Below are 221988 nucleotides of genomic sequence, written 5' to 3'. Positions count from 1 at the left end.
ATCGGCGATACCGTGAACTTCGCCTCGCGACTCGAGGCGCTGAACAAGGATTTCGGCTCGCAGCTCTTGATCTCGGCGTCCGTGCGCGAGGCGCTGGGAGCCGACGGCAGCGATGCCGTCGCGCTCGGCGAGGTCGAGGTGCGCGGCTACGAGCAGAAAGTACCGGTGTTTCAGCTGGGGTAATGTGCATCACACATCGGCGCGCGCAGTTCACTTTCATCCAAGCGATTGCTCCGATTGCACTCAATTTTGGGGCATGACGAGCGATGTTTTCGGCTTGTAGAGTGCTGCGCGATGCGGCCGGTCGCGGCCGCGACTTGCATGAGGAAGTGACGATGCAGCGCCGCTACATCACCGTCGACGTGTTCACCGACCGCGCCTTCGGCGGCAACCAGCTCGCTGTGGTGCTCGATGCCGGCGGGCTGACGACGCAGCAGATGCAGGCGATCGCGACCGAGTTCAATTATTCCGAGACCACTTTCGTGCTGCCGCCGCGAGACAGAGCCAACGACGCCGAGGTGCGCATCTTCACGCCGGTGCAGGAGATCGCCTTTGCGGGCCATCCCAATGTCGGCACCGCCTTCGTGCTGGCCTCGATGGCGAAGGAGCCGAAGCCACGCCTGCTGTTCGAGGAAAAGGCCGGGTTGGTCCCGGTCGAGATCGTGCGAGAGCAGGGTAGGGTGATCAGAACCGAGCTCACCGCGCCGCAGCCGCTGCAGCGGCTCTCAACGCTGTCAACAGCGGAAGCGGCGAGCTGCATCTCGCTCGTTGCCGACGACATCAAGACCGACAATCACGAGCCGCAGGTCGTCACCGTCGGAAACGCGTTTCTGGTGATGGAGCTGCATTCGCGTGAGGCGCTGAAGCGGGCCCGGCCCGATGCTGCGGCCTTTGGCAAGGTCTTGCCGCGCGACGGTGCCCGCTCGGTGTGGTTCTATACGCGCGATGTGCCGGCGACGGAGGCGCCTTGCGAGCGACAGGCGCGCATGTTCATGCGCGGTGCCAGCGGCCTCGTCGAGGATCCCGCCACCGGCAGCGCCACGGTTGCCGCCGCCGCGCTGTTCGCCGATCTCGATCCCGCGCGCGATTGTGAGCTCAAGCTCACACTCGGCCAGGGTTTTGACATGGGTCGTCCAAGCATCCTCTCGACCCGCGTACGCAAGCAGGACGGCAAAATTGTATCCGCTCACGTCGGCGGCGCTTGCGTGCAGATGATGGAGGGGACGTTCCGGCTGGCGGGGGAGGGGTAACTTGTCATTCCGGGGCGCGCGTAGCGCGAACCCGGAATCCATCTAGCCGCAGTGTTGGTGGAGGAATGGATTCTCAGGTGCGCAATTGCGCACCCTAGCTCGCGCTACGCGCGCCCGGGAATGACGGCTGTGGCTACACCTGCCGCCCAGCCAAATTCTTCACCGCAACCCCATCGCGCTCCTCGATGATCTCCGCGATCATCTGGCGGTGGCAGTGGGTGTGGTCGCGCTCGTAGCAGAGCAGGCACACCGGGCCGGCCTTTTTCACCAGCGCAGAAAGCTCATCCATCTCTTCCCTCGCCTGCGGCGTCTTCAGGTGCTTGGAGAAGATCTTCTCCAGCACGTCGTATTGACCGCTGCGGGCGGCGAGGCGGCCTTCCTTCGGCGTGCCGAGCGCGGCGAGATGGACATAGCCGATGCCGCGCTCGTCGAGGCCCGCCGAAAGCTGCCTCTTGGAAAAGCCCGGCCGACGCGACGACGTCACCGCGCGCACGTCGACCACGAGCTTGACGCCGGCCTGTTCCAGCTCGTCCAGCACGGCCTTCGGCGGTGTCTGCTCATAGCCGATGGTGAAGAGCTTCTTCGCCTTTGCCATGGGACCCTCAACTCACCCGTGCGATCAGTTCCATGGCGCCGTGCGGTGCGCGCACCTTGCCCTCGTGGATGACGTAAGCGAACACGTCGCGCGGCTCCTTCTTCGGCTTGGCCTTGTCAACCTTCGGGAGATCGTCGGGTTCACCGCCCGAAGCCCAATCCTGGAAGCGCTGGGCCCAGGCATCGAGCTGCTTCGGCGGATAGCAGGTCTTGATCTCGTCATTGCCCTTCTGCAGCCGCGCGTAGACGAAATCGCCGGCGACATCTGCGATGGCGGGATATTTGCCGTGCTCGGCGAAAACCACGGGCGTCTCGAACTCGCGGATCAGCGCCACGAAGTCCGGCGTGCAGAAGCTGTCATGGCGCACTTCCACGACATGGCGCAGCGCGCGCCCCTCGAGCTTGCGCGGCAACAGCTCCAGGAACTTGCCGAAATCGGCGCCGTCGAACTTCTTCGTCGGCGCAAACTGCCACAGCACCGGCCCGAGATGATCGCCGAGTTCCAGCACGCCGGAATCGTAGAACCGCTTGATGGAATCGCCGGCCTCGGCGAGCACGCGGCGGTTGGTCGCGAAGCGCGGTCCCTTCACCGAGAACACGAAACCGTCAGGCACCTCGCTCGCCCATTTGCGAAAGCTCTCCGGCTTCTGCGAGCCGTAATAGGTGCCGTTGATCTCGATCGAGGTCAGCTTCGAGGCGGCATAGGACAGCTCCTTCGCCTGCGCCAGCTTCTCCGGATAGAACACGCCGCGCCAGGGCTCGAAGGTCCAGCCGCCGATACCGATGAAGATGTTGCCGGATTTTTTGGACGCAGTTTTTGCTTTGGCCACGGGAGGATCTCGCATCGACGGGGAGGGATCTCATCCTAATCAAACCAGATGTGATTGGCCAGTTGGCCGGTCCGGTCTAAGCTCGCGACGGGCCCGCGAAGAAGGAGAACAAGATGCGGATGCTGCTGGTGGGGGGCGCACTCGTCATGATGACATCTGCTGCCATGACAAGTTCTGCCGTGGCGGATGACGACGACACGAAGGGCGCGCAGAAGCTCGCTCAGCAGGGCCGCGACGACTATTGGCATTGCCTCGCGCGGGAATATTCGCGCGAGTCCAATCAGGGCCTGTCGGAGCAGGATTTCGGCCGCTCGGTTGCCGGAGCCTGTCCGTCGGAGCGGCAATATTACCGGGTCACGCTGCTCGATTATCTCACCACGCAATATCCTGATATCGATGCCGGCGCTCATCTCGCCACCGCGAACAGAGCGGTGGAGGCGGCGCAGAAGGACATCGTGATGGCCTTCGTCAAGCACCGGCCGCCCCAGAAGTAGGGGAGTGGCGAATCGCGAATAGGGCGACAAGGCATGCCATGCTCATTCGCCACTCGCCATTCGCGATTCGCCCTGGGCCTTCCAGTCGCGCGCTCATCCATGGTATCAGTGAGCCCGTCTGGAGCAGGAACTTGCATGTCGTCTGAGTCGGTGGGTGGCATTCTGGGGGCGATCGTCGCGGCGGTCGTCCTTGCGGTTGCCGTCGTGTTCGGGCCGATCGGCCAGTACGGCAAGCCGCCCAAGCCGGCGAAGGCCGAGCCGGCGGCGGCGGCACCCGCAGCCCCGGTCGCGCCCGCGCCGCGCGGGCCGGTCATCCGGGAAGTGCCCAACCAATAGGGTTTGAAAATCGGATTTCCGCCCCCTTGCGGAACGCTTTTGCCATTCCCATCTAGCTTCTAACGGCGACGTTGAGCGTAAAGACCTCCGTCGCTGGAACGACCTTGGAATTGCTTAAGGCTTGCGCCGGATGTACGCGCGGCCCGCCGTTCCGGGGTCGTTGGCATTTTAGGCCCCTTTTCGGCCCTTCCCCAGACCCCCGGCTTGGCAGCGCAGGATGCGGCGGATATACGCTGCCGTCATGAACGAAGCGATCAGACCGGGCATCGACAACCAAGCCCACGAGGGGCCGGAACTGTCGGTCATCGTCCCAACTTTCAACGAGCGCGACAACGTCACCGTGCTGTACCGGCGCCTCGAGGCGACGCTCGCCAACGTCGTCTGGGAAGTCGTGTTCGTCGATGACAATTCGCCCGACGGCACCTGGGATGTCGTGCGTGAGCTGGCGCAGCGCGACAGCCGGGTGCGCTGCGTCCGCCGCATCGGCCGCCGCGGCCTGTCGGGCGCCTGCATCGAGGGCATCCTTGCCTCCAGCGCGCCCTATGTGGCCGTGATCGATGCCGACCTCCAGCACGACGAGACGCAGTTGACCAAGATGCTGCTCTTGCTCGCGAGCGATCAGGCCGACCTCGTCGTCGGCAGCCGCTACATCGAGGGCTACAAGAGCGAAGGCTTCAACAGGCAGCGCGCCGGCGCCAGCGCGCTCGCGACCGAGGTCGCCAAGAAGATGCTGCGGGTCGAGATTGCCGATCCCATGAGCGGCTTCTTCATGATCCGCCGCGACCGCTTCGAGCAGCTCGCGCCAAAACTCTCCGTGCACGGCTTCAAGATCCTGCTCGACATCGTCGCGACCGCGCATGGCAGCTTGCGGGCGGTCGAGATTCCCTACACCTTCGGCGCCCGCCAGCACGGCGAGAGCAAGCTCGATTCCATGGTCGCGCTCGACTTCCTCGGCCTCGTCTTCGCCAAGCTGACCAACGACATCGTCTCGCTGCGGTTCATCCTGTTCGCGATGGTCGGCGGCATCGGCCTCGTCGTGCACCTGACCACGCTGTTCATCGCGCTTCGCCTGTTCAACGTGCCGTTCCCGGAGGCGCAGGCCGCCGGCGCCATCGTCGCCATGACCAGTAATTTCATCCTCAACAATTTCCTCACCTATCGCGACCAGCGGCTGAAGGGCTTTGCGCTGCTGCGCGGCCTGATCGCCTTCTACATCGTGTGCAGCGTCGGCCTGCTCGCCAATGTCGGCGTCGCCTTCTCGGTCTACGACCAGGAGCCGATCTGGTGGCTGGCCGGCCTGGCCGGCGCGTTGATGGGCGTGGTGTGGAACTACGCGATGTCCGGACTGTTCGTCTGGCGCAAGAAATAGCGCGTGATGGGCGGGGCCGACGCGCGGATCGTCCGCAACACCGCGCTGCTGATTGTCGCGCTGGTGGGATTGCGGCTCGTCGCAGCCGCCTTCACGCCGATCACGTTCGACGAAGCCTATTACTGGATGTGGTCGAAGAGCCTCGCCGGGGGCTATTACGACCACCCGCCCATGGTCGCCTATGTGATCCGCGCCGGCACCATGATCGCGGGCGATACCGAGCTCGGCGTCCGCCTCGTCTCGATCCTGCTCGCGCTGCCGATGAGCTATGCGGTCTATCGCTCCGCCGCAATTCTGTTCGGCGGGGTGCGTGTGGCCGCGACCAGCGCCATCATGCTCAACGTGACGCTGCTGGCTTCCGTCGGCACGCTGATCGTCACGCCCGATGCGCCGCTGCTGGTCGCCTCCAGCTTCGTGCTGTTCTTTCTCGCCAAGGTGCTGGAGACCGGACGCGGCGCCTGGTGGCTCGCGGTCGGCGCCGCCGTCGGCGCGGCGCTATTGTCGAAATACACCGCGATGTTCTTTGGCGCCGCGATCCTGATCTGGCTCGCTTGCGTGCCGAAGCTGCGGCGCTGGTTCCTCTCGCCCTGGCCCTATCTCGGCGGCCTCGTGGCGCTGGCACTGTTCTCGCCGGTGATCCTCTGGAATGCCGACCATCAATGGGTCTCGTTCGCAAAGCAGCTCGGCCGTGCCAAGATCGAGGACTTCCGCCCGGTCTTCATCGCCGAGCTGATCCCGACCCAGATCGCGTTCGCAACCCCGCTGGTCTTCATCCTCGGCGCCATGGGCCTGCATGCGCTGACCTGGCAGCGCGCCGGCGCGCTGGCTTCGCGCGTGCTGATCGAGACGATGTTCTGGACCATCGTCGCCTATTTCGTCTGGCATTCGCTGCATGCGCGCGTCGAGGCCAACTGGTTCGCGCCGGTGTATCCGCCGTTCGTCATTGCCGCGGCCGCCGCGGCCAATCTTGCGCAATGGAAGCCGCGTCAGCGGCGCCTCGTCGACGTTTGCCTGCGCTGGGCCGCGCCTGTGGGCATCGTCATGTTTGCCGCCTTGATCGTGCAGGCCAATACCGGCTGGTTGTCCGGATATCGCCGCGATGCAACCGTGCGCAGTGTCGGTGTCGGCTGGCGCGAGCTGGCGGCCGGAATCGAAGCGGTGCGCGCGCGCAGTGGCGCCACCTGCGTGCTGGCGCAGGATTACGGCACCACGAGCTGGCTCGCATTCTATCTGCCGCGCGGCACCTGCGTCGCGCAGCAAAGCCAGCGCATCCGCTGGGTCAACATGGCCGAACCCGATCCCAAGCTGCTCGCCGGCAAGCTGCTCTATGTCGACGAGCTGCGCGCCGACGGTCATCCTGCCCTCAATGCTCTCTTTGCAAAGGTGACGCAGGTGGCGCAATTGCAGCGCAAGCGCGGGCCGCTCGTGGTCGAGACCTACGGCATCGACCTGCTGGAAGGCGCCAAGGGCGAGGTGCTGGACCGCTCGCCGCCGCCGGAAGCGCGGTAGCGGCTTAATCGATCATCTCGGCCTTGTCAGCATCCTGTCCCGGCCCATCGCGATCGCGCCAGAACCATACGGTGACGACGCCGGAACGGCCGCGGACCCGGGCGAGCAGGGGGCCGGACAGAACGCCGTCGGGCGCGCCCTGGAAGTCGGCCGCATCCAGCAGCGTGTCGCTCAGCGCAAGGCGCGCATCGTTCTGGGCGGCAATCTCCATCAGCCGGCTTGCGACGTTGACGGTGTCGCCCGTCGCCGTGATGTGCTGATGGCTTTCGCCGAGTCGCGAGGCGACGATCGGGCCGCAATGCGCGCCGATCTTGTAGCCGAGCTGAGCCGCGATCGCCGGCGGAAGCGAGGCGATCCAGCGTGCGAGGCCGCGATGCAGATCGACCGCGCATTTCAGCGCGCGCGCCGAATCGTCGGGCATCGCGCGCGGCAGCCCGAACAGGATCATGGCGCCGTCGCCGAGAAAGCCCGTGATCATGCCGCCGCAATCGATCGCGATCCGGTCGATCAGCGCATGAAACGCCTTCAGAATATCCGTGAGCTCGTCCGGATCGATCCGCTCGCTCAAACCGGTGAAGCCGGAGAGATCGACGAACACCACGGCTGCATCCTGCCGCACCGGCTTCGAGAGGAAGTTCGGATCTCGCGAGAGCCAATCCCGCAGCGCCGGAGCCTGGAATTGCGCAAGCGACCTGCTCTTAGCGGCGAAATATTGCGTGCGGCGGCCTCCGGCCCACAGCTGCACGCCGGCAAAGACCGCAACCGGCGGCACGGCGGCGGCGAGCGTGGTCGCGGCGTTCAGCCAGACGCCGTGCGTGAACGCGAACAGGTTGAGCCCGGCCCAGGCAATCATCACCGCGGCCGCCGCCATGGTGCCGAGCGCGATGCGCCGCCAGGCGAGCAGGCCGACCAGCAGCACCGGCAGCAGGATCGCCGTGAGCGCGTCGGCAATGCGGACGCGGTGGTCACGCAGGATGGCGTCGCCGGCGACGAGATGCGTGATTGCGGTCGAGACCACCTCGACGCCGGGCATCAGGGAATCGAACGGCGTCGGATAGAAGTCGCCGCCGCCGGCGACGGAGGCGCCGATTACGACGATCCGGTTCTCGATGGCCGCGCGATCGAGCGTGCCGTCGAAGATGCTCTGTGCGCTGACGGTACGGATGGTGCGGCGCGGGCCGTAATAGGTGATCGGCAATGCCAAATTGCTGTCGGTCGGCACCACGCGATCGCCGAGCATGAGATGGCCCGGCGCGACGGTCAGCGGCTCGTCGAGCGCGCGCGCCGCAACGCGCAACGGAAACGACAGCTCGACCTTGTCGCGGGTCCGGAACAGCATCGGCACCGAGAGCGGCGAGCCCGATTGCCCGGTCGCGACGTTGACGATGCCGACCTCGGCGTGATCGGCGAATGCGGGCAATGGCTGCAGGAAGCGCTCGGCCTCCGGCAGCACGGCCAGCGGACCTTCGCTGCTGGGTGACACGGTTTCGCTGGCCGAGGGGAAGATCGCGGCGGCGGCGAGCACCATGCGGCCGGTGGCCAATGTGTTGGCCAGCGTCGCATCGCCGATCGCGGCGCTGCGGTCGACCAGCAGCAGGTCGATCGCCACGACCTTCGGCTTAAACTGCACGATGTTATCGACCACGCGGGCAAGATCGGCGCGCGGCAGCGGATAGGTGCCGCCGCGCTTCACCACGGTGTCGTCGATCGCCACGATGGTGACGAGATCCGGCGGACGCTGCACGCCGCGGGCCTGCGTTCGCCAATCCGTCAACGTGGCTTCGAGCCGGTCCAGGAAGCGCAGATGGCCGTGGGCGTGCGTGGCATAGATGCCCGCGCCCCACAGCGCGGTGAGGACGAGTGCCACCAGGATCTGAACGCGTCGGCTGCGCATGCGGTCTTGCAATCGTATAATCCAAATCTCATGGGCCGGGCCTTGCCGGCCCCGGCTCATTGCCCGAGTCTGGCCATGAGCGCGTCGACGCGCGGCTGGCCCCAGGTCTTGACCGTCAACGGGCCGGTTGGCTCGACATCGACGCCTTCCCCGGGTCCAAGCACGACACCGCGTCCACGAGCCCTGCGGCTCACGCCGACCCGGCCGTCTGCGACGAACACGGAAGTCTTGGTGTCGGCGACATCGACCGCCCATTTCGTGCCGCGTACTGCGGCAATCGCTTGCGGCGTCAGCACCTTGAAGGGATTGCCGCGCGGCTTCTTGGGTACCTCGATCAGCAGCGCTTTGCTGCTCAACTCCACGGAATCTATATGTCCGTCGCGGTTGGCGTCCTTAAGTTCAAATCTGGCGCCGTTTTCCGCAACGATGGTAATGCCGTTCTCGCAGCGCCAGGTCTGCGTCCCGGCAGCCGACGGCGATGCCGTGCAGCCCGCATTCGCTGCAGGCTGCGCAGTCGCAGATCCGATCAACAGAAACGACCCCGCCAGGGCGAAAAACCCCGCGCGCGCGATCCCTCTCATGCCAGCCTCCGTTTGCGTGCTCGGCACAGCTCAGGGCAGGATGATACGGTACCGTATCACGCGCAGAGGCTGCTGAAAAGTGCCGAAGTGGGAGCTATTTTCTCGCACCCGCGATGTCCAGAACCGAGGCGATCAACTTTCAATCACGGCGCCGTGCCGCGGTGCCCGGCGCGTCATGAGCATGCACCGTTGTCGCGCGGCCGACGAGGCCCAATCCGACGCGTCGTCCACCAGCCTCGCGCAACGCTGGCGCGTTACGTTCGGGGGCAGTAGAGGGCCACGAAAATGACGATCTCAAGTGCGTCATGGATGTGGGCGCAGACGTCCGCAGAGCCTGCTGAACCGGCCGAGAATTATAGTTAACAGACCCGACTAAGTCCGTAGTTCTGCGGGCTTTTTTCTCAAAACGGGACAGCGTTAACGGGTTGTCGCAGATCCGCCCGAACTTAATCCGCATTTAACTAAAAGTCGCCTTAATGACGCTCCGACCCTCTGCGAGATGCTGTTCCCGGATCGTGACCAGCGGCACTTCGAAGGGGGACAGAGTGACACCGTCCTGGACGCAAGGCGAATGAGTACGAGTATCGCTGCGCAGAGTAACGCGGCACGGAAGTCCAAGAATTTCTCGAAGACCAATTCGCGGAAATCTTCCCGGAAAATGACCACGACCAATTGGCTTGGCGCCGCGGCGATCGGCTGCGCCGTGATGGGCGCCGGCTGGACCATTCACAGCAACATCTTCGGCGCGAGCGTCTATCCCTCCGTCGGCAGCGTCGGCTACGACGAGCCGGTGATCAAGCGCGCGCCCAGGGTGGTGCTGCGCGAGGCCGGCGAGGCCATCAAGGAAACCTTCGCGCTGCTGCCCGACCGCCTCCAGGTCGCAGCTCCGATCTCGCGCGAGATGTTCAACGAGCGCTTTGCCGCGGCCGCAACGCAGGGCGTGCCGTCGAATGCCACAAGCGCCGCACCCGCAACGCAGGTCGTTGCGGTGGCCAAAGACGCCCCGAAGCAGGGCGTGATCGCGAAGGTCGCGGAGGCGCTGAAGCCGGCGGCCAAGGGCGCCGACAACGCCGCGGACAAGACCAAGCGCGCGCCGGCTGCCCAGCTGCAACTCGCCTCGGCCGACCCGGCCGAGATCGTGCCGGCGCCCGAAGCCAAGCAAAAATCCTTCGCCGACCGTGCCAAGGCCGCGGTGATGTCGATCACCGCTCCGCGCCAGGCGATGGTGGAAAAGCTGTGGGGCAAGCGCGAAGCGTCCGGCGGGCTGCTCGCCTACGCCTCGGCCGATGCCAGCATCACTGCGTCCATCGCCCCGAAGGAGCAGAACCCGATGTTCGGCGGCGCTCCGCCTTATGAGCGGGACACCGCGGTCTACGACATCACGGCCAAGATGGTGTATCTGCCCGACGGCACCAGGCTCGAGGCGCATTCCGGCCTTGGCGCCAACCGCGACGATCCGGACTCCCGCCGCCTGCGCATGCGCGGCGTGACGCCGCCGCACATCTACACGCTGAAGCCGCGCGAGGCGCTGTTCCACGGCGTGCCGGCGCTGCGCCTGACCCCGATCGGCGGCGAGAGCGCGATCTACGGCCGCGACGGCCTGCTCGCCCACACCTTCATGCTCGGGCCGGGCGGCGATTCCAACGGCTGCGTGTCGTTCAAGGATTACTACGCGTTCCTCGACGCCTACCGCAACAAGGGCATCCGCAAGCTCGCGGTGCTGGCGCGGGTGGAGTGAGGCGAGCTCAGGCCGCAACGGTCTTGCGCAGCGCCATCTCGGTCGCGATCGCGCGCCGGACCGCGGGGCGGGCCTGCATGCGTTCGAGATAGGCCGCGAGCGGTGGCCATTGCGCGATGTCGATCCCTGCCGGACGGAGCAGAAGCAAGGTCCAGGTGAGATGGGCATCGGCCACGGTGAAGGCGTCGCCGACGAGGAATTCGCGGCCCGCCAGATGCGCTGCCGGCACCGACAATGTCTGCATGATCCTCGCGCGCGGCTTGGCCAGCGAGCCGTCGTCCTTGTACCAGAAGGTTGGAAACAGGAACGCCTTGTGGATCTCGGCGCCGACGAAGCTCAGCCATTCCTGCAGGCGATAACGATCGATGTCGCCGGGCCGCGGCGCAAGGCGTGCCTCCGGCTTCACATCGGCGATGTATTGCAGCACCGCTGCGCTTTCCGTCAGCCGCTCGCCGTTCTCCAGCACCAGGACCGGCACCGCGCCCTTCGGTGACACCTCACGGAAGTCGCGGCCGTCGTCCACGAGCCGCTTGGTCCAGATATGGGCGAGGTGATACTGCGCCTCGATTCCGGCCTCCAGCAGCGCGATGTGGCTCGAGAGCGAGCAGGCCATCGGAAAGAAATAGAGCTGCAGCATCGGGAAGGTCTCCTCAGGTCAGCACGTCGCTCTGCGCGATGATCGCGAACCGGTCGGACAATTCGGCCAGAGCGACCTCGTGAACAATTCTCGCCGGCAGCGTGCCGCCGCGCCCATCGGGAAGATCGCGCGTGGCGCAGGCATCCGCCGCGATCGTCGTGCGCAGGCCGAGATCGAGCGCGGCGCGCGCGGTCGAAGACACGCACATATGCGTCATGAACCCCGCGAGCACGATGTTCTTGCTTCCGGTCGCGGCCAGCCGGGCCTGCAGGTCGGTGCCGGCGAAGGCATTCGGCAGCGCCTTCTCGATCACGGGCTCGGTCGCGAGCGGCGTCAGGCGTTCGACGATCGCGCCGCGCGCCGCCTCGCGGTCGAACAGGCCGCCGGCGCGACCCTTGTGCGCGACGTGGAAGATCGCAGCTCCGCTCTCCCGTGCGCGCGCGAGCAGGCGCGCAGCCGCGGCGATCGCTGCTTGCGCATCGGGCAGGGCGAGTGGGCCGGCGCAATATTCGTTCTGGATGTCGATCAGAACGAGGCATGTCTCGTTGAGCTTGGGCGGATCGAGATCGGCGCCGGCGAGTTCGAGCAGCGTCTTTGGAGTGGTCATGCCGTCAGGCCTTCGTGAATTCGGATGCTTCGACACTAGCGCAGCAGCAGCCTGCCATTGTGCAGGACTATTGCAGCTGATGGCTGCGAATTTGCAGGTAGCGGCGGCGCCTGCTAGGCTCGCCCCGATGAATTGGGACGATCTGCGCATCATCGCCGCGGTCAGGGACGAGGGCACCTATGCCGGCGCCAGCGCGCGGCTGCGCATCGACGAGACCACCGTCGGCCGCAGGCTTGCGCGCATCCAGCGCGATCTCGGCGTGAAGCTGTTCGATGCGGTGGACGGCGTGCGGCGGCCGACGCGCCAGTGCGAGGCGGTGCTCGCGCATGTCGGTGCGATGGCCGCGCATGCGGCGGCGATCGACCGCATCAAGGAGGGCCAGGCCGGCCCGGTCGGGCGGCTGCGCATCGCCTCGACCAATGCGGTCGCCGAAGAGCTGCTGGCGCCGCATGCGAGCAGCTTCCTGCGCGATCATCCGGGACTGACGCTGCAATTCCTCACCGCGAGCGGCAACGTCAAGTTCTCGCGCTGGCAGGCCGATCTCGCCATCCGCCTGCGCAAGCCGGAGAAGGGGGACTTCACCATCTCCAAGCTCGGCGACGTCAGGCTGTACTTCTTCGAGCCCGCGGACCGCGGCGGCCGCGAGCCCGTTGCGTGCGTCTATCCGGACGAGCTCGACGCGATCCCGGAAGCGCAGTTCTTGCGTGCGAAGCGGCTGACGAACGTGCGCTGCGTCACCGACAATATCCGCATCATCCGCACCATGATCCAGTCGCATCAGGCCATCGGCGTGCTGCCCGAGCAAAGCTGCTTAGCCCTGCTCGCCGACCGCAGCCTGCGCGCCACCCTGCTGCCGAAGCGCCGCGACGTCTGGCTGCTCGTGCAGAACCACCTCAAACGCGATCCGGCGACACGCGTGACGATCGACTGGGTGAGGGCGTGCTTCCAGGATTTGTCACACGGCTGACCGCTGCCAATGTCCCGGGCCACGCATTGAACGCGGTCTGGGCGACATGCGACCAAATTTGAGCTCGTCGGGGATTGAGCGCGCTCGCAGGTTGCGTCATCTTGGGGCCGCAACGTCTTGATCAGGGAAGGCCCATGACCGTTCTTCAGGAATCGATCCGCCCCGCGGCACGATCCAGCGACTGGAAGGCGATCGTCGTCCTGATCCTCATGATCCCGGTGCTGTGGTCGCCGGTGATCCTGTTTCGCTTCGTCCTGTATCAGCCGTTCAACATTCCGTCCGGTTCGATGACACCGGCGCTGATGGTCGGCGACTACGTCTTCGCCGCGAAATACGCTTACGGGTATGGCCGCTATTCCCTCCCATTCGCGTCGTCCTGGATCTCGGGCCGCATCCTCGCCGCCGATCCCGAATACGGGGATATCGTGGTATTCCGGACGGCGAAGGACAGTTCTGCCGACTACGTCAAACGCGTCGTCGGCCTGCCCGGAGACCGCATCCAGATGCGGCAGGGCCGGCTCATCCTCAACGGCCGCCCGGTGACCCGCATCGCCCTGGAGGCGACACAGGCCGGCGACGCCTGCGGTGTCGACGACCGCGCGGTGGTCAAGCGCTGGCGCGAGACGCTGCCGAGCGGCGCGTCCTATGTGACCTATGACTGCCTCGACAACGGCTATCTCGACAACACAGACGTCTTCACGGTGCCGCCGGGCCACATCTTCGTGCTCGGCGACAACCGCGACAATTCCACCGACAGCCGCGTGCAGTCGACGTTCGGCTTCGTGCCGATGGACAATTTGGTCGGCAAGGTGACGCGGATCGTCTGGTCGCTCGACGAAGACGGCGAGCCGCGCTTCGAGCGGCTCGGCAAGGTGGAGTGAGGCTCAGAATGACGACGGTTCGTAGCCCGGATGGAGCGCAAGCGTAATCCGGGAGAACTGGCCGCGTCGCACGAACTGTCCCGGATTGCGCTGCGCTCCATCCAGGCTACGGGCGAGCCGCTGTGGTTTGGCGACACCCCAAAAACAAAAACCCCGGCATCGCTGCCGGGGTTTCGCAATTCGTATCGTGCCTGAGAGGCTGGATCAGAAGTCCATGCCGCCCATGCCGCCGCCCGGAGGCATCGCGGGGCCGGCGCCGCCCTTCTTGGGCAGCTCGGCGACCATGGCTTCCGTGGTGATCAGGAGCGCAGCCACGGAGGCAGCGTTCTGGATCGCGGTACGGACCACCTTGGTCGGGTCGATGATGCCCTTCTTGACGAGGTCGGCATATTCGCCGGTCTGGGAGTCGAAGCCGTAATTGTAGGCCTTGTTCTCCAGGATCTTGCCGACGATCACCGAGCCGTCTTCACCGGCGTTGATCGCGATCTGGCGAGCGGGGGCCGACAGCGCCTTGCGCACGATCTCGACGCCGGTCTTCTGGTCGTCGTTCTTGGTGCGCAGACCCTTGAGCTGCTCGGAGGCACGGAGCAGGGCGACGCCGCCACCCGGGACGATGCCTTCTTCCACGGCCGCGCGGGTCGCATGCATCGCGTCATCAACGCGATCCTTGCGCTCCTTCACCTCGACCTCGGTCGCGCCGCCGACGCGGATCACCGCGACGCCGCCCGCGAGCTTGGCGAGACGCTCCTGGAGCTTCTCACGGTCGTAGTCCGAGGTGGTCTCCTCGATCTGCGCCTTGATCTGCGCCACGCGCGCCTCGATGTCGGCCTTCTTGCCGGCGCCGTTGACGATCGTGGTGTTCTCCTTGTCGATCATCACCTTCTTGGCGCGACCGAGCATGTTGAGCGTGACGTTCTCGAGCTTGATGCCGAGATCTTCCGAGATCGCCTGGCCGCCGGTCAGGATCGCGATGTCCTGCAGCATGGCCTTGCGGCGATCGCCGAAGCCCGGAGCCTTGACGGCCGCGACCTTCAGGCCGCCGCGCAGGCGGTTCACGACGAGGGTCGCAAGGGCTTCGCCTTCGACGTCCTCGGCGACGATGACCAGCGGCTTGCCGGTCTGCACCACGGCCTCGAGCAGCGGCAGCAGCTCGTTCAGCGAGGAGAGCTTCTTCTCGTTGATGAGGATGTAGGCGTCGTCCATCTCAACGCGCATCTTGTCGGCGTTGGTGACGAAGTAGGGCGAGATGTAGCCGCGGTCGAACTGCATGCCCTCGACCACATCGAGCTCGGTCTCGAGCGACTTGGCTTCCTCGACGGTGATGACGCCCTCGTTGCCGACCTTCTTCATGGCGTCGGCGAGGAACTTGCCGATCTCGGCATCGCCGTTGGCCGAGATGGTACCGACCTGGGCGATCTCGTCGTTCGAGGTGACCTTCTTCGAGTTCTTCTCGAGGTCGGCCACGACGGCTTCGACTGCGAGGTCGATACCGCGCTTGAGGTCCATCGGGTTCATGCCGGCGGCAACGGACTTCGCGCCTTCCTTCACGATCGCCTGGGCCAGCACGGTGGCGGTGGTGGTGCCGTCGCCGGCCGCGTCAGCGGACTTGGAGGCGACTTCGCGCACCATCTGCGCGCCCATGTTCTCGAACTTGTCGTCGAGCTCGATCTCCTTGGCGACGGTGACGCCGTCCTTGGTGATGCGGGGAGCGCCGAACGACTTGTCGAGCACGACGTTGCGGCCCTTCGGACCGAGCGTGACCTTCACCGCGTTGGCGAGTACGTCGACGCCGCGCAGCATCTTGTCGCGCGCTTCAACCGAGAATTTGACTTCTTTGGCTGCCATCTGGATTTTTCCTTGAGGGTTTGACTGGAGGGGAGGAGAGGGGCTCTTAAGCCGCCTTCTTCTTGGACTCGCTGACTTCGAGAACGCCCATCACGTCGCTCTCCTTCATGATCAGCAGGTCCTGGCCGTCGATCTTGACCTCGGTGCCGGACCACTTGCCGAAAAGCACGCGGTCGCCGACCTTCAGGTCGATCGGGATCAGCTTGCCAGCTTCGTCGCGGCCACCGGGGCCCACGGCGACGACTTCGCCCTGGGAGGGCTTTTCCTTGGCAGTGTCGGGAATGATGATGCCGCCAGCGGTCTTCTCTTCGGCGTCGATGCGCTTGACCACGACGCGGTCGTGAAGCGGACGGAATTTCATGCAGTCCTCCTAAGCAATTGCTCGGGTTGAGGTTTTGAGATTGTTAGCAATCGTTGCCCGTGAGTGCTAGCACGAGCGAGCCTGAAATAGGACAGGAATTTTGCGGGAGCAAGGGTTTGTAGCAGAAAAAATAGCAGCCGAAAGCGCGGACTGCCAGAAACTCCTCGCCATCGTTAACCGGGCAGCCGTGACCGTATTAGCACGGAGCCGTCTCTGCTGCTAAAGCATTGAATTTCAACAGCTTGTTAAACTTTTGGGCTTGAGATGAGTTGTCAGTTTGCGTCACATTTCTCTCATGTGAGCGCATCGTTTCCGGGTGGCTCCCCGGGGCACGGACCAAGCCACTCGCCGAATGCGCTCCTGCAAAGGAGGTTTGGCATGGGACTGCGCGTTGGGGGCGTTTCCGAGGAATTCCGGAAACAGATGCTGGGCTACGGGCTGACGACGGCACAAATTCTCTATCGGATGCCGGATCATCCCTCGCTGCTCCAGACCTATGTCTGGCAGAACTACGACATGTTTCCGAAATTCCCCGCGCTGACCGATTTCCTGGCGTTCTGGCAGGAGAAGCTCGACGGTCCCCTCCATTCGGTGACGGTGGCCCATTCCAAGCTGATCAAGCCGGCCGAGCTCCGCGCCGTTGACGGCGTGTTCCGCCTGCATTGAGGCCGCGTAGGGTGGATTAGCCTGCGGCGGCGCGACGCGCTGCCGCTGGCGTAATCCACCTCGTTTCTCTCCGCGTGCCGAAACAGAAACGGTGGATTACGCCTTCGGCTAATCCACCCTACGAGATCACGCAATCAGACGCCGCCGCTGCAATAACGCGTCCACATCGCGCGATAGGCCGCGTCCACCGCGCGTGCATATGAGACGGGGTTGCCCGCGGCCGCGGCGTTGATCGTTGCGGGCAGTTCGCGGCGCAGCTTGTCGAGCTCGCCGATCTCGGCCGCGCGGCTGGCCGCGATCTCGACATAGGCCTCCTCGCTGTCGGCGACCCAGTCCGGCAGGCCCAGCGCGGTGAGGATGGCGCCGGCGGCGCGGCCGGGCAGGCTGTTGCCGAGCTTCGCCACCACGGGCACGCCCATCTGCAGGGCTTCCCATGTGCTGACGCCGCCGTTCTGCGGGAACGGATCGAGAGCAATATCGATGCGATTGAACGATGCCAGATGCTCGTCCCGCAAGGTGGCCCCGAGCAGATCGACGCGTTCGGCCGGCAATCGGCAAGCCGCAAATCGCGCCAGCAGCTTGTCGCGGACCAGCTGGTCGTCGAGCGCAACGTCCTTGATCAGCAGTCGCGAGCCCGGCACCCGTTCGAGGATCCTGGACCAGACTGCCGCCGCCTCGTCCGAGATCTTGCTGATGCGGTTGAAGACACCGAACGTGACGAAGCCGTTCGAGAGCGCCGGCGTTCCGGCCCGCGTAATCCCGGCCGGCAGCGGCGCCAGCGTCACGAAGCACGGCAGGTCGACCACCGTCTCTGCAAACAGATGCCGAACGTCGTGCGGAATCCCGACCGGATCCGAGAACAGATAGTCGATTGTCGGCAACCCGGTGCCGGTGCCATGGCCCCAGCCGTGCGCCTGGATCGGTGCCGGCTTGCGCGAAAATATGCCGAGGCGGTTTCCTTTTGTATGGCCGGACAGATCGATCAGGATATCGATGCGATCGTCGCGAATCTGGGCGGCGAGGCGATCGTCGCTCCATTGCGAGGCGTCACGCCAGCGATCGCCGATGCCTTGAAATTCGCGTGTCGTCGCGTCCTCCTTCGCCGAGCACGAGTAGCACACGATCTCGAACTGGGCGCGGTCATGGTGTTGCAGGACGGGCTTGAAGATGAACGCAGCCGAATGCGCGTTGAAGTCCGAGGAGACGTAGCCAAGCACCAGGCGGCGATCCGGATCGCGGCCGTTGTCATGCGGTGCCGCCGCTTCTGAAGCGATTCTCGCGCCGATCCGCTCCCACCATACGCGTCGCGCCTGCTGATGCCGCTCGACGCTGGCGTCCGGCACGAAATCGAGCGTGAAGATCTTGCTCGAGATCGCGCTCTCGAGATCGGGCCTGATATCGAGGGCTCTGTCGAAACTGGCGAGGGCTTCGTCGACCCGGCCTAGTCCGGCAAGACAAAGGCCCAGCACCAGATGAGCCTGATCGGAATCGGGCGCGATCGCGAGCGCCTTCTCGCAATCGGATAGTGCCTGGGCCATCTGCCGGGTCTGGAGCAAGACATTGGCGCGCCAGAGCCATCCGTTCACGTCGTCAGGGGCGAGGGCGATTGCCCGGTTGCAATCCGCCATGGCCTCGTCGAATCGCTGCAGCTCCCGGAGTGCCACGGCGCGGTTCGCCAGCGCCGCCGCATAGTCGGGTTTGATCGCGAGCGCGCGGTTCAGGCTTGCAAGAGCCTTGTCGTAGTTGCGCAGACGGCAGAGCGTGGAGCCGCGGCCGTTGTGGGCTTCGGCGAGGTTTGCGTCGACGGCGAGCGCCCGATCGTAGCTGTCGAGCGCTTCCTGGTAGCGATCCAGGGCCGCGCTCGCGTTCCCGAGATTGGAGAGGGCGAGGGCGTAGTTGGGCCGCAAGGCGAGCGCCTTGCGATAGCTCTCGCGGGCATCATTGTGACGTTTCAGCCCGTTCAGCGCGACGCCCAGGCTCATATGGGCTTCGGCCGATCGCGGATCGACGACAACCGCCCGGCTCAGCAGGCTCTCGGCCTGCTGATAATTCCCAGCATCGGACTCCAACGCGCCGAGCATATGCAGCGCGATGAATTGATTGGGCGCGATCTGCAGGAGCTGGCGATAGGCAGCCTTGGCCCCGGGCAAGCGTCCCTTCTTGTGCAACTCGAGCGCTTGCCCGAGCAAGGGCAGCACGTCGGCCTTTTGCCGCTTCTGAAGCCGGGCATTTTGAAATGCACGCTGACCGACATTGCTGCCCATGAATCAATTCCCCCGGATGTCCCGGGCGAGACTAGTTCAGCGCGAGAACGAAGACGAGACGACCCCAGCCCGACGCGCCAGCTTGGGGCAAGCTACGATCCGATACGGTGATCGCGTGATTGGCCTCAGCCTCTTACCCTCCAGGGGAGGGTCCTGGAGGGGGAGGGTGACAGCGCGGATGCGGCACTACTCAACACGACCAGCTCTGCGATTGCTGCCTCGCCCACGACTGGATAAGCTGACCTTCAAGCCATACCGCGCGACGGCGGCTCAGAAACAGGGAGGCAGACAATGGCCAAGCAAAAGGCATCGAGGCCCGCATTGAAGACCGCGGTGAAGAAGCGGAGTGGCGCCAAGGCGGCGGCGCGATCCTCGGCACGCAAGGCCGTGAAGGCGAAGGCGCGCACTGCCGCTGCGAAAAAGCCCGCACGTCCGAAGCAGCGCATCGCCGTCAGCCATCACCGCGAGGAAGACTTCAAGGCCGACGGCCTGCGCGCCTACGCGAAGTATCGCGATCTCGGCATCGGCGAGGCGACCCATGGCCTCGCGCAGGCGCATGTGATCCGCCTGCAAGGTCCCTGCAACCCGGCCGAGGTGTCCAAGCTCCACTATCACGACGTCGAATTCCAGATGGTCTACGTGCTCAAGGGCTGGGTGAAGACCTATATGGACGGGCAGGGCGAGACCTTGATGCAGCAAGGCAGCGCCTGGACCCAGCCGCCGAAGATCAGACACATGATCCTGGACTATTCGGACGACGTGGAGCTGCTGGAGGTGATCCTCCCCGCTGAGTTCAAGACGGTGGAGCTGAAGGCGTAAGCGCAACTCTCGATCGCTAAAATGCGGTCGATCCGAGAAACCGGGCGGTCAGCAATCGGGATGATTTCGGCCGCCCCGCAAGCCTGGTGCTAACCAGTCGAAAATACCTCTCGCGTCAACTCAAGGCTGTGTCAACGCGGGAAATGCTTTCATGGCGACCAACACTTTTGGCCGACGCGGCACCGTAGCGCCAGCTCCAAGAGCATCGTTTCAAGCCGCCGCCGCGCCGGTCGCGATAGAGAAGCCCTCGTCCAGCGAGGAGACGCTTTTTGCCGACAACAAGCTTCTGGCCGACATCCCCTTTCTCGCCGTCGGCCTGATCTTCGGTCTGCTCCTGATCTTCGTTCTGCAGCGTAGTCTCGCCATCGACATCGCGCGGAACGGCGATCTCGATGTCCGCTCGCTGATCGCTCAGGGGGCGTCCGGCTACGATCTCGTCGTCGGGAGGGGAGAGTGGTGGCGAATCGGCCTTGCGCCGCTTCTGCATGGCAGCGGGTGGCACCTCGTGAGCAACTGCGTGGCGCTGTTCATCGTCGGCGTCAGGCTGGAGTCGCTGATCGGCCGCGGCTGGTTTGCTTTGATCTTCGTTGCCAGTGCATTGGCCGGAGAGGCCGGCTCGCTGCTGGGCAACGGTCCCGGCACGGTCGGCGTCGGTGCGTCCGGCGCCATCACCGGGCTGATCGCCGCGCTGTTCGTGGCGAGCTTCGATCCCGAAGCGGACGCCGATCAGACCATATCGAGGCTGAAGACGTCGCTGTTCTTCGGTGTTCCCGCACTGCTGCCAATGGCCTTTGGCGCTTCCGGCAACGTCAACTATTACGCCCACGCAGGCGGTGCGGTGGCCGGCGCCGCGCTCGCCGTCACGCCGTGGCTCGCCTTCTGGTCCTATGACAGCCTGCCGCGGAGCGCGAGCATGACCTTGCTGGCAGGATCCATCGGATCTCTCATCTGCGCCGGCTTCGCCGCCGCGCATTATTCGGCCTACATGGCCGATGCCGCGCACTATATCCGCGCCTCGGAAGTGCCGATGAAGGGCGACGAGATGGCCAGCCGGTCGCTCGATCTCGTTAGCCGCTACCCGAAAGACGCGCGGGCTCACGTCTACCGTGCTGTCTTCTTCCTGGAACAAGCGGATATCAATGCCGCCGAGAGGGAAGCGCAAACCGCCATGTCGCTCGCAGCTTCGGACGTGGCGGGTGGGCCGGTGCGCTCCGGGGCGCAGGGCTTGATAGCGGTGTTGCTGTGGGTGCAGGGGCGAACCAGCGAGGCAAAGGCCATGGCGGCCGAGCCGTGCCGTTCCAAGGTGCCTGAGGTGCGTCGCATCCTGCAGAAGTCGAAATTGTGCGGTTGAGGCAAAGATTCTCGCCGCCGTCATTGCGAGGAGCTCTTGCGACGAAGCAATCCAGACTGTCTCCGCGGACGCATGTCTGGATTGCTTCGCTTCGCTCGCAATGACGCGTGGAAAGAGAGCCTACGCCAACACCCCCACCACCGCTCCCATCAGGCACGTCGTCAGCGTCCCCGACACGATCGACTTCAGCCCCAGCGCATTGATCTCCTCGCGCCGCTCCGGCGCCATCACCCCTAAGCCGCCGATCATGATGCCGAGGCTGGCGAAATTGGCGAAGCCGCACATCGCATAGAGCATGATCAGGCGCGAGCGCGGATCGAGCGTATCGGGCGGCAGCTTCGAGAAGTCGACATAGGCGATCAATTCGTTCAGCACGGTCTTGGTGCCCATCAGGCTGCCGGCGGTGATCGCTTGATCCCACGGCAGCCCCATCAGCCAGCACACCGGCGCCATGACGAGGCCGAGCAGCCGCTGCAGCGAGATCGCGGCGCCGCCGACGTGCGGGAGCAGGCCGAGGATTGCGTTGACGAGATAGACCAGCGCCACCAGCACCAGCAGCATCGCGACGATGTTGATCAGCAGCTCGATGCCCGCGCTGGTGCCTTTCACGATCGCGTCCATCGTGCTGGCGACCTCCATCTGCGGATCCTCCAGCGCGCCGCCGGTGCGCTTGTCGGAGGTTTCAGGGACCATGATCAGGCTGACCAGGATCGCCGCCGGCGCGCCGAGCACGGAGGCGATGACGAAATGCGCGGCGGCGTCGGGAATGAGCGGCGCCAGCAGCGTCGCATATAGGACCAGCACCGTGCCGGCGATGCCGGCCATGCCGCCGGTCATGACCAGGAACAACTCGCTGCGCGTCATCTGTGCCAGATACGGCCGCACGAACAGCGGTGCCTCGACCATGCCGAGGAAGATGTTGGCGGCGGTCGAAAGCCCGACGGCGCCGCCGACGCCGAGAGTGCGCTCCAAGAGCCAGGCCATGCCGCGGACGATCGGAGGCAGCACGCGCCAATAGAACAACAGCGTCGTGAGCACGCTCATGACCAGCACGATCGGCAGTGCCTGGAACGCCAGGATGAAGTCCGCGCCTGGCGCCTTCAGGTCGAAGGGCAGGGGTCCGCCGCCGATATAGCCGAACACGAAGGCGGAGCCGGCCCGCGAGGCCGCCGAGATCGCGCCGACCGCCTCGTTGATAGCGCCGAAGGCATGGGCGACGACCGGCAGCTTCAGCAGCACGAGGGCGGTGACGAAGGTCGCGGCAAGGCCGATCGCCGCCTGGCGCAGCGACACCGCGCGACGATTTTCCGCCAGCGCGAAGGCGATCAGCAGCAATGCGAAAATGCCGAGTGCAGATTGCAGGCGCAGCATGATGTCTCAAGCCCCTCGACGATTATGGCCGCCCATGCGTTGCAAAGGCAATGCCGGGAGCAGCCGGGAACGACCAGTGTTGACAAGCGGGGCCACCTCGGCCACCCCGGGGGCCTTCGATATCGAGGGAAAGAGCGGTCCGAGCGTGACCGAAGAGGCGATGCCAGAGCAGCCAATATCCGGACATCGACCGGTCACCGCCGGTGAGCTCCTCCGCCATCCCGCTTTCCTGTTCTTCCTGCTCTCGCGCAGCCTGTCGCGCTTCTCCAGCCAGATCGCGGCCGTCGCGATCGGCTGGCAGATCTACGATCTCACCGGCTCGGCGTTCGACCTCGGGATGGTTGGTCTCGTCCAGTTCCTGCCCACCGCGCTTCTGGTGTTCGTCGCCGGCCACGCCGCCGATCGCTACGAGCGCAAGCGCGTCGTCCAGCTCTGCCAGCTGGTGGAGGCCGCGACCGCGCTCTATCTCGGGGCCATCACCTATCTCGGCGCGGTCAGCGAAGTGCAGATCTTCATCGCGACTTTCCTGCTCGGAATCGCCGGCGCGTTCGAGAGCCCGACCACGGCGGCGCTGCTGCCGCTGATCGCGCCGCAGGGCTCGCTCCAGCGCGCCACTGCCGTCTCCAGTGGGGCGGCGCAGGTCGCGACCATCACGGGACCTGCGCTCGGCGGCATCGCCTATGCGGTCGCCCCGCACCTTGCCTATGCCGTGATGGTCCTGTTCTGGGTCTTGGGGATGATCTTGACCGGCTTCATCCGGCCGCGCCCGCAGGCGATCGCGAGGGAGGGGATGGACTCGGACAACATCTTCGCCGGCGTCCGCTTCATTCGCAGCAACCCGGCGATCCTCGGGACCATCTCGCTCGATTTGTTCGCCGTGCTGTTCGGCGGCGTCACGGCGCTGCTGCCGATCTATGCCCGCGACATCCTCCAGACCGGCCCGGTCGGGTTAGGCGTGCTGCGCGCCGCGCCTGCGGTCGGTGCCTTGCTGATGACCATGGTGCTGGCGCGCCACGCGATCTCCCGGCATGTGGGCCTTCGCATGTTCCAGGCCGTGATCGTGTTCGGCCTCGCCACCATCGTGTTCGCGCTGTCGTCCTGGATGTGGCTGTCGGTGCTGTCGCTTGCAATCCTCGGTGCGGCCGACACGATCAGCGTCGTGATCCGCTTCTCGCTGGTGCAGCTGTCGACACCCGACGAGATGCGCGGCCGCGTCGGCGCGGTGAACTTCCTGTTCATCAACGCCTCGAACCAGCTCGGCCAGTTCGAGAGCGGAGTGGCAGCCGCGCTGCTCGGCGCAATGCCTGCCGCCGTGCTCGGCGGCGTCGCCACCGTCGCAGTGGCGCTGCTCTGGATGAAGCTGTTTCCAGCCCTGCGCAAGGTGGAGAGCCTGGAGTAGGCGCTCCGCTCTCTCAACGTCATTGCGAGGAGCCCGCGACAAAATTGCGTAGCAATTTTGCGCTGATGCGACGAAGCAATCCAGAATCTCACCGCGGCGGCAGCCTGGATTGCTTCGCTGCGCTCGCAATGACGATTATTGAGATGGCGTGGGGACTTAACTCGCGGGACGCCCGCAGCCCGGCAGCAGCAGGCGCCTCTTGACGCCTACTGTGCATGGGGTTGTTTTCGCGCTTTTTTGTTCAGCCCCGCCCGACGAATGGCATCTTGGTCGCCATCACCGTCATGGTCAGCACGTTGGCATCGAGCGGCAGGCTGGCCATGTAGGCCACGGCATCGCCGACTGCTTTCGCGTCCATGCGCGGCTCGTGCTTGGTGGTGCCGTCGGGCTGCAGCACGCCGGGGCCATTGACCATGCGGTCGGTCATCGGGGTTGCGGCATTGCCGATGTCGACCTGGCCGACGGCGATGTCATACATGCGGCCGTCGAGATTGCTGGCCTTGGTGAGGCCGGTGATGGCGTGCTTGGTCGAGGTGTAGGCCGCCGAGAATGGCCGCGGCGCGTGCGCCGAGATCGAGCCGTTGTTGATGATGCGGCCGCCGCGCGGGGTCTGATCCTTCATGATGCGGAAGGCGTGCTGGGTGCACAGGAACGGGCCGGTGAGGTTGGTGTTCACCACGGCCTGCCATTGCTCGAGGCTGAGATCCTCGAAGTTGACGGCCGGCGCGCCCATGCCGGCATTGTTGAAGAGCACGTCGAGCCGGCCGTAGGTCGCCTTCACCTTGTCGAACAGCGCGGCGATGGAGTCCGGCTTGGTCATGTCGGCGGTGACGCAGAGGCTTTTTCCCGCGGGACCGAGCTTTGCCGTCTCCTCGAGCATGTCGAGCCGGCGGCCTGTGAGCACCACGGTGAAGCCGGTGTTCATCAGCGCCAGCGACGCCGCGCGCCCGACGCCGGTGCCGGCGCCCGTCACCAATGCGATCTTTTTCGCTTCACTCATCGTTTCCTGCCTTTTCTCTTCTGCTGTCAGGTTTTGGGTTCTTTGTCGTTCTTGTAGGGCGGGCGCGGAATGTTCTGATGCGCCGCGCGCAAGGCCGCCGACCAGCGCGAGCGCAGGTCGTGGAAATAGGGCTCGCCTGCCTCGATGCGATGGTTGAGATCGGCCTCGCAGGCTTCGTTGCGCACCACCAGCACGTCGATCGGCAGGCCGACGCCGAGATTCGAGCGCATCGTCGAGTCCATCGAGATCAGGCCCGTCTTCAGCGCCTCGTAGAGCTCGACGTCGTAATGCATGGCACGGTCGAGCACCGGCTTGCCGTATTTGTGCTCGCCGATCTGCAGGTACGGCGTGTCGGTGGTGCACTCGATGAAATTGCCGGCGGTGTAGACCATGAACAGGCGCATCCGCGCGCCCTTGATCTGGCCGCCGAACAGAAAGGAGACGTCGAAGGACACGTCCTCGGATTTCAGCGCCGGCCCTTCGGTGGCATGCACCGCCCGGATCGCCCGGCCGATGCGCTGGGCGGCCTGGAACATCGTCGGCGCGTTCATCAGCGTCTCGATCTCGCCCGTATTGGGATCTTCGAGGCCCTCGGTCAGCGTCGACAGCACCGACTGGCTGATGGCGAGGTTGCCGGCACTGGCGATCGCCATGATGCGCTCGCCGGGCTTGGAGAAGATGTGCAGCTTGCGGAAGGTCGAGACGTTGTCGAGGCCGGCATTGGTGCGGGTATCGGCGATCATCACCAGACCGTCCCGAACCAGGATTCCGCAGCAATAGGTCATTTCCAGTCCCCGAACGCGTTTGCGCGGAATTACTAGCCAATTTCAGGGGCCGCTCCAACCCCCGATTAAGCCCGTCATTCCGGGGCGCGACGAAGTCGCGAGCCCGGAATCCATTCCTCCACCAACTCTGCGACCAGATGGATTCTGGGTTCGCGCTACGCGCGCCCCGGAATGACGGTGCGAGACGGCAAGCTAGTCAGCTGCGTCGACCAGAAACGCCTCATCAACCGGCACGCCGAGCGCGGTGACCAGCCGGTTGGTCTCCGCGGCCATGCCGATGATGGCGAGCAGCTCGCCATATTCGGCCTCGGTCATGCCCCTCGCCCGTGCGGCGGCCGTGTGGGAGTGGATGCAATAGCTGCACCCGTGTGCGATCGACACCGCGACGTAGAGCATTTCCTTGACCTTGGGATCGAGCGCGCCGGGAGCCATCACCTCCTTGATGCTCTCCCAGGTCCGCCGCAGCGTCTTCGGATCATGGGCCAGCGCGCGCCAGAAATTGTTGACGAAGTCCGATTTCCGCACTTTACGGATGTCATCGAAAACGGCGCGCGCTTCAGTCGAGAGTTCATCATCCGAAAGCAGTTTCACAGTCGCCATGGCTACCTCGCGGGTTGATCTGACGCCCGCAAATGTAGCACGCCGAATGTGTTCGGCGGGCGGCTCCTAGCTCTGCCGCTGGGATTGCGATTGCGACTGCCCGCCGCGGCCGGCCTGTTCGACCTTCACCGCCACCGTCAGCGTTTCCGTGCCGCCGCCGTAGCGCGTGCCGCGCACCGGGGCCGCGCCGAGATAGTCAAGCCCGATCGCGAGGCGGACATGCGCGTCGGTGGCGCAGATGCTGTTGGCGGGATCGAAGCCGACCCAGCCGAGATCGGGCACGTAGGCCTCTGCCCAGGCATGGCCGGCGTCCTGGTGCACCGTGTCGTCCGCACGCAGGAAATGTCCGGAGACGAAGCGCGCCGGCACGCCGCCGGCGCGGGCGCAGGCGATGAAGATGTGCGCGTAATCCTGGCAGACCCCGCGCTTGAGCGTGAACGCCTCCGCTGCGGACGTGCCGCTGTTGGTCGGGTCCTCGTCGAACGTCATGTGATCGGCCACCTGCGTCATCAGCGTGTGCAGGAAGCCCAGCGTGTCGCTCTCGGCCTCGCTGCGCAACTGGCGCGCGACCGCCGTCATCGCCGGATTGACCGAGGTGAGGTCGGTGACGCGCAGGAACATGCCGGGGGGAAAACGCTCGTCGCTGCCGCGCAGCACGCCGCCGGTGTCGTGAGTCTCGATCAGCCCTTCGGCAATGATCTGGATGTCGCCGACCGGCCCGCAGGACAGCACGTGGGTGACGTTGCCGAACGCGTCCTCATGCATGTCTAGCTTGGTGTCGGTGGAGACGTCGATCTGCCATTCCGCGACGTATTGCCCGTCATGACTGCCCGGCGTCATGCGCAGGATCTGGATCACGCTGGTGGCCGGCGGCTCGTAGCGATAGGTCGTGGTGTGCTGGATTCGCAGGCGCATGGTGGACCGTGTCGTTTGTTGTAAGGCGTGACTGCCGTCGCAAAGAAGCTCGTCATGCCCGGGCTTGTCCCGGGGCATCCACGTTCTTCCTCGTCGCGCAAAAGCAAGAACGTGGATGGCCGGGACATCTAGCGCGAAGACGCGCTTCGCGCTCTTGCCCGGCCATGACAATATCCCCTGTCGTCAGTCGAGCGACATTAGATCAAATACTGCTTCGTGATGATTTCGCCCAGCCTGGAATTGTCCGCGATGAATTCCTGAATGAATTCATGCACGCCATGCTGGAAAATGTCGTTCATGTTGCTGTGTTCCAGCCGGTTGCGGATGCCGCGGGCGTGGCGCTGGGCCGGGCCCTGGCGGCCATAGGCGACGCCGATCTGGTCGAGGTTGCGCACGAGGTTGCCGTAGCAGCTGGCGAGCGAGCGCGGCAGCGTGTCGTTGAGGATCAGGAGGTCCGCGATCAGCCAGGGCTTCAGCGTCTCGCGATAGACCCAATGATAGGCCGTCAGCGCCGAGACCGAGCGCAGGATCGAGCTCCACTGGTAGAAGTCGAGAGGCCCGCCGACATGCTCCTCCTCGGGCAGCAGCACGTGATACTTCACGTCGAGGATGCGCGCGGTGTTGTCGGCGCGCTCCAGGTGCACGCCCATGCGCGAGAACCAATAGGCGTCGTTGCGCAGCATGGTCCGATAGGCCGAGCCGTCGAAGCGCAGCGAGGTCTCCTGCACGAAGCGCAGGAATTTTGCGAGGTCCTCGCGCGTCGAGGTGCCCTTGCTCCACACCGCCTGAAGCTCGATCCAGGCCGAGTTGATGGTGTCCCACATCTCGCTGGTGAGGGCCGTGCGCACCGAGCGTGAGTTCAGCCGCGCCGCTTCGATACAGTTTCGGATCGAGGACGGGTTGTTCTGGGAGAACGAGAGATACTCGACGACGTTGTGCTCGTTGGCTTCCTCATAGGCCTGATAGAAGCTCGCGGCGACCCCGGCCGTGAGCAGCGCCGAATCCCATTCATTGGTCTTGCCGATATAGGCGGCGGGAAGCGCGGTAACGCGCAGCGTCGCATCGATGGTGCGCGCGAGATATTCGGCCCGTTCGACGTAGCGGGCGAGCCAGTAGAGGTTTTCGGCGGTACGCGACAGCATCTCTCTACTCGTCCAGAATCCAGGTGTCCTTGGTGCCGCCGCCCTGGCTCGAGTTCACCACCAGGGAGCCTTCCTTGAGCGCGACGCGGGTGAGCCCGCCCGGCACGATGGTCGTGCTCTTGCTGCCCGTGAGCACGAAGGGGCGAAGATCGACGTGACGTGGAGCGAGGCCGGACGCCGTGCAGGTCGGGCAGGTCGAAAGCGCCAGCGTCGGCTGGGCGATGAAACCTTCCGGCTCGCGCTTGAGCTTGTCGCGGAACGCTTCGATCGTCGCTTTGGTCGCGGCGGGACCGATCAGCATGCCGTAGCCGCCGGAGCCGTGCACTTCCTTGACGACGAGCTCGCTTAGATTGTCCAGCACATAAGCGAGGTCCTTTGGCTCGCGGCAGCGCCAGGTCGGCACGTTCTTTAGGATCGGCTCCTCGCCGAGATAGAATTTCACGATGTCGGGCATGTAGGAGTAGATCGCCTTGTCATCGGCGATGCCGGTGCCGACGGCGTTGGCGAGCGTGATGTTACCGGCCGCGTAGGCCGACATCAGTCCGGGCACGCCGAGCACCGAATCGGGACGGAAGGTGAGGGGATCGAGGAAGTCGTCGTCGACGCGCCGATAGATCACGTCGACCCGCTTCAGCCCTTCCGTCGTCCGCATGAACACTTCGTTGTTCTTGACGACGAGGTCGCGGCCTTCGACCAGCTCGATGCCGAGCTTGTCGGCGAGGAAGGAGTGCTCGTAATAGGCCGAATTGTAGACGCCCGGGGTGAGCAGCGCCACCGTCGGCTCGCCGGAGGCGCTTTGCGGCGCGACCGAGCGGAGCGCTGCGAGCAGCTCGTCCGGATAGCGCTCGACCGGCGCCACCCGGTGGCGGGCGAACAGATCCGGAAACAGCCGCATCATGATCTCGCGGTTTTCCAGCATGTAGGACACGCCCGACGGCGTGCGGGCGTTGTCCTCCAGCACGATGAAGTCCTCGGCGTCGACCCGGACGATGTCGATGCCGGCGATGTGCACGTAGACGTCGTGCGGCACCTGCTGGCCGTTCATCTCGGGCCGGAACACCGGGTTCTGGAAGATCAGATCGTCGGGCACGATGTCGGCGCGGAGGATGTCGCGGCCGTGATAGATGTCGCGCAGGAACATGTTGAGCGCGCGCACGCGTTGCTTCAGGCCCTTCTCCAGCCGCGCCCATTCCTTGCCGGACATGATCCGCGGAATCACGTCGAAGGGGATCAGGCGCTCGGTGGACTCGGAATCGCCGTAGACCGCGAAGGTGATGCCGATCCGGCGAAACAGCAGCTCAGCTTCCTGGCGGCGATATTCGAGCGCCTCGGGAGGCGTCTCCTTGAGCCAGCGCGCCAGCTCCTGATAGGCGGGGCGGAGGTCCCCGCCGGGAATGTTCATTTCGTCAAACGCGACTGCCATAGATCCCGACTTGTCTCCCCAGGCGTTGCGCCATGCGCCAGTTCGCGTCGGCCTTGATGAGACCGCAACGTCCTGTGGCCATGCGTCAACAGTGCATGACTTTCATGTGGTAGCAAGGGCCGGGCCAGCGCGATAAGCATGGAGAGGGGGCATTTGCCGGCGACGGCCGGCGGCGTGCCTGAAAAAATGGCTGAAGACTGCTTATTTCAGAAGCAAAACCGCGTGACTTCAACGCGTTACCTCGGCAAAGTCGGCGTCACAGGTGAGGGACTTAAGGCATGAGCGAGATCGTCACGGCGGGCATTCTGGTCATCGGAGACGAAATCCTGTCCGGCCGGACCAAGGACAAGAATATCGGCTTCATCGCCGAATACCTGACCAATATCGGCATCGACCTGAAGGAGGTCCGCATCGTCTCCGACGACGAGCCGGATATCATCGCTGCACTGGATGCATTGCGGCATCGCTACACCTACGTCTTCACCACGGGCGGCATCGGGCCGACTCATGACGACATCACCGCTGATGCCGTGGCCAAGGCGTTCGGCGTCGGTATCGACCATCACCCGGAGGTCGTCGCCCGCTTCCGCGAGCGCTGGAGCGAGCAGGACCTCAACGAGGCCCGGCTGCGCATGGCCCGCATCCCCGACGGCGCCGAGCTGATCCAGAGCGCGACCATCCTCGCCCCCGGCTTCAAGATCGGCAACGTCATCGTCATGGCCGGCGTGCCCTCGATCATGCAGGCGATGATGGACATCGTCTCGCCCAAACTGAAGTCGGGCGTGCGCATGCTGTCGGACTCGGTCCGGGCCAATGCGCGCGAGGGCGATATCGGCGGACCGCTGCGGGCGATCGCTGCCGCCCATCCCGACACCATCATCGGCAGCTATCCCTTCATGGACGAGGAGCAGAAGCCCAACACCAATCTGGTGGTGCGCTCGCGCGATCCCGAGAAGCTCGCGGCGGCAATGGCCGCGGTGAAGGAAATGCTGGCGGGATTGAACGTCAACCGCTAGCAGGGAATTGCCGGACGAGATTGCAGGAGACAGGCGATGGCTGGTGAAGCACCGGAACTGAGTGCGCAGGAGCGGGCAGGCAAGGCCTTCCCCGTCTCGTGGGACCAGTTCCACCGGGATTGCCGGGCGCTGACCTGGCGGCTCAACGAGGTCGGTCCGTTCCATGCGGTGATTGCGATCACCCGCGGCGGCCTGGTGCCCGCCGCGATCGTGGCGCGCGAGTTAGGGGTGCGCGTCATCGATACGGTCTGCGTCGCCAGCTACGACCACAACAAGCAGGGCGAGCTCCAGGTGCTCAAGGGCATTTCCGAGGCGACCATGACGCTCGGCGGCGGCACCGGCAAGGGCCTGTTGATCGTCGATGACCTCGTCGATACCGGCAAGACCGGCAGGATGGTGCGCGAGATGCTGCCCGATGCGCATTTCGCCACCGTCTACGCCAAGCCGATGGGACGCCCGCTGGTCGACACTTTCATCACCGAGGTCTCGCAGGACACCTGGATCTTCTTCCCCTGGGACACCGCGCTGTCCTACCACCCGCCACTGCGCGACGGCGCGGCGTGAGCAGAGCAAATGGCGAGTAGCGAATGGCGAGTAGCACCGTCCCCACTCGCCATTCCCCATTCGCCACTCGCCCTCTCCAAAACCGCGTCACGCCCACCGGCGACATCATCGCCACGCCGCACCGCGGCCTGTTCACCGGCAATCGCGGCATCATCCACGATCCCGCGACGAAGACGCTATTGAAGAAGCGCTGGTCGACGCCGGCCTGGATCACATGCCTGTGCGAATTCCGCGGCTGGCGGCGGCCGGTGATGGCGCGGCGGAGCTGGACCGAGCTGTTCTTTCTCGACGAAGCCACCGCCTTTGCTGCCGGACATCGCCCATGCTTCTTCTGCCGGCGTGACGATGCCAACCGGTTTCGCGCGGCATGGGAGAGGGGAAACGGCGCAAGCAAGGTGAGCGCAAAGTCGATGGACGCAAAGCTGCACCTGGAGCGTCTGGATCACGGCCGTAAGCGCCTGCACCCACTGCGAGGGCCGCTCGCAGACTTACCTGATGGCGTGATGGTGCAGCAGGGCGAGCAGAGCTATCTTGTGACGAAAGGCCGGCCGCTGCTTTGGTCGCCAGCCGGCTATGCCCGTACCGAGCACGAACTGTCGAGTGCGATGCTGCTGACGCCTCCATCCACATTACGGGCGTTCAGCGCCGGATATCGACCGGCGTTGCATCCGACCGCTCCGGACTAGCCGAGCGACCTGCGGATCACCGCCATCACCCCAGCCTCTCGCGCGCCAGCGCCGCGCCGGCGCCGAGCGCCATCAGCTTGGCTTCGGCGATCTCGCGCCGCATCGGCGCCATGCCGCAATTGGTGGTGGCGATGATGTTGCTCTTCGGCACGAATTGCGACACCGCCTCGATCACCTTCACGACGTCCTCGGCCGTCTCCACCGTATCGCTGGCGACGTCGATGACACCGGCCTGCACAATCTTGTTCTTGAGCAGCGCGAGCAGGTCGAGCGGCACCTTGGAATTGCGGCACTCGATTGCGACCTGCTGGATCGGGCTCGCGTCGATGGCCGGAAAGATCTGCTCGTATTGCCGCCATTGGCTGCCGAGCGTCTCTTTCCAGTCCGTATTGGCCTTGATGCCGTAGCCGTAGCAGATGTGCACGGCGGTAGTGCAGGTGAGGCCCTCCGCGGCGCGCTGGAGCGCCTTGATGCCCCAATCGTTGACCTCGTCCATGTAGACGTTGAAGGCGGGCTCGTCGAACTGCACGAGATCGACGCCGTCGGCCTCCAAGGCCCTGGCTTCCTCGTTCAAGAGCTCGGCGAAGGCAAAGGCCATTTTGACCCTGTCGCCATAATAGCGGTCGGCAATGGTGTCGATGATCGTCATCGGGCCGGGCAGGGTGAATTTCAGCTGCTTCCTGGTGTGCGTGCGCGCGACGCGCGCCTCGAAGGCATGGACGCGATCCTTCAGCCGCAGCGGCGCGACCACCTGCGGCACCATCGCCTTGTAGCGGTCTTTCCGGATGCCCATCTCGACCTTGTGGGCGAAATCGATGCCCTCGATCTTCTCCAGGAAACCGTGCACGAAGTGCTGCCGGGCCTGCTCGCCTTCGGTGACGATGTCGATGCCGGCGTCCTCCTGGAGCTTCAGCCAGATCAGCGTCGCATCGCGCTTGGCGCGGAGCAACTCGTCGCCTTCGGACTTCCAGGGCGCCCAGAGCATGTTCGGCTCGGCGAGCCATTCCGGCTTCGGCAAGGAGCCGGCGATCGTGGTTGGAAACAGCATGGCGGCCCTCCCGGCAGATTGTTGCGCCCCTTCCTGCCATGTCCTAACGTCGAGGTACAGAACAACAAAAGTCGTCATTGGCTGGCGGCAGCGATAGGGACGGCGCAAGGGAAGGCCCATGATCGACCTCTATTACGCGCCGACGCCGAACGGCTGGAAAATCTCGATCATGCTGGAGGAGCTCGGGCTTCCCTATCAGGTGATCCCCGTGAATATCCGCGCCGGCGAGCAGTTCAATCCTGAGTTCCTGGCGATCTCTCCGAACAACCGTATTCCCGCGATCGTCGATCACGCGCCCGCTGATGGCGGCGAGCCGTTCTCGGCGTTCGAGACCGGCGCGATCCTGATCTATCTCGCGGAGAAGACCGGCCGCTTCCTGCCCGCCGATTGGCGCGGCCGCTCCACCACGATCCAATGGGTGATGTGGCAGATGGCGGGCCTCGGGCCGATGCTCGGTCAGCACGGCCATTTCGCGCTCTATGCGGCCGAGAAGATCCCTTACGCAATCGAGCGCTATCGCGACGAGGCGGCGCGGCTCTACGGCGTGCTCGATCGCCAATTGGCCAGGACCGGCGCCTATGTCGCCGGCGACTATTCCATCGCCGACATCGCCTGCTTCCCCTGGACCATGACCCACAAGGCGCAGGGTTTTACGCTCGACGACTATCCCAATGTGAAACGCTGGTATGCCGAGGTCCGGGCAAGGCCGCAGGTGCAGGCGGGGCTAGCGATCGGAAAATTCGTGAAAGAGCCGTTCGACGAGGAATCACGCAAGATCATGTTCGGGCAACGGGCTAAGGAAGTGCTGGGAAGGAAGTGACGGCCACGCCGTCATTCCGGGGCGCGACGAAGTCGCGAACCCGGAATCCATCGGGCAGCGTAATGAGAGGCGAAATGGATTCCGGGTTCGCGCCCAAAGGGGCGCGCCCCGGAATGACAGCAAAAAGGAACCCCCATGATCGAATTCTTCTTCGACTGTTCCAGCCCCTGGACCTATCTCGCCTTCCACAACATCCAACCGCTCGCCAAGGAGTTCGGGGCCGACATCACCTGGCGTCCGATCCTGGTCGGCGGCATCTTCAACACCGTCAATCCGAGCGTCTATGCCCAGCGCGAGAAGCCGGTGCCGCTGAAGGCGCGCTACATGAAGAAGGACCTCGCCGACTGGGCGCGTTCGGCGGGCCTTGCCATCAAGATGCCGCCGACGGTGTTTCCGGTGAACAGCGTCAAGGTGATGCGCGGCTGCCTCTGGCTCGGTCGGGACATGGTGCCGTTCGCGACATCAGTGTTCGAGGCCTATTGGGGCGAGGACAAGGACATCTCGCAGGACGCGGTGCTCGCGGAGATCTGCAGGAAGGTCGACATCGACGAGCAGAAGTTCTTCGCCGGTATTGCCGAGCAGGGCATCAAGGACCAGCTCAAGGCCAATACCGAGGAGGTCATCGCGCGCGGCGGCTTCGGCTCGCCGACGATCTTCGTGAACAAGACCGACATGTATTTCGGCAATGACCGCCTGCCGCTGATCCGCGAAGCGCTTCAGCGCAGCAAGGCGAGCGCGGCCTGATGGTGCGCGCCGTCGTCTGCCGCGAACTCGGCGCGCCCGAGCGTTTGCTGTTGGAGGAGTTTCCGTCGCGCGCGCTAAAGCCGGGCGAGGTACGCGTCGCCATCCGCGCCGCCGGGCTGAACTTCCCCGACGTGCTGATGGCCGCCGGCGAATACCAGCTCAAGCCGGAGCTGCCGTTCACGCCGGGCATGGAAGCGGCCGGCGACGTCATCGAGGTGGCATCGGAGGCAAGCGGCGTTGCCGTCGGCGACAAGGTCATTGTGAAGATGCGCTTTGGTGCCTTCACGGATGAAGCGGTGGTCACGCCGTCGCAGCTCACTCCCATGCCGTCCACCTTCGACTATGCGGAGGCTGCGACCTATCTCGCCGGCCACGGCACGGCCTATCACGCGTTGATCGATCGCGGCCGGGTGGCGCCCGGCGAGGTGCTGCTGGTCCACGGTGCCGGCGGCGGCGTCGGCCTTGCCGCCGTCGAGATCGGCAAGATGCTGGGTGCGACCGTGATCGCGACCGCCTCCAGCGACGAGAAGCTCGGAATCGCGAAATCGCGCGGCGCCGATCATCTCATCCGCTACGACCGCGAGCCGTTTCGCGATGCCGTCAAGCGCATCACCGAGGGGCGCGGCGCCGACGTCGTGTTCGATCCGGTCGGCGGTCAGGTCTTCGAAGATTCGATGCGCTGCATCGCCTGGGGCGCGCGGCTCCTGGTGATCGGCTTCACCGGCGGCATCGGCTCAGCCAAGACCAATCTCTTGCTCATCAAGGGCGCCAGCGTGCTCGGCGTACGCGCCGGCGAAGCGGTGCGGAAGAATCCTGCGCTCGGCGAGGTCCGCCTGAAGGCGCTGTTGCAATGGGCGGAGGAGGGCAAGCTGCGCCCCAACGTCTCGCACCGCCTGCCGCTTAAGGACTATGCGAAGGCGATGCGGCTGTTGCTCGACCGCAAGGCGATCGGACGCGTCGCGCTACTGATGTGACGTCCGCGCGACGGTGTCGCGGCCGCCCGGCGCGTAGCCGAGGCAAGTCCGCACGATCTGGCCGCAGACGGCGTCACGCGCATTTCCGATGTCGGTATTCCCGGCATATTGCACCTCGGTGACCTTGCCGCGAGCAAAGCGCAACTGCACGCGACAATAGCCCGACGGCGCCTGGCCTCCGATATTCAGGCCGGGCGGAAGCGTGAGCGTGGGCGGCGCGATGCCGCCGGGAGGGCTCGCCGCGTGCTCGTACATCCAGATCTCGCCCGAACCGTCCTTGGCGGTTCCGGCCGGCAGGCCGGCGCACATGCGGATCGCCGACTGGTCGAGACCGATCAAGCTGGCTCGTCCGCGCTGCGCCCACTCGGCGTCCTGCTCGGCACAGCCGGCAAGGACGAGTGGCGCGAGAGCCGCCATTCGCAGGCAAAGTTGCATCGGCATCGCTTCCCTGTGCGATGCGAACGATAGCGCAAGGTGGTTTTGCGATGCAGCAGGCCTGTCGACCGACTGTCCATGCGCACTTGGCATGGATCAAACAGCCGAGTTGCGCGTTATGGCGCGCTACGCGCTCGTCACTTGTACTCGCGCTCCGTCCACCACGGGAAGTAATCCGGCATGTCGGTCGACACCTTGTTCTTGAAGTGCGCGGGACGCTTCTCCAGGAACGACACCACGCCTTCCTTGACGTCGTCCGAGCGGCCGCGGGCGTAGATGCCGCGGCTGTCGACCTTGTGGGCTTCCATTGGATCGTCGGCGCCCATCATGCGCCACATCATCTGGCGGATCAGCGCGACCGACACCGGCGCGGTCTTTGCCGCAAACTCCTTGGCGAGCGCTCGGGCGGTCGGCAGCAGATCATCGGGGGCCACGACCTTGCTGACGAGGCGGCCCGCAAGCGCTTCCTGCGCCGGGAAGACACGGCCCGAATAGCACCATTCCAGCGCCTGCGAGATGCCGACGATGCGCGGCAGGAACCAGCTCGAGGCCGCCTCGGGCACGATGCCGCGCTGGGAGAACACGAAGCCGAAGCGCGCGGCCTCTGAGGCGATGCGGATGTCCATCGCGAGCTGCATGGTGACGCCGATGCCGACGGCCGGGCCGTTCACCGCCGCGATCACGGGCTTGAGGCATTTGAAGATGCGCAACGTCACTTGGCCGCCGCCGTCACGCACCTGCGGGTCGCTATAGTCGACCTTGCCGTCGGCAAAACGCTTGACCGGCCCGCGCCGCGCGTCGCGGTCGAACGTGTCGGCACCGGAGGAGAGATCGGCGCCTGCGCAAAAACCGCGCCCGGCGCCGGTGACGATGATGGCGCGGACATTGTCATCCTTGTCGGCAGCGTCGAACGCGTCGATCAGTTCGGCTTGCATCTGCGCGTTGAAGGCGTTGAGCTTGTCGGGCCGGTTCAGCGTGATGGTGAGGATCTGATCGGCGACCTCGTACTTGATGGTCTCATACGCCATGGCTGGTTTCCTCTTCCTTGGTTCTTTGTCCGACTGTCTAGCATGTCATTCCGGGGCGCGCGAAGCGCGAACCCGGAATCCATTTCTCCACACTCCTTGCGGATGAATGGATTCCGGGCTTGCGCCAAGAGGGCGCAACCCGGAATGACGACGGTGCGTTATTGGGTCGGCGGCTTCGGCCAGGGCCGCTGCGGGCCGCGCAGACCTTCGAAGGCCTTGGCCATGCCGAGCACGCCGATATCGTCGAAGCGGCGGCCGACGATCTGCACGCCGATGGGAAAACCCTTGGCGTCGAAGCCGCCGTTGAGGGAGATCGCCGGGTTCTCCGACATATTCCACGGCACGGTATAGGCGATGTGCTCGAACGGCTTCATGGGATCGTTGGTCGGCGACGCCCATTCCGCCGGAAAGTTCACGTTCGGCGCGGTCGGCGAGATCACATAGTCCAGCTCGCAAAAGAGCTTCGCCGCAGCCGCGCGGATCGCCATGGTCTGGTTGAAGCCGCGGATGACGTCGACGCCCGAGAGCTTGGCCCCGGACTCGCCCCACTTGAAGATATAGGGCAGCACCTTGGCCTGCTCGGCCGGCGTCAGCTTGGACAGATCGTCCCACATCCGCGCGCGCCAGAAATTGTCGAGACCGTCGAGCATCTCGCGCGTGAGGATGCCGTCGACCTCGGTGACGACGCTGCCTGCGGACTCGAATGCCTTCGCGGCCTTCACTACGACCTCGCGCACCGGCTTCTCCAGCGCCAGGCCGCAGCCGGGATCGAGCATCAACCCGATGCGTAGTTTTCGCGGAGATTTCTCCAGCCCCTTCCAGTTCAGCAACTCGGCCGGCAGGCTCATGCCGTCGCGGCGGTCGGGCTTTGCGATCGCGCTCATCATCAGCGCGCAATCGTCGACCGTGCGGGTCATCGGGCCTGCGACACGGCCGACATAGGTGGGGTCGATCGGCACGCGGCCAAAACTCGGCTTCAGGCCGACGAGGCCGCACCAGCCGGCGGGCAGGCGAACCGAGCCGCCGATATCGGTGCCGAGATGCAAGGGCCCGTAGCCGGCCGCGGCGGCGGCGCCTGCGCCGGCGCTGGAGCCGCCCGGGTTCTTGCTGAGATCCCACGGGTTGCGCGCGAGCGCATGGAACGAGGAGAGCCCGGAGGACAGCATGCCGTAATCGGGCATGGTGGTCTTGGCGAAGATGATGCTGCCGGCCTCACGCAGCCGCGCAGCGGGCGGCGCGTCCTTCTCGGCCGGCACGAGCTTGACGCTGGCTGCCCCCAGCGGCACCGGCACGCCCTTGGTCGCGATGTTGTCCTTCACCGTCACGGGCACGCCGTCGAGCGGCCCGGAGGGCTCGCCGCCGGTCCAGCGCGCGGTCGAGGCCTTTGCGGCCTCGCGCGCGCCATCGGGGTCGAACGCATAGAGCGCCTTCAGATGCGGTTCCCACGCCGCGACATGCGCGAGCACGTCCTCCAGCACCTCGCTCGGTGAGAACTGCTTGGCACGATAACCCGCGATCAGGTCGACCGCGGACAGATCGTGCAGCGAGGTGACCGCTTCCTCGACGCTCTTTTTATGCATTGCCACCCACCGGCATGCGCGTCTCGACGATGCGGGCGAACATGCTGGCACCGATCGGCAGGATCTTGTCGTCGAGCACGAAGCCGGGATTGTGCACGGGCACCGAGCCGTCATGGCCGACCCAGAAGTAAGCGCCGGGAATCGTCTCCAGCATGTCGGCGAAATCCTCGCTGCCCATCTTCGGCTGGATGCGGGTGATCACGTTGGCGGGATCGACGATGGTGCGCGCGACCTCCTCGACCACCTTGGACTGCTCGACCTGGTTGACCAGAACGCCGAACGTGTCGCGGATGTCGGCTTCGATCGTGCACTGATAGGCGGCGGCGATGCCGGCGCAGATGGTGCGGATGCGCTCGGCGATCAGGGCGCGGACTTCGTTCGAGAAGGTGCGGATGGTGCCGCACAGATGCGCATCGCCCGGAATGACGTTGTAGGCGGAGCCGGCATGGATCTGGGTGATCGAGATCACCGCGGCCTGCAGCGGGTCGACGTTGCGGCTGACGATGGTCTGGATCGCCTGCGCCAGTGTGGTCGCAATGACAACCGCGTCCTTGGAGCGCTCGGGCATCGCGCCATGCGCGCCGTAGCCGGTGATGCGCAGGTCGAAGAAGTCGGCACTGGCCATGGCCGGGCCCGGCAGGATCGCGATCTCGCCATGGTTGAGGTCGGGCGCGTTGTGCAGGCCGTAGAGCTCGTCGCAGGGAAATTTCTCGAACAGCCCGTCCTTGATCATGGCGCGGGCGCCGCCGAGGCCTTCCTCGGCCGGCTGGAAGATCAGATGCACGGTGCCGTCGAAATTCCGGGTCTCGGCGAGATAGCGCGCGGTGCCGAGCAGCATGGTGGTGTGGCCGTCATGGCCGCAGCCGTGGAAGCGGCCGGGGATCTTCGAGCTCCACTTCAGATTGGTGTTCTCTTCCATCGGCAGCGCGTCCATGTCGGCGCGCAGCCCGATGCGCTTGCTGCCGGTGCCCTTGCCCTTGATGACGCCGATCACGCCGGTGCCGCCGAGGCCGCGATGCACTTCGATGCCCCAGCTCTTCAGCTTGTCGGCGACGATGCCGGAGGTGCGCACTTCCTCGAAGCCGATCTCGGGATGGGCGTGGAGGTCGCGCCTGATTGCGGTGAGCTCGTCGGCGTAGCCGTCGATGCGATCGATCGTGGGCATGTGGTCCTGTCCGGTTAGCGTGAGGGAGGCGTGAATACGGGGCCGTTCGGCTTGATGCGGATGCCCGGGCGCAGGCGCGTCCAGGGTAGCGAAGCGGTGTCGGCCGGCATCGCACCGGGCGCGGCACAGATCATCAGCTTCTCGGCGATCGGCTCGAAATCGGCGCGGAAATGCACCGAGCTCTTGTTGACCAGGATTTTCTGTTCGGTCGGCTCGATGCCGACATAGCGGTACATCGCCTGGTCGGCGAGCTGGGCCTTGTGCGAAGAGACGACGATGCGGACATCGCCGATGCGCAAGGCTGCGGACGGGCCCATCTCCATCTCGCGGCCGCCGTAATAGGGACCGGGCGCGATGAAGCGGCCGTCCGAGAGTTGCTCGACCACGAAGGTCTCGCGATAGGGCTCGTCGCCGGGGATGCCGGACTTGCCGCCGAGCGACAGCGTCACGGTGGCGCCGACGCCGGCTGCGTGCGCGGCCTTGGCCGATTCCGGATCGTAGATCGCGCCGGTTGCGGCACTCGCCTTGTTGCGCACCAGCGCGCGCAGCATGCCCGTGGTGTCGGAATCGCCGCCGGCGCCCGGATTGTCCTGGGTGTCGGCGATGATGATCGGCTTGCGCGCGCCCTTGGCAAGTTCCATGGCGTGGCGCACGCCGTCGTCGGGCGTCCAGATCTTGCCGTCGAAATCGTTCTCGTGGCTTTCGATCAGCTTCAGAAGCGCGTCGGCCGCACGATCGGCGTCGTGTTGCGTCTTGCCGTAGGCGAACACGCTGGGGCCGCAGTCGCGGAAATCGGCGGCGGGAAAGCCGGGCGCGAAAGAGAGGGTGGGAACGGCATCGCTCTCCAGCGCGGCGAGTCTTTCGTAGATGCCTTTGGTGGGCTGGTCGTTGGTGCATTGCCAGCTGATCGGGATCAGGAATGGCAATTGCCGGAAGGCCTTTGCGAAGCGCTGCTTCGTCTGCAGCAGCAGCGCGAGATGGCGCGCGCAGGCGCGGCCGGTCTCGGCCATGTCGACATGCGGATAGGTGCGGTAGGCGATCAGCGCGTCGGCATGCTCCATCATCTCGGGCGTGACGTTGGCGTGGAGATCGAGGCTGGTGACCAGCGGAACATCCTTACCGATGACGCGGCGCACGCGCGCCAAGATCTCGCCTTCGCCGTCGTCGAGATGCTCGGTCACCATCGCGCCGTGCAGGTCGAGATAGACGGCGTCGATCGGGCCGGCGGCGGCGATGCCGTCGACCATGACCTTCACGATGCGCTCGAATGCGTCTTCGGTGACATGCGCCGACGGGCTCGCGCCGCAGGCGATGGTCGGAATGAGTTCCCAGCGGTTCGCCTCGGCGCTGTCGACGAAACCGGCGAGCCCGACATTGATGCGGCGCATCACCTTCAATACGTCGGCACCTTCAGTCATCGCCGGCCAGCCGCCGCCATGCTGGAAGTCCGCGAATGTCGCCTTCGTCGGAGCGAAGGTGTTGGTCTCGTGCAGGAAGCCGCCGACGGCAATACGTGTCATTCAGTTCAGTCCCGATTGAAAGTGCGCGACGTTAGCCTTGCCCTTGCGAGGAGGGCAAGGTGAGGAAGCACTCGCGACGTGCATAGGGTCAAGACGATTTGGGAATGCTGCGCCCCATACTCCGCCGTCATTCCGGGGCGCGCCCTCTTGGGCGCGAGCCCGGAATCCATCGTGCGACAGAGTCCGCGGCTAAATGGATTCTCAGGTGCGCAATTGCGCACCATAGCTCATCGCTTCGCGATGCCCCGGAATGTCAGAGGAGAGAGCTACAGTGTCGCCCCCACGCCCTCGGCCACCGGCCTGAAGTTCGCAAAATCCCAACCCCGCCCGGGCGCCGCATCCAGCAGCGCCTTGGTGTAGGCCTCCTTAGGATGCGTCAGCACTTCGGCGGCCGGTCCCTGTTCGACGACGCGGCCGTGCTGCATCACCACCACCTCGTCGCAGATCTGGGCTGCGACGCGGAGGTCGTGGGTGATGAACAGGATGGCGATGCCGAGCCGCTTCTGGATCTCGTCGAGCAGCTCCAGCACCTGCGCCTGCACCGAGACGTCGAGCGCGGAGACCGCTTCATCCGCGACCAGCACGTCCGGATCGAGCGCGAGCGCCCGGGCGATCGCGATGCGCTGGCGCTGGCCGCCGGAGAATTGGTGCGGATAGCGCGACACCGCATCCGGCGGCAGGCCGACCAGCTCGAGCAACTCGCGCGCCCGCTTCATCGCGTCGGCGTGCGCCACGCCGTAATTGACCGGGCCTTCGGCGATGCTCTCGCCGACGGTGACGCGCGGATTGAGCGAACGATAGGGATCCTGGAATACGATCTGGATCTTCTGCCGATGCGGCTGCAACAGGCGGCGCGAGATGTCGGCGATCTCGCGGCCGGCGAGGCGCACGCCGCCGGAAGTCGGATCGATCAGGCGCACGATGCAGCGCGCAACCGTCGACTTGCCCGAGCCGCTTTCGCCGACGATGCCGAGCGTGCGGCCCTTGCGCAGGGTCAACGTGACCTTGTCGGCAGCGACGACCTCGCGGCCTTTGCCGAAGAAGGCGCGCTCCTTGTAGACCTTGCCGAGCTCGTTGGCCTCCAGCACCACGGGCTCGCGGGTTTCCTCGCGCGGCGGGCGCGGCACCAGGCTCGGCACCGAGGAGAGCAGGTTGCGGGTGTATTCCATGGTCGGATTGCGCAGCACGGTCTCGAGCGGACCGGTCTCGACCAGCCGGCCCTGCCGCATCACCGCGACGCGGTCGGCGATCTCGGCGACCACGCCCATGTCGTGCGTGATGAACAGCACGGCGGTGCCGTGATCGCGCTGGAGCTCGCGGATCAGCGACAGGATCTGCTTCTGCGTGGTGACGTCGAGCGCGGTGGTCGGCTCGTCGGCAATGAGCAGCTTCGGCTCCAGCACCAGCGCCATCGCGATCATGATGCGCTGGCGCTGGCCGCCGGAGAGACGGTGCGGGTAGGAGGCGAAGATGCGCTCGACCTGGGGCAGGTGGACCTGCTCCATCATGTCGAGAATGCGCTTCCTGCGCGCTTTGGCATCGAGTTTGGTGTGGGCGCGGAGCACCTCGTCGATCTGGCGGCCGACCGGCACCACCGGATTGAGCGCGGTCATCGGCTCCTGGAAGATCATCGCCATCTTGGTCGCGCGCAGCTGGCGCAGGCGGCGGTCGGTGGCGGTGAGCAGCTCCTCGCCGACCAGCTTCACGCTGCCGCCGGTTGGCACCAGCGTGCCCTTCGGCAACAGGCCCATGGTGGTGAGCGAGGTCACCGACTTGCCTGAGCCGCTCTCGCCGACGAGGCACAGCGTCTCGCGCTCGCGCACCTGGATCGAGATGCCGTCGATGATGTTGGCGCCTTTCGGCTGCTTGCCGATGGAGACGACGAGGTTGTTGATGTCGAGGATGGTGTCGGTCACGTCAATTCTCTCCGTCATTCCGGGGCGCGACAAAGTCGCGAGCCCGGAATCCATCGGGCCGCAGCACGCGTGGTGAAATGGATTCCGGGCTCGCGCTACGCGCGCCCCGGAATGACAACGCTACTCGCATCACTTCCCCTCCCGCTGCTTCATGCGCGGATCGAGGGCGTCGCGGGCGGCGTCGCCGATCAGGTTGATGCTGAGGATGGCGATGGAGAGCAGCAGGCCCGGCCAGAAGATCAGCGATGGCTTGATCTGGAAGTACTGGCGGCCCTCGGCCATGATGTTGCCCCAGGTCGGCGTCTCCGGCGAGATGCCGGCGCCGAGGAAGGAGAGGATCGCCTCGGTCAGGATGGCGCTGGCGCAGATATAGGTGCCCTGGACGATCAGCGGCGCGATCGTGTTCGGCATCAGGTGGCGCCACATGATCTTCGGCAGGCTCGAGCCGACCGAGATCGCGGCCTCGACGTAAGGCTCCTCGCGCGCCGACAGCACGACCGAGCGGACCAGGCGTGCAACGCGCGGAATCTCGGGGATCGTGATCGCGATCAGCACGGTCCAGAGGCTGGCGCCGGACAGCGACACCACGGCGATCGCGAGCAGGATGCTCGGCATTGCCATCAGGCCGTCCATGACGCGCATCATCACGGAATCGACCAGCTTGAAGAAGCCGGAGACGAGGCCGATCGCCAGCCCGATGGCGATCGACAGGATCGCCGCACCGATGCCGATCAGAAGCGAGATGCGGCCGCCATAGATCACGCGCGACAACACGTCGCGGCCGTAGGCGTCGGTGCCGAGCAGGAACTGTGCGGAAGATGGCTTGAGCCGCTGCGACGGGGCGAGCTGGATCGGATCATGCGGCGCGATCAGCGGCGCGAGGATCGAGACTACCACGATCAAGGCGAGCAGGCACGTCGCGGTGGCGATGATCGGGGTCGAGGTGAGGAATCCGAATCGCGGCCGCAGCGGCGACGTGATCGGAATGGAGGACTGGGGAAGGGTATCGACCGACATTTTGTTCTTGTCCTTGCCTCAGTACCGGATCCGGGGATCGAGCAGGGTGTAGGCGACGTCGATGAGAAGATTGACGACGACGTAGATCAGCGAGGTCAGCAGGATCATCGCCTGGATCACCGGATAGTCGCGCGCCAGCACCGCATCGACGGTGAGACGCCCGATGCCGGGGATGTTGAACACGCTCTCGGTGACGACGACGCCGGAGATCAAGAGCGCAAAGCCGGTGCCGATCACGGTGATTACGGGCACGGCGGCGTTGCGCAGAGCATGGCGCATCATCACCGCAACCTCGTTGATGCCCTTCGCGCGCGCCGTTCGCACGTAGTCTTCGCCGAGCACGTCGAGCATCGCCGCACGCGTCATGCGCGCGATCAGTGCGACGTAGATGAAGGACAGCGCGCAGGTCGGCAGGATCATGCGCTCGAAGAACGGACCGAAGCCGTTGAAGATGCTACGGAAGCCCTGCACCGGCACCCAGCGCAGCTCGATCGCGAAGACCTGGATGAGGACATAGCCGACCACGAACACCGGCACCGAGAAGCCGAGCACGGATAGACCCATCACGAAACGGTCGATCCAGGTGCCGTGCTTCCACGCCGCGATCACCCCCAAGGGAACTGCGACGACGACGGCGAGGATGATGGTGCACAACGCGATCGAGATCGACGGCTCGACGCGCTGGCCGATCATCTTCATCACCGGCAAATTGGAGATCAGCGACGTCCCGAGGTCGCCGTGCAGCAGCTTGTTCACCCAGGTGACGAACTGCACGATCAGCGGCTCGTTGAGGCCGAGCGATTCGCGGATGCGCTCCAGCCGTTCCGGGGTCGCGTTGTCGCCGGCGAGGATCGCGGCGGGATCGCCGGGGGTGAGGCGGAGCAGGAGGAAAACGAACAGCGCGACCACGCCCATCACGGGCACGGCGGCGAGAATTCGGCGAAGGAGATATCCGAGCAAGTTGGATCCGTCAGTTTAGAGTCAAATTGGGCAGGGCTCTTCGGCCAGCCTGCCATCAGCCTAACATTTCAGCAATTCCCGTGCCACGAGGGCCACAGTTTTTGCGGTGCAGCCAATCTTCGTAGGGTGGGCAAAGCGGAGCGTGCCCACCTGCTTTCGGTCGGGAAAACGGTGGGCACGGCGCTTTGCGCCTTTTGCCCACCTACGGGATCGCTTCGCGATCACTCCAGCGTCGCCAGCAGCCCCGCCATCAGCCGTCCTCGCTCAGCGAGACTCTCGACTTCGACATACTCTTCGAGCGTGTGGACATTGCCGCCGCGCACACCGAGGCCGTCGAGCGTGGGGATTCCCATCGCGCCGGTGAAGTTGCCGTCCGAGCCGCCGCCGGAGCTTGCATGCGGTAATTCCATGCCGAGAGATTTGGCAATGCCGCGGGCCTTCTCGTACAGCGCCATGGTGCCGGCATTGGGCTCCCAGACCGGCCGCGTCACGCCGCGCGTGACCTTGAAGCTGACGTCGTTGCTGGTGCCGGACAACGCCAGCATCCGCTCGACGCCGCGGTCGAGATCGGCCTGGCGCTTGGCCATGGAGAGCGCCTCGCCCGTCGCCGTGGTAGCAACGCAATTGACCCATTGGCCGCCATGCACGACGCCGACCGAGAAGGTGCAGTCCTCCGTCGTCATGGCGTCGATCGCGAGGATCTGTCGCGCCATCTCGCGGATCGCCGAGCGTCCCGAGGACAGCGTCGCGCCGGCGTGGCTCGGCCGGCCCGTCGCTTCGAGGTTGAAGCGTGCGATGGCGTAACGTCCGGTGGTGACGCCGTTGTCGGCGCGGCCGGGCTCCGGCACCAGCACGTATTTGTTGCGCGCGGCCTCGGCCTCGATGATGTCGCGTGTCGAGGGCGTGCCGACTTCCTCGTCCGGCGTGAACAGCACGGTAATCGGCAGCGGCGTGGTGAACGATGCGCGCGCCAGCTGCCGGATCGCTTCCAGCGAGAGGTAATTGCCGCCCTTCATGTCGTAGATGCCGGGGCCGTAGCACTTGTTGCCTTCGCGCCGCCATTTCAGCTTCTCGATGGTGCCGACCGGGTGGACGGTATCCATGTGTCCGGCGATCAGGATGCCCGGCTCGCCCTGCTTCGGGTGGGGAAAGCGCGCGCGGATGACCCCGCCGAAGCCCTGGCGGCCGGCGATGCGCTCGATCGTCGCACCCATGATCGCCATATCTCGCGCTGCGATATCGAGCATGCGGTCCACGGCACCGGCATCCCAGGTGGGGCTTTCGCATTCGATCCAGCCGCGCAGGCCTTCGAGCATGGCCTCGGAATCAAAGGGAAGATTGGCAGGATTCATCTCAATGTCTCTCAAGCTTGGAAAGATGGAACGCGCATTGCATTGGCGCGGACGGGACAAGCGGAGGGTGTTGTAGAGCCAAACCGATCTTTGTGGAGCCCGTGCGCGCGCCGCAAGGGCTTGCACCGAAACCGGATTGACGCGCTTCACCCTGTCTGCAAGTCTCGAAAGACGAAGGCATTGCATGAGGTTAGTTCGCCCAACGAACGAACCTTATGCTCAACCAATAACCTGCCTTTGAACAGTTTCACGTCAGGAGAACTTTCTATGTTCCACTTCATGCGCCGGGGGCCTCGCGCGTTCGCCTCCACACTTGCGCTGTCGGTCGTCGCGCTTTCGACCGCGCTGGCCTCGCCGGTGCTCGCGGCCGGCAAGACTCTCACGGCGGTGCTGCATTCGGATTTGCGCATCATCGATCCGATCTTCACCACGGCCTACATCACGCGTGACCACGGCTACATGGTTTACGACACGCTGGTGGCCACCGACTCGAATTTCAAGGTCCAGCCGCAGATGGCGGACTGGAAGGTCTCCGACGACAAGCTCACCTACACGTTCACGCTGCGCGACGGCCTGAAGTGGCATGACGGTGCGCCGGTGACGGCGGAGGACTGCGTCGCTTCGCTGAAGCGCTGGGCTGCGGTCGACGGCATGGGACAGAAGCTCATGGACTTCACCGCCAGCATCGAGGCGACCGACCCCAAGACCATCACGCTGAAGCTGAAGGAGCCCTACGGCCTGGTGCTCGACTCCATCGGCAAGCCGTCCTCGCGCGTCGCCTTCATGATGCCGAAGCGCCTTGCGGAGACGCCGCCGGACAAGCAGATCCCCGAGCAGATCGGCTCTGGTCCGTTCAAGTTCGTGCAGGGCGAATTCCAGCCCGGCGTGAAGGCGGTCTACGTCAAGAACACTGACTACGTGCCGCGCAAGGAGCCGGCGAGCTGGACCTCCGGCGGCAAGGTGGTGAAGGTGGACCGCGTCGAGTGGATCACCATGCCGGACTCGCAGACCGCGGTGAACGCGCTGCAGTCGGGCGACATCGATTTCATGGAGAACCTGCCGTTCGACATGCTGCCGGTGCTGGAAGGCAACAAGGAGCTCACCATCGAGGTCCTGAACAAGTTCGGCTTCCAGACGCTCGGCCGGATGAACTTCCTGCATCCGCCGTTCGACAACGTGAAGGTGCGGCGTGCTGCCTTGCTGGCCCTGAACCAGAAGGACGTGCTCGACGCGCTGGTCGGCAACGCCAAATATCAGAAGATCTGCGGCGCGTTCTTCATTTGCGACACGCCGCTCGCAACCGATGCGGGCTCCGAGACCCTGGTCAAGGGGAACGGCATGGCGCAAGCCAAGAAGGCGCTCGCCGAGTCCGGCTATGACGGCACGCCGATCGTCATCATGGCCCCTGGCGACGTCACGACGCTGAAGGCGCAGCCGATCGTTTCGGCCCAGCTGCTGCGCGAGGCCGGCTTCAAGGTCGACCTTCAGGCGACCGACTGGCAGACGGTGGTGAGCCGCCGCGCCAGCCAGAAGCCGCCGAAGGAAGGTGGCTGGAACATGTTCTTCACCAACTGGGTCGCGGCCGACGTGTCCAACCCGATCGCCAATCTCTCGATCGGCGGCCAGGGCAAGAAGGGCTGGTTCGGCTGGGCGGAGGACGCCAAGATCGAGCAGCTCAAGGACGCTTTCGTCCGCGCGGCCTCGGTCGACGATCAGAAGAAGATCGCCGCCGATATCCAGAAGCAGGCCTATGAGCAGGTGATCTACATTCCGCTGGGGCAGTATCTCATCCCGAGCGGCTGGCGCAAATCGCTGACGGGCGTGCTCGACGGCCCCGCGACGCCGGTGTTCTGGAACATCGACAAGAAGGAATAAAGCATGATCCGGAAAAGTGCGAAGCGGTTTTCCGGAAAGATCACGCGCAAACAACAACCTAAAGCGCGATGACGATGGTCCGAATCTCATCGCGCTTTACGCGCCGCGCGCCTTGCATGTGAATACGAACGGCGCCGCAGTTTCCTGCGGCGCCGTTTTCTATGAGGCGGTCTGTGATCGCGCTCGTCTAGCAGTGGCTGTCGCGCAGCTGCTCGAGCCCTTCACTCACGAATGCCAAGCTCGAGTCCATTCGTTCATCGGAACGAGGCTGCGAAATCGGCCGTTCGATCTCGGACGCGGGCTGATCCGATCTGTTCTCTTGTTCCATCTCGCCAATCCTCTGAATTGCTGCAGTACAACATCGCGAGGGGCGGGAAGTTCCTAGCTGATCGGGCGATGATGCGGCCTGAACAGCCGCCCTTTCTCCACCACCAGCACGATCGCGAGCGCGGCGAGGGTGGACAGGAAAAAGCCGATCGAGAACGGCAGCAGCGTGCCGTCGAAGCTCTGCCCGATTGCCATGCCGACCACGATCCCGATCAGCGTGGTGATCGAGCCGTACAGCGAGGAGGCGGTGCCGGCGATGTGGCCCTGCGGTTCCATCGCCAGCGCGGTGAAGTTGGCGACCATCATGCCGAACGAGAACATCATCAGGGCCGAGAGCACCATGAACAAGGCGAGCGGCAGCACGCCGAGGCTTTCCGTCAGCAGCATCACGCCGGCCACGGCCGTGTAGAGCGTCAGCGCGCCGTGCGAGATCACGCGCATGCCGAGCCGGCCGACCAGCCTCGCATTGAGGAAGCCGGCGATGGCTGTGCCGGCGGCAATCGCGGCGAAAGCCAGCGGGAAATATTGGCCGAGATGATAGATGCTGGTGAAGACCTGCTGGGCGCAGAAGACATAGGCGAACAGCGCGCCGATGACGCTGCCGGCGGCGGTGGCATAGCCGACGGTCTGGCGATGGGTCAGGGTCTGCCGGAATGCCGAGAGCACGTCGGAGGGCGCCAGCGACCTGCGCTTCGACTCGGGAAGCGTCTCGGGCAGCCGCAGCACGCACCATGCGAGCGCGAGCAGGCCGTAGAGCATCAGCACCACGAAGATGCCGCGCCACGCCGTCACCAGCAGCACCGCCTGTCCGAACGAGGGCGCGACCACGGGCACCGCGATGAAGATCATCATGGCGAGCGACATCACGCTCGCCATGCGGCGGCCGACATAGCAATCGCGCACGATCGAGGTCGCGATCACGCGCGTCGCCGCGGTGCCGAGCCCCTGGAGCGCACGCGCCAGCAGCAGCGTCTCGAACGAGGGGGCAATGACCGCCAGCACGCTCGCCACCGCATAGACCGCCATGCCGCCGAGCAGCACCGGTCGGCGCCCAAAACGGTCCGACAGGGGACCCATGACGAACTGACCGGCGCCGAAGCCGATCAGGAAGGTCGACAGCACCAGTTGCAGATGGTTCTCGACGGGAATCTTGAAGGCGGCGCCGATATTGGGCAGCGCCGGCAGCATCATGTCCATCGCGAGCGGATTCAGCGCCATGATGGACGCGATCACGATGACGAATTCCGGAAAACCCATTGGGCGGTGTCCCGAGGACACCCAACCGTCGGCATTGACGTCGGACAAGAAGCTTACCCCTGCAATCAAGCGAGTTATCTAGCCCCGATGCTGCGTTGCACAACCCATGTTTCGGGATGGCTGGCAGGCGGAGCAGGAGTGGTCAAAAACGGGTGAGGGCCCGTCGCCGGCCTGATGGCCATCCGCCGCGTCGCCGCGCACATCGAAGCGTTTTCCGAAGCCGCGTCGCCGGAGGGCAGGGCCCTGCAACCAGGGATTCACCATAAGATCGGGCGCGGCACGCCGGGGAGATGAATCGGCAACCCGTCCTGTCCATTGTGGTCGGACCGGCTGCCGCAACGGCGCCGCGAGAAGCCAAACAGGGTATCGCCCGTGTCCGACATATCAGGTGCAGCACGATGGTTGGCGCCTGCGGCCAAGGCTGCCAGGCGCAACGTCTGGCTTGCCGGCGTGGTCACGCTGACCGCGCTGCTGGTGCTCGGTAATCTCGCCAACGATGCCTCGCTCGACCTGCCGTATGGCTGGGACGTCCGGGTCAATTGCGCGGCGGTCGATGCGCATGCCGACGGGCTCGATCCCTACTTCGTCAAGAACCTGAAGGGCACCACCTATTCTTATCCCTATCTGCCGGTGACGCTGGACGTCTTCCGTCCCCTCTGCGCGGGCGGGGTTCTGCTCGATCATTACCGAAGCATCTTTCTCGTCCTCGCCGTGCTCTGCGCGCTGCTTCTGCCCGGCCTTGGCCGGACGCGTGCCAGCGCGCGCGATGCTGGCTTGAAGGTGCTCTGCGCGCTCGGCGCGTTCGTCGGTTTCGAATTCGTGGTGGCGTCGGGAAATTTTGCGCTGCTGAGCGGAGTGCTGACCGCGATCGCGCTGAAGCTCCTGCTACGCCCGCTCGCATCCGAACAGAATTCGAACTTTTCCTGGCGCATCGCCGGCGCTGCGCTGCTCGGCCTCGTGACCTCGTTCAAGCTGGTGTTCGTCCCGGTGCTGGCGGCGCTCTATTTCCTGCCGCTGCCGCGTGGCCGCAAGCTGGCCTTGATCGCGGTGGCCGCGTTCGCCTTCGCGTTGCCGCTCGCGCTGTCGCGCTTGCTGTATCCCGATCTGTTCGCGAACTGGCTGCTCGCGATCGCAGGACAAATTCCCGGTCAGCATGCCGTCGGTCTCGTGGAGACCAATCCGTCGCTGTTGCTGCTGGCGCGCGACCTCATGGTCCAGGTCGGCTTCGGGGACGGCAAGCCGGCGATGCTGGCGGCCTATGCGTTCGCGGCGCTCGCGCTCGTGCTCGTGCCGTTCGCGCTGTCCGTCCTGCGCGCGGCCGCGAGCGGACCGGTGCGCGACGGGGCATCGCTCCTGACGCAGCTCGATCGCTGGCTGATGGATCACCCGCGCACGGGCATGCGCATCACGGTGCTCGCCATGTTCGCGCTCTATCTCAGCTCGCCGCGTCTGAAGGAATATGCCTTCTTCGAGCTCGCGCTTCTTGCCGCGATCCTCATCGTCGATCTTCCGTCCCTGGCGCTCGCCGCCATCCTCGGCATCGGCCTCGCCTTTCCGGCACTGGTCTCGCTTCTGGGCGCGCCGATCGAGGGCACCTTCATCCTCCTCGTCACCGCGCTGATCTGCTTCTGGATCGTGCTGCTCGATTTCCGCGCAGAGCCCGAGCGCCTCGAGCGGGGGTGATACAAGCTAGTGGTGCGGGCAGCCGGGGTCGAACCGGCACAGCGCTTGCGCACCGAGGGATTTTAAGTCCCTTGCGTCTACCAATTCCGCCATGCCCGCTTGATCCAACGAGATCAAACACTTAAGTCCGTTCCGGCGGTCTGGAATTGGCGCGTTCGCCGCCGGAGGGACGGTTCTTCCTTAAGCGAGCCGGGGGCGCAAGGCAAAGCCTCAATCCGGACATCTGTTGCTGCTTTAGGCATTCTCAATCCACGGGGGCTATTCATCCGGCATGGCTGCTTCGTTTTCCTTTTCGCTGCGCGGCTTTGGCGCGCTGTTCGCGCTGCTTGCGGCTGGCCTCGCGCTGTCCGGCTGCGCCGGCGTGAGCGAGACGATCGCACCGGCCTTTGCCGATCCCGCCAAATACGAATTGTACGATTGCAAGCAGCTCGAGACCGAGCGCAAGGACCTCGCCAAGCGCACCGCCGATCTGCAGAGGCTGATGGAGAAGGCCGAGACCGGGGCCGGCGGCGCCGTTGTGTCCGAACTCGCTTATCGCAACGATTATATCGCCGTGCGCGGGCAGGTCCAATTGGCCGAGGATGCCTGGCGCCGCAACAGATGCCGGGAGACGCCGCCCGAGGCGCCGCCACCTCCGGCATCGCCCGCGGCCAGCGCCAAATCCGCGTCGCAATCCGGCAAAGCGGCCCGCTGAGGCGCCGCGCCGGCGGCGCGCCGCATCAAGGCCGCCAGCCGTAGATCCAGTCCTGTCGCGCCAGCATGCGCTGCGGGCCGAGCGCGCGGATCGCAAGATCGCGTGCGAGCGCGAGCGGCCCGCTGAGATGATAGATGCGGCCCTGCTGCCGCGCGGTCCGCTGCACCCGCCGCACCCGCGCCTGGCGGGCACGGCCGTATTGCGTCAGCGCGGCGGCAACCGCTTTGCTGCTCTCGGCGGCCTCCAGGCTCAAATGCCGGGCGAGCACGGCGGCATCCTCGATCGCCATGCCGGCCCCTTGGGCTGCGAACGGCAGCATCGCGTGCACGGCATCGCCGAGCAGCGCCACCGAACCTTTGCTCCAGGGGCAGCCGTCCGGCACGCCGAACAGCGCCCATTTGCGCCAGCTGTCGACCGCGGCGAGCAGCATCCGCGCCGCCGGCGGCCAGCGCGGGCCGGCAAAGGCGTCCATCACCTCGCTGATATCGCCGGGCGTGCTCCAGCCCGGCCGGTTCCAGGTGCCCGGCAGCACCGCGACCACATTGATCTGGCGCCCGCCCGCAATGGGATAGGCGACCAGATGGGCGTTCGGTCCCATCCAGAGCTGCACCCGGCGCGCAGTATAGTCCTTCGGCAATTGCGTGGCATCGAGCGTGCCGCGCCAGGCGATCAGGCCGGAAAAGCGCGGCTGCACCTCGGGAAACAGATGCTGGCGCACCGTCGACCAGATGCCGTCGGCGCCGATCAGCGCGCTGGCGAGATCGCTGCGGCGGATCGTGCCGCTGCGATGGACCACGGTCAGGCCCTTGGCGTGAGGCGCGACGTCCTCGAAGGTCGCGCCCAGCTTCAGGTCGATGTCGGGATGGTCGGCGACGGCGCCGGCGAGGGCCGCTTGCAGGTCGGCACGGTGCACCACCCAATAGGGCGCTCCGGCGCGCAGCGAGGCGGCTTCGCCGAGCGGCATGCGCAGCAGCTCGCCGCCGGCGCGCGCGCTCATGATCGAGAGCGCTTCCGGGGTGACGGCGCGCAGCTTGAGGCGTTCGGTGAGGCCGAGCTCGACCAGCACGCGACTGGCATTGGGCGAGAGCTGCAGGCCGGCGCCGACCTCCTCGAGGCGTTCGGCCTTCTCCAGCACGACGATGCGGAAGCCGCGGGCGGCGAGCGCGAGCGCGGCCGTCAGGCCACCGATGCCGGCACCGGCGACGACGATCGTTCGGGAGAGCGCCACCCCTTAACCGATGGACGCGGTCAGGCCACCTTGTCCTTCAGCACACATTCCGGCGGGCGGGCTTCGCCGGGCTTCAGGTCGGCCGCGAAGCGGTACAGCGTCGAGCAATAGGGGCAGATGATCTCGTTGTCGTTGCCGAGGTCGAGGAAGACGTGCGGATGGTCGAACGGAGGATTGGCGCCCACGCACATGAACTCTTGCGAGCCGATCTCGATGACGGGGACACCGGCATCGTTGTGGAAGTGCGGGACGACATGGTCGGACATCGAAGTTCATCCTGGAGTGGCAATGGCGGCAGATACAATCACGAACTTACGCGGCATCTTTGAGGCGCTGCGGACCATACTGGCGGGTACAGGTGATTGCTAGTCCAGCGGAACCGAAAAGCTTCGCAAGCGCCCCATGCTCATTTGCTCATGCAAATTCGACACAATCTTGCGCCCCTAGAGAAGCCCTTCTTTCGTCGGGGACGTTGTGTCGCAATTTTGGCATACTATCTCTGTGGTTGCGTGAAACCGGGACGAAAGACGTAGTGTTCCGCGCAAGCGATCTCAGGGCATCCGGGCTTTTCCACATGAAGTGGCTGCGAATCAGTACGGCGTTGGCGGGAATGGCCGTGTGCGGCTTCGTGCTCGCGCAGGTGGCGCCGCATGCCCGCGAGGCCGGCGCGATCCTGGCCGCCCAGGACGATCCGGCCGCGCTCTCCGAGCTGAAGCTCGATGCGCTGCTCCGGCACAACGACCGCCTGGTTCAGGACAATATCGAGGCCGCGCTCGCGGCGGGCGATGCCGATCTCGCCGACAGTTTCGTCACGCTGGCGCGCGAGCGCAACATTGCGCTCCCCGACGACCTCTTGAGCCGCGTCGCCGACGCGGTGAAAGCGGAGAATTCCACCGCGCATTTCGCCAAGCGCTTCGCCACGGGTCTCGTCACCGGCAACGCGGACGACGTCGCCAGCCTGTCCGGGACCGTGGCCGGCGATCTCTTCGTGTTCGGCGACATCAGAGACGTGGTGCGCGAAGGCAAGCACCTCGCCATGGGCGAGGACACCGACCGCCTCGTGCTCTCCCTTGCGGCGGCCGGCCTTGCGGTGACGGCGGCAACCTACATCTCCGTCGGCGGTGCCGCGCCGGTGCGCGCAGGACTGACGCTGGTGAAGGATGCGCGCAAGCTCGGACGGCTCGGCGAGGGGCTCGCCGCATGGGCCGGCCGGTCCGCGCGCGAGGTCGTCGATGCGCCGATGCTGCGGAACGCGGTGGCATCGGGCTCGGTGCTGCGCCCAGGCCAGACCGTGAGCGCGATCAAGGCCGCGTTCCGGGCCGAGAAGGCCGGTGCGCTGGTCCGGCTCGGCAAGGACGTCACGCGCGTCGCCGGAAAGACCGGCACGCGCGGGGCCATGGATACGCTCCGCATCGCCGAGGGCCCCAAGGACGTCGCGCGCGCCGTGCGGCTTGCGGAAGCGCAAGGCGGCAAGACGCGCGCGATCATCAAGCTGCTCGGCCGCGGCGCGCTGCTGCTCGTCGGCGGCGCGTTCGATCTGGCGATGTGGCTGTTTGGCGCGGTCGTGACGCTGTTCGGCCTGCTCTCCTCCATCAAGGCGACGACCGAGCGCCTGACCCAGGCCTGGTGCGATCGCAGGCGGGCGCGGCGGCTGCGCCGCGCGCAGATGGCGGCCGACGCTGCTTTGGCTAACGCGGCCGCGACGGCCTGAGGCGCGATCCGCTTCGGGCTATTGTTTGAGCATGATGTTGCCGGAAAACCGCTGCACACTTTGCCGGATCGTGCTCTAAGATCGAGCTGTCCCCCACAAGATCCCACGGAACTGCTGATGCCGAGCTTTCACAACGGCGCCGTTGAAATTGCCTATCTCGACGAAGGCGAGGGCGATCCGATCATCCTGGTGCACGGCTTTGCCTCCAGCAAGAACGTGAACTGGGTCTATCCGACCTGGGTGTCGGAGCTGCGCAAGAACGGACGCCGCGTCATCGCGCTCGACAATCGCGGCCATGGCGAGAGCGCAAAGCTCTACGAACCCGCGCAATATTCTATACCCGTAATGGCCGGCGACGTGCTCGCACTGATGGATCACCTCGCCATCCCGCAGGCCGACATCATGGGCTATTCGATGGGCGGGCGGATGACGGCCTGGCTCTCCCTCAACGAGCCGCAGCGCCTGCGCTCGGCGATCCTCGGCGGCATCGGCATCGGCGGCCTGATCGAGGGCTCTGGCCCCGGCGAGAACGTCGCCAAGGCGCTGGAGGCGCCCGCGCTGGACGATGTCACCGATCCCGTCGGCCGCACCTTTCGCGCCTTCGCCGACCAGACCCGCTCCGACCGCCGCGCGCTCGCCGCGTGCCTGCGCGGCACGCGCGATCTCATGACGAGGCAAGAGGCCGCGCGCATCGAGGTGCCGGTGCTGATCGCGGTCGGCAGCGCCGACGATGTCGCAGGAAGCGCCAGCGCGCTCGGCGCGATCATACCGGGTTCCGAAGTGCTCGATATTCCCAATCGCGACCACATGCGTGCAGTCGGCGACAAGGTTTACAAGACCGGCGTGCTCGACTTCCTGTCACGCCGCGGCTGAGGCGACATTGCATGGCCTATCGGGTACGTGGCGCATCGCCGCGCTCCGCCTGGCCAAAGGTCATCACCCAATCGCGCTGCTCATCCGTGTCCGGCACGATCAAGCCCCGCGAAGCTCCAATCAGCTCAAGAGCTTCCTTCGCTTGGATTCCGGAACAGATCAGTGCGCAAGCTGCAATTACCGAAGATCGGCCGATCCCCGCGCGACAATGGATCGCCATAGAACGACCATCTCGCAAGCCGCTGGCTAATAAGCGAGCGATCTGCGATGCCTCCGGTCGCGATTCTGGCAATCCCCGATCCGGAATCGGAAAAGAGATGAAGTCGATTCCGTTAGAACGACAAACCTCGTCTTCACGCTGTAACCCAAGCTCTGAAACCTCCTCGCGCTCGAGAAGGCTCACTACCAGATCGACTCGGGCGTCCTTCCACTCAATGACTTCCATCTCCAACCACTCGTCGGCGCGAGGACGCGCCATAATCGCTATTCGTCCAGCCGCTTGAATCTCGATCCAATGTAATCGGGACATCTCAAACCCTTGGTTGATGCAAGACGGGATCGCATAATCCACACCTCACCGGCAGCCGCCGCCTGGAGCTCATTTTCCTGGCGACCGAATGTCGGTGACGACTGCTGCTTCACACCACCTTGTCGCTGAACGCGGTGGGAAGCGTGTTGAGGAACGACATGACGCGCTGTGTGCGCAGGGGCGGGCGGCGGCCCGAGGTGCGCAGCATCCATAGGGGTTCCCCAGGCGCGCGCCAGGGCGCCAGCACTTCGACCAGCCGGCCGGCGCGAAGGTCTTCGTTCACCAGCCACGCCGGCCCCCAGCCGACACCGAACCCATTCACGATCAAAGCGAGCGAAGCATGCGCGTCGTCGCAAATATGCTTGGGCTTGGGGGTGATGCGAATGGGTCCTTTGCCGCGCGGGTCGGCGAAGCGCCAGGTCAGGATCTGACCGCTCGCGGGATTGCGGAAGCCGACGTGCTCGTGCGCGGAAAGCTCAAAGGGAGTGGCCGGCGCGCCGCGCGCTTTCAGATAGGCAGGCGAGGCGCAAGCGATCCAGGAGAAGGTGCAAAGCCGCCGTGCCTGATGACCGGGCGCGCGATCGAGCGGCCCTGTGCGGATCGCGATGTCGACGCCTTCCGCCGCGAGATCGAGAATCTCGTTGCGGAATTTGACCTCGATCTCGATTTCCGGCCGTTCCCGCAGGAACGCGGGCAGTCGCGGCAGGATGCAGGCGCGCGCGAACGAGGCGGGGGCGGTCACGCGCACCCGTCCGCCATCGTCGCGCGCGACTTCGCCGAGCGCGGATTGGACACGGGCGAGGCTTTCGGCCAACGCGCGTCCCGCCGACATCAGCCGGTCGCCCTCTGCGGTCAGCGCCAACGAATGGGTGGAGCGATGCAAAAGTCGCAATCCGTGAGCCTGTTCGAAGCGGGCGACCGCCTTGGACATCGCCGATGTGGTCGTCCCCGCCCGCCGCGCGGCTTCGGCGAAGGAGCCTGCCTCGACGACGCGGACGAAGGCGAGGAGGCGCGAAAGGTCGGGAGGCAAAGTCGTTGTGGACATGAAGTCCACATAGCCATGGCCAGACGGTCACTACAAGACCCATTCGAGAACGGCTAATCGGGGAGTATCAGCACGCATTCTGCGGCGCTGGAAACGCGGGACGTCCGATGAACCCTATCGAAATTACGCTGCAAGCCCTCGACGCCGCCGAGCGGGCGATTCCATCCGGGCAGCCGGTTTATATGCTCAATCTGCTGCGCTACCGCGCGCAGGCGCGTTACGAGGACGGCTTTGACGCCGCGCCCTGTTCGGGCCGTGAAGCCTTTCATGAGCGCTACAGGCCGGCATTCCGGCGCCTTGCGGCCGGCAAGCCGATCGCGCCGATGTTTTCCGGGCCGATCCTCGCGAGCCTCGTCGGCTCGCCAAGCGAACGCTGGGACGAAGCGGCGCTCAATGAGTACGGTGATTTCGCCACCTTCCGCTCGATCGTCGACACCGAGACCTACCGCCGCGAAGTCGCCCCGCATCGGCACGCGGCCCTCGAGGAATTCCGGCTATTCGCGCTGGCCAAGGCGATGTGAGATTACCAAATTACGGTGACAGTGATCTAAATCGGCGGTGACCGGCGTCCAAATGTAGTCGCCTCTAGGGGAGTTTAGTTCCGGGCACTGTGATCAGGCTCTCCGACCGCGCTCCGCGCCATCATCCCCAGCTCGCAATTTCGAGGTTTCTCCCGATCGAATTTTATGCAACCTTGGGACGAGTTATTATAATGGGCAGACGATATGGCGAGCGAATTTTTGATCTTCGGAAGTGCTGCGGCAGGGGCGGCGCTCCAGGAAGTTCTTTATTGGTACGAGGCTTACAAAAGTTTGGATATCGAGAAATACAAGGTTCTGATGAATTCGGTTCAGTATTGGATCATCGTCGTAGCTTTCATTCTGGTGACAGGGGTCGTTGCAGTCATTTGGTTTCAAGACGACAAGGATGTTCCAAAACTAAGGGACGTTCTCATCTTTGGCGTGTCCCTACCTCTGATTGTGAAGCAGATCATTAGATCGCGTCCAATGGACAACTTAAAGCTCGGGCCTTCGGACCAGACCTCTGTTTCATACTTCGATTTAAAGTAAATCTCTTAAAGGCCGGAAAATGACACTTGCTCACTGGTGTGGTGTTGGCATGGCGTTTGCGATCGTCATGGCCTCCTCGCTCGCGAACGCCCAGCCGCGTCGATCTGAAACCTTCCAGCGCTCATATCAGTTTGAGAAGAGCAAGAAAGAGCTGTTGGAGAAGATTAGGAAGGAAAGAGACGCCGAGACCCGCAACCAGACGTACGAAATAGAAAGGATAGAGCGGCTGAGTTTGCTCAACAGCGTTGTGAACGAATATATTTCGGAGCGGAAGAGCGGACCTGAGCTTTCACAATCTACTTTCTATGCCCACAAAGCTGGCAAGACGGATTCGTTGTCAGCTGTGAGACTGTTTCAACAGAACTGGCAAAACAACTTCTCGGCCGCAGTCGTCGATTTTCTTCCCAGAACTGCGAAAGAGTTTAAGAGTGTATACGAAACCGATCGCGTTTCCAAAAAGGACGTTGACGAAATCACAGCTTGGCAGGCCGATGAAACTTCGTCCAGAACAACGATTGATCGCTTCGGTGTGGACGACGCTTTCATGGGATCTCGTGGAGTTCTGATCTTTATTGGTCACAGCGTCGAAGGCCAAATAGTGGATCGTGCGGGAAACAAACATTCCATTCTCGCTCTTTCGAAGCGGTGCGCCATTACGATGAAACTGTGCGTTTTTTTGTCATGCCGAGCAGCGCAGGTGTTGCCCCAGGGCAGCCCCTTTGCACCGGCCGCCCCGATCGGAGGCCGGCAAGCTGTAAACGCAATGTTGGAGATCGTTGGTCTTTTTAGCGAAGCTAAGAAGCGCTTGGATCAGATGCGTTACGAAGACCAAGAATATCCAGAGCTTGCTCGACTTCAAGACGGCATAGACGAACTGCGAAGATTGATCCGAGCCGTGGATAGTGTGGTGGAGCGGCTGACCGACTCCCCCCTGTATTCGCTAGAAACTACCGTTTCGCTGAAATCGTCCGCGATGATCGTCCTGACCGTTGCGTTGCTCGTCGGTGGAAATTGCACTTTTGCTGACTGCGAGGCACAGTAGGTAAGCGTGACAATAGGCCCAGATTTTAGACAAAGTCCGGCGTCGATAGACGCAATCTTCAGGAAAGCGAACTTCTGCCGACGCTAAAGAGCCGCGAGCCAAATGAGTGGCTAGGATTAGTACTGAGGCGAGGCTGATGCATTCAGCCGTGTCGGTGTGGCTTGAACCGCAACCCGCGGCGACGTCTCTCGATCCCTATCCCGCCTTGCTGTCCTCGCCCAGCCGCCGCCCCACGGCCATCAGCACCACGAACGTCGCCACCCACACCATGCGCGCGCCGTAGCGATCATGCGGCCCTGAGATCACGCCGCAGATGAAGGCGTTGCCGAGCAGCGCCAGCGTCACCGTCCCAGCCAGCAGCGTCAGATCGTCCAGCCGGCGCCTTGCCAGCGCATGGCCGAGCAGCGCGAGCAGCGCCAGCATCGAGGCCAGCGCGACCGGGACATGCAGCCAGTTCACGACATCGAAATTGACACCCCAGTTCTGCTGCCGCGCCGCGCGCATCGGCGCGGCCTGTGCCGGGATGTAGCGCTCGATGATGCCGCGGGTGTGCGGGATCCAGCCGTTGGTGCCTTCGCCGGTCGCCACGTGCAGCAATTGCTGTCCCATCGCGCGAAGCGCCGCGCCGGCCTGCCAGGCTGGATAATCCTTCAGCGACTGCACGACGATGGTGCCCATCTCCTCATTCATGCCTGCGAAACGGCCGAGCGTGTTGAACACGCTCTTGCCCCACAGGAATTCGTCGGCGCTCGCCGGCAGCTCGTTGCGGTAGGGACAAAGCTTGTAACGTTCGCGCGGGCAACGGTCGTTGAGATATTGCGCGACGATGCCGTCCTGCATCATGCGGCCGAAGGCGACGCCGTAGCCGCCGGGCGTCCAGGCCAGCTTGCCGGACAGCGCATAATTCGCCGCCACCAGCATCAAGCCGCCCGCGACGATAGTGAGGCTCGCCTGCAGTAGTCCGGCCAGCGGCAGGCGCGCGCCCAGAAACGGCCGCGCCATCCAGCCCGCGGCGCACAGTCCGAGCAGCACGCCGAGCGTGGCGCTGTGGGTCGCCGCGGCAAAGGCGGTGAAGACAAACAGCGAGATCCTCTCGATCGCCGAGGTGCGGTTTGCGCCGACCACCAGGAGGAACAGCGACAGCACCGCGAGCCCGGCAAAGATGTCGGTGAGCAGCATGCTCGCAAGCCAGGGCAGCGCGGTCGACAGCATCAGGGAGAGGCTGATCGCGACGAAGCGGAAGGTCTGCATCAAACCCAACACGCGAAGGGTGAGCTGCAGCAGCCATAGCGTCGCCAGCGACTGGGCGGCGAGGTTGATCCAGAAGCCGAAACTCTCGCCATAGTGCAAATAGAGGCCGAACACCGTGGAGCGGCTGGGGACGAGATAGCCCTCGTACCAGCGCGCCAGATAGCCGCCGGTATCCCATTGCAACAGCGGATAGCCGTTCCAGACCGCCGGCGCGATCATCAGGACGGGCAGGGCCACCGCGGCCAGCCGCAGCCAAAAAGAGCCCGCGGCGCGCGCGCGCAGTTGATCGGTGGTGATGGTCAAATCGGCTCTGCCCCCGTTCGGATCATGCCCGCAATAACGGTTGGGGGCGAATTCACCAATAGTTTGACGCGGCCCGGCTTGAATTTGGCGAAACTCTGACCACCTTGAGCCGACCTTGCCGCTCGGGGGCGTCAGAGGAAAGTCTTGTTTATCAATGGCTTGGCTTGCTCTCCGAGGCAAGGCACTGTTCACTCTCAGGCAAGCCCGTCAGGACTTTGTCGCCTAGACTGTGCTATAGAGCCAACAAAATCAGCCAATTCGAAAGAGCAGATCCCATGGCAGTGCATCAGGTCAATCCGGGAGGAAAGCTCGCATCGCTCGATCCGATCTGGGACCGGATCCGCAGCGAAGCGGAGGACATCGTCCGCCGCGAGCCGGAGCTTGCGACCTTCATCTATTCGGCGGTGCTGCATCACGGCCGGCTGGAGGATTCGGTGGTCCACCGCGTCGCCGACCGGCTCGATCATTCCGCGCTGTCGGGCGACCTGGTGCGCCAGGCCTATATCGAGGCGCTGCGCGACGACCCCGATCTCGGCAACGCCTTCCGCGCCGACCTCGTTGCCGTTTACGACCGCGATCCCGCGACCTCGCGCTTCATCGATCCCTTGCTCTACTTCAAGGGCTTTCATGCCATCCAGACCCATCGCCTCGCGCACTGGCTCTATCTGAGGGGCCGCAAGGATTTCGCCTATTACCTTCAGAGCCGATCCTCGGCGGTGTTCCAGACCGACATCAATCCCGCCGCGCGCATCGGCCGCGGCATCTTCCTCGACCACGCCACCGGCTTCGTCTGCGGCGAGACGGCTGTGATTGAGGACGACGTCTCGATCCTGCACGGCGTCACGCTCGGCGGTACCGGCAAGGAGAACGAGGACCGTCACCCGAAGATTCGCCACGGTGTGCTGATCGGCGCCGGCGCGAAAATTCTCGGCAACATCGAGATCGGCCATTGCGCGCGCATCGCCGCCGGTTCGGTCGTCGTCAAGCCGGTGCCGCACAACGTCACGGTCGCGGGCGTCCCGGCCAAGATCGTCGGCGAGGCCGGCTGCGCCGAGCCGTCGCGCACGATGGACCAGATGATCAACGCGATGGGGCTCTGAGAAGGCCTTGATGCTGCGAAGGGCCGGATTTTTCCGGCCCTTTTCTTCGCCAAATTCTTTGACAATTCGTGCTGGCGGTTCGCCGCATCTCGTCCTAAAACCCGCCGACCATTTTCGATCGGAGACTTGCCGTGGACGTCAAAGAAGTCAGAAAGTTAGATGCGTATCTGAAGCGCGTATTCGGCAATCCCAAGATCCGCGTCGTGCCGCGGCCGAAGAAGGACGATTCCGCCGAAGTCTATATCGGCGAGGAATTCATCGGCGTGCTCTTCGTCGACGACGAGGACGACGATCGCTCGTTCCAGTTCCAGATGGCGATCCTCGAGGACGACCTGGTCGATCAGGAGTAGTTGGTCGCGAGCGAAGCGGAGTCTTCGCTCGCGCGCGGCGTTCTCCGTGTCCCGGACGCACTGCAACGCTCCATAAGCGCGTTCACGCGCGTCTTCGACACGCTGTGGCGTTGCAGTGCAGACCCGGGACCCAGATAGCCACGCAGCGCATCTCGGACATGGGCCCTGGCTCAGCAGCGCACCGTCGAAGAGACGCTGCGCTGCGTCCGGGGCGCGCAGCGAGATCGCGGTGCAATTTCTCCACGCCGTCATTGCGAGCCCAGCACAGCGGCGCCAGCATTGCTTGGGCAACACCCTGACGGCCTTTACGTGCTCAATTGCAGACCTCGACGTTGCTTGAATTCTTTTGTTCAAGCCGACAGCCGGGGCGAACAGGGCGGCAACCACCAATTCCCACGCCGCAAACTATCTGACCACTTGTCTGAGGCTTCGCAGGCCTGGATTCAACTTGCTTCCGTTCGGCGTCTCGGTTCGTGGCATCCTCGCGGGTCGCGACCGGCTTCTTGTCCTGCACCTTCTCGCACTCATTGTCGTCGTTGACGCGATAGCCGGCGCGGCAGGTGATCTTGACGCAAGTATCGCCGTCCGCCTTGAAGCCGCGATTGCAGACCAGCGGGCAGACGCGCCCCGGCTTGGCCTTGACGGCATCGAGCGCTTCGAAGCTCGCGAATTTGGCGTCGAACTTCGTGCCGGCATATTTGTTGAAGAGGCTGAGCGAACGCTGCGAGGTCGCATTCCAGTCGCCGTCCGCATTGCTCGCGAGACAGCCGACGCGGCGGAGTTCTGACTGCACCAGCTTGGCTGTCTCCTGCGGCGACAGACTCGGCGGCGATTGGGTGGGGGCCACGGCCGCGACCTTCTGCTCAGCGTCACGCTGAGCCTTCTCTTTAGCGGCTAGCTCAGCCGCTGCTTTTTCGCTGGCGATCCTCTCGGCCAGCGCCTTTTCGGCAGCCTGCTTGTCGGCCAGTGCCTTGGCAGCTGCTTCTGCATCTTTCCTGCGCTGCTCGGCGGCCGCCGCCTTGGCCTCTTCGATCTGCTTGGCCTTCTCGGCGGCGATCCGAGCATCTTCGGCAGCCTTGGCCGCTGCTGCGGCTTTCTCCTGTTCGGCCTTCTTGGCCCGTTCGGCGGCAAGCTTTGCCTTCTCCTCCTCGGCCGCCCGCGCCTTCTCGGCCGCTGCAGCGCGGGCGTCTTCGGCAGAAATCCGGTTGAGTTGAGCCTTGGCGAGATCGGTATAGAAGCCGCTGGGATAACGATTGAGGAATGCAGTCCAAACGTCGCGCGTGCCGAGCTGGAGCGCCAGTTCGTAGTCGCGCCGGATGTCGCTGTCCGGGTTCGCCTGCGGTCCGGTCGCGACCGGCTTGGCCGGAACCAGGGCCACGTCGTCGCCGCCGAGCGAGCCGTACACAAATGGCTCCTGCTTGTAGCCGGTATTCTTGAGCACGTCGTCGCGCACGAAGCCGAACGCCTTGCGCAGATCGAGCCCGGGCGTCGGAAGACGTTCGACGAGTGCCGCCGCGAACGGGCTATTCTTGGAGTCGCCGTCGGACGCCGTCGAGCCCGCTTTCGCCGCGAACGCGATCATCGTATTCGGGCTGGTTGGCTCGACCTTGGCGAGGCCGCGGCCGATGGCACGCGAGGCGATGGTACGCTTCATCGCCTTGGCAAACGGGTTGTCGCGACATGCATCGAGGATGATCAGGCGCAGCTGCTTTGCAGGTTCGACCGCGAACAGCGCGCGGTCCAGCGCGATCGTTTCGTCCAGCACGTCGCTGTCGGTCTCCAGCGTCGCGTCGGTCGGGATCAGATAGTTGACGCCGTCCAGTTCAATGCCATGACCGGCGTAATAAACCACCGCGACCCCAGCATCCCGCGCCTTGCCGCCGAAGTCACGCAGCGCCCGGCGCATCTCCGAACCGTTGAGGTCGAGCTTGATGTCGACGGTATCGAACCCGGCCTTCCTGAACATGCCGCCGACCAGGGTGGCATCGTTCGCGGGGTTCGCCAGCCGCGCCACGTTCTTGTAGGCCGAGTTGCCCATCACCAGCGCGACGCGCTTCTCGGCCAGCGCCGGTCCGGCTCCCACGCAGATCGCAAATATCAACAAAACAAACAGCCGAAGCCGCATTCCAGCCCCCGAATGCAATAGCGTCAGATTATTCGCAGCATGGCCAATCGCAATCTATGCTAAGTGATATCAGTCACACATCCATGCGCCATCCGGGCAACCCCGTGCCACGCATCACGGCCATCATGCCCTGTTTTGGCCCGATGGGTCAATCGTTATTCGAAAAAAACGAAAAGACTCGATGCTGCCAACGCTTGGCTACTGTGCATGGGGTTGTTTTCGATTTTTTGGTTTGGAGGCTCCAGCCGACAGTAAGCCGACCGCCCTTAGCCCCGCGGCCCGCGCAGCTGCGCGGTCAGCCTCTCCATCGCCTCGGCCACCTCGCGCCACTGCGACAGCCAGCTGCGTGGAAAGCGGAAGGTGAGGTCGGCGCCGCCGACGCGGCGCTCGGAGAGGCACATGCCGGGGGTGGCGGCATCGCGCGTGCAGCGCGCGGTCAGCGCGGGGCTCGCAGCCGAATAGAGGTCCTCGCTGCCGTAGGGCGTGTCGGTGCGGAACATGCGCATCGTCAGGCCGTCCGCTGGGCTTGCCGCGGCCGGGTCGAGATAGCGCGGATAGATCGTGGCCGTGCGCTGCTCGGGCGAGAGCGCATCGTGATGGGCCGCGATCGACAGGAAGATGCGGTCGATCGACTGCAGCGCCGCTTCCGCCGTGTCGGAGGTGACGTGCTTGGGCGCGCCGGGCGGCTCCAGCGAGGGATAGAGGAAGTCGAGATCGATGCGCTCCTGCGGCCCCGAGTGCCGCTGGATCTTCATCCGGATCGCAGTCACCGGCAGGTTGAACAACGTGCCGCCGACGCTCACCGGCAGCTTGTCCGGCGCGTTCGCGCCCCGGCTGCCCCAGGTCGGCCACAGCAGGTAGGCGACGAGCGCGACAGCTGCGACCGCCGCCGCGCCGCCGAGCACGATCGGCACGACATGCGCCCGGGTGCGCGTGCGGGGGGACCTGAGGGGAGCTGCCGAGAACAATGCCATGAATTGTGCGAGGTCGACCGGAGGTCGGCCGATGGCCGACGAATCAGCGCGAATATGCCATGCGACGGCGCTTTCGCGCAGCGTTCCCGGCCGCTTGGATCGGGGACGGCCCCTGCACGGGACGGCCGGCCGCGTTAACCTTTCCTTAAGGATAATGTAGCGTTAACGGGCTCTGTTTGTCACAGGAAGGCACGCGCGTTGTGTAAGGGCGGAGCACTTCCGATGACACCTGAAGCTCTCAACACCTTCTTCTCGATCGGCATCGGTTTCGCGCTCGCGGGCGCGCTCGTGAACGGATACCAGGCGCTGGCGCAGCGGCCCGCCGGCTTCGGCCTGCTGCAGGACGGCGTGGCCCCGAAAACCTTCGCGGCAGTTCCCTTCCTGGTGTTCGCCGCGCCCTTCATCATCATGCGCAATACGCTGCGCGGCGTGCGGGTGGAAAGCCGCCGCATGGAATTCGTGATGATGGCGACCGTCATCGCTGCCTTTTGGAGCATGATGAGCGGCACCTTCTTCCTGATGACGCTGCGCGCCGCCGGCCTTCTGGTCTGATCCGAAGTGCCTCGAGCGCGGCCGGCCCTTTGCGTCGCGGCTGCTGTTTGGCTATGCCAATCGTCAACGCGACAGGAGACAGCCAATGGCCATCTACGAGCTCGACGGGCAGGCGCCCGACCTTCCCGCCGACGGCAATTATTTCATCGCCGAGACCGCGACCGTGATCGGCCGGGTGCGCTTGAAGCCGGGCGCGAGCGTCTGGTTCGGCGCGGTGCTGCGCGGCGACAATGAGTGGATCGAGGTCGGCGAGGGCGCCAATGTGCAGGACGGCTCGACCTGCCACACCGATCTCGGCTTTCCGCTTGTCATCGGCAGGAACTGCACGGTCGGCCACAACGTCATCCTGCACGGCTGCACCATCGAGGAGGGCGCGCTGATCGGCATGGGCTCGATCGTGATGAACGGGGCAAAGATCGGCCGCAACAGCATCGTCGGCGCGGGCTCCGTCATCACCGAGGGCAAGGAGTTCCCCGAGCGCTCGCTGATCATCGGCTCGCCCGCGCGCGTGATCCGCACCCTCGACGACGCCCAGGTGCAGAAGATGGGGAGCGCGGCCCGGTTCTACGTGGCCAACGGTCCGCGCTTCAAGCAGGGCTTGAAGCGGATCGGCTGACCGGCCCGCCCGGCCGCGCTTCGCCCCAGCCGGGCCACGGCTCCATACCGTAAAAATACAGCCTGACGCCTTAATCCTCTGCTAGCGCGATCACGCTTATCATCCAGCGTTTTCAACCAGGAGGAGCGGCGCCATGGGAGCTGCGGCGCTGGAATCCGGCTTCAGTGCCGGAACCAAATTCTTGAAGAAATTGGTCCGTTTCGTGGGCGGCGCCGACACGCTGACGGTCGCGGAGAAGGTCTACAGCATCGCCGCCTTCCTGGCGATCGTCACCACTTTCCTGCTGGTGATGTCGGTCCAGTCGGTGCGCCTGCAGACGACGTATCGCCACCTGCATGCCACCTCCGCCGACGCGGCGGTCGGCGTCGGGCGCATCAACGCCCTGATCTACGCCGTCGTGATGGAATCGCGCGGCATCTACATGTCCGCCGATCGTGCCGCGATGAAGCAGTTCGCGGACGGGCTGGTGCGGCGCAACCGCGAGCTCGCCGAGGCCGTGAAGAGCATGGAGCGCACGGTGGGCGACGACGACGCCGAGCTGTTCTCTTCCTTCCGCCAGCGCATCCAGCAATTCATCGACTTCCGCCAGGAGCTGGTGCGCCGCGGCGTCGAGATCAGCCCGGCCGCGGCCCGCGAGTGGGGCGACAACGACGCCAATCGCACCCTGCGCAGCAAGCTCAACAGCGATCTCGAAGCGCTCGAGCGCATCTACGAACAGCGCGCCCGCGAGGCGGACGAACTCGCCGACAGCCACCGCTACGCAGCCGCCTATCTGTTCGCGCTGGGGCTCGTGGCGCTGATGCTCGCGGCGATGAACGTCGTCGTCATGCGGAACTCGGTGGTCGGCGCGCTCGCCGATATCACGCAGGCGACCGACCGGATCGCGCAGGGCGACGTCAAGAGCGAGGTGCCGCATCTGCGCCGTCACGACGAGATCGGGCGCCTTGCGCGCGCGGTGCAGAATTTCCGTGACGCGGTGGCGCGCATCTTCGAGCTCGAGGAGCTCGAGCTCGGCACTGCGCAGGCGCGCGACGCGGCGATGACCGAGCGCGACAAGTTCAACGACAAGTACCAGGCCAAGAAGTGGCAGCTTTCGGCAGCGATCAACAACATGCCGCAGGGGCTGATCATGCTCGACGGCAAGGCCAATGTGGTCGCGATGAACGCCAATTACCGCAGGATCTACAATCTGCCTGAGACGATCCAGACCGGGTCGAGTCTCGAGGAGATCCTCCAGCACAGGGTCGAGAGCGGATTGTTCAGCGGCGACGTCACGAAATACGTCGCGGCGGTGCTCGACCGCATCGCCAAACGCCAGCCGACGTCGTACGAGATCGCGCTGAACGACGGCCGCATCATCAAGATCTACGAGCGCCCGATGGACGGCGGCGGCTGGGTGTCGGTGCAGGAGGACGTCACGGAACAGCGCCACCGCGAACGCATTCTCGAACGGATGGAGCGCTTTCTCGCCACTATCATCGAGAACGTGGCCGAGGGCATCATCGCCAAGGACGCGCGCAATCTGCGCTACGTCTTTGTCAACAAGGCCGCCGAGAAGATGATCGGCATGTCGCGCGGCGAGATCATCGGCAAGACGGCGCGGGAATTGTTCTCCGTGGAGGCTGCCGAATTGATCGAGCGGCGCGACCAGCAGTTGCTCGCACAGCGGCAGCAGCTCGAGCCGATCATCGATACCATCGATAATCCCGTCCGCGGGCGCCGCGTCATCTGCGCCCGTCGCATCCAGGTGGGGGGCGCCGGTGAGGAGTCCCACATGTTCGTGACCATGGTCGAGGATCGGACCGAACGGCCGGCAGCGGCGGCATAGCGGCCGGCGGCAGCTCGCATCTGCCGCGGGCTGCCGATGCTCGCGCGGAAGTGAGACAGTGTGGCTGTCACGAATGACCGACTGACGGTAGCTTGGTCCTGCTTTGAAGCGTGGAGCAACCTCCACGCGGAGGATCGAGTGATGTTACGCAGGATGATGATGACGGCGCTGGCCGTGGCGGCGGTCGGGCTGTCGGCGCCCCAAAAGGCCGAGGCGGGCGGCGGTTTCGGACGTGGTGGAGGTTTTCACGGCGGTGGTTTCCATGGTGGCGGCTTCCATGGCTGGGGGCACCGTCATTGGCATGGCGGCGGCTTCTGGCCAGGGATCGGGATCGGGGTGGGTCTCGCCGGCGCCGGCTACTACGGCGGTTATTACGGCTACGGCTACCCGTATTACGGCGGCCCCACCTATTATGGCGTCGGCTACAACGACGGTTATGGCGGCTGCTACGTCGTGCGCAAGCGCGTCATGACCCCGTCGGGATGGCGCTACCGCCAAGTCGACGTCTGCGAGTGAGGCGAAATAGCTGTTAAAAAACAAGGTCGTTGACGCAGTATACCGTCAACGACCTTGCCAGCCCCGGATATTGAAATCGGCTCACGCCATCCGGTAACGGCGAGCATCGCGCGGAATCATACCGGCGAATGTGATCCAGTTCACAAGTGGCGAAAATAAAGTTCCCGCACCGTGACCGGCTCAGCCGCCCGAGCGCTTGCGGGCGCTGGCGTGGACGCGCCGCGCTGGTTTCCTGCGGGTAACCGATGGAGTCTCGACCTCGGTCGCCCGTGCACTGGCAAAGGACTGCCGCAAGCCGTCGATGGATTCGTTCAAGGCCGTAACCTGCTCCGACAGGCGCTTGGTGTCGGCCTGTTGCGCCGCCAGCAGCCGCTTCATCGTCTGAAGCTGGTCCTGCACCACCTGGAGCTGGTCGATCGATTCCTGCTGGGTCGCCTCCAGCCCCTTGGTCTTCTCGACCAGCTGCTCGGAGGCCTGGGCGGTGCGGGCCTGAAGCTGCCGCGAGGCCACCACCCGGTCGCTCTCGGGGGCGGCACCGGTATAGGCCCGCCAGATTGCGATCGACGTCACGCCCGCGATCAGCAGCAGGAGGGCTGCAGCAGTCAGCGCGATCGGCTGGGCGCCAAGGCGAAGGAGGGTGTTGGACGGCCTGTCCTGGGCGAGATCGATCATCGCTGACAAAACCCAAATTGAAACTTGGTGAGTGGCGAAGACCGGCAACCCAGAGGGGTCACCGGGGCGTCCCGAAAGCCTTACGTTTCGGCAAGGAATGGGACCAAAAAGAGGCTGAGCGGCAAAAAACCAGTGATCAGCGGCTCTTGCAGCCCGGGAGCGCCGCGCAGGGGGCAGGGATCAAGGCTGAAATTGCGAGAACGGCCCGGAATAGCTCTTTGCGCGCGGTGCCGCATAGGGCCCGAGCCGGGAGGTCTTCAGTCCAAGTCGCACCAGTGATTCCGCCAGCGTCACCGCGGCCGCGACGCCGTCGACCACGGGAAGGCCGTGCGTGGCGGCGAGCTCGCCTGCGAGATCGGCCATGCCGGCGCAGCCGAGCACGATCGCTTCTGCCCGGTCGTCACGGATGGCGGCGGTGATCTCCGCCGAGATCTTGCCGAGCGCATCAATGTTGCGCTCTTCGAGCGCCAGCACGGGGACCTCGGCGGCACGGACGCGGGCACAGCGTTCGGCCAGGCCGTACTTCCGCAGATTGTGCTCGATCGGCACGATGGAGACGCCGAGCGTGGTCACCACGGCAAAGCGCGCCGCGATCAGGCTCGCGAGGTGGAAGCCGGCCTCGCCGATGCCGATCACAGGCGCTTTGGCGGCGGCGCGCGCGGCATCCAGGCCGGTGTCGTCGAAGCAGGCGATGATGTGTGCGTCCGCGCCGTCGCGATCGGCCTCGCGAATGCAGCCGAGCATGCCGGGCACCGCGAAAGCTTCGTCGTAAAACCCCTCGATCGAGACCGGGCCCATCGCCGGCTGACGCGCATCGATCACGGTGTCGGCGAGGGCAACGCTGCGCGCGGCAGCGGCGATCTTCGCCGTCATCGACGCCGTTGTGTTGGGGTTGACGACGTGAAGCCGCATTGGAACAGACGAGTCCTTATCTCAGACGAGTCCCTTGCCGGCGTCCGAGCCCTTGGCCGCCTGCCGCTTGTTGAGCACGTGAATGGTGCCGAGCGCAAGCGTGATGACCGTGAACGAGACCGCCGAGATCACGGTGCCGAGCGCGTAGATGTCGGGGTTGGTCACGGTGGTGGTGAGGCCTTGAAGATCCAGCGGCAACGTGTTCACGGCGCCGATCGCCTGGCTGGAGCGTGCGAGCTCGTCCCAGGACAGCGTGAAGCCGAACAGGCCGATGCCGATCACCGAGGGCAGGATGATCGGCAGCACGACATGACGAAAGGTCTGCCACGGTGTCGCGCCGAGATCGCGCGCGGCCTCTTCCAGCCGCGGATCGAAGCGGTTGAAGATCGCGAACATGATGAGCAGCCCGAACGGCAGCGTCCAGGTCAGGTGCGCGCCGAGCCCGGACGTCAGCAGGCCCATCGAGGTCTCGAAATTCTCGTTCCAATGCGCCTTGATCAGGTCGTCGATGATGCGGAACTCGAGCGAGATGCCGAGCGAGGTGATGATCGAGGGCACGATGAGGCTGGCGATCGCCGAGTAGAACAGGATGCTCTGCGCCTTGAACTTGCGCCGGAACGCCATGCCGGCGGCGACCGACAGCACGACGGTGACGATCATCACGACGATGCCGAGCAGCAGCGAGCGGCGGAAGGCGGCACCGAGATCGACGATGCCGGTGCCCTGGAACAATTTTGCGATCCAGAAGGTCGATACGCCGTTCATCGGGAAGGTGAGGCCGCCCTGCGGCCCCTGGAACGACAGCACGTAGATCGCGATCATCGGCCCATAGAGAAACAGCACATAGGCCGCGAAGAAGATCGCGAGTACGTAGAACGAGCGCGGGCGTCCTTCCTTCATGCTCTAGAGCTCCTTCTTGATGTCGACGATGCGCGACATCATGGTGATGATCAGGAAGGTGATTGCGAGGAGGATCACGGCATTGGCCGCGGCGGCGGGGAATTGCAGCGCGTTGACCCGCGTCTCGATGATCTTGCCGGCGGCGGCGATCTGCTGGCCGCCCATCACGCCGATGGTGATGAAGTCGCCCATCACGATGGTGATGACGAAGATCGAGCCGATCACGATGCCGGGCTTGGCCAGCGGAATGATGACGTTGACGAGGGTCTGGAAACCGCTGGCGCCGGCATCATAGGCGGCCTCGATCAGCGACTTGTCGATGCGCACCATCGAGTTGAAGATCGGCACCACCATGAAGAAGGTGAAGAGGTGCACCAGTGCCAGCACCACTGAGAATTCGGAGAACAGCAGCCATTCCACGGGATGGTTGATCAGGCCCGTCTTCATCAGGCCGGTGTTCACGAGGCCGTTGCGGCCGAGCAGCGGGATCCAGGCGATCATGCGGATCACGTTGGAGGTCCAGAACGGGATCGTGCAGAGCAGCGACAAGCCCATCTGCCAGGTCTTGGACTTGACGTGGAAGGCGAGGAAGTAGGCGACCCAGAAGCCGACGAAGAGGGTGATGGCCCAGACCAGGAAGCAGAGCTTCAGCGTCTTCAGATAGGTCTTGGCGATGGTGCAGAGCTCAGGGAGCTGCGCGATGCAGCCTTCGAACGTGTCGGTGTAGCCGCGGCCGGAGAAAGCCGGCAGCAGCTGGTATTCGTTGTAGTCCCAGAACGAGACGATGACGACGAAGACGAGCGGAATGAGGAAGAACGCGAGAAACACCAGCATCATCGGCCCGGCCTGGAGCCAGGAGATGAAGGACGGCGACAGGCGCGTCGGCTTTGCGGCGCGCGCTGTGCCCGACCCCGGGATCAAGCCCGGGGCTGCCTGTTGCAGGACCTCTTCCGACATGTCCGTTACGCCGCGATGAACTCGTTCCACTTGCGGACCATGTAGTCGTTCTCGTCCATCACGGCGTTCCAGCACGCGACCCCGCCCATGCGATCCTCGTAGGAGCCGCCGTCACGCACCGCGCCGGCCTTTTCAAGCAGCGAGCCGTCGGGCGCCTTGATGTCCTTCTCGGCCGGTTTGCCTTCCATCCAGTAGGCCCATTCGTAGGGCTCCATGTGCGCCTTCGCAGTGGAGAGCACGGCGGAGTAATAGCCCTGGCGGTTGAGATAGGCGCCGGCAAAGCCCGACAGGAACCAGTTCACGAATTCATAGGCCCATTCGAGCTTGGCGCCGGAGACGCCCTTGGATACGCAGAAGCCGGAAGCCCAGGACCGATACCCTTCCTTAAGCGGCTGGAAGGTGCAGGGGATGCCCATCGAGCGGACCTTAGTGACGGCCGGGGACCACATCGACTGGATCACGGTCTCGCCGGAGGCCATCAGGTTGACGCTCTCGTTGAAGTCCTTCCAGAAGGCGCGGAACTGGCCGGCCTTCTTGGCCTCGGTCATCACCTTCATGGTGAGATCGATCTCTTCCTTCGTCATGTTGCCCTTGTCGGCATATTTGTACTTGCCGGAGGCTTCCACGACCATCGCGGCATCCATGATGCCGATCGAGGGAATGTTGAGGATCGAGGCCTTGCCCTTGAACTCGGGGTTGAGCAGCTCGGCCCAGGTGGTGATCGGACGCTTGATCAGGTCGGGGCGGATGCCGAGCGTGTCGGCGTTGTAGACGGTCGGGATCAGCGTGACGAATTCCGTCGCCGAGGTCGCGAACTTCTTGGAGTCCTTGCCTTCGAGATAGAGCACCTTCCAGGGCGCGGTGCCCTGGCCGCCGATCTTCTTGCCGCCGGGCGTCTCGCCCTTGGTGAAGACGGGCGTGATGTTGCCGAACTCCTTGATCTTCTTGGCGTCGAGCGCAAGGATGTTGCCCGACGGCACCAGCTTCTTCAGCGAGAAATATTCGGTATCAAGCACGTCGAAGGAATTCGGCTGGGTCATCACGCGCTTGGTGACGTCGTCCGTGGTTGCGGTGATGTATTCGATCTTGATACCAGTGTCCTTCAGACATTGCTTGGCGATGTCGTCGCCCTCGTTCACGGCCGTGCCGAGATAGCGCAGGACCTTCGCATCGGCCGACTTCACGTAAGGAAAGCCGGTGATCGCGCCGGAGCCGGCGGCGAGGCCGGCGAGACCCGCGGTGCCCTTCAATAGCGTGCGGCGGCTGACGCCGGTCTTCCTGGTCGTCTCGGTCATTTCGCTCACTCCTCTGTGTTGCGCATTTCCGTGGTGAAGGGTGCTATTGCAGGCGTTGCGCCTTGGCGGGATCCCAGGTCGCCAGCACGCGATCGCCCGGGCGAAACGGATGCACGTCGAAGGTGGCCTCGGGAACGTGGGAGAACAGGGCGGTGCCGTCGTCGAGCGTGAGCGAGACGGCGATGTAGGAGCCCTGGTACTCGGTCTGGGTCAGCAGCGCCGGCGCGCCGAAGGCGCCGTCGACGAACGGCACGATGCCGAGCTGATCGGCGCGAACGGCGATGAGATTGCCGGCGTCGCTGAGCACGTTGTGGCCGCCGATGAATCGGGCCACGAATTCGGTGCTGGGACGATGGAAGATGTCGCGCGCCGTGCCCTGCTGCTCGATCCTGCCGTGGTTCATCACCACGATGTGGTCGGCGAGGGCCATCGCCTCTTCCTGGCCGTGGGTGACTTGGATGAAGCTGATGCCAAGCTCGCGCTGCAGCCGCTTCAGCTCGCCGCGCATCTTGACGCGCAGGAACGGATCGAGCGCCGAGAGCGGCTCGTCGAGCAGGAGGATCTGCGGCTCGGTGATCAGCGCGCGCGCGAGCGCCACGCGCTGCTGCTGGCCGCCGGAGAGCTGCGCCGGAAGACGGCCTGCATATTGGCTCATCGCGACCAGCTCGAGCAATTCGCCGGCGCGCTTGTGCCGCGTCGCCTTGTCGATGCCGCGCATCTTCAGGGCGAAGGCGACGTTGTCGAGCACGGTCAGGTGCGGAAACAGCGCGTAGGACTGGAACATCATCGCAGTGCCGCGCTTGGCGGGCTCGAGGTCGGTGACGTTCTGCGCGCCGAGGATGATGTCGCCTTCGCTGACCGCCTCGTGACCTGCGATCATGCGCAGCGTCGAGGTCTTGCCGCAGCCGGAGGGGCCGAGCAGGCAGCAATAGGTGCCGGCCGGGATCTTCAGGTTGACGTTGTCGACGGCCAGCGTGGCGTCGTAGCGCTTGGTGACGGCGACCAGTTCGAGAGCGGCGGGAATGGCCATGGCGTGTCCGAGGAGGGGCGTTGCGTCCCGCCTCTCTCCGCAAGGTCCGTGCCAACAGCCCGCGACGATGCGAATTTCAGAAACTGTGCAGCGGAGTCAGATCGTTAGATCGATTCCGGCCCAATTTGTCGGGCCGTCACCTGTGCAGCCAGCTGCACACAAAACGGGCGGAGATTGTATAAAGTTTCGCCTGTAATTGGATACAGCTCGTAGACTAACATTGCAGGCCGAACGTTCGTCGATCGAGCCCTCACAATCATGGCCGCCAAGACCCGCCAGAAACCCGATGCGCCAGACGCGAGCGATCGCGTCAGCCGTATCCGGAAGGGTGTGACTGCCGCGATCCTCGAGCATCGCCTGCTGCCCGGCACCAAGCTCGGGGAGGGCCAGATCGGCGACATCTACGGCGCGAGCCGGACGCTGGTGCGCTCAGCGCTGCAGCAGCTTGCGCATGAGGGCATCGTCAACATCGAGAAGAATCGCGGCGCTTTCGTTGCGCGCCCGACGCCGGCTGATGCCCGCGAGGTGTTCGAGGCGCGGCGCCTGATCGAGCCCAGCATCGTGGACCGCGCCATTGACGCGGTTTCGCCGGCCTGGCTCGATCGCCTGCAGCACCATCTCACGGAAGAACGCGAGGCCGAGTTGCGCGGCGATGCCCGCGCCTCCGTCCGTCTGTCCGGCGAGTTTCATCGTCTCGTCGCCGAGATGAGCGGCCACAGCATCTATCTCGGCTTCCTGAAGGAGCTGATCGCGCGCTCCTCGCTCATCATCCTGCTGTACCGCCGTCACGACACGCCCGCGTGCGGCACCGATCATCACGCCGGGATCGCCGCCGCGATCCGCAAGCGCGACAAGGCGCGCGCCGGCGCCTTGATGCTGTCGCACCTGAACGAGATCGAGGCGGAGCTGTTCCTGAAGGATCCCGCCGCCGATGAATTGCGGCTGGCGGACGTGCTGGGGGCGTGAGAAGGGCGTCGCCAGCGCACGGGATCGGCGGGTCCGGACGCTATTGTGGCTCCAATCCGAGATTCTTGATCGATTCCAGCCAGACCGGCCCTTCTTTTTCGTAGAGGGCGACCGAGGATGCGCGGTCCATTGCCGGCGCATCGACCCCGAAGGCCTCCAGCAGCTTCTGGACACGCTCGGTCTTGCCGCCTTCGACCATCAGCTTGGCGAGCAGCTCGATCCGGTCGGTCGGCGTCGCAGCGGGCGCCACCAGGGTCGTGAAGCTGGTCAGCTGGAAGACCTTGCCGGTGACCCCCTGCTCGGTGAACGTCTTGGTGTCCGGCAGCTTCTTCATGCGAACCAGTGACGGAACAGCGATCGCACGGCCGACGCCGGTATCAAGGACCGGAAGCGCGGCTTGGTAGCTGCCGGTCGCGGCCTGGATGACGCCGGCCGCCAGGTCCTGCCACATCGGCGCTTCGCCGCGGTAATGCACGATGGAGATGTCGAGGCCGTATTGGCGATTGAGCTCGGCGATCGCGATGTGCGCGAACGAACCGATCCCATACGAGCCGGCCGTGACCTTGTTGCGGCGCGCATAGGCGACGAAATCTTCGATGGACTTTGCACCGGTAGCGGAATGGACGACCAGCGGCAGATGACCCGATGGCGTCATCGCGACGATCGTGAAATCCTTGTCCGGATCGTAGGCGAGCGACTTCAGCAGCAGCCGGTTTCCGAGCAGCGTGGACGAGATCGTGTACATCAGCGTATGGCCGTCCGCCGGCGAATCCTTGACCGATTGGGCTGCCAGCGCGCCGCTCGCTCCCGTCTTGTTTTCGACGACGACCGGCTGTCCGAGCTTCTGAGAGATGTAATCGCCATAGGCGCGGGCGAACGCATCGGTGATGCCGCCGGCGGGCGTCGACACGACGATCTTGATTGCTTTGGTTGGCCAGGCTTCGGCCGCAGCCCCATCAGCCGTGGCCAGCACCAGGCCTGCAATCGCAGCGCCCAGCATTGCGACGAATGTCCTCACTTGCCCCTCCGGTTTTGTTGCGTCTTTGGGCGCCCTTTGGCCGCCGGGCAGAGATGTCACACGAGCAGAGCCAAATAGAAACAACATTTCATTGTGTGAAATGGCTAGCTCTTGGCGGCCGCGGACGGGCCGGCCGCAGCAAGCCTGGCGCTGAGCGTCTCGGCCAGTGCGGAGGCGACTTTCTTCATCTGAGGCACGAAGCGCCTGAGACCTTCCTCGGTGCTGACGGCCTCGCGCAGCATCATCACGTTCATGCTTGCGAACAGGCGGTTCGGAACAGCGACGGGAACGCCGATCGCCCAGACGGCGCCGCCGAAGATGCGGCGGCTGTAGCTCTCGTCCATCACTGCGAATCCGGCTTTCCGGATCGCGCGCAGCACCTTGGTGAGTTTGGCGGGATTGCGGGCGAGGTCGTTCCAGGGCTCCGGGCTGAGGGCAAGGCGCGCCGCGATGCGCTCCTGCTCGGCCGGTTCGCAAAACGCCAAATAGGCGCGCCCCATCGAGGTGCCCAGCACGGGAAAGCGAAAACCCGGCGGACGGTAGAAGAGCAGCGAACCGCCGATCCGCGTCGTATGCGCGATCACCATGGATTCCTCGTCGAGCACCGCCACGTCCGAGGGCCACTGAATCTGTTGGCGAAACTTGTTGAGCATCGGTTCGGCGATACCGCCGATCCAATTGGGTTCGTCGTAGCCGGCGCTGAGCAGGAGCGCCCGTCCGGTCGGGGCATAGCTGGGCGGCTCGGCGCGCCGCACTACATATCCTTCATGCTCCAGCGTTTCGAGCATGCGGACGATTGTTGCCTTGTTGAGGCCCGTCGCCTTATGCAGCGAGCCTACGGTCGATTGCCGTTCCTGGTTGATGACGCGCAGGACCTCGAGGCCTCTCGACAACGCGATAACGGGACGGAACGAGGGCATGGCAGCTCTTTGTGAGGACCGTGCCGCTAGTCAATGATGTAATCGCCGGATCAGTCAACAGGCCCGACTCCCGGCCGGGAATTGGACGGTGCCGCATCGGCTCCTCAGCGACCGATTTCGCTTTCGGCGGCAAGCTGCCCCTCTGCCGTGATCTCGTATTCGCCGTCGTGCTTGGTCATCCATCCTGACCTGACCATCTCTCGTGCAAGCTGTATCGAGCAGATCGGATGATTGCCGCCCGGGTGATACAGCCTGTCGTTGCGGACGAGCAGGTGCCCGTACAATCGCGCCTGGCGCAGCGCCCTGCGCATCCCCGGTGATGGACTTTTCATGCCGGTTCAAGCGCGAGCACGATGAAGGTTCCTAATGAATGCGGCCATCTCATCGGCGTTTCGTTCGATAGCGCACATAGGAACCGTCATTCTGCTGCATCGTTTGCTCTTCCGAGGAGTAGCGCCATGAATGTACGGGATGAGCACACGTGGTCCCTCTGGATGGACGTATCTGTCGCCGAAGCTCCGGTGCTGTCGAGTACGGTCGGCGTGGACGTTGCCGTGGTCGGCTCCGGAATAGCCGGGCTTTCGGTCGCATATGAACTTGCTTGCCATGGACGTTCGGTCGCAGTCATCGATCGCGGCCGCATCGGCAGCGGGATGACGGCGCGCACCACGGCGCATCTGGCGACCGCGCTTGATGATGGTTATGATGCGTTTGTGCGAGTCCGCGGCCCTGACTGTGCGCGGCGTTACTATCAGAGCGTCGCTGCCGCGATCGATCGCGTCGAGGCCATCCAAGGCGCCGAGCACATCGATTGCGGTTTTAAGCGCGTCGACGGCTATTGGGTACTGGCATCCGAAACGTCCGCATCCGAGCTGGATAGTGAATTGGACTGCTGTCGCAAGCTGCAGATTCCGGTCGAAAATTGCATCGAGCGGACACCATTCCATGACAGCGGTCAGACGCGTTCGCTGCGCTTTCCGCGCCAGGCGCGCCTGCATCCGACTAAATATCTCGCCGGTCTGGCGAGCGCACTGCAGCGCCGGGGCGCCCAGCTCTATGCTGACACCTGCGTCGAGAGCATCCAGCAACGCCAGGGTAGCATGGTCGTCACCACCGCCTCAGGCTACGAGGTTCACGCCGCCGACGTGGTGGTTGCGACCAACTCGCCCGTCAATGTTCAGGTGGCGATCCACACCAAGCAGGCGCCTTACCGCACTTATGCACTCGCCGCGAAGATTGCGGCCGGCGCCGTGGAGGATGCGCTCTATTGGGACACGCTCGATCCTTATCATTATGTCCGCCTCCACCCGTTATCTGCCGACGAGGACATCGTGATCATCGGCGGCGAAGATCACAAGTCGGGTGAGGCGAATGATGGCGCACAGCGCCTTGACGCGCTCGAGCGCTGGGCGCGCGAGCGATTGCCGGATTTGCGCGAGGTCACCCATCGGTGGTCGGGTCAGGTGCTGGAGCCGGTCGATTTCGCCGGCTTCATCGGCCGCAGCCCCGGCGAGGAGCATGTATTCGTTGTCAGCGGCGACTCCGGGCAGGGGATCACCAACGGGCTCGTGGCCGGCATGCTGATCGCGGATCTCATCACCAGCGGCGCAAGTGCCTGGGAGGACGTCTACGCTCCGACGCGGAAGATTCAAAGGAACATCGGCGAGTTCATCAGCGAGAACATCACCCCTATCAAGAATTTCGCGGAGTATCTCACCGCAAGTGAAATCGCGAGCGCTGAACAACTGCGGCCCGGCGAGGGGCGCCTCTTCCGAAGCGGCCTGAAGAAGATCGCGGCGTGCCGGGACCGAAGCGGACATTTGCATTTGCATTCGGCGAGCTGCACCCATTTGGGCTGCGTCGTGCACTGGAACTCACTCGAACAGTGCTGGGACTGCCCATGTCACGGATCGCAGTTTGCACCCGATGGCACCGCGCTCAACGGCCCGGCGGTTTCCCCGCTCGGCGAGGCTGAAAAGCCGGCCAATCTTGAAGCGGCAGAATGAGCGGCATCTCTCGGCGTGTCGTAGGGGGCTTGGGCCGGCGGCTGCAGCTTTTACCTGGCGAGCTACATGTGAATCATGATGCGCGCCGATCTGATGTGACTATTCCTCGCAGGCTGTACAGGCTATATCCCTGTCGCCTGTCATTGAACTGTCATGTTACCGCAAATGCTAAAGTCAGATGCTGCGCCGGCTCGCAAGACTCCGGGCGCACCGGAAGCCAATCCTGCTGTTGGGAACACCAAGAGAACGCAGCTCCTTACCGGCTTCCCGGGGCAACGCGAGGACGTCAGCGTGGAACCCGCGACGGTCGAGGAGCGCGCTGCCATTGAGCAGACGCCATCGCAGGACGTGACGCCCGCGCCGAGCCCGACCCAGCCCGCATCTCCCGCCGCCGAAATCGAGCTCAAGCTGCTCGTTGGTGCCGATCGCATGGCGCATTTCGGCGCAGCGCCCGTGATCGCGGCGAACGCACGCAACAAGGGCACGCGCAAACGTCTCAAGTCCGTCTACTACGACACGCCCGAGCGGGCGCTTCGTCGCGCCGGGCTGAGCTTGCGCGTCCGCCAGAGCGGCACGCGTTTCGTGCAGACCGTGAAGACCGAGGTTGCGGACGATCCGTTGCGTCGCGGCGAATGGGAAGCAAGCGTGCCTTCGCTTGCGCCCGATCTCGCTTTGGCGATGCCGTTCATTCCGGAGAAGCTTCGCGAGCGACTCAAAGCGCAGCCGCTCGAAGCGGTGTTCACGGCCGATGTGCATCGGCACACGCGCATCATCGACCTGCCGTCCGGCACGGTCGAGGTCGCCTGCGACCGCGGCGAGCTGACGGCCGGCGACCGGTCGCTTCCTGTCAGCGAGATCGAGCTGGAGCTGAAGAGCGGCAGCACGAGCGCGATCTACGAGATCGCTCTGCGCCTTGCGGAGCACGGAACGGTGAAGCCGTCCATCCGCAGCAAGTCGGCGCGCGGCTTCGATCTTGCCGCGGACCTGCCGCCGTCGGCACGCCGGCCGCGCAAGCTTCGCCTCGATCCCTCCGTGACGCTCGACGAAGCCTTCGCGACCATCCTGCGCACCTGCTTCCTTCACCTGCTGCAATCGCTGCCGGCGGCCGAGGACGGCCGCAATCCGGAAGGCGTGCATCAGCTGCGCGTCTCGCTGCGCCGGCTGCGATCCGCGCTCGACCTGATGCGTTCGGTCGGCGCGCTCAGCAATCTCGAGGCGCTGCGTTCGGAGGCCAAATGGCTGGCGCAAGGCCTGTCCGCCGCGCGCGACTGGGACGTGTTCCAGCTCGCCACCTTGCCGGCGATCGCAAAAGCCTGTCCGTCGGTCGCGGGTTTCGATGCGCTTGGGCGGGCCGCGGCTCAGCGTCAGGCGGAAGCCTATCGCAGCGCCCGCCACGGGCTCGATGATCGCCGTTGCGCGCTCTTCCTGATCGGTCTTGGCGGTTGGATCGAGACGCGCGGCTGGCGCAACGGCGTCGCGCCCGAAGATCTCGGCCGGCTCGCCGAGCCCGCCCTCAATTTCGCGCAGCGCGTCCTATCGGAACAGCACGCGAAGGTGCTCAAGCGCGGCCGCCGCTTCAAATCGCTGACGGTCGACGAACTGCACCGCGTGCGGCTCGCCACCAAGCGGCTGCGCTATCTCAGCGAGTTCCTGCTGCCGCTCTACGAGGATCGCAAGTCCGCACGAAAATTCGCACGCCGGCTCGCCGGCTTGCAGGAGGAGCTCGGCGTCTTCAATGACATGGCGGTGACGGCCTCGTTGCTCGATGGGCTCGGCGCTGACGATCGCGACAGCGCCATTGCGGCGGCCGCGATCGCCGGCTGGCAGGCGCGGGCATCGATCGGCATGCAGCAGGGCTTGCAGGATAGCTGGCGGGATTTTGCCGCCGCACGCGTGCCTTGGTCGCGCCAAGGCGAGCAGAGCTGATCGCGCTTTCCCAAAAAGTTGCGCCCAGCCATTGGGGGATGGCTGGGCGCGCGCGAACCGGTCTGGGACGGGGAGGGGTGGGGATGTGACCGGGTCGCGTAACCTGTTGTCTCTCGTTCCTACTAATCTTTGGCGCTGGCGGTGGAGACCGCAGGCTTGGTATCGCCCAGCGAGACCCAGACGTTGGGATCGCTCTGCGACTGGCGCTTGACGAAGCGGTAGCCGGTCTCCGTCCAGGCGAGGACGTTCTCGTTCTGATTGTCGAGAATGAACTCGCCCTTGTCGGTCTTCACCGTCAGCACCGCGTGGCCTTCGCCTTTCTTGTCGCGCACCACGGTGATGAGCAGGGCCTGGCGCGGCCAGCCGGCATCCATCAGCATCTTGCGCTTCAACAGCACGTAGTCTTCACAGTCGCCGTAACCGTCTGACGGCAGCGACCACTTCTCGATCACGCCCCAGTGCTCCTGGTCGGTCAGAGGCTTGACGGTCTCGTTGACCCAGCGATTGACCTTGACGAGGTCGCGCCATGCGGCCTGCGACATCACGATGTCGCGCGGCTGCAGCGGTGCGCCCTGGCACTGGGCAGCATTGTCCGCGCAGAACTCGACCCAGCCGATCGGCGCACGCGTGGTGTCGCCGAGGCTCGCGTAGAGCAGACGGCCTTCGCCGGCCTGCGCTGCCGCGCTGATCCCGAAGAGCATGGCGGCCAGCGCCAGTCCCTTCCCCCGTCCCCTGAAGTCAAACATTGCGGCCCCCGTTTCTTGTTGGGACCACATTTCGCACGGAGCTTTTGAGTTGCCGCTAAGTCGACCAAGTCAAGTCGAGACGAATGCAAGTAAAAGGCGCGGCGAATTCGATCTATACTTGAATAGAATTCGCGTAAAATTGGATATGACTGCAATTGATTCAAATTTTATCTATTAACGCGGAAGCGCTGGGAGGAGCGTTGTTTGCGCTCATCTGCAGCCCCTCCGTTAACCGCTGGCCATTCGCCGCGGGACATGAAAAAGGCGGCGTCCGCATCGCGGAAGCCGCCTTCGAGCCTGGAAATATGGAGGTTTTCGCGTCCTTGCGCTTTACCGCGCGGTAACGCTCTCTTCGAGTGTCTCTGCCGGCTGCTCGTGCATGAACTCCAGCGCGAAGCCGTCCTCGAGGTTTCGGACCACGCGGCCCTGGACCCGGCCGAGCAGAACCGTCGATTTTAGCGGTGGCCGGTTCTCGGCAGCGATCGCCGCGCCCGACAGCGAGAGGTCGATGATGCGGCAGGTCATCTTGGTGCCGTCCTCGAGCGTCAGCACCGCGATCGGGTTGCGCGGCACGATACGGTCGTGGCGGCGGTCCTCCGGCAGATTGAGGATGTCGCGGTTGGCGAGCCAGGTCAGCTGCGCGGCGAGCTTGTCGCGCTTGCGCGGCGTCGCACCGATGGTCATGGCGAAGCCGTTGTCGATGATCCGGGTGATCTTGCCCTCGACGCGGCCGATATGGTCGAGATAGGCGACCACGCGGTCGCCGACATTGCCGATGCCGGGGGCGAGCAAGGCGAGGCCGCCCGGCGACATGTTGATCACCTGGCAGGGGAATTCCCGGCGGTCCGGCAGCATGTAGCGGCCGAGCAGGTGCACCTTCACCCGCTGGAAGCGCCTGCGCTCCTCGGCGGCCGGAAGAAATTTTTTGTTCGCCAACGCCATTTCCAACACCCGACCCCCCGCCCGGGCGGAGTCCTTGCGACCCTAAGGTGCACAGGGTTAATGCCGCGTTAGGATCGGGCGCGCTGGACACGGACAGACACGATGCGCTCGAAAAGCCACACCTTCAGGCGGGGCTCGGCTTCCTCGCGGCGCGCCCATAAAGCAGGCACAGCAGCGCCAGCAGCACGGCGGCCGACAAGCCGAGCGACCAGTGGATGCCGATCGCCGCGCCTGCCACCCCGACCGTGATGCCGCTGAAGGCGCGCATGCCGAGCCCGGCCATGTTGTAGAGGCCGACGACGCGGCCGCGGATGTCGTGCGGGGCGTTCAGCTGCACCAGCGCCTGCGCCATGGTGTTGAAGGAGAGCTCGAAGAAGCCCGCGAAGAACAATAGCGCGATCGCGACCGGATAGACCGGCACGAGCGCGAAGCCGAGCAGCGCCACGCTCCACAGCATCGCCAGCGTGATCGCGGTGCGCGGGGTGCCCTTCAGCTGTCCCCAGGATTCCAGCACGATTGCGGCAAGCACTGCGCCGGCCGCGTCCGCGGCGAGCAGCACGCTGTAGGAGACGCCGGGATCGCCATGGCCGAGATCGCCGGCATAGCCCGGCATCTGGGCGTGATAGGCGTTGCCGATCATGAAGGAGGTGAGGCCGGCGAGCCACGTCATCGCCGACAACACGGGCTGGGTGCCGATCGCGCGGATGGTGAGCACGATGTCGGCAAGGCCGCGCACGGCAAAACGCCTTGCCGCCACGCTCTTGTCCCTGATCGGGACCCAGAACAGCCAGAGCAGCATCGGCAGATAGAACAGCGTGTTGAAGATGATGCCGTGCGAGGGACCGAGCGTCAGCATGATGAGCCCGCCCACCGCAGGTCCGACCAGGATGCCGAGATAGCGCGCCATCGCGTTCAGCCGCACCGCGCTCGGCAGGTCGGCCGGGCCGACCAGGTCGTAGAGCAAGAGCTGGTTCGGCGTCTGCCAGAGCACGCCGGCGCAGCCATGGATCACCAGAAGCAGCATCGCGTGCCACATCTGGATCGTATCGGTCAGGAAGAAGAAGCCCCAACCGGCGGAGGCGACGATGAACAGCAGCATGCCGCACTGGATGATGCGGCGCGGATCAAACCGGTCGGCGAGGCCGCCGACCGCGACGGAGAACAGCAGGAACGGCAGCCAGTGCGACAGCACGGCAAACCCGCCCAGCGTCGGCGAATGGAATTTCTGGAACACCACCCAATAGCTGATCACATGCTCGATATTGTCCGCCATCATCGCCAGCACGTAAGAGGCGAACTGGAGACGGTAGGGCACGGACCTCATCGCCGCGAACGATCCGGACGCGGCCACGGGATTTTGGGGAAGGGGATTCACGGGATGACCTGAGGTGAGACTCGTGGCGAGTTACACGCTCGCCGGCCGGCGCTCAAGACTTTGCACGTGGACGAAGACCAGCCATGCCTCGCATGGCAGCCGTGACATCGTCGCGCTATCGACCGTGCTCCGGCGCCGCAAATCGCGACGGGCCGCCGAGCGACGTCCCGAACCTGAGCTCTCCTCACGTCTTGCGGCGGGTCCAGCTTTCCTGGGGCTCGTCGGCCCATGCGGTCCCAAGACCAAGCATCGTGATCCAGGTCTCGGCCAGCTTGCCGCCCTCAATACGATAACTTTGCATGCCGGCGCGGCTACGCTTCTCGCCGGTTGCGGGATCGGGCTACACGAATGCAAATCGGAACCACGCGCCGTCGATCGTGAAGGAATGATCATACACCACGACGCGGATTCCGGGCCGGTCTCGATGCACCGTCTGCAATTCCGCAGCATATTCGTCCCGGCTGACGGTCCGGTCGCCTTTCTCATCGTGACGGACATAATGCGATCCCACGCAGTCCTGGATCAGGTCAATTCGTCCCTCGTGCCAAACCTGCTCCCAGCGATCAAAAAGCGCGCGTATGCTATCAGTCATGGGCTCTCAGAAATGAACTCGGTGCGACATCGCGCGCGCCGCTGCAAGATTCCTGCCGGACTACGCTTCCGACTGGCTCGTCGAGCTATCGCGGACGAGCCGCCCCACGCGGGGCGCGAGATTATCCGCTACAATCGCCCTCATGGAACAGAACAGTCTTTACCATCGCCCAGATCTCTACGATCTAATGGCGCCGCCAGATCCGATCCTCGAAGGCTTCTATGTCGAGATCGCACGCGAACGCGGCGGCCGCGTGCTCGATCTCGCGTGCGGCAGCGGTCGCCTGACGATTCCGCTGGCGCGGGCGGGATTTCAGGTCGTCGGAGGCGATTTGTCGCCGCAGATGCTCGAGCGCGCGCGGAGCTATGCCAGGGCTCAAGCGGTTGAGCTGGATTTGGTCCAGCTGGACATGCGCGATTTCGATCTCGGCGGGCGGACATTCGATACCATCGTCGTCGCCGTGAACTCGATCCTGCACCTGCATAGCCTCCACGACTTCAGAGGCTTCTTCGGATCGGTCGGCAGACACCTATCGCCGCAGGGCCGGCTGGTGTTCGACGCCTTCCTGCCCAATATCGCCAGGCTCAACGCTGATCCCAACAAGCGGGAGTTGATCGGCACAGTGGTCCACGATGGCCTTGGCGCGATCACCGTCGAGGAGACTGCGAGATACGACCCACTCACCCAGATCAGGCACGTGGATTGGTACTGGTCGAGCAAGACGGAGAAGGACTTTTGGCGAGTCGCGTTGCCGATGCGCAGCATCTTCCCGCAGGAGATGCCGTTGCTCGTGAGTTCGGGCGGCTTGCGCCTCATCGAGCGCTTCGGTGGTTTCGATCGCAGCGCGTTGACGGCGGAAAGCATGCGGCAGATATGCGTCTGCGGTCTCTAGCCCTGTAGCCCGGATGGAGCGCAGCGAAATCCGGGGCCGCTTCCCCGTATTCTGCTACGCTCCATACGGGCTACAAGCCGCACCTTGGCACGAGCGTGCATCTCACATACGCTTTGCCTCAGCCCGCACGATCAAAACACAACAAGCGGGCAGCGAGGAAACAGCCATGCAACAGATCCGCGTCTGCACCCACGCAGGGCCCGGCTCGGAGCCCGTCATCCGCACCGTGCCGTGGCCGAAGGTCGGCAAGAAGGCCGCACTGATCAAGGTCGGCGCCTGCGGGGTCTGCGGCACCGATCTGCATATTCTGAAAGGACATTGGCCGAAGCCGCTGCCCTGGCCGTTCACGCTGGGACACGAGCTCGGTGGAATCATCGTCGAATGCGGCGACGAGTTCACCGAAGATTTCATGAGCAAGCCGCTCAGCGTCGGTTCGAAAGTAATGATCCCGCCGCTAATGCCCTGCGGCCGCTGCTATTACTGCATCCATTATCCGCAAACCGCGAACAAGTGCCTGACGCCGGTCTATTACGGCCGCTATCTCGGCTTCGACAAGGCGCCGCATCTGTGGGGCGGCTGGGCTGAATATGTCTATGTCGATCTCGAGATGCTGCCGGGCACCAAGATCTACAAGCTGCCGGACGACATGTCGTTGCGTCTGGGTGCGCTGTCGGAACCCCTGACCTCCTGCATCCGTGCCTTCAATCGCGCGACGCGCGCCGGCGGATTCAGCTGGGGCGACACCGTGGTGATCCAGGGCTCCGGCCCGATCGGCATTCTGGCGGTCGCGGCCGCCAGGGAGATGGGAGCAGGGCGCGTAATCTGCGTCGGCGCGCCGGAGGAGCCGCGGCTCAAGCTGGCGCGTGAGTTCGGCGCCGAGGCGACCGTGAACATCGAGGAGCTGAAATCACCGCAGGATCGCATTGCGCGCGTCCGCGAGATCGTCGGCGGCTTCGGCGCCGATCTCGTGATGGACTGCTCGGGCCACCCCTCAGCCGGCCCCGAAGGCATCGAGATGCTGCGCGACGGCGGCACCTATGTCGAGATGGGCCAGTTCACCGACGCCGGCTCGATCGAGACCTCCTGGCACCGCATCTGCACCAAGGACCTCAACGTGCTGGGGTCGTGGGGCTTCACCGGCAACGACCTCCCGCTCGGCGTCGACATGCTCTACCGCACGCGCGACAAATATCCTTGGGCGAAGATGCAGACGATTTACCCTTTCACGGAAGCAGGCGTCGCGCAGGCGGTGAAGGACGCGGTGGCGATGAAGACGGTGAAGTCGACGATCGTGCCGTGGCCGGAGCTGGTGGAGTAAGAACGTAGCCGAGATGAGCGACCAAATGAAAAACGAAGAGACGGCCGACCCAAACCGGAGCTCCCCCTTCAACGCCATCCGCGCGATCGACTACACCGTCATCTTCGTGCGCGACATGGCGGCGATGCGCTGCTTCTACGAAGACGTCCTCGCGTTCCCGCTCTCGCGCGAGCTGTCGCCGAACTGGATCGAGTACGGCCTCGGCAGCAACACGTTGGTGCTGGCAAGGCCGAGCCGCACCGCCAGCGATGCACCGACGCCAGCGGGCAGCGCCTCGCTGCAGCTGGCCTTCAAGGTCTCTGCTGCAGAGGTCGACGCGTGCGCCGATGAACTCGTGCGGCAAGGCGTGGCGCTGCTGTCACCGCCGACCAACCAGCCCTTCGGCCATCGCACGCTGTTCTTCCGCGATCCCGACGGGAATCTGCTGGAGGTGTACGCCGAGATCTGAGAAATTCTATTTGACGTATCCCGACAACATGGCGTGCGCCCAGTCCGGACGGTTGTTGGCGAGCGCGCGCGCCGAGGCGGCCTCCCAGTCGTATTCGAGGGCCAGCAGCTCGACCTGCCAGCCCCTTTTGCCCTTGGTGAGGATCGCGTAGCGGGCGTGAGGCGAGCGGTGTTCCAGTTTCGCGGCAAAGGGAATGTCAGCGAAAACAGGGCATCCGACGCTGCCGGGATTGAGGACCAGACATTCGCGCGGCCCGTGAACGACGGCCGGGCGGTGGCTATGGCCACACAGCACCACGCGCGCCGCCGGCTCGCTCGCAAGGCGTGCTTCCAGCACGTCGCGGCGTGCCGGCACGAAGCGGCCGTCGTCGAGTGCGTCCTCCAGCAGGCACGCCGTATCGCTGTCGGGCGTGCCATGGCAGGCCAGGATGCCGTCGTCCAGTCGCAGCTGGGAGGGTAGGTTGTGAAGTGCACGACGCTGCTCTGCAGTCAGTGCGTTGCGCGCAAACAGACCTGCCGGCGAGAGCTTGTCGTCCGGAAACTCCTCGATCCAGCGATCATGATTTCCGCGCACGGTCGGCAACGCCAGCGATTGGAGGAATTCGAACGTTTCCCTCGGCCACAACGGGCTGGTGACGCAGTCGCCGAGGTTGACTATCCGATCGACGCCCCGCGTCTTGATATCCGCCAGCACCGCCTCCAGCGCGGCGAGATTGCCGTGGATGTCGGAAATGACCGCCAATCGCATCTTTATTCCCCATATCGCCAGACGTGAGCGTGGCTCGGCTATAGGCCGATCCCGCCGCGCTAAGGTTAATCGAGCTGGCCGCAAAAATCCGCTGCAAGCTTCAGGCGCGGCTCGTCGTCAAGCCATGCATCACGGCTATGGTGATTTCCGGGCGCTTGGCGTAAAGAGCGCCCAGATCAAATCAGCGTGCGGTCGGGCCGTTTGCCGCGCACGCAGCTCGGGGCGCCGGTTCACCGTTTGCGCGCCTGAATCAAACAAGGTTTCCCATCTCGTGTCTCTTCCGGCCCTGACCCCGCCGCTCGCCCGCGCTTTGGCCGAGCGGAACTATGATTCACTGACGCCCGTCCAGCTCGCGGTGCTCGCCCATGAAGCCACCAGCCGCGACCTCCTGGTCTCGGCCCAGACCGGTTCCGGCAAGACCGTCGCTTACGGCTTGGCCATCGCAAAGAACATCCTCGATGACGCCGAGCAGTTCGCACCAGCGGCCGCGCCGCTCGCCTTGATCGTGGCGCCGACCCGCGAACTCGCGCTCCAGGTTCAGCGCGAGCTGGCCTGGCTCTATGGGCATGCCGGCGGGCGTGTCGTCTCTTGCGTTGGCGGCATGGATCCGCGGCGCGAGCAGCGCGAGCTCGCCGCCGGCGCGCATATCGTCGTCGGCACCCCCGGGCGTCTGTGCGATCATCTGCGGCGCGGCCGTCTCGACATTTCCGAGCTCGCCGCGGTTGTGCTCGACGAAGCCGACGAGATGCTCAATCTCGGCTTTCGCGAGGACATGGAATTCATCCTCGAGACCACGCCGCAGACGCGCCGCACCTTGCTGTTCTCGGCGACGTTTCCGCGCGGCATCGTCGCGCTGGCGCGGCAATATCAGCGCGACGCCTTCCGGATCGAGGTCGCCGGCGACGAGGGCGGCCACGCCGATATCGAATACCGCGCGATCCGCATCGCGCCCGCCGACGTCGAGCATGCCGTCGTCAACGTGCTGCGCTTCTACGAGGCGCCGAGCGCGCTGGTGTTCTGCAGCACGCGCGATGCTGTCAGGCATTTGCAAGCCGCGCTCCTGGAGCGCGGCTTTTCGGTGGTCGCGCTGTCGGGTGAATTGACGCAGAACGAACGCACCCTGGCGCTGCAGTCGCTACGCGACGGGCGCGCCCGCGTCTGCGTTGCGACCGACGTTGCCGCCCGCGGCATCGACCTGCCGAGCCTCGACCTCGTCATCCATGCCGATTTGCCCAACGACGCCGAGGTCTTGCAGCATCGCTCGGGCCGCACCGGGCGCGCGGGCCGGAAGGGGACGAGCGTCCTGCTGGTGCCGCCCGCGCGGCGGCGGCGCGCCGAGCTGCTGCTCGATCTCGCAGGGGTCGACGCGGTCTGGGGCACGGCGCCGCAGGCGGAAGACATCCGCAAGCTCGATCATGCGCGCATGAAGGACGTGCTGTTCACGGAGGAGACTGGTCCCGACGATCTGGCTTTGGCGCAATCGCTATTGGCCGAGCGCTCGGCCGAGGACATCGCCGCCGCGCTCGCGCGGCTTTATCGCGCGCGGCTGCCGTCGCCCGAGGACATCATCGATCCCGGCGAGCGAAGCGGCAGGCCGGAACGCGGGCGTGATAGGTCCGAACAGGGCGAGGACCGCGCCAAGCCGCGGTCGAAGGCTGGGAAATCCTCGAAGCACGCCATGGCGGATGGCAGCGTCTGGTTTCGCGCCGCCATCGGGCGCCGCAAGAACGCGGAAGCGCGCTGGCTGCTGCCGATGATCTGTCGCCGCGGCGGCATCGACAAGCGCGACATCGGCGCCATCAGGATCATGGACACCACCACCGAGTTCGAGATCTCCCAGCGGGTCGCCGAATCCTTTGCGGCAAAGATCAAGCGTCCCGACAAGGAAGACAGCATCCGGATCGAGCCGATGACGGATGCGCCGGACCGGCAAGAAGCTCCTCAGGAGCGCCCCCGCGCGCCGCAGCGCGAGGCCGGCGCTCATCATGAACGGCGCGAGGATCGCCCGCGCGAGGCGAGTGGATTCAAGTCGCGCAGCAAGCCTCAGGGCGAGCGCGCGTCGAAATTCGGTGATGCGCGTTCTTTCGGAAAGAAAAAGAAGCACAAGAACAAGCCCGGCCATGCAGAGCCTTCGGTCACGCCGTGGCCTGCGAAGGGCGCGCCCGAGAAAAATGCGAAGAAGAAGCGTCGGGGCTGATCTGCCGCTTTCCGGCCCCGGCCAGACTAACGCCGCCGAAGGCTCGCGCGGTGCGCTATGGCGCAATCAATCAGTAACATGGTGCCATCCGGACGCGCCTGCGAGCCCGCGCCTTCTCGAGTTGGCAGAATCCTTTTCGGCAAACTCAAAGCGGCAAGAGCGGCGCCTGCGGCGAGGCGTCGCTTGAATCGAATTTAATCAAGTCGAGAGTCTGAAAGCGAACTGAAGGTCCGATCCTGGTTGGTCATAGTTGGCATCGGCAGGGGGGCGAGAGCAGCTCATCAGCAGCATCCCTCCATTTTGAGAGTAGGGGCACTGGTTTCCCGGTGCGGCCCGCACCCGGGAGCTTCTGAGAGTCTTCAATCCAACATCTGGTTTCGCGTGAAAGGATGGAATGACGATGCATGATGCCACTGTGAAAGCCGAGACGAATGCCACTCCCGCGGGTGGGAATGGTGGTGCAAGGCTCAAGTTCGACGTGCCGTTTTTCAATATCCAGGAGATCTTCGGCGATCTTGCCGAGCAGGGCGCCGCGCGGGCCAAGGCAAATCTCGAGCAGATGAAGGCGGCTTCCGAGGAGATCACCGACGCTTTCCGCGAAGCCTGTGCGACCAATGCCACGCGTGCCGCCGACTACGGCACCAAGGTCATCGAAATATCGAAAATCAATACCAGCTCCACCCTGGAATTCCTGTCCCAGCTCGCCGATGCAAGGTCGTTTGCGGATGTCGTGAACCTCTCCACCACCCACACCCGCAGGACCTTTGAAATGGCTTCCGGGCATAACCGGGAGCTTTGGGACCTTGCCCAGAAGGTTGCGACCGAGACGGCCGAGCCGATCAAGAAGAGCTTCAACCGGGTTCTGCACAGGGCAGCTTGAATCGAGGCTATCGGCCGCGTGAATCGGCGGACGAGCGTCTTCGCCAGAAGAGACGCCGTCCGGCTGATGGCGGCGACGCCTTTCCGTGAAGGGATGCCGAGCTGGAGGAAATCAGATGGGTATGGTGATGATCAAGTGCCCGGAAACGGGCCGAGCCATTTCGACCGGCATCGAGATGGACCGCGAACGATTTCGGTGCAGTGCAGTGTTCTTCTCTCGCACCTATTGCGAGATGTGTGCGGCAACGCACGAGTGGTTTGCCAAGGAGGCGTGGGTCTACGAGACGGGAAGTCCGGGGGTAGGCAGTCGTTCCGCGCGGGGGCGGCGTGAAGAAGCAGCCTGACGGCGTCCTGCGAAGCAATCCGATCAATTTGCCCGGGGACGGGCATTACGTCGCGGCGAGGTCGCGCAGCATGTAGGTCGCGCCGTCGCCGTAGGATGCGAGCTTTGCGTGCAACTCGGCGTCCGCCGTCACGGTCCGAAAGCCGACGCGTTCCCATAGCGGCGGCGTGCCGTAGACCGAGACCAGCGCGAGCGTTCTGATGCGTGATGCACGCGCCAGCTTCTCGATATCACCGACATAAGCGCGCACGACGCCGCCGCGGAACTCCGGCAATACCGCGACGTCGTGGATGTAGAGACAGTCGGCGCGATCGGGCAATGCTTGCAGAAAGCCGTCGAGCGGCGGAATTCGGTACCGCATCCAGGGATGTGCCAGCCCGTAGCCGATGATGCCCTGGTCCGTATCGAGCACGCCGCAGCCCTCCGGGCAAAGCCTGATCTTCTCCGCCAGCACCTCTTCGCGTTCGGGCAACGCCGGATGGATGCGTGCCGCAATCGCGCTTATCGCAGGAAGGTCGGAGGCGCGCGCGGGACGCCAATGCGGCTTGCTCATGTCGATCCGTCGTTCCGTGGTGTCCTTCCAATCTATTCCGCCGCGGCGATGCGCGCAGCGGGAAAGATCCTGGCGGTCGTTATCGCGGATATTCCAGCTGCATCGCCACGAAGTCGGCCGTGCGTGCTCCGTAGCGCGTCTCGATCGCGCGCAGCGTTTCGTCCAGCGCCCGCGCCGGCGGCGAGGCGCCGGAATCCGGCACAGCCTGCTCCGCCGGCCAGCTCCCGGCAATGCGGTCCGGCAGGATGCGAAGACCGCTGCGGCTGGTCCGCGCCTCTGCCGTGGCGGCGAAGGTGAGGGCGCGCGAGCGGTAGGTGCGCGACCACGCATCGGCGATCAGGGCGAGCGAGACCTCGTCGACATCAGGCGTCAACGCGATGCCGAGTTGCTCGCGCTTCCAGAATGCGAGCGTGTTTGCGATCGCCGTCAGCGCGAAGGGGCGTGTGAAGCTGAACGCGTCGCTGCGGTGGCGTGCGTCCCATCGCGCAAGGCCGATGTCGCCGGCGACCGCCTCGGCCTTGGCGCGGCCGGCGATCGCCTCGATCAAGGTGAGGGCCATCGGCATGGATGCGGTGATGCCAGTGGTCGTCGCGACGCCCTGGTCGACGACCAGCCTGCGGTCCGCCGCGTAGCGGATCGTCGAATGCTTCTTCAGATCGCCCACGGAATACCAATGCGTCGTGGCCCGCTTGCCGTCGAGCAGCCCGGTGTTGGCAACAACCGTGGCACCGACGCACACGCCGATCACAATCGCGCCCTTGCCGGCTTGGCTCCTGATCCAGTGCAAGACCGTTGCGTCGTCGTCGCGGCTCATCGCCGGCACGATGACGTAGTCGGCGCCATCGGGGTGCGCGGCATCGAACTCGGCGATGGTCGCATGCGGCTGCACCTTGAGGGCGGGATAGAGCGTGACGGGCCCTGGCTGCGTCGACAAGGTGAGGACGTCGGCAATGTCGGCGCGGGCGAGAATGCCGTAGGGCATCAGGTAATCGGTGGTCTCGCTCATGTCGTTGATGCCGACGATGGCGATCAAGGGTCGCTTGCGTTTCGGCGGTTTCAGCGCCGCCAGGGTCGATTCGGTTTCGTCTCTGGAAATCGCAGGCGCGGGTCCCGAGGCTGGCGCGGCGGGCAGCAGTAGCAGCCAGGTCGCGCCGATCCCTGCCAGCAATGTCATGCCGCCGAGGGCAGTCCACGCCAGATTGCGCCAGCTCATCATGATGTCACCCCGCTCGTCTCACGCGGCGCGGAAGCTATCCGGTCGCATCGACATCAGGAATGACGCAAATCCGGCAAAAACGGTCATGCCGCGCGGCGATCCATCGCAGGATCGCCGCACGTCTGCAGGGGCTCTATCGCAGCCCCTCATACACCATCAGCCCGCGCGCGATCTGCAATTTGCGGATGGCGCGCGGCAGGAGTTTCTCCGGCTGGTGCAGGTAGCGCCAGGAAGTGAGGGTGAAGGCGGACAACGTGCCGCATTCGTCGTCGAACGGCGCGAGCACGCCGGTGACGCTGACCGGCGTATGCGGGCGGGCGTTGAAGGGCAGCAGCAGGAGCTCGAGATGCGCCTTGCTGCCGTCCTCGCGCGCGGCGGTGACGCCGGCGATCGCGCCCAGCGTCTCGTCGGCGACGATCGTCGTGATTTCCTCGATCTCGCTGCGGCTTGCTTCTATGAACAGCGCCGCAAAGCTGCGGTCCTTGAGGTCGGTTCCCGCGAGCGCGCAGACGCGCGTGCCGGCGACGCGGAACGGGAAGCCGAGGTTCGGCTCGCAGGACAGCACGAAGATGTCGCCGAGCAGGCCGCGGACCGCGGCCGGGTCGATGTCGGCCCGGTCAGGAGCCCGTGCAGTGCCGCGCTTCTTGTCCCAATACGCGAAGAACGCGCGGCTCGACGGATGTTTCATGACTGAACGCTCGCCCCGGGGGTGCAACCTCGAAGGGACAGACTTGTCCCGCTTCAGTGCACCCGCGATCCCTTCTGTTGTTGTGCAGGAGGGGATTTGCAGCGTCCATGCCGCCGGCGCGTTTTCAGGCTTCTTGGGCCGGCCTTTACGTCGTTAACGTTAAATTAACTATGCGCTTCGTGCCGGCCGCGCGCCTGCTATGGTGACCGCGGTCGCAAGCCTCGCCGCTTTTCTCCAGGTTCTCGGCGGGGCCTGTACAGGGCGTCAAACAGTTTGGTCACGGGCCGCGGGGAGGGGTGGGGATACGCCTTGTCTCTCCGGCCACCGGAAGACCGACACGGACAGGCAGGGCTTCGGCCCTGCCTTTTCCTTTTGTGCACTTGCGCAGGGACGGCAAAGGCGCCTATCTCCAAGTCTGTCGCCCCGATGTCGCCCGAAAGCGAAGCTGCCTTGGATTCCCCGCAAGATTCGTCGCCGCAAGGTCCTGAGCCGGGCCCGCCGGCCGTCGTGGAGGCTCCGCGCGAGCCGATCCTGACGCTGCCTCCGGCGCTGACCGCCTATATCCTGCTGCTGGCGGTGATCCATCTGCACGTGCTGCTACCGCCCGAGCTCGAGAACTGGACCATCGACGTCTTCGGCTTCATCCCGAAGCGCTACGATTCCTCGCTGCTCAATCTGCAGATCCCGGGCGGGGCGGGGGCGAAGGTCTGGACCTTCGTCACCTATTCGCTGCTGCACGCCAATCTCACCCATCTTGGCTTCAACGTGCTGTGGCTCTTGCCGTTCGGCAGCGCGTTGGCGCGGCGTTTCGGCACCGTCAGGTTCTTCGTCTTCCTGGCCGTGACGGCGGCGGCCGGCGCGCTCGCCCATCTCATCACCCATGAGCATGCGGTGGCGCCGATGATCGGCGCCTCGGCCTCAGTGTCGGGCGCGATGGCAGCCGCAATCCGCTTTGCCTTCGTCCGCGGCAGCTTCCTGTCGTTCAGCCGATCGGATGCCGATACCGCCGCGAAAGTTCCGGCGCTGCCGCTGTCGCGCGCGCTCCGCGACGGGCGGGTGGTCGGCTTCCTCGCCGTTTGGTTCGGCATCAACATCATCTTCGGCGTGGGCGCGATCGGGGTCGATGCGGAAACCACGAGCGTGGCCTGGCAGGCGCATATCGGCGGCTTCTTCGCCGGCCTGTTGTTGTTCGCGCTGTTCGATCCCGTGCCGCGCGTGCGAAGCGATGCTGCGGATGCGTCATCACGGGACGTTTCAGACCGTATCTGAAGCGGCGCTTGCGACGCGGCCCGAATTCATCCATCATTCCCGCGAAGAATGTTCCGAAGCGACACGTCCTTAGCGGCGATGCTTCGCAAAGCGCACGAGCGTGAAACCGGCGCTGTAACTGTTAGTTGAAGACTCGCGAACAAGTCCGAACCGCCAAAGGCGGACGGCTCGGATTCAGGGAGGCGACGATGACGGTACGTTCCATTCTGAACACCAAGGGCCACCAGATCATGAGCGTCGAGCCCGACGCCAAGCTGGCGGACGCGATCAAGCTGCTCGGCGAGAAGAAGATCGGCGCGGTGCTGGTGATGAGCCAGAGCCGGCTCGAGGGCATCCTGTCGGAGCGCGACATTGTGCGCGTGCTCGGCGAGCGCGGCGCCGGCGTGCTGGAGGCGCCGGTCTCGGAGGTGATGACCCGCAAGGTCGTGACCTGCAAGGAGACCGACACCGTCGCCGAGCTCATGGAGATGATGACGACCGGCAAGTTCCGTCATCTGCCCGTGATCGACAACGGCAAGGTGGTCGGCCTGATCTCGATCGGCGACATCGTCAAGCGCCGCGTCCAGGAATACGAGAGCGAGCAGGAAGCCCTGCGCGACTACATCAAGACTGCCTGATCAGGCCAAGTCTCCCGCTTTCGGCTCGTCCGCTTTCGGCGCGATGCCCGCGGGCGCCGGCGCCAGCACGTGGATCGCCTCCTGGATGGACTCCAGTGCACGCTCCGCAGCGCGCGTGCCATGTGCGATCAGGTCTTCGGAGCGGTGGAAGTCGAACCAGCCGAACTGACCGACCCGCGGCGTGATCAGCATGTCGGGCGGATCGCCGGCGAGACGGGCGCGGGTGATGCGGTCCTGCATGATGTTGAAGGCGTCCACCATCACCGAGGAGATGCCGGGCCGGCCGTTACCGCCGAAGAACTCGCGCTTCATCGTCTTCTCGGGCGAGAACAGGCGCGGGAAGCGCCGCTTCGCCGTCGGCTCCTCGGCCACCGGTACGACCGGGGCGGGCACTGCGCCGTGCGAATAGATCGTGGTGGAATGGGTGAAGATGTCGCTGGAAAGATTTGCGGCGATGACGATTTCGGCGCCGAGCGCGCGGGCGGCCGAGACCGGCACCGGGTTCACCAGCGCGCCGTCGACCAGCCAGCGGTCGCCGATCAGCACGGGCGCGAAGATGCCGGGCAGGGCGTATGAGGCGCGCATGGCATCGACCACGCGGCCGCGCGTCAGCCAGATCTCGTGGCCGGTGCGAACCTCGGTCGCGACGCTCGCGAACTTGATGGGCAGGTCCTCGATCAGGATCTGCCCGATCGCCTCCTCGAGCCGGGTCGCGAGCTTCTCGCCACCGAGCAGGCCGGAGCCGTTGAGACGGATATCGAGATAGCCGAGAATGTTGCGCATCCCTTGCAGGCTGCGCCCCCATTCCTCGAACGTATCGAGCCGGCCGGCCGCGTGGAGGCCGCCGACCACGGCGCCGATTGACGTGCCGACCACGACATCGGGCACGATTCCATTGGCAATCAGGGTCCTCAGGATTCCGATATGGGCAAAGCCGCGCGCCGCGCCGCCGCCGAGGGCAAGGCCGATCACCGGCCGGCGGATGCTGCCCAGGCCAACTTTTTCGCCGACTTTTTCGCCCACTTTCTCGCCGTTCGAGCCGTTCGCGCCCCGGCCTTTCAATCTGTCTAGCACCGAAACTCTCCTACGCCGGGCCAGCCCGCATCGTCAGACTAGGCATCGCACTTGCGCTCCGCCATATCAGGCGCGAAGCATGGTTTATGCCGCTTTGGAAAGGGCACGGGGCAGGAATATGGCGAGGGCCGGTTGCCACGGGGCTAATCACGCAACCCTCAAGCCGGTTCCACCGAAGGTCCAGGGCCGTATTCCCTGGGGTTTCAGAGGCTTGAATTTGCCGCGTTTTCGGTGAAAAGCAGGGACCATGACACGCGGGGGTGACGGCATCAGCGGATGGCGGCGCAGCAGCAGGCTGCTGCCGGCGCTCGTCCTTGCCGCATGCCTCTTTACTTCCGGCCGAAATGCCGCCCTGGCGCAGCTTTTCTCGGATCGTCCGCCGCCGGTACCGCCGGCCTCGGTGCCCGACCCAGGCAACGCTGTCAGCCTGGCGCCGCCCTCCGGGCTGGGCGCGGGACCGCCAAGCCTGCCGCCGACCCTGATGCAGCCGGCGACCCCGAGCATGCCACCGCCCGCTGTCTCGACCGTGCCGCCCGCCGCCCCGCTGAATGCGGCCGTGCCCGGACAGGGCGTGCTGTCGCTGACGGCGAAGTACGGCAAGGACTCGGCCCCGATCACCAGCGGCCTGGTCTGGCGCGTGTTTGCCGACCGGCCCGACGAGAACGGCACCTTCAAGCTGATCCGCGAGGACCGCAGCGGGACGCCGAACATCGTGCTGCCGCCCGGCAATTATGTCGTCCACGTCGCCTTCGGCCTCGTCAGCGCGGTGCGCACCGTCAGCCTGAAGTCCGAGACCAATCGCGAATCCTTCGTGCTGCCGGCCGGCGGCCTGCGCATCGAGGGCCGCGTCGGCACCAGCCGCATTCCGCAGAACCAGATCTCATTCGCGATCTACAAGGGCAGCCAGTTCGAATCCGGCGAGCGCGCTTCCCTGGTGCCGAACGTCGCCGCCGGCGACGTCGTGCTGATCCCGGAGGGCACCTATTACATCGTCTCCAACTACGGCGATGCCAATTCGGTGGTGCGCTCGGACATCCGCGTCCAGGCCGGCAAGCTCACCGACGTCACCATCACCCACCGCGCCGCCGTCATCACGCTCAAGCTGGTCAGCGACAGGGGCGGCGAGGCGCTCGCCAACACCGCCTGGTCGGTGCTGACCCCCGGCGGCGACGTCATCAAGGAATCGATCGGCGCGTTCCCGCGCGTCGTGCTGTCCGAAGGCGAGTACCGCGCCATCGCCAAGAACGAGGGCAAGGTCTACGAGCGCGGATTCAACGTCGTCAACGGCGTCGACGGCGAAGTCGAGGTCATCGCGCGCTAAGGGCAGCCGGCGGCGAGAGGCTCCGGCACGACGATTCTCATCGCGCGCACGGATGTGCATCTTCTGTTACCGTCACCGTCAGTGGGTTTCTGCCAGGTAACCTCGGACCCCTCTCTGTGTTCTGTTGTGAACACTGGTAGCGTCATCATTACGTGCAGGGACCAGCAAACACCGGCGGCATCGGCTTATTCCAGCAGCAGCGCGTCTTGCTTACGATCGTGGACGGTACGTATTTCCGATAATCAATTTTATTCTCTTTCCATCCTGCTGCGCTATATGTCTGGCGTCCGTCCAACGGGGGGAAGCCGGAGCAGGCTCATGCCTTGCAGGACCGGCATGGAGCAGGGGACCAGGCTTGTCGACATGTTCGAAGTGATCCTCACCAGGCGCAAGCGGTTCGGCTGGCGGTGGCAGGTGTGCGACCAGTCCGGCAAGATATTTGCCGACGGCTTCGCGCGCACGCGCCCGTCCGCCAAATATCAGGGCGAACGCGCGTTGTTCTTCCTGCTGTCCCAGGCCTATTTGCGCAACCGCTCGGCGGCCTCCAGCGAGGATTAGCGGGGTAGGCCACCATCCCTTGCGTTGCCCGACGGGCAAAACACGCGAGCGCTAGGTCAACGCACGCGGCCCAAATATTCCGCTTTACCGAAATTCGGAAATCGCGTATGTCTCGCGCAACCCGGCCCAAGGAAGAGGGGCGTATCGCGATCGTCACGAACGCGGGCCGAGGGGCGGTGGACGCTGATGGCGTTGGCGCGAAAAGGCTTTGCAGGGCGGAGAGCCGTGAGCAAAGACCTCGCGCATACGACCGGTGTCATCGGCGTACGGCAAAATCGTGTGGTCCTGGCGCCCGGGGTCTGTGCGCCAAGTCTTGTGGTGATGTGAGCGGCCCAACCGGGCCCACGCGTCAGCCATCCGCAAGGCGACGGGGGCAATAGTGCATCGCTCCCCGGGGAGAGCACGACATAAGCCGTAAAGCCACTGCGCAGGGAAGGCCGGATGTTTGGCTTCACCTGTATGCCGCTGTGCAAATTCTTCGTTGCCACCTTTCGCACAGTGGACCGTGGGTGCCCGGCCGGCACCCGGTCTTCCCTGCGCCCTCTTTCAATTGAGGGTGAGCGAGAAGCAAAGCTCGGGCGAGAAATGCCGCGAGGATGCGGAAGCGTGTCTGCAAGCGAAATGCGAATTGAAGAACGGCGCTGCCCACCACACACTCCGTCATTGCGAGCGAAGCGAAGCAATCCAGGAATGCATCCGCGGAAGATTCTGGATTGCTTCGCTGCGCTCACGGTGTTGAGGCAGGTGCGCGCCAAAGCTCCGCTCTCCGGCCCGGCTCTGCGCCGCATCGCTTGCGCGCCGCGCTGTGTCCGGGACACGAGAGCAGCTTCGCGCAACCGTCACAGTCTCTAACGCCCACTAACCAACACCTGACTTAAAACTGTCATAATCGCTGAATGGAACCCGCGCCTGCGCGCTTTTTACACGTCGTTAAGCGCGCCTGCATTGGATGCGGCGGGAAAGTGCGTTGGGGACTGCAATGACTGCCGCGAAGAAGATGCCGGGAAAACCGGCCGCCGAAATGTTCGACGACATCCCGGTGCTTCAGCGCAAATGGCGTGCGGCGTTGAAGCCGGGCGAGCGGTTGCCGCGTTACGAGGACGTCATGCTCGGCAGTCTCGGACGGCTCGCCGACCACATCGCGCTCTTGAAGAACGATGGCGTGCTCGAACTGTCGCGCAGCGGACGCTACGTGCAGAAATGGCTCGGCGAGGAGCGCTGGGACATTCCCCTAGCCGAGCTGTCGCCCGATTGCGCCACGGCGCTGTCGGAAGCGGCGGCGAGCGCGCTGGCGGCCGGACGGCCGCACCGGGCGAGCGCGCATTGCGTGCGCGACGGCATGGTCAGGACCTACGACGTGCTGGCGCTGCCGACGTCCTCGCGCTGGGGCGCGACGCTGATCGGCGCCTATGTCAACGAGCGCGGCGCGCAATACAATCTCCTCGACGCCATCTTTTCCGCGACCGACGACGCCGTGGTCTCGCTGGCGACGCTGCGCGATGCCGCCGGCAAGCCGTTCGACCTTCAGGTCGTGCACCACAACAAGAGCGCGGGTGAGCTGCTGAAGGTTGCAGGCGCAAGCCTGTTGTGGCGGCGGATCGGTGAGGGCGGCACGCTGCTGGCTTTGCCCGAGGTGATGGAATTCCTGCTCAAGGCCGTTGCGGGCAGCCGCTGCGAGCAGCTCGAGCTGGAGAGCGAGGGGCGCTACCTCAGGCTCAGCGCCACGGCCTTTGCCGACGTGGTCTCGCTGACCATCTCCGATGTCACTGTCCTGAAGCGGCGCGATGCTTCGTTCCGCCTCCTGTTCGACAACAATCCAATGCCGATGTGGGTGTTCGACGCAGAGACCAAGGAGTTCCTCAGCGTCAACGACGCCGCGGTCCAGCACTACGGCTACAGCCGCGCGACCTTCCTGCGCATGAAGCTGCACGAGATATGGCCGGAGGACGAGTGGGACAGCCACGCCGCGGCGCTGGAGCGCCTCGGCGACGCCTACCACTCCTCGCGCAATTGGCGACACCTGCGCGCCGACGGCAGCGAGATCGAGGTGCTCACCTTCGGCCGTCGCGTCGCCTTCGACGAGCGCGACGGCTATCTGGTGGCGGTGGTCGACATCACCGAACGGCGCAAGGCCGAAGCGCGCATCGCCTATATGGCGCATCATGACGGGCTCACCGACCTGCCGAACCGCGAGCACTTCCAGGAGCGCCTGAAGCAGGCGCTGGACCAGGCCGCGGGAAAACGGGTCGGCGTGCTCTACATCGACCTCGACCTGTTCAAGAACATCAACGATTCCTTCGGTCATCCGGTGGGCGATCGCCTGTTGAAGCAGGTCGCCGAGCGCCTGACCATAGCGGTCCGCGGCACCAATCTCGCCGCGCGGCTCGGCGGCGATGAGTTCGCCGTCATCTTGGCTGCCGACGTCTCGCCGAACGAGGCCAGCGCCTGTGCCTCCCTGCTGATCGACATGCTCAAGGCGCCTTACGACGTCGACGGACAGGAGATGGTGATCGGCGCCAGCATCGGCATCGCGCTGTCGCCGGGCGATGGCACCACGCCGGAAGAGTTGATGCGCAATGCCGACATGGCGCTGTACCGGGCCAAGGCCGACGGCGGCGGCGTGCACCACTTCTTCGAGCGTGAGATGGACCTCCAGGCGCAGAGGCGCCGCGACATGGAGCTGGATCTGCGCCGGGCGTTCGCCAACGGCGAGTTCGAGCTGCACTATCAACCGCTGGTGTCGATCGCCTCCGACCGCATCTCCGGCTTCGAGTCGCTGCTGCGCTGGCGTCATCCGGACAAGGGCATGATCTCGCCCGCGGAGTTCATCCCCGTCGCCGAAGACATCGGCCTGATCACCCAGCTCGGCGAATGGGTGCTGCGCGAAGCCTGCACCGAAGCGGTGAAATGGCCCGTCGACGTCAAGGTCGCCGTCAACCTGTCGCCGGCACAATTCCGCAGCCGCAACCTGGTCCAGGTCGTGATCTCGGCCCTAGCGCAGTCCGGCCTGTCGCCGAAGCGGCTCGAGCTCGAGATCACTGAGTCGATTTTCCTGGCCGAGACCGACGCCAATGTCGCCACCTTGCACCAGTTGCGCGAGCTCGGCGTCGGCATTTCCATGGACGATTTCGGCACCGGCTATTCCAGCCTGAGCTATCTCCGCAGCTTTCCGTTCGACAAGATCAAGATCGACCGCTCCTTCGTCAAGGATCTGGCTGAGCGGCCCGACTGCGGTGCGATCGTGCGCGCGATCTCGGGTTTGGGGCGCAGCCTCAACATCACCACGACCGCGGAAGGCGTCGAGACTGAGGATCAGCTCGACTGGCTGCGCGCGGAAGGCTGCAACGAGGTGCAGGGATTTCTGTTCAGCGCCGCGCGGCCGGCGGCCGAGATCGGAAAGCTCCTCGCCGATTTCGGCCAGCGCACCTCACGGGCGGCGTAATGCGGGCGGATAGCAATCGTAGACCAGCGCCTTGAACGCGGGGGTGATGCGCCCGCGCTCGTTCTGGGTCTGCTGCATCATGACGTAGACCATGTCGAGCTTGGGATCGACGCCGAAATAGGTGCCGCTCCCCGAGTCCCATTTCAATTCGCCGAGCGAGCCCGGCGGCGGCGGTTTTGCATTGCCGGGATCGGTGCGCACCGCAAGGCCGTAGCCGTAGCCGAAGCCGTCGCCTGGAAAATAGAAATAGTCGCGACCGACGCCGGAGCCCGGCCCGATCTGATCGGTCGTCATGGCCTTGAACGCCGCGGGGCTGAGATAGCGCCTGCCCTCGAGCTCGCCGCCGTTGAGCAGCATCTGCGAGAAGCGCTGATAGTCGGTGATGGTCGAGAGCAGGCCGCCGCCGCCCGACTGCCATTCTGGATGGTCCAGGCGGTCGCGCTCGCCGGCGAGCAGGATTGAGTCGCTCGGCAGCGGCCGCGCCATCCGCGCCAGCTCGTCCTCGGTCGCGAGCGTAAATTTGGTGCTGTTCATGCCGAGTGGATCGAAGATGCGGGCCTTCAGGAAGTCGTACAGCGTCTGGCCCGAGATGATCTCGATGACGCTGCCGAGGACGTCGGTGGAATGGCCGTAGCGCCACAGCGTTCCGGGCTGCCGCGCCAGCGGCAGCTTGGCGATGCGATCGGCGAATTCCCTGTTGTCGAAATGGCCCGCGAAGATGTTGGCCATCTTGTAGGCGTGCTCGACCCATTCGCTGCCGATGTAATCGTAGCTGATGCCCGAAGTATGCCGCAGCAGATCCTCGATGTTGACGGGGCGGTCCGGTGGGTCGAGGTCCAGCTCGACCGTGCCGCCTGGTAGGGTCACCTCGCGGCCCACCTTGGTCTCGGCGAACAGCGGGACGTATTTCGACACGGGGTCGGTCAGCGCGAGCTTGCCCTCGTCGATCAGCATCATCGCGGCGAGGCACGTGATCGGCTTGGTCATGGAGTGGATGGCAAAGATCGTATCCGACGTCATCGCAAGGCCATTCCTGGTGTCGCGCACGCCGAAGCACTTCAGATAGACCGGCTTGCCGTGTTGCTGAACGAGGATCACCGCGCCCGGCAGGCGGCCGCTTGCCACCTCGTTGTCGAAGAACGCCGTGATGCGGTCGAGCCCGTCGGGCGAGGGGGCGGGGATGTCCGCGGCCCGGCTTCGCGCCATCGTGCCGGCGAGCATCGCGGCCCCGACCAGAAATTCACGGCGTCTCATCCGGAGCTTCCTCCCCGGCGGGATCAAAGCCGCAAGAGGCTCGATGCGTCAACACAACATCGATTAAAATCGCGTCACGATGTCCGAAAGTGACGGGCGCGGACGGTCCTCGTTCGGCTTGGTCGGCGTGCCGATATGAATGAAGCCGGCGAGCTTCTCATCCGGCTTGAGGCCGAGGCCGTCGAGCACGTCGCGGTCGAAAGAGAACCAGCCGGTCAGCCAGCAGGCGCCGTAGCCGAGTGCGGTGGCGGCGGTGACGATGTTCATGGCGCTGGCGCCCGCCGACAGTTCCTGCTCGAACGCCGGCACCTTCGGATGCGGCTTGGTGAAGCTGACGATGCCGATCACCAGCGGTGCGTCCATTAGGCGCTTGCGCTCGGTCTCGACGTCGGCCGCCGGCGCCCCCGGATTCTTCCTGGCGAAGACCCGCGCGATCACCTCGCCGGCACGTAGCCGGGCCTCGCCCTCGAAGATGATGAAGCGCCAGGGCGCGAGCTTGCCGTGATCGGGCACGCGCGCCCCGATGGTGAGGATGGTCTCGAGCTCGGCCGCCGACGGGCCGGGCCCCGTCATCTCGCGCGGCTTGACCGAGCGGCGGGTCTTCAGGAGTTCGATGGCATCGGGCACTGCGATATCCTCTTCAAATGGTCGGCGGGCGTGCCATGCCGAGATAAGCATGCACGCCCGCAACCGGAAGCGAATTTAGATCGATTTCAGGATCAAGCGGCGCCGCGCATTCGCTTCACATCCGGCGGCGTCGCCTCGTCGACCAGGGCGGCGATCGCCTCGGCCGTGGTCATCACCTTCTGGCCGTCGCTGCCGAGCCGGCGGACCGAGACGGAGTGCGTCTCGGCCTCTTTCTTGCCGACCACGAGCAGGGCCGGGATCTTGGCCAGCGAGTGCTCACGGACCTTGTAGTTGATCTTTTCGTTGCGCAGGTCGATCTCGACCCGAAGCCCGGCGCGCCGCGCCTGCTCCAGCACCACCTTGGCGTATTCGTCGCCTTCCGAGGTGATCGTGGTGACAACCGCCTGCACCGGCGAGAGCCAGAGCGGGAAGTTGCCGGCATAGTGCTCGATCAGGATGCCGATATAGCGCTCCATCGAGCCGCAGATCGCGCGGTGCACCATCACCGGCGGTTTCTTGCCGCCGTCATGGTCGATGTAGAAGGCGCCGAACCGCTCCGGCAGGTTGAAGTCGACCTGCGTGGTGCCGCACTGCCAGTCGCGACCGATGGCATCGCGCAGAACGTATTCGAACTTAGGCCCGTAGAACGCGCCTTCGCCCGGATTGATCTCGGTCTTGATGTGATTGTTCTGCGACTGGATCTCGCGCAGCACCGTCGCCATCACGCGCTCGGCGTGATCCCACATCGCATCGGTGCCGACGCGTTTCTCCGGCCGGGTCGAGAGCTTCACCGTGAGGTCGCCGGTGAAGCCGAAATCGGCATAGGTCGACAGGATCAGATCGTTGATCTTCAGGCACTCCTCGGCGAGCTGATCCTCGGTGCAGAAGATGTGCGCGTCGTCCTGGGTGAAGCCGCGCACGCGCATCAAGCCGTGCATGGCGCCGGAGGGCTCGTAGCGGTGCACCACGCCGAACTCGGCGAGGCGCAAGGGCAGGTCGCGGTAGCTCTTCAGGCCGTGCTTGAAGATCTGGACGTGACCGGGGCAGTTCATCGGCTTGAGCGCGAACCAGCGCTTGTCCTCGGCCTCGTCGCCGGCCGATTGCGCCGCGAACATGTTCTCGCGATACCAGCCCCAATGGCCCGAGGTCTCCCACAGCACCTTGTCGAGGATCTGCGGCGCGTTGACCTCGTTGTAGTCGCCGGAGAGGCGCCGGCGCATATAGGCGATCAGCTGCTGGAAGATGGTCCAGCCTTTCGGATGCCAGAACACGACGCCCGGACCTTCCTCCTGGAAGTGGAAGAGGTCGAGCTCGCGCCCGAGCTTGCGATGGTCGCGCTTCTCGGCTTCCTCGATCTGCTTCAGGTAAGCGTCGAGGTCCTCCTGCTTGGCGAAGGCCGTGCCGTAGATGCGGGTCAGCATCGGGTTGTTGCTGTCGCCGCGCCAATAAGCGCCGGCCACCTTCATCAGCTTGAAGGCGCCTCCGACCTTGCCGGTCGAGGTCATGTGCGGACCGCGGCACAGGTCGAACCAGTCGCCCTGGTAGTAGATCTTGATCGGCTCGGTGCCGGGAATGGCGTCGACCAGCTCGACCTTGAAGGCCTCGCCCTTGTCGCGGAACACCTGCTTGGTCTTTTCGCGGTCCCAGACTTCCTTGGTGAAAGGCTTGTCGCGCGCGATGATCTCGCGCATCTTCTTCTCGATCGCGGCAAAGTCTTCCGGCGTGAACGGCTCGTTGCGGAAGAAGTCGTAATAGAAGCCGTTCTCGATCACGGGGCCGATCGTGACCTGGGTTCCCGGCCACAGCGTCTGCACCGCTTCCGCCAGCACGTGTGCGCAGTCGTGCCGGATCAATTCGAGCGCGCGCGGGTCGTCGCGATTGACGAGCTCGATTCCAGCGTCGGCCTCGATCGGATCGTTGAGATCGGCAAGCGTGCCGTCGAGCGCCATGGCGACCGTGCGCTTGGCCAGCGACGGCGAGATGCCCTTGGCGATATCGAGGCCGGTGATGCCCTTGTCGAACTGGCGCTTGGCGCCGTCGGGGAAGGTGAGGGTGACTTTGGCGGCGGGGGTCACGGGCTTCAAATTGGAGAGGCTGTACTGGAAGCCGGACTCGGATTTGGGCTGGTCGGACATTGCTTTTCTCCTGGGGCTCACTCCTGCGAACGAGCGCAGGTAAGCGGGAACGAGCGATATATCAGGCGATTCGGCCTGCGCAATCCGGCATTTCCAAGAAAGTGGCGCGCAAAACCCGGGGCGGAGCCAGCAACTATTTCACGTTGTACCCTTTAACCGGTCGCAGGCCGCCGCTACATGCGTTTGCATGAAAAGCGCCCCAGCCGCCGGCCGTTTCGCGCCAACCGCCCTGATGCTCGGCAATCTCGTGACCGGCTGCTCGGTCTTGGCACCGGCGGGCATGCTGCCGGAATTGTCGGCGGGGCTCGGGATCAGCATCCACGCGGCCGGGCTCCTGATCACCTTCGGCGCGGTGACGCTGTGCGTCGGCTCGCCGCTGACGGCGTGGCTGACCAGCCGTATCGAACGGCGGATCCTGCTCGCCACGACGCTGGCGGTGCTCGCACTCGGCAATCTCGCCTCCGCGTTTGCGCCCGATTACACCAGCCTGCTGATCATTCGGCTCGCGATGCTCGCAGTCGGCTCGCTCTATACGCCGCAGGCGGCCGGCACGGCTGCGCTGATCGTACCGGCGGAACGGCGCGGCAGCACCATTGCGTACCTCTTCCTCGGCTGGTCGCTCGCAGCCGCCGTCGGCCTGCCGCTCATCACCTTTATCGCCAGCCGCTACGGCTGGCGCGCGGCCTATGGCGGGGTCGGCGCGCTCGGCTGCGTCAGCTTGCTGCTGTTGCTGCTGCGTCTGCCGGCGGGCCTGCAGGGCGCACCGGTCGATCTGAAGACATGGGCCGCCGTCGGCCGAAGCAGGACGATCCTGCTGCTGCTCGCGATCACGATGCTGCAAATGTCGGGGCAGTTCGTCGTATTCACCTATATGGGCCCGCTGCTCAACAAGCTCACTGGCGCCGGTCCCGATGCGATCGGCTTGGTCTTCGCGCTGTACGGGATCTGCGGCTTCCTTGGCGTCGTCGTCGCCACCCGCATCGTCGACACTGCGGGGCCCTATCGCACCTCGTTGCTGTTCACCTGCCTGCTGCTTGCCGGGATGAGCGGGTGGGCCCTCGGCGCCGGCTCGCTCGTCATGATGGCGGGCGCGGTGACGATCTGGGGCCTTGGCTTCGCCTCGACCAACTCGATGCAGCAGGTGCGGCTGGTCGCGGCTGCGCCGCCGCTGGCGTCGGCCACCGTCGCCCTCAACACATCCGTCCTCTATATCGGCCAGGCGGTCGGCTCCGCGGTCGGCGGCTTGCTGTTCGCCCGCGAGCTCCTGCACGCGCTCGGCTTCGTCGCGGTCGGTTTCGTCGTGCTGGCACTGATCCTGGTGGTCGTGACCCGGCCCCGGCGGGCGGCTGCCGCCACCGCCTGAACGCAGCAGGTCGTGCGCGCAAGGCGCTTGGCAAACCTCGCGCGGGAGCGGTAGAAGGCCGGCGTGGGGATCAAAGAGAGTTGACTGAGATGAGGATGATTCTGGCGGTTGCCGCGGTGCTCTATTCAGCCTCCGCATTTGCGCAGACCGAGAAGCCACCCATGGTGGGTGACAAGCCGCTGGTGCAGGTCAAGCCGAAAGGCGCCAAGGAGGCTGTCGCTGCTCCAAAGGGCAAGCCGCAATCGATCGCGGTCCGCCTCCAGGCCTGCCTCGACATCGACGACGGCACCAAGGATCGCCTCAATTGCTACGACGCCGTGATCCCGCCGGCGCCGAAGCCGAAGCCGGCCAAGGCCAAGGGCTATGCCGACTGCCGCTTCTTCAAGGAAGAGGACGAGCGGCTGGCCTGCTTCAACGGCTTTGCCGAGAGCATTCCGAAGCTGCCCAGGAACTGATATTGGGAACTGATATCCCGGCTAGGGATTTGTGGAGGCGACGCGCGTCAGCGCGAGCGACGGCGTCGCCGCCATCTTCACCAGCACGTCCTTGAGCGGATCGCGCGTCCAAGCGCGCGTGACGTAGTCGCGATGGGTGATGCCCTCGCCGGTCTCCACGAACACCACACTGCCGGGTCGTAGCGGCCCGTCCATGTCCTCGGCGACGCTGATGCCCTTCTGGCGGAGCATGCTCATCAGCTCCCGGTCCCGCCGCGCGGTGTGGCGGGTGTAGGCGCTGACGAAGAAGCCGGAACGGTGGCTCTCGATCCAGGACGCGAATTTGTCCATCTCGCCATAGACGGCATCGAGCAGCACCACGCCGCGCACGCGGTCGCTGATGCCGCCGACCTCGAGGCTCCAGGCCGTCGGCAGGAAGCCGCCGCTATAGCCGACGATCACGATCGGCATGTTGGCGAAGGCGCGCGCGCTGTTGGGATCGCCGGTGAGGCGCGCAAGATGGTCGGCCGATTCCGCCATGAAGCGCTTGAAGCCGCCCGGCTGCCAGAATTTTCCGGCGCTGGAATCGGCGGCGTCGACCGCCATCTGCGGCGCGAGCAGGATCGCATTGGCGCCGGAATCGGTGACCTGTTTCGGCACCATCTGCCGGTCGCGGACGTCGCGCTCGAGCGTTGCGCCATTGCCGTGGAAGAACACCACGATCACGCCCGGCTTGCGCAGGTCGAAATGCTCGGGCACGTGCACCAGCACGCGGCTGTCGCTGTAGGTCTCATCCTGCCAGTAGACGCGGCCGGAATAGCTGCGGTGGCCGCGGCGGTCGCCCTTGGAGATGTTGAGGAAGGGCGCGTCGGAGGCGGGGTTGTTGCCGAAATAGGGAAAGGCCGACGACTTCATGCTGACGAGTGTCGTCAGATCCTCGCGGGCGGGGCGCTTGTACGGCACTTGCGGCTCGAGCGAGGCCACCTTGTAGGACGCCTGCTCCGGCTGAGACTGCACGGCGCGCTTGGGCGAGAAGTCCGACATCTGCCGCTGCAGGAAGCTCTCACTCGCCGAGGGAAAGCGCTCCCTAAACTGCGGGGCAGGGAAGCGGTCCTCGAACGTGTCGCCGCTTGCCAGGCGCGCGTTCGAGCTCTGCGAATTGGTCTTGGCGACCACCTGGACATTCGCCTGGGAGTTCGCCGCCAGCGCCGCCGGATCCGGCGCCTTGCCGCATTGAACCAGCGTCAGCGACAACGGCACCATGACTGAGATTAGAGCGGCCCGGAGCGCACGATCATGCCGACCGGACATTGTCCGATCGGCACGATCATCAGCTCTCAGTTTAGGAGCGGCCCCGGCCATCCACCCATGACCCCAAAGTCACGACCCAAGTCTTACGTCCCAGGTCACACGTCCAAGTCACACGTCCATCGGCAAACTTGAAACAATTGAGCCGACTGGCGTTTAGGCGACGTTAAGCGTCCGGAGAAACTTCCCCACATCCGGAACGCTCGAAAGGACCATGCAATCGTGTCTTGATTGTGGGGGAGCGGAACGGACAATCCCGGGTGCATCCAGAGACATCGTCCAAAGAAGCGCCTAGGGGGTGGTCAGGTACCTACCTCCGTTGCCTCATTTAACCCTTGTTAACCCTGCTTGAATTGACTGGGCCAAAGTGCACCATGGGCCCATTAGGCGAAGCGCCTGAGATCAAGGACCCCGATGACGGCATCAGATGCGGGTACCCCGCCCTGGACGGACCGGCTGACCGGGAGGGGGGCCGGGGTCTCCGTTCCGGTCGCCACCGCCATCGTCGTGGCCGACATGATCGGGGTCGGCGTCTTCACCAGCCTCGGCTTCCAGGTCAAGGACATCCCGTCCGGCTTCTCGATCCTGCTGCTCTGGACGGTCGGCGGCGTCGTCGCGCTGTGCGGTGTGTTCGCGTACAGCGAGTTGGGCGCGATGTTTCCGCGCTCGAGCGGCGAGTACAATTTCCTCGGCCGCGCCTATCACCCGGCCTTCGGCTTCCTCGCCGGCTGGGTGTCGGCCACGGTCGGCTTCGCGGCGCCGGTCGCGCTCGCCGCGATGGCGTTCGGGGAATATGCCAAGTCGGTCGTACCCGATCTGCCGGCGATTCCGCTCGCCATCGGCGTGGTGTGGCTGGTTTCGCTGGTGCAACTGACCGGCGTCAGGCACTCATCCACGTTCCAGTTGATCTCGACCGTCCTCAAGGTCGTGCTGATCGTCGCCTTCCTGGTCGCCGGCTTCGTCATCGCCGTGCCGCAGCCGATCAGCTTCACGCCGCAGCCCGGCGATATCGCCCATATCGTCAGCGCGCCGTTCGCCATCGGGCTCGTCTTCGTGATGTATTCGTTCTCGGGCTGGAATGCCGCCACCTACATCATCGGCGAGATGAAGACGCCGCAGCGGAACCTGCCGCGTGCGCTGCTCGCGGGCACGCTGATCGTGCTCGTGCTGTATGTCGCGCTGAACGCGGTATTTCTCCATTCGACGCCGGTCAGCGCGCTCGCCGGCCAGCTCGACGTCGCCAGTGTCGCCGGCACCGCCATCTTCGGCAGTCTCGGCGGTCGGATCGTCGGCGCCATGATTTGCTTCGGTCTGATCTCTTCGATCAGTGCGATGATGTGGATCGGCCCGCGCGTGATGATGACGATGGGAGAGGACATTCCCGCCTTGCGCGTTTTCTCCAAGCGGTCGGTGAGCGGCGCGCCGGCCTATGCCATCCTGTTCCAACTGGCCATCGCCAATCTTCTGCTGTTCACGCGCAGCTTCGAGGCGGTGCTCGATTTCATCCAGTTCGCGCTGTTGTTCTGCTCGTTCTTCACGGTCGCAGGCGTCATCAAGCTGCGTATCACCGATCCCGATCTGCCGCGGCCCTATCGCGCCTGGGGATACCCGTTCACGCCGCTCGTGTTTCTGCTCGTGACCGCGTTCATGATGTACTACCTTCTGACGGAGCGGCCGCTTCAGTCGCTGTCGGGAATGCTCGTCATGCTCTCCGGCCTTTTGATTTACGCTGTTTTCCGCAGGCGGCCCGTCGTCGCTGCCGCATCACCGCATCGCGAATAGACATGCTCCGCCCCCTGAGAATTGCGGCCGTTGCTTTCGTCCTCCTGGCTGCGGCCGTCTCGTCCGCGCGTGCCGCAGACGTCACCTTCGATGACACGGCGCGCTTCCTTGCGGGCATGCAGCCTTCGGCGGACTCGCCGCTGGTGCCGCTCACCAGGGACCCGGCCTGGCAGCGTCACGCCAAATTCTTCGACGGCGCCTTCGCTCAGCTCGAGCAGCGTCAGCTCTCGAAGATCCGCAGCTGGGCCGACCTCAATCTGGCCGCGCCCCGACCGACCATGTTCTATTTGTTCAGCGGCCCCGATTTCCTCTACGCCAACACCTTCTATCCCAAAGCCAGCACCTACGTGCTCGGCGCGCTGGAGCCGGTCGGTGCGGTGCCCGATTTGACGCGGCTGCCGCGTGGTTCGGTCGGCGCTGCGCTCTACAACGTCGAACGCTCGCTCGGCTCGATCCTGAGCTTCTCGTTCTTCATCACCAAGCAGATGAAGGTCGACCTGAGCGCCAACCAGGTCAACGGCACCTTGCCGATCCTCTATGTCTTCCTCGCCCGCTCCGGCAAGACCATCCGCAACGTCGAGATGATCGCGCTCGACGACAAGGGCGGGCTACATGTCGGCGGCGACAATCCCGGACGGAACGCGACGCGCGGCGTCCGCATCAGCTTTGCCGGCAGCGACGGGGAAGCGCGTACGCTGTATTATTTCGCAACCGACCTCTCCAATTCCGGCGCACGTGCCGCGGGCTTCCTGAAATTCTGCGAGACGCTCGGGCCCGGCAACAGCCTGCTCAAGAGTGCGTCCTACTTGTTGCACTCCGGCAATTTCACCGTCGCACGCGACTGGTTGCTCGCCAACAGCGCCACCATCATCCAGGACGATTCCGGCATTCCGCTTGCGAACTACAATGCGCGGCAATGGCGGTTCTTCCCGTTCGGCCGCTATCTCGGCCCCATCGACGAATTCCCCGGCCGCTACCAGGAGCGCTACGCCGAGCTGTTCACGCGCGCCCAGCCAATCGATTTCGGCGTCGGCTATCGCTGGCGCATGCGTGAATCGAATTTGCTGCTGGCGGTGAAGGTGCCGGGCAGCGAGACCGCACCGGCTGCAGAGACCACTTCGGCCGCCGAGCCGGCGCCAAAGCCGCCGCGCCCGAAGCGGCTACGACCGCCGGAGTCGATCCCTCCGTCACAGGGACGGTTCTACTGGTTCCGGTGACTACCAATGCACGCTCTGGCTCGGCACGATGAACGTCGTCGTGCTCGGCTGTGTTGCAAGGCTCCTCTCAAGATACCAGCCTGAGCCGAGGACGAGCGCAAGCAAAGCGATGATGGCGAGCAGGTCGATGGTTCTTGGATCGTGTGCCCTGTGATCGAGATTCGGACCGGGCTTGACGTGAAAATGCGGGCTGATTTTCCAGCGCATTGTTGTTTCCTCCCGTGGGGAGCATCAAGACAACGCGGGCGGAAAGTCTAAGGTTCCGGTCAGGGCGGCGCTGTTCAGAGCACCGCAGGTCAGGACGCGTTAACTCCGCGCCAGCGGCCATAGCGCCAGGGGAGATACCAGCGTGCCCCTTTGGGCACCGTGAGAGGCACGTTGTCGATGCCGGACGTGCCGAAGGGATGGCAACGGAGCAGGCGCGCGAGCGTCATCCAGCCGCCGGCCCACAGCCCGAACCGTTCGATTGCCTCATCGCCATAGACGGAGCAGGTCGGCAGGTGCCGGCAATTGTAACCGACCAGAGGTGACAGCGTGTGGCGATACAGCCAGATCAGTGCACGGCCGAATCTGCGCGGCAGCCGGAGCACACCATCGACGGAACTGGAAAAATGCTCGCAAGCTGAATGCTTCATGTGCGTTGTGCTGCGATGTTGAGCGAAGCTTTGCCCGGTTCCGGTGCAGGGAACCATAAGTTGTTGTTTCCACGCCATATTTTGCGTGTTTTTTGGGAGCAGTGCAGCAAGTATCTGTGGACGATCTGTATTCGCCCGGATACCATTTTTATGACGGTCGTGTGTAGAAACATACGCCTGTATGATGGACTCAGGTAGCGCCACCGGGGATTGTTTGGGGACCTTGGGGCTTTGGGGCTTGGGGAAGGAACCAGATTGAGACTTCTGAACTCCCTTAAACTTCGCGGCTGGTTGCTGGTGGGAACCGCCGTCTGCGGAGTCGCGCTGGCTGGCGCTGTCGCAACATTCGGATCGTCGGCCCGCGCCGGCGCTGCCCTCGAAGAGCGCAAGCTGCCGATGAAGTTCAGCTGGGTCGCCTGCGAGCCGAACTGCCGCGGCTGGATCAGCGCGGTAGGCATCATCACCGCCGATACGCCCAAAGAATTCGAAGAGTTTTCGCGCGGCCGCCAGCTCGGCGGCGCCACCGTAGTGCTCGATTCCAGCGGCGGCTCCGTCAATGACGCGATCACGCTCGGCCGGCGCTTCCGCAATCTCGGGCTTTTGACCACGGTCGGCGTGAGCCTCCGCGGCGGGCCGTCGACACGGCCGGCCGTCGCGCCGGAAGCGTATTGCGAATCCATGTGCGCCTTCCTGCTGCTGGCCGGCAAGAAGCGTTACGTGCCGGAAGCCGCTCATGTCCGGGTTCACCAGATCTGGATGGGCGACCGCGCCGATGATGCCAAGGCGGCGAGCTATAGCGCGCAGGACCTGATGATCGTGGAGCGCGACATCGGGCGCCTCGCCAAATACACCTTCGATATGGGTGGCGCCGGGGATCTGTTGTCGCTTGCGCTCAGCGTCCCGCCTTGGGAGGACCTGCACGAGCTCGATGCCGGCGAGCTCAAGCTCACCAATCTGGTTACGACCGATCTCGTGGCTGACGTGCTCCCGCACGTGGATATCTCGGCGCCGGCAATGGCGGAGCTTGCACCGAAGACGCAGGCGAGGTTCGGCGCGGAACCGGAGCAGGCTTCCAAGTCGACCAAGACGGCGGAAGCCCTGGTGCCGACCGGTAGTGTTGCCACACCGGCTGCTGCGGCGGCGCCGAAGTAAGCTCTTAGATCTCGGCAGTCATTCGCGGGGCGCGCGTCAGCGCGAACCTTGGTGAGCAAGTGCGCACCTGGGGTGCGCAAGTACGCCCCGGAATGACGGAGAGGGGGTCAGCCTTGCGCTGCGGCCGGTTGCTTGGTTCTGGCCTCGATCTGGCCGATGGCATCAACCACGGCATCGAAGGTGAGAAGCGTCGAGGCATGGCGCGCCTTGTAGTCGCGGACCGGCTCAAGGAACTTGATCTCCTCCCATTTGCCTTGAGGAGGCGCACCATTCTCCTTCAGCATCTTGCGAACCGTTTCGCGTAACTCACGGAGTTCGCTCGCAGTCGAGCCGACCACGTGACTTGCCATGATGGATGAAGAGGCCTGGCCCAAAGCGCAGGCCTTCACGTCATGGGCGAAGTCGGTGACGGTATCCCCGTTCATCTTGAGATCGACCTTCACGGTCGAGCCGCACAGCTTGGAATGGGCGGTGGCGGAGGCATCGGGGTCCGCCAACCGTCCGAGCCGCGGAATATTCCCGGCCAGCTCGATGATCCGCTTGTTGTAAATGTCGTTCAGCATGTGATGGAGTCCAACGCGTCACACCCGCTTCCAAGCCGGATCGGCCTTGGCGGGCGCCGCCCACGGTCCTATATAGGGGCGGAACTGGTGGAAAAACAGTCCAGCGGAGCGGTGGCGGCGATCCAGATCTGCGCTGCCGGCTTGTGACCTTGGGACTTTTGCACCGAAACTGTTCTGTTCAGGCGTCCGGCGGCTTGGCCGCCCCGTCTGCCGGTGACACTCCGGCCGTTAGGCCGTCGAACGGAGAAGATATGGACGCTGCAATCAAATCCATCCGCCCGGGCAAGCCCTCCGACCGGCAGCCCGAAAACCGCCCGGCCGAGCTTGATCCTGCCGAATTCCTCGCGGCCGCCGTCCGCGCCGACCAGCCGCGTCCCGCGCGCGCCGAGGCGGAAGCGGCGGTGAAGACGCTGCTCGCCTATATCGGCGAGAACACCGAGCGCGAGGGCCTGCTCGACACGCCGCGCCGCGTCGTCGAGGCTTTCGACGAGCTCTATCAGGGCTATCACCAGTGCCCGGCCGAGGTCCTCGACCGCACCTTCGGCGAGACGGCGGGCTATGACGATTTCGTGCTGGTTCGCGACATCGAGTTCACCTCGCAATGCGAGCATCACATGATGCCGTTCTACGGCAAGGCGCACATCGCCTATACGCCGGTGGAGCGCGTCGTCGGCCTGTCCAAGCTGGCCCGCTTGACCGACATCTTCGCCCGCCGGCTCCAGACCCAGGAGCACCTGACCGCGCAGATCGCCGCCGCGATCGACGAGGTCCTCAAGCCTCGCGGCGTTGCCGTGCTGATCGAGGCCGAGCATACCTGCATGTCGGTGCGCGGCGTCGCCAAGCATGGCGCCTCTACTTTCACCAGCCGCTTCACCGGCATGTTCCGCGACAATCCGGCGGAGCAGGCCCGTTTCCTGTCCCTGGTGCGAGGCACGACGCGCTGACCTCGCGACAAACCGGCGAGAGTTGCTGTGTCCGCTCATTCCCATGAGATCGAGGAGGGCCTCGCCTTCCTGCCCAGATTTGATGCCGCTGGCCTCGTGACGGTCGTCGCCACCGACGTCGCCACCGGCGACGTGCTGATGGTCGCGCACATGAACGAGGAGGCGCTGCGCAAGACCATTGCGACCGGCGAAGCCTGGTATTTCAGCCGCTCGCGCAATGCCTTGTGGCGAAAAGGTGAGACGTCGGGTCAGACCCAGCGCGTGGTCGAGATGCGCACCGATTGCGATCAGGATGCGGTCTGGATCCGCATCGAGCAGATCGGCGCGGCCTGCCATACCGGCCGGCGGTCGTGCTTCTACCGCAAGGTCGAGGCCGAGGGCGGGGGAGCGAGATTGGTCTTCACTGAGGCGGACCGGCTGTTCGATCCGAACGACGTTTACAGGAAGTAGCAGCCTGTCATTCCGGGTTCGCGCTGTCGCATGCCCCGGAATGACGCCGGAGCGTCAGTTAACCCCGCCTTAACCATACCTGTCCCACGGTGAGACGATGGGCGCCGAATTGCCGGCGTCGCTCAGCGCCGCGCGGGGCGGGCCCTCCACCATGTCGATCGACAGTTTCAGTGCCACGCAGACGGCCGGCCTTGATCCGTCGCGCGCGCGTGTCGCCGGTGCGATCAAGCAGGCCTCGAACGTCACAGGCGTCAGCTTCCAGTACATGCTGACCACGGCCAAGATGGAATCGGACTTCAATCCGACGGCCACCGCCACCACCTCATCCGCGCAGGGACTCTACCAGTTCATCGACCAGACCTGGCTCGGCACGGTGAAGGAAGCGGGTGCCCAGCTCGGCTATGGCAGCTACGCCGACGCCATCACCAGGACGTCATCGGGGACCTACACCGTCGACGATCCCGTCAAGAAGCGGTCGATCATGAAGCTGCGCGACGATCCCGAAGCCGCTTCCGCCATGGCCGCGGCGCTGACGCAGTCGAACAGCTTCAAGCTCACCGGCCTGCTCGGGCGCAGGCCGAGCGACAGCGAACTCTACATGGCCCATTTCATGGGCGTCCGCGGCGCGGCGAAATTGATCGCCAATGCCGAGGACAATCCGCAAGCCGTCGGCGCGCGGCTGTTTCCCAACGCGGCGGCCGCCAACCGCCCGATCTTCTACGCCAAGGACGGCCGCGCCCGCAGCGTCTCCGAGGTCTATTCGGTCCTGGACAGCCGCTATGCCAGCGCGGCCAATTCAAAGGTAACCCGCAGCGCGATGGCGATGTATGGCGCCACGCCTTCGACCACGCAGGTCGCGAGTGCCAATGCAGTGGTGCCCACTGCGCCTGTCGTGGACAACGCCGCCTATCTCCAGACCTTCCCGAATGCCCGCACAGTGACGCCCGTCAGCGCGACGTCGTCGACACATGTCGCGGACAATCCGACGGGCACGCCGGTGTTTCGTTCGATCTATCAACCCGGCGATGCCACGCAGCCGGTCTCGACCACGGTGCAGAAACTATGGGGCAACAATGCCTCGCTCACCTCGGTCGCAGCGGCGACGCCGGACGTGCGGCCGCCGCAACCGCTCGATCTCTTCAGTGATCGCAGCGGCACGTTCTCGAGCTAGCTTCGCTCTTGCTCCGGACGCCGCGTTACGTCCGTGCACAAGATCGAGACTGTGTGCGCAGCTGCGTCAACACCGTCATTGCGAGCGCAGCGAAGCAATCCAGAATCTCTCCGCGGATACAGTCCTGGATTGCTTCGCTGCGCTCGCAATGACGGAGGATCAGCGAGAGCTCGTCGCGTGTGCCGCGCGTGGCGGCTTTGTTCCCTTAACAAATCATCAACAAAACCAGCCAGTTATGGTGAACGCTTTGTTAAGCGTCGTGGTTTATTTTGTGTTGCAGGTGACGAGCGTCATCGTTTTTCGTTTGTTGTGTAAGCCGGAAGCAGCATGATTGTTCGGCAGTTCATTCATTGGATCAGGACGGCGCCCGCAGGCGAGCGGGCCGAGGCAACACGGGCGCTTGCCCGGGCCTGGCTGATCTCGGACCTTTCTGCAGACGATCGCATCGCCGCCGAAGGCGCGCTTCTGATGCTGCTCGATGATGCCTCGCCGCTGGTCCGGCAGGCGATGGCCGAAGCCTTTGCCCGCAGCCTCGACGCGCCGGCCGCAATCGTGCGGGCGCTGTCGGCCGATCAGCCGACGGTAGCGCTGCCGGTGCTCGAACATTCCCCGCTCTTGATCGACGCCGATCTCGTCGACATCGTCGCGACCGGCGGCGAGGAGGTGCAATGCGCAGTCGCCCGCCGCATCGCATTGCCGGTGTCGGTGTGCGCCGCGATCGCCGAAGTCGGCTGCGCGGCTGCCGCGCTGGAGTTGATCGAGAATCCCCATGCCGAGCTCGCCCCGTTCTCCTGGGACCGGATCGTCGAGCGTCACGGTCATCTCGCCGCGATCCGCGAGGCGATGCTGGTGCTGGAGGATCTGCCGGCCGCAACGCGTGCTGCGCTGGTGGCAAAGCTCTCCGAGACGCTGGCGCAATTCGTCGTGGCGCGGAACTGGCTGAGCGCCGAGCGCGCGGACCGCATCACCATCGAGGCGCGCGATCGCTCCACCATGAACATCGCGGCGCGATCGCGCGGCGATGACATGCAGGGCCTGGTCCGGCATTTGCGCATCACCGGCCAGCTGACCGCGGGCCTGATCCTGCGCGCACTACTGTCCGGCAATCTGGGCTTGTTCGATGCGGCACTCGCCGAGCTCGCCGATCTGCCGCTCGCGCGCGTCTCGGCGCTGCTGCACGAGCGCGGCGGCAACAGCGTGCACGCGCTGCTCCGTCGCGCCGGGCTTCCGGAGGCGACATTTGCGGCGTTCCAGGTCGCGCTCGATGCCTGCCACGAGCAGGGCTTCGTCGATAGCGACGACGGCGCGGTGCGGCTGCGCCGGCGCATGGTCGAACGCGTGCTCACCCATTGCGAATCCGATCGCGGCGCCACCGAGCCGCTCATGGTCCTGCTGCGCCGCTTCGCCACCGAGTCCGCGCGCGAAGAGGCACGGCTGTTCTGCGACGAGATTGTCGCGGATGATGTGGTCGATCCGCTCTATGACGATCTGATTGCGGCGTAGTTCGAAGCTCGCGACAAGGCGGGCCGGAAGAGACAGGCTCCGTCATTGCGAGCGCAGCGAGGCAATCCAGAATCCCTCCGCGGGGACAGTCTGGATTGCTTCGCTGCGCTCGCAATGACGAGAGGAGAGAGTGAAGCCTTATTCCCCCGGCGCGATGCTCGGCGCCAGGATCACCTCGAGATGCTCGGGGCGGTCGCGGTTGACGTGGGCAAGATAATCGTCGGCGACCTTGCGCAGGCGGCGGCTGAGCTCGGCCGAGACGCTGATCCTGTCCAGCCTGGTGTTCTCGTGTACGATGGCGAGAATGGCGTTGATGTGGTGCGTGAACAGCTCGGCCGGCACCTTTTCCAGGTCGGGCGCGTGCTCGATGACGCGGCACAGGCTTTCGGCGATGGCTGCGGCTGAAGGAAAGCCGAATGTCGCCGCATCCCCCTTGATGTCATGCGCGGCGTGAAACAGCTCGTCGCGTAGTTTCTTCATGAAGCCGTCGTTCTGCACGGCCGTCCAGGCGGCGGACAGTCGCTGGGCCTCGATCGCCATCCAGTCCTTGAACTCGCCGGAGAGGCTCGCGAGCGCCTGCTCGGCGCGGACGACCGGGTCGTCGAGGTCTTTTTCTTCGACGCGGCGCAGGACCTTGCGCAGCGGATTGGGCTGCGTGATGACTTGGTGCGTGGCGAAGGCCTTGACCTCGATGTCCTTTGCGCTGTTCTTCGCCATGATGCCTGCCTCGTCTGAAGCGGTTGCGCTAGATGGTGGAGCGGGCCTTGTCGAGCAGCGAGGGCTGCTGCAGCACCTCGTGCTTTTCGCCGACGCGGCGCTCCGGGCCCATATAGGCGGAGTTGGTGTTGCGGCGCCGGTCGGGGCCGAAATAGGTCTTGGTCTTGATGAAGGGGCGGGGATTGGCGACGACGTTGAGGATGCGCTGATAGAGCCCCTTGGCCGAGATAGGCTTGGCCAGAAACTCGGTGACGCCGGCATCGCGCGCGACCGTGACGCGACGTTTCTCCGAATGTCCGGTCAGCATGATGATCGGTGCATAGGGATTGCCCTTGGATTCCGGCTGCCGGATCATCTGCGCGAGCTCGAGCCCGTCGAAGATCGGCATGGCCCAGTCGGTGATGACGATGTCGGGCACGTAATGGCTGTACATTTCGAGCGCCGTGGCGCCGTCCTCGGCCTCATAGACCTCGCGCGCGCCGAACGAATGCAGCAGCGTCCGCAGGATGCGGCGCATGTGCGGATTGTCGTCGCAGACGAGGAAGCGCAGCTTGTTGAAGTCGATACGGAACATGACGCCCGGGCCAAAAGCGGGTCAACCTTCGTTAACCATATCGTGCCGGGAGTTAACGAAGGGTTGCGGCCAGGGGTGGGGCGGCAGGACGCTCAGTAGCCGAACTGCTCCCGCAGGATACGCTCTTCCAGGCTGTGGCCAGGGTCGAACAGCATCCGCATCGAGATGCTCTTGTCCGAAAGCACTTCGACGCGCCGGACCCTGCGCACCTCCTCGTGGTCGGCGACCGCTGCGACGGGGCGCTTGTCGTCTTCCAGCACCTCGATCACGACATAGGCGGTATTGGGCAGGAGGGCGCCGCGCCAGCGCCGCGGCCGGAAGGCGCTGATTGGCGTCAGCGCCAGCAGGGCGGCGTTGATTGGGAGGATGGGTCCTTGGGCGGAGAGGTTATAGGCCGTCGAGCCTGCCGGCGTCGCGACGATAATGCCATCGGCGATCAGCTCCGGCATGCGTTCGCGCTCGTCGATAAGTATCCGCAAGCGCGCCGCCTGGGAGGTCTGGCGGAATAAGTAGACCTCGTTGATCGCGTGGTGCAGGTGAACGCGGTCGTTGACGTCGGTCGCGCGCATCAGGAGCGGATTGATCTCGGATTCATGCGCCGTCTCGAGCCGTTGGCGCAGATCATGCGTCGAGTACTCGTTCATCAGGAAGCCGACCGTGCCGCGGTGCATGCCGTAGATCGGCTTTCCCGTACGCATATGGTGGTGCAGCGTCTGCAGCATCAGCCCATCGCCGCCGAGTGCGACGACCACGTCGGCCTCATCGGGATCGCAATTGCCATAGTCCCTGGTCAGCTGGCCAAAGGCGGCTTGCGCCTCGTTGCTCGGGCTGGCGACGAAGGCGATCCGGTCGTATCGCGCAGGCTTGGTCATGGCTTCTCGGCAGGGCCGCTGGGTCGAGGAAGGTTCCGCCGGGCTCGTCTATACGAGGTAGGCCCGTATTGTCGAGGATGACCGCCCACCAAAGCTAATGGGGACGGTCCAACCGGACTTAAGCACAGAACCGGGCAATTTGAACCCGGCCGGCCGCTTCAGGGCCCGCACCGCCAACGATTCCCCAAACCGTCGTAATTTGGCGCTACCTTTCTGACTCCCCGGCGGTCACGGCCGGACACGGAGGATGATCATGGTCACGACTTTGCCGGCGCTCCGCCGCGCGGGCCTGGTGTTGGCGGTGTCGGCTTTCGCGTTCGCCGGCCTTGCACACGCAGATGATGCGCCGCAGCCGCGCTCCGAGGCGGCCGCGCCGGCCGGACAGAAGGGTGGGCGCGGCGGTGCCGCGCAAGGCGCGCCGCAGACGTCGTCGTCCGCGGCCGAGCCGCACCGTCTGCCGCCGGATTCGACCACGAAGCAGACGCTCGATCTGCCCGGCCGGACCCTCAACTTCACGGCCACCGCCGGGTCGATCCGCGTGTTCGATGGCAAAGGCGAGCCGTTGGCCGACATCGCCTATACGTCCTACCAGCTCGACGGTGCCGAGCGCGCCACGCGTCCGGTGACGTTCCTGTTCAACGGCGGGCCCGGTGCGTCCTCGGCCTGGCTTCAGTTCGGCGCGGCCGGGCCGTGGCGCTTGCCGCTCGATGGTGAGGCCCTGTCGCCGTCGGCCTCGCCCGAGGTGAAGCCGAACGCGGAGACCTGGCTTGATTTCACCGATCTCGTCTTCATCGACCCCGTCAGCACCGGCTACAGCCGCTTCGTGGCGAGCGGCGAGGATGCCCGCAAATCGTTCTACTCCGTCGACGGCGACGCCAACTCGATCGCGCTCGTGATCCGACGCTGGCTCGAAAAGCACGAGCGGCTGACTTCGCCGAAATACGTCGCCGGCGAAAGCTATGGCGGCATTCGCGGCCCCAAGGTCTTGCGCCAGTTGCAGCTCCAGCACGGCGTCGGCGTCAGGGGCTTGATCCTGGTCTCGCCGCTCTTGGATTTCCGCGAGTTCACCGGCACGAGCCTCCTGCAATATGTCGCGACGCTGCCGAGCTACGTGGCAGTGGCGCGCGAAGCGAAACGTCCGGTCAAGCGCGCCGACCTCGCCGACGTCGAAGCTTACGCGCGCGGCGAATTCCTGACCGACCTCGTCAAAGGCGAGGCGGACAAGGAGGCAACCACGCGTCTGGCCGACAAGGTCGCCGAACTCACCGGCATCGACCAGGCGGTGAGCCGCCGCCTCGCCGGCCGCTTCGACGTCGGTGAATTCCGCCGCGAATTCGACCGCAAGAACGGCAAGGTGACCGGACGCTACGATGCCTCGGTGCGCGGCTTCGATCCCTATCCGGACTCGAGCAGCTCGCGCTTCGGCGATCCCTCCGGCGATGCGCTCCAGGCACCGCTGACGAGCGCCGCGGTCGACGTGCTCTCGCGCAAGCTCAACTGGCGGCCCGGCGGCTCATATGAAGTCCTGAACGGTGCTGTCGAAGGGCAATGGGATTTCGGCCGCGGCATCAACCCGCCGCAATCGGTCTCCGAGCTGCGCCAGATCCTCGCCACCGATGCGAAGCTGAACGTGCTGGTCACGCACGGCCTGTTCGATCTCGCCACGCCCTATTTCGCAACGAGGCGGGTGCTCGACCAGTTGCCGGCCTTCGTGACGCAGCGCGTGAAGTTCGTGGTCTATCCCGGCGGCCACATGTTCTATTCGCGCGACGGATCGCGGCAGGCGTTCCGAAGCGAGGTCGAGGCGCTCATTCGGGAGTAGGCCGGCGCTTGCGCGGCGGATACCGGCGCGCGATCTCGCGTGCGACGACTTTTTTTGGCTTCACGTTCGCGCCGGCAATCCAGATGTCGCTGACCTTGCCGCGCTTGTCACGGACCCGGCGCACCGGCTCGCCGTGGCTGGAATAGCCGGCAGCCCAGGCGAGCTTGCCGGTGTCGCGGCCGGTCACTTCGATTTCGGCGGCATCCATGAACGGGTTGTTGAACTGCGGGTTGGCGACGAGCACGCGGTCGCCGGCGGGGACGAGATCGGTCGCGCCCCAGATCGTCCACCAGCGCCCGGTCCAGTCGCGAAGGCGCCGGTCGGGTGCGCCGCGGGTCTGGAAGACGCGCAGGATCTGCATCGCGCCGTCCATCCAGAACGGCGCCGCGCCGTCGATCGAGTTGCTGAGGATGCTGATTGCGAGCTCGCAAGCGGGAATGGAGCAGGTCCGCGAGATATAGCCCTGGAAACCGCCGCCATGGCCGAACCAGTCCCAGCCGTCGGTCTTGCCGGCATTGACTCCCAAGCCGTAATAGGCCTCGACGCTCTGCGGGATGCGCCAATGATTTCGCGTCATCTCACGGCGGCTCGCGACCGACAGCACGCTCTTCTTCGCGTTGGGCGCCAGCTGCGCGAAGAAGCGTGCGGTGTCGGCGGAGGTGGCGACGAAGCCTGCGGCAGATGCCATTGCATGTGCGGGATTGTCGCCGGGGATCACGCAGCGCTCGCCAAACGGCACTCTTCGCGTGTGGCCGCGCGCGAAGGCTGCGCCCTTGGGAAGCGGTGCGTCCGGTTCGGTCTCGCGCAGGCCGGCCGGCGCAATGATCTCGCGCTTGATCCAGACGGAGTAGGGCTCCTTCGCAACAGCCTCGATCAAGAGGCCGAGCAGGCCAAAGCCGTGATTGGAATATTTGAAGCGTGTGCCGGAGTCGATCGCGGTCGGCAGCTTCAATTCTGCAAGCAGCTCCTTGGCATCGAGATAGGGGCGGCTGTCGATGAACTGGCCGGAATCGGCGCCGTCGCGCGTCAGCCCCGCGCTGTGCGACAGCACTTGCGCGATCGTGGTCTCGGCGACGCGCCGATCGAGGCCGCCGACATATCGGCCGACATGGTCGTCGAGCCGGAGCTTGCCCTGCTCGCGCAGCTTCATGATGCCGGCCGAGGTGAAGCTCTTGGAGTGCGAGGCGATGCGGAAGCGATGGCGCGGGGTGAGCTTCTCGCCGGTGTCGAGATTGGCGAGGCCGAACGCATGCTCGGCGACGACCTCGCCGCGATGAGCGAAAGCCACGATGACGCCCGGCTGCTGGATCGTCGTCAGCTGGTATTCGATCCAGGAGCCGATGTAGTCGATCGCGGATCGCAGCCACGTATCCATTGCGCTACCGGTTTGCGAGGGAGGTCGGTGCGAAAGCTAGCCGAGAAAGCAGAACGGGCACAACCTGAAAGGTTGTGCCCGTTCGCGTCGTTCGAAGATGCGATGCCTTCAGTAGACGAGCGTCGCGCCGGTCGGCTTGTCGAGCGCTTCGGCCAGCGAGCGATATTCCGAGCTGCCGGTGCCGGCGAGCGAGGCGATCTTGTCGAGGTGGTATTGCGCCTGCTCGCGGTTGCCCTGCTCGAGCTGCCAGAGGCCGTAATATTGCCAGGTGCGGACGTGATTCGGATCGTCCTTCAGCGCCAGCTCATAATAGACCTTCGAAGACTGGTAGTCGCCGAGCTTGCGATAGGAGTAGCCGATCAGGTTGGCGACGTCGGCGACGTCGTTGCGCTTGAGCGACTTCAGCTGGTCGATCGCGCCCCTGTAATCGTGCTTGTCGTAGATCGCGGCGTAGGCGGTGCGGTAGGCCGCGAGGAATTTGGGGTCGCTGACGGAAGAGCTCTTCTTCTTGCCCTTCTTGGTCGAGGTGTCCGATTTCGGCGGCGACGAAGGGTCGTCGCCGGCGGCGGCATACGCGCTGGACAGCACCGGCGCGGCCGCCAGTGTCATAGCGACGAGTCCCGGCACAACGAGCATTGAGAGTTTGCGCATCTAAGTTCTCCGGTATGGAACGTGGCGATCCTACACGATTGCCCGAAGACCGGAACACCTCTCGGGCAAAAACATTCCCGCGTCGCACGATCTATTCGCCCGGCCGTGGATGACAAACGTGTCATCGAGATGAACGGAAGCCTGCAAGGGGCTTCAGATTGGGTTCAGTGCACCCCGCTTATGTTCCTTCCCACGATCGATGGGTCGAGAGGGCGCCGCCTGATGATCCTTCCAAGAGGAGACCACCATGTTGAAGACCATTTCTGCAGCCTTGCTCGCAACCTCCGTGATCGCAGCCCCGGCGTTCGCCGCCGAGGCCGGCAAGACCACCACAGCCGCGCCGGTGATCAAGGCCGACCAGAGCCAGACCAAGGCGGCGACCACTGCCGCAAAACCGGAAGCCGGCGTCAAGGCCGACGCCAAGACCGACGCCAAGACGGACGTGAAGACGACGGACGCGAAGGCTTCCGATGTCAAGACGGACGCCAAGGTGGATGGCAAGTCGAAGGCAATGGACGCCAATGCCGCGGTCACCACCGACCAGCACAAGAGCGTGAGCAAGCATCGCCATCACGACAAGCAGGTCACGGCCAAGGAGTCGCAGAAGGCGCAGCCGGATGTGACCAAGCCCGCGACGTCTGACAAGCGCAACTGACGACTGATCGCGCGCGGCGGCATCCCTGGCATTGCCCGCCGCCGCGCGCGGACGTCAGGCCCGGCCCGTTGCCACGCCTCGGGCGGAAGCCCGAGATGTCGGCGGCTGGCCGGTGCGCTGTTTGCGCCGCTGCAAGCGAATTCCCTTCATCCCGGCTTGGGGCTAGAACGTCTCCTGATCTGTTCGAGCGGAGAGCGGGGCCTGTGGGGCGATTGGCGAGATGTGCGGTGATCCTGGCGTTGCCGCTGGCGCTTGCGGCATGTTTCGGCAGCGACAGTGACCGTCCGACTTTCATGGGCGGGACCCAGGCCGGCGGGCCGCAGCCGTTTCCCGACAATTTCCGGAACGACACGGTGGCGTTGATGCGGGCCTACCTCAACAATCCGGTCGGCGTGCGCAATGCCGCCATGGCCGAGCCGGTGCAGCGCGAGGTCGGCGGCCGGCAGTTCTATGTGAGCTGCCTGCACTTCACCCCGCGCGAGACGGATGGGAGCTACAAGGGCATGCGCGAGCGGGCCGTGATCTTCGTCAACGGCCGGGCGGACCGCGTGGTCGACCAGACCAGCGATCTCTGCGCCGGTGCGGTTTACGCACCGTTTCCGGAACTGGAAAAGATGACGCGGTAGCGCAAAGGCAGCCTTTATCGCCCGGTGTTAGACAGAAGGAGCCGGAGCCGCTGGATCACATTTCGGCGAGCTTTGAACGGGGTGGTTTCGTCTTGCGACAAATCGTGGCGGCGGCCTTGCGCAGCCGAATTGACGGAACAAATTCGTGTTGTTGCCACGCCGTCACAGTCACGAACGATCAACGTTCCGGCATTGCCGCGAAGCAACCCAATTCACGCCACGTTGTTTCCCGAGTGTCGTAATGAAAGAACGGGGATGATCATGAAGTCGATCTTGCTGGGTGCAGCAGCTCTGCTGGTGCTGGTTGCGCCGGCCGTAGCGGCCGACATGCAGCCGCGCGCCTATACCAAGGCTCCGGTCACGCCGCCGCAGGTGATCTATAACTGGACCGGTTTCTATATCGGTGGCCATCTCGGCGGCGCGTTTGCTGGCGACAACAGCTTCCAGTCGAGCGACGCGCGTTTCCTGGGCGGCGTGCAGGGCGGCTTCGACTACCAGTTCGCGCCCAACTGGGTGGTGGGTATCGAGGCCCAGTATTCCTGGCTGCCGACCAACAACAATGGCGCCATCTTCCCGCTGGGCACGCAGGTGACATCCAGCACCGACCAGATCGGGTCGGTGACCGGTCGCATCGGTTACACTTGGGGACCGACGCTGCTTTACGCCAAGGGCGGTTATGCCTGGCGGAATAACGGCCTTGGCGTGAACATCGCCGGGGTGCCGCAGGCCTTCACCACCACCGGCAACAACAAGGACGGCTATACGGTCGGCGCCGGCCTCGAATACATGTTCGCGCCGAACTGGTCGGCCAAGGCCGAGTATCAATATTACAATTTCGGCAGCACGACCTTCACCTCCGGCCCGGCTGACATCGTCGGCGTTCGTGGCCGGGAGGACGAGCATACCGTCAAGGCCGGGGTGAACTATCGCTTCGGCTGGGGCGGCCCGGCCGCCTCGCGGTACTGACGGTCAGCGCCGACCCAAGATCTGAAGATCCAAGACCTGAAGATCCAAGACCTGAACCTCCAAGACCTGACAAAGGCCGGCTCCGCCGGCCTTTCGTTTGCCGGCCTGCCGCCTCCGGCGCCTGCTTTCTTTGCATTCCGTGAACCATTTGGCGCGTCATTTGCTTGCAAACGATGCTGGCGCGCCTTCTCACGCGCGTCATGGGGCTGGCGTAAAGCAAAAATAATTTTTGCGGTTTACGGAACTCGCGCTCCGGAACGCGTTATATGACAATTACCGGGCAGGTGGGACGACGGACATGCGTATCTTGGTGTCGGCAGTGGTGCTCTCGTTCTTCGGCTGCCTGCCGTGCTCTGCACAGACAATCCTCAGATCCGAGCCTCTGATGTTGGCACCGTACGAAGTTGCCTTCGTCAAGGACGCTTCATGTCCGTCGGGCAAGGTCATGAAGGTCACCGGCGCCATCCGCGGGCTGCACCGCCGCAAGGCCTGCGTAACGATGCCGGGCGAGCAAGCCTCGCTTGTGGCGGCCACCCCCTGAGCTTTCGCTCCGGCTCCGTGCCGGAGCTCAGGAATTCAGCTCGAGCTCCATTCTGGACTGCCGATCGGCCTCCGCCTTGTTCTTGGCGGGGTCCTCGCCTTGAGCCGCCTGGCACGGCTCGATCTTGTAATCATTGTCGAGCACCCGGCGCGGTCCCGGCCGCTCGTCGTCCGCCGTCACGTCCACGACGAGACCACTCCGCTCGGCGAGCTTCCAGACGTCGGCCTCGCTCGGATAGGACTTGCTGATTTGGGCGTCATTGCAGAAGAGGGCGTAGGGCATGCATCCCGACTCCAGGAATGCCCGTTAACGAGCTTACGGGGGGAGGGTTCCGGCCACCCGCCCGATCACGCGCCCGTGATCGTCGTGGACGGCCCTTGAGTCCTTAACGAGTCCTGAATCCCGGAAAAAAGAATCCTGGGACTCTTCGGCCGGAATCAGCGGATGTTTTCGGCCATGACGAGCGACCTGAACACATCCTGCGGGCACATGCTCCTGCCGCTCACGCTGGCGCTGTTCGGCGCCTGCGCGGCCAATCTCTGGCTGGTCTGGTCGTGGTTGTAGGGTCCTGGCTGTAGGGCCCTGGCCGGGCCTTATTCGGCCGGCGGACCTGAGGCGTCGCGGATGGCTGCACGCAATTTGGTCAGGGTCGCCGCACAATATTCCTCACGTTCGCGCTCGAAGCGCTCCTGGTGCTTGCGGAAATTGGCGATGCGGGCCTGCATCTCGGCACGGAATTCGCCGCTCGTCCGCGTCGGCAGAGGCGCGGGCCGCGGCGGAAAGGGGGCTTGCGGCGGTTCGATCTCGACGGTGACCGCCTCCACGGTGACGATCTCCATCGCGACGGCCGGGCCAGATGCGGGCGCCTCCGGCTGAAGGACGTCATCCTTCCTGCCGGTCACCGATTGGACGAAAGCCAGCGTCTGCGCGATCAGTGCGTCGCGCTCCCTGATCCATTTCATGATCCACCTCAGCCGCGCGTATTCCAGCAAAGCGGCTGCTTCGAATCAAGGCTGTTTGCAAGGGTTGCATATTTTTCCCGGTAGCCCGACACTGGGCAGATGGATGCATCGAAAGAAAGACCGAACGAGGCGGAGGGCCTGAGGCTCATCCGCGCGTTCCTGACGCTGCCGCCCGACAAGCGGGCGGAGGTGATCGCGTTTGTCGAGGAATTGGCGCGTGTCCACGGCCGGCCCGAGGAGGGCGCCAAGGCCTCGCCGAGGTGAGCAAGGCCTCGCCGAGGTGAGCAAGGCCTCGCCGAGGTGAGCGCTACCGCTCGCGCGGATTGACGTTGGGCTCGAAGGGCGCGCCGACCACCCGAACCGGGATCTGAGCTGGCGTGCGCGGAGTGGGCTCGATCACGGCCCTATCGGCGACCAGCTTATCGGGCGTCCGTCCCGGCGCCGGCTCGAACAGCGCCAACGTCCCGGCCACGGCGCTACAGCACAGCGTCACCGTCGCCAGCAGAATCATGTTTCGGTTTTCTTCCCGGATCCGCATGCGCTGACAACGGCTGGCGCCGGAGCCGGTTCCGGGCCGGCGATTTTCGATGCGAAAACGGGGGGCTTTAGATCGCGCCTAGTGCGACAGCACAAGGCCGAGCGCAAGCACGAACAGCATGGCCGTCGTGACGACGGCCGTCACCGCGCCGGCGACGATCTTGGCCTTCTCTTTGGGCGTGGTGGAGCGCATCGTCTCGACGAGACGAATAACATGCGTAGGTTCGCTGCCAGGCAATTTCGAACAGTTCGGCCGGATTGTATAGTGTACCCGCGCCGCAAAAGGCTCGCCCAATGACCGCCGATCGTCCCCCCGTGCTTGCGCACGAACGCTTCGTTGCCGACCGTGACAATTTCTCAGGGCTGGATCTCGCCGCACGGTTCGCGCGGATCGAGCGGACCAACCTCTGGGGCGCGGCCACTTCGGTGTCCGGCCTCGGCTCGGAGGATGTCGCCACAGCCGCAATCCAGGAGGCGCTGCCTGCATTGCTGCAACGGCTCGGCGCGCGCTCGCTGCTCGATGCGCCCTGCGGCGATGCAGGTTGGATCGGCCGGCTCAAGCTCGATGTCGATTACACCGGCATCGACATCGTACCGTCGCTGATCGATGCAAACCGCCGGCGTGTCGCAGCCGACGGTTCGTTCGGTCGGTTTCTCGTCGCTGACATCACGCGCGATGCGCTGCCGCACGCCGACGTTATTCTCTGCCGGGATTGCCTGGTGCATCTGAGCTTTGCGAACATCTATCGCGCCCTCGTGCAATTTCGGATGAGCGGCGCGCGCTTCCTGCTCGTCACGACCTTTCCGGAGTGGGACTACAATCACGATTGCGAGGATGGCGACTGGCGCGCGCTCAACATGGAGAAAGCGCCGTTCGGCTGGCCGGCACCGCAGGCACTGATCGACGAGCGTTGCGAGGAGGGCGGTGGCGGCTGGCGCGACAAGAGCCTCGGGCTCTGGCGGCTGGATGAGCTGCCGGAGAATAGCTTCGCGTCAGAAGCTGGTGCCGGCTGAGGGGATTGAACCCCCGACCTTCGGTTTACAAAACCGCTGCTCTACCGCTGAGCTAAGCCGGCGATGCCTCAAGAGGCAGGGCAGAGCTCGGCTCGCGCCGGGCCCCGTCTACCCGTGCGCGCCGCAATACCAGACTTGATCGGAAAGTGCCAGAACCGGGAGGTCGTCGTCGCAGGACGTGAATGGGGCGGCCGCGCGGGCCGCCCGATGTGTCGCGTTCGGCTCAAGCCGGCTTACTGGCAGAGCTGCCGGCGGCCGTCTGCGCCCTTGAAGTACGTGCCGGGCGTACAGACGAAGCCGTTGCGCTGGGCATAGGTGCGCCTGTCCCAGCTACGATTGTCCCAGCCGCGGTCCCACGAATTGTCATAGGCGTAGGAATTGTCCCAACCTCGGAATGGGGCGGTGGCAATCGCGCCGGCGGTGCCGATCGCGGCGCCCGCGACGCCGGCCGCCGTCCCGACAGCGCCCGCCGCAACGTCGGTCGGCCAGAAGCCAGTGGGGCTTCTGTTCCAGTCGTTATTCCAGTCGCGGTTGGTCTGGCGATAGGCCGCGCGGCGGTGGCGGTAGCCGCTCTCGGTGGTGGCCTGTCCCGGTCCGAAGGTCTGGCAATTGGCGTTCGGGAATTGCGCCGAGCAGCGGCCCTGATTGGTGACGACGGTCTGCGCCATGGCAGAGCCTGCCAGCATGGTCGCTGCGATCGCCGTGGCCCCGAGAAGCTTGATGGTCATGGTTGTTCGCTCCCATTTTGTGGACAGGAGCTAAACGCTGACGGCGCAGGACGTTCCGATGCAACCTTGGGATTTTTCGGATGCGAGCCGTCAAACCGATGTGAGCAGTACGCTGTTCCAGCCGCGGGGTTCCGCGCCGTTAACACTTCACTAGCTCGCCGTGCAACATTTGAGCGGCGCGCAATCCTTGCACGTTAGGCTTACCGGAATTTGGTGAGCAGGCCTTAACTCTCTCTGCGTCGCGATCGGTTAGGTTGCGCCCGGATAACCGGGGTCTCCTCATGCGTGCCGTGGCGCTCGCCGCCTTTCTGATCGGACTGCCTGCAACCGCGTTTGCAGCCGGCTTCGAGATCGTCGTTCCCGGCCGTCCCGGCGTGCCTGTAATCATCAACAACATCGATGCGTCCTATGCCGTCGTCGAGGGCACCTGGGGCCTCGGCAAGGGCCAGCAGGTGCAGCCCACGATCTATGGCGGACGCTATATCGCCGAGCGGCAGCCCGACAACGTCGGCCATTATTATCCGACGCTGGGCCTGCGGCCAGGCTACGGCCGGCTCGAGGTCGAGCCGCCGGCGAACCGCAAATTGCCCAAGCCCGCCGAGAGCTACCACCAGAGCTGGGGTGCCTCGTCCGCGCCGCTGCCGGCGCAGATGGATCCGCCTATCGATCCGCCGCCGGTGATCTACGCGCCCGAGATCAACGACCGTCCTCGGCCACCGCGGCCGCGGCCGCGCACAGAGATACCCGGCAGGCCGCCGGGTTGAGAAACGTGAAAACCAAAAACGGAAATCAACAGGAGAGAGTAATGCGTCAGATGATTTCGGGACTGGTCGCGGCAACTGCCGTGATGTTCGCCGCCACCGCGCCGGCCGCGGCCTGCGGCTTCAGCACGTGCGCGCCGGTGGCACCGGTCTATAGCGGCTGCAACACCGGATGCGGCGGATACGGGTATGGCTACGGCTACGGCTACGGCGCCTATGAGCGTCTCGCCGAGCCGACCACGCAGTATTACTACGTCAACCAGGGGCCGACCTATACCGGCCCGGGCGCCTTCGCGCCGTATCCGACCTACCGCGAGGACGCGGTCGTCGCGCCCGCCAATTACGGCTATGGCTATGGCTATCGTGCCGCTGCGGTCGCACCGCCGGCCGCTTATCCCTATCGCCGCCCGTACTTCCGTCCCTATCGCTACGGCTACGGCCCGCGCTACGGCTATCTGCCGCGCGTGCACTACGGCCATGCTCACCGTTACGGCTACGCCCACCGCCATGCACCGCGCTATTATGGCGGTCACCGCGTGCTGCGCCGCTATTACTGATCTCTGATCGGTTGAGATTTGCGAAGCGCCCGTTCGCGTGATGCGGACGGGCGTTTTGCTTTCTCTTCAAAACAACCCCATGCACAGTAGCCGGGAACAGTGAAATCAAGGACTTGAAGCGCAATGTGCCCGAGATGAGCGAGCATCGCTCATTAGCTCATTGTTCGAACCCCAAATTTCGGAAAAACAGAGACTTCGATTGATCCGTCGGGCAAAACAGGCGTAGTCTAGCATCGTCCGGATATGCGCGGCGCCTAAAGCGCTAGCGCTTCATCAGCCCCAGCCGGCTCGCGCCGACATAGAGCGAGAGTACGGCCGCATTCGAGACGTTGAGGCTCTTGATCTCGCCGGGCATGTCGAGCCGCGCCACGACGCTGCAGGTCTCGCGCGTCAATTGCCGCAAGCCTTTGCCTTCGGCGCCGAGCACCAGCGCGAGCGGCTCGCGCAGTGTGACGTTCGAGAGGTCCTCGGTACCTTCGCTGTCGAGACCGACGGTCTGGAAGCCGCGCTCGTTCAACGCCGTTAAGGCGCGGGCGAGATTTTGCACCGTGACGACAGGCACAAGCTCCAGCGCGCCGGAGGCGGCCTTGGCGAGCACGCCCGTCGCCTCGGGGCTGTGACGCGCGGTGGTCACGATCGCCTTCACCGCGAAGGCCGCTGCAGAGCGCAGAATGGCGCCGACATTGTGCGGATCGGTGATCTGGTCGAGCACCAGCACCATGCCTTCCTGCTTGAGCGTCTCGATGTCCGGCGAGGGCAGGGGATCGGCCTCGGCGAGCAGGCCCTGATGCACGGCGTCGGGCGAGAGCAGGCGGTCGATCTCCTGGGGACGGACGATCTCGGGCGCGATGCGGGTCGCGATGTTTTCGTCCGCCAGCCGCCGCGCGGCGTTCTCGGTTAACGTCAGCTTGCGGATCCGCCGCTGCGGGTTGGCGAGGGCCATGGTGACGGTGTGCCAGCCATAGAGAATGACGGGCCCGTCGGGGTGCGAATCGCGTTCGCGCCAAGCCGGCCGGCCGGTCGATTTCCCTGGTTTGTTGAAGGGCTTAGCCCCCCTGCGGGGGCCCCTCGGGGCGAATTTTTTGTCCTTCATGGGCTCGCTTGTGTCACGGGGACCCCAATATGGCAATTTGAGTGGCTTCGAGGGCGATTTTAGCTGCTTGCCTCGGTTGACTTTGCCCCACCGCTTCGCCCATAAACGCGCCCGGTCGCGCCCCGATACGGGTTGCCGCGGCCTTCACGTTCCATGGCCGTCTTCGGTCCGCCGGCAAGGTCCGGCCCGATTGTGCTGCCGTCGAGCGGGGGAGTGTCCCGAGTGGCAAAGGGAGCTGACTGTAAATCAGCCGCCTCATGGCTTCGCAGGTTCGAGTCCTGCCTCCCCCACCAGCCTTCGCTCGCTTCGCGAGCTACGGCTAGGCAAGCCAGCATAAGTGCTCGTGGCGCGAAGTGAGCGAAGGCTGTCGCGCCGTAGCCCGCAGGGCGTAGGCGGACTGGGACTGTTTCTCAAGCCCGCTACCCCATCATCTCCCGCACCATCGGCACCACCTTCCGCCCGTAAAGCTCGATGCTCCGCATCAGCTTCTCGTGCGGCAAGGGCCCCGCCGAATACTTCAACTGAAACCGCGAAATGCCGAGCGCCTTCGCGGTCTTCGCGATCTTGCGCGCCACCGTTTCCGGCGCGCCGACATAGAGCGACCCGTGCTCGGCCTCATGGACGAACTCGTCGCGTCCCATCGGGGGCCAGCCGCGCTCCTTGCCGATGCGGTCGCGCATCGCCTTGTAGTCGGGCCAGAGCTCCTCGCGCGCCTGCGCGTCGGTCTCGGCGACGTAGCCCGGCGAATGCACGCCGATCGGCTGGGCCGGGCGACCGAACTCCCTGAAGGCCCGATGATAGAGCTCGACATAGGGCGCAAAGCGCGCTGGATCGCCGCCGATGATCGCCAGCATCAAGGGCAGATCGTAATGCGCGGCGCGCACCACCGATTGCGGACTGCCGCCGACGCCGATCCAGGTTTTCAGCTTGCCGTTCTCGACCGGCGGATAGACCAGCTGATCTTTCAGCGGCGGACGCAGCTTGCCTTGCCAGGTGACCGGCTGCTGCGACAAGAGCGCGGCGAACAGATCGAGCTTCTCCTCGAACAGCTCCTCATATTTGCGCAGGTCGAAGCCGAACAGCGGGAAGGATTCGGTGAACGAGCCGCGGCCGAGGATAACCTCGGCGCGTCCGTTCGAGACCGCATCCAGCGTGGCAAAGCGCTGGAACACGCGGATGGGATCGTCCGAAGACAGCACCGTCACGGCCGAGCCGAGATGGATGCGCCTGGTGCGCGATGCGATCGCCGCGAGCACGGTCTCCGGCGAGGAGATCGCGAAATCGGCGCGGTGATGCTCGCCGAGACCGATGAAATCGAGACCGAGCTCGTCCGCCAGCACCGCTTCGTCGACCACGTTGCGGATCACCTGCGCATGCGGAATCATGTCGCCGGACGCATCTCTTGTGACGTCGCCAAAGGTATCCAGTCCGAATTCGAGCGGTGCGGTCATCGATCAAGTCTCTGTGGGAGGATCGGCCACATCTAAGGGACCGCAGCCCGGTCACAAGCGCACGTGCGGAAATGCTCGGTTTCCGTTTGTGGATCTTATCGCCCGATGCGCACCACCATCTTGCCGAGCGCAGCGCGCGTCTGCATCGTCTTGAATGCCGCGCGGAAATCCTCGAAGGCGAAGACTTGGCCGACCACGGGCTTCAACTGGCCATCGGCAAGCCAGTCCGTCAATTGTGACATCAGGCGCTTCTGCACATCGGGCTCGCGCGTTGGAATCTGCGCAAGATCGACGCCGAGCAGAGCGCCGCCTTTCAGCAGCGGTAGATTGAACGGCAGCGCGGGGATGGTGCCGGCGGCAAAGCCGACCACGAGATGACGGCCGCGCCAGGCGATGGAGCGAAAGGCCTGCACCGAGATCTCGCCGCCAACGGGGTCGAAGATCACGTCGGCGCCGTGTCCTGCCGTCAAGTCCTTGAGCGTGTCACGCCAGCCGGCCTGCGTATAATCGATCACTGCATCGGCGCCATGCGCCTGCGCGAACTCGCGCTTGTCCGGCGTCGACGCCGCTGCGATCACGCGGGCGCCGAGCAGCTTTCCGATCTGGACGGCCGCAATCCCAGTGCCGCCGGCGGCACCCAGCACGAGAAGCTGCTCGCCTGCGGCCAGCGAAGCGCGCGCGCCCAGCGCATAAAGGGCCGTCAGGTAATTGGCGCGAAACGAGGCGGCGACCTCGGCTGCGACGCCATCCGGCAGGGGATGGACCGCTTCAGGCCTAACGACGATCTCTTCGGCCAGTGCGCCCGATCGCGTCATGCCCATCACGCGCATGCCGGGCTGGTAGCCGCCCGGTGCGCCGGGCGCGTCCGTCACCACACCCGCGAATTCCGTGCCGGGAATGAAGGGGAGGGGGTCCTTGGTCTGGTAGCGTCCCTCGATCTTCAGACCGTCGACGAAGCCAATCCCGGCAGCTTCCACCCGGATGCGCAGCTGTCCCGCCTCCATGGACGGAGGCGGTACGTCCTTCAGCTCGATCTGATCGATGGGGGCGTATTGCTCGACGACAACGGCTTTCATGTCGGACCTCTGTTGTTCCAGTTATCCTGACAGGTCTGGACACTAGCCTCTTGTGTCTACCGCCACATCCCCCGCATCCGCGCCCCGATGTCGATCTTCGGCCCCTGCGCCGCGCTGCGCGCGGCACCGCTTGCGGCCTTCGGCCAGGCGGTGCGCTCGAACAGGTAGACCAATTGCTCCGGGATGAAGCGGGTGCGCGAGGCGTAGACGTGGCGGTCGCCCCTGGCGGCTTGGCCGTGCACGAAGAAGCGCTGCGGCACGACGAGGTGGAGATCGTCCTTGGCGCGGGTCATCGCGACATAAAGCAGGCGGCGCTCCTCCTCGAGCTCGGCGCTGGTGCCGGCGCCGAGATCGGACGGCATGCAGCCGTCGACGACGTTGAGCACGAACACCGATTTCCACTCCTGGCCCTTGGCGGAGTGGATGGTGGAGAGGATCAGGTAATCCTCGTCGCGCAGGGGTGGCCCTGATTTGTCGCTGGTCGCATCCGGCGGATCGAGCGTGAGCTCGGTCAGGAATTTCTCGCGAGAGGCATAGCCGCTCGCGATCTGCTCGAGCTGCATCAGATCGGCGCGGCGCGTCTCGGCATCCTCGTGCATGCGATCGAGATGCGGCTCGTACCAGAGCCGCACCCGTTCGAGGTCGACGGGCCATTCCGAATAGCGCAGGTTTTCGACCGTGCGGACGAAACAGGTCCAGTCCTCGCCGGTGCGCGCCGGCCCCGGCAGCCGGCCGAGCGCGGCAAGCGGGTCGGTGCTCTCCGCCATCTGGTCCAGCACGCGCTGTGCGGTCGCAGGCCCGATACCCGGCAGCAGGTGCAGGATGCGAAAGCCGGCGACGCGGTCGCGCGGATTCTCGGCGAAGCGCAACACGGCCAGCACGTCCTTGACATGCGCGGCATCCAGGAATTTCAGGCCGCCGAACTTGACGAAGGGGATGTTGCGGCGGGTCAGCTCGATCTCCAGCGGACCCGAATGCGAGGACGTCCGGAACAGCACCGCCTGGTGCTTGAGCAGCGCGCCTTGCTCGCGGTTCGCCAGCACCGCCTCGACGATGTAGCGCGCCTGGTCGGCCTCGTCGTGCACGGTGACGAGCTGCGGCTTCTGACCTGAGGTGCGGTCGGTCCAGAGGTTCTTGGTGAAGCGCTCGCGGGCGAGGCCGATCACGCCGTTCGCCGCCGACAGCACCGCCTGCGTCGAGCGGTAATTGCGGTCGAGCGTGATCATCTCCGCGCGCGGCGAGAAGCTCTGCGGAAAGTCCAGGATGTTGCGCACGGTGGCGGCGCGAAACGAATAGATCGACTGCGCGTCGTCGCCGACCACGGTGAGGCCGCGGCCGTCGGGCTTGAGCGCCAAGAGGATCGAGGATTGCAGACGGTTGGTGTCCTGATATTCGTCGACCAGCACGTGGTCGAAGCGGCCGCCGATCTCCTGAGCGATCAGCGCATCGCCCATCATCTGCGACCAATACAGCAGCAGATCGTCGTAATCGAGCACGTGCTGGGCCTGCTTGGCCTCGACATAGGCGGCGAACAGACCCTTCAGCTCGGCGGCCCAGCCCGCGCACCAGGGAAAATGCTGGGCGAGCACCTTCTCGATCTCCATCTCGGCATTGACGCAGCGGGAATAGATCGACAGGCAGGTGCCCTTGGCCGGAAAGCGGCTCTCGGTCTTCGACAGGCCGCGCTCGTGCCGGACCAGGTTCATCAGGTCGGCAGAATCCTCGCGGTCATGGATGGTGAAGGCGGGATCGACCCCGATCCGCTCGGCATATTCGCGCAACAGCCGCGCGCCGATGCCGTGGAAGGTGCCGGCCCAGGTCAGCGCATCGCGCATGATTGCGGCGTTGTTCTCGCCCAGCACCTTGCGCGCGATGCGCTCGACCCGGCCGGCCATCTCCGCCGCCGCGCGTCGGGAGAACGTCATCAGCAGGATGCGGCGGGGATCGGCGCCTGCGACGATCAGATGCGCGACGCGGTGGGCGAGCGTGTTGGTCTTGCCGGAGCCGGCACCGGCGATGACGAGCAGGGGGCCGCCCACGATTGCGCCGTCGGCCACGCCATGCTCGACGGCGCGGCGCTGCTCCGCATTGAGCGTGTCCAGATATGTCGCCACGAATCGCCCCGGTGAAAGGATGAGACTCGGCGATCCCGGGGCGAATCGCAATGCGGCTGGACGGAACTGGAATTAGGATTTAGGGGGATGACGGCCCTTTGGTTCCAGCACCCCATGGCGAGATGACCGAGCTCAAGCCCGAACAATTCGAGATGCGGCGGCTGGAGTCGCTCAGCAACACCATTTTCGGCGTCGCCATGACGCTGCTGGCCTACGACCTGCCGAAGGCGGCAGTGTTCAGTGGCGCACCCGACTGGAACGATCTCGCGCGGGTGTATTCCGGCAAGCTTGCCGGCTTCGCGCTCAGCTTCATCATCGCCGGGGTGTTCTGGATCAGCCATCACCGCCGGCTGGCACGTCAGCCCGTCGGCAGCCGTGGCATGGTGGTCCTCAACCTTTTCTTCCTGCTCTCGATCGTGCTGCTGCCGGTCACCAACGGGCTCTACACCAACTACGCCATGAGCAGCGCGGTGGCGGTGCTCTACGGCCTGCACCTGACCACGATCGGCGGCCTCAATGCCTTGCTGTGGTGGACCATCCTGCGCGGCTGGGGCCGCGAGATCATGGCTTCGCTGTTTCCGGTCGCCGTGTTCATCCCGGGCACCATCGTTGCGGCGTTTGCGCCGCATATCGCGCCCTACATCTGGTGTTTTGCCTTTGGCGGCCTCCTGATCCAGCGCTTCTATGTCGCGCCGAACCCATCGGCCGGCACGTAAAGCTTGACCGGGCGGATCTCGTACACCGCCGTCGGATTGACCGCGCGCAGCTTCCGCGCCGCTTCGATCGCCTCCTCCTCGGTGGCGCATTGCATCAAGTGGAAGCCGAGAAGCTGCTCCTTGGTCTCGGCAAACGGCCCGTCCAGCACCATTCCCGCGCCGGGGCCGCGCAAGGTCCGGGCCTTGCGGGTCTCATCCAGCCGGGCCGCCGGACCAAACTGCCCGCTGGCCCGCAGCGGCGCCTGAACCTCGATGACCTTGGCGACGACCGCGGCGTCCTGCTCCGCCGTCCAGGACAGGACCTCGTCTTCCACGTGATAGGCCAGGATGGCGTACAGCATCGTCACCTCGTTGTTTTCTGCTTTTGTTTCTGCGCAAGTCCTGAGGACGTGGCACGGCGGCCCGTGCCGACACTTCCGAAGCAAAATATTGCGTGGCCCGCAAGCGGCGAAACCGTTCTGAAACCCGATTGCGCCCTCGCCCATGTGAACGCCGCCGGAACTGGTCGCGACTGATGGACCATAAACAACAAGTTCTTTGCTGGAGGCGGCAATGTCGGGTCATACCATCAAGATCATCTGCGACGCGCGGCGGGCAGGGCAGTCGGAGCCGGCCGATCTGCACGACCAGGCCGGCCATCACCGCTATTACGGCAGCTCGGCTGAGAACGGCGGTGAGCGGATCGTCGAGAGCCGGCGCGGCAAACTGCGGCGCGCGTTCAACTTCTTCGGCTTCTGAAGCCTTGCGGCGAGGCGGGCGTTCGAGATGGACGTTCCGCAGATATCGATCGCGGCGATGCCGTTCCTGCTCGCGCTGATGATCCGGACCTCCAAGGCCATCGTCCCGTGCCTTCTGACGAGAGGTTATGTTTGAGCATGATCTTTTCGGAAAACCGCTACACACTTTCCGGATCATGCTCTGGTCACGGTGCTGCTCGGCGAGGAGCCGAACCGCGCGGTCGTGGCCTGGTGCGTCGGCATGCTGATCGCCGCCGTCGCGCTGCGCGAGCGGCTTCGCGCTGGCTGACGCAGCATTCGTCATTGCCCGCTCAAGACCGGCTTGACCAGGGCCTCGCGCAGCGAGGCCAGCTTGCCGCTCGCCTGCATCTGGGCGATGACCTTGCCGACCTCAGGCACCAGATCGCGATGACGTTCATGCAGGTAGTGGTTGCAGGCGATGCGCGCCAGCCGGATCGTGTCCTGCGCCAACGCAGGGTCAGTGGCGAGCAGCGACAGGCAGGCGACGGCTAGCCGCCAAAGTTGGCGCCTGCACACCCGGTCGCAACGATCATTGCGCGCTCGTCCCGCGAGCCATACCGGACTTTCACCGATGACATTTTAGCACGAGCAGTGATAATTTGCCCAGCAGTGCCGCTGCGGGGGCGGAAGACGTGACTTGCCGACTTCGAGCTCGCGGGCCGACGGGACGTCGCTTGCATCGGGTGACGAGACGGGCGCGTCTCAGCCCATGGATTGCTCGAGACTGCAACCGCTCGACCGCAGCAGCGAGCCGCCATTTCGGGAACATGGTGCATGGCCAACGCAGCTGACGAGGACGCCAAGCGCAGCCACGCCATCGCGCCGACGGCGGCGAAGCCTGGTCTGACCGACATCGAGACGCTTGCGGCCATCGCCGAGTACGTCAGCAAATACAGCCTGACCCGGCCCCCACCGCCGTTACGCCTGGAGCGCCGGCCGCCCTCCGATGCCGACGAGCTGGACAAGGTGATCGAGGCTTTCAACGCGATGTGCGCGAACCTCCAGCAGGCCTATGGCGAGCTGCGCGAGGCCAATGCCAATCTCGAGCGCGATTTGACCATCCGCCGGCGCGCCGAAGCGGAGGCGCGGGCGAGCGAAGAGCGTTTCCGCGACTATGCCGAAACTGCGTCCGACTGGTTCTGGGAAACCGGGCCGGACCACCGTTTCACCTATCTCTCTGACCGGGTGATTGCCTTCGGAATGGATCCCAAAGTGCGGATCGGCACGCGTCGCATCGATACTGCGCTCGATCGGGATACCGAGGCCGAGAAATGGCGCGCGCATCTGGCGACGCTGGACCGTCACGAGCCGTTCCGCAAATTCGAGTATCGCGGACGCGACACGCGCGGGCGGATGCATCATTTCAGCGTCAACGGCAAGCCGGTTTTCGACGACGATGGACGCTTCCTCGGCTACCGCGGCTCCGCGACCGACCTCACCGCGCAGCACGAGATCGAGGAGCGGCTGCGTCAGTCCCAGAAGATGGACGCGATCGGCCAGCTCACCGGCGGCGTGGCGCACGATTTCAACAACGTGCTCACGGTTATCACCGGTACGATCGAGATCATCCAGGAGGGGCTTGCGGACAAGCCCGAGCTGGCCGCGATCGCGCAATTGATCGATGATGCGGCCGCGCGCGGAGCGGAGATCACCTCGCAACTCCTGACCTTCGCGCGCCGCCAGCCGCTGGAGCCGCGCGAGATCGACGTTAACGCACTCGTGGTCGAGACCGCGAAGCTGCTGAGGCCGATGCTCGGCGAGCAAATCGAGATCGAGACGCGGCTCGCCGACGAGGCCTGGTCCGCGATGGTGGATCCGTCGCAGCTGTCCTCCGCGATCGTCAACCTCGCCGTCAATGCGCGCGACGCGATGCCGGGCGGCGGCAAGCTCACCCTCGAAACCGCGAACCGCGAGCTCGACGGCACGGGGACCGCTGGTGAGGGCGTGCGCGGCGCCTTCGTGATGGTTGCAGTCGGCGACACCGGTCACGGCATTCCGGCCGATATCCGCGAGCGTGTTTTCGAGCCGTTCTTCACCACCAAGGGGGTCGGCCGCGGCACCGGTCTGGGGCTGAGCATGGTCTACGGCTTTGCCCGCCAGAGCGGCGGCACTGTTGCGATCGAAAGCGAGGAGGGGCGCGGCACCGTGATGCGGCTGTTCCTGCCGCGGGCAAAGGGCGAGGCGGTGGCCAGGACGGCGCCGGTTCAAGCGCCCGCCACGGCGCGCGGGCGGGAGACGATACTCGTGGTGGAGGACGATCCGCTGGTCCAGGGCTATGTCATCGCGCAACTCGGCGGCCTCGGCTACCGCACGCTCGCTGCGAGCGACGGCGCGTCCGCGCTGACGCTGGTCGACCAAGGTGCCCGATTCGATCTGCTGTTCACGGACATCATCATGCCCGGCGGCATGAACGGGCATGAATTGGCCGAAGCCGTCAGGCTCCGCCGGCCGGGCGTGAGGGTGCTCTACACCTCCGGCTATACCGACAACACCATCGTCCACGACGGACATCTCGATCCCGGCGTGGCGCTGCTGTTCAAGCCATACCGCAAGGCGGAGCTGTCGCAGAAGATTCGCGAGGTGCTTGCCGGCGAGCCGCCCGCCTGAGCCGCGGCGACAGACGAAAAAGGCGCGGCGGGGAAGCCCCGTCGCGCCCGATTTCTTGCTCGCTGGTCCAGGGCTGAGAGCGCCCCGATGCCAAGCCCTACTCGAAGCTTAGCGGGCGATCCCAGCGAGGTGACAGCGCTTGAGATAAGACACTGGATCACCTCCTTTCGTTGGTTTCGGAAGTCTTCAATATAGGCGGCGATCCCGCCGCTGTTAAGGGGCGGCGGGTCCGCAGGAACCCGGGTGGTTCGCAAGGCCGCCGAAGACGCCGGAAAGCGACCTCCTGGGCAGTTGAGACCGCAGCCCGGCCGTGTTAGGGAGCCCCCAACGCGGGTGTAGCTCAATGGTAGAGCAGCAGCCTTCCAAGCTGAATACGAGGGTTCGATTCCCTTCACCCGCTCCAGAACCTGTTGGACGCGATATCCCAGCAGGGCATTTCCTAGATAGCCGCCCGTGGCTTGACGGCCGATCAGCTATTCCTCGTCCCGTCGCTCGCGTTCCTTCCGTGCGCGATCGACCGCGCCGCCTTGAGGCTGTCCGCTGACCTTCACGCCGGGGAGATGATCGACCTTGTTCTTGTCGGCCTCGTGGCCGCGCTGAAGTTCGCGATCAATGATGTCGCGTGATCCTTCGGCCGGTTCCTTGTCGAATGGGCTCTTGCTCTCGATGCTCATGAATGATCCTGCTTGACCGCGTTGATTGCTAGGGCAAACCCAGCTCTGCGCTATCGTTCCTGTCCAAAGCAGCCGCTTCGTGCAGGCTCTATCCCCTGTGGTTATCGATTTCGGCGGCGACCTGTCCGTAGTTCAGCAGCGCAACCAGGGTCGTTCCGCCGATAATATTGCCGAGTAGCGTGGGTATGAAGAAGTCGGAGGCATATTGGCTGAACGAGGCCAGGCCGCTCTGCACCAGAAAGGCGCACTCGATCGAACCCGCGACGATGTGCAAGAACTGGCCGAGTCCGACCACATAGGTCATCACTACGATGATGTGTGCGCGCGAGCCTTTGGCAGCCGGAAGAAGCCAGGCCATCGAGGCGATCAGCCAGCCGGCGAAGATGGCCCTGACGAAGGTGCTCGAGAACGTCCCCTCGATCGTCGGCCGGCTGAGATCGATGAAGGCGTCCACGATGCGAGGTTCGAAGATGCTGGTGCGAGCGAGCACGGAGGCGGCCGCCCAGGTCCCTGCGATATTCGAGGCGAGAACCAGGATCCAGAGTTTGAGCACGCTTGCCAAGGTGCCGAGATCCCTGTTGTGCAACAGCGGCAGGATCGGTGTCAGCGTGTTCTCGGTGAAGAGCTGTTGTCGTCCCAGCACGACGACCAGGAAGCCGACGGTGTAGCCGAGCGGAGCAACCAGGCGGCGGGTCGCCTCATCCGAGATCAGCGCATGCAACTCGCCCTGAACGATCAGCGACAGGCTTATCGAAAGGCCGGCGGCAAAACCGGACAGCACGATGGCCCACCATCGCCGCTCCAGCTCCTGCTCGCCTTCGGCGCGGATCGTCTCATGGATCAGCGCGGCGCTTGGCCTGCTCTGGGATTCGATCTGCCTGGTCTGGCGCCGCGACACGCCGTCGAGCTTGGATGCTGGGTTGAATGAGGCGCCGTCGCCAGACTGATCCACGCTGCGGTCTCCGAAAGGCTGATCCAGTCAAGACTTCCGGATGTCCCATTCAGTTCCCCTTGCGCGGTGCAGCCTCGCTCCAGGCGCGGTGCAGCACGCGGAGGAACCTTCGTCATGAGCAGGAGTTCGCCGTGGGGGCAAGGGTGAAAGTCACGAGGCCAACCGTGCAAGACGACGTGCGCGTGCGTTCCACCGCGCAGATCGCGGGTCATCCGATTCATCCGATGCTGGTGCCGATCCCGATCACGTGTTTCGTCGGGGCGCTGCTGACCGACATCGCCTATGTCGCCAGTGCCGAGATCATGTGGGCGAATTTTTCGGCCTGGCTGCTGCTCGCCGGAATCGTCTTCGGCGTGCTGGCGGCGATCGCGGGCCTGATCGACTTCCTCGGCAATCGGCTGGTGCGGGCCCAGGCGCCGGCCTGGCCGCATCTGATCGGCAATGTCGTGGTGCTGATCCTTTCGATGGTCAATCTGATGATCCACATGCGGGATGGCTGGACTTCGGTGTGGCCGAGCGGGCTCGCCTTGTCCGCGCTCACAGTGCTGATCCTGCCGATCACGGGGTGGCTCGGCTGGGCTCTTGTCTATCGCCACGGCGTGGGAGTTGCACGATGATATCTGCGATGATCCGCGCGCTGTTGTGCGCGTCGCTGCTGGGGCTGGCCGGCTGCAATGACGGCAGCGGCGATCCCAACGCGCAGGTCGGCGCCAATCCGGCACTTCCCGAAATCCAGCAATATCTGCTGCCGCCGGTCCACATTGCCCGCATCGTCGGCTGGAGGAAGGACGAGACGCCGACGGTCGCGCAGGGCCTGCAGGCCAAGGCCTTCGCCACCGGCCTGCAGCACCCGCGCTCGCTCTACGTTCTCCCCAATGGCGACGTGCTGGTGGTGGAATCCAAGGCGCCGAAAGGCGCTCCGATCAAGCGGCCCAAGGAACTCGTGATGGGCGTCATCCAGTCCTGGGCGACCTCCGGCGGCGACAGCGGCGCGAGCAACCGCATCACGCTGCTGCGCGACAGCAACGGGGATGGCGTGCCGGAGACGCAAAGCGTCTTCCTCGACCATCTCAACTCGCCGTTCGGCGTCGCGCTGGTCGGCAACGATCTCTATGTCGCCAACACCGACGCCATCGTCAGATATCCCTACACCGAAGGGGACACGAAGATCACCGCGCCGGGCACGGTGCTGACGCCGCTGCCGGGCGGTCCGATCAACCATCACTGGACCAAGAGCCTGGTCGCCAGTCCCGACGGCTCGAAGCTTTACGCCGGCGTCGGCTCTAACAGCAACGCTGCCGAGAGGGGCATGGAGGCCGAGCACAATCGCGCCGCCATCCTCGAGGTCGATCGCGCCAGCGGCCGCTGGCGCGTGTTCGCAAGCGGCCTGCGCAATCCCAACGGCCTCAGCTTCGAGCCGCAGACCGGTGCACTCTGGGCGGTGGTCAACGAGCGCGACGAGCTCGGTCCTGATCTCGTGCCCGATTACATGACCTCGGTGAAGGACGGCGGCTTCTACGGCTGGCCCTACAGCTATTTCGGCCAGCACGTCGATCCCCGCGTCAAGCCGGAGCGGCCGGATCTCGTCGCCAGGGCGATCGTGCCTGACTACGCGCTGAGCTCGCATGTCGCCCCGCTCGGGCTCGCCTTCAACACCGGCACCAGCCTGCCGGCCGCCTATCGCGGCGGCGCCTTCGTTGGCGAGCACGGCAGTTGGAACAGGCAGGTGCTGAGCGGCTACAAGGTCGTGTTCGTGCCGTTCACGGACGGCAGACCGAGCGGCCCGCCGCAGGACGTCGTCACCGGGTTCCTTAACAGCGACAATAAGGCGCGCGGCCGCCCCGTTGGTGTTGCCATCGACAAGACCGGCGCGCTTCTGGTTGCGGACGACAGCGGCAACACGGTCTGGCGAGTGAGCGCGACCCATCCGCAGCTGACGCAACGTTAAGCGCGCAGGCGCGTTGTCGTGCAGACCTTTTTTCTGAAATCTAGAGCCAGGAGTTTGGACAATGGGCCTTGCGCAATATGCCATCGTGCCGGTGCGGGACGAATGGGGCGTGCTGCATGACGGCGACGTCAAGAACACCTACGCCACCAAGGAAGCCGCGTTCGAGTCCGCAGTCGCCGCCGCATCCCTCGCGCTGCGTGAGGGACATGAAGTTCAGGTCAGCGTGCCCGGCCGCGAGGCGGGAGGCAACGCGCTCGGCGTCCGGGACAACGCTTGAGAAGGAAGACGCGATGACCAAGCCCCGTGAGCCCAACGGCGTCGAGCCAACCCGCTCCGAGGACGACATCCAGCGCGACCAGCTCGGCCCGCGCGGCGTGCCGGGCGCGCCCGATCCGGCCAAGATGACGCCGCAGCGCGAGAAGAAGACGCCGAAGCACGTGGATCCCGGCCACACCGCGTGAGGGGCTCCGCTGCGGCCAACCGGCCAGACGATCAATCGCCCGCGGCGGGCGGCACTCCTCCGTCATTTCCGTAGCGGCCTTTGAATCGAGGTAGTCGCCTCGAGGTCATCGCGCGCGCCGCCGCCAGCCGCACGGCTACAGCAGGCCGGGCGACCGCACTTCCGACCTGATTCGGACGAAAAGGCCCTGTCGCTGCGATCGACGAATGTTGCGGCGACAGGGTTTCACTTGTAGCAAGACTGGCCGAACGTTATGCGCGCGAGCGCAAAGATCATGAGGTCGCTGGATGAACCCCGCTGTCATTGCCGTCGCCATCACCGGCTCCGTTCCGCGCAAGAAGGACAATCCGGCGGTGCCGATCCTGCCCTCGGAGCAGATCGAATCGACGCACCAGGCCTTCGAGGCGGGCGCCACGCTTGCGCATATCCACGTCCGCAACGACGACGAGACGCCGTCCTCCGATCCCGAGCGTTTTGCCCAGGTGCAGGAGGGGATCAAAAAGCATTGTCCTGATATGATCGTCCAGTTCTCGACCGGCGGGCGTGGCCGTGATCCCTCGGCCCGCGGATCGGCGCTCTACCTCAAGCCCGACATGGCCTCGCTCTCCACGGGATCGGTGAACTTTCCGACCATCGTCTACGAGAACAGCGCCGCGCTGGTCGAGACGCTCGCCACTAGCATGAAGACGAACGGCATCCGGCCGGAAATCGAGATCTTCGATCTGTCGCATCTGCATGGCGCCCGCCGCCTGATCGATGCGGGCCTCATCGACGCGCGTCCGCACGTGCAGTTCGTCATGGGCGTCAAGAACGCGATGCCGGCGGACGAGCATGTGCTCGACATTCTCCTGGGCGAGCTCAGGCGGCTGATCCCGAAGGCAACCTGGACCGCAGCCGGAATCGGCCGCCATCAGGCCGAGGTCATGGGGTGGGCGCTCGCCCGAGGGGCGGACGCGGTCCGCACCGGGCTCGAGGACAATATCCGCATCGACAAGACGCGCCTTGCTGCCAGCAACGCCGAGCTCGTGACCTTGGCCTGCGAGGCGGTCGCGCGCCACGGCCGGCGCGTTGCGACCGCGACTGAGGCGCGATCGCTGCTCGCCATGGCAGGGTAGGGCGACTTCCTCGTCCTCACATGCTGCCGGCTGCCGCCTGCCATTCGGCGGCCGGCGTTCCCGCGCGCCGTTTCTCCGAGTAGACAGGTGCTACAGGCGCAATCTGCGCCTGCCGGGCAGGCGACGTTTGGAATGCAGTTCTTGAAATATGACGGCAGGCTCATCGGGGTCCTGCTGATGCTCGCCACCACGCAGCTGGTCGGATGGGGCACGATCGGGCTTCCCGCCATCGTCGGGCGCGATCTCGCCGCCGATCTCGGCATGAGCCTGCCGGCGGTGTTCGCCGGCACGTCCGTTCTCTACGTCTCGATGGGGCTGTGCGGTCCGTTGCTCGCCAAGTCGTTTGCGCGGCATGGCGCGCGTACGGTAATGATGGTCGGCACGATCGTCACGGCGCCAGGCTTCGTGCTGCTGTCGCTGGCGCGCGAGCCGATGCTCTATTTCGCCGCGTGGATCGTCCTCGGCATCTCCGGCAGCGCCACGCTGTCGACCGGCGCCTATATCATGCTGAACGAGATCGCGGGGCGGCAGGCCAAGAACGCGATCGGCGCGCTGATGCTGGTGACGGGCCTGTCCAGCAGCATCTTCTGGCCGACGACCTCGTTCCTGAGCGGTCACCTCGGCTGGCGGGGGACGTGCCTGGTCTACGCCGCGATGATGCTCCTCGTCAGCCTCCCGCTCTATGCGTTCGGCGCGCCGCGCCGAAAGATCGCACAGGACGAGGGCACCGCGCCGGCGAAGCGGTCGCCGCCGCCCGCGATTGCACGGAGCACGTTCGGCCTCGTCGTCGCCGCGATCACGCTGAACGCCTTCGTCAATTTCGGCGTCAGTGCGATCCTGATCGAGCTGTTGCGGGCGGAGGGGCTGGCGCCGGCTCAGGCGCTGGTATTCGGCTCGATGCTGGGCGTGATCCAGGTCAGCGCCCGCGGGCTGGATTTTCTCGGCGGCGGACGATGGGACGGCATCACGACCGGGCTCGTCGCGGGCAGCGCATTGCCGGTAGCCATGCTGCTGCTGATGTCGAGCGAGGGCGCCACGTGGGCGGTCGCGGTCTTCATCCTGCTCTATGGCGCCGGCAGCGGCGCAATGGCGGTGGCGCGGGCGACCATCCCGCTGGTGTTCTATGACCAGGCCGAGTTCGCCAAGGCGATGTCGATGATCTCGCTGCCGCTCAACCTCGCCTCCGCGATCTCACCGCCGCTGCTCGCGGGCCTGCTGACGGAGTTCGGCAGCCGTGCTGCGCTCGGTCTCACGCTGGTGTTCTCCTGCGCGACGGTGCTGATCCTCGTTCTGCTCGCTCGCCGCCGGCCGCGACAGCCGGCGGTCGTGACCTGAGCCGATCACGCAATATTCGCGGCGCGGAAAGTTTGCGGACGGCGATCACCTTCGGCCCGGCAGGAGATAGCCGTATGCCGCCAGTGCAGTGCTCAGCGTGCGAAAATGGTGGTATCGGCAGGGAGCGCAGCCTCGCGATCCCGCCGCCGCGCCAAGGTTAGTTCCCCGGAGGAAATCGACATGTCGGCCCTGCCGCTCTCAGGCATCAAGATCCTTGACCTCACCCGCGTGCTGGCCGGGCCGCTGTCGGCCCAGATGCTGGGCGATCTCGGCGCGGAGGTGATCAAGATCGAGCGGCCGGGCACCGGCGACGACGCGCGCGCTTTCGGTCCGCCTTACCTCGCCGACCCGGAGGGCAAGGCCAACAACAACAATTCGTTCTACCTCTGTGCCAACCGCAACAAGAAGTCGGTCACCGTCAACATCGCCAAGCCCGAAGGGCAGGCGATCGTCCGCGAGCTTGCCAAGGACGCCGACGTCTTCATGGAGAACTACAAGGTCGGCGATCTCAAGCGCTACGGTCTCGACTACGAGACCATCAAGGCGATCAATCCCCGCATCATCTATTGCTCGGTGACCGGCTTCGGCCAGACCGGCCCCTATGCGCCGCGCGCCGGCTACGACGCCATCCTGCAGGCGATGGGCGGCCTGATGAGCGTCACCGGCCATATCGACGGCGAGCCGGGCGAGGGCCCGATGAAGGTCGGCCCGTCGATCGTCGACTACATGACCGGCATGAACGCCTCGATCGGCATTCTCTCGGCGCTCTACCATCGCGACGCCAGGGGCGGGCAGGGACAGCACATCGACGTCTGCCTATTCGATACGGTGATCGCATCGCTGTCGCACTGGCTGCAAATCTATCTCGTCAACGGCAAGATCCCGCCGCGCCGCGGCACCTGGGGCAATGGCGGCATGCCGGCCGGCGTGTTCCGCTGCACCGACGGCGAGCTGATGGTCGTGGTCGGCAATGACGGCCAGTTTCAGCGCACCTGCGCCGTGCTCGGCGCGCCCGAGCTCGCAAGCGATCCGCGCTTCGTCAAGAACAACGACCGCGTCGTGCACGGCAAGGAGATCATGGCGATCTTCGCCGGCCTGTTCCTGAAGCAAAAGGTAGCCTACTGGCTGGAGAAGCTGGAGGAGGCGGGGGTGCCCTCAGGGCCGATCAACAATTTCGAGCAGGTGTTCTCCGACCCGCACGTCCAGTCGCGCGGCATGCGCGTGAAGGTCAACCATCCCTTCGAGCCCGATCTGTCGCTGGTCCGCAACGCGCTGACGCTCTCGGAGACACCGATCAAGGACTACCGCGCCCCGCCGCTTCTGGGCGAGCACACCCAGGAGGTCCTCGGCGGCAAGCTCGGCTATGATGCCGGCAAGATCGAGCAGCTGAAGCAGCAGGGGATTATCTGACGCTCTGTTCCGCGCCTGGGGCCAAGAGGCCGGGATTCATGCGCAGCGCGACTATATTGTGACAGCCGTGGACGCGCGCGCCATGCCGGGGCTTGCGTGAAGCTTGCCCGCAATCCCCAAGTAATCCCGGTCCGTAGTCGCACAGGCTTCCGCTTTGCCTCCGACTCTGATTCGATCTCTCCACTTGAGTTCGGGGAGGGAAGTGAATGTCCTACACGATCGGGTTCCAGGCCAAGGACCAGAAAGCCATTCTGGCGACCGAGGCGGCCACCGCCAATCAGGCCGTCGCCATCATTGCCGCGCTGCGGCAGAGCGCCGACGAGATCAAGTTCATCCGCTCGCCGCAGGAAGGCGAAATGGGCATCGAGATGCTGCTGCTGCTCGCCAAGGAAGAGGCCGAGGAGATGCCGCAGCGGGCGTAGTCCCGCCCACCAATCATTCTTCGACCAGATCGACTGCATCGCCTGTTGTGAGGTGAATGGCGCTGACTTCACCTCTCCCCGCTTGCGGGGAGAGGTCGGATCGCCTCGGCGATGCGAAAGCATCGTCCGGTGCGATCCGGGTGAGGGGGTACAGGTCTCCCCGAAGACCGCACGTGTGGAGAGAGGCCCCTCACCCCAACCCCTCTCAGCGCGAGCAAAGCTCGTCGCGGCCCCGTAAGAACGGGGCGAGGGAGCGCACCGCGAATGCAGCTTCCAGCTCCGTACCGTCAACGCCCATCCGCGCTAACGCGCCGCCACCTTTGAAGAGACCTTCGGCTCCATCCGTCCCGCCGTCAGCGCCATCGTCGCCACGCTGACGACGCGCGTGACCACATCCTCGACGTCGTCGAGGTCGCATTTGCCCTCCGAAAGCTTGGTCAGCCGCTCGCTCTCACGGATGGTGTGATGCGCCATGGCGAGCGCGAAGTTGAGGCCCCAATAGATATCGACGTCACTGCGGTCGGGCAGGGACCGCCGCATCGCGCCGACGAATTTGCGCAAATGGTCGATCTCGCGGTTTTTGATGCGCCGGATCGGCGGCACGGATTCGATCGAGGCGCGGATCATGAAGCGCGCCGCGGTCGAGCGTTGGTTCTCCGGCCCCAGGCAGCCGCGCAAGGTCGGCCCGACCAACGCGCGCAGGATGACCTCGATCGGCGCGCGGCCGCCGCCTTGCTCCTCCGCCGCCTTCAACTCGTGCAGGCGCTCGCGGTTGGTGGCGATCGAGCGTGTGACGAATAGTTCCGCGATCAGCTCGTCCTTTGAGCCGAAATGATAGTTCACCGCGGCGAGGTTGACGCCCGCCTCCGCGACGATGTCGCGCAGCGTCACGTCGCCGAAGCCGCGATCGGCATAGAGCCGCTCGGCGGCGGCGAGAATGGCAGACCTCGTATGATCGCTGGCCATGGATGCCCTCGGGGAGGGGAGTTGCAATTCAAACAGTTGTATGAAACTATCGTTTGAAGGTCGGGAAGAGTCAATCCGCAATCGGGACTCGTTCGCAACTGCAGCCGGGTTTCGACAGGTCCGCAAGGACGCGCATTCGCGCTTGCGGGCCGCGCAAAGCGGGAGGACAGTCCGGCGCAAAAGGACCAGTGAGAGAGAGGAGCGTCGCATGGACTTCGATATGTCGCCCAAGCAAAAGGAATGGCTCGACCGCGTGCGGTCCTTCATGGCCAAGCACGTGCGCCCGGCGGTGCCGATCTACGATCAGCAGGACAAGAGCGGCGACCGCTGGAAGGTGATCCCTGTTCTCGAGGACCTCAAGAAGAAGGCGAAGGCCGAAGGCCTCTGGAACATGTTCATGCCGCCGTCCGAGCATGAGGACGATGAATTCCGCGGCGCGGGACTGACCAATCTCGAATACGCGCTTTTGTCGGAAGAAATGGGCCGCATCACCTGGGCCTCGGAAGTGTTCAATTGTTCCGCGCCCGACACCGGCAACATGGAAGTGTTCATCCGCTACGGCACCAAGGAGCAGAAGCGGAAATGGCTGCGGGCGCTGATGGACGGTGAGATCCGCTCCGCCTTCCTGATGACGGAGCCGGCGGTGGCCTCGTCCGACGCCACCAACATCGAGACCCGCATCGAGCGCGACGGCGACCATTACGTCATCAACGGCCGCAAATGGTGGTCGTCCGGCGTCGGCGATCCCCGCTGCAAGATCGCGATCCTGATGGGCAAGACCGATTTCAAGGCGGCCAAGCACCAGCAGCAGTCGCAGATCCTGGTTCCGCTCGACACGCCCGGCATCAAGGTCGAGAAGATGCTGCCGGTGTTCGGCTTCGACGACGCCCCGCACGGCCATGCCCAGGTGCTGCTCGAGAACGTGCGCGTGCCGAAGGAGAACATCCTGCTCGGCGAAGGCCGCGGCTTCGAGATCGCGCAGGGCCGCCTCGGCCCGGGCCGTATCCATCACTGCATGCGAACCATCGGCAAGGCCGAGGAGGCGCTGGAGAAGATGGTGAAGCGGCTCGCCTCGCGCACCGCGTTCGGCAAGAAAATCGTCGAGCACAGCGTGTGGGAGCAGCGCATCGGCGAGGCGCGCACCAACATCGAGATGACGCGACTTCTGTGTCTCAAGGCCGCCGACATGATGGACAAGGTCGGCAACAAGACCGCGCAGGCCGAGATCGCCATGATCAAGGTCGCCGCGCCCAACATGGCGCTGAAGATCATCGACGAGGCGATCCAGGCCTTCGGTGGCGCCGGCGTCTCGGACGAAGCCGGCCTTGCCAAGGACTATGCGCACATCCGCACGCTCCGCCTCGCCGACGGCCCGGACGAGGTGCACAACCGCGCCATTGCCAGGCTCGAACTTCGGAAGTATGCAAACTCTCCCAATCACTAAGCGGGGGAGCCCTGCGGCGCTCCCGACTTGAAGAAACGACGGGACATGATCCAATTGCGGTAACCGCTTGACGCAAGTGCGTTAGCGGTTACCGATTAGGATCATGTTCGGACTGAAGAGGGAGCGTGACCGTGGCTGACGGCGTCAGGAAAGACGAGGAGTTTTCGGGCACCAAGCCGGTCGAGGAGCGGCATCGCTTCGACGAGATGCGGCTCGAGGCCTGGATGCGCGAGCACGTCGAAGGCTTCGAAGGCCCGCTTGTGGTGCTGCAGTTCAAGGGCGGGCAGTCCAACCCGACCTATCGCCTCAACACACCGAACCGCTCCTACGTGATGCGCCGCAAGCCGTTCGGCAAGCTGCTGCCCTCGGCGCATGCAGTCGACCGCGAATACCGCGTCATCGCGGCGCTTGGCAAGCAGGGCTTTCCGGTCGCGCGCGCCTATGCGCTGTGCCAGGACGACGGCGTCATCGGCGCGGCCTTCTACATCATGTCGATGGAGGAGGGGCGCGTGTTCTGGGATCCGACGCTGCCGAGCCAGGAGCCGGAAGCGCGGCGCAAGATCTTCACCAGCAAGATCGAGACGCTGGCCAAGCTGCATATGTTCGACCCTGTTACCATCGGGCTCGGCGACTTCGGCAAGCCTGGCAACTACTTTGCCCGCCAGATCGATCGCTGGACCAAGCAATATCGGGCCTCCGAGACCCAGCACATTCCCGAATTCGAGAAGGTCGCCGAATGGCTGCCGAAAACGGTGCCCGAGCAGGCGCGCGTCTCCATCGTCCATGGCGACTATCGCCTCGACAACATGATTTTCCACGCGACGGAACCGCGCGTGCAGGCGGTGCTGGACTGGGAGCTGTCGACGCTCGGCGATCCCATGGCCGATTTCACCTATCTCTTGATGCAATGGATCATGCCGGGCCTCGACGGTGCCGACCTCAAGGCGCTCAATATCCCGAGCCTCGAAGAGGCCGCGCAGATCTATTGCAACGTCACAGAGATGACGGTGCCCGATCTCAACTGGTACTTCGCCTACAATTTGTTCCGTCTCGCCGGCATCACCCAGGGCATCGCCGGCCGCGTCCGCGACGGCACTGCCGCCAACGCCAAGGCGCTCGAATCCGCCAAGCGCACCGTGCCGCTGTCGAAGGCTTCCTGGGAATACGCGCAGAAGGCGGGGGCGGTGTAGGAAGAACAAAGGCGCGGCTGATGGCCGCGCCCTTTTTTGTTTTGGTAAGGCGCTGCTCCACACGCGCCGTCATTGCGAGCGCAGCGAAGCAATCCAGATTCTTTCCGCGGTGGCCCCCTGGATTGCTTCGCTGCGCTCGCAATGACGAGGAGGCGGAATCCAAGACTCGCAATTCACACCGCGCAAGTGCCTTTCGCAGCGACCGAGTCCTTGTATCCCTTTGCCCAATCCGCCCCGGGAGACCCGCGCATGATCGACCACACTACCCTCATCACCTACGTCCTCATCGTGCTCGGTTTCGTCTTCATCCCGGGACCAGCGACGCTGCTCACGATGGCGCGGGCGGCAAGCTCGGGAACGAAGGTCGGCATCGCCACGGGTGCGGGAATCGCCGCTGGAGACCTGGTACATACGGGGATGGCGATTGTCGGACTCTCGGCGATCATCGCGACCTCGGCGCTGCTGTTCAGCATCGTCAAATATGCCGGCGCTGGCTTCCTGATCTATCTCGGCATTCGGGCCATGCTGGACAAGGCGCCGATCGCGCTGAACGGCGGTGCCCCTCCGATCGGCGCGGGCCGTGCCTTTCGCGAGGCCGTGCTGACCGAGGTGCTCAATCCCAAGACCGCACTGTTCTTCCTGGCGTTCCTGCCGCAATTCGTGAAGCCGGAGCACGGCGCGCCTGCACTTCAGCTTGCCATTCTCGGTGTTGTCTTCGTGCTGCTCGGTCTCGTCAGCACTGTCGTGTTCGCCGTCGGCGCCGGTCGTCTCGGCAACCTACTGCGCCGCCATCCGGCGGTGGTGAAGTGGCAGGGCAAAGTGGTCGGGACCATCTACTGCGCTGTCGGCGTGCGGCTGGCCCTGCAGGAGCGGTGAGCCCGCAGCGGATGAGTACAGCGATATCCGGGCAGGAGGTTCCTACACGCCCGTCATTGCGAGCGCAGCGAAGCAATCCAGAACCTCTCTGTGGTGACAGTCTGGATTGCTTCGTCGCTTCGCTCCTTGCAATGACGACGAGCTACCCCTTCGCACAATGCGCGATGAGGCTTTCCACGAAGCCCGCGCATTTCTCCAGCTCCGCCATCTCCACGAACTCATCGGGCGTATGCGCTTGTGCGATCGAGCCCGGGCCGATCACCACGGAGGGAATGTCGGCGATGTCGGCGAACAAGCTCGCCTCGGTGCCGAACGCGACCTTGGCGTGGTCGTTGCGTCCTGCGAGGCTCTTGGCCAGCGTGACGATGGCGGCGTCGGCGGCGGTGTCGAGCGCGGGATAGTCGAGGATCTCCTCGAAATCGATGCCGCAATCGGGATGTCTCGCCTTCATCGCCGGCTCAATCTCGGCCTTGGCCCAGGCGACGATCGCATCGGTCACCTCCTTGGACTCGGTGATCCCGATGCCGCGGCATTCGAAATCCACGGTGCAGGTATCAGGCACGATGTTCAGCGCTGCGCCGCCGTGCACGATGCTGGTGAGCAGCGTCGAATGCGGGACGTCGTAGAGGCTGTCCGTCAACCGCACGGCCGCCAGCGCCACTGCGCGGCGGCGGATCTCGACGATCAGCTCGGCGGCATATTCGATCGCATTGACGCCGTCGGGCGCGATCGAGGAATGACGTGCAAGCCCGTGGAATGTGGCGCGCACGCCGTGCTTGCCCTTGTGGCCGATGATGACCTGCATCTGGGTGGGCTCGCCGATGAATGCGCCGAGCGGCCGGACCCTCTTCTTCGCGACCTCGTGCAGCATCGGCCGCACGCCGACGCAGCCGATCTCCTCGTCATAGGAGATCGCCAGATGAATCGGCGTCTTGAGTCTCGCCTCCACCATCTCCGGCACCATGGCGAGGCACACCGCCACATAGCCCTTCATGTCCGTGGTGCCGCGGCCGTACAGCTTGCCGTCACGCTCCACCAGCTTGAACGGATCATGGCTCCAGTCCTGGCCCACGACAGGCACCACATCGGTATGGCCCGACAGCACGAAGCCCGGCCGATCCTCCGGTCCGATCGTGACCCAGAGCGAAGCCTTCTCGCCGGTCTCGTCGACGATGCGCTCGCCCTTGATCCCGAACGCGGCGAGATAGCTCTCGATATGGGCAATCAGGGGCAGGTTAGTGCGGTCGCTGACGGTGTCGAACGAGACGAGGTCGGCGAGGAGTTTTCGGATACGGTCGGGTCTTGAGCTTGGCATTGTCTCGGTCTTGTCAGGGAATGGAGGCTGAGTTGCCTGCAGGAACCATACCAACGTGAGCCCCGGTCGAGCAAATCAACACAGCCCCGCAGCCCGGATGCTGCCCACCACACGACCGTCATTGCGAGCGCAGCGAAGCAATCCATAGTCTTTCCGCGGAGGGATTCTGGATTGCTTCGCTGCGCTCGCAATGACGGGTTGAGGCAGCTGTGTACCTGAAACTCACGTCTCGTGGCCCGGACGCTGCGCAGCGTCTCCCCGGCGATGCGAAGCATCGTCCGGTTCGACGATGCGCTGCAGAGCCGGGGCCCGTGCAGCAGCGAGCGACGTAGCCTGCTGGGTCCCGGCTCTGCGCCGCACCGCTTGCGCGCTGCGTCGCGTCCGGGACACGACCTGCGAACTAAACCGGCTTGCCCGTATACGGCATTGATGCCGTCAAGCCGCCGTCGACCGGGAACGCCTGGCCGTTCACATACGAAGCCTCGTCGCTCGCCAGGAACAGTCCCATCGCCGCGAGCTCGTGCGGCTGTCCCGGCCGCTTGAGCGGGTTGAGCTGGCCGATCTTGTCTTGGGTGCCGCGCTCCTTGGCGCGGTCGAAGATCGGCTTGGTCATGCCTGTTTCGATCAGGCCGGGGCAGACCGCATTGATGCGCACGCCGGTGCCGGTGAGCGAATACGCCGTGGTCTGCACCAGGCTGATCACGCCGGCCTTGCTCGCGGCATAGGGATGCCCGCTCGCGCCGGCCTTGAGGCCGGCGACAGAGGCGGTCAGCACGATCGCGCCGGACTGCTGCTTAACCATGTGCGGCATTGCGTACTTCACCGCGAGGAACGGCCCGATCAGGTTGACGCGCAGGATTTCCTGCCAATGCTCGACGGTCTGCTCGGCGAGCGGAACGAGTCCGCCGGAGACGCCGGCATTGGCCCAGATCACGTCGAGCCGGCCGTGCGTCTTCACCGCCTTGTCGATCACAGCGATGACGTCTTGTTCGGAGCCGGCATCCGCAACCATCGCTTCCGCGACGCCGCCGGCCTTCTTGATCTCCTCGACCGTCTCCTTCACCGCCTCGGTGCGATCGACCGCGATCAACTTGCCGCCCTCCTTGGTGAACAGCAGCGCAGCCGCGCGGCCGATGCCGCTGCCGGCGCCGGTGATGATGACGGATTTGCCTTGCAGGCGACCCATGCGTTTCTCCCTTTTGCTCGTGCACGACGCTTGCCGCGCGACGGAATTTCAAACAAGATTTCAAACGGCAAAGTGTCTTGAGACGCGTTCACTACTCACGTACAGCGACAATAGACGGGATGGAAGGGTTTCGATGGCAGGTGCAGACAAGCCGAACGTGGTCATCACGCGGTGGTGGTGGGTCCGTCACGCGCCGGTGCGCAACGACGGCGGCAACATCTACGGGCAGAGCGACATCGCCTGCGATACCAGCGATACCTACGTGTTCAACGCTGTTGCCAAGGTGCTGCCACGCCAGGCGGTCTGGTATTCGAGCAATCTGATGCGCACCCATCAGACCGCCGAGGCGATCTGGGCTGCGGGTTTTCCAAGGCCGGCAGCGCTGAAATGGGAGGCGGATCTCGCCGAGCAGAACCTCGGCCGCTGGCAGGGCATGAACCGCGCCCAGTTCATTGCCAGCCGCCCCGTCGGTGCGAGCTGGTTCGCCGACATCAACGAGCCCGCGCCCGGCGGTGAAAGCTTCATGGACCTGTACAACCGCACGCGCCGCACCATCGAGCGGATCAACGCCGAGGCGGCCGGGAAGGACATCATCGCAGTCGCGCATGGCGGCACTATCAGGGCGGCAGTGGGGTTCGCGCTCGGCGGGCAGCCGGAACGCGGGCTGTCGTTCGACATCGACAATTGCTCGGTGACGCGGCTGGATTATTTTGCGAGTCCCGATCGCACGGTCTGGCGGCTGCCGATGGTCAATCAGCAGCCCTGGATCGCCGATCCAGCGCACGCGGCGATGCATCAGCCGGCGGGACCGGAAGTCAAGAAGCTGGCCTGATACTGAATACGAAAATCAAATCTGGGAGAGAAACATGACCTTGTTCGACATGAAGGGGAAAGTCGCCGTCATCACGGGCTCGACGCGCGGCATCGGGCTCGCGATCGCCGAGCGCATGGCCGAGCACGGCGCCAAGGTGGTGATCTCCTCGCGCAAGGCCGACGTGTGCGAGCAGGTGGCGAAAGGCATCAACGACAGATTCGGCAAGGGCACCGCGGTCGCGGTCGCCGCCAACATCTCCTCGAAAGAGAATCTGCAGAACCTCGTCGACGAGAGCAACCGCGCCTTCGGCAAGATCGACGTGCTGGTCTGCAACGCCGCATCGAATCCGTATTACGGCCCGCTCGCCGGCATCTCCGACGATCAGTTCAGGAAGATCCTCGACAACAACATCGTCGCCAACAATTGGCTGATCTCGATGGTGGTGCCGCAGATGATCGAGCGCAAGGACGGATCGATCATCATCGTCTCCTCGATCGGCGGCCTCAAGGGCTCGACCATCCTCGGCGCTTACGCCATCTCGAAAGCCGCCGACATGCAGCTCGCGCGCAATCTCGCCTGCGAATACGGCCAGCACAACATTCGCGTGAACTGCATCGCGCCGGGCCTGATCAAGACCGATTTCGCCAAGGCGCTGTGGGACAATCCGGAGAACCTGAAAGCCTCGACCTCGCGCTCGCCGCTGTTGCGCATCGGCATCCCCGACGAGATCGCCGGCGCGGCGGTGTTCCTGGGCTCGAAGGCCGGCGACTTCATGACCGGCCAGACCATGGTGATCGACGGCGGCGCGACGATCAGTTGATGCGTTTGTCGGAAAGGAAAGGGCACGTAGTCCACCCATACACAGCGGTCATCGCCCGCGAAGGCGGACGATCCAGTACTCCGCAGCCGCAGTTGTGTGAACGAATGACCGCCGCGGCGTACTGGATGCCCCGCCTTCGCGGGGCATGACAGTGCGGATGATGATACGGCGTCGCGCGTAAGCGCAGGGCCTCACTCCACCGCCGCGTAAACCAGATCTCGCACCAGGGTCCGCGTGTGGTCGCGCTGTCCCGGCCCCTGGCTCATGAACACTGCGAACAGATCCTCCTTCGGATCGATCCAGAAGAACGTGCCGGCAATGCCGCTCCAGAAATACTGGCCGACGCTGCCGGGGAAGGGCGCGATGCCGGCCTCGCGGCGCACGGCAAAGCCGAGGCCGAAGCCATGGCCCGGCGATAGCAGCGTGCCGTTGGTCGGCACGCCTGGCCCGAGGTGATCGGAGGCCATCAGCTCCAGGGTCTTGCGGCCGATGATCCTGTTGCCGTCGAGCGTGCCGCCATTGCGCAGCATGAGGCAGAAGCGGGCGTAGTCCATCGTGGTAGAGACCAGGCCGCCGCCGCCGGACTCCATCACGGGCTGCTCGAGCATGTTGAACAGGGCGACCTTGTCGCCGGTCCACGGGTCGGCCGCGAACGGCTCGGCAAGGCGGCTGGCATTGGCCTGGCTTGTCGAGAAGCCGGTTTCGGCCATCTGGAGCGGCGCAAGCACGCGCTCGGTAAGGAACGCGCCGAGCGATTTGCCGCTGACGAGTTCGATGATGCGGCCCAAAATATCAGTGGAGCGGCTGTAGTTGAACTCCGCGCCGGGCTGGCAGACCAGCGGGAAGCTCGCCACCAGCGCGGCATGTTCGGCGTTGGTGATCTTGCGGCTGCGGACGCGGGACTCCTGGTAGAGCTTGTGCACGGGGCCGTCGCCCTGGTGCTCGTAGGTGAGGCCGGAGGTGTGGCGGAGCAGGTCCTGCACGGTCATGGGCCGCGCCGGCGGTACCAGCTCCAACCGGCCGTCGTTGACGACGCCGACCTGCTGGCTCGCGAACTCCGGGATGAACTTTGCGACGGCATCGCTGAGCAGGAGCTGTCCGTCCTCGACCAGCGCCATGATGCCGACCGAGACGATCGGCTTGGTCATCGAGAAGATGCGGAAGATCGAATCGCGCGCCATCGGCGCCGCGCCTGCCGGGCTCTGCTTGCCGAGCGCCTCGAACCAGCCGATTTGGCCGCGCCTCGCCACCAGCACGGTGACCCCGGGAACGGTTCCCTTGTCGATTTCGCGCTTGAAGGCGTCCGACATGGCCTGGAGCCGCGACCGCGACAGCCCGAGCGTCTCTGGGCGCGCTTCCGGCAAAGCTGGGGTGTGGGGCGCGTTTGCGGCCTGCGGGGCGGCAGTGGCGGTCGCTGTAGCGGTCATGGGCACTCCCGATTGTTTTTCGTTATGGCCGATGGACTGTGGCCCAGAACCCCCGGCACAAACAAGCGAAGCCGGCGCGGTTCACCCTTGCAAACCGGCCGCTCTCTGTGCTTGAAAGCGCCCCTGATCCGCGGCGACGCGGGTTCGTAGGAGTGTAGCTCAATTGGTAGAGCACCGGTCTCCAAAACCGGGGGTCGCAGGTTCGAGCCCTGCCACTCCTGCCAGCCAAATCAATCACTTAGACTAGATTGCGGCGGGAGGGCGTCCCGCGCGCGCCCGTGCTCTCGCAGCCGCTGTGCTGGAGGTGCCGTGTCGTGGTCCGGCGAGGCCTAGCGCGCCGGGGTCCGTTCCGCGTCGGCGGGAATCTGCCTGAGGTTGACGTTCCGGATGGGAACGCGGCGCAGCAGGGAAAGGATGGTCCCGCCGAGCTCGAGATAGGTGCGCAGCCGCAGCGCGCGCGACGAGCCCTTCAGCTCCGCGTTCAGGCTCACCGGAACCTGGACGTAGGTGAGGCCGAGCTGGAGCAGGGAGATCAGCGCACAGATCTGGTAGCCGTAGCCGTCGGCCTTGACCGCGATCTGGCGCAGCCATTTCACGGGATAGACGATCATGCTGTGATAGTCGGACAGCCAGAAGCCGAACAGGCAGTTCAGGATGAACCGCAACGAATGCGACTGCAGCGAGCGGTTGACGGAGCGGTCCGACTGGTTGTCGCGATAGGTGATGACGAGGTCGGCGGCGCCCGCCGCTTTGAACATCCGGGCAACACCCTCGTTCTGGAAGGCGTGATCGCCGGGGATAAGCGTGATGGCATCGAATTTCGCGCGCGACAGCGCATATTCGAAGCCGGCACCGACACCCCGCGGTTCGGCATTGTGATGCACGATGATGCGCGGCTCGCCGGCTGCGAACTCGTCCATGATCGCGCCGGTGGCATCGGTGCTGCCGTCGTCGATCAGGAAGATCTCGAAATCGTCGAGCAGGTCGCGGGCGAGCGGCAGCACGCCGTCGATCGTGTCGGCGATCTTGTCCTGCTCGTTCAGTGCAGGAATGACGATCGTAAGCCTTTTTGCCGCCCTGGAAGGTGTCATTGTATGCGCCCGTTGGCGGGGCCACTCTGTCCCGGTGACCCCATGCAAGTCTAGGTCATCTGAACCGGGCGAACAATGCGGCTCGCCGGTATGCCCACAAGACCGGCGCGAAACCTATGATGTGTGTGTTCCGCGCAACTAGTCGGAAAAATCATAGAGGCTGGTGTCGCCAATGCCGAAGGCGCGGCGCAGCCGTCCGACGTGGCCTGCCATATTCCGGCCCGCCGGCGTCGCCACGAAGTGCGAATCGGACCGTTCCACCAGGCCGCCATCGACCAAGTTCCCAATTCGTCCGCGGAACAGATCTGGAACCTGCCCGTCAGCGATCTCCGATAGCGGTGCCCTGCGATCGGGGCGATCGACGAGGCTGAGCAGGATGCCCAGCGAAACCGATTTATACACGGCGCCAAAGGCGAACACGTAAGCCATGACGCAAAATCCGAAAATCGATGCGGCGTCCCAGTACTGAAGCTGCGGGACGAAGAGAATTCCGAGCATCACCCCGAGACCGTGCGAGACAACCGTGGCAATCGCCAGCAGGGTCACGGGTCCGAGCGGCCAAGCGCGTGCGCGGGCCATGAATTGCAGGGCAGGCGCCAGCAGGGCGAACACGGCGACGGCGGCAAGTCCGACAGCAAAGGACATCGACTCACCCAAGGCCTGTCGACAGACGAACGAGCTTGACGAGATGCGCTACCGCAACCCCCTTGGAGGTGGGGGCAAGCCGGCCGTCCGCCGTGATGACCATCCCGGCCCCGATCAGGAGCTTCAGGCGGTTGTGCGTGAAGGTGCCGAGATCTCCACCTTGCATGTAGGCTGTCGCCCATTGCTCCAGGGTGAGAGGATGTCCAGCCTGAACGAGTGCGGTGAGCAGCGTCAGCGTGAAGCCCCAGGCCAGCAGGCTGAACAGGATGTAGCAGAGCATCATTGCGGTCCCGAGCAGGAAGAGACCGCCAAGCACATCGCCGACGTGGCGCTGACCTGGAAGGGCGATACAGGCGACGGCGTAAAGGATGACGACGCTGATGCAGCCCAGCCGGAAGCGACGGCCGGCTCCGCCGGTGGCGGCGATGCGCGCGTAAAGCAGCAACAACAGTGGAAAGGCGAGGCTGACACCAATCGCAGCAGCTTGCGCCGGGCCCGGTAGCAGGTTCATTGCGGAAAATCGTCCCGGACGCCTCTCAGGCCAGTCAGAGCGAAAGTCTATAGGGGGTCGTATTTTTCAGGTCAAGGCAGCCCGGCGCCTTTGACTGGCGATTGTCACGCGGACTCGCGTGTGTCGCGATGGAAACGGCTGGCTGCGCAAACTTCCGCATCATGCGATGCCGTCAGCCCGCCGCTTGTAGACCATCTCCGCCAGTGAGATGTCGGTCACCGAGTCCTTGCCGGAGGCGAGGGGGGTGCGTCCCTCGGCGATATCGGAAACGAAGGCGTCGGCCTGGCGCCGAAATGCCCAGCTCTTTTCACCCGTCAGATGCGTGCTTTGACCATCGTGCTCGACGATGACCTCCGCCTCTTGCTCGGCAAAGGGCGGGGGCAGTTTCAAGGTCACCGCGCCGCGCTCGAAATCGATCGTCAGACCCTCGCGCCAGGCTCCCTCGGACCCGTTCACGAGATCCAGCGTACAAGCGATGCTGTCGAAGTCGAGGGTGATGCGCGCGGCTCCCGAAGTTTCGACGGAGCTGTCGGCGAGCGTTGGCGATGATCCGAGCAGGTAGCGCGTCAGATTGATGATATGGCTGAAGACGTTCAGAAAGTTGTCGTAGCCGGCCCGCATCGTGCTCGGCATCCAGTCGGGACCGTCCTTCCAGAGTTCGATCCCGTCCGGCCGTGTTTCGCCGGTCATCACGAAATTGTCGCGCGACCGGCCGGTGTCGCCGCCGAAGCACCAGCCCTTGGCGCGGACCACGCGTCCGAGCGATCGGTCATTGCGCAAGCGCGTCAGCACATCGAGCGCGCGCGCCACACCGGCATCGTGACGCTTCATGTAGCCGACGCTGTAGACGAGGTTTCGCTGCCGCGCCGCTTCGACCAGCAACGTCGCCTGAGCCGTCGTATAGGCCATCGGTTTCTCCGACAGCACGTGGCGGCCGCTGTTCAACGCGTCCAGCACGATCGGACCGGTGGCTCGCCGCTTTGTCACGACCACGACAGCGGACACCGCAGCGTCCGCGAGCAGCTCCCGATGCGTGCCGTAGACCTGCGAGATGCCGAACTTCTGCGCTGCGGCGCCAGCGAGATCCGGCCGGAGATCGGCGATGGCGACGACGCGGCAGGCGGGATTGGCGACGAAATTGGCGAGGTGGCACATCTGGCCGACCATCCCCGTTCCGATGATGCCAATGCCTGGCCTCACTGGCTATGATCCCTTGAAGCGCTTCCGGATGACGAGGAAATGCGCCGGCTGTCCCCAGGTGTTGATGAATGCCGGATCTGTCTGGGTCAGGGCCGTGACCGCAGGCGCATCGCGTCGCCCGATCGCGGCGAAGATGCGGTGGAAACTGGCGAGCGTCGCAACGATGGTTTCGATGTCGGAAGCATCGTCCGCGAGAATGTCCGTCGTTCGGATCGCCTCGCGTAAGGACGCAAGGCTTGCGATCACGCGCGGCAGGCTCTCGCCGAAGGGGGCGTCGATCATCGCGTCGACGTCGAGAACCAGCGTCTCGATCGATGCCGAAATCGCCGCCACGGCATCGGCCTTGCCGACCAGGTAGAGCTTGCGTCCGCCGAGGAAGCTGAGGCGGCTGCGGTGGAGATGGCGCGCCGCACGCCGCAGCTTCTCGTCGGCGGAGAGAACCTTCTTGTGCCAGTAGACGTCCAGGCTGTCGCGATAGGCTGGCCACGCCGAATGGATGTCGAATCCCTGCTCATGCGCTGCCGTGCACAAGGCGGCTGCGTCGAGGAAGTACCGATGCCGGACGAACGGGTTCTCGAGCACGTCCATCAGCCAGGATTCGAAGCTGCGGGTGTGCGGAATGCTGTTCCATTTCGCGTCGAAAAGCGTCTTCGCGGTTTCGAGTGCGGGACGGCCTGACAAAGCCTTGCCGGCGGCATGGATTGCCTTGAGCGCGAGCTCGAAGAAGCCGCCATAGCGCTCGTAATAGGACACGACGGCGAAACCGTCCGGATTGAGCAGCCGATGGAAGACGCCGAGCCAATTTTCGGTCGGCTGCACGGTGTAAATGAAACCTTCGGCATCGATGATGTCGTAGCGGCGCTCGCTGCGAAATCCCTCGACATCGGCCAACGCGAGTTCGCGCAGGCGCTCGCTCAGGCCAAAATGCGCGAAATAGGCCTCAATTTTCGGATGCGCATGCCGGTTCGGTTCGGCGAGCGCCATGTTCGCGCCCCAGCCGGCAAACACCAGCGCATTCTCACCGGAATCTGGACCGAATTCGAGCACCTCCGCATCGCGGAACAGCCGCGGCGGCAGCACGAGCTTGTCTGAAAACAGCTCGCGCCGCTGGCTGGCATATGCATCGAGTTCGGCGGCCGATTTGAAATTCCCGAACGTCGGTAGGACGTCCTGACGTTCGTAGTAATTGAAGAGCTTCTCGTCAGCCATGCCGCGTCCCTAACCCAAGGCCGCCTCGAGCCGGTCGAGCTCGCTCCAGATGTCGGAGGGCGCGAAAATCGAAACGATGTGCAGCGGCCGCTTCACGTTCTCGCGCAGCCGGCTGCTGACCTTGGCTTCGTTTTCCTGGTTCACGGCGAGAAGGCAGACGAGCGGCTCCGACTTGCCGGCGAGTTCGTCCGGCGAACGGATCGGTATGCCGGTGCCGGGCAGGAACAGCCCCTGGCGCTCCTTCTGGTCGTCGACGGAGAGATCGACGAGCTCCGCCAGCTCATGCGCGTTGGTGAAGGTGCAGGCGCGGCAGCCCGCGCCGTAGATGGCAATCTCGGCGCCGTTCGCACGGGCCTTGGCGAGGATCGGCCGCAGGCGCGCGCCGTACTCCCTTGCGCGCTGGCCGAATTTCTCGCCGACGCCGGAGGGCGCAGGCGGCGGCGTCACGTCGCGGGTTGCACGACGGGCGGCGATCGCGAGGCTGCCGCCGCTGAAATTGTATTTCTTCACCGAGACGGCCTCGAAGCCGTGGCGGACCAAGAGCGCGAGTAGCGTCGGCTCGGTGAAGTAGCTGACGTGCTCCTCCCACAGCACGGAGAGGTCGCCCGCCGTCGAACCGGGATCAAAGTCGGGCACGTCGATGAACAGCAGTCCGTCGTCGCTGAGCGCGATCTTCACGCAGTCGAAGAAGTTCTCGAAATCGACGATGTGCTCCAGCACCTGGCGCGAGACCACAAGATCGAACTTGCCGGACTGGGCGACCGCGTCGTGACACAGGGCCGGGCTGATCATGTCGGAATAGACCTTGATGCCGCGTTCGCGGGCAATCTTGCCCGACACGGGGTTGGGCTCCACACCCACCAGGACCTTCGCGCCGCGTTCGCGCAGCTTATCCATGAACAGGCCGTCGTTGCATCCAATCTCGAACACGGATTGGTGCTTCGAGAATTTCGCGATGGTGTCGAGCTCGTCGACCTGGTGCGGCTCCGGCTTCCAGCTGCTGAAATTGTAGTTGAACTGGCGATAGAGGATGTCTGGATCAATCGGCTTGACGATCTGCGGCAGGCCGCAGTCGCCGCAGGCGAGGACCTCGAACGGATACCGCTCCTCCTGCTCGTTCCGGCTGCGCCGAAGTCGATGCGCGATTGGCATTTGCCCGAGGTCGATGACCGGTCGCAGGTTGGTCGAATGGCAGAGGCGGCAATGATCGGTCACTGATTATTCTCGCATTTGAGCAGGTCTGACGAGGCGACCTTCAATGGAAACCGGCGTGGCCGGCAACGAGACGCTCCCGGATACATCATAACCGGGTTACGCGGGGCATTCCTCCGGCCTGTGCGTTCTCGGCCAAAGCAGGTAGCAGCCGTGGATAGGTCTTGCAAGACGTGCCGCCGTCCCTCAATTGGAGGTGGATGCGGCCGGCCATGTACGCGCGCGACGACTGCGAGCACGGTCGACGTCAAGGCCGCCGCCGCTCGTAGAGTGTTAAATTACCCCGGGTCTCCACGGCCACGAAATCCCGCTTGATCCGCTTCATGACCTCTTGAACATGGTGGTACTCCGGCCTGCGCTCAACCATGCTGTCGTAGAACAGCCGGTCCGCCGGGTTCATCGAGCGATCCAGGAACCGCGCGTCAAAGGACACCAGGAACGGCATGAAATAGGCCATCGGCGCCCGATGGGCCTGGGCCAGATAGGCCCAATCCCTGAGGGCGATGACCAGAACCCTCTCGTCTGGCCTGGTTTTATCCTGGATGAACTTCGCATCGGCCTCGGTGATCTGATCCAGGTCCTCCTGCCACGTGACCGCCGGGCTCGAGACGAACGGCCACCGCAGAAGGCTGGGATAAGTTGCATACGATCTCAGGCCGTAGAGGTGGGGATTGTTCTTGTCCTGGACGAACAGCAGCGCAAGAACGGTCGCAGCGGCCGTTATGGCGCCGGCGGTTCTTCGGAACGACGGTTGCCACCCCGTTGAAAACTGGCGGATCCACCAGGCCGAGACCATCACCAGCGGCAACGCGTTCTGGTGCCAGACAGCGTCCAGCGTCCGGTTGACCCATTTGATCATCAGCGCCATGCCAATCATCGACAGCGTCAGCAGAATCCCGGTCACGAACCGGTCATGCCAGGAATCGGAGGGCCGTGACAGCCGGATCGCGGCCCAGCCGACGGTGATGCATCCGACGATCTGGAGCGGCAGATTGTAGATGATGCCCCAGCCCAAGTCCCATTTGATGGGCGTGCTTCCCCACCCGGTCCCGTAGAGTACGAGCGGGCGAAAGCATTCGATCAGAAACTCCAGGGAGAAGGCTCTCGTGCCGAACAGCACCAGGCACATCAGGATTGCGGCACCTATCGATGTGACTGCGAACACGAGGGCATTGCGATAGTTCGGAAACCCTCCGGCGATCGCCGCGACGAAGGTACCCGTCACAAGGAAGAACAGCCCGATCTCGGTCTGCCAGAGCAGCGAGACGGCGCTCATGATGGCCGATAGGATTAGCCATGTCAGGCGCCCGGGAGCGGTGCAGTGCAGGCTGATCGCGAGCGCAAAGACGATCAAGAGCGGAAATCGCGTCGGGTAGGCAGATGGCGAGTAGAACTGGCCGGTCGTAGAGAAAGCCAGCACGGCGAGCGCCGTGATGACGGCGATCGCGGCAAGCTTCGAGCGGATCAAGTAATACAGAAGAAAGTAGGCCTGGACGTAGGTCGCGAGCGTGACCGCGATGTTCAATCCGACCGCTCGCATCGCCGCCGATTTCCAGCCATCTCCCATGATGAGATGAAAGAACCAGCCGAGCGCAGGGCCGTAATGCGAATGGAAGTCCAATCCGGGAACGAGCCCGGGGGCGTAGCCATAAAGCGCGGGACCGATGAAGTAACTTACCTTGTGCGCTTCGTCCCTCACGGCCGCGGTCAGGCCTTCGAGGTCGGAGGGGATCAGCAGCAGAGCGAGGAATATGATCGCGAGCAGATCGCCGGCCCCCACGCCGAACCGGGTGTCGGTCGAGGGTTTTGCAGCAGGAAGGTAATTGTTGGCGTCTCGATTGAGCGCGACGGTGATAGCGGCGACCGCCAGCAGGGCGATCGCGATCCCGGGGCTCCTCCAATCGTTGGCAGCGCCGAGGGCAAGATAGACGAAGCTCGCCGTGATGGCGCTCAGTGCGAGCGAGCCCGATGATCGATACGTCGCGTACAATGCCGCTGCTGCCGCAATCGGCCCGGACAGGAAGAACGAGCCGTAGAACGCCTTCTTGCAGAAATCGCAATTCCTGTCTGCCAAGGCCATGTCGAAGCCTTCGACGAAATTTGATTGAAATGACGGAAGGTGATTTTTCACCAGCAGCAGCACCACGTAGGCGACGGCGCATCCCAGCAGGGCGGCCACAACAGCTCTGGCGGCGATCGAGAATTCCCTTGTGTACTCCACTAGGAGGTCTCGAGGCTAGCTACGATCGAAGTCGGGGAGGAGGCTGCGTCGAACACAGCGGAAAATCTAACTTTCTCTGAAATCACGTCCAGTCCCCAATTGCCTGAACTTCCCGTTGCGAGGCGCTTCTACCACCACAGCGTTCCCTGAACAATCCCGCGAAGCCCGTGGTTGCCTCCGGCATGGCAATGTTTGTGTCTGGATGACGGGCGCTGGAACCCTCCATGGCTGACGCATGCTCTAGCGAACTCCAGAGGCAGCACCTTCACATGCCGGGGCCGGCAGCGCCAGCAACCAGGCTGCGCCTCGGACGCCAGGCCGATTGCAAGGCGGCCGATACTCGGCTCTCGCCACAGGGGCCGGCTCTCCATCCTTCAACTGCATCAGTTCACCGCGGCCCTCCGTGGCCGAGGAGTTATTTCCGAGGGTCGCCGTCAGAAGCTCGATGAATCCAATGTCGTCGGGTCGTGGAATTCCCGGGGCGGCGCGATAGCGCCAGGTCTCGCGACGGGGTGGGCAAGGAAAGGTCTCGAGGTAGGAAACTGGGCAGTTGCCGTTCACAACGAAATGAGGATCAGTAAAATCCCCGCAGTAGTCCGTGTAGATAAACGACCGCTCGCGATTTTCATCCCGCAGGATCGTCTGTGCCACGTTCATGTCATTGCCGCCGAGGCATCGTGAGCGGAACGAGAAGACGTGCGAGTTCTCGAACTGGAGCTTGACGACCTTTGGCTCGGGGTCCGCGAGCAAGGCTGCTCGGACTTGCCGCAGCATGTCGCTGCTGAGCAACCCGTCGTAGAGCAGCCATTTGGAATCGTGAGCCGACGACAAGGCGAAGATCGCGACCAAGCCCCCCGCGACGGCTGCGCGGACGCGCGATCCCGGAATCGCCTGCACAACGGTCGCCATCAGGATCAAGACGCCGAACTGCGAGGGAAAGAGTAGCCTGGACTCGCCCCGCGTCACGTCGCCATAAATTCCGGTAAGAGCGTAGGGCAGCGCGCCGATGAGGGCAATCGCGGCTCCCAGCACCAGCAGCAGAAGCATCGCATTCGTGGTCGAGCGGCCGTTCAGCAGCCAGGGCGTCCACAATGCTGTCGATGAGAACCGGGCAAAGACGGCGATCGTGGCCAATGTCACTGCCGCGGAAACTGGAAGCCCCAGCAGCGCACCCCCGTGAGAATATGCGTAGCTCAGGCCGCTCGGGAAGGCCATGAGGTGCGCATAGAGCGCATTGGCTATGATCGAGAAATCGTTCGCGAAACTGTATTGTCCGGCGTAGTGGCCGCTCTTCCCCAGAATTGTCAGTCGCAGAACGATCATGGCTGCAACGGCCAGCCAGAACGGTACAAGACGCGCGAGTTTCTGCCTCCACCGCTCGGGACCAGACCAGGTGAGCACGACGCGAACCGGTTCGAGGGCGATCAGAGTCTCGAGCGACAACGCGAATAACAGACAAAAAGGTGCGCTCCATCGAAGCGCCCGCACCTTCGAATAGGACAGCTCGTAGGACAGCAGATAGAAGAGCAGGAAGAAGTCGTAGACCGCGTTGAGTGTCAGGCGAATTGCATAGAACGGGCTGAGCAGGAACAGAGCCGTGACAAGACCGGCGATCCGTCTCGTATAGGATGATCGCGACAGGACGGAGTGAAGCAACACGCCGTTGACCAGATGGCAGGCTAGTCCCGCGAGCCGCGCAGAGACATCGGGAGTATCGTTCAAAAGCGCCACAAACAGCGTCATCGGGATTGCGAAGCCGGCGTGTGCCGACTCCCACAGCACGCGAGCGACGCCAGCGGCACCTTGAGTCCAATAGATGTAGTACACAGTCCAATCGTCGCCGAAGACCTCACGCGCGAACAGCGCGGGCACGGCCGTAACAAAGGCGAGAACCAGAGCGACGTAGACGTATCCAATGCCCGCCCGCTCCCGTTGTCGGAGAGCCGCAGCTTTCGGATCTACATTCGTGCGAGCATCGTCGAAACCGACGGGGGTGACCATGGTCCTAGGCTTTGCCTCGTTTGTTCAGATGCTCCGCGGCGAGCCTACCAATTCTTGTGACGTAGTCCTGCACCGCGGCAGCGTCGCTGCCATCAGGCGCCCAGTCGGGAAATGCCGTGCGCGAAGGATCGAACGGGCCGGCGGTGGTTTCGTGAAATACCAGCCATTCCGAGGTGATCAGGATCGAGTGGAAGACCTGTTCCGGCATGCGATAATAGCAGCGTTTGCCCTGACCGTAGGGCGCCATCTCGAGCACCTCGCGAATGCCGCCGTCGTCCTCGAAGATCACGACCTGCGCGGTCCCTTCGATCACGTGGAACGATTCAGGTTTGCCAAGGTGCTTGTGCGGCCGCACATAGGCTTCGCGATGGTGCACGATCAGCATCTCGTGCAGTCCGGACGAAGGATCGGGATGCGTGCACAGCCGACTGCGCAGGCGCGGGTTGCCGGCGGCGATGCGCTTCAGCTCCGCGATCGTGGCATCGTCCGCGGTGACGATGGCATCGTCCGAATAGTACACTTCCGGATTTTGCGCGCGCAACGAGGTCGGCCGGTGCAGGCCTGCCTCATTCGAAGAAGATGAACCCATGGTCGCCCCGATACCCGCATTTGTCGTAGATCCAGGCCCATGTTTGCGGGCCGTGGAAGCTCAGGCAGGTGAGCTGCCAGTAAAGCAGATTGGCCTTCTCGCGCTCGTTGCGGAAGGATTCGACCATCAGATATTTCGAGGTGCCGCGTCCGACGCGCTCGATCTCGGGCACTGCGCGGAACACGTCCTCGAGCGGAAGGTTGTGCAGCACGCCGAGCGAGACGACGAGGTCGAAGCTGTGGTCGGGGTAGGGGAGCTCGACGGCGCTGCCGACCTTCAAATGCGGCCGCACCTCCTCCTTGGCGTTGGCGATGCCATACTCGGAGATGTCGATGCCGGCGATCCTGAGATCGGGGACGAGCTGGGTGAACTCATAGAGCAGGTAGCCCTTGCCGCAGCCGACGTCGAGTACGCTCATGCCCGGTTTGATGCCGTAGCGATCGATCAGGGTCTGGGCGAGCGGGCGCCACCGTCCGTCATAGCGATAGCCGCCGTAGCCGTAGCGCCGGTCGCCGTCCCAATAGTCGCGTCCCCATTGCCGCGCCACAGTGGCGGATTCCGCCTTGTCGTGCTCGACCACGCGCTGGACGTAGTCCCGCCTCGTCGATGCGTGCATCGGCTGGAGCAGGTTGATCTCGGTCATGGGGGCCAACCGGTCCGCGGCATCATCACAGGATAGTCGCGAACCTGTTGACGAGCAGGATGTCCTCGACGGCCTGGATGTCCTTCTGAGACGCCAGCGTGATCTCCTCGACCGCTGCATGGAGATCGCAGCCCTCGCGCAGCACGCGGTCGTAGATCTGCCGCCGCCGAGCCTCGTCGGGCGGCAGCATGAAGATGCTGTAGAGGATCAGGCCACGCAGCTGCGGCAGCTCGTCCAGGATGTCTTCCAGCACCATGTAGCTGCCGGGCATGGTGTGCTCGGCGGCGCTCAACAGATAGTGCAGGTTCTTGCGCCGCGCATAGTCGCGGATCACGATGTTCTGGACGTGCTGCGGGGTGCGGCTGCCGTTCAGCGGCCTGGCGCCGATATAGCCGCGGTGGCCGGCTCGCTCAGCCATGGAAGCCTCCCGGCAGCTTGTACTGCATCCCGACACGGGTTGCGGGGCGCAGCAGGATCGGCTCGAAGAACTCGCCGAAGCGCTTGTCCGCGTAGGGCGACATGATGCTCTTGAAGCGGCAGTTCATGCTCCAGCGCGTGCCGGCTTCCTCGTTGACGCGATTGCCGTGCATCAGGGTCTGGTTGAACAGCATGACGTGACCGTAGGGAATCTCGATGAAGGTCGCGTGCGGCTTGATGGTCTTGTAGAGCTCTTCGGCGCTGCGCAAGGCCGCCATCCGGTCCTGCATCTCGCCGTTCAGGGACGGCGGCAGCAGATACATCGACTTGGTGCGGTGGACATCAACCAGCGGCACCCACACCACGACCTCGAACGGCGAGTCGCCCGACCAGACGTCGGAATGGGTGGCGAGCAGCGAGGAGCTGTCGCCGGGAAGCTGGATGCTGAGATTGACGCGGCGCTGCATGCAGAGCTCGTTGCCGACGATGGTCTCGATCGTCGAGCGCGCCAGGCGGAAATAGGTCGGCCGGAACCAGGGCTCGGCGTTGAGGCCGTTGAAGACGTGCAGCCGCAGGCCGTTGAGATCATCCACGCTCACCCGCGTGTGGATGGTGTCGAGCATCGCGTAGGGATCGTTGCTGTGCGGCAGCTTCAGATAGTCCGCCGCGAGCTCGGCAGCACGGCGCTGGATCCGGTCGAGCCCGGCGCGATCGTCGGCCGGGGTGGTGACGAAGCCATCGTCGATGAAACGCTGCGCCAGCGCCTGCTCGTCGGCGTGCAGGAAGTCCGTGTCCGTCATGCAAAATACTCCCGGGCGGTCGCGCAAATATAGCTGATGTCGGCGGCCGACAGGAACTGGTTGATGGGAAGCGTGAGGATCTGGTCCGCCTGCCGTTCCGTCACCGGGAACGCGCCGCGGCCATGGCCGAGATGCGCTGCTGCCGGCTGCAGGTGGATCGGGACCGGATAATGGATCGCGGTCTCGATGCCTTTGTCGGCAAGATATTTCTGGAAGTCGTTGCGACGCTCGGTCTGCACCACGAAAGTGTGGAAGGTGTTGAACTCGATGTTCCGGCAGGGCGGAATGAACAGGGGCAGGCCGGCGAGCTCGGCGCGGTATTGCGCGGCGTTGCGCCGCCGGCGTTCGATCACGGAAGAAAGGTGGCGCAGGCGGATGCGCAGCACCTCGGCCTGGAGCGTGTCGAGCCGCGACACGATCCCCCATTCCTGGACGTCGCTGCGGTTGATCAGGCCGTGATTGCGCAGCCGTCGGATTCTTGCGGCAAGCTCGGCGTTGGCAGTGACGAGGAAGCCGGCATCTCCGGCGGCATTGAGATTCTTCAACGGGTGGGCGGAGAAGCAGCCGAAGGTGCCGATCGTGCCGCTCATCCGGCCGTCATAGGTCGAGCCGACCGCCTGGGCGCTGTCCTCGATCACGGCGAGCGCGTGCTTCGCAGCGATCGCCATCAGCGGAGCCATGTCGGCCATGCGTCCGGTCAGATGCACCGGCATGATCGCCTTGGTCCGCGGCGTGACGGCGGCCTCGACCGCGGCCGGATCGATGTTCTGGTCCGGCAGCACGTCCGCAAACACCGGCGTGGCGCCGACCGCGATGATCGCGGCGGTCGATGCCACGAACGAATTCGGCGGCGTGATCACCTCGTCGCCGGGACCGATGTCGAGCGCCCGCATGGCGAGGATCAGCGCGTCGGTGCCCGAATTCAGCGTCACCACATGCGGCGAGCCGAGATAGGCGGATAATTCCTCCTCGAGCCTTCCGACCGCCGCCCCGCCGATGAAGTCGCCGCGCTGGAACACGCCCTCGACCGCCTGCATGATCTCGGCGCGCTCTTCCTCGAACTGCGCGGGAAGATTGACGTAGCCGATGCGCCGGCGGCCGGTGTCAGCGTCCATGGCAGAACTTCCTGACGGTCTCAATGACGCGGTCCTGCTGGGCGCGCGTCAGGTGCTGGTCGACCGGGAAGCTGATGACTTCCTTGGCATGGCGGTCGGTGACCGGGAACGTGCCCGGCGCGTAGCCGAGATGCTTCAGGCCTTCCTGCTGATACAGCGGGATGGGATAGTGGATCTTGGCCTCGATGCCGTTGTCCAGGCAATATTTGTAGAGCTCGTCGCGACGTTCGGCGAACACCATGTAGAGATGGTAGACGTGCTTCACGTTGGGACGGCGCGGCGGGACGCGCAGGCCGGGCAGGCCGGCGAGACCCGCATCGTAATAGGCCGCATTTTCGATTCTGCGGCGCGTGATCTCGCTGGTCTGGCCGATCAGCCAGTTGCCGACCACGGCCTGCAGGGAATCGAGCCGCGAGTTGCAGCCGAGGATCGCGATCTCGTCGCGGTTCTTCATGCCGTGGTTGCGGATCAGGCGGAGCTTTTCGTTCATGCCGTCGTCATTGGTGACGACGACGCCGGCATCGCCCCAGACGTTGAGGTTCTTGAGCGGATGCAGCGAGAAGCCGGCCGCGATGCCGTGCGTGCCGGAGCGTTTTCCCGCGAACTCCGACAGGATGCCCTGGCAGGCGTCCTCGACCACAGGCAGCTTGTGGCGCTGCGCGATCGGCATCAGCTTGCCCATGTCGGTGACCTCGCCGGTCAACTGGACCGGCATGATCGCCTTGGTCTTCCCGGTGATGGCAGCCTCGACCTGGTCCACGTTCATGCAGAAGGAATCGTCGCAATCGACAAGAACCGGCGTCGCGCCGGTTTCCGCGATCGCGCCGACCGTGGCGATGAAGGTGTTCGCGGCGGTGATGACCTCGTCGCCATGACCGATGCCGAGCGCCTTGAGCGGCAGCTTGAGCGCGTCGGTGCCGGATCCGACGCCGATGGCGTGCCGGACGCCGATCAATTCGGCGAAGCGTTTCTCGAATTCGGCGACGGGCTTGCCAAGGGTGAAGTCACCGGTCGCAACCAGCCGGCCGATCTCGGCGAGGATCGGTGCGGGATCCGCGAATTGCTCGAGCAGATAGGAATATCGAACGTCGTACATGTGACCCGTCAGGTGGAATGAAGTTGAGGTGAGGGGGTGTGCGACGCCGCGAGCGCATGCTCGATCGAGGTCGCAATGGCGCCGGCGGAGAGCCCGTGCTTCTTCAGCAGCGAGTCCTGAGAGCCGTAATTGTGCATGAAGCGGTCGGGCAGCGACAGCCGCAGCATCGCAGGGAAACCGGAGCCGAGCTTGTCGATCAGCGCCTCCGCGACCGCGCTGCCGAGGCCGCCGGAGGGCACGTGCTCCTCCAGCGTGGCCACGAGCCTGGTGCCGCGGATCGCCTGCAGCAGCGCTGCGGTATCGAGCGGCTTCACGGTATGCATGTGCAGGATGCCGGCGCGAATGCCTTGCGCGGCCAGCAGGTCGGCTGCGGCGAGGGCGCGCTGGAGCATGATGCCGGTGGTCACCATGAGGACGTCGCCGGGCGGCCGCATCAGGATGGCTTTGCCGATCTCGAAGCCGTGCTCGGCCTTGGAAACGATGGCATCGCCGCCCTTGCCGAGCCGGATGTAGATCGGGCCCTTCCAATCCAGCGTCTGCTCCATCATGCGCGCAGCCTCGTCGGCGTCGCACGGGCAGATCACCGTCATGTTGGGCAGCGCCCGCATGATGGCGATGTCCTCGATCGCCTGGTGCGTGGGACCGAGCGGCGCGTAGACGAGGCCGCCGCCATTGGCGATCAGCCGTACCGGCAGATTGTGCAGGCAGAGATCGACCGCGACCTGCTCGTAGCAGCGGCGGGTGAGGAAGGTCGCGATGGTGTTGACGTAAGGCACGAAGCCCTCCATCGCGAGACCGGCCGACATGCCGATGATATGCGCTTCCGAGATGCCCTCGATCAGATGGCGCTTGGGGAACTCCTTGCTCATCGCACGTAGCGTGCCGGCACCCGGATCGGAGCCGATGTAAAGCACACGCTCGTCGCGCGCGGCGAGCTTGTGGACCATGTTCATCGCGGTGTTGCGCATGGGGAGCCGATCAAAAATCGCCGACGGCGACGCGAATGGCGTCGAGCTCGCTGTCGGTCAGCTTGTTCTTGTGATGCCAATCGGCATTGGATTCCGCAGCCGGAAGACCCTTGCCCTTGACGGTATGGCAGATGATGGCGGTGGGCTTGCCGGCAACGGCCGGGAGCTGCTTCAGGACCGTGCGCAGTGCGCCGACGTCGTGGCCGTTGACCTCCTGCACGGCGAAGCCGAAGCTGCGCCATTTGTCCGCGAGCGGCTCCAGCGGCAGCACGTAGTCGGTTGGGCCGTAGCTCTGCAGCTTGTTGTAATCGATCAGCGCGACGAGGTTGTCGAGGCCGTGCTTGGTCGCGCCCATCGCCGCTTCCCACACGGATCCCTCGTTGATCTCGCCGTCGCCGAGCAGCACGAAGGTGCGGTAGCTGCGCTCGCGCATGCGGGCGGCGAGCGCAAGGCCGACGCCGATCGAGAGGCCATGTCCGAGCGCGCCGGTCGAGGCCTCGACGCCGGGCACCATGCCGTATTCGGGATGTCCGCCCAGAATGCTGTCGGGACCGCAAAAGCCGTCCAGCTCCGACAGCGGGAAGAAGCCGCGGTCGGCCAATAGCGCATAGAGCGCCAGACATCCGTGTCCCTTGCTGAGGATGGCGCGGTCGCGATCGGGATCGCCCGGGTTCTTCGGGTCGATCCGCAGCACGTCGTCGTAAAGCACGCGGACCATCTCGATCAGCGACAGGGCAGGCCCGACATGGCCGCGTCCCGCGGAGCGGACAGAACCGAGGACCAGGCGGCGCAAATAGAGGCTCCGCTCGTCCAGCGTGCAGGTGAGAGCAGCTTCAGCGTGGGGTGAGATCTGGATCACGTTGGCAAATCGTTTGGTGGAGCCGACGGGCTTTGTCGAGCTGGCCGGCAAGGCGGACCGTCAGATCGCCACCTTGCGCAGCCAGGGCACGCCGGGAGCGGCTTTCCGGCAAATAGGCATTCAGGACAATCAGGCACCAAATCGCCCCGAACACAGGATACAGTACGTCAAGGCGGACCGCAAACGCGTCATCCCCAGCCGCGAAAGCGCGCGAGAGCCGCTCGATCAATCGGTTCGCATCCGCCACGGGCAGACCGCTGCCGGGGTGAATCGCGGTGTCGGACACGAGCTTGACCGGGTCGTCCCAGCCGAAATACTCGAAGTCGATGAAGCGCAATTTGCCGTCGTCGGTGCGCAGTGCGTTGTGTAGTCCGCAATCCGACGGGCTCAATGCACGTTGGGCGGGCGCAAGGTCCGCGGCGGGATCCAGGCCCCGTTCCGCATAGCGCCGACGGAGTTGCCGGATCGCGACGGCAGCGGTGGGAACCAGGCTGCCGTCCATGAACGCGCGCAGATCCGGATGATCATCCGAAGTCCGCCTCAGGTCGTCGAGGCGTTGCTCGTACTGGGCGATGGCCGCCTCGGCCGAGAAGATGCTGGCAGACGCATTCCGCAGAGTCTGCGCGCCTTCAGCCTCGTGCAGCTTTTGCAGCTCGATCAGGAAATCGGCCAACTGGTCGGCGTCGTCGGGCTGCGGATGCAGGACCGCGGGTTCACCGTCTAACCATTGATACAGCGCACAGAACGCGGCCGGATCCTTCGCGATCGGCCGCGGCGTCGCATTGATACCGTGGCGCGAGAGAAACGAGAGCGCGTCATATTCCTGTCCCAGCCGATCGCGCCCGTCGGACGGATAGTGCTTGAGGGCGATCGGCGGGCCTTCCGCCATCTCCAGCCGAAACACCCGGTTGTTGCCGCCGGCCCGCGCCGGTTGCGCCGCCGCGACCCGCGCCCCGGAGAGGCGGCTGCCGATCGAGACCGCATCCTGTGCGCTGAGGTCCGACTGGCTCATGCTCCGAACACTCCGCGGTGGATATCGGCCCAGGTCGCGAGCGGCTCGCAATGCGCGGGATGCGGCGGCCGCGACTGCGTGAACAGGATCGATCGCGTCGCCTTCGGAAAATGCGGCTGCTCGAAGACGTCGACGAGATCGTCAATGAAGATGTCGAGCTGCAGGCTTGCCAACCGCTCGACCTTGGCCGCCAGCGTGTCCTCGAAATAGACATTGCCCGCCGAGATCGCCGCGTCGGCGGTGTCGATGAGGCCCGCGCTCTTCAGCCAGCCACGCGCAGCCTCGCGCAAGTCGACCCGATCGGGATCCTGATGGCCGAACTGCGTCTTGTGGCTGACGATATGGACGCTCGCGCCGGCCTTGCGGCACGCGGCAAGGAACTCGCGGACGCCAGGGTTGATCTCGGCGCCGCCGATTCCCTTGCCGTAGACGAAGCCCTGCAGCCCCTGCCAGGCAAGCTCGCCGCCGGCGCGGGATCGCAAGAAATCCCGCACGTCGGTCTTCAGCCCGTCCCAGCCCTCCGGCACCAGCCCGCGCTGGCGCGCGGCCGCGGCAAAGACCTTGTCGTAGCAGATGATCGTGTTGTCGAAATCGATGCCGATCCGCACGCCGCTCACTTCAGGCTGATGTTCTGCATCATCTTGATGTTGAAGTACCTGGGATCGTTGAGTGAGTTCGGCAGGCGGCCCGCCCTGAAGGCGTCCACGAGCCCTGACACGGCCTGCTCGATCGTGTGCGTCGGCGCAAAGCCGAGCTCGCGGCGGATCTTCTCCGACGACACGTGGTAGGAACGGAGATCGTCGGTCGGCTCGACGGCCACGTCGACATTGTTGCCGACCACCGATTTGACGATGTCGGCGATCTTCATCAGCGAGTGGTTTTCGTAGCCGATGTTGTAGGTCTTGCCGTCGATCTTCGCATCGTCCTGCTGCAGCAGGAACAGATAGGCCGCCGTCATGTCCTGGATGTGCAGATTGGGCCGCTTCTGCGTTCCGCCGAACACGCGGATGCGGCCGGTGTTGACGGCCAGATTGGTCAGGATGTTGACGACGACGTCGAGCCGCTGCCGCGGAGCGTAGCCGCAGACGGTGGCAGGGCGAACCGTGCAGGTGACGAAGCCGGACGCGGCCTCGTCGGCAAGATCGGTCTCGCACATCGCCTTGAACTTGGAGTAGTCGGTGAGCGGCTCGCAGGACAGCTCCTCGGTCACCTCGGCCTCGTCCTTGATGCCGTAGACGCTCGAGGAGGAGGCGTAGATGAAGCGCTTGATACCCGCCTTCTTCGCGGCGCGCACCATCGGACGGAAGCAGTCGTAGTTGATGGACTTGCCGAGTGCCGGGTCTAGCTCGAACGAGGGATCGTTGGAGATGCAGGCGAGGTGGATCACCGCGTTGTTGCCGCGCAGGGCCTCGTTGACCGCGGCCTCATCGCGGATGTCGCCCTTGATCAGGCGGAGGTTCGGATTGTCACGAACGGCGTCAAAGACGTCCTCGCCATACATGAACAAGTCGAGCACGGTGACCTTGTGGCCCGCGGCAAGCAATTGCGGAACCAGCACGCTGCCGACGTAGCCGGCGCCACCGGTGACCATCACATTCCATTTCCGATCAATCACTGTCGTTCTCCGGATTCTTCGATCGCGCTACTTCAACAACGCGGTGACGAACTTGACCAACGGCGCTTTCTCGACCGAGTTGCGGTGGCCGACGATGCCGACCTTGATCGCGCCCGCCGCATTGCCGATGAAGGCGACGTCCTCGATGTTGCCGCCGGCCGCCACCAGCGGCGCCGTGATTGTCAGGAAGGCATCGCCCGCACCGACGGTGTCGACGACGGTCTTGGTGAAAGCAGGGACGCGCGCAACGCCGGTCTTCGACGAGAAGGGGTAGCAGCCGAAGGAGCCGTGCGTGATGATCATGTTGTCGCAATCGATCTTGCGATGCAGGCCGCCCTCGATCACCGATGCGATGTCGTTGAACTTGTCGGTGGCGGCCAGGCGCGCTTCCGGTGCGTCGATGCAGATGTAATCGGCCCGCGGATACTTCGTGATCAGGTTGTAGCCGTGGTTGCCGCTGTTGCTCTGGGCGTTGACGGCCAGGAACTTGGAATTCGCGATCAAGGCGTCGATCGTGCTGGATGCGATCATGCCGTGACCGAAATCGGTGACGATGACGACGTCGGCCCCGCGGACGCGCTCGGCGGTGACGCGGTCGATCTCCGTGCGCGCGGCCTCATCGAGCGGCGTGTCGTCCATCGTATAGACTTCGAACAGCTTGTGCAGATAGCCCATCTCGACGTACCGCAGCTTGCGGGTGGTCGGACGGCCCTGAACGCGGATCGGCGTGAGCTTTACGTTCGGGCGGACATGCGCCCGAATGAACTCTTCGGGGTAGTCGTTGCCACCCAGCGTCGTGACGATCTCGACCGACTTGCAGAAGCTCGCGACGTGATTTGCCGCGGCAATGACGCCGCCGGCAAACTGCTCGCCGTTCTTGAGCAGGGTCGCGACGATGTTCTCCTTGGAGGCCTTCCCGAGCGCCGTGACGTATTGGTATTCGTCGATGATGGTGTCGCCGACCAGCACGACGTGCATGTCCTGGATCTTGTCGATCAGCTTCAGCAGGCGTTCGGCGCCGCCGCCATCGCGCACCTTCTGGAGGTAGTCGCGCAGCGGCGGATCGTAGATGTCGAAATAACGGTTCAGCAGCGACGACGAGCTGAACGTCACGTCCCGCGTGAAGACGATGCGCCCGCCGTGACGCTCGACCGCCTCGCGCTCCACTGCGATCTTGCCGGTCACGTCATCCTCGGGATTCTCGTAGTCCGAGCCCTTCACGTAGATGTCAGGGCGCACGGTATCGAGGACCGGCTCGGCGCTGGAGGTCTGATTGATGCCGACCCAGTCGACCGTGCCGAGCGCGGCCAGCATCTCGGCGCGCATGTTCTCCGGAAAGATCGGCCGTCCCGGGCCCTTGTTGACGTAACGGTCCGCGGTGATGGTCACCACGACGACGTCGGCCTCGTTGCGGGCTGCCAGGATGTGCCGGACGTGACCGAGATGCACCAGATCGAACACGCCGTGGCAGAGCGCAACGGTCAGGCCCTCAGCCTGCGCGGCGCGCGCAATCTCGCCGAGCTCCTCGATCGTCTTGATCTTCTCGTGCGGTGCCGGATGGCCGGCCGGCCTGTCTGTCGCAGCATTACCCATGTGAATGACCCAAGGCGCCGGTCGGTCTCAGTTGGCCGGCCCGGACGTGATCGGCTGGCGGCAAAATTGGGGGGTGAACGAATCTGCTCAACGGCTTGCCTTCTGCGGGGTGACCTTGTCGTCACCGAGATATTTGAACCAGTCCTTGGTGGCGTCGGCGATCTTGTCCACCGTCCAGAGCGGAGCGTCCTTGTACTGGTCCATCGACCTCAACATCGTCGCAACGCCGTCCTCGAACTTTACCTTCGGCGCCCATTTCAGGACCCGCTTGATCTTGCTGATGTCGGCGTAGGTGCAATCGGGCTCGCCCGGGCGCTTGGGAATGTGGACCTTGTCGCCGCCGAGGAGCTCGACCAGGCGGTTCACGCTGTAGGTGTTGTCCGAGCCGACATTGAAGATCTCGTGCGAGACGTCGGAGCGCGCGGCGGTCACGAAGGCATCGGCGACGTCGCTGACGAAGGTGAAGTCGCGCGTCTGCTCGCCGTCGCCGACCACCGTGAAGGGCTTGCCCGCCAGCTTCTGTGCCATGAACACGCCGAACACGGCGCCGTAGGTGCCGGTGGTGCGATGGCGCGGTCCGAACACGTTGAACAGGCGCAGCGCCACGGCGGGCAGCTTGTAGACCTGGCACCAGTGCATGACGCATTGCTCACCGAGATTCTTGGTGAGCGCGTAAGGATACATCGGCCGGATCTCGGAACTCTCCGGCGTGGGATAGACATCCGGAATGCCGTAGCAGGAGGAGGAAGCCGCATAGATGAAGCGGCTGGCGCCCGCGTGCCGCGCCGCTTCGAGAACGTTGACCGTGCCGTCGACATTGGCGCGATGATAGGGGATCGGCGATTCGATCGAGGGTACGATGTCCGCCAGCGCGGCGAGATGGAAGACCCAATCCACCCCGTGGAAATACGGTTTGATCGCGTCCAGATCGGTGACGTCAGCCCGCACGACCTTCAACTGGCTCGAACCGGCGCGTGCGGCGAGGTTTTCAGCGCGTCCGATCACGAAATTATCGAGCGCAATGACCTCATGGCCGTCATCGAGCAGGCGATCGACGAGGTGACTTCCAATGAACCCGGCGCCGCCAGTAACAATGCATTTCATAGGGAACATCCGTGACGCGAATGCCCAGCGAAATAGGCTCGCCAATGTTGAGTGAAACCCGAAAAGCCGACTATCAGCCGCCCGCAAACTTTGCAAGTATTATACCTTTGCAATCCTTGGTAATAGCCGGTATCACCCGGTAATGTTGCAATCGAGCCGTCAGCCCATGCCTGCCGAATCCGTCGATCCCGACCACAAGGCTTTCCTCGACGATTACGTGGGGCGCCTGCATCGCGCGACGGCGGTCGACGACGGTATTTTTGCGAGGATCTCCGCGACGCGCGCGTCCTGGTTACGCACGCGCGAGCAGGGCGGTCGCGTCATCTTCATCGGCAACGGCGGGTCGGCCGGCATCGCTTCGCATTTGGCGATCGATCTGGCGAAGAATGCGTCGGTGCCCGCTCTCTGCTTCAGCGATGCGAGCATGATGTCGTGCCTTGCCAACGATTACGGGTTCGAGGACTGGATCGCGCACGCCGTGCGGCTGAATGCGCGCGCCGGCGATTGCCTCGTCGCGATCAGCTCGTCGGGGCGTTCGAAGAACATCCTCAACGCGGTCACGCAGGCGCGCAAGATGAAGCTCGACGTGATCACGTTGTCGGGCATGAACGCGGACAATCCGCTGCGCAATCTCGGCGACGTCAATTTCTGGGTCGACAGCCGCAGCTACAACATTGTCGAGACCACGCACCAGTTCTGGATGATGGCCGCAATCGACCTCGTCATCGGTCGTGCGGAATATCCGGCGTCCTGAGGCGGGCATCCGATGCAGTCGCGATTCAAGCATGCGGCCCTGTTTTCGGTGAAGCTGCTGCTGTCGATCGCCGTGCTGGTCTACATCGCGCGCGGTCTCGACCTGCGCCAGCTGCGCGACCATCTCGTCTCGGTCGATCCGGTCCTGTTCGTCGTCGCGCTTGCGCTGATCTTCGTCCAGACCTTCGTGCTCAACGGCCGGTGGGAGCTGATCATGCGCGCGCTCGGCGTGTCGCTGGATTGGCTCGCCGGCTGGCGGATACTGATGACCAGCCTCTGGTTCAATCAGGTGTTGCCGTCATCGGTCGGCGGTGACGCGGTGCGGATCTGGCTGCTGCGTCAACGCAGCGTGCAGTGGCCGGAGGCGGTCAAGGGCGTTGCAGCCGACCGCTTCACGGCATTGATCGGACTGGTCGTGCTGATGGTGGCCGGATTGCCGTTTCTGTTGTCGCGCGTGTCGAATCACGCTGCGATCCTGGCGATCGGCGGACTGACGGTGGCCGGCGTCGCCGGCACGCTGGTCCTGTTGACGCTCGACCGTCTGCCGAAACGCTTCACTGCGCTTCCCGCGATCGCGAGTTTCGTGCGGTTCGGAACGCTGGTCAGGTTTTTGCTCCTGCAGTCCGAGCGCCGTGCGCTGCTGTTCGGATCGGCGCTCCTCATCCATCTCGTCACCGCCGCGGCCTGCTACACCTTGGCGCGCGGCGTCGGAGCGCAGCTCTCTGTCCTCGACGCCGGCATTCTGATTCCGCCGGTGGTGCTGTTGACGGCGGTCCCCATCTCGATCAGCGGCTGGGGCGTTCGCGAGGGAGCGATGGTCGCCTGCCTGGGTCTGGCGGGTGTGTCGTCCGAGCAGGCGCTGTCGGTATCGCTCCTGCTGGGCGCCATTAGCGTGATCATCGGGCTCGTCGGTGGCGTAATCTGGCTGGCAAGTCCGGAGCGCGGCTCGTATTCGGCCGACAAGGTGGCCAAGGCAGCGGAGGACGCGCCCGGCTACGGGCTGGGCAACGAGGCCTCGAGCCACCCATGACCCGCTTGAGCCCGTTGCCGATCTGGTCTTCACAGGGTGGGACTATCCCACTCGCGCGCGTATCTCATTCTTCGGTTGCACGATGAAAAACCTGTTCTACGTCCGCAATACTTGCCGCCTCTGTCATTCCGACAAGCAAGAGCTGGTCGTCCCGATGGCAGGCATGCCGATCGGCACGCCGAACTTCCAGGTGCCGAACGCCAGCGTCGACGATCCCGTGTTCCGCGCTGCGGTGCCGATGGCGCTGCATCTGTGCCGGGACTGCGGCCACCTCCAGATCCTCCATGTCGGCAATCCGGAGATCCAGTACCGAAACTATGTCTATACCACCTCGCTCTCACTCGGCCTGCGCGAGCATTTCGCTACCTATGCCGACGACGTCGTCAGCCGTTTCGGCATTGCGTCGGGTTCGCTGGTGGTCGAGCTCGGCAGCAATGACGGATCGCTGCTCGGCTTCTTCAAGGAGCGGGGGATGCGGGTGCTGGGTGTTGATCCCGCCGTCGACATCGCGCGGCGTGCCACGGAGGCGGGCATCGAGACCATCGGCGATTTCTTCACCGATGCCGTCGGTCGCCGCATCCTGCAGAGCCATGGCGCGGCGAGCGTCGTGATCGCCAACAACATGATCGCCAATGTCGACAATCTGGATCCGCTGGTGATCGGGGTTCGCGACGTGCTCGCGCCGGACGGATTGTTCGTCTTCGAAACGCAATACGGCGTCGACGTCACCGAGAAGAACCTGCTCGATACCGTCTATCACGAGCATCTGTCGTATTTTAACATCAAGCCGCTGATCCGTTTCTTCGCCCGGCTGGGCATGGAGCTGATCGACGTCCAGCACATCTGGACCAAGGGCGGTTCGATCCGCGTGACCGTGCAGCGCGCCGGCGGCGCCAAGAAACCGTCGGCCGAGGTCGCGCGTTTCGTTGCCGAGGAAGACCGGCTCGGCGTCGATCAGCCGGCCTATTATGTGCCGTACGTGAAGAGGATCGCCGCCATCCGTGACGAATTGGTCGCGATGGCAGATGCCGCCCATGCGCGCGGTGAGCTGGTCGCCGGCTATGGCGTCTCGGTGGGCACCACGACGCTGCTGCCGCAGTTCGGCCTGGAGAACAAGATCGACTTCCTGGTGGACGACGATCCCAACAAGGGGAAGGTGATGGCGGGCCCCGGCTATGACATCCCGATCCTGCCGCCTGCCGCTCTCTACGAGCGCAAACCCGCGTTCGTCGTGGTCTTCGCCTGGCGCTATGTCGACCCGATCCGGGCCAAGCACGCCCGCTATTTCGCCGAAGGCGGGAAGTTCGTGGTGCCGCTGCCGGGGATTTCCATGGTCGACCGGGCCGACTGACGGCTCCCGATAGCCTTGCCGGGGATGGGATGGCGCGTTCCGGGCGGTCGACAAGTCCTTGATCCACATGGCCTCTGCACGACCCTCGGGGGGAGGGCGGCCTGCCCGGGCGGACTCTCTCTACCTTGACCTTTGGCCGCATCCGCAGTAGATACCCGGCACTCGCAGCCGGCCCGTTAGACGCGGATTTCCGGCGCGGCCTTGAAATCCCCGAACAATCGAGCCCGGTTTCCGGCTCATCCTTCGAGACAGAGGGCTGGGCCAACGGCGGCTGTTCGGATCCCTGAAATTCATTTGCGTCTGTCGACGGACGCTGGACCTCAAGCGATGGCAGTCAGCCCGTTCAAGTTCTTGCAGGAAGTGCGCTCGGAGACTGCCAAGGTCACCTGGCCGACCCGCCGTGAGACCACGATCACCACCATCATGGTGTTCGTCATGGTCGCGGTGGCTTCGATCTTCTTCTTCGCCGCCGACCTGATCATTCGCTACCTCGTCACCTTCCTCCTGGGCATTCAATGATGGCAACAGCAACCGCTCAAGTGTCCGACAAGCGCTGGTACATCGTCCACGCCTATTCGAACTTCGAGAAGAAGGTCGCCGAATCGATCCGCGAGCAGGCCAAGCAGCGCGGGCTCGAGGAGCTGTTCGAGCTGGTGCTGGTTCCGACCGAGAAGGTCACGGAAGTGCGCCGCGGCCGCAAGATCGACGCCGAGCGCAAGTTCTTCCCCGGCTACGTGCTGGTGAAGATGAAGCTGACCGACGAGGCGTTCCATCTGATCAAGAACACGCCGAAGGTCACGGGCTTCCTCGGCGCCGAGAACAAGCCGATGCCGATCTCGGAAGCCGAGGCCATGCGCATCCTGCACCAGGTGCAGGAGGGCGTGGAACGGCCGAAGGCGTCGGTGTCGTTCGAGATCGGCGAGAACGTGCGCGTGGCCGACGGCCCGTTCGCCTCGTTCTCGGGTGTGGTCGAGGAGATCGATGAGGCGCGCTCGCGCGTGAAGGTCGCCGTGTCGATCTTCGGCCGCGCGACGCCGGTCGAGCTGGAATTCGGTCAGGTCGAGAAGGTCTGATCGGGTAACGCGGGAGGCTTCGGTCTCGCGCAACAAGAGGCCGTGGGAGGGAGGGGCGGTTGCCAGCCGCATCCGACCCAGACCACGAACCTGAAACCGCCGGTCCTGCCGGCACAACAGGAGTGATACATGGCAAAGAAAGTGACCGGATACCTGAAGCTTCAGGTCCCGGCCGGCGCGGCGAATCCCTCGCCCCCGATCGGTCCCGCGCTCGGTCAGCGCGGTCTCAACATCATGGAGTTCTGCAAGGCGTTCAACGCCCAGACCCAGAAGGAAGAGAAGAACACCCCGATCCCGGTGATCATCACCATCTATGCGGACCGTTCCTTCACCTTCGAGATGAAGACGCCGCCGATGTCCTACTTCCTCAAGCAGGCTGCAAAAATCCAGTCCGGCTCGAAGGCGCCGGGCCGCGACAAGGCCGGCAAGGTGACCAAGGCGCAGGTGCGCGAGATCGCCGAGAAGAAGATGAAGGACTTGAATTGCGACACCATCGAATCGGCCATGAAGATGGTCGAGGGCTCGGCCCGTTCGATGGGTCTGGAAGTTGCGGGGTAAGCGGCCATGGCAATCGGAAAGCGTTTGAACAAAGCCCGCGAAGGCATTGACCGCGAAAAGCTTTACCCGCTCGCGGACGCCATCAAGATGGTCAAGGAACGCGCGAAAGCGAAGTTCGACGAGACCATCGAGGTCGCGATCAATCTCGGCGTCGATCCGCGCCACGCCGACCAGATGGTCCGCGGTGTCGTGACCCTGCCAAACGGCACCGGCCGTACGCTCCGCGTCGGCGTGTTCGCCCGCGGCGCCAAGGCCGATGAAGCCAAGGCCGCCGGTGCCGACGTGGTCGGCGCCGAGGACCTGGTCGAGAAGGTGCAGAACGGCACGATCGATTTCGACCGCTGTATCGCCACCCCCGACATGATGCCGCTGGTCGGCCGCCTCGGTAAGGTGCTCGGCCCGCGCGGCCTGATGCCGAACCCGAAGATCGGTACCGTGACCATGGACGTCACCGGTGCGGTGAAGGGCGCCAAGGGCGGCTCGGTCGAGTTCCGCGTCGAGAAGGCCGGCATCCTGCAGGCCGGCGTCGGCAAGGCCTCGTTCTCCGAGGAGAAGCTGGTCGAGAACATCAAGGCTCTGGCTGACGCGGTCTCCAAGGCGAAGCCGGCCGGTTCCAAGGGCACCTACATCCAGCGCGTTGCAGTGTCCTCGACGATGGGCCCGGGCGTGAAGGTCGAGCCGGGCACCATTCTCGGCTGAGGTTTGGAAATTGCATGAGGCGAGGGGCGGGATCGGGCGACCGATTCCGCCCCTCGTCGTTTGTGGCGGCGCTTACCGGAAACAACAACAATGGCTGACAAGGTCCTGATCTACTCGCGCTTTCCCAAGTCGATGATGGCGCGCTTCGCCGAGCGGTTCGAGCTGCTCGACACCGGCGGCAAGCCCGTGCGGGAGGTGTTTCCGGCGGAGGAGCTGGGCGGCATCCGCGCACTGCTGACTGCTGGCGGCTCGCCACTCGGTGCGGAGGCGATGGACCTGTTTCCGAATCTCGGCGCCATCGTCTGCTATGGGACTGGCTATGATGGCGTCGACCTGAAGGCGGCGGCCAGCCGGAACATCGCGGTCGGTCACAGCCCCGGTGCCAATGCGGCTTCTGTCGCCGACATCGCGATGACCTTGATGCTGGCGACGACGCGGCGGATTTTGGTGGCCGACCAATATGTCCGCAGCGGCGATTGGGCGGCCTCGAAACAGTCGCCGATGATGCGTCCCCAGGCCGGCATGCCCGGCCGCCGCATCGGCATCTACGGCATGGGTGAGATCGGCCGCAAGATCGCCGCGCGTTGTGCTGCTTTCGAGAGCGAGGTCGGCTATTTCAGCCGCACCCGGTACGATCTGCCCTATCAGTACTTTCCGACTCTGGAGGCGCTCGCCGATTGGTGCAGCGTCCTGATGATCGCGGTGCGGGCAGGGGCCGAGACCCAACATGTCGTCAACGCCGATATCCTCAGGCGCCTCGGGCCGGACGGCTATGTCGTCAACATCTCCCGCGGCTCCGTCATCGACGAGAAGGCCCTGGTCGCGGCGCTCACCGACAAGACCATCGCGGGGGCGGGCCTCGACGTCTTCGAGAAGGAACCGCACGCGCCTGACGCCCTGACCGAACTCCCCAACGTGGTGTTCGCTCCGCATATCGGCGGCCACACCCTGGATTCGCACGTCGCCATGCAGAACTGCGTGCTGGCCAATCTGACCGCGTTCTTCGAGGGCAAACCGCTGCCGTATCGGGTCAAATCGGCCTGAATCGGTCCTTGTTGGGCCATCTCAAGCCAACCGCCAATCGATTGGAACTGGTGTGAATTTTGCTCTTGGCAAGCAGGCTCCGAGCGGTTAAAGAACCGCCTCCGGACGTGCCGGCCTCGGCTGGCGCGTTCGTGCACGCATTCCGAAAACCCGACACGACAGGAGATCATTCCTTTTCAGGACGTCCGTGAGGATTTGCCCGAAAAGGAAGGAAGATCCGTCTTTTGGCAGGGATGCGGGCAGAGGTCGGGCGGTTCGCCGGCTGACCTCGTCCTGTCCAAGACTGCAGGCGCCCGCGGGGAATCTCGATTCCTCAACGGCTTAATCGCATTGCCTGCATAGACGGGTGAAGACCGGATTTCACTTCGCATCCAGCTTTAAGGGCTGGTTTTGCGAAACGGGTCTGGTTCGGACCTCGACACGCCGTGGGCCCTTGGGCTCCCGGAGGGCAGGCTTTGAATTGTCGTCTTGCCCGGCGTGTCCGATGGGTTTTTGACCCGGAGGTTCAGGTTTGGGCGGGACGATGGGTGCAACCCGGCGGTCCCGCTTCTCGCGATGACCGCCAACCGGAGAGAGCTTGCTGTGGAACGAGCGGCAAAAAAAGAAGCGGTCGAACAGCTCAACGAGGTCTTCAAGACCACGAGCGTCGCGATCGTTGCTCAATATTCCGGCCTCACCGTCGCCCAGATGCAGAAGCTGCGCCAGCAGATGAAGCAGGCGGGTGCCGCGGTGAAGGTCTCGAAGAACCGTCTCGCCAAAATTGCTCTTGAAGGCACTGACGTCGTTGCCATCGGCCCCATGCTGAAGGGGCCGACCGTGATCGCGACTTCGAACGATCCGGTAGCGGCGCCAAAGGTCGCCATCGAATTCGCCAAGGCGAACGAAAAGTTCGTCATCGTCGGCGGATCGATGGGGAAGACCGTCCTGAATGTCGACGGCGTGAAGGCGCTTGCCTCGCTGCCGTCGCTTGACGAACTGCGCGGCAAGATCGTCGGCCTCATCGTGGCCCCGGCGACCAAGCTGGCCCAGCTCGCCAACGCGCCCGCGGGCAAGCTCGCGCGCGTCATCCAGGCTCATGCCTCAAAGGGCGAAGCGGCCTGACGCCCTTCGCAAAACTCAAACCCGAACCAGACTTACAGTTAAGGAAACTGAACAATGGCTGACCTGCAGAAGATCGTTGACGACCTCTCGAGCCTGACCGTGCTCGAAGCTGCCGAACTCGCGAAGCTCCTCGAAGAGAAGTGGGGCGTTTCGGCTGCCGCGGCTGTCGCCGTGGCCGGCCCGGCCGCTGGCGGCGGCGGTGCTGCCGCTCCGGCGGAAGAGAAGACCGAGTTCACGGTCGTTCTCGCCAGCGCCGGCGACAAGAAGATCGAGGTCATCAAGGAAGTCCGCGCCATCACCGGTCTCGGCCTGAAGGAAGCAAAGGACCTCGTCGAGGGTGCTCCGAAGCCGCTGAAGGAAGGCGTGAACAAGGACGAAGCCGACAAGATCAAGGCCCAGCTCGAGAAGGCTGGCGCCAAGGTCGAGCTCAAGTAAGCACTGCTTACTGGCGGGATCCCGGGCGGGCAACGGCTCTGCCCGGGATCCTGGTCCCCTTCGAGAGGGTGGACCGGAATGCAAAAGGCGTGCGACGGAACGATCCGACGCAGGCCAAACACGAAAAAGTGTGGGGATTTGAGGGTTTGACCCTCGAATCTGCACTATTGTCGCCCCATATCGGGTCGGCAGCACGAAAGCGCGGTGGGCAGGGATGCCGGATTTCCCTGTAAGCCGTTGGGAGAGCAGGCTATTTCGGGCTTTTGCAGTCCGTGAAGATGATCGTTGTGACGGGCGGGCGCGCATCTGCGCCCCGCGCGTCGTTTTGCGTTTTGAAGGTCTGAAGAACAGATTCAGGACATCGGCGCCTGAAACTGCGTCTCCGGCCCCCCAAGACGGGTTCGAAAATTCAACCCGGAAAGCGGTGGCAGCCGCGGTCCGGACGGTGCGCCCAGGGCGGGCGACGAAAATGAGAGGCCACGATGGCGCAGCAGACATTCACCGGTCGCAAACGCGTTCGCAAGTTCTTCGGACACATCAAGGAAGTCGCCGAGATGCCGAACCTCATCGAGGTTCAGAAGGCGTCCTATGACCAGTTCCTGATGGTGGACGAACCCCAGGGCGGACGTCTCGACGAGGGTCTGCAGGCGGTGTTCCGCTCGGTGTTTCCGATCTCCGACTTCTCCGGCACCTCGATGCTGGAATTCGTCCGCTACGAGTTCGAGCAGCCGAAATACGACGTCGACGAGTGCCGCCAGCGCGGCATGACCTTCGCTGCGCCCCTCAAGGTGACGCTGCGCCTCATCGTGTTCGATATCGACGAGGAAACCGGCGCGAAGTCGGTGAAGGACATCAAGGAGCAGGACGTCTACATGGGCGACATCCCGCTCATGACGATGAACGGCACCTTCATCGTCAACGGCACCGAGCGCGTCATCGTCTCGCAGATGCACCGTTCGCCCGGCGTGTTCTTCGACCACGACAAGGGCAAGACCCATTCCTCGGGCAAGCTGCTGTTCGCCGCCCGCGTCATCCCCTATCGCGGTTCCTGGCTCGACATCGAGTTCGACGCCAAGGACATCGTCTATGCGCGTATCGACCGTCGCCGCAAGATTCCGGTGACGTCGCTGATGTTCGCCCTAGGCCTCGACGGCGAGGCGATCCTGTCCACGTTCTACAAGAAGATTCTCTACAAGCGGACCAAGGAAGGCTGGCGCGTTCCGTTCGACGCCAACCGCTTCCGCGGCTACTCCACGGTCAACGACCTGATCGATGCCGACACCGGCAAGGTCGTGCTCGAGGCCGGCAAGAAGCTCACCGTCCGCGCCGCCCGCCAGCTCCAGGAGAAGGGGCTGAAGGCGCTGCGCATGGCCGACGAGGAGCTGGTCGGCAATTACGTCGCCGAGGATCTCGTCAACCCCAAGACCGGTGAGATCCACGCCGAGGCCGGTGAGGAGATCACCGACAAGCTGATGAAGGCGCTCAACGAGCAGGGCTACAAAGAACTGCCGCTGCTCGACATCGACCACGTCAATGTCGGCCCCTACATCCGCAACACGCTCTCGGCCGACAAGAACATGACGCGCGAGGACGCGCTGTTCGACATCTACCGCGTGATGCGTCCGGGCGAGCCGCCAACGCTGGAATCGGCGCAGGCCATGTTCCAGTCGCTGTTCTTCGACGCCGAGCGCTACGACCTCTCCGCGGTCGGCCGCGTCAAGATGAACATGCGCCTCGACCTCGATGCGCCCGACACCCAGCGCACGCTGCGCAAGGAGGACATCCTCTCCGTCATCAAGACGCTGGTGGATCTGCGCGACGGCAAGGGCGAGATCGACGACATCGACCATCTCGGCAACCGCCGCGTGCGTTCGGTCGGCGAGCTCATGGAGAACCAGTACCGCATCGGCCTGTTGCGCATGGAGCGCGCGATCAAGGAGCGCATGTCCTCCGTCGACATCGACACGGTCATGCCGCAGGACCTGATCAACGCCAAGCCGGCCGCCGCCGCGGTGCGCGAGTTCTTCGGCTCCTCGCAGCTCTCGCAGTTCATGGACCAGACCAACCCGCTCAGCGAGATCACCCACAAGCGCCGCCTCTCGGCGCTTGGACCGGGCGGTCTCACCCGCGAGCGCGCTGGCTTCGAGGTGCGCGACGTGCACCCGACGCATTACGGCCGCATCTGCCCGATCGAGACGCCGGAAGGTCCGAACATCGGCCTGATCAACTCGCTCGCGACCTTCGCGCGCGTGAACAAGTACGGCTTCGTCGAGACGCCGTATCGCAAGGTCAAGGATGGCCGTGTCACCGACGAGGTCGTGTACCTGTCGGCGATGGAGGAAGGGCGCTATTCCGTGGCCCAGGCCAACGTGCCGGTCGACGCCAAGGGCCGCTTCACCGAAGACCTCGTGGTCTGCCGTTCGAGCGGCACCCGCGACGTCGTGCCGATGACGCCCGACAAGGTCGACTACATGGACGTGTCGCCGAAGCAGCTCGTTTCGGTCGCCGCGGCGCTGATCCCGTTCCTCGAGAACGACGACGCCAACCGCGCGCTGATGGGCTCGAACATGCAGCGCCAGGCGGTGCCGCTGGTTCGCGCCGAGGCGCCGTTCGTCGGCACCGGCATGGAGGGCGTGGTTGCCCGTGACTCGGGCGCTGCGATCGCGGCGCGCCGTTCGGGCGTGATCGACCAGATCGATGCGACCCGCGTCGTCATCCGCGCCACGGAAGATCTCGATCCGACCAAGTCGGGCGTCGATATCTACCGCCTCATGAAGTACCAGCGCTCGAACCAGTCGACCTGCATCAACCAGCGTCCGCTGGTGAAGGTCGGCGACGTCGTCAGGAAGGGCGACATCATCGCCGACGGTCCTTCGACCGATCTCGGCGAGCTCGCGCTCGGCCGCAACGTGCTGGTCGCGTTCATGCCGTGGAACGGCTACAACTTCGAAGACTCGATCCTGCTCTCCGAGCGGATCGTGAAGGAGGACGTCTTCACCTCGATCCACATCGAGGAGTTCGAGGTGATGGCCCGCGACACCAAGCTCGGACCTGAGGAAATCACCCGCGACATTCCGAACGTCTCGGAAGAAGCGCTGAAGAACCTCGACGAAGCCGGTATCGTCTACATCGGCGCGGAAGTGCGCGCCGGCGACATCCTGGTCGGCAAGATCACGCCGAAGGGCGAAAGCCCGATGACGCCGGAAGAGAAGCTGCTGCGCGCCATCTTCGGCGAGAAGGCCTCCGACGTCCGCGACACCTCGCTGCGCGTTCCCCCGGGCGTGCAGGGCACCATCGTCGAAGTGCGCGTGTTCAACCGCCACGGCGTCGACAAGGACGAGCGTGCGCTGGCGATCGAGCGGGAGGAGATCGAGCGCCTCGCCAAGGACCGCGACGACGAGCAGGCGATCCTGGACCGCAACGTCTACAACCGTCTTGCCGAGCTGCTCGAGGGGCGGCAGGGCATTGCAGGTCCCAAGGGCTTCAAGAAGGACACCAAGATCACCCGTGCGGTGCTCGAGGAGTATCCGAAGTCGCAATGGTGGCTGTTCGCTTCGCCGAACGACAAGCTGATGGCCGAGATCGAGGCCATGCGGAAGCAGTACGACGAGTCGAAGAAGGGACTGGAACAGCGCTTCCTCGACAAGGTCGAGAAGCTTCAGCGCGGTGACGAATTGCCGCCCGGCGTGATGAAGATGGTCAAGGTCTTCGTCGCGGTGAAGCGCAAGATCCAGCCCGGCGACAAGATGGCCGGCCGCCACGGCAACAAGGGCGTGGTGTCGAAGATCGTGCCGATCGAGGACATGCCGTTCCTCGAAGACGGCACGCATGCCGACATCGTGCTCAATCCGCTCGGCGTGCCTTCGCGCATGAACGTCGGACAGATCCTCGAGACCCATCTCGGCTGGGCCTGCGCCGGCCTCGGCAAGCGTATCGGCCAGACCGTCGATGCGTACCTGTCGAAGCAGGACATCAAGCCGCTGAAGGAGACCTTGAAGAAGGTCTACGGCGAGGACGAGACGATCAAGTCGCTCAACGACAACGAGCTGCTCGAACTCGGCCATAACCTCAGCCGCGGCGTGCCGATCGCAACCCCGGTGTTCGACGGTGCCAAGGAAGCCGATATCGAGGAGATGCTGAAGCTCGCCGGTCTCGACGCTTCGGGTCAGTCGACCGTCTATGACGGCCGCACCGGCGATCCGTTCGATCGCAAGGTGACGGTGGGCTACATCTACATGCTCAAGCTGCACCATCTGGTCGACGACAAGATCCATGCGCGTTCGATCGGTCCGTACTCGCTCGTCACCCAGCAGCCGCTGGGCGGCAAGGCGCAGTTCGGCGGCCAGCGCTTCGGCGAAATGGAGGTGTGGGCGCTCGAGGCTTACGGCGCGGCGTACACGCTCCAGGAGATGCTGACGGTGAAGTCGGACGACGTCGCCGGCCGTACCAAGGTGTACGAGGCGATCGTGCGCGGCGACGACACGTTCGAGGCCGGTATTCCGGAATCGTTCAACGTGCTGGTCAAGGAAATGCGCTCGCTCGGCCTCAACGTCGACCTGCACAACTCCAAGATGGGACCGGCGCCGACGTCGGAAGCGGCCGAGTAATTCGACCTGTCATGCCCGGCCTTCGCGGCCGGGCATCGGCGCCCCGCCCGAGGCCTTGAGGGCAGGGCGCCATGCAGAAGTGATTTTCGAATTTGCGGCCGGAGGCGACCGGCACGCGAGGAGAAGACGATGAACCAAGAAATTATGAATCTCTTCAATCCGACGACGCCGGCTCAGGTCTTCGACCAGATCCGGATCTCGATCGCGTCTCCAGAGAAGATTCTGTCCTGGTCCTACGGCGAGATCAAGAAGCCGGAGACCATCAACTATCGTACCTTCAAACCCGAGCGCGACGGCCTGTTCTGCGCCCGCATCTTCGGGCCGATCAAGGACTACGAGTGCTTGTGCGGCAAGTACAAGCGCATGAAGTACAAGGGCATCATCTGCGAGAAGTGCTCGGTCGAGGTCACGCTGTCGCGCGTCCGGCGCGAGCGCATGGGTCATATCGAGCTCGCAGCCCCCGTCGCTCACATCTGGTTCCTGAAGTCGCTGCCCTCGCGCATCGGCCTCCTGCTCGACATGACGCTGAAGGATCTCGAGCGGATCCTCTACTTCGAATATTACGTCGTGCTCGAGCCGGGCCTCACCGCGCTGAAGGACCGTCAGCTGCTGTCGGAAGACGAGTATCTGAAGGCGCAGGACGAGTACGGCCAGGACAGCTTCACCGCCATGATCGGCGCCGAGGCGATCCGCGAGCTGCTCAAGGGCATGGACCTCGAGAAGCTCGAGGCCTCGCTGCGTGCCGAGATGCAGGAGACCGACTCCGACATCAAGCACAAGAAGCTCGCCAAGCGTCTGAAGATCGTGGAAGCGTTCCGCCATTCCGGCAACAAGCCGGAATGGATGATCATGACCGTGATCCCGGTGATTCCGCCGGACCTGCGTCCGCTGGTGCCGCTGGACGGCGGCCGTTTCGCGACCTCTGATCTCAACGACCTCTATCGCCGCGTCATCAACCGCAACAACCGCTTGAAGCGGCTGATGGAGCTGCGCGCGCCCGACATCATCATCCGCAACGAGAAGCGCATGCTTCAGGAAGCGGTCGATGCGCTGTTCGACAACGGCCGCCGCGGCCGCGTCATCACCGGCGCCAACAAGCGTCCGCTGAAGTCGCTCGCCGACATGCTCAAGGGCAAGCAGGGCCGCTTCCGCCAGAACCTGCTCGGCAAGCGCGTCGACTATTCGGGCCGTTCGGTGATCGTGGTCGGTCCCGAGCTGCGCCTGCATCAGTGCGGCCTGCCGAAGAAGATGGCGCTCGAGCTGTTCAAGCCGTTCATCTATTCGCGGCTCGACGCCAAGGGCCTGTCCACCACCGTGAAGCAGGCCAAGAAGCTGGTCGAGAAGGAACGGCCCGAGGTCTGGGACATCCTGGACGAGGTGATCCGCGAGCATCCGGTGCTGCTCAACCGCGCCCCGACGCTGCACCGCCTCGGCATTCAGGCATTCGAGCCCGTGCTGATCGAGGGCAAGGCGATCCAGCTTCACCCGCTGGTCTGCTCCGCGTTCAACGCCGACTTCGACGGCGACCAGATGGCCGTGCACGTTCCGCTGTCGCTCGAAGCGCAGCTGGAAGCGCGCGTCCTGATGATGTCGACCAACAACATCCTGCATCCGGCGAACGGCCAGCCGATCATCGTGCCGTCGCAGGACATCGTGCTCGGTCTGTACTACGTCTCGATCATGCGCGAAGGTCTGCCCGGCGAGGGCAAGGTGTTCGGCGACATGGCCGAGCTCGAGCATGCGCTGCACGCGAAGGTCATCCACCTCCACACCAAGATCAAGTACCGGTGGGAAGGCATGGACGAGACCGGCAAGGTCTCCAAGCGCTGGATCGAGACCACCGCCGGCCGCGTCATGCTCGGCAATCTGCTGCCGAAGAACCCGCGCATCTCCTACGAGATCATCAACAAGCTGATGACCAAGCGCGAGATCTCCGGCGTCATCGACCAGGTCTACCGCCACTGCGGCCAGAAGGAGACGGTGATCTTCTGCGACCGCATCATGGCGCTCGGCTTCTACAACGCGTTCAAGGCCGGCATCTCGTTCGGCAAGGACGACATGGTCGTGCCGCACGGCAAGTGGAAGATCGTCGACACCACTCGTACGCTGGCGAAGGATTTCGAGCAGCAGTACAACGACGGCCTGATCACCCATGGCGAGAAGTACAACAAGGTCGTCGACGCCTGGTCGAAGGCCACGGAAGAAATCGCCAAGGCGATGATGAAGGAGATCTCCGCCACCAAGAAGACGGCGAGCGGAGCCGACGCCGACATCAACTCGATCTACATGATGGCTCACTCCGGTGCCCGCGGTTCGCCGGCCCAGATGCGCCAGCTCGCCGGCATGCGCGGCCTGATGGCCAAGCCGTCGGGCGAGATCATCGAGACGCCGATCATCTCGAACTTCAAGGAAGGCCTCTCGGTGCTCGAGTACTTCAACTCGACCCACGGCGCCCGCAAGGGCCTCGCGGACACCGCGTTGAAGACCGCGAACTCCGGCTACCTGACCCGTCGTCTCGTCGACGTGGCGCAGGACTGCATCATCACGCAGAGCGACTGCGGCACCAAGCTCGGCATCAAGATGCGCGCCATCGTCGACGCCGGTACCGTGGTCGCCTCGCTCGGCTCGCGCATCCTCGGACGCACGGCCTGCGAAGACGTGCGTGACAGCTCGGGCCAGGTGATCGTCAAGCGCGATACGCTGATGGAAGAGAGCCACGTGGATGCCATCCATCAGGCCGGCATCCAGGAGGTGAAGATCCGCTCGGCGCTGACCTGCGAGCTCGTCAACGGCATCTGCGGCAAGTGCTACGGCCGCGACCTCGCCCGCGGCACGCCGGTCAACCACGGCGAAGCGGTTGGCGTCATCGCGGCGCAGTCGATCGGCGAGCCGGGCACCCAGCTCACCATGCGCACCTTCCACATCGGCGGTGCGGCGCAGCTCAACGAGCAGTCCTTCGTCGAAGCCAACTTCGACGGCAAGATCGTGATCAGGAACAAGGCCATCGCCCGCAACAGCGAAGGTCACCTGATCGCGATGGTGCGCAACATGGTTGTCGCGATCGTCGATGCCGACGGCACCGAGCGTGCGACGCACCGTATCCAGTACGGTTCGCGTCTGCACGTCGACGAGGGCGACATGGTCAAGCGCGGCCAGCGCATCGTCGAATGGGATCCCTACACCCGTCCGCTGCTCACCGAGGTCGAAGGAACCATCGGCTTCGAGGATCTGGTCGAGGGGCAGTCGATCTCGGAAACGCTCGACGAGGCCACCGGTATCGCCAAGCGCGTGGTCATCGACTGGCGTTCGACGCGCGGCGGCTCGGACCTGCGTCCGGCCATCGTGGTGAAGGGCAAGGACGGCAAGGTGCTCAAGCTCGCCCGTGGCGGCGATGCCCGCTACATGCTGTCGGTCGACGCCATTCTCTCGGTCGACATCGGAGCCAAGGTCCAGCCGGGCGACATCCTCGCCCGTGTCTCGACCGAAAGCGCCAAGACGCGTGACATCACCGGCGGTCTGCCGCGGGTGGCGGAACTGTTCGAGGCTCGGCGCCCGAAGGATGCGGCGATCATCGCCGAAATCGCGGGCACCATCCGGTTCGGGCGCGACTACAAGAACAAGCGTCGCATCTCGATCGAGCCGATGGACAAGACCGACGAGCCGCGCGAGTACCTGATCCCGAAGGGCAAGCACATCCACCTTCAGGACGGCGACGTCGTCGAAAAGGGCGACTTCATCGTGGAAGGCAACCCGGCGCCGCACGACATCCTCGCGGTCAAGGGCATCGAGGAGCTCGCTGCCTATCTGGTCAACGAGATCCAGGAGGTCTACCGGCTGCAGGGCGTGCTCATCAACGACAAGCACATCGAGGTGATTGTCCGTCAGATGCTCCAGAAGGTGGAAATCACCGACCAGGGCGACACGGACATGATCTCCGGCGAGCAGGTCGACAAGATCGAGTTCGACGCGCTGAACGTGAAGGCCAAGGAAGAGGGCAAGAAGCCCGCCACGGGAACGCCGGTTCTGCTCGGCATCACCAAGGCGAGCCTCCAGACCCGCTCCTTCTTCTCGGCGGCATCGTTCCAGGAGACCACCCGCGTCCTCACCGAGGCGGCGGTCAACGGCAAGATCGATCCGCTCGAAGGCCTCAAGGAGAACGTCATCGTCGGCCGGCTGATCCCGGCGGGCACCGGCGCCTCCATGGCCAAGATCCGCGAAGTCGCCATGAAGCGCGACAAGCTGATCCTGGACGAGCGCGAGAAGCAGGCCGCCGTCGTGTCGCCGGCGCCGGAAGCCGAGCTTCCTGCGCTGCCGCCCGCGGAGTGATCGTTCATCCGTAGGAATACCGAGGACAATGAAAAGGCCGGCTTTTGCCGGCCTTTTTGCTGCTTTGTTGCGATGCGGGATCAACCTTTGTTCATCTTTCCTTCAGCCGCAAAAGCGCTTGTGCTATGGCGCCTTAGACCGGTGGTCCCGCCAAGGGGGCAGGGCCGGAAGACCACGGAACTCTCATGCTTGATCTCGCAATCGTAGGCGGCGGCCCCGGCGGGCTGATGAGCGCCTGGTACCTGAAGCGCAAGCTCGGCGACCTCTGCCGCGTCACCATCTACGAGGCCTCCGACAGGCTTGGCGGAAAGATCGCCACCCGCAAGTTCGATTCGGCGCCCGCGATGTACGAGGCCGGCGTTGCCGAGATCTACGACTACTCGATGACGGGCCCGGACCCGCTGCGCGAGCTGATCCAGCATTTCGGCCTTCAGACCATTCCGATGGATGCCGAGCAGGTGCAGTTCGGCGGTGAGCTGCTCAACGACGTTCCCGGCATGCGCCGCAAATACGGCGCCAGGACTGCCGCCGCGATCGAAGCCTTCCGCAAGCGCTGCGCCGAGGTGATGTCGCCGGTGGAATATTACGAGGGCGTCGGCGCGCACGACAACGAACATCCCTGGGCCTACAAGACCGCCGAGCAGGTGCTCGACGAGGAGGTCGAGGACGTCACCGCAAAGCGCTTCTTCAAGGTGATGGCGCGTTCCGACATCGCGACCGAGAGCCACAACACCAACGGGCTCAACGCGCTCAAGAACTATCTGATGGACGTCGACGGCTATATCGGCCTCTATTCCATCCAGAACGGCAACGAGCAGCTGATCGAATGCCTGCAGTCGGAGGTCAATGCCGACATCCAGCTCAATCACCGCGTGCTCACCGTCGGCAGGGCGCCGACCGGCCGGTATCAGCTCAAGATGATGAACGGCAAGGGGCCGGAGACCCGTGACTTCGATCTCGTGCTGGTCTGCCTGCCGCATTCCTGGCTCGCCACTCTCGGCTGGGAGGGCGAGCAGCTGCGCAGGTCGATGGTCAAGCACGTCGCCTATTTCGACCGGCCCGCGCACTATCTGCGCGTCTCGATCCTGTTCGACGAGCCGTTCTGGGGCGACAAGATTCCGGGCGCCTGGTTCATGTCGGAAGCCTTCGGCGGCTGCTGCGTCTACAACGAGGGCGCACGTCACGACGTCGGCAAGCATGGTGTTCTGAACTGGCTCATTCCCGGCTCCGATGCGCTGGCTTTTGCCAATCTGTCGGACCAGGAGCTGATCGAGGCCGCCCTGAAATCGCTCCCAGCTTCTCTCGGCGATGCGCGTCTGCACTTCATGGAAGGCAAGATCCACCGCTGGCTGTCCTCGGTGAACGCGCTGCCTGGTGGTTTGCCCGCGCGCGACGTCATGACCAATCACCGGCCCGAGCCGAAGGAGCACCCCGGCATCGTGGTGGTTGGCGACTATCTGTTCGATTCGACGCTCAACGGCCTCCTCGATTCCTCGGACGCGGCGACCGACATCATCCTGACCGAGATGATGCGCCTGCGCCGCCAGCGCGCGCAGGACGACAAGCCGCTCTCGGACAAGATCGATCGCAAATATTTCGAGAATTATCGCGGTCTCGGCCCCTATCATCAGGCGTGGCGGCACTTCACCGATCCCGACTACCTGACGAAGCTGATCGGCATCGTCTGGGGCAGGGCGGCGGGCGCCAAGCTGCTGGTCGCGGGCTCCGCCAGCGGCGAACTGGTCGGCGCCCTGCGCGATCGCGGCATCGATGCATGGGGAATCGAGAACAACCGCGCGATCCACGCCAGGACGCCGAAATCGCTGAAGAAGTACAACAAGCTCGGCACGATCACCGACATGCCGTTCAAGGACGGCACGTTCGACTTCGTGTTCGAGACCAGCCTCTGCCACGTTTCCCCGAAGCAAGTGGTCCGCGCGATCCGCGAGCTCAACCGCGTGGTCAAGACCGGCCTCGTGTTCGGCTCCATCACCTCGGACATGGCGCCGGCATTGATCGACCGCTACGACCTCTTGCGCGGAGTCAAAAAGCTCGGCACCTGGTGGGAATGGTCCGAACTGTTCTTCGGCAACGGCTTCGACCTATCGATGCACCGCAAGGATTGCACCGATGCGCTGTGGGAGGCGACGCTCGCCGCCAACAAGGGGCCGGGGCAGTGGTACGCCGACGCGGACAGCTTGCGCTATTCCTTCTTCGACAAGGTCGAGGACGAGGACTAGCCTGGGGGACGCCAACCGAATTCGCCAATTGTTTTGCCGAATTCATCTTGATCGCATAGAATCGGTGCAATAGCGGTTGCCGCTATTTCCTGCGTTCTCTGCGGTCATGCCGGCCGTCAGCATCGGTTGGTTTCATGGCATCCAAGCCTTTCTTGCCTGGCGACAAGCCTCTATCTCCCGATCAACAGAAGCTCGCCGCGGAGGAGGCGGCCGGGCTCGATGGCAAGCTCGCCGACGCTGCCAAGCCGGATCTCAAGGACGACGAGGACGCCGAAGACGAGGGGGATGACGAGCTGGAGCTCGACGAGGACGATGAGGACGAGGACCTCGTCGTCTTTACCGCGCGCGAAGCCGCCGGGGCCCTTGCGACCATTGTCGGGTTCGTCAAGCCCTATCTCTCCAACTACAAGCGGATGCTGTCATTCGTGGCATTCGGCGTCGTGGTCGAGACGTTGTTCAACGTCATCATGCCGCTCAGCCTCAAGTTCCTGATCGACGATGCGCTCGGCGAGGAGGATTTTCAGGCGCTCTATAAGATCCTCGGCGTGCTCGCCGTCGCCGGCATTTTCACCTCGATCGTTGCAGTCTGGTACGAACGCTGGGACGCGCGACTTGCCGCTTGCATCATCTCCGATGTCCGCACACGCCTGTTCGAGCACGTCCAGGACCTGCCCGCCGCCTATTTCGGCCGCACCAGGCGCGGCGAGATCCTGTCGCGCTTCTCGGTCGATCTCTCGGCCTTCGAAGGCTCGGTCAAGACGTTCGCCAACAGTGCCGCGCTGCCGTTCCTGGAGCTGATCGCCGGCATCATCCTGATGCTGTTCCTCAACTGGCAGCTCGCCGTCGTCGCGCTGCTGGTGTTCCCGATCACGCTGATCGGCCCGCGGATCCTGACGCCGAAGGCGGTGCAGGCCAATTACGAACAGAAGCTCAATGAATCGGCGTTGCTGGGCCAAGTCCAGGAGAACGTGGCCGCCCAGGCGGTCATCAAGGCGTTCAGCCTGCAACGCAAGATGTTCGGCTTCTTCCGGTTGCGCAACGACGAGACCCGCAACAAGATGGCCTCGGCCACATTCCTCTCGACCATGGTGGAGCGGACAGTCACCATCTCGGTGCTCCTCCTGCACCTTGTGGTGCTCGCGATCGGCGCGTATCTGGCGACCAAGGGCCATATCACCATCGGCACCTTTGTCACCTTCGAGAGCGCGTTCTGGGAGGTCTCCTACAACATCGCCCATGTGATGCATTTCATCCCGGTGTCGATCTCCTCGGCCGCCGCGATCCGCCACATCCAGGAGTTGCTCGACGAGCCGACCCGCAGCGCCGATCGGCCGGGCGCGCCCGATCTGCCGCGCATCACCCACGACATTACCTTCGATCACGTCACCTTCCAGTACGAGGGCAGTCAGACGCCGGTGCTGGACAATCTCAGCCTCAAGCTCGATGCCGGCAAGCGCATCGCGATCGTCGGTCCGAGCGGCTCCGGCAAGAGCACGCTGCTCAATTTGATCCTGCGGCTCTACGTGCCCGACGAAGGCCGCGTCACCATCGACGGGGTCGACGTCCGCAAGGTGACGCTGGACTCGCTGCGCCGGAGCATGGCGGTGGTGTTCCAGGAGAACATGCTGTTCAACATGTCGATCCGCGAGAACATCCGGCTCGGCAAGGAGGGCGCAACCGACGAGGAGGTGGAGGAGGCGGCCAAGAAGGCCGAGATCCACCGCTACATCATGAGCCTGCCGCAGCGCTACGACACGCCGGTCGGCGAGCGCGGCGACACGCTGTCGGGCGGCCAACGCCAGCGCATTGCGATCGCGCGCGCGATCATCCGCAACCCCTCCGTGCTGCTGCTGGACGAAGCAACTTCGGCGCTGGACCAGACCACCGAGGCCGCAATCAACCGCACGCTGCTCAGGGTCGCCAAGGGTCGCACCATGATCTGGTCGACCCACCGCCTGACCTCGGTGGTCGAGATGGACGAGATCATCGTGATTTCAGGGGGCAGGGCGATCGAGCGCGGTTCCCATGCCGAGTTGCTCGCCAAGAATGGCACCTATCGCAAGCTGTGGAACGACCAGATCCACCAGCCCCATGGCGCGGCAGCTCACGCCGACGCCGACCGCAATGATGACGACGAGGACGAAGACCTCGATGACGATGAGGACGACGAGGAGGAGTAACCGCGGGCGGTGAGCTTCGAGCGGCCGCGTCTGATCGTCTCGTCTCACGGCAACGCGCGGTTCAGCGTCGACTCGTCGATTCTCTGATGCAAGGCGTTCGGCCGCCGCGCGCCGCGTTTTTTCGCACGGATGGTTTGGGGCAAGAGCCATTCGCGGATCGACCAGTCCGGGCTGAAGCCGCGTCACACCGGGCATCGCGGCGGGCCGGGAAAAGCTGGTAGACCGGCCACCAGCCAACAAACTGAGCGCAGGCAGGAAAAAAGCCCCTCAGTTTGGTAATAAAACTACATTAAACCCGGGTATAATTGTTCTCAGATCTGGCAGGTCAGTCGCCTCGGTCCTATATCAGGCAGGCGCGGGGAGGCGGCGAAGAGGCGATTTTTTGCAGGCGCATGAAGCGCTTTGTGACTGTCGTTTCACCTTGACTTGACCGATTCCCACTTATAGAAAGCGCCTCACTTAACGACAGGCGGTGAGCATCGCCAGCGTCGGAACGGGCCACCCGTTGATCCCCAAAGACTAGATCTGCCAGGGGTCGCAAAGACGGGCACCAACCTCGACGAATGCCGCTCAAACGCTGTCGATCATAGCTAGGCAATGCCAGTGCGACTTTAGTTCTCTCGAGCACGTTCTCTTGAGATCGAATTCGGATGCATGACCTCAGTGCGCGGGCCGCGGCGTTACGCTGAACGGCTTCGAGACTGCGGTCCTCTGTGGCGTCGAAGCGCTTTCCGCTCGTTGATGGAGCGGTTGGCGCAATTTCGCTTTGCGCGGGTCTTTCGCGCCAGGCGGCCCGTTCGGGCGGGTAGCTCGAGCAGAATTTGCGGACCCGGTGACGGGCCGCGGCAAGACAGCGGACCCGAGAGGGGCCGCGGCAGAAAAAGGGTGAAGGCCAGTATGCCGACGATCAACCAGCTGATCGCTCAACCGCGGGAAGTGCAGAAGTCGCGCAAGAAGGTGCCGGCGCTGCAGCAGTCGCCGCAGAAGCGTGGTGTTTGCACGCGCGTCTACACCACGACCCCGAAGAAGCCGAACTCGGCGCTTCGTAAGGTTGCCAAGGTGCGCCTGACCAACGGCTTCGAGGTGATCGGCTACATCCCTGGCGAGGGCCATAACCTCCAGGAGCACTCGGTGGTCATGATCCGCGGCGGCCGCGTCAAGGACTTGCCGGGCGTGCGCTATCACATCCTCCGCGGCGTTCTGGACACCCAGGGCGTCAAGAACCGTAAGCAGCGTCGTTCGAAGTACGGCGCCAAGCGTCCGAAGTAAGCGGGAACCAAGCCTATGTCTCGTCGCCACTCTGCGGAAAAGCGCGAAGTTCTTCCGGATCCGAAATTCGGGAACATCATCGTCACGAAGTTCATGAACTCGGTGATGTACGCCGGCAAGAAGTCGGTTGCGGAAGGCATCGTCTATGGTGCGTTCGGCATCATCGAATCTAAGACCAAGCAGAACCCGCTCGGCGTGTTCGAGCAGGCGCTCGAGAACGTCATGCCGACCATCGAGGTCCGCTCCCGCCGCGTCGGCGGCGCGACCTACCAGGTTCCGGTCGAGGTCCGCTCGACCCGCCGGCAGGCGCTCGGCATTCGCTGGCTGATCGCGGCTGCGCGCGAGCGCAACGAGAAGACCATGACCGAGCGGCTCTCGGCGGAGCTCTTGGACGCATCGAACAACCGGGGGAACGCCGTCAAGAAGCGCGAAGACGTGCACCGCATGGCGGAAGCCAACCGCGCCTTCTCGCACTACCGCTGGTAACGGCGACACACTCGGACTCGCAAGGAACGACCCATGCCCCGCCAACATGCCATCGAGGACTACCGTAACTTCGGTATCATGGCGCATATCGACGCCGGCAAGACCACGACGACCGAGCGCATCCTCTATTACACCGGCAAGAGCCACAAGATCGGCGAAGTGCACGAAGGTGCCGCGACGATGGACTGGATGGAGCAGGAGCAGGAGCGTGGCATCACGATCACCTCGGCTGCGACCACCGCGTTCTGGAACGGCAAGCGCCTGAACATCATCGACACGCCCGGTCACGTCGACTTCACCATCGAAGTCGAGCGTTCGCTCCGCGTGCTCGACGGCGCCGTCTGCGTGCTCGACTCCAACCAGGGCGTCGAGCCTCAGACCGAGACCGTCTGGCGCCAGGGCGACAAGTACAAGGTTCCGCGCATCGTCTTCGCCAACAAGATGGACAAGATCGGTGCCGACTTCTTCAAGTGTCTGGCGGACATTGTCGACCGTCTGGGCGCCAAGCCCGTCGCGATCCAGCTTCCGATCGGTGCCGAGAACAACTTCAAGGGTCTTGTCGACCTCGTGAAGATGAAGGGCGTCGTCTGGAACGACGAGTCGCTCGGTGCCAAGTTCGACTATGTCGACATTCCGGAAGACCTCGTCGACCAGGCCAAGGAATACCGCGAGAAGATGGTGGAAGCCGCCGTCGAGCTCGACGACGATGCCATGGCCGCCTATCTCGATGGCAAGGAGCCGGACGAGGCGACCCTGAAGCGCCTGATCCGCAAGGCGGTGCTGACCGGCGCGTTTTATCCCGTGCTGTGCGGCTCGGCCTTCAAGAACAAGGGCGTGCAGCCGCTGCTCGACGCCGTGGTCGACTATCTGCCGTCGCCGCTCGACGTGCCCGCGATCAAGGGCACCGACGACAAGGGCAACGAGGTCGTGCGCAAGGCGGACGACAAGGAGCCGCTGGCGCTGCTCGCGTTCAAGATCATGGACGACCCGTTCGTCGGCACCATCACCTTCTGCCGCATCTATTCCGGCATCCTGCAGAGCGGCACCGGCGTCGTGAACTCGACCCGCGAGAAGAAGGAGCGGATCGGGCGCATGCTGTTGATGCATGCGAACAACCGCGAGGACATCAAGGAAGCCTATGCCGGCGACATCGTCGCGCTGGCCGGTCTGAAGGAAGCGCGCACCGGTGACACGCTGTGCGATCCCGACAAGCAGGTGATCCTGGAGAAGATGGAGTTCCCCGAGCCGGTCATCGAGATCGCGATCGAGCCGAAGTCCAAGGCCGACCAGGAGAAGCTGGGCGTGGCGCTGGCCAAGCTCGCCGCGGAGGATCCGTCCTTCCGCGTGTCGACCGACCACGAGTCCGGCCAGACCATCCTCAAGGGCATGGGCGAACTCCACCTCGACATCAAGGTCGACATCCTCAAGCGCACCTACAAGGTCGACGCCAACATCGGCGCGCCGCAGGTGGCGTTCCGTGAGCGCATCACCAAGCGGGTGGAGCACAGCTATACCCACAAGAAGCAGACCGGCGGTACCGGCCAGTTCGCGGCCGTGTCGTTCATCGTCGAGCCGAACGAAGCCGGCAAGGGCTTCGAGTTCGAATCGAAGATCGTCGGTGGCGCGGTGCCGAAGGAATACATCCCGGGCGTCGAGAAGGGCCTGGAGAGCGTGCTGTCGTCCGGCGTGGTCGCGGGCTTCCCCGTGGTCGACGTCAAGGTGCAGCTCGTCGACGGCAAGTATCACGACGTCGACTCGTCGGCGCTCGCCTTCGAAATCGCCTCGCGCGCCTGCTTCCGCGAAGCGCTGCAGATGGGCAAGTCGGTCCTGCTCGAGCCGATCATGAAGGTCGAGGTGGTGACCCCGGAAGACTACACCGGCTCGGTCATCGGCGACCTGAATTCCCGGCGCGGTCAGATCCAGGGGCAGGACATGCGCGGCAACGCCAACGTCATCAACGCGATGGTGCCGCTCATGAACATGTTCGGTTACGTGAACAATCTGCGCTCGATGAGCCAGGGTCGCGCGACCTTCACCATGCAGTTCGATCACTACGCAGAAGCGCCGGCCAACGTGTCGGCAGAAGTCCAGAAGAAGTTTGCCTGATTGTCGTCGGTTGAAAGCTGACGATTGAACGGAGAGTCAAATGGCCAAAGCAAAGTTTGAACGTACCAAGCCGCACTGCAACATCGGCACCATCGGTCACGTCGACCATGGCAAGACGTCGCTGACCGCGGCGATCACCAAGGTTCTCGCCGAAGCCGGCGGTGCGACGTTCACCGCGTACGACCAGATCGACAAGGCGCCGGAAGAGAAGGCCCGCGGCATCACCATCTCGACCGCGCACGTCGAGTACGAGACGCCGAACCGCCACTACGCCCACGTCGACTGCCCCGGCCACGCCGACTACGTCAAGAACATGATCACCGGCGCTGCCCAGATGGACGGCGCGATCCTGGTTGTGTCGGCCGCTGACGGCCCGATGCCGCAGACCCGCGAGCACATCCTGCTCGCCCGCCAGGTCGGTGTGCCCGCGCTCGTCGTGTTCCTCAACAAGTGCGACATGGTCGACGATCCGGAGCTGCTCGAGCTCGTCGAGCTCGAAGTCCGCGAGCTGCTTTCCAAGTACGAATTCCCCGGCGACAAGATTCCGATCATCAAGGGTTCGGCGCTCGCCGCTCTCGAAGACTCCGACAAGAAGCTCGGCCACGACGCCATCCTCGAGCTGATGAAGAACGTCGACGAGTACATCCCGCAGCCGGAGCGTCCGATCGACCAGCCGTTCCTGATGCCGGTTGAAGACGTGTTCTCGATCTCGGGCCGCGGCACCGTCGTGACCGGCCGTGTCGAACGCGGCGTCGTCAAGGTCGGCGAGGAAATCGAGATCGTCGGTCTCCGCGCCACCCAGAAGACCACCGTCACCGGCGTCGAAATGTTCCGCAAGCTGCTCGATCAGGGCCAGGCCGGCGACAACATCGGCGCGCTGCTCCGCGGCACCAAGCGCGAAGACGTCGAGCGCGGCCAGGTTCTGGCCAAGCCGGGTTCGGTCAAGCCGCACACCAAGTTCAAGGCCGAGGCCTACATCCTCACCAAGGAAGAGGGCGGTCGCCACACCCCGTTCTTCACCAACTACCGTCCGCAGTTCTACTTCCGCACCACCGACGTGACCGGTGTCGTGCACCTGCCGGAAGGCACCGAGATGGTGATGCCGGGCGACAACATCGCGATGGAAGTGCACCTGATCGTGCCGATCGCGATGGAAGAGAAGCTCCGCTTCGCGATCCGCGAAGGCGGCCGCACCGTCGGCGCCGGCGTCGTCGCCTCGATCATCGAGTAACAACGCGAATAGGGAATGGCGAGTGGCGAATAGTTTCTATTCGCTATTCGCTACTCGCCACTCACTAAGAAAGATTCGGCAATGAACGGCCAAAACATTCGTATCCGTCTCAAGGCGTTCGACCATCGTATCCTCGATACGTCGACCCGTGAGATCGTGAACACGGCGAAGCGCACCGGCGCGCAGGTCCGCGGACCCATTCCGCTGCCCACCCGCATCGAGAAGTTCACCGTCAACCGTTCGCCCCACGTCGACAAGAAGAGCCGCGAACAGTTCGAGATGCGCACTCACAAGCGCCTGCTCGACATCGTCGATCCGACCCCGCAGACCGTCGATGCTTTGATGAAGCTCGACCTGGCCGCCGGTGTCGACGTCGAGATCAAGCTCTAAGATTTTGGATCCCGTTCGCCAAAAGCGGACAAAGAGAACAGGAAGCAAGCCGATGCGCTCCGGAGTGATCGCACAAAAGGTCGGGATGACGCGGGTCTTCACGGAGGCCGGCGAACATATCCCCGTGACCGTGCTGAAGCTCGGCAATTGCCAGGTCGTAGGCCACCGCACCGAAGAGAAGAACGGTTACGTCGCGCTCCAGCTCGGTTCGGGCAGCCGCAAGACCGTTTACATGCCGAAGGCCGAGCGCGGCCAGTTCGCGGTCGCCAAGGTCGAGCCGAAGCGCCGGGTCGAGGAATTCCGCGTCACCGCGGACGCCATGATCCCGGTCGGCGCCGAGATCCAGGCCGACCACTTCGTCGTCGGCCAGTTCGTCGACGTCACCGGCACTTCGGTCGGTAAGGGCTTCGCCGGCGGCATGAAGCGCTGGAACTTCGGCGGTCTGCGCGCCACGCACGGTGTGTCGATCTCGCACCGCTCGATCGGTTCGACCGGTGGCCGTCAGGACCCCGGCAAGACCTGGAAGAACAAGAAGATGCCCGGCCACATGGGTGTCGATCGCATCACCACGCTCAACCTTCGCGTCGTCCAGACCGATGTCGAGCGCGGCCTGATCCTCGTCGAAGGCGCCGTTCCCGGCTCCAAGGGCGGCTGGATCCGCGTGCGCGACGCCGTCAAGAAGCCGCTGCCGAAGGAAGCCCCGAAGCCCGGCAAGTTCAAGGTTGCTGGCGACGCGGAAGCCGCTCCGGCTGCGCAGGAGGCGTGAGATGGAATTGAAGGTCACCACCCTCGAAGGTAAGGAAGCCGGCTCCGTCCAGCTGTCCGACGCCATTTTCGGCCTCGAGCCGCGCGAGGACATCATCGCGCGCTGCGTGCAGTGGCAGCTCAACAAGCGCCAGGCCGGCACGCACAAGGCCAAGGGCCGCGCCGAGATCTGGCGCACCGGCAAGAAGATGTACAAGCAGAAGGGCACCGGCGGTGCTCGTCACGGCTCGGCCCGCGTGCCGCAGTTCCGCGGCGGCGGTCGTGCCTTCGGTCCGGTGGTGCGTTCGCACGCCACCGACCTGCCGAAGAAGGTCCGTGCGCTCGCTCTGAAGCATGCGCTCTCGGCCAAGGCCAAGGACGGCGATCTCGTCGTGATCGAGAAGGCCGCGCTGGAAGCCGCCAAGACCAAGGCGCTGCTCGGCCACTTCTCGGGCCTCGGCCTCACCAACGCGCTGATCATCGACGGTGCCGAGCTCAACAACGGCTTCGCCGCTGCGGCTCGCAACATCCCGAACATGGACGTGCTGCCGATCCAGGGCATCAACGTCTATGACATCCTGCGCCGTCAGAAGCTCGTTCTGACCAAGGCCGCCATCGATGCGCTGGAGGCGCGCTTCAAATGAGCAAGAACATCGAGCCTCGCCACTACGACGTGATCCTGTCGCCGGTCGTGACCGAAAAGGCGACGATCGCCTCGGAGCACAACAAGGTGCTGTTCAAGGTGGCCGCCAAGGCGACCAAGCCGCAGATCAAGGAAGCGATCGAGAAGCTGTTCGACGTCAAGGTCAAGAGCGTCAACACGCTGGTCCGCAAGGGCAAGGTCAAGGCCTTCCGCGGCACCATCGGCTCGCAGTCGAACAGCAAACGCGCGATCGTGACCCTCGAAGAGGGTCACCGGATCGACGTCACCACCGGTCTGTAAGGTCGTACGACGATGGCACTGAAGACATTCAATCCCACGACGCCGGGCCAGCGCCAGCTGGTCATGGTCGATCGTTCGGCCCTCTACAAGGGCAAGCCGGTCAAGGCGCTCACCGAAGGCAAGAAGTCCTCGGGCGGCCGCAACAACACCGGCCGCATCACCGTGCGCTTCCGCGGCGGTGGTCACAAGCAGACGCTGCGTACGGTCGACTTCAAGCGTGAGAAGATCGACGTGCCCGCGACCGTCGAGCGTCTCGAGTATGATCCCAATCGCACCGGTTTCATCGCCCTGATCAAGTATCAGGACGGCGAGCAGGCCTACATCCTGGCGCCGCAGCGCCTGGCGGTGGGTGACACGATCATCGCCGGCAATTACGTCGACGTGAAGCCGGGCAACGTCATGCCGCTCGGCAACATGCCGGTCGGCACGATCATCCACAACATCGAAGTCAAGATCGGCAAGGGCGGCCAGCTGGCGCGTTCCGCCGGCACCTACGCCCAGCTCGTCGGCCGCGACCAGGACTACGTCATCATCCGCCTGAATTCGGGCGAGCAGCGCCTGGTGCACGGTCGTTGCCGCGGCACGATCGGCGCGGTGTCGAACCCGGATCACATGAACACCTCGATCGGCAAGGCCGGTCGCAAGCGTTGGATGGGCCGCAGGCCGCACAACCGCGGTGTCGCGATGAACCCGATCGACCATCCGCACGGCGGTGGTGAAGGTCGTACCTCGGGCGGCCGCCACCCGGTCACCCCGTGGGGCAAGCCGACCAAGGGCAAGAAGACCCGCACCAACAAGTCGACCAACAAATTCATTCTCCTAAGCCGCCACAAGCGGAAGAAGTAAGGAACGCCGGACATGGTTCGTTCAGTCTGGAAAGGCCCGTTCGTCGAGGGTTCTCTGCTCAAGAAGGCAGATGCCGCGCGCGCGTCCGGCCGTCACGACGTCATCAAGATCTGGAGCCGTCGCTCGACGATCCTGCCGCAATTCGTCGGCCTGACCTTCGGCGTCTACAACGGTCAGAAGCACGTGCCGGTGGCCGTGAACGAGGAAATGGTCGGTCACAAGTTCGGCGAGTTCTCGCCGACCCGGACCTTCCATGGCCACTCCGGCGACAAGAAAGCCAAGAAGGCTTGAGGATTAAACGATGAGCAAACCTAAGCGCGAACGGAGCCTCGCCGACAACGAGGCCAAGGCGGTCGCCCGGATGCTGCGGGTGAGCCCGCAGAAGCTCAACCTGGTTGCCCAGCTCATTCGCGGCCGGAAGGCGTCTGCCGCGCTCGCCGACCTGCAGTTTTCGCGCAAGCGGATCGCGGTCGACGTGAAGAAGTGCCTGGAATCGGCGATCGCCAACGCCGAGAACAACCACGACCTCGACGTCGACGATCTCGTCGTGGCGCAGGCCTTCGTCGGCAATGGCCTCGTGATGAAGCGCTTCGCCGCCCGCGGCCGCGGCCGCTCGGGCCGTGTATACAAACCGTTTTCGCAGCTGACGATCATCGTTCGTCAGGTCGAAGCTGAAGCCGCCGCTTAAGGGCGCAGGAGAACACGATGGGTCAAAAGATCAATCCGATCGGTCTGCGTCTCGGCATCAACCGGACCTGGGATTCCCGCTGGTTCGCCGGCAAGCAGGAATACGGCAAGCTGCTGCACGAGGACGTCAAGATCCGCGAGATCCTGCACAAGGAGCTCAAGCAGGCGGCCGTCGCCCGCATCGTGATCGAGCGTCCGCACAAGAAGTGCCGCGTCACCATCCACTCGGCCCGTCCGGGCGTGGTGATCGGCAAGAAGGGCGCCGACATCGACAAGCTGCGCAAGAGGGTCGCGGACATCACCTCGTCCGACGTCGTCATCAACATCGTCGAGATCCGCAAGCCGGAGCTCGATGCGACGCTGGTGGCCGAATCGATCGCGCAGCAGCTCGAGCGCCGCGTGGCGTTCCGCCGTGCCATGAAGCGCGCCGTGCAGTCGGCAATGCGTCTCGGCGCGGAGGGCATCCGCATCAACTGCTCGGGACGTCTGGGCGGTGCGGAAATCGCGCGCATGGAGTGGTACCGCGAAGGCCGCGTGCCGCTGCACACGCTGCGTGCCGACATCGACTACGGCGTTGCGACCGCGTTCACGACCTTCGGCACCTGCGGCGTCAAGGTCTGGATCTTCAAGGGCGAGATCCTCGAGCACGATCCAATGGCCCAGGACAAGAGAATGGCCGAAGGCGAGACCGGCGGCAGTGGCGATCGCGGTGGCCGTCAGCGCCGCGAGACGGCCGCTGCCTAAGGCCAGACAGGAATTTGAGGGCTTAAAGCCATGATGCAACCTAAGAAAACGAAGTTCCGGAAGGCGCATAAGGGCCGCATCCACGGCGTTGCGTCTTCGGGCGCGACGTTGGCGTTCGGCCAGTTCGGCCTGAAGGCGACCGAGCCTGAGCGCGTCACCGCGCGCCAGATCGAAGCCGCCCGCCGCGCGCTGACCCGCCACATGAAGCGCGCCGGCCGCGTCTGGATCCGCGTGTTCCCCGACGTTCCGGTGTCGAAGAAGCCGGCCGAAGTCCGCATGGGCTCCGGCAAGGGTTCGCCGGAATTGTGGGTCGCGCGCGTCAAGCCGGGCCGGGTGCTGTTCGAGATCGACGGCGTCAACACCCAGACGGCGCGTGAGGCGCTGACCCTGGCGGCCGCCAAGCTGCCGATCAAGACGCGCTTCGTCGAGCGCATTGCGGAGTAATGGCCATGGCACAGATGAAGATCGAAGACATCCGCGCGATGAGCCCCGACCAGCAGGATGAGGCCATCCTGAACCTGAAGAAGGAGCGCTTCAACCTGCGCTTCCAGCGCGCCACCGGGCAGCTCGAGAACACCTCGCGCCTGCGCGAGGCCCGCCGCGACATCGCCCGGATCAAGACCATCGCCGCGCAGACGCGCGCGAAGAAGAAGTAAGAGGCTTACGAAGATGCCGAAACGTACTTTGCAGGGCGTGGTCGTCAGCGACAAGCAAGCCAAGACCATCGTGGTGCGCGTCGACCGCCGCTTCACGCACCCGATCTACAAGAAGACGATCCGCCGTTCGAAGAACTACCACGCGCACGACGAGAGCAACCAGTTCAAGCCGGGCGACATGGTGTGGATCGAGGAAACGAAGCCGATTTCGAAGTTGAAGCGCTGGGTCGTGATCCGGGGCGAACACAAGAAAAGCGCCTGATCTGTTGGCTTTAGCCGACTGACTTCAGGGAAATGTTGAGCGCCGGCTGGGCTGGCGCAAAGAGAAAGAGGACGAGGTGCATCAATGATTCAGATGCAGACCAACCTCGACGTGGCCGACAATTCTGGCGCACGCCGTGTCATGTGTATCAAGGTGCTCGGAGGCTCCAAGCGCCGCTACGCCACGATCGGCGACATCATCGTCGTGTCGATCAAGGAAGCCATTCCGCGTGGCAAGGTGAAGAAGGGCGACGTGATGAAGGCCGTCGTGGTGCGCGTCCGCAAGGACATCCGCCGCGCCGACGGCTCGGTCATCCGTTTCGACCGCAACGCCGCCGTGCTGATCAACAACCAGTCCGAGCCGGTCGGCACCCGTATCTTCGGGCCCGTGCCGCGCGAGCTGCGCGCCAAGAACCACATGAAGATCATCTCGCTCGCGCCGGAGGTGCTGTGATGGCTGCGAAGATCCGCAAGGGCGACAAGGTCGTCGTGCTGACCGGCCGCGACAAGGGCCGCACCGGCGAAGTGTTCGAGGTTCGCCCCGACGCCGGCACCGCGCTGGTGCGCGGCATCAACATGGTCAAGCGTCACCAGAAGCAGACGCAGGCCCAGGAGGGCGGCATCATCTCGAAAGAGGCGCCGATCCAACTGTCCAACATCGCGTATGTCGGCAAGGACGGAAAGCCGACCCGCGTCGGATTCAAGATTCTGGCGGACGGCAAGAAGGTCCGCATCGCCAAGAGCTCGGGAGCTGAGATCGATGGCTGAGGCCGCTTACACGCCGCGCCTGCGCGCGGAATATGACGCGAAGATCCGCACGGCTCTGACCGAGAAGTTCGGTTACGAGAATGTCATGCAGGTTCCGCGCCTGGACAAGGTTGTGCTGAACATGGGCGTTGGCGATTCCGTCAACGACCGCAAGAAGGCCGAGACCGCCGCTGCCGAATTGACCCAGATCGCCGGCCAGAAGGCGATCGTCACCTATTCGCGCATCGCGATCGCGACCTTCAAGCTGCGTGAGAACCAGCCGATCGGCTGCAAGGTCACGCTGCGCAAGGCCCGCATGTACGAGTTCATCGATCGCCTGGTGAACGTCGCGCTGCCGCGCGTGCGCGACTTCCGCGGCCTGAACCCGAAGAGCTTCGACGGCCGCGGCAACTACTCGCTCGGCATCAAGGAGCACATCATTTTCCCCGAGATCGACTTCGACAAGGTCACGGAAGCCCGCGGTATGGACATCACCGTCTGCACCACGGCCAAGACCGACGAAGAGGCGAGGGCCTTGTTGACCGCTTTCAATTTCCCGTTCCGGCAGTGAGACGCTGACTTAGAGCCTCTCAAACGCGGATACCCAGGAGCCAAGCATGGCAAAGAAAAGTTCAGTCGAGAAGAACAACCGGCGCAAGCGGATGGTGAAGAACGCCGCCGCCAAGCGCGAGCGGTTGAAGGCGATCATCGCCGACAAGACGCTGCCGATGGAGGAGCGGTTCGCCGCGACGCTGAAGCTGGCGGAAATGCCGCGCAACTCGTCGGCGACCCGCATCCGCCTGCGTTGCGAGTTGTCGGGCCGTCCGCGCTCGAACTATCGCAAGAACAAGCTGTCCCGTATCGCGCTGCGCGAACTTGGCTCCAAGGGCATGGTCCCGGGCCTCGTGAAGTCCAGCTGGTAAGGAGGGTCGTTTAGATGTCTACGCACGATCCAATCAGCGATCTGATCACCCGTATCCGCAACGCGCAGATGCGTTCGAAGACCAAGGTTTCCACGCCTGGCTCGAAGATGCGCGAGAACGTGCTCGAGGTTCTGAAGGCCGAGGGCTACATCCGCGGTTACGCCACACTCGAGCACTCCTCGGGCCGCAGCGAGATCGAGATCGAGCTGAAGTATTTCGACGGCGAGCCCGTCATTCGCGAGATTGAGCGCGTTTCCAAGCCCGGGCGCAGAGTCTACGCCTCGGTGAAGAACCTGCCGCGGGTGAACAACGGTCTCGGCATTTCGGTGTTGTCGACGCCGAAGGGGATCATGGCCGACCACAGCGCGCGCGACGCGAATGTGGGCGGTGAAGTCCTCTTCACGGTGTTCTGAGAAGGATTTTTCATCCATGTCACGAGTTGGCAAAAGGCCTGTGGCGGTTCCGTCGGGTGTGACCGCGACCGTCGATGGGCAGACCGTCAAGATGAAGGGGCCGAAGGGCCAGCTTCAGTTCGTCGTCCACGACGACGTCGAGGTGAAGCTCGAGAACGGCCAGGTCAAGGTCAAGCCGCGGACCGAGAGCAACCGCGCGCGGGCCCTCTACGGCACCGCTCGCGCCCAGGTCGCGAATCTGGTCGAAGGCGTCACCAAGGGTTTCGAGAAGAAGCTCGAGATCACCGGCGTCGGCTATCGCGCCGCGATGCAGGGCAAGAACCTGCAGCTCGCGCTCGGCTACAGCCATGACGTGATCTACCCGATCCCCGAGGGGATCACGATCACCGTGCCGAAGCCGACCGAGATCACGGTGGCGGGCAGCGACGTCCAGCGCGTCGGCCAGGTCGCCGCCGAGATCCGCTCCTATCGTCCGCCGGAGCCCTACAAGGGCAAGGGCGTGAAGTATGTGGGCGAATTCATCTTCCGCAAGGAAGGCAAGAAGAAGTAACGGAGCCGGTCATGTCGAAAGCCAAGGTTACGAATGCCCGGCGCAAGCGGAGTGTGCGGCTGAAGCTGCGCCGTTCCGCCGGCGGCCGTCCGCGCCTGTCGGTGTTCCGCTCGTCCAAGCACATCTACGCCCAGGTCATCGACGACCTGAAGGGCGAGACGCTGGCCTCTGCTTCGTCGCTCGAGAAGTCGATGCGCGACGGCGGCAAGACCGGCGCCGACATCGATGCGGCGAAGGCGGTCGGCAAGCTGCTGGCTGAGCGCGCTGCAGAGAAGGGTGTCAAGGAAGTCGTGTTCGATCGCGGCAGCTATCTCTATCACGGGCGCGTCAAGGCTCTTGCCGATGCAGCGCGTGAGAGTGGGCTGAGCTTCTAACAGAATTTGAGGATTGAGGCGTAAGTCTCTGAAGGATTAGAAAAATGGCAGAACGCGAACAACGTGGTGGACGCGATCAACGCGGCGGCGGACGTGAACGCAGGGAGCGCGAGGAGCGCGACAGCGAGTTCGTCGACAAGCTCGTCCACATCAACCGCGTGGCCAAGGTCGTCAAGGGCGGCAAGCGCTTCGGTTTCGCAGCGCTGGTCGTGATCGGCGACCAGAAGGGCCGCGCCGGCTTCGGTCACGGCAAGGCGCGCGAAGTGCCTGAGGCGATCCGCAAGGCGACCGAGTCCGCCAAGCGTAACCTGACGCGGGTGTCGCTGCGCGAGGGCCGCACGCTCCATCACGACATCGCCGGCCGTCATGGCGCGGGCCGTGTCTATCTGCGTGCAGCTCCGGCCGGTACCGGCATCATCGCCGGTGGCCCGATGCGCGCCGTGTTCGAGACGCTCGGCGTCCAGGACGTGGTGGCGAAGTCGATCGGCTCGTCGAACCCGTACAACATGGTGCGCGCGACCTTCGACGCGCTCAAGCACCAGGATTCGCCGCGTTCGGTCGCAGCCCGCCGCAACATCAAGGTGTCCACCCTCCAGTCCCGTCGTATCGGCGGCGATGCCGAGGCGGCCGCCGACTAACGGAAGCTTTTCGGAGTAGACTCCCATGGCCAAGACCGCAAAGACGATCAAGGTCGAGCAGACCGGCAGCGCGATCCGCCGCCATCACTCGCAGCGTTCGACCCTGATCGGGCTCAAGCTCAACAAGATCGGCCGCACCAGCGAACTGCCGGATACCCCGGCGGTCCGCGGCATGATCGAGAAGGTTCACCATCTCGTCCGCATCATCGACGAGAAGTAAGCAAAGGCGCACGGTCCCGGAGAGCGGGAAGCGGTTTTCGATGAAGATCGTGCGCAAGACACAAGGAGAAGGGCGATGAAGCTCAGCGATATCGCCGACAACGCCGGCTCGCGCAAGAAGCGTATGCGCGTCGGCCGCGGCATCGGTTCCGGCAAGGGCAAGCAGTCCGGCCGCGGCGGCAAGGGCCAGACCGCGCGTTCGGGCGTGCGCATCAAGGGTTTCGAAGGCGGCCAGATGCCGATGCATCGCCGTCTGCCCAAGCGCGGCTTCAACAACATCTTCCGCGTCGAGTTCGCCGAGATCAATCTCGACCGGCTCCAGGAAGCGGTCGACGCCAAGAAGATCGACGCCGGCAGCGTCGTCAACGTCGAGGCCCTGGTGAAAGGCGGCGTGCTGCGCCGCGCCAAGGGCGGCCTGCGGCTGCTCGGCCGAGGCGAGCTCAAGTCCAAGCTCAACATCGAAGTGCACGGCGCCAGCAAGACCGCGATCGCCGCGGTCGAGAAGGCCGGCGGTTCGGTGAAGATCCTCGCCCAGCCCAAGGAAGAAGGCGAGGCGGCGTAACAACTGCGTCATTGGCCCGCGCCTCGCGGGCCTTTACGCATGCGGGACGTGGACTTATCGAAGCCGAGCCCCAGATAATGTCCGGCGTCCGCTAATTCAGCCCGGCCGCGGGCATCAACGGCGCAATAGGCGGCGGGAGAAAGTCCAAGATGGTCTCTGCAGCGGAACAACTGGCAGCCAATCTCAATTTCGGCGCGTTTGCCAAGGCCGACGAACTGAAGAAGCGCATCTGGTTCACCCTGGGTGCGCTGCTCGTTTATCGGCTCGGGACCTACATTCCGCTGCCCGGCATCGACCCGAGCGCCTGGGAACAGGTGTTCCGCTCGCAGGCCGGCGGCATCCTCGGCATGTTCAACATGTTCGCCGGCGGCGGCATCAACCGCATGGCGATCTTCGCGCTGAACATCATGCCGTATATCTCGGCCTCCATCATCATCCAGCTGTTGACCACGGTGTCGCCGCAGCTCGAAGCGCTGAAAAAGGAAGGCGAAGCCGGCCGCAAGACGCTGAATCAGTATACCCGCTATCTCACGGTGATCCTGGCCGCGTTCCAGTCCTACGGCATCGCGGTAGGACTTCAGGGCGCCGGCAATGTCGTCAGCGAACCTGGACTGTTTTTCCTGCTCTCGACCTCTATCACGCTGACCGGCGGCACCATGTTCCTGATGTGGCTCGGCGAGCAGATCACCTCGCGCGGCATCGGCAACGGCATTTCGCTGATCATTCTGGCCGGCATCGTCGCCGAGTTGCCCGCGGCACTCGCCGGCATGCTCGAGCTCGGCCGTCAGGGCGCGATGTCGACCGGCCTGATCCTGGTCGTCATCATCATGGCCGTCGTCGTGATCGCCTTCATCGTCTTCATGGAGCGCGCCCAGCGCCGCCTCTTGATCCAGTATCCGAAGCGCCAGGTCGGCAACAAGATGTTCGAGGGCCAGTCCTCGCATCTGCCGCTCAAGCTCAACACCTCCGGCGTGATCCCGCCGATCTTCGCATCCTCGCTACTCCTCTTGCCGACGACGGTTGCGAACTTCAACACGGGTAGCGGGCCGGAATGGTTCCAGTGGATCACGACACAGCTCGGCCATGGCCGTCCGCTGTTCCTGATCATGTATCTGGCGCTGATCGTGTTCTTCGCCTTCTTCTACACCGCGATCGTGTTCAACCCGACCGAGACCGCGGACAATCTGAAGAAGCACGGCGGTTTCATTCCCGGCATTCGCCCGGGCGAACGCACCGCGGAATACATCGACTATGTGCTGTCGCGCATCACCGTGCTGGGTGCGATTTATCTCGCCATCGTCTGCTTGATCCCGGAAATCCTGATCTCCTACGCTTCGGTGCCGTTCTATTTCGGCGGCACCTCGCTGCTGATCGTCGTCAGCGTCACCATGGACACGGTGGCGCAGGTCCAGGGCTATCTGCTGGCGCACCAGTATGAAGGTCTGATCCGCAAGTCCAAGCTGCGGGGCCGCCGTAGATGAGCAGGGAGCTCGCGCGCCGAATCGCTTTCACGATCGGCGCGCTGCTCCTTTTCAGGCTCGGCACGCAGATCCCGATTGCGGGACTGAATCTCTCCGACGTCTCGCCGGCGCTGGATCTCGTCTCCCGGCTTTCGATCTTTGCGCTCGGCCTCATTCCCTATCTGACTGCGGCAATCTTGATCCGGCTGCTGTCCATGGTGTGGCGCGGCCCGAATTCGCTCGAACGATCCGGCGAGGGCGGACGGCGTAAGATCGCACGTGCCACGCTCGGGCTCACACTCGGAATTGCGGCCTTTCAGGCCTACGGCATCGCCTCGGCACTGACGTCGATCCCGGGCCTCGTCAAAAATCCCGACGGCTGGTTCGTGACGACGGCTACGGCCTCGATGGTCGGCGGCGTCGTCGTGCTGGTGTGGCTCAGCGAACAGATGACCCGCTACGGCATCGGCAATGGCTTGGCGCTGATCTTGAGTGCCGGCTTCATCGTCGCCGTTCCGCAAAACATTGCCGGTATCGCGGATCTCGTGCGGAGCGGGACGATCTCGGGCAATCTTGTGCTCGGCCATGTCGTGTTTTGGATCGCGATCGTCGTCGTGATCGTGCTTGTCGAAGGTGCGCGGCGGAATATCCGGGTCCAGTTCGCAGCACAAAGCGTCGGTACGCGGCAGCTGCCTGTGCGCGATGCGGTACTGCCGATTAAGCTCAACAGCGCCGGGTTCGTGATTCCCGTCACCGTGGCGCCGTGGATATTCTATCTGCCGCTTGCCTTTGCGGGCTTCATCCTGGGAGGCGATCATCCCCTGGTTGCCGCAACCTACCGGCATCTCCAGCTGGGGCAGCCGGCGCACCTCATTCTCGTGTCGATCGCCGTGTTCGTGCTCGCCTTCGTCTACACTGCTTATGTGATTGATCCCGAATACACCGCCAAATCCCTGACCCGCCATGAGGGCGCAATTCCCGGTGTCGCTCCCGGCGAGGCCACCGCGGACTATCTCGATCGCGTCGTGTCATTGACGACAGTCGTCGGAGCCGTCTACCTGACGGCGTTGCAGTTGATTCCGGAGGTGTTCGAGCTTTACGGGATCGGGCTGCCTTATAGTATGGTCGTCAATGGTGGTGCAGTGCTGGTTGTGG

222 protein-coding genes, 5 tRNA genes and 3 pseudogenes (2 of these 230 running past the window's edge) are annotated in these 221988 nt (G+C 64.5%); 127 read left to right on the top strand and 103 right to left on the bottom strand.

What is annotated here, in order from left to right:
- Both I6F09_RS06405 and I6F09_RS06400 read left to right on the top strand, forming a co-directional pair.
- Window positions 1-183, top strand: partial view of an adenylate/guanylate cyclase domain-containing protein gene (locus I6F09_RS06405; protein ID WP_225151257.1) — the 3' portion only. The gene continues 1125 nt to the left of window position 1, outside the view; only the last 183 of its 1308 coding nucleotides appear in the window; the start codon falls outside the window, past its left edge; it ends in the stop codon at window positions 181-183.
- 152 nt (window positions 184-335) lie between these two features.
- Complete coding sequence (locus I6F09_RS06400) at window positions 336-1250, top strand: PhzF family phenazine biosynthesis protein (protein ID WP_225187693.1); 915 nt, start codon at window positions 336-338, stop codon at window positions 1248-1250.
- A 133-nt stretch (window positions 1251-1383) separates the two neighbouring features.
- On the opposite strand, the gene I6F09_RS06395 is transcribed toward I6F09_RS06400, so the two are convergent.
- Both I6F09_RS06395 and I6F09_RS06390 read right to left on the bottom strand, forming a co-directional pair.
- Window positions 1384-1845, bottom strand: a complete 462-nt coding sequence (locus I6F09_RS06395; RefSeq protein ID WP_225185537.1) for a DUF488 domain-containing protein — start codon at window positions 1843-1845, stop codon at window positions 1384-1386.
- 7 nt (window positions 1846-1852) lie between these two features.
- Window positions 1853-2689, bottom strand: a complete 837-nt coding sequence (locus I6F09_RS06390; RefSeq protein WP_225142632.1) for a DUF72 domain-containing protein — start codon at window positions 2687-2689, stop codon at window positions 1853-1855.
- 98 nt (window positions 2690-2787) lie between these two features.
- On the opposite strand from I6F09_RS06390, the gene I6F09_RS06385 reads away from it, so the two are divergent.
- From I6F09_RS06385 to I6F09_RS06370, 4 genes are all read left to right on the top strand, one after another.
- The gene (locus tag I6F09_RS06385; protein ID WP_036012816.1) at window positions 2788-3168 is read left to right on the top strand and encodes a hypothetical protein; all 381 of its coding nucleotides are present in this window, start codon (window positions 2788-2790) and stop codon (window positions 3166-3168) included.
- A gap of 135 nt (window positions 3169-3303) precedes the next feature.
- Entirely contained in the window at window positions 3304-3504 is a 201-nt protein-coding gene (locus I6F09_RS06380; RefSeq protein WP_036027765.1) for a hypothetical protein, read from the top strand.
- A gap of 241 nt (window positions 3505-3745) precedes the next feature.
- Window positions 3746-4873, top strand: a complete 1128-nt coding sequence (locus tag I6F09_RS06375; protein WP_225187692.1) for a glycosyltransferase family 2 protein — start codon at window positions 3746-3748, stop codon at window positions 4871-4873.
- Between the two features lie 6 nt (window positions 4874-4879).
- Entirely contained in the window at window positions 4880-6382 is a 1503-nt protein-coding gene (locus I6F09_RS06370; RefSeq protein WP_225187691.1) for a glycosyltransferase family 39 protein, read from the top strand.
- Window positions 6383-6386: 4 nt separating this feature from the next.
- Here the strand turns inward: I6F09_RS06370 and I6F09_RS06365 are convergent, their stop codons facing one another.
- Window positions 6387-8276, bottom strand: a complete 1890-nt coding sequence (locus I6F09_RS06365; RefSeq protein ID WP_225187690.1) for an adenylate/guanylate cyclase domain-containing protein — start codon at window positions 8274-8276, stop codon at window positions 6387-6389.
- A gap of 56 nt (window positions 8277-8332) precedes the next feature.
- Window positions 8333-8857 (bottom strand): FecR domain-containing protein, encoded by a 525-nt coding sequence (locus I6F09_RS06360; protein ID WP_225187689.1) that lies wholly within the window; start codon window positions 8855-8857, stop codon window positions 8333-8335.
- Window positions 8858-9515: 658 nt separating this feature from the next.
- On the opposite strand from I6F09_RS06360, the gene I6F09_RS06355 reads away from it, so the two are divergent.
- Window positions 9516-10595, top strand: coding sequence for a tlde1 domain-containing protein (locus I6F09_RS06355; RefSeq protein WP_225187688.1), 1080 nt, complete (start codon window positions 9516-9518; stop codon window positions 10593-10595).
- Window positions 10596-10602: 7 nt separating this feature from the next.
- On the opposite strand, the gene I6F09_RS06350 is transcribed toward I6F09_RS06355, so the two are convergent.
- Window positions 10603-11232 (bottom strand): glutathione binding-like protein, encoded by a 630-nt coding sequence (locus tag I6F09_RS06350; protein WP_225114395.1) that lies wholly within the window; start codon window positions 11230-11232, stop codon window positions 10603-10605.
- 13 nt (window positions 11233-11245) lie between these two features.
- On the bottom strand, window positions 11246-11839 hold the full coding sequence (locus I6F09_RS06345) for a cysteine hydrolase family protein (RefSeq protein ID WP_225187687.1): 594 nt from the start codon (window positions 11837-11839) through the stop codon (window positions 11246-11248).
- A gap of 127 nt (window positions 11840-11966) precedes the next feature.
- On the opposite strand from I6F09_RS06345, the gene I6F09_RS06340 reads away from it, so the two are divergent.
- The 3 genes from I6F09_RS06340 to I6F09_RS06330 all read left to right on the top strand — a co-directional run bounded on the left by I6F09_RS06340 (window position 11967) and on the right by I6F09_RS06330 (window position 13882).
- Window positions 11967-12806, top strand: a complete 840-nt coding sequence (locus I6F09_RS06340; RefSeq protein WP_225187686.1) for a LysR family transcriptional regulator — start codon at window positions 11967-11969, stop codon at window positions 12804-12806.
- 134 nt (window positions 12807-12940) lie between these two features.
- Window positions 12941-13687, top strand: a complete 747-nt coding sequence (gene lepB / locus I6F09_RS06335; RefSeq protein ID WP_225187685.1) for a signal peptidase I — start codon at window positions 12941-12943, stop codon at window positions 13685-13687.
- 30 nt (window positions 13688-13717) lie between these two features.
- Window positions 13718-13882 carry a hypothetical protein gene (locus I6F09_RS06330; RefSeq protein ID WP_225187684.1) on the top strand — a complete coding sequence of 55 codons (165 nt, stop codon included), beginning with the start codon at window positions 13718-13720 and terminating at the stop codon, window positions 13880-13882.
- A gap of 9 nt (window positions 13883-13891) precedes the next feature.
- On the opposite strand, the gene groL is transcribed toward I6F09_RS06330, so the two are convergent.
- The gene (gene groL, locus I6F09_RS06325; protein ID WP_057029537.1) at window positions 13892-15532 is read right to left on the bottom strand and encodes a chaperonin GroEL; all 1641 of its coding nucleotides are present in this window, start codon (window positions 15530-15532) and stop codon (window positions 13892-13894) included.
- 46 nt (window positions 15533-15578) lie between these two features.
- Window positions 15579-15893: a co-chaperone GroES gene (locus I6F09_RS06320; protein ID WP_025037205.1), complete on the bottom strand. Its 315-nt coding sequence runs from the start codon at window positions 15891-15893 to the stop codon at window positions 15579-15581.
- Between the two features lie 378 nt (window positions 15894-16271).
- Between I6F09_RS06320 and I6F09_RS06315 the strand changes: the two genes are divergently transcribed.
- Window positions 16272-16559 carry an usg protein gene (locus I6F09_RS06315; RefSeq protein ID WP_036015394.1) on the top strand — a complete coding sequence of 96 codons (288 nt, stop codon included), beginning with the start codon at window positions 16272-16274 and terminating at the stop codon, window positions 16557-16559.
- 134 nt (window positions 16560-16693) lie between these two features.
- Here I6F09_RS06315 and I6F09_RS06310 read toward each other — a convergent pair whose 3' ends face one another.
- Window positions 16694-18823, bottom strand: coding sequence for a tetratricopeptide repeat protein (locus I6F09_RS06310; protein WP_225187683.1), 2130 nt, complete (start codon window positions 18821-18823; stop codon window positions 16694-16696).
- A 291-nt stretch (window positions 18824-19114) separates the two neighbouring features.
- Here I6F09_RS06310 and I6F09_RS06305 point away from each other — a divergent pair, with 291 nt between their 5' ends.
- Window positions 19115-19642 (top strand): cupin domain-containing protein, encoded by a 528-nt coding sequence (locus I6F09_RS06305; protein ID WP_036029806.1) that lies wholly within the window; start codon window positions 19115-19117, stop codon window positions 19640-19642.
- Window positions 19643-19793: 151 nt separating this feature from the next.
- Complete coding sequence (locus I6F09_RS06300; RefSeq protein WP_225187682.1) at window positions 19794-20993, top strand: rhomboid family intramembrane serine protease; 1200 nt, start codon at window positions 19794-19796, stop codon at window positions 20991-20993.
- A 120-nt stretch (window positions 20994-21113) separates the two neighbouring features.
- Here I6F09_RS06300 and I6F09_RS06295 read toward each other — a convergent pair whose 3' ends face one another.
- A complete protein-coding gene (locus I6F09_RS06295) occupies window positions 21114-22364 on the bottom strand; it encodes a nucleoside transporter C-terminal domain-containing protein (protein ID WP_225132683.1) in 1251 nt (416 codons plus the stop codon).
- A 160-nt stretch (window positions 22365-22524) separates the two neighbouring features.
- Between I6F09_RS06295 and I6F09_RS06290 the strand changes: the two genes are divergently transcribed.
- Entirely contained in the window at window positions 22525-23763 is a 1239-nt protein-coding gene (locus tag I6F09_RS06290) for an MFS transporter (RefSeq protein ID WP_036029811.1), read from the top strand.
- Between the two features lie 241 nt (window positions 23764-24004).
- On the opposite strand, the gene I6F09_RS06285 is transcribed toward I6F09_RS06290, so the two are convergent.
- The 6 genes from I6F09_RS06285 to I6F09_RS06260 form a co-directional block, all read right to left on the bottom strand.
- Window positions 24005-24763, bottom strand: a complete 759-nt coding sequence (locus tag I6F09_RS06285; protein ID WP_036029803.1) for an SDR family oxidoreductase — start codon at window positions 24761-24763, stop codon at window positions 24005-24007.
- Window positions 24764-24789: 26 nt separating this feature from the next.
- Window positions 24790-25548, bottom strand: coding sequence for a proteasome-type protease (locus I6F09_RS06280; protein WP_036046219.1), 759 nt, complete (start codon window positions 25546-25548; stop codon window positions 24790-24792).
- A gap of 192 nt (window positions 25549-25740) precedes the next feature.
- Entirely contained in the window at window positions 25741-26148 is a 408-nt protein-coding gene (locus tag I6F09_RS06275) for a carboxymuconolactone decarboxylase family protein (protein ID WP_225187681.1), read from the bottom strand.
- A 66-nt stretch (window positions 26149-26214) separates the two neighbouring features.
- Window positions 26215-27063, bottom strand: coding sequence for a transglutaminase family protein (locus I6F09_RS06270; protein ID WP_036029799.1), 849 nt, complete (start codon window positions 27061-27063; stop codon window positions 26215-26217).
- 197 nt (window positions 27064-27260) lie between these two features.
- On the bottom strand, window positions 27261-28205 hold the full coding sequence (locus tag I6F09_RS06265) for an alpha-E domain-containing protein (protein ID WP_036015356.1): 945 nt from the start codon (window positions 28203-28205) through the stop codon (window positions 27261-27263).
- 4 nt (window positions 28206-28209) lie between these two features.
- The gene (locus tag I6F09_RS06260; RefSeq protein ID WP_036015353.1) at window positions 28210-29628 is read right to left on the bottom strand and encodes a circularly permuted type 2 ATP-grasp protein; all 1419 of its coding nucleotides are present in this window, start codon (window positions 29626-29628) and stop codon (window positions 28210-28212) included.
- A gap of 278 nt (window positions 29629-29906) precedes the next feature.
- On the opposite strand from I6F09_RS06260, the gene I6F09_RS06255 reads away from it, so the two are divergent.
- Genes I6F09_RS06255 through I6F09_RS06245 form a run of 3 tightly spaced genes read left to right on the top strand, consistent with a single transcriptional unit; the run spans window position 29907 to window position 31894 of the window.
- Window positions 29907-30644 (top strand): molybdopterin-binding protein, encoded by a 738-nt coding sequence (locus I6F09_RS06255; protein WP_036046217.1) that lies wholly within the window; start codon window positions 29907-29909, stop codon window positions 30642-30644.
- A 36-nt stretch (window positions 30645-30680) separates the two neighbouring features.
- Window positions 30681-31208 (top strand): xanthine phosphoribosyltransferase, encoded by a 528-nt coding sequence (gene gpt, locus I6F09_RS06250; protein WP_036015348.1) that lies wholly within the window; start codon window positions 30681-30683, stop codon window positions 31206-31208.
- A 23-nt stretch (window positions 31209-31231) separates the two neighbouring features.
- Window positions 31232-31894, top strand: a complete 663-nt coding sequence (locus I6F09_RS06245) for a hypothetical protein (protein ID WP_225187680.1) — start codon at window positions 31232-31234, stop codon at window positions 31892-31894.
- A 25-nt stretch (window positions 31895-31919) separates the two neighbouring features.
- Here the strand turns inward: I6F09_RS06245 and I6F09_RS06240 are convergent, their stop codons facing one another.
- On the bottom strand, window positions 31920-32942 hold the full coding sequence (locus tag I6F09_RS06240; RefSeq protein WP_225124801.1) for a methionine synthase: 1023 nt from the start codon (window positions 32940-32942) through the stop codon (window positions 31920-31922).
- 118 nt (window positions 32943-33060) lie between these two features.
- On the opposite strand from I6F09_RS06240, the gene I6F09_RS06235 reads away from it, so the two are divergent.
- The 3 genes from I6F09_RS06235 (at window position 33061) to I6F09_RS06225 (ending at window position 35480) form a co-directional block, all read left to right on the top strand.
- On the top strand, window positions 33061-33762 hold the full coding sequence (locus tag I6F09_RS06235; RefSeq protein ID WP_225187679.1) for a glutathione S-transferase N-terminal domain-containing protein: 702 nt from the start codon (window positions 33061-33063) through the stop codon (window positions 33760-33762).
- 135 nt (window positions 33763-33897) lie between these two features.
- Window positions 33898-34506 carry a 2-hydroxychromene-2-carboxylate isomerase gene (locus I6F09_RS06230; protein WP_225187678.1) on the top strand — a complete coding sequence of 203 codons (609 nt, stop codon included), beginning with the start codon at window positions 33898-33900 and terminating at the stop codon, window positions 34504-34506.
- Window positions 34506-35480 (top strand): NADPH:quinone oxidoreductase family protein, encoded by a 975-nt coding sequence (locus I6F09_RS06225; protein WP_225187677.1) that lies wholly within the window; start codon window positions 34506-34508, stop codon window positions 35478-35480. The genes I6F09_RS06230 and I6F09_RS06225 overlap by 1 nt, the downstream gene beginning before the upstream one ends.
- Here I6F09_RS06225 and I6F09_RS06220 read toward each other — a convergent pair.
- The 9 genes from I6F09_RS06220 to I6F09_RS06180 form a co-directional block, all read right to left on the bottom strand.
- Window positions 35469-35915, bottom strand: coding sequence for a hypothetical protein (locus I6F09_RS06220; protein WP_225114408.1), 447 nt, complete (start codon window positions 35913-35915; stop codon window positions 35469-35471). The two genes, I6F09_RS06225 and I6F09_RS06220, sit on opposite strands and share 12 nt — an antisense overlap.
- Before the next feature lie 137 nt (window positions 35916-36052).
- Window positions 36053-36943 carry a crotonase/enoyl-CoA hydratase family protein gene (locus I6F09_RS06215; RefSeq protein WP_057029550.1) on the bottom strand — a complete coding sequence of 297 codons (891 nt, stop codon included), beginning with the start codon at window positions 36941-36943 and terminating at the stop codon, window positions 36053-36055.
- 158 nt (window positions 36944-37101) lie between these two features.
- Complete coding sequence (locus I6F09_RS06210) at window positions 37102-38523, bottom strand: amidase (RefSeq protein WP_225187676.1); 1422 nt, start codon at window positions 38521-38523, stop codon at window positions 37102-37104.
- The gene (locus I6F09_RS06205) at window positions 38516-39688 is read right to left on the bottom strand and encodes a M20 aminoacylase family protein (RefSeq protein ID WP_036015333.1); all 1173 of its coding nucleotides are present in this window, start codon (window positions 39686-39688) and stop codon (window positions 38516-38518) included. Before I6F09_RS06205 ends, I6F09_RS06210 begins: the two co-directional genes overlap by 8 nt.
- Window positions 39689-39702: 14 nt before the next feature.
- A complete protein-coding gene (locus I6F09_RS06200; protein WP_036045893.1) occupies window positions 39703-41208 on the bottom strand; it encodes a M81 family metallopeptidase in 1506 nt (501 codons plus the stop codon).
- 266 nt (window positions 41209-41474) lie between these two features.
- On the bottom strand, window positions 41475-43124 hold the full coding sequence (locus I6F09_RS06195; RefSeq protein WP_225124813.1) for a dipeptide ABC transporter ATP-binding protein: 1650 nt from the start codon (window positions 43122-43124) through the stop codon (window positions 41475-41477).
- A gap of 129 nt (window positions 43125-43253) precedes the next feature.
- Complete coding sequence (locus tag I6F09_RS06190) at window positions 43254-44141, bottom strand: ABC transporter permease (RefSeq protein WP_036029754.1); 888 nt, start codon at window positions 44139-44141, stop codon at window positions 43254-43256.
- A gap of 18 nt (window positions 44142-44159) precedes the next feature.
- A complete protein-coding gene (locus tag I6F09_RS06185) occupies window positions 44160-45101 on the bottom strand; it encodes an ABC transporter permease (protein WP_225114725.1) in 942 nt (313 codons plus the stop codon).
- A gap of 221 nt (window positions 45102-45322) precedes the next feature.
- The gene (locus I6F09_RS06180; RefSeq protein WP_225187675.1) at window positions 45323-46453 is read right to left on the bottom strand and encodes a M20/M25/M40 family metallo-hydrolase; all 1131 of its coding nucleotides are present in this window, start codon (window positions 46451-46453) and stop codon (window positions 45323-45325) included.
- Between the two features lie 267 nt (window positions 46454-46720).
- On the opposite strand from I6F09_RS06180, the gene I6F09_RS06175 reads away from it, so the two are divergent.
- On the top strand, window positions 46721-48328 hold the full coding sequence (locus tag I6F09_RS06175; protein ID WP_036015319.1) for an ABC transporter substrate-binding protein: 1608 nt from the start codon (window positions 46721-46723) through the stop codon (window positions 48326-48328).
- Between the two features lie 381 nt (window positions 48329-48709).
- Here the strand turns inward: I6F09_RS06175 and I6F09_RS06170 are convergent, their stop codons facing one another.
- The gene (locus I6F09_RS06170) at window positions 48710-49960 is read right to left on the bottom strand and encodes a multidrug effflux MFS transporter (RefSeq protein ID WP_225187674.1); all 1251 of its coding nucleotides are present in this window, start codon (window positions 49958-49960) and stop codon (window positions 48710-48712) included.
- A gap of 324 nt (window positions 49961-50284) precedes the next feature.
- Between I6F09_RS06170 and I6F09_RS06165 the strand changes: the two genes are divergently transcribed.
- Entirely contained in the window at window positions 50285-51595 is a 1311-nt protein-coding gene (locus tag I6F09_RS06165; protein ID WP_225187673.1) for a hypothetical protein, read from the top strand.
- A gap of 10 nt (window positions 51596-51605) precedes the next feature.
- On the opposite strand, the gene I6F09_RS06160 is transcribed toward I6F09_RS06165, so the two are convergent.
- A tRNA-Leu gene (locus tag I6F09_RS06160) sits at window positions 51606-51694 on the bottom strand.
- A gap of 172 nt (window positions 51695-51866) precedes the next feature.
- Here I6F09_RS06160 and I6F09_RS06155 point away from each other — a divergent pair.
- The gene (locus I6F09_RS06155) at window positions 51867-52289 is read left to right on the top strand and encodes a twin-arginine translocation pathway signal (protein WP_225157093.1); all 423 of its coding nucleotides are present in this window, start codon (window positions 51867-51869) and stop codon (window positions 52287-52289) included.
- 25 nt (window positions 52290-52314) lie between these two features.
- On the opposite strand, the gene I6F09_RS06150 is transcribed toward I6F09_RS06155, so the two are convergent.
- Both I6F09_RS06150 and I6F09_RS06145 read right to left on the bottom strand, forming a co-directional pair.
- Window positions 52315-53517: an FAD-dependent monooxygenase gene (locus I6F09_RS06150; protein WP_225187672.1), complete on the bottom strand. Its 1203-nt coding sequence runs from the start codon at window positions 53515-53517 to the stop codon at window positions 52315-52317.
- Between the two features lie 20 nt (window positions 53518-53537).
- Entirely contained in the window at window positions 53538-53783 is a 246-nt protein-coding gene (locus I6F09_RS06145) for a zinc-finger domain-containing protein (protein WP_008562814.1), read from the bottom strand.
- Window positions 53784-54091: 308 nt separating this feature from the next.
- Here I6F09_RS06145 and I6F09_RS06140 point away from each other — a divergent pair, with 308 nt between their 5' ends.
- Both I6F09_RS06140 and I6F09_RS06135 read left to right on the top strand, forming a co-directional pair.
- On the top strand, window positions 54092-55228 hold the full coding sequence (locus I6F09_RS06140; protein WP_225187671.1) for a hypothetical protein: 1137 nt from the start codon (window positions 54092-54094) through the stop codon (window positions 55226-55228).
- 117 nt (window positions 55229-55345) lie between these two features.
- A complete protein-coding gene (locus tag I6F09_RS06135; RefSeq protein WP_036015305.1) occupies window positions 55346-56101 on the top strand; it encodes an alpha/beta hydrolase in 756 nt (251 codons plus the stop codon).
- 16 nt (window positions 56102-56117) lie between these two features.
- On the opposite strand, the gene I6F09_RS06130 is transcribed toward I6F09_RS06135, so the two are convergent.
- Both I6F09_RS06130 and I6F09_RS06125 read right to left on the bottom strand, forming a co-directional pair.
- Complete coding sequence (locus I6F09_RS06130; RefSeq protein WP_063822484.1) at window positions 56118-56630, bottom strand: protein-tyrosine phosphatase family protein; 513 nt, start codon at window positions 56628-56630, stop codon at window positions 56118-56120.
- 109 nt (window positions 56631-56739) lie between these two features.
- Window positions 56740-57675 carry a LysR family transcriptional regulator gene (locus I6F09_RS06125; RefSeq protein ID WP_036029733.1) on the bottom strand — a complete coding sequence of 312 codons (936 nt, stop codon included), beginning with the start codon at window positions 57673-57675 and terminating at the stop codon, window positions 56740-56742.
- A 107-nt stretch (window positions 57676-57782) separates the two neighbouring features.
- Here I6F09_RS06125 and I6F09_RS06120 point away from each other — a divergent pair, with 107 nt between their 5' ends.
- From I6F09_RS06120 to I6F09_RS06110, 3 genes are all read left to right on the top strand, one after another.
- A complete protein-coding gene (locus tag I6F09_RS06120) occupies window positions 57783-58196 on the top strand; it encodes a hypothetical protein (RefSeq protein ID WP_225187670.1) in 414 nt (137 codons plus the stop codon).
- Between the two features lie 204 nt (window positions 58197-58400).
- Entirely contained in the window at window positions 58401-58745 is a 345-nt protein-coding gene (locus I6F09_RS06115; protein ID WP_225187669.1) for a hypothetical protein, read from the top strand.
- A 49-nt stretch (window positions 58746-58794) separates the two neighbouring features.
- The gene (locus I6F09_RS06110) at window positions 58795-59787 is read left to right on the top strand and encodes a hypothetical protein (RefSeq protein ID WP_225187668.1); all 993 of its coding nucleotides are present in this window, start codon (window positions 58795-58797) and stop codon (window positions 59785-59787) included.
- A 195-nt stretch (window positions 59788-59982) separates the two neighbouring features.
- On the opposite strand, the gene I6F09_RS06105 is transcribed toward I6F09_RS06110, so the two are convergent.
- Window positions 59983-61341 (bottom strand): hypothetical protein, encoded by a 1359-nt coding sequence (locus I6F09_RS06105; protein WP_225187667.1) that lies wholly within the window; start codon window positions 61339-61341, stop codon window positions 59983-59985.
- 275 nt (window positions 61342-61616) lie between these two features.
- Here I6F09_RS06105 and cysE point away from each other — a divergent pair, with 275 nt between their 5' ends.
- Together cysE and I6F09_RS06095 are read left to right on the top strand one after the other, a co-directional pair.
- Window positions 61617-62441 carry a serine O-acetyltransferase gene (gene cysE, locus I6F09_RS06100; RefSeq protein ID WP_036015299.1) on the top strand — a complete coding sequence of 275 codons (825 nt, stop codon included), beginning with the start codon at window positions 61617-61619 and terminating at the stop codon, window positions 62439-62441.
- A gap of 131 nt (window positions 62442-62572) precedes the next feature.
- Window positions 62573-62791, top strand: coding sequence for a DUF3126 family protein (locus I6F09_RS06095; RefSeq protein WP_007602550.1), 219 nt, complete (start codon window positions 62573-62575; stop codon window positions 62789-62791).
- Between the two features lie 313 nt (window positions 62792-63104).
- On the opposite strand, the gene I6F09_RS06090 is transcribed toward I6F09_RS06095, so the two are convergent.
- Together I6F09_RS06090 and I6F09_RS06085 are read right to left on the bottom strand one after the other, a co-directional pair.
- Window positions 63105-64916 (bottom strand): caspase family protein, encoded by a 1812-nt coding sequence (locus tag I6F09_RS06090; protein ID WP_036015298.1) that lies wholly within the window; start codon window positions 64914-64916, stop codon window positions 63105-63107.
- Window positions 64917-65182: 266 nt separating this feature from the next.
- Window positions 65183-65890 carry a hypothetical protein gene (locus I6F09_RS06085; protein WP_225147517.1) on the bottom strand — a complete coding sequence of 236 codons (708 nt, stop codon included), beginning with the start codon at window positions 65888-65890 and terminating at the stop codon, window positions 65183-65185.
- 222 nt (window positions 65891-66112) lie between these two features.
- On the opposite strand from I6F09_RS06085, the gene I6F09_RS06080 reads away from it, so the two are divergent.
- From I6F09_RS06080 to I6F09_RS06065, 4 genes are all read left to right on the top strand, one after another.
- Window positions 66113-66442: a hypothetical protein gene (locus tag I6F09_RS06080; protein WP_036015295.1), complete on the top strand. Its 330-nt coding sequence runs from the start codon at window positions 66113-66115 to the stop codon at window positions 66440-66442.
- A gap of 85 nt (window positions 66443-66527) precedes the next feature.
- Window positions 66528-67058, top strand: coding sequence for a gamma carbonic anhydrase family protein (locus I6F09_RS06075; protein ID WP_036044000.1), 531 nt, complete (start codon window positions 66528-66530; stop codon window positions 67056-67058).
- Between the two features lie 133 nt (window positions 67059-67191).
- Entirely contained in the window at window positions 67192-68886 is a 1695-nt protein-coding gene (locus I6F09_RS06070) for a PAS-domain containing protein (RefSeq protein ID WP_225187666.1), read from the top strand.
- Window positions 68887-69027: 141 nt separating this feature from the next.
- On the top strand, window positions 69028-69402 hold the full coding sequence (locus I6F09_RS06065; RefSeq protein ID WP_225147515.1) for a hypothetical protein: 375 nt from the start codon (window positions 69028-69030) through the stop codon (window positions 69400-69402).
- 180 nt (window positions 69403-69582) lie between these two features.
- Here the strand turns inward: I6F09_RS06065 and I6F09_RS06060 are convergent, their stop codons facing one another.
- The 6 genes from I6F09_RS06060 to I6F09_RS06035 form a co-directional block, all read right to left on the bottom strand.
- On the bottom strand, window positions 69583-70074 hold the full coding sequence (locus I6F09_RS06060; RefSeq protein WP_057029563.1) for a hypothetical protein: 492 nt from the start codon (window positions 70072-70074) through the stop codon (window positions 69583-69585).
- 180 nt (window positions 70075-70254) lie between these two features.
- Entirely contained in the window at window positions 70255-70986 is a 732-nt protein-coding gene (locus I6F09_RS06055) for an aspartate/glutamate racemase family protein (RefSeq protein ID WP_225187665.1), read from the bottom strand.
- Window positions 70987-71007: 21 nt separating this feature from the next.
- Window positions 71008-71886: an ABC transporter permease gene (locus I6F09_RS06050; RefSeq protein ID WP_025037151.1), complete on the bottom strand. Its 879-nt coding sequence runs from the start codon at window positions 71884-71886 to the stop codon at window positions 71008-71010.
- A 3-nt stretch (window positions 71887-71889) separates the two neighbouring features.
- Complete coding sequence (locus tag I6F09_RS06045) at window positions 71890-72843, bottom strand: ABC transporter permease (RefSeq protein ID WP_036015279.1); 954 nt, start codon at window positions 72841-72843, stop codon at window positions 71890-71892.
- Between the two features lie 5 nt (window positions 72844-72848).
- Window positions 72849-74138: a PotD/PotF family extracellular solute-binding protein gene (locus tag I6F09_RS06040; RefSeq protein ID WP_036029687.1), complete on the bottom strand. Its 1290-nt coding sequence runs from the start codon at window positions 74136-74138 to the stop codon at window positions 72849-72851.
- 43 nt (window positions 74139-74181) lie between these two features.
- Entirely contained in the window at window positions 74182-75168 is a 987-nt protein-coding gene (locus I6F09_RS06035; protein WP_225187664.1) for an ABC transporter ATP-binding protein, read from the bottom strand.
- Window positions 75169-75426: 258 nt separating this feature from the next.
- On the opposite strand from I6F09_RS06035, the gene I6F09_RS06030 reads away from it, so the two are divergent.
- The gene (locus I6F09_RS06030; protein ID WP_225187663.1) at window positions 75427-76134 is read left to right on the top strand and encodes a GntR family transcriptional regulator; all 708 of its coding nucleotides are present in this window, start codon (window positions 75427-75429) and stop codon (window positions 76132-76134) included.
- Between the two features lie 40 nt (window positions 76135-76174).
- On the opposite strand, the gene I6F09_RS06025 is transcribed toward I6F09_RS06030, so the two are convergent.
- The 3 genes from I6F09_RS06025 to I6F09_RS06015 form a co-directional block, all read right to left on the bottom strand.
- The gene (locus I6F09_RS06025) at window positions 76175-77152 is read right to left on the bottom strand and encodes a tripartite tricarboxylate transporter substrate binding protein (protein ID WP_036029677.1); all 978 of its coding nucleotides are present in this window, start codon (window positions 77150-77152) and stop codon (window positions 76175-76177) included.
- Window positions 77153-77256: 104 nt separating this feature from the next.
- A complete protein-coding gene (locus I6F09_RS06020; protein WP_036015272.1) occupies window positions 77257-78072 on the bottom strand; it encodes a helix-turn-helix domain-containing protein in 816 nt (271 codons plus the stop codon).
- Between the two features lie 104 nt (window positions 78073-78176).
- A complete protein-coding gene (locus tag I6F09_RS06015) occupies window positions 78177-78383 on the bottom strand; it encodes a hypothetical protein (RefSeq protein WP_225114709.1) in 207 nt (68 codons plus the stop codon).
- 147 nt (window positions 78384-78530) lie between these two features.
- On the opposite strand from I6F09_RS06015, the gene I6F09_RS06010 reads away from it, so the two are divergent.
- On the top strand, window positions 78531-80078 hold the full coding sequence (locus I6F09_RS06010) for an FAD-dependent oxidoreductase (protein ID WP_225187765.1): 1548 nt from the start codon (window positions 78531-78533) through the stop codon (window positions 80076-80078).
- 165 nt (window positions 80079-80243) lie between these two features.
- Window positions 80244-82004: a CYTH and CHAD domain-containing protein gene (locus I6F09_RS06005; protein ID WP_225187662.1), complete on the top strand. Its 1761-nt coding sequence runs from the start codon at window positions 80244-80246 to the stop codon at window positions 82002-82004.
- 122 nt (window positions 82005-82126) lie between these two features.
- Here the strand turns inward: I6F09_RS06005 and I6F09_RS06000 are convergent, their stop codons facing one another.
- The 4 genes from I6F09_RS06000 to I6F09_RS05985 form a co-directional block, all read right to left on the bottom strand.
- Window positions 82127-82750: a transglutaminase-like cysteine peptidase gene (locus I6F09_RS06000; protein ID WP_036029667.1), complete on the bottom strand. Its 624-nt coding sequence runs from the start codon at window positions 82748-82750 to the stop codon at window positions 82127-82129.
- Window positions 82751-83080: 330 nt separating this feature from the next.
- On the bottom strand, window positions 83081-83692 hold the full coding sequence (locus I6F09_RS05995) for a PilZ domain-containing protein (RefSeq protein ID WP_026312634.1): 612 nt from the start codon (window positions 83690-83692) through the stop codon (window positions 83081-83083).
- A gap of 124 nt (window positions 83693-83816) precedes the next feature.
- Window positions 83817-85067: an MFS transporter gene (locus tag I6F09_RS05990; protein WP_346730109.1), complete on the bottom strand. Its 1251-nt coding sequence runs from the start codon at window positions 85065-85067 to the stop codon at window positions 83817-83819.
- Window positions 85068-85407: 340 nt separating this feature from the next.
- Window positions 85408-85659, bottom strand: coding sequence for a hypothetical protein (locus I6F09_RS05985; RefSeq protein WP_225187660.1), 252 nt, complete (start codon window positions 85657-85659; stop codon window positions 85408-85410).
- A 142-nt stretch (window positions 85660-85801) separates the two neighbouring features.
- Between I6F09_RS05985 and I6F09_RS05980 the strand changes: the two genes are divergently transcribed.
- The 3 genes from I6F09_RS05980 to I6F09_RS05970 all read left to right on the top strand — a co-directional run bounded on the left by I6F09_RS05980 (window position 85802) and on the right by I6F09_RS05970 (window position 88317).
- Entirely contained in the window at window positions 85802-86551 is a 750-nt protein-coding gene (locus I6F09_RS05980; RefSeq protein ID WP_346730108.1) for a class I SAM-dependent methyltransferase, read from the top strand.
- A 166-nt stretch (window positions 86552-86717) separates the two neighbouring features.
- Window positions 86718-87869 (top strand): zinc-binding dehydrogenase, encoded by a 1152-nt coding sequence (locus I6F09_RS05975; protein ID WP_225187659.1) that lies wholly within the window; start codon window positions 86718-86720, stop codon window positions 87867-87869.
- Window positions 87870-87894: 25 nt separating this feature from the next.
- Entirely contained in the window at window positions 87895-88317 is a 423-nt protein-coding gene (locus I6F09_RS05970) for a VOC family protein (RefSeq protein ID WP_225187658.1), read from the top strand.
- Between the two features lie 6 nt (window positions 88318-88323).
- On the opposite strand, the gene I6F09_RS05965 is transcribed toward I6F09_RS05970, so the two are convergent.
- Window positions 88324-89064 (bottom strand): metallophosphoesterase family protein, encoded by a 741-nt coding sequence (locus I6F09_RS05965; RefSeq protein ID WP_036015251.1) that lies wholly within the window; start codon window positions 89062-89064, stop codon window positions 88324-88326.
- A 271-nt stretch (window positions 89065-89335) separates the two neighbouring features.
- On the opposite strand from I6F09_RS05965, the gene I6F09_RS05960 reads away from it, so the two are divergent.
- The 3 genes from I6F09_RS05960 to I6F09_RS05950 all read left to right on the top strand — a co-directional run bounded on the left by I6F09_RS05960 (window position 89336) and on the right by I6F09_RS05950 (window position 92484).
- Complete coding sequence (locus I6F09_RS05960) at window positions 89336-91261, top strand: DEAD/DEAH box helicase (protein WP_225157110.1); 1926 nt, start codon at window positions 89336-89338, stop codon at window positions 91259-91261.
- A 394-nt stretch (window positions 91262-91655) separates the two neighbouring features.
- Window positions 91656-92141, top strand: coding sequence for a phasin (locus tag I6F09_RS05955; RefSeq protein ID WP_225157111.1), 486 nt, complete (start codon window positions 91656-91658; stop codon window positions 92139-92141).
- 115 nt (window positions 92142-92256) lie between these two features.
- Window positions 92257-92484: a hypothetical protein gene (locus tag I6F09_RS05950; protein WP_225115087.1), complete on the top strand. Its 228-nt coding sequence runs from the start codon at window positions 92257-92259 to the stop codon at window positions 92482-92484.
- A gap of 45 nt (window positions 92485-92529) precedes the next feature.
- Here the strand turns inward: I6F09_RS05950 and I6F09_RS05945 are convergent, their stop codons facing one another.
- From I6F09_RS05945 to I6F09_RS05935, 3 genes are all read right to left on the bottom strand, one after another.
- Window positions 92530-93036 (bottom strand): GNAT family N-acetyltransferase, encoded by a 507-nt coding sequence (locus tag I6F09_RS05945; RefSeq protein WP_225187657.1) that lies wholly within the window; start codon window positions 93034-93036, stop codon window positions 92530-92532.
- 79 nt (window positions 93037-93115) lie between these two features.
- The gene (locus I6F09_RS05940) at window positions 93116-94249 is read right to left on the bottom strand and encodes a DJ-1/PfpI family protein (protein ID WP_225115095.1); all 1134 of its coding nucleotides are present in this window, start codon (window positions 94247-94249) and stop codon (window positions 93116-93118) included.
- Between the two features lie 136 nt (window positions 94250-94385).
- Complete coding sequence (locus tag I6F09_RS05935; protein ID WP_225187656.1) at window positions 94386-94940, bottom strand: PAS domain-containing protein; 555 nt, start codon at window positions 94938-94940, stop codon at window positions 94386-94388.
- Between the two features lie 450 nt (window positions 94941-95390).
- Here I6F09_RS05935 and I6F09_RS05930 point away from each other — a divergent pair, with 450 nt between their 5' ends.
- Together I6F09_RS05930 and I6F09_RS05925 are read left to right on the top strand one after the other, a co-directional pair.
- Complete coding sequence (locus I6F09_RS05930; protein ID WP_036015285.1) at window positions 95391-96209, top strand: rhomboid family intramembrane serine protease; 819 nt, start codon at window positions 95391-95393, stop codon at window positions 96207-96209.
- A 188-nt stretch (window positions 96210-96397) separates the two neighbouring features.
- Window positions 96398-96826 (top strand): CBS domain-containing protein, encoded by a 429-nt coding sequence (locus I6F09_RS05925; RefSeq protein ID WP_036015240.1) that lies wholly within the window; start codon window positions 96398-96400, stop codon window positions 96824-96826.
- On the opposite strand, the gene I6F09_RS05920 is transcribed toward I6F09_RS05925, so the two are convergent.
- Window positions 96827-97900: a patatin-like phospholipase family protein gene (locus tag I6F09_RS05920; RefSeq protein ID WP_036015237.1), complete on the bottom strand. Its 1074-nt coding sequence runs from the start codon at window positions 97898-97900 to the stop codon at window positions 96827-96829.
- Window positions 97901-98147: 247 nt separating this feature from the next.
- Here I6F09_RS05920 and I6F09_RS05915 point away from each other — a divergent pair, with 247 nt between their 5' ends.
- From I6F09_RS05915 to I6F09_RS05905, 3 genes are all read left to right on the top strand, one after another.
- Window positions 98148-99221: a hypothetical protein gene (locus I6F09_RS05915; protein WP_225187655.1), complete on the top strand. Its 1074-nt coding sequence runs from the start codon at window positions 98148-98150 to the stop codon at window positions 99219-99221.
- Window positions 99222-99539: 318 nt separating this feature from the next.
- A complete protein-coding gene (locus I6F09_RS05910; RefSeq protein ID WP_225185566.1) occupies window positions 99540-99779 on the top strand; it encodes a hypothetical protein in 240 nt (79 codons plus the stop codon).
- 979 nt (window positions 99780-100758) lie between these two features.
- Window positions 100759-103221 (top strand): EAL domain-containing protein, encoded by a 2463-nt coding sequence (locus I6F09_RS05905; RefSeq protein ID WP_225187654.1) that lies wholly within the window; start codon window positions 100759-100761, stop codon window positions 103219-103221.
- Here the strand turns inward: I6F09_RS05905 and I6F09_RS05900 are convergent.
- The 3 genes from I6F09_RS05900 to thrS all read right to left on the bottom strand — a co-directional run bounded on the left by I6F09_RS05900 (window position 103207) and on the right by thrS (window position 107237).
- Window positions 103207-104475 (bottom strand): serine hydrolase domain-containing protein, encoded by a 1269-nt coding sequence (locus I6F09_RS05900; protein ID WP_225187653.1) that lies wholly within the window; start codon window positions 104473-104475, stop codon window positions 103207-103209. The two genes, I6F09_RS05905 and I6F09_RS05900, sit on opposite strands and share 15 nt — an antisense overlap.
- 63 nt (window positions 104476-104538) lie before the next feature.
- Window positions 104539-105102 carry a nitroreductase gene (locus I6F09_RS05895; RefSeq protein ID WP_036010490.1) on the bottom strand — a complete coding sequence of 188 codons (564 nt, stop codon included), beginning with the start codon at window positions 105100-105102 and terminating at the stop codon, window positions 104539-104541.
- A gap of 92 nt (window positions 105103-105194) precedes the next feature.
- Entirely contained in the window at window positions 105195-107237 is a 2043-nt protein-coding gene (thrS, locus tag I6F09_RS05890) for a threonine--tRNA ligase (protein WP_225157113.1), read from the bottom strand.
- Between the two features lie 187 nt (window positions 107238-107424).
- Here thrS and I6F09_RS05885 point away from each other — a divergent pair, with 187 nt between their 5' ends.
- Window positions 107425-108600 (top strand): MFS transporter, encoded by a 1176-nt coding sequence (locus I6F09_RS05885; RefSeq protein WP_225187652.1) that lies wholly within the window; start codon window positions 107425-107427, stop codon window positions 108598-108600.
- 89 nt (window positions 108601-108689) lie between these two features.
- Complete coding sequence (locus I6F09_RS05880) at window positions 108690-109055, top strand: hypothetical protein (RefSeq protein WP_036044032.1); 366 nt, start codon at window positions 108690-108692, stop codon at window positions 109053-109055.
- 21 nt (window positions 109056-109076) lie between these two features.
- On the opposite strand, the gene I6F09_RS05875 is transcribed toward I6F09_RS05880, so the two are convergent.
- Entirely contained in the window at window positions 109077-110396 is a 1320-nt protein-coding gene (locus I6F09_RS05875) for an alpha/beta hydrolase (RefSeq protein WP_225115016.1), read from the bottom strand.
- A gap of 360 nt (window positions 110397-110756) precedes the next feature.
- Between I6F09_RS05875 and I6F09_RS05870 the strand changes: the two genes are divergently transcribed.
- On the top strand, window positions 110757-112124 hold the full coding sequence (locus I6F09_RS05870) for an amino acid permease (protein WP_036044034.1): 1368 nt from the start codon (window positions 110757-110759) through the stop codon (window positions 112122-112124).
- Window positions 112125-112126: 2 nt separating this feature from the next.
- Window positions 112127-113341: a hypothetical protein gene (locus tag I6F09_RS05865; protein ID WP_225139838.1), complete on the top strand. Its 1215-nt coding sequence runs from the start codon at window positions 112127-112129 to the stop codon at window positions 113339-113341.
- On the opposite strand, the gene I6F09_RS05860 is transcribed toward I6F09_RS05865, so the two are convergent.
- Window positions 113342-113548 carry a hypothetical protein gene (locus I6F09_RS05860; RefSeq protein WP_036044035.1) on the bottom strand — a complete coding sequence of 69 codons (207 nt, stop codon included), beginning with the start codon at window positions 113546-113548 and terminating at the stop codon, window positions 113342-113344. It abuts the gene before it with no gap.
- An 89-nt stretch (window positions 113549-113637) separates the two neighbouring features.
- Entirely contained in the window at window positions 113638-113976 is a 339-nt protein-coding gene (gene yidD / locus I6F09_RS05855; protein ID WP_225187651.1) for a membrane protein insertion efficiency factor YidD, read from the bottom strand.
- A 255-nt stretch (window positions 113977-114231) separates the two neighbouring features.
- Between yidD and I6F09_RS05850 the strand changes: the two genes are divergently transcribed.
- Window positions 114232-115128, top strand: coding sequence for a hypothetical protein (locus tag I6F09_RS05850; protein WP_036027720.1), 897 nt, complete (start codon window positions 114232-114234; stop codon window positions 115126-115128).
- A gap of 107 nt (window positions 115129-115235) precedes the next feature.
- On the opposite strand, the gene I6F09_RS05845 is transcribed toward I6F09_RS05850, so the two are convergent.
- A complete protein-coding gene (locus tag I6F09_RS05845; RefSeq protein WP_036044037.1) occupies window positions 115236-115691 on the bottom strand; it encodes an iron-sulfur cluster assembly scaffold protein in 456 nt (151 codons plus the stop codon).
- A 251-nt stretch (window positions 115692-115942) separates the two neighbouring features.
- On the opposite strand from I6F09_RS05845, the gene folE reads away from it, so the two are divergent.
- The 4 genes from folE (at window position 115943) to I6F09_RS05825 (ending at window position 119759) form a co-directional block, all read left to right on the top strand.
- A complete protein-coding gene (gene folE, locus I6F09_RS05840) occupies window positions 115943-116635 on the top strand; it encodes a GTP cyclohydrolase I FolE (protein ID WP_036027718.1) in 693 nt (230 codons plus the stop codon).
- Between the two features lie 27 nt (window positions 116636-116662).
- A complete protein-coding gene (gene hisI, locus I6F09_RS05835; RefSeq protein ID WP_128264665.1) occupies window positions 116663-117085 on the top strand; it encodes a phosphoribosyl-AMP cyclohydrolase in 423 nt (140 codons plus the stop codon).
- Window positions 117086-117182: 97 nt separating this feature from the next.
- The gene (locus I6F09_RS05830; protein WP_085972297.1) at window positions 117183-118256 is read left to right on the top strand and encodes a transglycosylase SLT domain-containing protein; all 1074 of its coding nucleotides are present in this window, start codon (window positions 117183-117185) and stop codon (window positions 118254-118256) included.
- 327 nt (window positions 118257-118583) lie between these two features.
- The gene (locus I6F09_RS05825; protein WP_225187650.1) at window positions 118584-119759 is read left to right on the top strand and encodes a DUF2336 domain-containing protein; all 1176 of its coding nucleotides are present in this window, start codon (window positions 118584-118586) and stop codon (window positions 119757-119759) included.
- Between the two features lie 138 nt (window positions 119760-119897).
- Here the strand turns inward: I6F09_RS05825 and I6F09_RS05820 are convergent, their stop codons facing one another.
- The 3 genes from I6F09_RS05820 to I6F09_RS05810 form a co-directional block, all read right to left on the bottom strand.
- Window positions 119898-120476 carry an Hpt domain-containing protein gene (locus tag I6F09_RS05820; protein WP_225187649.1) on the bottom strand — a complete coding sequence of 193 codons (579 nt, stop codon included), beginning with the start codon at window positions 120474-120476 and terminating at the stop codon, window positions 119898-119900.
- A gap of 28 nt (window positions 120477-120504) precedes the next feature.
- On the bottom strand, window positions 120505-121050 hold the full coding sequence (locus tag I6F09_RS05815) for a response regulator (RefSeq protein WP_011088265.1): 546 nt from the start codon (window positions 121048-121050) through the stop codon (window positions 120505-120507).
- 92 nt (window positions 121051-121142) lie between these two features.
- Entirely contained in the window at window positions 121143-121922 is a 780-nt protein-coding gene (locus tag I6F09_RS05810; RefSeq protein ID WP_036010536.1) for an NAD kinase, read from the bottom strand.
- A 253-nt stretch (window positions 121923-122175) separates the two neighbouring features.
- Between I6F09_RS05810 and I6F09_RS05805 the strand changes: the two genes are divergently transcribed.
- On the top strand, window positions 122176-123744 hold the full coding sequence (locus I6F09_RS05805; RefSeq protein ID WP_036027728.1) for a peptidase S10: 1569 nt from the start codon (window positions 122176-122178) through the stop codon (window positions 123742-123744).
- Here I6F09_RS05805 and I6F09_RS05800 read toward each other — a convergent pair.
- Together I6F09_RS05800 and I6F09_RS05795 are read right to left on the bottom strand one after the other, a co-directional pair.
- Window positions 123731-125119 (bottom strand): serine hydrolase domain-containing protein, encoded by a 1389-nt coding sequence (locus I6F09_RS05800; protein ID WP_225187648.1) that lies wholly within the window; start codon window positions 125117-125119, stop codon window positions 123731-123733. The two genes, I6F09_RS05805 and I6F09_RS05800, sit on opposite strands and share 14 nt — an antisense overlap.
- A gap of 108 nt (window positions 125120-125227) precedes the next feature.
- On the bottom strand, window positions 125228-125770 hold the full coding sequence (locus I6F09_RS05795) for a tetratricopeptide repeat protein (RefSeq protein WP_225187647.1): 543 nt from the start codon (window positions 125768-125770) through the stop codon (window positions 125228-125230).
- A 247-nt stretch (window positions 125771-126017) separates the two neighbouring features.
- On the opposite strand from I6F09_RS05795, the gene I6F09_RS05790 reads away from it, so the two are divergent.
- The 4 genes from I6F09_RS05790 (at window position 126018) to I6F09_RS05775 (ending at window position 128558) form a co-directional block, all read left to right on the top strand.
- Window positions 126018-126425: a hypothetical protein gene (locus I6F09_RS05790; RefSeq protein WP_109143320.1), complete on the top strand. Its 408-nt coding sequence runs from the start codon at window positions 126018-126020 to the stop codon at window positions 126423-126425.
- A 230-nt stretch (window positions 126426-126655) separates the two neighbouring features.
- Window positions 126656-127051, top strand: a complete 396-nt coding sequence (locus tag I6F09_RS05785; RefSeq protein ID WP_036010577.1) for a hypothetical protein — start codon at window positions 126656-126658, stop codon at window positions 127049-127051.
- 261 nt (window positions 127052-127312) lie between these two features.
- Entirely contained in the window at window positions 127313-128017 is a 705-nt protein-coding gene (locus tag I6F09_RS05780) for an outer membrane protein (RefSeq protein ID WP_225187646.1), read from the top strand.
- Window positions 128018-128315: 298 nt separating this feature from the next.
- The gene (locus I6F09_RS05775) at window positions 128316-128558 is read left to right on the top strand and encodes a DUF6719 family protein (protein ID WP_036010549.1); all 243 of its coding nucleotides are present in this window, start codon (window positions 128316-128318) and stop codon (window positions 128556-128558) included.
- A gap of 27 nt (window positions 128559-128585) precedes the next feature.
- Here the strand turns inward: I6F09_RS05775 and I6F09_RS05770 are convergent, their stop codons facing one another.
- Window positions 128586-128840, bottom strand: a complete 255-nt coding sequence (locus I6F09_RS05770; RefSeq protein ID WP_036010552.1) for a hypothetical protein — start codon at window positions 128838-128840, stop codon at window positions 128586-128588.
- A 311-nt stretch (window positions 128841-129151) separates the two neighbouring features.
- Window positions 129152-129520 (bottom strand): hypothetical protein, encoded by a 369-nt coding sequence (locus tag I6F09_RS05765; protein WP_036010583.1) that lies wholly within the window; start codon window positions 129518-129520, stop codon window positions 129152-129154.
- Window positions 129521-129619: 99 nt separating this feature from the next.
- Between I6F09_RS05765 and I6F09_RS05760 the strand changes: the two genes are divergently transcribed.
- Window positions 129620-129784, top strand: a complete 165-nt coding sequence (locus I6F09_RS05760) for a hypothetical protein (RefSeq protein ID WP_167361680.1) — start codon at window positions 129620-129622, stop codon at window positions 129782-129784.
- 43 nt (window positions 129785-129827) lie between these two features.
- Here the strand turns inward: I6F09_RS05760 and I6F09_RS05755 are convergent, their stop codons facing one another.
- Entirely contained in the window at window positions 129828-130031 is a 204-nt protein-coding gene (locus tag I6F09_RS05755) for a hypothetical protein (protein ID WP_192893169.1), read from the bottom strand.
- 320 nt (window positions 130032-130351) lie between these two features.
- On the opposite strand from I6F09_RS05755, the gene I6F09_RS05750 reads away from it, so the two are divergent.
- Window positions 130352-131071: a class I SAM-dependent methyltransferase gene (locus tag I6F09_RS05750; protein ID WP_225187645.1), complete on the top strand. Its 720-nt coding sequence runs from the start codon at window positions 130352-130354 to the stop codon at window positions 131069-131071.
- Here the strand turns inward: I6F09_RS05750 and I6F09_RS05745 are convergent.
- Both I6F09_RS05745 and I6F09_RS05740 read right to left on the bottom strand, forming a co-directional pair.
- Window positions 131059-131133, bottom strand: a tRNA-Thr gene (locus I6F09_RS05745). The two genes, I6F09_RS05750 and I6F09_RS05745, sit on opposite strands and share 13 nt — an antisense overlap.
- Before the next feature lie 171 nt (window positions 131134-131304).
- Complete coding sequence (locus I6F09_RS05740) at window positions 131305-131799, bottom strand: hypothetical protein (protein ID WP_057029593.1); 495 nt, start codon at window positions 131797-131799, stop codon at window positions 131305-131307.
- Window positions 131800-132080: 281 nt separating this feature from the next.
- On the opposite strand from I6F09_RS05740, the gene I6F09_RS05735 reads away from it, so the two are divergent.
- Window positions 132081-132563, top strand: coding sequence for a hypothetical protein (locus I6F09_RS05735; RefSeq protein WP_225187644.1), 483 nt, complete (start codon window positions 132081-132083; stop codon window positions 132561-132563).
- Window positions 132564-132604: 41 nt separating this feature from the next.
- A complete protein-coding gene (locus I6F09_RS05730) occupies window positions 132605-133117 on the top strand; it encodes a hypothetical protein (protein WP_036027703.1) in 513 nt (170 codons plus the stop codon).
- Between the two features lie 262 nt (window positions 133118-133379).
- Here the strand turns inward: I6F09_RS05730 and rlmB are convergent, their stop codons facing one another.
- Entirely contained in the window at window positions 133380-134210 is an 831-nt protein-coding gene (rlmB, locus tag I6F09_RS05725) for a 23S rRNA (guanosine(2251)-2'-O)-methyltransferase RlmB (RefSeq protein WP_036010853.1), read from the bottom strand.
- A 207-nt stretch (window positions 134211-134417) separates the two neighbouring features.
- Here rlmB and I6F09_RS05720 point away from each other — a divergent pair.
- Window positions 134418-134503, top strand: a tRNA-Tyr gene (locus I6F09_RS05720).
- Window positions 134504-134629: 126 nt separating this feature from the next.
- Here the strand turns inward: I6F09_RS05720 and I6F09_RS05715 are convergent.
- The 3 genes from I6F09_RS05715 to I6F09_RS05705 form a co-directional block, all read right to left on the bottom strand.
- Entirely contained in the window at window positions 134630-135661 is a 1032-nt protein-coding gene (locus I6F09_RS05715) for an LLM class flavin-dependent oxidoreductase (RefSeq protein WP_225187643.1), read from the bottom strand.
- 95 nt (window positions 135662-135756) lie between these two features.
- Window positions 135757-136737 (bottom strand): NADPH:quinone oxidoreductase family protein, encoded by a 981-nt coding sequence (locus I6F09_RS05710; RefSeq protein ID WP_225183301.1) that lies wholly within the window; start codon window positions 136735-136737, stop codon window positions 135757-135759.
- Window positions 136738-136793: 56 nt separating this feature from the next.
- A complete protein-coding gene (locus I6F09_RS05705) occupies window positions 136794-138851 on the bottom strand; it encodes an ATP-dependent helicase (RefSeq protein WP_225187642.1) in 2058 nt (685 codons plus the stop codon).
- Between the two features lie 122 nt (window positions 138852-138973).
- On the opposite strand from I6F09_RS05705, the gene I6F09_RS05700 reads away from it, so the two are divergent.
- Window positions 138974-139567: a TMEM175 family protein gene (locus I6F09_RS05700; protein WP_036010860.1), complete on the top strand. Its 594-nt coding sequence runs from the start codon at window positions 138974-138976 to the stop codon at window positions 139565-139567.
- On the opposite strand, the gene I6F09_RS05695 is transcribed toward I6F09_RS05700, so the two are convergent.
- Window positions 139534-139908: a YciI family protein gene (locus I6F09_RS05695; RefSeq protein ID WP_036010863.1), complete on the bottom strand. Its 375-nt coding sequence runs from the start codon at window positions 139906-139908 to the stop codon at window positions 139534-139536. The two genes, I6F09_RS05700 and I6F09_RS05695, sit on opposite strands and share 34 nt — an antisense overlap.
- 211 nt (window positions 139909-140119) lie before the next feature.
- Here I6F09_RS05695 and I6F09_RS05690 point away from each other — a divergent pair, with 211 nt between their 5' ends.
- Both I6F09_RS05690 and I6F09_RS05685 read left to right on the top strand, forming a co-directional pair.
- Complete coding sequence (locus I6F09_RS05690) at window positions 140120-140305, top strand: hypothetical protein (RefSeq protein WP_036010865.1); 186 nt, start codon at window positions 140120-140122, stop codon at window positions 140303-140305.
- 27 nt (window positions 140306-140332) lie between these two features.
- Window positions 140333-140593: pseudogene (locus I6F09_RS05685) on the top strand (hypothetical protein).
- An 11-nt stretch (window positions 140594-140604) separates the two neighbouring features.
- Here the strand turns inward: I6F09_RS05685 and I6F09_RS05680 are convergent.
- Window positions 140605-140733: pseudogene (locus tag I6F09_RS05680) on the bottom strand (ABC transporter substrate-binding protein); the annotation flags it as partial.
- A 453-nt stretch (window positions 140734-141186) separates the two neighbouring features.
- On the opposite strand from I6F09_RS05680, the pseudogene I6F09_RS05675 reads away from it, so the two are divergent.
- A pseudogene (locus tag I6F09_RS05675) lies at window positions 141187-142932 on the top strand (ATP-binding protein); the annotation flags it as partial.
- A 329-nt stretch (window positions 142933-143261) separates the two neighbouring features.
- A tRNA-Gly gene (locus tag I6F09_RS05670) sits at window positions 143262-143335 on the top strand.
- 70 nt (window positions 143336-143405) lie between these two features.
- Here I6F09_RS05670 and I6F09_RS05665 read toward each other — a convergent pair.
- Together I6F09_RS05665 and I6F09_RS05660 are read right to left on the bottom strand one after the other, a co-directional pair.
- Window positions 143406-143606, bottom strand: coding sequence for a hypothetical protein (locus I6F09_RS05665; RefSeq protein ID WP_225187641.1), 201 nt, complete (start codon window positions 143604-143606; stop codon window positions 143406-143408).
- 88 nt (window positions 143607-143694) lie between these two features.
- The gene (locus I6F09_RS05660; RefSeq protein ID WP_225187640.1) at window positions 143695-144558 is read right to left on the bottom strand and encodes a formate/nitrite transporter family protein; all 864 of its coding nucleotides are present in this window, start codon (window positions 144556-144558) and stop codon (window positions 143695-143697) included.
- A gap of 164 nt (window positions 144559-144722) precedes the next feature.
- Between I6F09_RS05660 and I6F09_RS05655 the strand changes: the two genes are divergently transcribed.
- From I6F09_RS05655 to I6F09_RS05620, 8 genes are all read left to right on the top strand, one after another.
- Window positions 144723-145175 (top strand): DUF2231 domain-containing protein, encoded by a 453-nt coding sequence (locus tag I6F09_RS05655; RefSeq protein WP_225187639.1) that lies wholly within the window; start codon window positions 144723-144725, stop codon window positions 145173-145175.
- A complete protein-coding gene (locus I6F09_RS05650; protein ID WP_225187638.1) occupies window positions 145172-146506 on the top strand; it encodes a sorbosone dehydrogenase family protein in 1335 nt (444 codons plus the stop codon). Before I6F09_RS05655 ends, I6F09_RS05650 begins: the two co-directional genes overlap by 4 nt.
- 61 nt (window positions 146507-146567) lie before the next feature.
- Window positions 146568-146783, top strand: coding sequence for a hypothetical protein (locus tag I6F09_RS05645; protein WP_036010879.1), 216 nt, complete (start codon window positions 146568-146570; stop codon window positions 146781-146783).
- A 13-nt stretch (window positions 146784-146796) separates the two neighbouring features.
- Window positions 146797-146967 carry a hypothetical protein gene (locus tag I6F09_RS05640; protein WP_225124870.1) on the top strand — a complete coding sequence of 57 codons (171 nt, stop codon included), beginning with the start codon at window positions 146797-146799 and terminating at the stop codon, window positions 146965-146967.
- Window positions 146968-147253: 286 nt separating this feature from the next.
- A complete protein-coding gene (locus I6F09_RS05635; RefSeq protein WP_036027676.1) occupies window positions 147254-148081 on the top strand; it encodes a 3-keto-5-aminohexanoate cleavage protein in 828 nt (275 codons plus the stop codon).
- Window positions 148082-148213: 132 nt separating this feature from the next.
- Window positions 148214-149416, top strand: coding sequence for an MFS transporter (locus I6F09_RS05630; protein ID WP_225132619.1), 1203 nt, complete (start codon window positions 148214-148216; stop codon window positions 149414-149416).
- A gap of 180 nt (window positions 149417-149596) precedes the next feature.
- Complete coding sequence (locus I6F09_RS05625; RefSeq protein ID WP_225187637.1) at window positions 149597-150826, top strand: CaiB/BaiF CoA-transferase family protein; 1230 nt, start codon at window positions 149597-149599, stop codon at window positions 150824-150826.
- A 206-nt stretch (window positions 150827-151032) separates the two neighbouring features.
- Window positions 151033-151248 (top strand): hypothetical protein, encoded by a 216-nt coding sequence (locus I6F09_RS05620; protein WP_036010888.1) that lies wholly within the window; start codon window positions 151033-151035, stop codon window positions 151246-151248.
- Window positions 151249-151551: 303 nt separating this feature from the next.
- On the opposite strand, the gene I6F09_RS05615 is transcribed toward I6F09_RS05620, so the two are convergent.
- A complete protein-coding gene (locus I6F09_RS05615) occupies window positions 151552-152214 on the bottom strand; it encodes a TetR/AcrR family transcriptional regulator (RefSeq protein ID WP_036027671.1) in 663 nt (220 codons plus the stop codon).
- 208 nt (window positions 152215-152422) lie between these two features.
- Here I6F09_RS05615 and I6F09_RS05610 point away from each other — a divergent pair, with 208 nt between their 5' ends.
- The 3 genes from I6F09_RS05610 (at window position 152423) to I6F09_RS05600 (ending at window position 155724) form a co-directional block, all read left to right on the top strand.
- Window positions 152423-153658, top strand: a complete 1236-nt coding sequence (locus I6F09_RS05610) for an acyl-CoA dehydrogenase family protein (protein WP_225187636.1) — start codon at window positions 152423-152425, stop codon at window positions 153656-153658.
- A 131-nt stretch (window positions 153659-153789) separates the two neighbouring features.
- A complete protein-coding gene (locus tag I6F09_RS05605) occupies window positions 153790-154848 on the top strand; it encodes a phosphotransferase family protein (protein ID WP_036010960.1) in 1059 nt (352 codons plus the stop codon).
- A 249-nt stretch (window positions 154849-155097) separates the two neighbouring features.
- Window positions 155098-155724, top strand: coding sequence for a LysE family translocator (locus I6F09_RS05600; protein ID WP_057029609.1), 627 nt, complete (start codon window positions 155098-155100; stop codon window positions 155722-155724).
- 142 nt (window positions 155725-155866) lie between these two features.
- Here the strand turns inward: I6F09_RS05600 and argE are convergent, their stop codons facing one another.
- Together argE and I6F09_RS05590 are read right to left on the bottom strand one after the other, a co-directional pair.
- Entirely contained in the window at window positions 155867-157039 is a 1173-nt protein-coding gene (gene argE, locus I6F09_RS05595; RefSeq protein WP_225187635.1) for an acetylornithine deacetylase, read from the bottom strand.
- Between the two features lie 400 nt (window positions 157040-157439).
- Window positions 157440-158225 carry an SDR family oxidoreductase gene (locus tag I6F09_RS05590; protein WP_109143341.1) on the bottom strand — a complete coding sequence of 262 codons (786 nt, stop codon included), beginning with the start codon at window positions 158223-158225 and terminating at the stop codon, window positions 157440-157442.
- Between the two features lie 133 nt (window positions 158226-158358).
- On the opposite strand from I6F09_RS05590, the gene I6F09_RS05585 reads away from it, so the two are divergent.
- Both I6F09_RS05585 and I6F09_RS05580 read left to right on the top strand, forming a co-directional pair.
- Window positions 158359-159057 (top strand): histidine phosphatase family protein, encoded by a 699-nt coding sequence (locus tag I6F09_RS05585; protein WP_057029612.1) that lies wholly within the window; start codon window positions 158359-158361, stop codon window positions 159055-159057.
- Between the two features lie 34 nt (window positions 159058-159091).
- Window positions 159092-159859: an SDR family oxidoreductase gene (locus tag I6F09_RS05580; protein WP_036010906.1), complete on the top strand. Its 768-nt coding sequence runs from the start codon at window positions 159092-159094 to the stop codon at window positions 159857-159859.
- 191 nt (window positions 159860-160050) lie between these two features.
- Here I6F09_RS05580 and I6F09_RS05575 read toward each other — a convergent pair whose 3' ends face one another.
- Entirely contained in the window at window positions 160051-161286 is a 1236-nt protein-coding gene (locus tag I6F09_RS05575; protein WP_225187634.1) for a serine hydrolase domain-containing protein, read from the bottom strand.
- A 148-nt stretch (window positions 161287-161434) separates the two neighbouring features.
- Between I6F09_RS05575 and I6F09_RS05570 the strand changes: the two genes are divergently transcribed.
- Window positions 161435-161510, top strand: a tRNA-Trp gene (locus I6F09_RS05570).
- Between the two features lie 105 nt (window positions 161511-161615).
- Here I6F09_RS05570 and I6F09_RS05565 read toward each other — a convergent pair.
- From I6F09_RS05565 to I6F09_RS05465, 21 genes are all read right to left on the bottom strand, one after another.
- Window positions 161616-162377 (bottom strand): glycosyltransferase family 2 protein, encoded by a 762-nt coding sequence (locus I6F09_RS05565; protein WP_036010911.1) that lies wholly within the window; start codon window positions 162375-162377, stop codon window positions 161616-161618.
- 138 nt (window positions 162378-162515) lie between these two features.
- Window positions 162516-163022, bottom strand: a complete 507-nt coding sequence (locus I6F09_RS05560; RefSeq protein ID WP_225187633.1) for a hypothetical protein — start codon at window positions 163020-163022, stop codon at window positions 162516-162518.
- Between the two features lie 4 nt (window positions 163023-163026).
- Window positions 163027-163533 carry a hypothetical protein gene (locus tag I6F09_RS05555; RefSeq protein ID WP_225113242.1) on the bottom strand — a complete coding sequence of 169 codons (507 nt, stop codon included), beginning with the start codon at window positions 163531-163533 and terminating at the stop codon, window positions 163027-163029.
- 159 nt (window positions 163534-163692) lie between these two features.
- A complete protein-coding gene (locus I6F09_RS05550) occupies window positions 163693-164733 on the bottom strand; it encodes a Gfo/Idh/MocA family oxidoreductase (RefSeq protein ID WP_225187632.1) in 1041 nt (346 codons plus the stop codon).
- 3 nt (window positions 164734-164736) lie between these two features.
- Window positions 164737-165942: a class I SAM-dependent methyltransferase gene (locus I6F09_RS05545; RefSeq protein ID WP_225187631.1), complete on the bottom strand. Its 1206-nt coding sequence runs from the start codon at window positions 165940-165942 to the stop codon at window positions 164737-164739.
- Between the two features lie 9 nt (window positions 165943-165951).
- Complete coding sequence (locus I6F09_RS37680; protein ID WP_036010928.1) at window positions 165952-167157, bottom strand: class I SAM-dependent methyltransferase; 1206 nt, start codon at window positions 167155-167157, stop codon at window positions 165952-165954.
- A 244-nt stretch (window positions 167158-167401) separates the two neighbouring features.
- Window positions 167402-169375 (bottom strand): hypothetical protein, encoded by a 1974-nt coding sequence (locus I6F09_RS05535; RefSeq protein WP_225187630.1) that lies wholly within the window; start codon window positions 169373-169375, stop codon window positions 167402-167404.
- A gap of 240 nt (window positions 169376-169615) precedes the next feature.
- Window positions 169616-171376 (bottom strand): hypothetical protein, encoded by a 1761-nt coding sequence (locus tag I6F09_RS05530; protein WP_225187629.1) that lies wholly within the window; start codon window positions 171374-171376, stop codon window positions 169616-169618.
- Between the two features lie 4 nt (window positions 171377-171380).
- Window positions 171381-171965, bottom strand: a complete 585-nt coding sequence (locus I6F09_RS05525) for a WbuC family cupin fold metalloprotein (protein WP_050996026.1) — start codon at window positions 171963-171965, stop codon at window positions 171381-171383.
- Window positions 171943-172608 carry a class I SAM-dependent methyltransferase gene (locus tag I6F09_RS05520; protein ID WP_036027638.1) on the bottom strand — a complete coding sequence of 222 codons (666 nt, stop codon included), beginning with the start codon at window positions 172606-172608 and terminating at the stop codon, window positions 171943-171945. The genes I6F09_RS05525 and I6F09_RS05520 overlap by 23 nt, the downstream gene beginning before the upstream one ends.
- 25 nt (window positions 172609-172633) lie before the next feature.
- A complete protein-coding gene (locus tag I6F09_RS05515) occupies window positions 172634-173026 on the bottom strand; it encodes an LIC12192 family sporadic carbohydrate cluster protein (protein ID WP_036010940.1) in 393 nt (130 codons plus the stop codon).
- On the bottom strand, window positions 173019-173825 hold the full coding sequence (locus I6F09_RS05510) for a sporadic carbohydrate cluster 2OG-Fe(II) oxygenase (RefSeq protein WP_025037016.1): 807 nt from the start codon (window positions 173823-173825) through the stop codon (window positions 173019-173021). The genes I6F09_RS05515 and I6F09_RS05510 overlap by 8 nt, the downstream gene beginning before the upstream one ends.
- The gene (locus I6F09_RS05505; RefSeq protein ID WP_109143349.1) at window positions 173822-174940 is read right to left on the bottom strand and encodes a DegT/DnrJ/EryC1/StrS family aminotransferase; all 1119 of its coding nucleotides are present in this window, start codon (window positions 174938-174940) and stop codon (window positions 173822-173824) included. Before I6F09_RS05505 ends, I6F09_RS05510 begins: the two co-directional genes overlap by 4 nt.
- Window positions 174930-176036 carry a DegT/DnrJ/EryC1/StrS family aminotransferase gene (locus I6F09_RS05500; RefSeq protein WP_109143350.1) on the bottom strand — a complete coding sequence of 369 codons (1107 nt, stop codon included), beginning with the start codon at window positions 176034-176036 and terminating at the stop codon, window positions 174930-174932. The genes I6F09_RS05505 and I6F09_RS05500 overlap by 11 nt, the downstream gene beginning before the upstream one ends.
- Before the next feature lie 8 nt (window positions 176037-176044).
- On the bottom strand, window positions 176045-177004 hold the full coding sequence (locus I6F09_RS05495; protein ID WP_036010951.1) for a transketolase C-terminal domain-containing protein: 960 nt from the start codon (window positions 177002-177004) through the stop codon (window positions 176045-176047).
- 10 nt (window positions 177005-177014) lie between these two features.
- A complete protein-coding gene (locus tag I6F09_RS05490) occupies window positions 177015-177863 on the bottom strand; it encodes a transketolase (RefSeq protein WP_081493800.1) in 849 nt (282 codons plus the stop codon).
- Entirely contained in the window at window positions 177838-178875 is a 1038-nt protein-coding gene (locus I6F09_RS05485; protein ID WP_225187628.1) for an aminoglycoside phosphotransferase family protein, read from the bottom strand. The genes I6F09_RS05490 and I6F09_RS05485 overlap by 26 nt, the downstream gene beginning before the upstream one ends.
- Window positions 178872-179483 (bottom strand): hypothetical protein, encoded by a 612-nt coding sequence (locus I6F09_RS05480; RefSeq protein WP_225113233.1) that lies wholly within the window; start codon window positions 179481-179483, stop codon window positions 178872-178874. The genes I6F09_RS05485 and I6F09_RS05480 overlap by 4 nt, the downstream gene beginning before the upstream one ends.
- 5 nt (window positions 179484-179488) lie before the next feature.
- On the bottom strand, window positions 179489-180490 hold the full coding sequence (locus tag I6F09_RS05475; protein ID WP_036010979.1) for an SDR family oxidoreductase: 1002 nt from the start codon (window positions 180488-180490) through the stop codon (window positions 179489-179491).
- A 27-nt stretch (window positions 180491-180517) separates the two neighbouring features.
- Window positions 180518-182083 (bottom strand): PfkB family carbohydrate kinase, encoded by a 1566-nt coding sequence (locus tag I6F09_RS05470; RefSeq protein WP_050991860.1) that lies wholly within the window; start codon window positions 182081-182083, stop codon window positions 180518-180520.
- 87 nt (window positions 182084-182170) lie between these two features.
- Entirely contained in the window at window positions 182171-183187 is a 1017-nt protein-coding gene (locus tag I6F09_RS05465; protein ID WP_036041505.1) for an SDR family oxidoreductase, read from the bottom strand.
- 166 nt (window positions 183188-183353) lie between these two features.
- Here I6F09_RS05465 and I6F09_RS05460 point away from each other — a divergent pair, with 166 nt between their 5' ends.
- From I6F09_RS05460 to I6F09_RS05260, 41 genes are all read left to right on the top strand, one after another.
- On the top strand, window positions 183354-183941 hold the full coding sequence (locus tag I6F09_RS05460; protein WP_225113231.1) for an SIS domain-containing protein: 588 nt from the start codon (window positions 183354-183356) through the stop codon (window positions 183939-183941).
- A gap of 12 nt (window positions 183942-183953) precedes the next feature.
- A complete protein-coding gene (locus tag I6F09_RS05455; protein WP_036010988.1) occupies window positions 183954-184970 on the top strand; it encodes a lysylphosphatidylglycerol synthase transmembrane domain-containing protein in 1017 nt (338 codons plus the stop codon).
- Between the two features lie 82 nt (window positions 184971-185052).
- Window positions 185053-186321, top strand: coding sequence for a class I SAM-dependent methyltransferase (locus I6F09_RS05450; RefSeq protein WP_109143353.1), 1269 nt, complete (start codon window positions 185053-185055; stop codon window positions 186319-186321).
- 327 nt (window positions 186322-186648) lie between these two features.
- Window positions 186649-186840: a preprotein translocase subunit SecE gene (gene secE, locus I6F09_RS05445; RefSeq protein WP_036010992.1), complete on the top strand. Its 192-nt coding sequence runs from the start codon at window positions 186649-186651 to the stop codon at window positions 186838-186840.
- Entirely contained in the window at window positions 186840-187394 is a 555-nt protein-coding gene (gene nusG, locus I6F09_RS05440) for a transcription termination/antitermination protein NusG (RefSeq protein ID WP_018647229.1), read from the top strand. Before secE ends, nusG begins: the two co-directional genes overlap by 1 nt.
- 129 nt (window positions 187395-187523) lie before the next feature.
- Window positions 187524-187952 carry a 50S ribosomal protein L11 gene (gene rplK / locus I6F09_RS05435; protein ID WP_011088164.1) on the top strand — a complete coding sequence of 143 codons (429 nt, stop codon included), beginning with the start codon at window positions 187524-187526 and terminating at the stop codon, window positions 187950-187952.
- Window positions 187953-187958: 6 nt separating this feature from the next.
- Window positions 187959-188651: a 50S ribosomal protein L1 gene (gene rplA, locus I6F09_RS05430; RefSeq protein ID WP_025037003.1), complete on the top strand. Its 693-nt coding sequence runs from the start codon at window positions 187959-187961 to the stop codon at window positions 188649-188651.
- 90 nt (window positions 188652-188741) lie between these two features.
- On the top strand, window positions 188742-189695 hold the full coding sequence (locus I6F09_RS05425; protein ID WP_225187627.1) for a 2-hydroxyacid dehydrogenase: 954 nt from the start codon (window positions 188742-188744) through the stop codon (window positions 189693-189695).
- A gap of 582 nt (window positions 189696-190277) precedes the next feature.
- Window positions 190278-190796 carry a 50S ribosomal protein L10 gene (gene rplJ / locus I6F09_RS05420; RefSeq protein WP_036010998.1) on the top strand — a complete coding sequence of 173 codons (519 nt, stop codon included), beginning with the start codon at window positions 190278-190280 and terminating at the stop codon, window positions 190794-190796.
- Between the two features lie 54 nt (window positions 190797-190850).
- Window positions 190851-191231 (top strand): 50S ribosomal protein L7/L12, encoded by a 381-nt coding sequence (gene rplL / locus I6F09_RS05415; protein ID WP_036027614.1) that lies wholly within the window; start codon window positions 190851-190853, stop codon window positions 191229-191231.
- A gap of 482 nt (window positions 191232-191713) precedes the next feature.
- Window positions 191714-195838 (top strand): DNA-directed RNA polymerase subunit beta, encoded by a 4125-nt coding sequence (gene rpoB, locus I6F09_RS05410; RefSeq protein ID WP_036027612.1) that lies wholly within the window; start codon window positions 191714-191716, stop codon window positions 195836-195838.
- A gap of 129 nt (window positions 195839-195967) precedes the next feature.
- Window positions 195968-200164: a DNA-directed RNA polymerase subunit beta' gene (gene rpoC / locus I6F09_RS05405; RefSeq protein WP_036011015.1), complete on the top strand. Its 4197-nt coding sequence runs from the start codon at window positions 195968-195970 to the stop codon at window positions 200162-200164.
- A 185-nt stretch (window positions 200165-200349) separates the two neighbouring features.
- Window positions 200350-202404, top strand: coding sequence for an FAD-dependent oxidoreductase (locus I6F09_RS05400; protein ID WP_225187626.1), 2055 nt, complete (start codon window positions 200350-200352; stop codon window positions 202402-202404).
- Between the two features lie 134 nt (window positions 202405-202538).
- On the top strand, window positions 202539-204584 hold the full coding sequence (locus tag I6F09_RS05395) for an ABC transporter ATP-binding protein (protein ID WP_225187625.1): 2046 nt from the start codon (window positions 202539-202541) through the stop codon (window positions 204582-204584).
- 897 nt (window positions 204585-205481) lie between these two features.
- Entirely contained in the window at window positions 205482-205853 is a 372-nt protein-coding gene (gene rpsL, locus I6F09_RS05390) for a 30S ribosomal protein S12 (RefSeq protein WP_007603006.1), read from the top strand.
- A gap of 15 nt (window positions 205854-205868) precedes the next feature.
- On the top strand, window positions 205869-206339 hold the full coding sequence (rpsG, locus tag I6F09_RS05385; protein ID WP_018647239.1) for a 30S ribosomal protein S7: 471 nt from the start codon (window positions 205869-205871) through the stop codon (window positions 206337-206339).
- Between the two features lie 33 nt (window positions 206340-206372).
- The gene (gene fusA / locus I6F09_RS05380) at window positions 206373-208445 is read left to right on the top strand and encodes an elongation factor G (RefSeq protein ID WP_036011022.1); all 2073 of its coding nucleotides are present in this window, start codon (window positions 206373-206375) and stop codon (window positions 208443-208445) included.
- Window positions 208446-208485: 40 nt separating this feature from the next.
- On the top strand, window positions 208486-209676 hold the full coding sequence (gene tuf / locus I6F09_RS05375) for an elongation factor Tu (RefSeq protein ID WP_025036994.1): 1191 nt from the start codon (window positions 208486-208488) through the stop codon (window positions 209674-209676).
- Between the two features lie 81 nt (window positions 209677-209757).
- The gene (gene rpsJ, locus I6F09_RS05370; RefSeq protein ID WP_002712302.1) at window positions 209758-210066 is read left to right on the top strand and encodes a 30S ribosomal protein S10; all 309 of its coding nucleotides are present in this window, start codon (window positions 209758-209760) and stop codon (window positions 210064-210066) included.
- 52 nt (window positions 210067-210118) lie between these two features.
- A complete protein-coding gene (gene rplC / locus I6F09_RS05365) occupies window positions 210119-210832 on the top strand; it encodes a 50S ribosomal protein L3 (RefSeq protein WP_025036993.1) in 714 nt (237 codons plus the stop codon).
- A 1-nt stretch (window position 210833) separates the two neighbouring features.
- Window positions 210834-211454: a 50S ribosomal protein L4 gene (rplD, locus tag I6F09_RS05360; protein WP_018647243.1), complete on the top strand. Its 621-nt coding sequence runs from the start codon at window positions 210834-210836 to the stop codon at window positions 211452-211454.
- Window positions 211451-211753 carry a 50S ribosomal protein L23 gene (locus tag I6F09_RS05355; protein ID WP_025036992.1) on the top strand — a complete coding sequence of 101 codons (303 nt, stop codon included), beginning with the start codon at window positions 211451-211453 and terminating at the stop codon, window positions 211751-211753. Before rplD ends, I6F09_RS05355 begins: the two co-directional genes overlap by 4 nt.
- Before the next feature lie 12 nt (window positions 211754-211765).
- Complete coding sequence (rplB, locus tag I6F09_RS05350) at window positions 211766-212599, top strand: 50S ribosomal protein L2 (protein ID WP_024342450.1); 834 nt, start codon at window positions 211766-211768, stop codon at window positions 212597-212599.
- Between the two features lie 12 nt (window positions 212600-212611).
- The gene (gene rpsS, locus I6F09_RS05345) at window positions 212612-212890 is read left to right on the top strand and encodes a 30S ribosomal protein S19 (protein WP_008136357.1); all 279 of its coding nucleotides are present in this window, start codon (window positions 212612-212614) and stop codon (window positions 212888-212890) included.
- A gap of 10 nt (window positions 212891-212900) precedes the next feature.
- Entirely contained in the window at window positions 212901-213287 is a 387-nt protein-coding gene (rplV, locus tag I6F09_RS05340) for a 50S ribosomal protein L22 (RefSeq protein WP_008549264.1), read from the top strand.
- 17 nt (window positions 213288-213304) lie between these two features.
- Window positions 213305-214030, top strand: coding sequence for a 30S ribosomal protein S3 (gene rpsC, locus I6F09_RS05335; RefSeq protein WP_036011029.1), 726 nt, complete (start codon window positions 213305-213307; stop codon window positions 214028-214030).
- A gap of 30 nt (window positions 214031-214060) precedes the next feature.
- Complete coding sequence (gene rplP / locus I6F09_RS05330) at window positions 214061-214474, top strand: 50S ribosomal protein L16 (RefSeq protein WP_008136349.1); 414 nt, start codon at window positions 214061-214063, stop codon at window positions 214472-214474.
- A gap of 5 nt (window positions 214475-214479) precedes the next feature.
- The gene (gene rpmC, locus I6F09_RS05325) at window positions 214480-214686 is read left to right on the top strand and encodes a 50S ribosomal protein L29 (protein WP_025036989.1); all 207 of its coding nucleotides are present in this window, start codon (window positions 214480-214482) and stop codon (window positions 214684-214686) included.
- Between the two features lie 13 nt (window positions 214687-214699).
- Window positions 214700-214948 carry a 30S ribosomal protein S17 gene (gene rpsQ / locus I6F09_RS05320; protein ID WP_024342452.1) on the top strand — a complete coding sequence of 83 codons (249 nt, stop codon included), beginning with the start codon at window positions 214700-214702 and terminating at the stop codon, window positions 214946-214948.
- An 84-nt stretch (window positions 214949-215032) separates the two neighbouring features.
- Complete coding sequence (rplN, locus tag I6F09_RS05315; RefSeq protein WP_007603030.1) at window positions 215033-215401, top strand: 50S ribosomal protein L14; 369 nt, start codon at window positions 215033-215035, stop codon at window positions 215399-215401.
- Entirely contained in the window at window positions 215401-215715 is a 315-nt protein-coding gene (rplX, locus tag I6F09_RS05310) for a 50S ribosomal protein L24 (RefSeq protein ID WP_011088142.1), read from the top strand. Before rplN ends, rplX begins: the two co-directional genes overlap by 1 nt.
- A complete protein-coding gene (gene rplE, locus I6F09_RS05305; RefSeq protein WP_025036988.1) occupies window positions 215708-216265 on the top strand; it encodes a 50S ribosomal protein L5 in 558 nt (185 codons plus the stop codon). The genes rplX and rplE overlap by 8 nt, the downstream gene beginning before the upstream one ends.
- A 46-nt stretch (window positions 216266-216311) precedes the next feature.
- Window positions 216312-216617 carry a 30S ribosomal protein S14 gene (gene rpsN, locus I6F09_RS05300; protein ID WP_028137018.1) on the top strand — a complete coding sequence of 102 codons (306 nt, stop codon included), beginning with the start codon at window positions 216312-216314 and terminating at the stop codon, window positions 216615-216617.
- A gap of 14 nt (window positions 216618-216631) precedes the next feature.
- Window positions 216632-217030 carry a 30S ribosomal protein S8 gene (gene rpsH, locus I6F09_RS05295; protein ID WP_024342456.1) on the top strand — a complete coding sequence of 133 codons (399 nt, stop codon included), beginning with the start codon at window positions 216632-216634 and terminating at the stop codon, window positions 217028-217030.
- A 16-nt stretch (window positions 217031-217046) separates the two neighbouring features.
- Entirely contained in the window at window positions 217047-217580 is a 534-nt protein-coding gene (rplF, locus tag I6F09_RS05290) for a 50S ribosomal protein L6 (RefSeq protein WP_225187624.1), read from the top strand.
- An 11-nt stretch (window positions 217581-217591) separates the two neighbouring features.
- Window positions 217592-217954: a 50S ribosomal protein L18 gene (rplR, locus tag I6F09_RS05285; RefSeq protein ID WP_024342458.1), complete on the top strand. Its 363-nt coding sequence runs from the start codon at window positions 217592-217594 to the stop codon at window positions 217952-217954.
- Window positions 217955-217998: 44 nt separating this feature from the next.
- Window positions 217999-218592, top strand: a complete 594-nt coding sequence (gene rpsE, locus I6F09_RS05280) for a 30S ribosomal protein S5 (RefSeq protein WP_025036985.1) — start codon at window positions 217999-218001, stop codon at window positions 218590-218592.
- 25 nt (window positions 218593-218617) lie between these two features.
- Window positions 218618-218812, top strand: coding sequence for a 50S ribosomal protein L30 (gene rpmD, locus I6F09_RS05275; protein WP_225147670.1), 195 nt, complete (start codon window positions 218618-218620; stop codon window positions 218810-218812).
- A 75-nt stretch (window positions 218813-218887) separates the two neighbouring features.
- Complete coding sequence (gene rplO / locus I6F09_RS05270) at window positions 218888-219373, top strand: 50S ribosomal protein L15 (protein WP_036011044.1); 486 nt, start codon at window positions 218888-218890, stop codon at window positions 219371-219373.
- A gap of 149 nt (window positions 219374-219522) precedes the next feature.
- Window positions 219523-220854 (top strand): preprotein translocase subunit SecY, encoded by a 1332-nt coding sequence (gene secY, locus I6F09_RS05265; RefSeq protein ID WP_036011045.1) that lies wholly within the window; start codon window positions 219523-219525, stop codon window positions 220852-220854.
- On the top strand, window positions 220851-221988 hold the 5' portion of the coding sequence (locus I6F09_RS05260; RefSeq protein WP_225187623.1) for a preprotein translocase subunit SecY. 74 nt of this gene lie beyond the right edge of the window; the window shows 1138 of its 1212 coding nt (coding positions 1-1138); its start codon is at window positions 220851-220853; the stop codon falls past the right edge of the window. Before secY ends, I6F09_RS05260 begins: the two co-directional genes overlap by 4 nt.

Source organism: Bradyrhizobium sp. IC3195, assembly GCF_020193585.1.
Taxonomy (GTDB): Bacteria; Pseudomonadota; Alphaproteobacteria; order Rhizobiales; family Xanthobacteraceae; genus Bradyrhizobium; species Bradyrhizobium yuanmingense.
This window is presented reverse-complemented; position numbering and strand designations above follow the sequence as displayed.

Bases quoted from the DNA above. Each gene is read 5' to 3' on its own strand.
- I6F09_RS05810 (WP_036010536.1), bottom strand. From the start codon at position 121,922: ATGACCAAGCCTGCGCGATACGACCGGATCGCCTTCGTCGCCAGCCCG.
- I6F09_RS06065 (WP_225147515.1), top strand. From the start codon at position 69,028: ATGTTACGCAGGATGATGATGACGGCGCTGGCCGTGGCGGCGGTCGGG.
- cysE (WP_036015299.1), top strand. From the start codon at position 61,617: ATGGCAGTGCATCAGGTCAATCCGGGAGGAAAGCTCGCATCGCTCGAT.
- I6F09_RS05505 (WP_109143349.1), bottom strand. From the start codon at position 174,940: ATGGACGCTGACACCGGCCGCCGGCGCATCGGCTACGTCAATCTTCCC.
- I6F09_RS05925 (WP_036015240.1), top strand. From the start codon at position 96,398: ATGACGGTACGTTCCATTCTGAACACCAAGGGCCACCAGATCATGAGC.
- I6F09_RS05975 (WP_225187659.1), top strand. From the start codon at position 86,718: ATGCAACAGATCCGCGTCTGCACCCACGCAGGGCCCGGCTCGGAGCCC.
- I6F09_RS05980 (WP_346730108.1), top strand. From the start codon at position 85,802: ATGGAACAGAACAGTCTTTACCATCGCCCAGATCTCTACGATCTAATG.
- I6F09_RS05500 (WP_109143350.1), bottom strand. From the start codon at position 176,036: ATGTACGACGTTCGATATTCCTATCTGCTCGAGCAATTCGCGGATCCC.
- I6F09_RS05905 (WP_225187654.1), top strand. From the start codon at position 100,759: ATGACTGCCGCGAAGAAGATGCCGGGAAAACCGGCCGCCGAAATGTTC.
- rpmC (WP_025036989.1), top strand. From the start codon at position 214,480: ATGGCACAGATGAAGATCGAAGACATCCGCGCGATGAGCCCCGACCAG.
- I6F09_RS06205 (WP_036015333.1), bottom strand. From the start codon at position 39,688: ATGCCCACGATCGATCGCATCGACGGCTACGCCGACGAGCTCACCGCA.
- I6F09_RS05795 (WP_225187647.1), bottom strand. From the start codon at position 125,770: ATGCGCAAACTCTCAATGCTCGTTGTGCCGGGACTCGTCGCTATGACA.
- secE (WP_036010992.1), top strand. From the start codon at position 186,649: ATGGCAGTCAGCCCGTTCAAGTTCTTGCAGGAAGTGCGCTCGGAGACT.
- rpoC (WP_036011015.1), top strand. From the start codon at position 195,968: ATGAACCAAGAAATTATGAATCTCTTCAATCCGACGACGCCGGCTCAG.
- I6F09_RS05750 (WP_225187645.1), top strand. From the start codon at position 130,352: ATGACCGCCGATCGTCCCCCCGTGCTTGCGCACGAACGCTTCGTTGCC.
- I6F09_RS06275 (WP_225187681.1), bottom strand. From the start codon at position 26,148: ATGGCGACTGTGAAACTGCTTTCGGATGATGAACTCTCGACTGAAGCG.
- I6F09_RS05970 (WP_225187658.1), top strand. From the start codon at position 87,895: ATGAAAAACGAAGAGACGGCCGACCCAAACCGGAGCTCCCCCTTCAAC.
- rplV (WP_008549264.1), top strand. From the start codon at position 212,901: ATGAGCAAACCTAAGCGCGAACGGAGCCTCGCCGACAACGAGGCCAAG.
- I6F09_RS06005 (WP_225187662.1), top strand. From the start codon at position 80,244: ATGCTAAAGTCAGATGCTGCGCCGGCTCGCAAGACTCCGGGCGCACCG.
- I6F09_RS06290 (WP_036029811.1), top strand. From the start codon at position 22,525: ATGCCAGAGCAGCCAATATCCGGACATCGACCGGTCACCGCCGGTGAG.
- I6F09_RS05495 (WP_036010951.1), bottom strand. From the start codon at position 177,004: ATGCGCAACACCGCGATGAACATGGTCCACAAGCTCGCCGCGCGCGAC.
- I6F09_RS05950 (WP_225115087.1), top strand. From the start codon at position 92,257: ATGGGTATGGTGATGATCAAGTGCCCGGAAACGGGCCGAGCCATTTCG.
- I6F09_RS05820 (WP_225187649.1), bottom strand. From the start codon at position 120,476: ATGGCGAAGAACAGCGCAAAGGACATCGAGGTCAAGGCCTTCGCCACG.
- I6F09_RS05600 (WP_057029609.1), top strand. From the start codon at position 155,098: ATGATCGACCACACTACCCTCATCACCTACGTCCTCATCGTGCTCGGT.
- I6F09_RS06060 (WP_057029563.1), bottom strand. From the start codon at position 70,074: ATGATCGATCTCGCCCAGGACAGGCCGTCCAACACCCTCCTTCGCCTT.
- I6F09_RS06050 (WP_025037151.1), bottom strand. From the start codon at position 71,886: ATGAAGGAAGGACGCCCGCGCTCGTTCTACGTACTCGCGATCTTCTTC.
- I6F09_RS05700 (WP_036010860.1), top strand. From the start codon at position 138,974: ATGACCGAGCTCAAGCCCGAACAATTCGAGATGCGGCGGCTGGAGTCG.
- I6F09_RS05555 (WP_225113242.1), bottom strand. From the start codon at position 163,533: ATGAACCTGCTACCGGGCCCGGCGCAAGCTGCTGCGATTGGTGTCAGC.
- I6F09_RS06000 (WP_036029667.1), bottom strand. From the start codon at position 82,750: ATGTTTGACTTCAGGGGACGGGGGAAGGGACTGGCGCTGGCCGCCATG.
- rpsQ (WP_024342452.1), top strand. From the start codon at position 214,700: ATGCCGAAACGTACTTTGCAGGGCGTGGTCGTCAGCGACAAGCAAGCC.
- I6F09_RS05515 (WP_036010940.1), bottom strand. From the start codon at position 173,026: ATGGCTGAGCGAGCCGGCCACCGCGGCTATATCGGCGCCAGGCCGCTG.
- I6F09_RS06075 (WP_036044000.1), top strand. From the start codon at position 66,528: ATGGCCATCTACGAGCTCGACGGGCAGGCGCCCGACCTTCCCGCCGAC.
- rplB (WP_024342450.1), top strand. From the start codon at position 211,766: ATGGCACTGAAGACATTCAATCCCACGACGCCGGGCCAGCGCCAGCTG.
- I6F09_RS05910 (WP_225185566.1), top strand. From the start codon at position 99,540: ATGCCTTGCAGGACCGGCATGGAGCAGGGGACCAGGCTTGTCGACATG.
- thrS (WP_225157113.1), bottom strand. From the start codon at position 107,237: ATGTCCGACCAGCCCAAATCCGAGTCCGGCTTCCAGTACAGCCTCTCC.
- I6F09_RS06345 (WP_225187687.1), bottom strand. From the start codon at position 11,839: ATGACCACTCCAAAGACGCTGCTCGAACTCGCCGGCGCCGATCTCGAT.
- I6F09_RS06140 (WP_225187671.1), top strand. From the start codon at position 54,092: ATGAAGTGGCTGCGAATCAGTACGGCGTTGGCGGGAATGGCCGTGTGC.
- I6F09_RS05730 (WP_036027703.1), top strand. From the start codon at position 132,605: ATGCGTCAGATGATTTCGGGACTGGTCGCGGCAACTGCCGTGATGTTC.
- I6F09_RS05715 (WP_225187643.1), bottom strand. From the start codon at position 135,661: ATGACCGCACCGCTCGAATTCGGACTGGATACCTTTGGCGACGTCACA.
- I6F09_RS05665 (WP_225187641.1), bottom strand. From the start codon at position 143,606: ATGAGCATCGAGAGCAAGAGCCCATTCGACAAGGAACCGGCCGAAGGA.
- I6F09_RS06135 (WP_036015305.1), top strand. From the start codon at position 55,346: ATGCCGAGCTTTCACAACGGCGCCGTTGAAATTGCCTATCTCGACGAA.
- I6F09_RS06120 (WP_225187670.1), top strand. From the start codon at position 57,783: ATGAACCCTATCGAAATTACGCTGCAAGCCCTCGACGCCGCCGAGCGG.
- I6F09_RS05765 (WP_036010583.1), bottom strand. From the start codon at position 129,520: ATGAAATGGATCAGGGAGCGCGACGCACTGATCGCGCAGACGCTGGCT.
- I6F09_RS06360 (WP_225187689.1), bottom strand. From the start codon at position 8,857: ATGAGAGGGATCGCGCGCGCGGGGTTTTTCGCCCTGGCGGGGTCGTTT.
- I6F09_RS06240 (WP_225124801.1), bottom strand. From the start codon at position 32,942: ATGCTGTTTCCAACCACGATCGCCGGCTCCTTGCCGAAGCCGGAATGG.
- groL (WP_057029537.1), bottom strand. From the start codon at position 15,532: ATGGCAGCCAAAGAAGTCAAATTCTCGGTTGAAGCGCGCGACAAGATG.
- I6F09_RS05520 (WP_036027638.1), bottom strand. From the start codon at position 172,608: ATGACCGAGATCAACCTGCTCCAGCCGATGCACGCATCGACGAGGCGG.
- lepB (WP_225187685.1), top strand. From the start codon at position 12,941: ATGACCGTTCTTCAGGAATCGATCCGCCCCGCGGCACGATCCAGCGAC.
- I6F09_RS06115 (WP_225187669.1), top strand. From the start codon at position 58,401: ATGGCGAGCGAATTTTTGATCTTCGGAAGTGCTGCGGCAGGGGCGGCG.
- I6F09_RS05690 (WP_036010865.1), top strand. From the start codon at position 140,120: ATGTCGGGTCATACCATCAAGATCATCTGCGACGCGCGGCGGGCAGGG.
- I6F09_RS06400 (WP_225187693.1), top strand. From the start codon at position 336: ATGCAGCGCCGCTACATCACCGTCGACGTGTTCACCGACCGCGCCTTC.
- I6F09_RS06080 (WP_036015295.1), top strand. From the start codon at position 66,113: ATGACACCTGAAGCTCTCAACACCTTCTTCTCGATCGGCATCGGTTTC.
- I6F09_RS06395 (WP_225185537.1), bottom strand. From the start codon at position 1,845: ATGGCAAAGGCGAAGAAGCTCTTCACCATCGGCTATGAGCAGACACCG.
- I6F09_RS05485 (WP_225187628.1), bottom strand. From the start codon at position 178,875: ATGAGCCAGTCGGACCTCAGCGCACAGGATGCGGTCTCGATCGGCAGC.
- fusA (WP_036011022.1), top strand. From the start codon at position 206,373: ATGCCCCGCCAACATGCCATCGAGGACTACCGTAACTTCGGTATCATG.
- I6F09_RS05630 (WP_225132619.1), top strand. From the start codon at position 148,214: ATGCAGTTCTTGAAATATGACGGCAGGCTCATCGGGGTCCTGCTGATG.
- I6F09_RS05695 (WP_036010863.1), bottom strand. From the start codon at position 139,908: ATGCTGTACGCCATCCTGGCCTATCACGTGGAAGACGAGGTCCTGTCC.
- I6F09_RS06030 (WP_225187663.1), top strand. From the start codon at position 75,427: ATGGCCGCCAAGACCCGCCAGAAACCCGATGCGCCAGACGCGAGCGAT.
- I6F09_RS06015 (WP_225114709.1), bottom strand. From the start codon at position 78,383: ATGCGCAGGGCGCTGCGCCAGGCGCGATTGTACGGGCACCTGCTCGTC.
- I6F09_RS06190 (WP_036029754.1), bottom strand. From the start codon at position 44,141: ATGTCGGTCGATACCCTTCCCCAGTCCTCCATTCCGATCACGTCGCCG.
- I6F09_RS05800 (WP_225187648.1), bottom strand. From the start codon at position 125,119: ATGGATACGTGGCTGCGATCCGCGATCGACTACATCGGCTCCTGGATC.
- I6F09_RS05580 (WP_036010906.1), top strand. From the start codon at position 159,092: ATGACCTTGTTCGACATGAAGGGGAAAGTCGCCGTCATCACGGGCTCG.
- I6F09_RS05650 (WP_225187638.1), top strand. From the start codon at position 145,172: ATGATATCTGCGATGATCCGCGCGCTGTTGTGCGCGTCGCTGCTGGGG.
- I6F09_RS05395 (WP_225187625.1), top strand. From the start codon at position 202,539: ATGGCATCCAAGCCTTTCTTGCCTGGCGACAAGCCTCTATCTCCCGAT.
- I6F09_RS06210 (WP_225187676.1), bottom strand. From the start codon at position 38,523: ATGCATAAAAAGAGCGTCGAGGAAGCGGTCACCTCGCTGCACGATCTG.
- I6F09_RS06130 (WP_063822484.1), bottom strand. From the start codon at position 56,630: ATGTCCCGATTACATTGGATCGAGATTCAAGCGGCTGGACGAATAGCG.
- argE (WP_225187635.1), bottom strand. From the start codon at position 157,039: ATGCCAAGCTCAAGACCCGACCGTATCCGAAAACTCCTCGCCGACCTC.
- I6F09_RS06365 (WP_225187690.1), bottom strand. From the start codon at position 8,276: ATGCGCAGCCGACGCGTTCAGATCCTGGTGGCACTCGTCCTCACCGCG.
- I6F09_RS05455 (WP_036010988.1), top strand. From the start codon at position 183,954: ATGCAGTCGCGATTCAAGCATGCGGCCCTGTTTTCGGTGAAGCTGCTG.
- I6F09_RS05615 (WP_036027671.1), bottom strand. From the start codon at position 152,214: ATGGCCAGCGATCATACGAGGTCTGCCATTCTCGCCGCCGCCGAGCGG.
- I6F09_RS05815 (WP_011088265.1), bottom strand. From the start codon at position 121,050: ATGTTCCGTATCGACTTCAACAAGCTGCGCTTCCTCGTCTGCGACGAC.
- I6F09_RS05525 (WP_050996026.1), bottom strand. From the start codon at position 171,965: ATGGGTTCATCTTCTTCGAATGAGGCAGGCCTGCACCGGCCGACCTCG.
- I6F09_RS05635 (WP_036027676.1), top strand. From the start codon at position 147,254: ATGAACCCCGCTGTCATTGCCGTCGCCATCACCGGCTCCGTTCCGCGC.
- I6F09_RS06350 (WP_225114395.1), bottom strand. From the start codon at position 11,232: ATGCTGCAGCTCTATTTCTTTCCGATGGCCTGCTCGCTCTCGAGCCAC.
- I6F09_RS06375 (WP_225187692.1), top strand. From the start codon at position 3,746: ATGAACGAAGCGATCAGACCGGGCATCGACAACCAAGCCCACGAGGGG.
- I6F09_RS05735 (WP_225187644.1), top strand. From the start codon at position 132,081: ATGCGTGCCGTGGCGCTCGCCGCCTTTCTGATCGGACTGCCTGCAACC.
- I6F09_RS05805 (WP_036027728.1), top strand. From the start codon at position 122,176: ATGGTCACGACTTTGCCGGCGCTCCGCCGCGCGGGCCTGGTGTTGGCG.
- gpt (WP_036015348.1), top strand. From the start codon at position 30,681: ATGGCTGGTGAAGCACCGGAACTGAGTGCGCAGGAGCGGGCAGGCAAG.
- I6F09_RS06305 (WP_036029806.1), top strand. From the start codon at position 19,115: ATGGCCAAGCAAAAGGCATCGAGGCCCGCATTGAAGACCGCGGTGAAG.
- rplC (WP_025036993.1), top strand. From the start codon at position 210,119: ATGCGCTCCGGAGTGATCGCACAAAAGGTCGGGATGACGCGGGTCTTC.
- I6F09_RS06300 (WP_225187682.1), top strand. From the start codon at position 19,794: ATGGCGACCAACACTTTTGGCCGACGCGGCACCGTAGCGCCAGCTCCA.
- I6F09_RS06055 (WP_225187665.1), bottom strand. From the start codon at position 70,986: ATGCGGCTTCACGTCGTCAACCCCAACACAACGGCGTCGATGACGGCG.
- I6F09_RS05900 (WP_225187653.1), bottom strand. From the start codon at position 104,475: ATGAGACGCCGTGAATTTCTGGTCGGGGCCGCGATGCTCGCCGGCACG.
- I6F09_RS06200 (WP_036045893.1), bottom strand. From the start codon at position 41,208: ATGACACGTATTGCCGTCGGCGGCTTCCTGCACGAGACCAACACCTTC.
- I6F09_RS06125 (WP_036029733.1), bottom strand. From the start codon at position 57,675: ATGTCCACAACGACTTTGCCTCCCGACCTTTCGCGCCTCCTCGCCTTC.
- I6F09_RS06265 (WP_036015356.1), bottom strand. From the start codon at position 28,205: ATGCTGTCGCGTACCGCCGAAAACCTCTACTGGCTCGCCCGCTACGTC.
- rplK (WP_011088164.1), top strand. From the start codon at position 187,524: ATGGCAAAGAAAGTGACCGGATACCTGAAGCTTCAGGTCCCGGCCGGC.
- I6F09_RS05940 (WP_225115095.1), bottom strand. From the start codon at position 94,249: ATGAGCTGGCGCAATCTGGCGTGGACTGCCCTCGGCGGCATGACATTG.
- secY (WP_036011045.1), top strand. From the start codon at position 219,523: ATGGTCTCTGCAGCGGAACAACTGGCAGCCAATCTCAATTTCGGCGCG.
- I6F09_RS06380 (WP_036027765.1), top strand. From the start codon at position 3,304: ATGTCGTCTGAGTCGGTGGGTGGCATTCTGGGGGCGATCGTCGCGGCG.
- I6F09_RS05770 (WP_036010552.1), bottom strand. From the start codon at position 128,840: ATGCCCTACGCCCTCTTCTGCAATGACGCCCAAATCAGCAAGTCCTAT.
- I6F09_RS05625 (WP_225187637.1), top strand. From the start codon at position 149,597: ATGTCGGCCCTGCCGCTCTCAGGCATCAAGATCCTTGACCTCACCCGC.
- rpsG (WP_018647239.1), top strand. From the start codon at position 205,869: ATGTCTCGTCGCCACTCTGCGGAAAAGCGCGAAGTTCTTCCGGATCCG.
- rpsE (WP_025036985.1), top strand. From the start codon at position 217,999: ATGGCAGAACGCGAACAACGTGGTGGACGCGATCAACGCGGCGGCGGA.
- I6F09_RS05400 (WP_225187626.1), top strand. From the start codon at position 200,350: ATGCTTGATCTCGCAATCGTAGGCGGCGGCCCCGGCGGGCTGATGAGC.
- I6F09_RS05830 (WP_085972297.1), top strand. From the start codon at position 117,183: ATGGGCGCCGAATTGCCGGCGTCGCTCAGCGCCGCGCGGGGCGGGCCC.
- I6F09_RS06370 (WP_225187691.1), top strand. From the start codon at position 4,880: ATGGGCGGGGCCGACGCGCGGATCGTCCGCAACACCGCGCTGCTGATT.
- I6F09_RS06230 (WP_225187678.1), top strand. From the start codon at position 33,898: ATGATCGAATTCTTCTTCGACTGTTCCAGCCCCTGGACCTATCTCGCC.
- folE (WP_036027718.1), top strand. From the start codon at position 115,943: ATGGACGCTGCAATCAAATCCATCCGCCCGGGCAAGCCCTCCGACCGG.
- I6F09_RS05640 (WP_225124870.1), top strand. From the start codon at position 146,797: ATGACCAAGCCCCGTGAGCCCAACGGCGTCGAGCCAACCCGCTCCGAG.
- I6F09_RS05575 (WP_225187634.1), bottom strand. From the start codon at position 161,286: ATGACCGCTACAGCGACCGCCACTGCCGCCCCGCAGGCCGCAAACGCG.
- I6F09_RS05355 (WP_025036992.1), top strand. From the start codon at position 211,451: ATGAGCAAGAACATCGAGCCTCGCCACTACGACGTGATCCTGTCGCCG.
- I6F09_RS05945 (WP_225187657.1), bottom strand. From the start codon at position 93,036: ATGAGCAAGCCGCATTGGCGTCCCGCGCGCGCCTCCGACCTTCCTGCG.
- tuf (WP_025036994.1), top strand. From the start codon at position 208,486: ATGGCCAAAGCAAAGTTTGAACGTACCAAGCCGCACTGCAACATCGGC.
- rpsH (WP_024342456.1), top strand. From the start codon at position 216,632: ATGTCTACGCACGATCCAATCAGCGATCTGATCACCCGTATCCGCAAC.
- I6F09_RS05885 (WP_225187652.1), top strand. From the start codon at position 107,425: ATGAAAAGCGCCCCAGCCGCCGGCCGTTTCGCGCCAACCGCCCTGATG.
- nusG (WP_018647229.1), top strand. From the start codon at position 186,840: ATGGCAACAGCAACCGCTCAAGTGTCCGACAAGCGCTGGTACATCGTC.
- I6F09_RS05875 (WP_225115016.1), bottom strand. From the start codon at position 110,396: ATGGCCGGGGCCGCTCCTAAACTGAGAGCTGATGATCGTGCCGATCGG.
- I6F09_RS05935 (WP_225187656.1), bottom strand. From the start codon at position 94,940: ATGAAACATCCGTCGAGCCGCGCGTTCTTCGCGTATTGGGACAAGAAG.
- I6F09_RS05565 (WP_036010911.1), bottom strand. From the start codon at position 162,377: ATGACACCTTCCAGGGCGGCAAAAAGGCTTACGATCGTCATTCCTGCA.
- I6F09_RS06090 (WP_036015298.1), bottom strand. From the start codon at position 64,916: ATGCGGCTTCGGCTGTTTGTTTTGTTGATATTTGCGATCTGCGTGGGA.
- I6F09_RS05460 (WP_225113231.1), top strand. From the start codon at position 183,354: ATGCCTGCCGAATCCGTCGATCCCGACCACAAGGCTTTCCTCGACGAT.
- I6F09_RS05915 (WP_225187655.1), top strand. From the start codon at position 98,148: ATGACACGCGGGGGTGACGGCATCAGCGGATGGCGGCGCAGCAGCAGG.
- rpsJ (WP_002712302.1), top strand. From the start codon at position 209,758: ATGAACGGCCAAAACATTCGTATCCGTCTCAAGGCGTTCGACCATCGT.
- rplN (WP_007603030.1), top strand. From the start codon at position 215,033: ATGATTCAGATGCAGACCAACCTCGACGTGGCCGACAATTCTGGCGCA.
- I6F09_RS06260 (WP_036015353.1), bottom strand. From the start codon at position 29,628: ATGGCAGTCGCGTTTGACGAAATGAACATTCCCGGCGGGGACCTCCGC.
- I6F09_RS06175 (WP_036015319.1), top strand. From the start codon at position 46,721: ATGTTCCACTTCATGCGCCGGGGGCCTCGCGCGTTCGCCTCCACACTT.
- yidD (WP_225187651.1), bottom strand. From the start codon at position 113,976: ATGAAGCATTCAGCTTGCGAGCATTTTTCCAGTTCCGTCGATGGTGTG.
- rplP (WP_008136349.1), top strand. From the start codon at position 214,061: ATGATGCAACCTAAGAAAACGAAGTTCCGGAAGGCGCATAAGGGCCGC.
- I6F09_RS06320 (WP_025037205.1), bottom strand. From the start codon at position 15,893: ATGAAATTCCGTCCGCTTCACGACCGCGTCGTGGTCAAGCGCATCGAC.
- I6F09_RS05860 (WP_036044035.1), bottom strand. From the start codon at position 113,548: ATGCGCTGGAAAATCAGCCCGCATTTTCACGTCAAGCCCGGTCCGAAT.
- I6F09_RS05645 (WP_036010879.1), top strand. From the start codon at position 146,568: ATGGGCCTTGCGCAATATGCCATCGTGCCGGTGCGGGACGAATGGGGC.
- I6F09_RS06085 (WP_225147517.1), bottom strand. From the start codon at position 65,890: ATGGCATTGTTCTCGGCAGCTCCCCTCAGGTCCCCCCGCACGCGCACC.
- I6F09_RS05845 (WP_036044037.1), bottom strand. From the start codon at position 115,691: ATGCTGAACGACATTTACAACAAGCGGATCATCGAGCTGGCCGGGAAT.
- I6F09_RS05470 (WP_050991860.1), bottom strand. From the start codon at position 182,083: ATGGGTAATGCTGCGACAGACAGGCCGGCCGGCCATCCGGCACCGCAC.
- rplO (WP_036011044.1), top strand. From the start codon at position 218,888: ATGAAGCTCAGCGATATCGCCGACAACGCCGGCTCGCGCAAGAAGCGT.
- rplE (WP_025036988.1), top strand. From the start codon at position 215,708: ATGGCTGAGGCCGCTTACACGCCGCGCCTGCGCGCGGAATATGACGCG.
- I6F09_RS05780 (WP_225187646.1), top strand. From the start codon at position 127,313: ATGAAGTCGATCTTGCTGGGTGCAGCAGCTCTGCTGGTGCTGGTTGCG.
- I6F09_RS06270 (WP_036029799.1), bottom strand. From the start codon at position 27,063: ATGCGCCTGCGAATCCAGCACACCACGACCTATCGCTACGAGCCGCCG.
- I6F09_RS05740 (WP_057029593.1), bottom strand. From the start codon at position 131,799: ATGACCATCAAGCTTCTCGGGGCCACGGCGATCGCAGCGACCATGCTG.
- I6F09_RS06180 (WP_225187675.1), bottom strand. From the start codon at position 46,453: ATGAATCCTGCCAATCTTCCCTTTGATTCCGAGGCCATGCTCGAAGGC.
- I6F09_RS06390 (WP_225142632.1), bottom strand. From the start codon at position 2,689: ATGCGAGATCCTCCCGTGGCCAAAGCAAAAACTGCGTCCAAAAAATCC.
- I6F09_RS05610 (WP_225187636.1), top strand. From the start codon at position 152,423: ATGGACTTCGATATGTCGCCCAAGCAAAAGGAATGGCTCGACCGCGTG.
- I6F09_RS05585 (WP_057029612.1), top strand. From the start codon at position 158,359: ATGGCAGGTGCAGACAAGCCGAACGTGGTCATCACGCGGTGGTGGTGG.
- I6F09_RS05775 (WP_036010549.1), top strand. From the start codon at position 128,316: ATGCGTATCTTGGTGTCGGCAGTGGTGCTCTCGTTCTTCGGCTGCCTG.
- I6F09_RS05530 (WP_225187629.1), bottom strand. From the start codon at position 171,376: ATGGTCACCCCCGTCGGTTTCGACGATGCTCGCACGAATGTAGATCCG.
- I6F09_RS06145 (WP_008562814.1), bottom strand. From the start codon at position 53,783: ATGTCCGACCATGTCGTCCCGCACTTCCACAACGATGCCGGTGTCCCC.
- I6F09_RS05825 (WP_225187650.1), top strand. From the start codon at position 118,584: ATGATTGTTCGGCAGTTCATTCATTGGATCAGGACGGCGCCCGCAGGC.
- I6F09_RS05545 (WP_225187631.1), bottom strand. From the start codon at position 165,942: ATGGCTGACGAGAAGCTCTTCAATTACTACGAACGTCAGGACGTCCTA.
- I6F09_RS06385 (WP_036012816.1), top strand. From the start codon at position 2,788: ATGCGGATGCTGCTGGTGGGGGGCGCACTCGTCATGATGACATCTGCT.
- I6F09_RS06040 (WP_036029687.1), bottom strand. From the start codon at position 74,138: ATGACCGAGACGACCAGGAAGACCGGCGTCAGCCGCCGCACGCTATTG.
- I6F09_RS05955 (WP_225157111.1), top strand. From the start codon at position 91,656: ATGACGATGCATGATGCCACTGTGAAAGCCGAGACGAATGCCACTCCC.
- I6F09_RS05880 (WP_036044032.1), top strand. From the start codon at position 108,690: ATGAGGATGATTCTGGCGGTTGCCGCGGTGCTCTATTCAGCCTCCGCA.
- I6F09_RS06020 (WP_036015272.1), bottom strand. From the start codon at position 78,072: ATGCCCTCGTTCCGTCCCGTTATCGCGTTGTCGAGAGGCCTCGAGGTC.
- I6F09_RS05590 (WP_109143341.1), bottom strand. From the start codon at position 158,225: ATGGGTCGCCTGCAAGGCAAATCCGTCATCATCACCGGCGCCGGCAGC.
- rplF (WP_225187624.1), top strand. From the start codon at position 217,047: ATGTCACGAGTTGGCAAAAGGCCTGTGGCGGTTCCGTCGGGTGTGACC.
- I6F09_RS05620 (WP_036010888.1), top strand. From the start codon at position 151,033: ATGTCCTACACGATCGGGTTCCAGGCCAAGGACCAGAAAGCCATTCTG.
- I6F09_RS05965 (WP_036015251.1), bottom strand. From the start codon at position 89,064: ATGCGATTGGCGGTCATTTCCGACATCCACGGCAATCTCGCCGCGCTG.
- I6F09_RS06215 (WP_057029550.1), bottom strand. From the start codon at position 36,943: ATGGCGTATGAGACCATCAAGTACGAGGTCGCCGATCAGATCCTCACC.
- rplL (WP_036027614.1), top strand. From the start codon at position 190,851: ATGGCTGACCTGCAGAAGATCGTTGACGACCTCTCGAGCCTGACCGTG.
- I6F09_RS06295 (WP_225132683.1), bottom strand. From the start codon at position 22,364: ATGCTGCGCCTGCAATCTGCACTCGGCATTTTCGCATTGCTGCTGATC.
- I6F09_RS06355 (WP_225187688.1), top strand. From the start codon at position 9,516: ATGACCACGACCAATTGGCTTGGCGCCGCGGCGATCGGCTGCGCCGTG.
- I6F09_RS05760 (WP_167361680.1), top strand. From the start codon at position 129,620: ATGGATGCATCGAAAGAAAGACCGAACGAGGCGGAGGGCCTGAGGCTC.
- I6F09_RS06235 (WP_225187679.1), top strand. From the start codon at position 33,061: ATGATCGACCTCTATTACGCGCCGACGCCGAACGGCTGGAAAATCTCG.
- I6F09_RS06035 (WP_225187664.1), bottom strand. From the start codon at position 75,168: ATGGCCATTCCCGCCGCTCTCGAACTGGTCGCCGTCACCAAGCGCTAC.
- rplR (WP_024342458.1), top strand. From the start codon at position 217,592: ATGTCGAAAGCCAAGGTTACGAATGCCCGGCGCAAGCGGAGTGTGCGG.
- I6F09_RS05755 (WP_192893169.1), bottom strand. From the start codon at position 130,031: ATGATTCTGCTGGCGACGGTGACGCTGTGCTGTAGCGCCGTGGCCGGG.
- rplD (WP_018647243.1), top strand. From the start codon at position 210,834: ATGGAATTGAAGGTCACCACCCTCGAAGGTAAGGAAGCCGGCTCCGTC.
- I6F09_RS05995 (WP_026312634.1), bottom strand. From the start codon at position 83,692: ATGGCGTTGGCGAACAAAAAATTTCTTCCGGCCGCCGAGGAGCGCAGG.
- rpmD (WP_225147670.1), top strand. From the start codon at position 218,618: ATGGCCAAGACCGCAAAGACGATCAAGGTCGAGCAGACCGGCAGCGCG.
- I6F09_RS05450 (WP_109143353.1), top strand. From the start codon at position 185,053: ATGAAAAACCTGTTCTACGTCCGCAATACTTGCCGCCTCTGTCATTCC.
- rpsS (WP_008136357.1), top strand. From the start codon at position 212,612: ATGGTTCGTTCAGTCTGGAAAGGCCCGTTCGTCGAGGGTTCTCTGCTC.
- I6F09_RS06010 (WP_225187765.1), top strand. From the start codon at position 78,531: ATGAATGTACGGGATGAGCACACGTGGTCCCTCTGGATGGACGTATCT.
- rpsC (WP_036011029.1), top strand. From the start codon at position 213,305: ATGGGTCAAAAGATCAATCCGATCGGTCTGCGTCTCGGCATCAACCGG.
- rpsL (WP_007603006.1), top strand. From the start codon at position 205,482: ATGCCGACGATCAACCAGCTGATCGCTCAACCGCGGGAAGTGCAGAAG.
- I6F09_RS06340 (WP_225187686.1), top strand. From the start codon at position 11,967: ATGAATTGGGACGATCTGCGCATCATCGCCGCGGTCAGGGACGAGGGC.
- I6F09_RS05865 (WP_225139838.1), top strand. From the start codon at position 112,127: ATGCTCCGCCCCCTGAGAATTGCGGCCGTTGCTTTCGTCCTCCTGGCT.
- rpoB (WP_036027612.1), top strand. From the start codon at position 191,714: ATGGCGCAGCAGACATTCACCGGTCGCAAACGCGTTCGCAAGTTCTTC.
- rplX (WP_011088142.1), top strand. From the start codon at position 215,401: ATGGCTGCGAAGATCCGCAAGGGCGACAAGGTCGTCGTGCTGACCGGC.
- rpsN (WP_028137018.1), top strand. From the start codon at position 216,312: ATGGCAAAGAAAAGTTCAGTCGAGAAGAACAACCGGCGCAAGCGGATG.
- I6F09_RS06045 (WP_036015279.1), bottom strand. From the start codon at position 72,843: ATGTCGGAAGAGGTCCTGCAACAGGCAGCCCCGGGCTTGATCCCGGGG.
- I6F09_RS05790 (WP_109143320.1), top strand. From the start codon at position 126,018: ATGTTGAAGACCATTTCTGCAGCCTTGCTCGCAACCTCCGTGATCGCA.
- I6F09_RS05465 (WP_036041505.1), bottom strand. From the start codon at position 183,187: ATGAAATGCATTGTTACTGGCGGCGCCGGGTTCATTGGAAGTCACCTC.
- I6F09_RS06315 (WP_036015394.1), top strand. From the start codon at position 16,272: ATGGGACTGCGCGTTGGGGGCGTTTCCGAGGAATTCCGGAAACAGATG.
- I6F09_RS06310 (WP_225187683.1), bottom strand. From the start codon at position 18,823: ATGGGCAGCAATGTCGGTCAGCGTGCATTTCAAAATGCCCGGCTTCAG.
- I6F09_RS05425 (WP_225187627.1), top strand. From the start codon at position 188,742: ATGGCTGACAAGGTCCTGATCTACTCGCGCTTTCCCAAGTCGATGATG.
- I6F09_RS05710 (WP_225183301.1), bottom strand. From the start codon at position 136,737: ATGAAAGCCGTTGTCGTCGAGCAATACGCCCCCATCGATCAGATCGAG.
- rlmB (WP_036010853.1), bottom strand. From the start codon at position 134,210: ATGAAGGACAAAAAATTCGCCCCGAGGGGCCCCCGCAGGGGGGCTAAG.
- I6F09_RS06070 (WP_225187666.1), top strand. From the start codon at position 67,192: ATGGGAGCTGCGGCGCTGGAATCCGGCTTCAGTGCCGGAACCAAATTC.
- I6F09_RS05985 (WP_225187660.1), bottom strand. From the start codon at position 85,659: ATGACTGATAGCATACGCGCGCTTTTTGATCGCTGGGAGCAGGTTTGG.
- I6F09_RS06225 (WP_225187677.1), top strand. From the start codon at position 34,506: ATGGTGCGCGCCGTCGTCTGCCGCGAACTCGGCGCGCCCGAGCGTTTG.
- I6F09_RS05870 (WP_036044034.1), top strand. From the start codon at position 110,757: ATGACGGCATCAGATGCGGGTACCCCGCCCTGGACGGACCGGCTGACC.
- I6F09_RS06245 (WP_225187680.1), top strand. From the start codon at position 31,232: ATGGCGAGTAGCACCGTCCCCACTCGCCATTCCCCATTCGCCACTCGC.
- I6F09_RS06110 (WP_225187668.1), top strand. From the start codon at position 58,795: ATGGCGTTTGCGATCGTCATGGCCTCCTCGCTCGCGAACGCCCAGCCG.
- I6F09_RS05510 (WP_025037016.1), bottom strand. From the start codon at position 173,825: ATGACGGACACGGACTTCCTGCACGCCGACGAGCAGGCGCTGGCGCAG.
- I6F09_RS06255 (WP_036046217.1), top strand. From the start codon at position 29,907: ATGAGCGAGATCGTCACGGCGGGCATTCTGGTCATCGGAGACGAAATC.
- I6F09_RS06285 (WP_036029803.1), bottom strand. From the start codon at position 24,763: ATGAGTGAAGCGAAAAAGATCGCATTGGTGACGGGCGCCGGCACCGGC.
- I6F09_RS06220 (WP_225114408.1), bottom strand. From the start codon at position 35,915: ATGCAACTTTGCCTGCGAATGGCGGCTCTCGCGCCACTCGTCCTTGCC.
- I6F09_RS06155 (WP_225157093.1), top strand. From the start codon at position 51,867: ATGGCTGCTTCGTTTTCCTTTTCGCTGCGCGGCTTTGGCGCGCTGTTC.
- I6F09_RS06330 (WP_225187684.1), top strand. From the start codon at position 13,718: ATGGAGCGCAAGCGTAATCCGGGAGAACTGGCCGCGTCGCACGAACTG.
- I6F09_RS05560 (WP_225187633.1), bottom strand. From the start codon at position 163,022: ATGTCCTTTGCTGTCGGACTTGCCGCCGTCGCCGTGTTCGCCCTGCTG.
- rplA (WP_025037003.1), top strand. From the start codon at position 187,959: ATGGCAATCGGAAAGCGTTTGAACAAAGCCCGCGAAGGCATTGACCGC.
- I6F09_RS06280 (WP_036046219.1), bottom strand. From the start codon at position 25,548: ATGACCTATTGCTGCGGAATCCTGGTTCGGGACGGTCTGGTGATGATC.